Genomic DNA, 165,307 nt, shown 5'->3' with positions numbered 1-165,307 from the left:
CGACGATCAGCGGGGGCCTGGCGCGATGCCTCGAGCGCCGCCGGCCTCGGGGACGATCCGCCACTCGGCGTCGACGGCGACGAGGAAGAGATCGACCGTCGCCGGGTCTCGGTACGCTGGTTCGCCGCCACCTTGCTGACCGCCTTGTGCGGCACCTTCCTGATGGGTGGCGCGGTCTATGCCGCGCTCGAGGGCGAGCACCGCTTCGCGCTGATGCCCGAGAAGGTCCGCGCCGCCATCCGCGGCGCGCTGGCCGCCGGCGAGCGCCCGTCCAATGCCGCCCGCAAGGGCGATCGCATGTCGCTTCTGGCCGAGGCCTCGAACGCGCGCCAGACCTTCCGCGTCTCCACCACCACCAAGATGGGCGACCGCGAGATCATCAAGGTGCGCCCGTTCACCCGGGTCGCCGCCAACCTCGCCATGACGGCGACCTCGGTCTCCTCCGACATTCCGCGCTACAATCCCACCCAGATCGTCTCCGAATCCATGAAGGACGAGGAGTCCGCCGCCCAGGCCGAGCCCACGGGCGAGGTCACGGTGGTGATGCGCGAACTCTCCCAGGTGCCCGGCAGCACCAAGTTCGGCGCGCCGACGCCGATGGAGAGCGTGCTCATCAAGGTGCGCGAGGTGGCCGAGCTCGCCCGCCTGCAGCCCAATCCGGGCCTGCCCGCCGCCATCACCGGCGCGCCGCGCTTCTCGCCCTCCGCGCCGTATCTCGCTTATGCGGTGGAGGGGGACGGCCTGCTGGCGGCGCCCGCCGGCTCGGACAATGTGAGCTTCGTGCCGAAGACCTCGACCGAGACCTCGGGCGGCAACGACTGGTCCGAGCGCACCGTGGTGGTGAAGAAGGGCGACACCATCGTCTCCATCCTCGCCGATAACGGGGTGGCCGAGCCGGAGGCCCGCGCGCTGGCGGCGGTGTTCGGCCGCGGGCGCGACGGCACGGTGAACGACGGCCTGCGCCTGCGCCTGCTGCTGCAGGAGAACGAGCAGAAGAAGGTGCAGGCGCTGCGCGTCTCGATCTTCTCCGATGCCGGCCACGAGGGCACGGTGGCGCTCTCCGACCTCGGCCGCTACGTTTCCGTCGCCGAGCCGTCCGAGACCGAGATCGCCGGCGTCTCCGAGGAGGTGGACGACGACAGCGGCCCCGGCATCCGCCTTTATGAGAGCATCTACGAGACCTGCCTGCGCAACGACGTCCCGCGCACCGTGATCGCCGACATCATCCGGGTCTATTCCTTCGACGTGGATTTCCAGCGCCGGGTGCGGCCGGGCGACAATTTCGAGGTGCTGTTCTCCGACGACGGCACCAGCAGCAACGAGGTGCTCTACGCCGCCCTCACCATCAATGGCGACCAGCGCCGCTACTACCGCTTCCAGACCACCGACGACAGCCTGATCGACTATTACGACGAGGACGGCAAGAGCGCGAAGAAGTTCCTGGTGCGCAAGCCGCTCGCCGGCGGCGTCATGCGCTCGCCGTTCGGCTATCGCCGGCACCCGATCCTCGGCTATTCGAAGCTGCACACCGGCGTCGACTGGGCCGACAGCGTCGGCACCCCGATCTATGCCGCCGGCAACGGCACCATCATCTACGCCAACTGGAAGTCGGGCTACGGCAAGCACACCGAGGTCCAGCACGCCAACGGCTACGTCACCACCTATTCGCACCAGTCCGGCTTCGCCAAGGGCATCCGCCAGGGCGCCACCGTGCGCCAGGGCCAGCTGATCGGCTATATCGGCTCCACCGGCCTGTCGACCGGTCCGCACCTCCATTACGAGGTGAAGATCAACGGCAGCTTCGTCGATCCCATGCGCATCAAGCTGCCGCGCGGGCGGGCGCTGGACGGGCGCTTCCTCGCCGAGTTCAAGAAGGAGCGCGAGCGCATCGATGCGCTCCTCAACCACGCGCCGGTGCCGCCCAAGGTGGCTGGCATCGCCGCGACCGGGCGCACCAGGGCCGCCAGCAACTGAGGCCGGCAGCGGATGCGCGGCGGCATGATCCCTTCCGGGATACCGCCGGCGGGCCCGCCCGGGAGCGTCCTTGAAAATTCCCTGACCGCAGGCGTTTGCGGCCGCCGGGGGGCCACAAACGGCCACACTTCGAGCTTGACCTTGGGAGCGGTTGAGCTACCGCTGCAACCGGGCACTCCGCCCCTGCACTCCCCGCCCAAAGGAAAGCCCCATGAGAGGCTTCGCTCATTCGCTCGCCTGCGCCCTCCTGCTGACCGCCGCCGTGCCGGGCCTCGCCGCGGCCGACCCGCTCGGCGACTATGTGGCCGCCCGCGACAAGGCCATCGCCCAGTCGCTCGCCGCCGCCAAGGCCGACAAGAGCGGCGACGAGGCGGTCATCAAGCGCGAGGAGGCCGCTATGAAGGACCTCGCCAAGCGCCTCGGGGCCGTGCTCGGACCGCTGAAGTTCAAGGGCCTCGGCGCGCCGACCTATTCCCTGCACGTCTTCACCTACGACGTCGACGCCCCGACCCACCAGCTCGACGGGCTGGCGTTCGCCGACAAGGACTACAACACCCGCATCGTGGTGACGCCGGAGAGCGTGTTCCAGGCCTGGCTCGCCGCCCGCGCCAAGGACGAGGGCGCGCCGGCCGCGCTCGGTGCGGGCGTCAAGGCGGCTGCCGGAGCGTCGGAATTCTATACCAACGCCCTCGTCTTCGACGGCGGCTTCTACCAGCCCTACGTGGAGCTGCCCGTGGCCGCGGCGCCGGGCGAGACCGCGGTCGCCATCCTCGGCCAGCAGGTCGACGAGCCGCCCGGCAACACCCCGCCGAACGACATCGCCATCGTCCGCATCGCCGACGGCAAGGCCATGGTGGGCTACGCCGTCGCCAAGCTGGACATCAAGCCCATCGCCGCCTGCGACGCCGTGTGGAAGCCGTTCAAGGCCAAGGCCGACGCGCTGCAGAAGCAGGTGGAGAAGGACAATAAAAGCGAGGACCCGCGCTGGGACCAGATCAGCGCCATCAATGACGAGGGCTCGGCCGCCTACCGCGACTGCTTCGCCAAGGCGGCGCCGACCCAGCCCTTCTTCGCCGCGGCGGTGAAGCGCGCCGAGGCCTTCCTCGCCACCGCCCGCGGGCAGTGAGCCGCGCCGGGGCGCCCGCGCGCCCCGCCGCTGGAGCGCGGTCCGATCCGGCCGGCGCCGGCCCGCGCCGGCCGGCCGCTCCATTGCCTTTTGGCCGGCGCGCCGGGATGATGCCGGCTCCCGCTTCCGCCGTTACGAGCCCCGCGCCATGAACCTTCCGGCATCCAGCCTGCTCGCCTGCGCCCTGCTTTTGTCCGCTGTCCCGGCCGCCCAAGCCGGCCCGGCGGAGGACTACATCGCCGCGCGCACCAAGGCGACGGCGGCGGTGGACGCGGCGGTGAAGGCGGGCAAGAGCGACGCGCAGGTCGGCAAGATCGAGGACGCCGCCCGCAAGGACCTCGAGACGCGCATGGTGGCGCTGGTCGGACCGGTGCGGTTCGCCGGGCTCGGCAAGACGCCGCAATTCTCGCCCGAGACCTTGCGGCGCGACGAGCTCGGCTCGGATTCGCCCGACGGCCTCGTCTTCCTGGACGAGAGCGGCGCCACCTACGTGCTGGTCTCGCCCGAGCCGGTCTTTGCCGACTGGCTCAAGGCGCGGGCGGCGGACGAGGGCGCGCCGGCCGCGTTGAAGGCCGGCCTGCCGGCGGCCACCGGCGACGAATTCTTCTACACGCTGACGGTGGGCCGCGACGCCGCCTTCTCCAATTATGCCGCGCTCGCCCCGCAGGCCGGCCCAGGCGAGCAGGTCGACGCCGCGCTCGGACTGTTCTCGCAGGACGTGGCCGGCACCACGCCGCCGGACACCATCGTCGTCACCCGGATCGCCGACGGGCGCGTGACCATCGGCTCGGCGGACGCCATGGCGCAGGCTCCCGACATGCCCGCCTGCACGGCCGCCTGGACCGCCGCCTCGGCCAAGGCCGACGCGCTGCTGGAGGCGGCGCAGAAGTCCGGCAAGGAGGACGATCCGCGCTGGGGCGAGGGCTTCAAGGCCCAGGACGGGGCCTCCAAGGCCTACCGCGCGTGCTTCGCCAAGGCGGCCGCCGGCACCCCCTTCCTCGCCCAGGCGACCAGGCGGGCGGAGGAGCTGCTGGCGGTGATGCGGGGGAAGTGAGGGGCCGCCCGTCCTAAGGTTATCGCGGCTGCCAGAAATCGGCCGCCGCGGCGGGAAGGGCGGCGAGCGCGCGGTCGAGCACGCGCTCATCCATGTTGCGCCGCAGGGCGGCCGCCACGTCGGCGATGGCGGTCTCCGGCGCGAAATTGTGGTGCCGGCGCAGCGCCTGCACCTCGGCCGTCAGCGCCCCCCGATCGGTGAACGCCCGCCGCGGCTCGGCCGGGTCCCACTGCGCCACGAAGATGGCCCGCAGCACCGGCGGCAGCACCCCGGCAAAGCGGATCGCCTCCTCCAGCGACAGCCGCCGCCGGAACACGCGCAGCACCCCCTCCACCATGGTGTAGGCCTGGTTGCGCGTGCCGAGGCCGGCGGTGTCCCGCGCATCGGCGAGGAAGCGGTCGAAATCCTCGGTGGCGTGCTGGAGGTCGAGGGGGATGGGCATGGGAACGGGTCACATGAGAATGTGGAAATCCGGCGATCGCAGAAGCTCCCCCGCTCGTGCGCCGACCGCCGCCGACCGCCCGGGCGCCTTCCTCACCCCCGGCGGCTTCCACCTCCCCTTGCCGGCCGGCAGGATCGAGGGCGGCGTCTCCTTCGACCAATAAAGGCGCATCACCAGATAGATGGGGCCGTCCGGGGCGGGCAGCCAGTTCGCCTCCTTGTCCGGGCCGGGGGTCTTGTTCTGGATGTAGAGGGTGAGCGAGCCGTCGGCGTTGCGCTTCAGGCCGGGCAGCATCGGGGCGTTGATGAGGTAGCGATCGATGGGGGCAGTCGCGTCTTGCCGCCGACGGCCAGGATCTTGAGGACATGACGCTTGGACAACATGGTGACCATCTCTTTGCGGAAGGAGTATCGCTGCTCCCGGAAACGCCGCGATCCTAGCTTGGCCTTGGCCGCCTGTCGCGCGGCACAATTGCCCGGCGCGCTCGCAAGCCATTGGCTTACGGGCAATGTTCGCCGGGCCACAGACGAAAAAGGCCCCCGGCGCAACCGCCGGGGGCCATTCCTCTCCGAGGCGCCATCCGCCCCGGCCCATCCTCACGCCGCCTGGTCCACCGGCCCCGCCTCGCTGGCGAAGGTGAGGTGGCCGTCGGAAAGGCCGATCTTCACCTTGGCGCCGTCGAGAATCTCGCCGGCGAGGATCTTCTCGGCCAAGGGGTCCTGCACCAGCTTCTGGATCGTCCGCTTGAGCGGGCGCGCGCCATAGGCCGGGTCGTAGCCCTTGTCGCCGAGGAAGTGCCGCGCCTCGGGCGACAGCTCGATGGTGATCTTGCGATCCTCCAAGAGCCTGCGCAGCCGACCCATCTGGATGTCGACGATGACGTCCATCTGGTCCCGCTTGAGGCGGTGGAACATGACGATCTCGTCGATCCGGTTGATGAATTCGGGGCGGAAGTGGCGCCGCACCGCCTGCATCACCAGATCGTAGGCCTCCTCGTCCGAGACCACCTGCTCGCCCTCCTGGCCGGGCACCTTGAAGCCGATCGGCTGGCGCGGGTCGGCCAGATATTCGGCGCCGAGGTTGGAGGTCATGACGATGAGCACGTTGCGGAAGTCGACCGTGCGGCCCTGCCCGTCCGTCAGGCGCCCATCGTCGAGCACCTGGAGCAGGACGTTGAACACGTCCGGATGGGCCTTCTCCACCTCGTCGAACAGCACCACCTGGTAGGGCCGGCGCCGCACGGCCTCGGTCAGCGCCCCGCCCTCGTCATAGCCCACATAGCCGGGAGGCGCGCCGATGAGGCGGCTCACGGAATGCTTCTCCATGTATTCCGACATGTCGATGCGCACCATGGCGGTCTCGTCGTCGAACAGGAATTCGGCCAGCGCCTTGGTGAGCTCGGTCTTGCCGACGCCCGTGGGGCCGAGGAACAGGAACGAGCCGATGGGCCGGTTGGGATCCTGAAGGCCGGCGCGCGCACGGCGCACGGCGGTCGAGACGGCGGCCACCGCCTCCGCCTGGCCCACCACGCGCTTCGCCAGCTCCAGCTCCATGCGCAGCAGCTTCTCGCGCTCGCCCTCCAGCATCTTGTCCACCGGCACGCCGGTCCAGCGGGAAACGACGCCGGCGATGTGGTTCGGCGTCACCGCCTCTTCCACCATCTGGCCGGCATTGCCCGCCTTCTCGATCTCGGCGAGCTTCTTCTCCAGCTCCGGGATCACCGAATAGGTGAGCTCGCCCGCTTTCTGGTATTCGCCCTGGCGCTGCGCCGTGGCGAGGTCCGCCCGCGCCTGGTCGAGCTTGGCCTTCACGGTGGTGGCCTCACCGAGCTTGGCCTTCTCCGCCTTCCAGCGCGAGGTGAGCGCGGCGGCGCGCTCTTCCAGGTCCGCCAATTCCTTCTCGGAGCGCTTCAGGCGGTCCTTGGAGGCGGTGTCGGTCTCCTTCTTCAGCGCCTCCTGCTCGATCTTGCGGCGCATGATCTCGCGGTCGAGGCTGTCGAGCTCCTCGGGCTTGGAATCCACCTGCATGCGCAGGCGCGAGGCGGCCTCGTCGACGAGGTCGATGGCCTTGTCCGGCAAAAAGCGGTCGGTGATGTAGCGGTTGGAGAGCACCGCCGCCGACACCAGCGCCGAATCGGTGATGCGCACGCCGTGGTGCAGCTCGTACTTCTCCTTCAGCCCGCGCAGGATCGAGACCGTGTCCTCCACCGTCGGCTCGGCCACGAACACCGGCTGGAAGCGCCGGGCGAGGGCTGCGTCCTTCTCCACATGCTTGCGGTACTCGTCGAGCGTGGTGGCGCCGACGCAGTGCAGCTCGCCGCGCGCCAGAGCGGGCTTCAGGAGGTTGGACGCATCCATGGCGCCGTCGGTCTTGCCGGCGCCGACCAAAGTGTGCATCTCGTCGATGAACAGGATGATGCCGCCTTCAGCGCCCTCGACTTCCGAGAGCACGCTCTTCAGGCGCTCCTCGAACTCGCCGCGATATTTCGCGCCGGCGATCAGGGAGCCCATGTCGAGGGCGAGCAGGCTCTTGCCCTTCAGGCTCTCGGGCACGTCGCCGTCGACGATGCGGCGGGCGAGGCCTTCCACGATCGCGGTCTTGCCGACGCCGGGCTCGCCGATGAGCACGGGATTGTTCTTGGTGCGGCGCGCCAGCACCTGGATGGTGCGGCGGATCTCCTCGTCGCGGCCGATCACCGGGTCGAGCTTGCCGTCGCGCACCGCCTGGGTCAGGTCGCGGGCATATTTCTTCAAGGCGTCATAGGCGTTCTCGGCGGTGGCGCTGTCCGCGGTGCGGCCCTTGCGCAGCGCCTCGATGGCGGCGTTCAGGGTCTGCGGCGTGGCGCCGGCCTTGGCCAGGATCTTGCCCGCATCGGTGTCCTTCTCGATGGCGAGCGCCAGAAGCAGCCGCTCCACCGTCACATAGCCGTCGCCGGCCTTCTTGGCCGCCTGCTCGGCGGTCTCGAACACCTTCGCCAGCTGCTGGCTCAGATACACCTGGCCCGAGCCGCCCTGAACCTTCGGCAGCTTCTTGAGCGCGGCCTCCACGTCGGCGCGCACCAGCGTGGGATTGCCGCCCGCGCGCTGGATCAGGCCCGAGCACAGGCCCTCGGGGTCGTCCATCAGCACCTTCAGCAGGTGCTCGGGGGTGAATTGCTGGTTCCCCTCCCGGACCGCCAGCGACTGGGCCGACTGGACGAAGCCGCGCGCGCGCTCGGTATAGATCTCGAAATTCATGTCTCTCTCCTCCTTCCCGCGCCGGCCGCCTTCGACGAAGCACGGCGGCACGCTGGGGCACGGCACCGGTCTGCCGGCTGCCGCCGCGCGGATGGCCACACCCGCGCTTGGGCTCATGTGGGTGTGGCCCGGCGGCAACGGAAGGGGGCCGGCGGCCCGGCGATGGAAAATCTCGCCGCCGGGCGGCGCCGTCATTGATCTGACCCCGGCCCCGGCGCGCCGGCCCGCGGGACGGGTGGTATCGGGACCCCTGACGCACAGACACAAAAGCTTCGGAATGCGCGGCTATAAGGTCACGCCCTCGCGCGGCCGCGCGCTCCGGGGGAATGATGGCGTGTGCCCAGGCGAGGCTGTCGGGCACTCCTGGGAGGACCACATGTCGAGCTCGGCCGAACCGCACCGCATCTACAACGTCCTGTTCCTCTGCACCCACAATGCCGGCCGCTCCCTCATGGCCGAGGCGATCCTCAACAAGGACGGCGCCGGCCGCTTCCACGCCTTTTCCGCCGGCACCAATCCCGATGCGCAGGTCCACCCGCTGGCGGTCGAGACGCTCACCCGCCTCGGCTATCCCACCGAGGGCCTGCGCACCAAGAGCTGGGACGAGTTCTCCGCGCCCGGCGCCCCGCACATGGACTTCGTGTTCACGGTCTGCGACGACGCGGCGGACGAGGAATGCCCGGTGTGGCCCGGCCACCCCATGACCGCGCACTGGGGCATCGAGAATCCGGCCAAGGCGTCGGGGGGCGAGATCGACCAGGCCGCCGCCTTCACCCAGGCCTTCCGCCACCTGAAGAACCGCATCTCGGTGTTCGCCAATCTGCCGCTCGCCAGCATCGATCATCTGGCTCTGGAGATGCAGCTGAAGGAGATCGGCATGATGGAGGGCAACACCCGCCCGGCCGCCGCCGCCGGCTGAGCGCGGCCGCGCGCCGGCCGCGCGGCTTGCCTCCACGCGCACCGCGCAAAGGGTGGCGGACCCGGTCTCGGGCCTTGCCCCGCCGCTTCGGCCGTGACCAAATCGGCGCGCCAGCCCCGCGACCGGGGCGCGATTGGGGGCGCCCATGATCGAATTCGGTCCGAACCTCTTCGTTCTCGTCCTGCTCGTGCTCGCCGTCGCCGTGGTGTTCTCGGGCGTGAAGACGGTGCCGCAGGGCTACCAGTTCACGGTCGAGCGGTTCCGCCGCTACACCAAGACGCTGTCGCCCGGCCTCAACCTCATCGTGCCGTTCATCGACCGGATCGGCAACAAGGTGAACGTCATGGAGCAGGTGCTCGACGTTCCCACCCAAGAGGTCATCACCAAGGACAACGCCACGGTCTCGGTGGACGGCGTCGCCTTCTACCAGGTGTTCGACGCGGCGCGCGCCTCCTACGAGGTGGCGCAGCTGGACCTGGCGATCCTGGCGCTGACCATGACCAACATCCGCACCGTCATGGGCTCCATGGACCTCGACCAGCTCCTGTCGCACCGCGACGAGATCAACGTGCGACTGCTGCGCGTGGTGGATGCCGCCGCCGCGCCCTGGGGCATCAAGATCACCCGCATCGAGATCAAGGACATCGTGCCGCCGGCCGACCTGGTGAACGCCATGGGCCGGCAGATGAAGGCCGAGCGCGAGAAGCGCGCCATCATCCTGGAGGCCGAGGGCCAGCGGCAGTCCGAGATCCTGAAAGCCGAGGGCCAGAAGCAGGGCCAGATCCTGCAGGCGGAGGGCCGGCGCGAGGCCGCCTTCCGCGACGCCGAGGCGCGCGAGCGTTTGGCGGAGGCGGACGCCAAGGCGACGCAGATGCTCTCGGTGGCGATCACCGCCGGCGATCCGGCGGCGCTCAATTACTACATCGCCGAGAAGTATGTGAAGGCGTTCGAGACCATGGCCGCGGCGCCGAACCAGAAGGTGGTGCTGATGCCCTATGAGGGCACGGCGCTGCTCTCCTCGCTCGCCGGCATCGGCGAGATCGCCAAGGGGGCGTTCGGCGGCGCCCTCGGCCCCGACACACCGCGCGCCGGCCCCGGCGGGCGGCCGGCGGGCCGGGCCACCGGCCCCTTCACCCCGCCGGCGGAGTGAGGCCGTGGGCTTCCTGACCGATCTCGGGCCGTGGACCTGGTTCGTGCTCGGCGGGCTTTTGCTGCTCGCCGAGATCGCCGCGCCGGGCGCCTTCCTGCTGTGGCTCGGCATGGCCGCTTTGGTCACGGGGGTCCTCGCCTATGTGATCGACCTCAATTGGCAGACCGAGGTGCTGGTGTTCGCGGCGCTGGCGGTGATCGCGGTGCTGGTGGGCCGGCGCATCTCCCCGGCGCCGGGCAAGGCCTCCGACCGGCCGTTCCTCAACCGGCGCGCGGAAGGCTTCATCGGCCGCCAATTCGTGCTCGACGAGCCGATCCTTGCCGGGGTGGGGCGGGTGCGCATCGACGACACGATCTGGCGCATCGAGGGCCCGGACACCTCGGCCGGCGAGACGGTGACCGTCGTCGCCATCGACGGCGCGACGCTTCGGGTGGAGCGGGTGTAGGGGGGGTGGTGCCTTTCGGCCATCTAGTCATAGACGGGCACGTGTTGGCGCACCGTGTCAATCAATCCCTCAACAATATGAGGTTTGGCTAGGTCGCACTCCCAGATGACGATCACCGTCCATCCTTGCTCGCGAAGCGCCGCTTGATTGCGCTCGTCGCGCGCGACATTGGCGTCAAATTTCGGTCCCCAGAAATTCAGACGAGATTTCGGTGCTCGGGTAAGTTTGCAGGCTGGATCCCTGTGCCGGTGCCAAAAGCAGCCATGCACGAAGATTGCGATCCGGCGAGAGCGGAACACGATGTCCGGCCGGCCCGGCAGATCCCGCGCCTGCAGCCGAAACCGTAGTCCCGCCGCATGCAAGGCGCGGCGGACCTTCAGTTCCGGCTTGGTGTCCTTGCCACGGACCCGCGCCATCTGCGCGCTGCGGGCAGGGTCCACATGGTCAGTCGTCGTCCGGGCCACCAGCCTCGTCCTCGCTCGGTCCAGGGACATCCGCGAGAGGCGACCTGTCAGGTAGGCTAAGATCGCCACTATCGTCCTGGCGAAACGCGGCCAACATTTCCTCGAGCAGGGCCGCGTGATCGGTTCGCGGCGGAAATTTGTCAAGGATCGCATTGATCCTCACAGCGACTTCCTCGGCGGTCGCGTTGTCGACCAACTGCTCGTCGAGCGCCCAACTGCGACCCGGATGGACGACATCCCACGGCGATCGCTTGTTGCGCCGCGTGTTCGCGGCGTCGCCGTGCTTGCTCATTCCCCAACAGGCCTTGGTGTCGGAATTCCATACAGGCCAGAACATGCGGATGAGATGACGCTCCGCGACCAACTGCGCGTTGGTAGCGCACACCAGACGGCGGCATTTGAAATCAGCCAGCCGAATGGGATGGAGCCCAGGCGGCAGGCCATTCTCGGCTGCGTACTTTTCCGCCGTGGAAATGGTGCCGGCGTGCTCGATCAGGCGGCCGGTGAGCCTAGGCCCCTGCTCCCTGGCAGTGCTCGCGTCCCCGTTGCTGGGATCGGCCTTGCCCACGTAGATCGGCGTCTCGGCCCCGGAGATCCGCGCGTAGAGTGGGTGGTCTCCGCTGTAATAAATGGCGTAGACGCCGGATCCATAGGCCGGCTTGACGGCGCCGAGCGAGATCATCGGCTGCGCAAGCAGCGCCAGGGAAACCATCCGCCCAACTGTCTTCGGATCGGAAGGATCAAAGGTCGTGAGCGGCGTGCTCACGGGATCGGCCTCGCTTCGCGCCTTCTCGACCGCTTCGAAGTGACGCGAGAGCCCGTCCCTCACGCGCCTGACAGTCGCCGGTGATGGGTCGGCCTTTGCTGCGGCGATGACCTGGGACAGGGCCGAATTCAAGGCGGCTAGAGCGATCTTGTCAGGCGACTTAGCCACTAGAACGCGCTTCGTTCGCGAAACCAACCAGGTGAGCAAGCTCGCTCAGAAGATGATGTTCCGTAGCCATCTACCCGCAGCTTCCCCCAATTGAGCGGGAACCGCGTTCCCCAGCTGACGCATACTCTCCGACCAGCTCCTGGGAAACAAGTAGTCATCTGGCAGTCCCACCAGCCGCGCGGCTTCCCGCGTGGTGAAGTACCGAACTGACCCGTCGTCGCGGACCATCATGTTCTCACCGCCGGGCACACCATGATCTCCCGCCTTGAGTGCCTTGGCAGGCCTATCAAGCGGGCTACCTGTATGTCCGGGATAAATCCGGGCGCCGGGTTGGAACACGTGATTGCGGGCGCCATCAGGCTCGCCGAGCCCCTGGATGGCGTCGCGTACCGTGACCCAGGGGAGTTTTGAGGGAGCGACGCCACATGCCTTAAGGTCGCGAACACGCGCGAGATCCCGCGCGCAGCTCGGCGCGCGCTTGCCCAGGCCGTGACGCTTCCAATAGTCGCCGGTCACGAACTGATCCCAGAGCAGCCGGTCATGCGAGTGGGTCGGTGGCATGCTGATCAGCGTCACATTCGCTCGATCGCGAACGCCGAAAATAAGAACCCTGTGGCGGATCTGCGGGGCTCCATAGTCCGCTGCGTTCACCACCTGCCAGGCCACTTGATACTCAGGTTTGCCGCGCGCACGCATGAGCCGCCCGAGATGTTCCTCGTGAGTCTCACCCGTCTCTCGCGTCAGAGCTGGTCTCGCTAAGTGACAAAGCACCCATTCAAGATAACTGCGGAACTTTGGCCCAGCTATGTTGCGCACATTTTCGAACAAGAAGCCCTCGGGCGCGGCCTCGCGTATGGCGCGGACTGCCTCAGGCCACATGTCGCGGGCGTCGTCCGCCCCCATCTTCTTGCCACCGATGCCGAACGGCTGGCAAGGTGGTCCACCCGACACAACGGCAAGTTGACCGCGCAAGGGTTCCCAACAGATGTCCCGCACATCGGTCTTCTCAACCGGCCAATGGACTACGTGCTCTATGGCGCGCGCCTTGTTGTGCTTGGCCGTCTCGACTGCATCGAAATCGAACTCAGCCATCAAGACATGGGAGAATCCCGCTCGGGACATACCCAAGGCGAGACCCCCGCAACCGGCGAACAACTCAGCGCTGCGCATGGTCGCCTCTGAATTCGAAGGGTAGTTGAGGCCCCCCGTTGGCCTCGTCAAGAAATCGTTCGACAGCTCGGCGGACGAGCCAGGCCACCTTCACGCCTTCGCGCTCGGCGAGGCGGTCAAGCTGGAGCTTCTGCGCGCGCGACAAAGTGGTCGTGACACGCTCGGCGTCCTTGCCGTCCTTGCCCAAGTTCCGTCCTCCGCTGCAATCCGCGGCGTTCCGCGGCAACGCATCAACACTGCCTCTCATCTCCGCCTTTCGCAACGGTTAATGTCCCGGCCGAGAACAAGAACATATAGAGAACATCAATGGTGGTTGTACGCCGAATTCGGTGAACCGCAACAGTGAACTCCGGTCCCCTGCGGACACTCGGGAGCGGACGTCGCCCAAATTCAGCGATGGGGCATCACCGACCCCATGGAACCGCATCGCGCCCCCCCCATAGCCCTCCCCCCACCCCCCAAATAAAACAGGGCGCCCGGCATCGCCGGGCGCCCCGTCCCTCTCACGTCGCTTCAGCTCACTTCAGGAACAGCGGCACCTCGCCCGGCGTCGCCTTGAGCTTGGCGGCGGCGTCGCAGAAGTCCTTCTTGTCGCCGTTGCCCTCGGCCAGGAACAGGCCGAAGCGGGCGCCGAAGGCGACCAATACGGCGGCGCCGTATTCCTTCTCCTGGCGCTCGTCGAAGTCCTTGTCGGTGCTGGTCAGGACGCCGGCGATGCCCTTGCCGAACCCCTCCGTGTCGAGGCTGTAGCCGTCGCACACCCGCACCACCGCCGCCTGGAAGGCGAGGTTGTTGAGCGCGGTGTATTGCGGGCCCGAGAGCAGGCCGCCCTCGGATTCCAGAAGGTCGTTCCAGGCATGGTCCATCCGGTCGTCGTCCGGCAAAGCGGCACCGGAAGGGGCGGCGCCGGAAGGGGCGGCGCCCGACTGGGCGAAGGCGGGCGCCGCAGCGGTGGCGCAGAGGGCGAAGGCGACGAGCGCGCCGCGCAGGGGCTTGAGCATGATCATGGTCTCAGTTCCTGCCATACACGCGCCAAGACCAATCGGCGGCATAGGCGCCGCCGCCGTAATAGCAGGCCCGCTGGCCGGGATAGCACACCACGTTCGCGGCCGGGGAGAACGCCGCCGGGGCCACATAGACCGGCGCCGGCGGGGGGCCGTAGACATAGGGGTTGCGGTGGGCGCTGTCGGCGATCGCCGCGCCGACCGCAAGGCCGACCACGCCCGCCGTGATCGCGGCGGCGGTCGAATTCATGCGCGCCGCGCTCGGCGCCGCCTGCACCAGCACCAGCGCCGGCGCCAATATTACGGCGGCAAAGATTTTTGCTCTCATTGTCGTCCATCCATGCTGCGACTCTACAGTCGAGGCCATTCAACGCACAATTGTTTGAACAATCAAGCGTGCCGCAAGCGGCGGCGGCGCCGGTCTTCAACGCTGGCGCGCACAAGAAGGCAAATGGCCGATCTCAGGTCGTGTCCCGCGGGCCGCCGAAATGCCGCCGAGCTGGCCAAGGCAGAGCTTCAGATCAGGAAAAGCGGGCCCCGATCCGGTTCGTTGAATTGATCTAATCTATGAAAATGCCGTTGAATTATTGAACGAAACGGCGCCGGGGCGGGGCTCGCCGCCGGCGCGCGGGGGGCTCGGCCGGGCCGGCCGGGCCGTTGGCTCACTTCATTGCCGCGCCCATGGCCTGCCGCACCAGCTCTTCCTCCGCCTCGGCGAGCAGCGCCTCGTTGGCCTCGCCGCCCACGCTCTCGCGGCCGATCTCCAGGAGCACCGGCACCGCGAGCGGCGACACCCTCTCCAGAGGCTGGTGCACGATCTTGCCCTTGATCCGCGCCAGCATCTCGCCGAGCCGCTTGACGTCCAGCAGCCCGGTCGCCGCGTCCGCCCGCGCGGCTTCGAGCAGCAAATGGCCGGGCTCGTGCCGGCGCAGCACGTCGTAGATCAGATCGGTGGAGACGGTGACCTGGCGCTGGGTCTTCTCCTTGCCGGGAAAGCGCCGCTCGATCAGGCCGGCGATCACCGCGCAGTGGCGGAACGTGCGCTTCATCAGCGCGCTCTCGGCGAGCCAGGCCTCGAGGTCGTCGCCCAGCATGTCCTGGTCGAACAGTTGGGCGAGCGAGAGCCGGCCCTGGCTGATCGCGCCCCCCATGTCGCCGGTGCCCCACACCGCGAGCGCATAGTCGTTGGCGACGAACCCCATGGGCTTCAGCCGCGCCCGCTCGAGGCGCCGGGTCAGGAGCATGCCGAGGGTCTGGTGGGCGAGGCGGCCCTCGAAGGGATAGGTAACGAGATAGTGAACGTCGGCGCGGGCGAAGCTCTCCACCAGGAGGTCGTCGCGGCCCGGCAGGCGCGAGCGGGCGCGCTGCAGCTCGAGCCACGCGCGCACCTGCATGGGCAGGGATATCCAGCGCTCCGGCGCGGCAAGAAGCGCGCGGACACCGGCGGCAAGAAAGGTGGAGAGCGGGAACTTCCCGCCCGCATAGGCCGGCACCCGCGGTTCCTTGGCGGCGCTGCGGGAGACGTAGACCTGGTCCTCCACCAGCGCCTCGTAGCGCAGGATTTCCCCTGCAAAGACAAAGGTATCGCCGGGAACCATGGTCTCGACGAAATACTCCTCCACCTCCCCCAGCATGCGCCCGCCGAACCGCACCCGCCCCTTCGCCCCGCGCCCCGAAACCAGCCGGACCTTCAGCATCGCCGCTTCCACGATGGTCCCGACATTCAGCCGATACGCCTGCGCGATCATAGGGTTGGAGACGCGCCAGAGGCCCTCTTTGGTGCGCCGGATCTTGGCGTAGCGCTCATAGGCCTTGAGCGCGTAGCCGCCGGTGGCGACGAACGCGACCGCGGCGTCGAAGTCGTGGCGCGGCAAGTCCCGGTAGGGGGCGGCGGACGTGACTTCGCCATAAAGGAAATCGGCGTCGAACGGGGCCGCGCAGGCCATCCCGAGAATGTGCTGCGCCAATACGTCCAAAGCGCCCCGGCGCTCGGGCGGGGTGTCCTGCGCGCCCGCTTTCACCGCCTCCAAAGCGGCCCGGCATTCCAGCACTTCGAAGCGGTTGGCGGGGATCAGCACGGCGCGCGAGGGCTCGTCGAGCCGGTGGTTGGCGCGGCCGATGCGCTGCATCAGGCGCGAGGCCCCCTTGGGCGCGCCGACATTGATCACGAGGTCCACATCGCCCCAGTCGATGCCGAGGTCGAGCGAGGAGGTGGCCACCACCGCCTTCAGCCGCCCCGCCGCCATGGCGGCCTCCACCTTGCGGCGCTGCTCCACGGCGAGCGAGCCGTGGTGCAGCGCGATGGGATGGCTCGCCTCGTTGATGCGCCACAATTCCTGGAACAGGAACTCCGCCTGCCAGCGGGTGTTGACGAACACCAGCGAGAGCTTGTTCTGGCCGATCAGCTCATAGATCTCGGCCAGCGCATGATGGGCGGTGTGGCTCGCCCAGGGCATGGTCTGCCGGCTCTCCAGCATGGTGATGTCGGGCGCGGCCCCGCCCGCGGCCACCACCAGATCGGCGAGCGGGACCCCGCTGCCCTGCGGCACCAGATAGCGCCTCAAATCGTCCGGCGCGGCCACGGTGGCGGAGAGGCCGACGCATTGCAGCCCCGGCGCGATCGCCCGCAGCCGGGCGAGGGCGAGCGACAGCAGGTCGCCGCGCTTGGAGGTGACGAGCGCGTGCAGTTCGTCCAGCACCACGCGCTTGAGGCCGCCGAAGAGGTGGGCGGCATCCTTCGAGGCCAGCAGCAGCGAGATCTGCTCGGGCGTGGTCAAAAGGATGTCCGGCGGGTCGCGACGCTGGCGCTGCCGGCGCGCCGACGGCGTGTCGCCGGTGCGGGTCTCGATGCGGATGGGAAGGCCCATCTCGGCCACCGGCGCCTCGAGATTGCGGGCGATGTCCACCGCCAGCGCCTTCAGTGGCGAGATGTAGAGCGTGTGCAAAGGCGAGGGCGGGCGCTCGGCCTGCCAGCGGGCGAACGGGATGGCGGCGGGCGCGACCCCGCCGGGACCAGGATCCCCGTCGTCCGCCACACCTTCGCCTGTCTTCTCCCGCGAGGCGGCGGCGCGCGCCGCGACCGGTCCCTTTTTCGCTCCGGCCGCGCTCAGCTCGACCAGGGTGGGCAGGAAGCCGGCGAGCGTCTTGCCGGCGCCCGTCGGCGCGATGAGCAGCACCGAGCGGCCGGCCGCGGCGGCTTCCAGCAGATCGAGCTGGTGCGCGCGGGGCGTCCATCCGCGCGCGCGGAACCACTGGCGGAACGCGGGGGGAAGGGCGGCCTCGGCCCTGGGCGCGGTATTCGACACGCCTTCAAAGATAGGGCGCGCGCCCAAGTTTCGCGATGGCGGCCTTAATCGCCCGTCAACCGTCTGCACCGCATGGTGCCGGCCTGCGTTTTCCCGCGTGGAGTATTGCGTCCCATGATGTCCCGCGCCGACCGGACCGTCCTCAGCGAATGGTGGTGGACGGTGGACCGGGCCCTGCTCGCCGCCCTCTTCGGCCTGATGATCATCGGCATCATCCTGTGCCTCGCGGCGAGCCCCGCCGTGACCGCCCGCATCGGCATCGAGGACCCGTTCCACTTCGTGAACCGCCAGCTGGTGTTCCTGGCGCCAGCGGTGGGGGTGCTGCTCCTGACCTCCTTCCTCACCCCGCGGGCGCTGCGGCGCACCTGCATCGGGGTGTTCGCCCTGTTCTTCGTGCTGCTGCTCGCGACCCTGGTACTCGGCCCGGAGGTGAAGGGCGCGCGGCGCTGGCTCACCCTTGCCGGCATCACCGTGCAGCCGTCCGAATTCATCAAGCCGGCGTTCGTCGTCCTCACCGCCTGGCTGTTCGCGGAGAGCTCGAAGCGGCCGGAGATGCCGGCGCGCCTGCTCGCCATGGCGCTGCTGGCGGGCGTGCTGGCGCCGCTGGTGCTGCAGCCGGACTTCGGCCAGAGCCTGCTGGTCTGCCTGGTCTGGGGCGCCCTGTTCTTCCTCGCCGGCCTGCGCTGGATCTGGGTGGTGGGCCTCGCCGGGACCGGCGCCGGGGCGGGCATGCTCGCTTATCTGACCGTGCCGCACGTGCAGAAGCGCATCAGCCGCTTCATCAATCCTGATTCCGGCGACACCTACCAGATCGAGGCGGCGCTCAACTCGTTCCGCAATGGCGGCTGGTTCGGCACCGGGCCGGGCGAGGGCACCGTGAAGCGCATGCTGCCGGATGCCCATACCGACTTCGTCTTCGCCGTGGCGGGCGAGGAGTTCGGCATCATCCTCAACCTCATCATCCTGGCGCTGTTCGCCTTCATCATCCTGCGCTCGCTCCGGCGCGCCATGGACGAGAGCGACCCGTTCGCGCGCTTCGCCATCACCGGGCTCGCTTTGCTGTTCGGCCTCCAGGCCTCCATCAACATGGCGGTGAACGTGCATATCGCCCCCGCCAAGGGCATGACGCTGCCCTTCATCTCCTATGGCGGCTCCTCGTTGATCTCGCTCGCCTTCGGCATGGGCATGCTGATCGCGCTGTCGCGCAAGCGCCCCGGCGCCGCCGCCCTCGCCGCCTTGAGCGAGCCGCGCCGGAAGATGGAGAAGCGCGGCGTGGAGACCGCGGGGCCGGAGCCGGTTCCGGCCGCATCCTGAGGCGATTTCCACCCTGGCGCGCGCCGGGGTAGAACTGGGCCGCGATCCCGCCGAGGATCGGGCAAGGGGACGAGATACCTTGAGCGAGCTCGTGCTTCTCGCCGCCGGCGGCACCGGCGGCCACCTGTTTCCCGCCGAGGCGCTGGCCGGGGTGCTCAGCGCGCGCGGGCTCACGGTGGACCTCGCCACCGACGCGCGGGCCGCCCACTATGCCGGCCATTTCCCGGCGCGGGAACTGCACGTCTTGCCGGCCGACACGGTGCGCGGGCGCTCCGCCGCCTCGCTCGCCCGCACCGGCATCGCCCTCGTCTCCGGCCTGGTGTCCGGGCTGGCCTTGATGCGGCGGGTGAAGCCGGCCTGCGTGGTCGGCTTCGGCGGCTATCCCACCGTGCCGCCGCTGCTCGCGGCCTCGATCTGCGGCGTGCCGAGCGCCATCCACGAGGCGAACGGCGTCATGGGGCGGGCGAACCGCATGCTGGCGCGCCGGGTCGCGGCCATCGCCACCGGCTTTCCCGGCCTGTGCCGCACCGACCCGATGCTCGACGCCAAGGCGGTGTGGACCGGCAACCCGCTGCGGCCCGCGGCGGTGGCCGCCGCCGCCATCCCCTACGACCCGCCGGTGCCCGGCGGTCCGCTCAAGCTCCTGGTGTTCGGCGGCAGCCAAGGCGCCCGCGTGATGTCCGACGTGGTGCCGGATGCGGTCGCCCGCCTCGGCGCCGATCTGCGCGCGCGCCTCGACATCGTCCAGCAGGCCCGCGAGGAGGACGCGGCGCGCGTCACCGCGGCCTATGCCGCCCTCGGCGTAAGGGCGGAGATAAGGACCTTCTTCGACGATCTGCCCGCCCGCATGGCGGCGAGCCACCTTGTCGTCTCCCGCTCCGGGGCGGGCACCGTGGCCGAGCTTTCCGCCATCGGCCGGCCCGCCATCCTGGTGCCGCTGCCCCATGCCCTCGACCAGGACCAGGCGGCCAACGCCCGCACGCTCGCCGACGCCGGCGGCGCCAAGGTGCTGCGCCAGGTGGAGTTCGAGCCCGAGCGCCTGGCGCTGGAGATCCACACCTTCGCCGACGAACCGAACGCATTGACGCAGATGGCGGACAAGGCCAAAAGCCAGGGACTGCTCGACGCCGCCGAGCGCCTGGGCGACCTGGTCCAGCACCTGGCTGGCGGCGGCACGGTGAAGACCTTCAAGGGAATGCGCGCATGAAGCTGCCGTCCGGCCTCGGAGCCATCCATTTCGTCGGCATCGGCGGCATCGGCATGAGCGGCATCGCCGAGGTGCTGAGCAATCTCGGCTATACGGTGCAGGGTTCCGACGCCACCGAGAGCGCCAACGTCAAGCGGCTGCGCGACCACGGCATCAAGGTCACCGTGGGGCACGACGCGGCCAATCTCGGCAATGCCGAGGTGGTGGTGGTCTCCTCCGCCATCCGACGCGACAATCCAGAGCTCACCGCCGCCCGCGCCAAGCGCCTGCCGGTGGTGCGCCGCGCCGAGATGCTGGCGGAGCTGATGCGGCTGAAGAGCTGCGTGTCGATCGCCGGCACCCACGGCAAGACCACTACCACCTCGCTGGTGGCGACCCTGCTGGAGGCGGGCGCCTTCGACCCCACGGTCATCAATGGCGGCATCATCAACGCCTACGGCACCAACGCCCATCTCGGCCAGGGCAACTGGATGGTGGTGGAGGCGGACGAGAGCGACGGCACCTTCCTGAAGCTGCCCACCGAGGTCGCCATCGTCACCAATATCGACCCCGAGCACCTCGACCACTTCAAGACCTTCGACAAGGTGCAGGAGGCCTTCAAGGCGTTCGTGGAGAACGTGCCGTTCTACGGCTTCGCGGTGATGTGCATCGACCATCCGGTGGTGCAGGCGCTGGTGGGCCGCATCGAGGACCGGCGCGTCATCACCTATGGCGAGAACCCGCAGGCGGACGTGCGCCTGGTGGATGTGGACCTGAAGGGCGGCGTCACCAAGTTCGGCGTCGTGTTCCGCGACCGCGCCGGCAAGGTGGTGCACGAGATCAAGGGCCTGCGCCTCCCCATGCCGGGCAAGCACAACGCCCTCAACGCCACCGCCGCCATCGCCGTGGCGCACGAGCTCAAGGTGCCGGACGCACGGATCGTCGAGGCGATCTCCCGCTTCGGCGGCGTGAAGCGGCGCTTCACGCGCACCGGAGAGTGGAACGGGGCCGCCATCTTCGACGATTACGGCCACCACCCGGTGGAGATCGCCGCCGTGCTGCGCGCCGCCCGGGCGGCGAGCGAAGGTCAGGTGATCGCGGTGGTGCAGCCGCACCGCTACACCCGGCTCGCCTCGCTGTTCGACGAATTCTGCACCTGCTTCAACGATGCCGACCACGTCATCGTCGCCCCGGTCTATGCCGCCGGCGAGATGCCCATCGAAGGCGCGGACCGGGACCATCTGGTGGCCGGGCTGGTGGCCCACGGCCACCGCAGCGTGACGCCGCTCGGCGGGCCGCAGGATCTGGCCGGCATCGTCGCCGGCCTCGCCCGGCCCGGCGACTACGTGGTCTGTCTCGGCGCCGGCAACATCACCCAATGGGCCTATGCGCTGCCGGGCGAGCTCGAGGCGTTGAAGCCGGCGGCGTGAGGCCGGCGGCCGCCTCCGTGGCACCTGGACCGCCCATCGCGCGGCGGAACGGCGACGCCGCGCCCCATGGATCGCCCGAGGGCACCTTGGCCGGCAAAGAGTGGTATCCCGCCGCCGCCGCGGGGGCGCCCCGGCGTGCCATAGGAAGGCGGGCCAGGCGCCCTCCCGCAGCACGCAATTCCGCCGCGTTCGGCAGCCGCCCCGCCACCAAAAGACCGCGCCTTTGCGCTACAGTGTTTTCAAGACGTTCCAGCGATTCGAGACACAAAAATGGCCGAACCCGTCCCCGCCGCCTCTCCCGACGATTACGGCGCGAAATCCATCCAAGTTCTCAAGGGCTTGGATGCGGTTCGCAAGCGTCCGGGCATGTATATCGGCGACACGGACGACGGCTCGGGCCTGCACCACATGGTCTATGAGGTGGTGGACAACGCCATCGACGAGGCGCTGGCCGGCTGGGCCAAGGAGGTCACCGTCACGCTGGAGGCCGACGGCTCGGTGACCGTCACCGACGACGGGCGCGGCATCCCCACCGACCTCCATCCGGAGGAAGGGGTCTCCGCCGCCGAGGTCATCATGACCCAGCTGCATGCCGGCGGGAAGTTCAACCAGAATTCCTACAAGGTCTCCGGCGGCCTGCACGGGGTCGGCGTCTCGGTGGTGAACGCGCTGTCCACCACCCTCGACCTCACCGTCTGGCGCGACGGAAAGGAGCACTTCATACGCTTCCGCCACGGCGACGCGGAAGCGCCGCTGAAGGTGGTGGGCCCGGCGCCGGCCGGCAAGCGCGGCACCAAGGTCACGTTCACGCCCAGCCCGCTGACCTTCACCCACATCGCGTTCGACTACGCCACGCTGGAGCACCGGCTGCGCGAGCTCGCTTTCCTTAATTCCGGCGTGCTCATCGTGCTGACCGACAGGCGCACCCCCGAGGTGAAGCGCGAGGAGCTGCACTATGAGGGCGGCGTCGAAGCGTTCGTGAAGTATCTCGACCGCTCGAAGTCGGCGCTGCTCCAGAAGCCCATCGTGATCCGCGCCGAGCGCGACGGCATCACCGTGGAAGCCGCCCTTTCGTGGAACGACGGTTATCACGAGAATGTTCTGTGCTTTACCAACAACATTCCGCAGCGTGACCGCGGCACCCATTTCACGGGCTTTGCCGCGGCGCTGACCCGGCAGGTGATCGGCTACGCCAATGCCTCCGGAATCTCCAAGAAGGAGAAGGTGGATCCCACCGGCGAGGATTGCCGCGAGGGTCTCACCGCGGTCCTCTCGGTGAAGGTGCCGGACCCGAAATTCTCCTCCCAGACCAAGGACAAGCTGGTCTCCTCCGAGGTCCGCCCGGTGGTGGAGAGCCTGATCGGCGAGGCGCTCTCCAACTGGTTCGAGGAAAACCCGGCGGAGGCCAAGAACGTGATCGGCAAGGTGGTGGAGGCCGCCGCCGCCCGCGAGGCCGCGCGCAAGGCGCGTGATCTGACCCGCCGCAAGAGCCCGCTCGACGTCGCCTCGCTGCCCGGCAAGCTCGCCGACTGCCAGGAGAAGGACCCGGCCAAGTCCGAAATCTTCATCGTCGAGGGCGACTCGGCCGGCGGCTCCGCCAAGCAGGGCCGCGACCGCGCCTTCCAGGCGGTGCTGCCGCTGCGCGGCAAGATCCTCAACGTCGAGCGCGCGCGATTCGACAAGATGCTGTCCTCCGAGCAGATCGGCACCCTCATCACCGCGCTCGGCACCGGCATCGGCCGCGACGACTTCGACATCTCGAAGCTGCGCTACCACAAGATCATCATCATGACGGACGCCGACGTGGACGGCGCCCACATCCGTACCCTGCTGCTCACCTTCTTCTTCCGGCAGATGCCGGAGATCGTGGAGGCCGGGCATCTCTTCATCGCCCAGCCGCCGCTCTACAAGGTGGCGCGCGGCAAGTCCGAGACCTACCTGAAGGACCTGCACGCGCTCGAGGACTATCTCATCACCGCCGGCCTCGACGAGGCCGCGCTGCATCTCACGTCCGGCGAGGTGCGCGCCGGCGCCGACCTCGCCCAGGTGGTGGAGGTGGCGCGCCAGTTCCGCGCAGCGCTGAACGCGCTCCACCCGCGCTACAAGAAGGCGGTGGCCGAGCAGGCCGCGCTCGCCGGCGCGCTGGAGGCGGAGGCCCTCAAGGCGGAGGGCATCGCGGCGGCCGTGGCCGAGGTGGCGCGCCGGCTCGACGCGCTGGCGGACGAGACCGAGCGCGGCTGGACCGGCACCGCCGACGAGGCCGGCTACACCTTCTCGCGCACCGTGCGCGGGGTGCAGGAGGTGGCGCGGCTCGACGCCGCCTTCCTCGCTTCGCCCGATGCGCGCCGCCTCGCTTCGCTCGCGCGCGACCTCGACGGGGTGTTCGCCGGCGCGGCGACGCTCAAGCGCAAGAGCGACGAGCATGTCCTGTTCGGCGCGGTGGACCTGTTCGACGCGGTCACCGACACCGGCCGCAAGGGCCTGTCCTTGCAGCGCTACAAAGGCCTCGGCGAGATGAATCCGGGCCAGCTCTGGGAGACCACGCTCGACAAGACCGCCCGCTCCTTGCTCCAGGTGAAGATCAAGGAAGTGGACGCGGCCGACGATCTGTTCAACCGCCTCATGGGCGATCTGGTGGAGCCGCGCCGCGAGTTCATCCAGGAGAACGCGCTCAAGGCCAGCGTCGACGTGTGAGCGCCGCGGCGCCGCCGGACCAAGGCGGGCCGCCCGGCCTCAGTGGCGCGAGAACAGGTCGCGCACCTGGCACAAGGCGGTGGTGACGTCGAAGCGCCGGTCCGGCAGCGCCGCCCCCTCGAGGATCTTCCGGAGCGCGGTGGCGGGATCGCGCTCGCCAGTCAGCAGCACCTCGGCGCCGCGCGCCTTCATGTGGCGCAGGAATCCGTCGCCCGCACTGCCGGCCACCACCAACGCGACCCCGTCCAGCGGATGGGCCCGGTCGTCGGCGAAATGGTGGAACACCTGGTCCTTCTCGAGCTCCACCCGGTCCGGTTCCGGGAGCGGGCTTTCCGGACCGTGGCCTGCCGGGTCCGCGCCCGAGAGATCGTAGACCAGCCAGCGCCGCGCCTTGCCCGCATGGCCGCCGACCGAGACCCAGTCAGCGGTCGGGATCGCAATTTTCATGGGATTGGCCGCTCCCCTCGCTCAAGCTTCGACAAAAAGCAGAGCATGCCCAAGGGGGCGGCGCCATCCGGTGCATTGCGGATCGACCGGCGGCGGGAACGGAGCGCGAATGCCAGCCGCGCCGCGATTCGGACCCGCTGCGTTCCCGGGCCGTTCCCGATCGGGCGCCGACGCGTCCCGTTCCGGGACGCGCATTTCAGTCCCGCACCAGCGCGAAGCGCAGCAGGAGGGTGCGCTGAAGCGGGTTGAAATTGTCGTCCGAGACGATGGTGAGCAGCATCTCCCCGGCGGTGTTCGTCGAGATGGCGAGACCCTCCATGTTGTCGATCTCGTAGCCCATGTCGAAGCTGCCGAGCAGCGCGCCATCGATCACCGCGCCGGGCTTCACCTCGGCGAGCGCAAAGCGGCGCAGGCGCATCTTCACGCCGGTGGCGCGGGTGTAGTGGCGCTCCAGGAGGATCACGTCCCCGTCCGGCGTGAGCGCCGCGTCGGTGGCGGCGAAGGCATCGTGCCGCCGGATCGTGAAGCTGCCCGGCGTCGGCCCGCCGACGATGAAGCCGTCGAGCACGTCGGCCCGCGTCGCGCTCTCTTCGGAAATGCCCACGAGGGCACCCTTGAGCGGACCGGCGGGGACATGAAACAGGGTTTCCAGGCCCCTGTTCACGGCCAGCGTGCGGACCGCCGGAGCGTCCACCCGCGCCCCGGAGGCCCCAAGCGGAAACCTCGGATAGCGCCAGATCTCGTTGCGCCCTTCGAACCCGACGAAGGCGGCATCCCGGGACAGGGTCAGGCTCTCGGCGTCCCCCTGTCCTGAAAAAGCGATCGGCTGGCCCCTCGCGTCGCGGATGGCAATGGCGCTCACGTCCGAGAGCCCGGTCGGCCGGTCGCCATCGAGGTCGAGCCGGCCTTCGAGGAACAGACCGGCGTCGGTCACGGCGAGGAAGCGCGGGCCGGCGTCCTCGAAGACGAAGCCGGAGATGCCGCCGAAGCCGGGAAAGGTCGAGCTGAGCACCAGCCCGCCGCGGAATTCGAGCGCCCCGAACCGCAGCCCCCGGTCGTGGAAGGAAAAGGACGCGAGGGGACGGGCCTCGACCGTCACCGGCACCTTCTCCTGCGGCTGCGCGCCCGGCTTGGTGAAGGCGGTGGCGGCGATGAGGCCCAAAAGCAGGCCGAGCGCGAGCACGCCGGCGCCCACGCGCCCCAAGGCCCAGCAAAGACGCGGCGCGACGGGCCAAACCATCGCCCGCCTCAGTGCAGCCGGCCGCGGCGCCCGACGGCCTCGTCGCCGAACAGCTCGGCGAGCTTCTCGGTCATGGCGCCGCCCAGTTCCTCGGCGTCGACGATGGTCAGCGCGCGCTTGTAGTAGCGGGTGACGTCATGGCCGATGCCGATGGCGATCAGCTCCACCGGCGAGCGGTTCTCGATCTGGCCGATGACGTGCCGCAGGTGCCGCTCCAGATAGTTGCCGGCGTTCACGGAAAGGGTGCTGTCGTCCACCGGCGCGCCGTCCGAGATCATCATCAGGATGCGCCGCGCCTCGGTGCGCACCAGAAGCCGCTGGTGCGCCCAGTCGAGCGCCTCGCCGTCGATGTTCTCCTTCAGCAGGCCTTCGCGCATCATCAGGCCGAGATTGCGCCGGGCGCGCCGCCAGGGCGCGTCGGCCGACTTGTAGACGATGTGGCGCAGGTCGTTGAGGCGCCCCGGCGCGGCGGGCTTGCCGGCGGCGAGCCAGGCCTCGCGGGACTGCCCGCCCTTCCAGGCGCGGGTGGTGAAGCCCAAGACCTCCACCTTCACGCCGCAGCGCTCCAGCGTGCGGGCGAGGATGTCGGCGCAGGTAGCGGCCACCGTGATGGGCCGGCCGCGCATGGAGCCGGAATTGTCGATCAGCAGGGTGACCACCGTGTCGCGGAACTCGGTGTCGCGCTCGCGCTTGAAGGAGAGCGCGGCGGTGGGATCGGTCACCACGCGCGAGAGCCGGGCCGGATCGAGGATGCCCTCCTCCAGGTCGAATTCCCAGGCCCGGTTCTGCTGGGCGAGAAGCTTGCGCTGGAGCCGGTTGGCGAGGCGCGCCACCACGCCCTGGAGGTGCGAGAGCTGCTTGTCCAGATAAGAGCGCAGGCGCGCCAGCTCCTCCGGGTCGCACAGCTCCTCGGCCGAGACCTCCTCGTCGAACTTGGTGGTGAAGGCGTGGTATTCCGGCCCCTTATTGTCATGACTCATGGAGGGGCGCGGCTGCCACGGCTCGGCCGGCTCGTCGCTGTCGCCCATGTCGTCGGCGTCGGGCATGTCGGCGGGCGGGGCGGCGTCGCTCTCCATGGCGCTCTCCGGCATCTCCTCCTGGGAGAGCTCGGCCTCCACCTCGGTGGCGCCCTGCTGACCGTCGTCCTCGCGGGCGTCGCCGTCCTCGCCGCTCTGGTCGTCCTGGCCGCCCTCGCCCTCGGCGTCCTGGTCCTCGCTCTCCGAATCGAGGCCGCTCTCCTCGCCCATGTCGAGCGAGGAGAGGAGGTCGCGGGCGATCTCGCCGAATTTCTTCTGGTCCTCCAGATTGTCGGCGAAGCGGGAGAGGTCGCCCGCGGCGCGCTCCTCGATGTAGTCGCGCCACAGATCGACGATCTTGCGCGCGTCCGCCGGCGGCGGCTCGCCGGTGAGGCGCTCGCGCACCATCAGGGCAATGGCGTCGGAGATCGGCGCGTCGGCGCGGTCGGAGATGTCGGCAAAATTGCCGCGGTGGTAGCGGTCCGCGAGCATGGCCGAGAGGTTGGTCTTCATGCCGGTCATGCGGTTGCCGCCGAGCGCCTCGACGCGCGCCTGCTCCACCGCCTCGAACACCGCCCGCGCGGTGTCGCCGGAGGGCAGCATCTTCCGGTGGGTGGCGGGGTCGTGGCAGGCGAGGCGCAAGGCGAGGGCGTCGGCATGGCCGCGCACGATCGCCGCGTCGCGGGCGGAGAGGCGGCGCGGCGGCTCCGGCAGGCGCACCCGGTCCGGCCCGAGCGCGGGCCGCTCGGCGGCGAAGGCGACCTCGAACTCGGCCACGCCAGCCACCGCCTTGAAGCAGGCCGAGACCGCGCGCTTGAAGGGCTCGACGGGCGCTTCCTTTGGACCCTTGGGGGTGGTGCGGTTGGTGGGGGCCATGTGCGGCTCTTCGTCAGCAAGACGGCCCGGCGCGAGGCCGGGCACGTCGGGGTCAGGACAAGGCGACGTTCACCGTGCTCTCGGGCAGCTCCTGCCCGAAGCAGCGCTGGTAGAACTCGGCCACCAGCGGGCGCTCCAGCTCGTCGCACTTGTTGAGGAAGGTGACCCGGAGCGCGAACGCGATGTCGCGGAAGATCTCCGCATTCTCGGCCCAGGTGATGACCGTGCGCGGGCTCATCACGGTCGAGAGGTCGCCATTGATGAAGGCCGAGCGGGTGAGGTCGGCGAGGCGCACCATGCGGTTCGCCGTGTCGCGCCCTTCCGGCGTGCGCAGGTACTTCGCCTTGGCGAGCACGATGTCCACTTCCTTGTCGTGGGCGAGATAGTTCAGCGAGGTGACGATGGACCAGCGGTCCATCTGCGCCTGGTTGATCTGCTGGGTGCCGTGATAGAGGCCGGTGGTGTCGCCGAGGCCGATGGTGTTGGCGGTGGCGAACAGGCGGAAGGCGGGGTGGGGGCGGATCACCCGGCTCTGGTCGAGCAGGGTCAGGCGGCCGGAACTCTCCAGCACGCGCTGGATCACGAACATCACGTCCGGGCGGCCGGCGTCGTACTCGTCGAACACCAGAGCGATGTTGTTCTGATAGGCCCAGGGCAGGATGCCGTCGCGGAACTCGGTCACCTGCATGCCGCCTCTGACCACGATGGCGTCCTTGCCGATCAGATCGATGCGGGAAATGTGGCTGTCGAGGTTGATGCGCACGCACGGCCAGTTGAGCCGCGCCGCCACCTGCTCGATATGCGAGGACTTGCCGGTGCCGTGATAGCCGGTGACCATCACCCTGCGGTTGTGGGCGAAGCCGGCCAGGATGGCGAGGGTGGTGGTGCGGTCGAACAGATAGTCCGGGTCGAAGTCCGGCACGTGCTCGTCCGGCTCCGAGAAGGCCGGCACCTCCATGTCGATGTCGATGCCGAAGGTCTGGCGCACCGACACCTTCATGTCCGGGGTAGGCGCTTGGGTCTCGGTGGCACTCATAAAACCTCCGTGGGCACGCCCTGCGCGCCGCCTGCTGCTCTTGCTTCGCCGTGGCGCGCCCGCGGGCGCGCCGTGGCCGTTGGATCCGACCGTTCCTGAGGACCGGTCAGCAAAATCCCGCCTGTTTCAGGCTGTTGTAGGCCTGGATCACGTTCCGCAGCCGGTCCTCGGCCGAGCGGTCCCCGCCATTGGCGTCGGGATGGTGCAGCTTCACCAGGGACTTGAAGCGCGCCTTGATCTCGCCCGCGCCGGCGGACATTTCGAGGCCCATCACCTCGAGCGCCCGGCGCTCGGCGGTGCGGATGGTGCGCCCTTCTGCCTCGCGCCGCTCCGGCTGCACGGTTTCGCCGAATTCGGAGGCGAAGCCGAACGGATCGCCGTAGCCCGCCGCGCGGAAGCCGGCCGAGGCGGCGCCGTGGGGGCTTCCGGGCGCGCCTGGTTTGGCGCCCATGGTCCAGGTGGGACGATGGCCGGTGAGCGCGTCCTTCTGGTAGGCGCAGACCGCGTCATCGGTCATGCCGGCGAAATAGTTGTAGGACTGGTTGTACTCGCGCACATGGTCGAGGCAGAAGCGCCAGTACTGGCCCTCCCGGTGCCGCCCCTTGGGCGCGCGGTGGGTCCCCGCCTGGGCACAGCCCGCCCATTCGCAGCACGCGATCTGCGTGGTGCGGCGCGTCCGGTCGTCGCCGGGCTTGACGCGGATGCGGTCGAAGAGCGGGGAGTCGAGTTTCATGGCGGTCGATTATGCGGGCCGCTCTGCGGCACCGCAAGAAATTGAGAGGGAGGCAGGTCCGGGCCGCTGAGCGGCGTCGGCCGCCCGCATGGATGGCAGCACGGGCGCAAGGCACATATAGTATGCGAACGGCGACCGCGCCATCGGCGCGGGCCATTGCCGCCGGCAGCTTTGCTTCACAGATTGGTTCGGTCATGAGCGAAACGCATCTTTCCACCATCCGCCAGACCCTCGAGCAGGGCCTTAGCCCGCTTGCGCTCGACCTCGTGGACGAGAGCCACAAGCACGCCGGCCACGCGGGCGTGCGCCACCTGGAGCGCGGCCCGGCCGGGCGCGGCGACGGCAGCGTCACCCACATCCGCGTGCGGGTGGTGGCGGAAGGCTTCTCCGGCAAGAGCCGCATCGAGCGCCACCGCATGGTGAACGCCCTGCTCCAGGGCGAGATCGCCAAGGGGCTGCACGCCATCACCATCGAGGCCAAGGCGCCGGGAGAATAGATCCGCCATGCGCGCTGCGGGGATCGCCGAGGAAGGCGCGCTCGTCCTGTTCTCGGGCGGGCAGGATTCCACCACCTGCCTCGCTTACGCTCTGGAGCGCTTCGGCACCGTCGAGACCGTCGGCTTCGATTACGGCCAGCGCCACCGCGTGGAGCTGGCGCGCCGGCCGGTGCTGCGCGAGGCGCTCGCCGGGCTGAAGGGCGATTGGGCGGCCCGTCTCGGGGCCGACCACCTGCTCGATTTGTCGGTGCTCGGCGCGCTGTCGGAGACCGCCCTCACCCGCAACGTCGCCATAGCGATGGAGGACAACGGCCTGCCCAACACCTTCGTGCCGGGCCGCAACATCGTCTTCCTCACCTTCGCCGCCGCGCTCGCCTACCGGCGCGGCCTGCGGCACATCGTCGGCGGCATGTGCGAGACCGACTTCTCCGGCTATCCCGACTGCCGCGACGACACCATCAAGGCGCTCCAGGTGGCGCTCAATCTCGGCATGGAGCGGCGCTTCGTGCTGCACACCCCGCTGATGTTCATCGACAAGGCCGAGACCTGGCGGCTTGCCGAGCACCTCGGCGGCGGCGCGCTCGTCGAGCTCATCGTCGAGGAGACCCACACCTGCTATCTGGGCGAGCGCGGCGAGCGGCGGGAGTGGGGCTACGGGTGCGGCACCTGCCCCGCCTGCAGCCTGCGCGCCGACGGATTTGCCCGCTATCGCTCCAGCCTGAAGGGCCCTTCCCGATGATCCTGCCCACCCGCTTCACGTGCGCGGCGCTCGCGCTGTCGGCCGTTCTCGCCGGCACCGCGCCGGCCCTGGCGCAGAGCTTCACCTGCGCCACCAACGCCGCGCCCGACGAGCGCGCCGTCTGCGCCGACTGCGACCTCGCCCAGCTCGATGTGAAAATGTCGGTGATGTACGACGTGCTCACCAAGACCTCGGCCATGGGCAATCGCGCGGACCTGCGCGATACCCAGCGCGCCTGGCTCGGCGCGCGCTCGGTCTGCGGCAGCGACGCCGTCTGCCTCCGCGGCGTCTATCGCGCGCGCATCGGCGAGCTGCAACGGCGCCTTGACGACCTCTATTCGCGCGGCCCGTTCTGAACGGCGACCGCGGCGCCCACCAGGCGAGGCCCTTGATGACCGCCGATCCCCGACGCGACGCCGCCGACGCCGGCGCCGGTTTCCAGCACGTGGAGACCTGGGTGTTCGACCTCGACAACACGCTCTATCCGGCCCGCCACGACCTGTGGGCGCAGATCGACGCCCGCATGAAGGCCTACATCACCGACCTTCTCGGCATCACACCGGAAGAGGCCTTCACGCTCCAGAAGGACTATTACCGCCGCTACGGCACCTCGCTACGCGGGCTGATGCTGGAGCATGGCGTCGACTCCGCGGCATTTCTCGCCCACGTCCACGACGTGGACCTTTCAGGCCTCGATCCGTCGCCACGGCTCGCGGCGGCCGTGGAGGCGCTGCCGGGCCAGAAGCTGGTCTACACCAACGGCTCGGAACGCCACGCCCGCAACGTGCTGGAGAAGCTCGGCATGGGCGGGCACTTCGCGGCGGTGCACGACATCGTCGCCGCCGAGTTCCACCCCAAGCCCACGGAGGAGGCCTATCTGCGCTTCCTGAGGGCGCACGGCGTGGAGCCGCGCCGCGCCGCCATGTTCGAGGACCTCGCCCGCAATCTCGAAGTGCCGCACCGGCTCGGCATGACGACGGTTCTGGTGGTCGCGCCGGGCGAACGAATCGAGGCGCGCGAGAGCTGGGAGTTCGAGGGCCGCGAGGCGGCCTATGTGGACCACGTGACCGACGATCTCGCCGGTTTCCTGGAGCGGATCGCCGCAGTTTAAGAGATTGCACTTGACGATCAACGGTTGAGCCTGCTGCCATGGCCCCGCGTGACTGGAGCCTTGAGCCTGCATCGACCGTGTCGAACTGCGCTTGACCGGGGTTCTGCGGTTTCGTTCGAGGGTGGGGCGAATCATCCGGATCGCATTCCTGCGCCTTCGATTTGCTCGAATTCGGCGGAATTTGATGCGAGCGACAGGATCGGGCGGGGCAGCCGGGCGGCGATGTGTCACACATGCGCGCCGGGCATTCGTGCCAATCTCGATCGAGGCGGCGCCAATCTTGGATTTCGCGGCTTCTCTTGCATGACTGCTGACAGCCTGGCCTGGGTCGATCTGGTTCAGGTTCCACTTCTCGTGGTGGATGCCGGAGACGGACGCATCGTGCGCGGCAATCTGCGCGCGCGCAGCCTGCTCGGATCGCTCGATCTTCAAGGAGACCTGGCCGATTTCCTGGGCGCCTACGCCGCCGGGCGGCTCAAGCCGCTGATCTCCGGCGAAGTCGAGAACGCCAGCGAGCTGGTACTCTATTGTCGCACGCGGTCCGGCCTCGCCACGCTCGGCTTCAAGCCGGCCCGCATCCCCGAGCAGAATCTGTGCGTGCTAACCCTGCGGCCGCATGCGGCCGAGGCCGCCAGCCAGAAGCGCGCCGGGCCGAGCATCGAGAATTTCGGCGTGATGCTCGAGGAGATCGTCCGCTCGCTGCCGGTGGGCGTCGAGATCTACGACGGAAATTTCCGGGAGCTGTTCTGCAACACGGTCTCCGACGAGCTGTTCGGCTACGAGTATCAGGGCCACCTGCCGCACCACGACGATTGGTGGGAGCGCGGCTTTCCGGACGATGCCGCCCGCGCCCGCGCGATCCGCGAATGGCGCGACAGGTGCGAGCAGGTGCGCGCCCGGCCCGGCGAGGTGCAGCGGGCGGAATGGGAGGTGCTCTGCCGCGACGGCGCCCGCCGCACGGTGCAATTCCGCTTCCGCTTCATCGGCTCGACCTACATCGTCGTGTTCTGGGACGTCACCGAGCGCCGGCGCCTCGAGGAGGAGCTGCGCCATCTCGCGGGCACCGACGAGCTCACCGGCCTCAACAACCGCCGGCGCTTCTTCGAGGAGGCGGAGCGCGCCTTCTCCGCGGCGCTCTCGGCGGCGACGCAGATGTCGATCCTCATGCTCGACATCGACCATTTCAAATCCATCAACGACCGCTACGGCCATGCGGCCGGCGACAAGGTGCTCTCCGAGATGGCCAGGCGCTGCGCCGGGGCGCTGCGGGCGGGGGATCTGGCGGCGCGGGTGGGCGGCGAGGAATTCGCCATCCTTCTGCCGTGCACCGATGCCGAAGGCGCCGAGCTGGTGGCGCAGAAGCTGCTCTCGGCCATCCGCGCCGAGCCGGTCCAGGTGAACGGCACCGTGCTCGCGGTCCATGCCTCGATCGGCGGCACCTTCCGCCTCGCCGACGACCGCACGGTGGCGACGCTGATCGAGCGCGCCGACCGCGCGCTCTACGCCGCCAAAGGCGGCGGCCGCAACCGGGTGGTGGTGCTGCCGCGCTTCTACGACGAAGCCGCCCCGGCCAAGCCGCGCCAGACCAGACGCAAGAGCTCGGAGCAGCAATGACGGCCGCCGGTGCGCCGGTGCGGGCGCTCACCCGAGGCGAGGTGGAGCGCGCCGTGGACTGGGCCGCGCGCGAGGCCTGGAATCCCGGCCTTGCCGACGCCGACGCGTTCCTCGCGCAGGATCCCACCGGCTTCCTCGGACTGTTCGAGCCGGACGGCCGCCTCGCCGCCACCCTCTCGGCGGTGACCTATGAGGGTGGCTTCGCCTTCCTCGGCTTCTACATCTGCCGACCGGACCTGCGCGGCCGTGGCTTCGGCCTCGCTTTGTGGCGGCAGGCGATGGCCCGGCTCGACGGCCGGGTGGTCGGGCTCGACGGCGTGGTCGCCCAGCAGGCGAACTATGCCCGCTCGGGCTTCGGCCTCGCGCACCGCAACGTGCGTTTCGGCGGCGCCGCCCGCCTCGGCGCAGCCGAGCTTGGCGCAGCCTTGCCCGGCGCGGCCATCCGGCCCATCGGGCCGGAGCTTTACCCGGCGGTCGCCACCTATGATCTCGGCTGCTTCGGCTATTCCCGGCCGGCCTTCCTTGGGGCCTGGCTCCGCCCGCCTTTCGGCCGTTCGCTGGCGCTGGTGGAGGACGGCGCCGTGCGCGGCTACGGGGTGGTGCGGCGCTGTCGGGAGGGCGCCAAGATCGGCCCGCTGTTCTGCGACCATGCCCCCGGCGCCCGCGCGCTGCTGGGCGCCCTCGCGCAGGCGGCGGGCGCGGGGCCGATCTTCCTCGATGTGCCGGAGCCCAACCGTGCCGGCGCGGCGCTCGCCGCCGAGATCGGCCTTGCCCCGGTGTTCGAGACCGCCCGCATGTACCGCGGGCCGGCGCCCGATCTGCCGCTCGCCCGGATCTTCGGCATCACCACGTTCGAGCTCGGCTGAAGCGGTCTTTTCCCTTGGCGCGGCGCGCCTTATGGTTCCGGCGCGGGCAGGCAGAGGGCGGACCGGCAGACCATATGACCTCACGGCTCTATTGGCTCTCCACGGGCGCGGCGCTCGCCGCCGGGCTCGGTCTCATCCTCGCCGACCCCGCCCCGCTCGCGGACCTGCGCAACGGCCTGTTCGACCTCTACCAGCGCGCCGCGCCCCGGCCCTACGACCCGGAGGCGCCGGTGAGGGTGGTGGACATCGACGACGCCTCCCTCGCCCGCGAGGGCCAGTGGCCCTGGCCGCGGGCCAAGCTCGTGAGGCTGGTGGAGCGCCTGGCCGAGCAGGGCGCGGCGGCCGTGGCGTTCGACATCACCTTCTCCGAGCCCGACCGGCTCGACCCCGCGGCGGTGGCGGCCCAGCTGCCGGAAGGCGTGCGCGCGGCCGTGACCTCCGCCCTCGCCGGCCAGGAGACGGGCGACGTTTTGTTCGCCCGCGCCCTGCGCACCCTGCCCTCGGTGCTCGGCGCGGTGCTGACCGGCCGCGGGCCGCAGACCGCGCTGCCCGCCAAATGGGGGATCGCGGCGGCGGGCGACGACCCGCTCGCCTTCCTGCCCCGCTTTGCCGCCGTGGTGGCGCCGCTGCCGGCGCTCGCCGAGGCCGCCGCCGGCATCGGCGCGCTGAACTGGCTGCCCGACCGCGACCAGGTGGTGCGGCGCGTGCCGCTGCTGCTGGGGCTCGGCACGCAGGTGGTGCCGAGCCTTTCGGCCGAGGCGCTGCGCGTGGCGCAGGGGGCCTCCACCTACGTGGTGCTGTCGTCGAACGCCTCCGGCGAGCAGGCCTTCGGCACCTCCACCGGCATCGTCGCGGTGAAGATCGGCGCCGTGGAGGCGCGCACCGACGCCCAGGGCGAGGTGCGGGTGCGCTTCTCGCCCTCGGACCCGCGCCGCTTCATCCCCGCGCACGCGGTGCTCGACGGCTCGGCGGACCGCGCGGCGCTGGAGGGCCGCATCATCCTCGTCGGCACCAGCGCGGCGGGCTTGCAGGACACGCGGGCGACGCCGCTCGACGCGGCGGTGGCGGGCGTGGAGATCCAGGCTCAGCTGATCGAGCATCTGGTCGCGGGCGCCAATTTGGTGCGGCCGGACTGGTCGCGCGGCGCCGAACTGCTGCTGGCGGCGGGCCTCGGCCTGCTGCTGGCGCTGGCGCTGCCGCGCGTGCCGCCACTGGTGGCCGGCCTCGGCAGCCTCGCTGTGCTGCTCGCGCTCGGCGCGGCCTCCTTCCTGGCTTTCACGCGGCTTGATCTTCTGATCGATCCCCTGGCGCCGGGGGCGACCGCGCTCGCGGTCTATCTGGTCGGCGTGTTCGCGCTCTATCGCGAGGAGCAGCGCCAGAAAAGGTGGGTGCGCGCGGTGTTCGGCCGCTTCGTCTCGCCCGATGTGGTGTCGAAGCTCGCCGCCGATCCCGCGCGCCTCGTGCTCGGCGGCGAGACGCGCCAGATCACGATCCTGTTCTGCGACCTGCGCGATTTCACCACGCTCTCGGAAACCATGGACGCGCAGGCGCTCACCCGCTTCATGCACGCTTATCTCACCCCCATGACCGAGGTGGTTTTGGCCCATGGGGGCACCATCGACAAATATATCGGCGACGCCATCATGGCGTTCTGGAACGCGCCGCTGGACGATCCGGACCACGCCCGCAACGCCACCCTCTGCGCCCTCGCCATGAGCGCCCGGCTCGAGGCGCTCAATGCAAGCTGGCGCGCGCAGGCGGAGCGCGAGGGCCGGCCCCATCATCCGGTGCGCTGCGGCATCGGGCTCGCCACCGGCCCGTGCTGCGTCGGCAATCTCGGCTCCGACCAGCGGCTGGAATATTCCTGCCTCGGCGACGACGTGAATCTCGCCTCGCGCATCGAGGGCGCCACCAAGGCCATGCGCACCGACATTCTGGTCGCGCAGGCGACGCGCGAGGCGGCCCGCGGCCTTGCCTTCCTCGAGGCGGACGTGCTGACGCTGAAGGGCAAGACCAAAGCGAGCCAGCTTTACCTGGTGGCGGGTGATGCCGCCTTCGCCGCCTCGCCGGGCTTCGAGGCCATCGCCCGCCGTCACCGCGCATTGATCGGCGCGCTGGGCGCCGGAGACCGCGCGAGCGCCCGCCAGCTCGCCGAAGGCCTGATGGCGGAGGCGCCGGAACGTCTTGCGCGCTTCTACGGCCTCTGTCTGGAGCGCGCGGTGGCGGCGCCGGTGGCGGGAACGGCCTGACGGCGCGGCGCCCTCTGGCACGCGGAACGCGCCCAGCACCCCGCCTGGGCGGGTCCGGCGTAAATAGTTGCCTTAGGAAAATAAAATGTCTCGGAAACGACGAGGGTAGTTTCCGCGGCTAATGACCACCGCAGCGTTACCGCTTGTCTCGGATCCCGAGCGGCCTCACCATGGGTTCGGGATTACTGGGAGGCATGTCATGCGAGGACTGAAGATCGCCCTGGCGCTCGCCTTGGCCCTGAGTGTTTCCGCCTGTTTCGAGGGAGCACAGGGGCCGGCCGGGCCCGCCGGTCCTGCGGGACCAGGCGGCGCGGCGGGCGCGGCCGGACCCACCGGTCCTGCGGGGCCTGCTGGTCCCACCGGGCCCACGGGCCCCGCCGGTCCTGCCGGTCCTGCGGGTCCGGTCGGCCCGCAGGGCGCCGCCGGCGCGCCGGGCGCCGCGGGCATCACTCTGCGCGCCGCCGCCTGCCCGGCGGCCGGCTGCCGCGCCAGCTGCGAGAGTGGCGAGAGCTTCCTCGGCGGCTATTGCGTGAACGAGCAGCGCGGCCTCCAGCACCTCGGCGCGGTTTCCGCCCAGGAGGGCAAGCTGGAAGTGGAGTGCTTCCACCCGGTCAAGCAGGTGGTGGCCGTCTGCCTGAAGCCGTGAGCGCGGACCGCTCCGCCGCATGACAAGCGGAGCGGTCCCTCCCGCGGCGAGAGCCCATCCGGCCGGAGCCACTCCGGCCGGCCGGCGCCTCAGCCGCGCCGGCGCAGAATCTTGAGGCGGCCGAGCAGCTCCGCCACCGCCTCGGGCGGCAAATGCGCGATCTCGCGGGAGATCAGGTTGGCGAGTTCGGTGGCCTGGGGCGAAAGGCCCGCCGTGTCCACCGTCACCTTGGGGTGGGAGACCTCGGCGAGACGCGCCAGATCCTCGGCCTCGTCCCAGATCACGTTGAAATAGGCGATGACCCGCTGCACCAGCGCCCAGGTGGGCCGGCCGCGCCGACCGTTTTCCAGCGCCGAGAGATAGGTGGGGCTCACGCCGAGGGCGTGGGCCATCTGCGTCAGCGTCACCCCCTTTTGTGCGCGCAGGTCGCGCACGCGGCGGCCGAACGGCGTCATGGGCGCCTCCCTCCCTGCCGGGCCCGGAGCCGGATCCGGCTCCAAGGCCTCGCTTGCGGGAGGGAAGCCGATTCGCGCGCCAACCACAAAGCCGGAGGCGCCGCCGGACGGGGCGCCGGCCCGGGGTCGTCGGAAAGCCGCCCCGGCCGGCTCGGACGCGCCGGTCCGGCGGGCAACCGTCCCGCCCGATCAGGCCCGAGATCCATCAGGCCCTAGGAACCATCAGGCCCACGAGCCGTCGTCGTCGCCGCCCCAGTCGCCGCCGCTCTCGTCGAGGCCGGCGTCCTGGGCATGGTCCTGGCCCTGGTCGGGGTTCCAGAAATTGTCTTCGGCGCCCTGATTGCCGCCCAGCGCCTGCTCTGCGTCGGCGCCGAGATCGGTGCCGCCGGAGCCGGCATCGGCCTTGGGCATTTCCGCCGCCGCCGCCTGGGCCACCGGGCCGGAGCCGCCCGCGAGCATGCCCTTGATGCCGTCATAGAGCAGCGCGCCGCCGGCAACGCCCGCCGCGGTCGCGAGCGCGCCCTGCAGAAAGCCGCCGCCGCCGAAGCCGCCGCGCTGGGGAGCAGCCTGCTGGCCCCACGGGCCGGCCGGCGCGGCCGGCGGAAGCCCGCTTTGCTGGGCGTAGCCCGGCGGCACGCCCATCGGCGGCTGGCCATAGGGCTGGCCGGGGGCGGCGCGCCCTCCCGCCGAGGGCACCGACGAACGGCTGCCGCCGAACAGGCCGCCCAGGAAGCCGCCGCTCGATTGCGGTACGCGCTGATAATCCGCCTGCTCCTGCGCCGCCCGGGCCTGGGCCTCCAGCTCCTGTACGCGGGCATAGGCCTGCTGCAGCGCGTGCTCCTGCACCAGCACGGTCTGGGCGAGGGCATAGGTGGCATGGGGTGCCTCGGCGAGGCGGCGCGCGATCAGCGCCTCCGCGTCCGCGTCCCGCGGCTGGTTCTCGACGCCGCGCATGCGGTCGAACAGGCCGTCGATCAGGGCACGTTCCTCGGGGGTCATTTCCGTCTCCGGTCAGGTTGACGCAACCCATATGAGGATGCCGCCGAGGCGCAGGAAGGGCGGCCAGATGAATTTTTGGTAACGTTACGTAAGGGAGGGCGCGCTCTATTCCGCAGCGTCCGCTCCGGCCTTGGCCTCGGCTGTTGCGCCGGACATGCCGAAGCGCCGGGCCACATAGTCCTCCACCAGCTGGCGGAACTCGCTCTGGATGTTGGGGCCGCGCAGGGTCACCGCCTTCTTGCCGTCGATGAAGACCGGAGCGGACGGGGTCTCGCCGGTGCCGGGAAGCGAGATGCCGATGTCGGCGTGCTTGCTCTCCCCCGGCCCGTTCACGATGCAGCCCATCACCGCCACGTTCAGCGTCTCGACGCCGGGATAGCTCTGCTTCCACACCGGCATGCGCTCGCGGATCATGGTCTGCACGCTCTGCGCCAGCTCCTGGAACACGGTGGAGGTGGTGCGCCCGCAGCCCGGGCAGGCCGCCACCAGCGGCACGAAGGTGCGCAGGCCCATGGTCTGCAGGATCTCCTGCGCCACCTGGACCTCCAGCGTGCGGTCGCCGTTGGGCTCCGGCGTGAGCGAGACGCGGATGGTGTCGCCGATGCCGGCCTGGAGCACCACGCCCATGGCGGCGGTGGAGGCCACCACCCCCTTCGAGCCCATGCCCGCCTCGGTGAGGCCGAGATGGAGCGCGTAGTCGGAGCGGCGCGACAGCTCGGAATAGACGGCGATCAGATCCTGCACCGCCGAGACCTTGGCGGAGAGGATGATGCGGTCGCGCCCGAGGCCGATCTCCTCGGCGAGCGCCGCCGAGAGCAATGCCGAGCGCACGAGCGCCTCGCGGGTCACCGCGCGCGCCTCGGCGGGCCTCGGCAGGCGGGCGTTCTCGTCCATCAGCGTGGTGAGCAGCTCCTGGTCGAGCGAGCCCCAATTGGCGCCGATGCGCACCGGCTTGTCGTGGCGGATCGCGGTCTCGACGATGGCGGCGAACTGCCGGTCCTTCTTGTCGCCGAAGCCCACATTGCCGGGATTGATGCGGTATTTGCCCAGCGCCTCGGCGCACGCCGGATGGTCGGCCAGGAGCTTGTGGCCGATATAATGGAAGTCGCCGACGACGGGCACGTCGACGCCCATCTTGAGCAGCTTCTCCTTGATGTGGGGCACCGCGGCCGCCGCCTCGTCGCGGTCGACCGTGATGCGCACCAGCTCGGAGCCCGCGCGGGCGAGCGCCGCCACCTGGCGCACCGTGCCGGCGATGTCCGCTGTGTCGGTGTTGGTCATGGACTGGACCACCACCGGGGCGCCACCGCCCACCATCACCTTGTCGACGGCCACGCCCACGGTCGCGCGGCGCGCGGCGGGGCCGGCCTCGAGCAGCTCATTCGGAACCACGGGGGCGCTGTCGGTCATGGGTGCCTCGGGCCGGTCCTTGAGCCCGGCCCGCCTTCGCGGCGGGCCGGCGCCTTCGAGGTAGGCCCGCTCCAGGCGGGCGTCAACTGCCCCGCGGCGCGCGCCCGCCGCATGGACAGGGTGAATTTCGGCAGAAACTTGACAATACCGTGGCATCGTGCGCCGCACCGGGAAACATTCGGACACGGGTTGGAAAAAATTCGTCTCCACTTCATCCTATTTCTGACGCAGCAGCTTGAAACCGTACTCTCCCTAGCCAGTGCAACGGCACACCAAAAGCTGGAGATGGGAAAATCACAACTTGTGACTTGTGCGCTTTTCCAGTCGTAAAAGCAATTGGAGCGTGCACACGAGGTGGAGATATTGTATATGCACCAGCCGTCATCGGTCGAACGCGACGCGCCGGCATCATCCGGCCTCCAGCCCGCCCGCCTCCGGAAGCTGCTGGGCAGCCTCGACCGCCGTGACCTCCGGCGCATCGCGGGGCGCCTGCCCTGGCGCCCGCTGCTGACGGTCGCCATCGCCGCCGGCGCAGCGGCGATGGCAGCGAGCCACATCCCTCCGCGCGAGCGGCTGCGGCTGCAAGCAAAGCTCGGCTCCTACGTCTCCACCGCCCCGATGCTCCTGGTGGGCGACAGCATCTCCCGCCAGGCGGGGCCCGGCGAGCTGTGTGGCGCGCCGGTCTTCAACGCCGCCGTGCCCGGGGACCGGGTGGCCGACCTCGTGGCCGACGCCGCGGCCTACGCCGCGCGGCTGACGGCGGCGCGGACGGTGGTGATCGCCATCGGCGCGAACGACGCCTGGCCGGGCCACCGGGATCTGGAGGGCTGGGTTGCCGACTACCGAAAGCTGGTCGCGCTCTATGCCGGCCGCCAGCTGGTGCTGGTGGAGATCAATCCGCCCGACATGGGCGTGCCGATGTTCGTGAAGCTCCTCGATCTCGACTTCATCGCCGGCGCCAACGCGGCCATCCGGACGATCGCTGCGGAAACCGGGGCGCGGCTGGTGCCGGCGCCGGCGCGGGTGCCCACCCGCGACGGCCTGCACCCGACGCCCGCGGGCATCGAGCTGTGGCGCAGCCGCCTGGTCCAGGTGACGTGCACCTAGGGCTGCTCGGACACCGCGGAACACGAGGCGGCGCGCCGGATCACTGGGGCGCGGCGTCCGCCTCGCGGCACCGGACGCACAGGCCGGCGATCTCCAGCACCCGCTGGCGCGGCGTGAAGCCGGACGCGCGGGCCGCCCAGGCGAGGTCGCGGCCCACCGCATGGGAGGACACCTCCTTCGTCAGCCCGCACCGCTCGCAGATGAGGAACACCACCACCTCGTCCGCCTCGTGGGCATGGGCGCAGGCCAGAAAGGCGTTGCGGCTCTCGATGCGGTGGGCGAGGCGCTCCGCCACCAGGAAGTCGAGCACCCGGTAGACCGACATGGGCGGCACGTTCTCTCCGTCCCGGGCGAGGCGGTCGACGATCTCGTAGGCGCCGAGCGGCACGTGGCTCTGCGCCAGGATGCGCATGACATGGCGCCGCAAGGGCGTGAGGCGCAGCCCCTTCTCGGCGCAGCACGCTTCCATCCGCGCCACCGCGCCGGCAACGCACTGGTCGTGGTCATGGTCGTGTGCTTCGGGCGGACCCGGCGAGGCGCTCGCGGACATGGAGGGAATATAAGAGAGCCCGGTGCGGGGCCAAAGGGCAAATCCCTGCCTTGCGCTCGGCGCGCTGGCATGAGCATCCTCGGCGCCGCGGACGGGATTGCGCCGCGTGACAGCAGCGTCACACCGCTCCGGTAAATGCATCAGCCGCCGCCCGGCCGGATCGCGCCGCGCCATTCTGAGGGAAAAGCCATGCTGAAGGGAAAGGTCGCCGTCGTCACGGGGTCCACCAGCGGGATCGGGCTCGCTTATGCGCGGGCGTTCGCCAAGGAAGGCGCGAACATCGTCATCAACGGCCTCGGTGACGCCGCCGCGATCGAGAAGGAGCGCGCGGCGATCGAGAGCGACTTCGGCGTGAAGGCGCTCTATTCGCCGGCGAACATGCTGAAGCCCGACGAGATCGAGGGCATGGTGAAGCTCGCCGAGACCGAGCTCGGCGCCTGCGACATTCTCGTGAACAATGCCGGCATCCAGCACGTGGCGCCGATCGAGGAATTCCCGATCGACACCTGGAACATGATCATCGCCATCAACCTGTCGGCGGCGTTCTTCGCCATGCGCGCGGCGATTCCCGGCATGAAGGCCAGGAAGTGGGGCCGCATCATCAACACGGCCTCGGCCCACGCGCTCGTCGCCTCGCCCTTCAAGTCGGCCTACGTCTCGGCCAAGCACGGCATCGCCGGCCTCACCAAGACCGCGGCGCTGGAAACCGCGACCTTCGGCATCACCGTGAACGCCATCTGCCCCGGCTACGTGTGGACGCCTTTGGTGGAGAAGCAGATCCCGGACACCGCCAAGGCGCGCGGCATGACCGAGGAAGAGGTCAAGAAGAACGTGCTGCTCGCCGCCCAGCCCACCAAGGAGTTCGTGACGGTGGAGGAGGTCGCGGCGCTGGCGGTGTTCCTCGCCTCCGACAACGCCCGCTCCATCACCGGCTCGATGCAGCAGATCGACGGCGGCTGGGTGGCGGAATAGGTCGCGGCAGGCACCGCGGGCTGGCCCGCGCATGACCCGCGCCGCCGGCACCAAGCGCATCTCCCTCGCGCTCCAGGGCGGGGGTGCCCATGGCGCTTTCACCTGGGGCGTGCTCGACCGGCTGCTCCAGGAGGAGGGCCTGCTCGTCTCCGGCATCTCCGGCACCAGCGCGGGGGCGATGAATGCGGTCGTCCTCGCCTCGGGTCTCGCCAAGGGCGAGCCCGGGGACGAGACCGCCGAGGCGCGCCGCGCGCTCGCCCAGTTCTGGCGCGACGTCTCGCGCGACGGGCGTATGTCGCCGCTGCAGCGCACCGCGTTCGACCGGCTGCTGGGCAACTGGTCGCTGGCGCGCAACCCGGCCTATCTCGCCTTCGAGGTGGCCTCGCGCTTCTTCTCGCCGTACGACCTCAACCCGCTGAACATCAATCCGCTGCGCGAGATCATCGAGGCGCACGTGGATTTCGAGGCGCTGCGGAAATCATCGGTCGCGGTGTTCATCTCCGCCACCAACGTGCACACCGGCCGCGCCCGCATCTTCGGCCACCAGGAGATGAGCGCGGACGCGGTGATGGCCTCGGCCTGCCTGCCGTTCCTGTTCCAGGCGGTGGAAATCGACGGCGTGCCCTACTGGGACGGCGGCTATATGGGAAACCCGCCGCTGGTGCCGCTCTACGAGACCGCGGAGGCGGACGACATCATCCTGGTGCAGATCAACCCGGTGGTGCGCGAGACCACGCCGCGCACCGCCGCGGAGATCCAGAACCGCATCAACGAGATCACCTTCAACGCCTCGCTGCTGGCGCAGCTGCGCTTCATCGACCAGGCCGCGAAGCTCATCGACCAGGGCTTCATGAGCCGCCTGACGCTGGGTGCCTCGAGCTTCCGCAGGGTGCGCCTGCACCGCATCGGCGGCGCGGACCAGCTGACGAAGCTCGACGCCACCTCGAAGATGAACGCGGAATGGACCTTCCTCCAGCATTTGCGCGACCTCGGCCGGCAGGCGGCGGAGACGTTCCTTGAGGCGCACTTCGACGATATCGGCCGCCGCTCGACCCTCGATCTGACGCTCGAATTCGCCGACTGAGGGCGCGCTCAGCGCGAATCCTTCTTCGCCTGGGCCACCGCCACGAACTTGGTCACCCGCCCCGCCTCGCCGGCGGCGCCGATGGCATCGACGCGGGTGCGCGCCTTGGCGCGCATGCCCTCATTGGCGCGGGGAAGATTGGCCGGGCGCGTGGCGCGCTTGGCATCACGCTTCAATTCCAGGGCGCGATGGGCGTTCGCCACCAGTTCCGCGCGGGAGGCCTCGGCCTCCCGCCGCTTCACCTCGCGCACGGCGCGGGTGAGCGCGTCGTTGAGCACGGAGGCCTTCTGGCGGTTGCCGCCATCCGCCCTGTCATAGGCCGCCGCCCCCCGCCCGCCTTTGCCGCGCATGGCGCGGCGCTGGTTGTTGGCGATCGTGAGCGCGCGCTCGCGCCGGTCCCGCAGATGGCGCACCAGCGCGTGAAGATCGGCGTCGTCCAGCATGGCGATGGCGGGCTGGCGGGTCTGCTCGACGAAGCCGAGCTCGTCGGCGGTGAGCACGCGCTGCTCGGTCTTGCGCGGATGGGCCATCTTGTCGTTCCTCGGCTGCGTGGCTTGACCGGTGGAGCGCAGGCACCACCTTGATGGCGAAGGCTATTTCATCCGATTGCGTCGCCCGTAAGACGCACGGCGCGGCCGGACCAGGCGACGCAGAACAAGGACCAAGCATGAGCGAGACCGGAACGCGCGCCGCCTTCCGCGCCGGCGCGGCGCGCATCGAGGTCGCGGTGGGCGACATCACCGCGCTTGGCCTTGATGCCCTCGTCAATGCCGCCAATTCCTCGCTGCTCGGCGGCGGCGGGGTGGACGGGGCGATCCACCGGGCGGCGGGGCCCGAGCTCCTCGCCTTTTGCCGCACCCTGGGCGGCTGCCCCACCGGGCAGGCGCGCCTCACCCCCGGCTTCCGGCTGAAGGCGCGGTACGTGATCCACACGGTCGGCCCGGTCTGGGCGGGCGGCGCGCGAGGCGAGGACGCGCTGCTGGCGCGCTGCTATGCGGCGAGCCTTGCGCTGGCGGAGGAAGCCGGCATCGCCTCCCTCGCCTTCCCGGCCATCTCCACCGGCATCTACGGCTTTCCGGCGCAGCGGGCGGCCCCGCTTGCGGCCAAGACCGTGCTCGACCATGTTCGCGCAAACGCCGCCGTGAAGCGCGTCGTCTTCTGCTGCTTCTCGCAAGGCTCCGCGGACCTGCACCATGCCGCCCTCCTCGCCCAAGGCCTCGAGCCCGCCCCCTGAGCCCGCGCGGGCCGTGGCGGACGCGTCCCTGCTTCCCGTCCTCCACCGCGACGGCCTGATGCTGATCATCGACAAGCCCGCCGGCCTTCCCGTGCACAAGGGACCGAAGGGCGGCGCGACCCTGGCCGACCATCTGGACGCCCTGCGCTTCGGCCTGCCGCGCGCGCCCGAGCTCGCCCACCGGCTCGACAAGGACACCTCCGGCTGCCTGGTGCTCGGCCGCCATCCCAAGGCGCTGGCGCAGCTGGGCAAGCTGTTCGCCGCCGGGGCGGTGGACAAGACCTACCTCGCCGTGACCCAGGGCGCGCCGGCCGCGGACCAGGGCCGCATCGACCAGCCGCTGGCTAAGCGCTCGCCCCATCGCGGCTGGTGGATGCAGGCGGTGCCCAAGGGAACGGCAGGCGCGCAGGAGGCAATCACCGATTTTTGCGTGCTGCACCGGGGCGAACATCTGAGCGTCGTCACGCTCTCGCCCTTGACCGGACGCACCCACCAGCTGCGGGCGCACCTCGCCCATCTGGGCTGCCCGATCCTCGGCGACGCGATCTATGGCGGTGCCTCGCGCCTGCCCGGCGGGCCGGTGCTGCATCTGCATTCGCGGCGCATCGCCGTGCCGCTGGCGCGCAACGGGCCGGCCGTTGCGGCAACCGCCCCTTTGCCGCCGCATATCTGCGCCAGCCTCCGCGTGCTCGGCCTCGTGCCGGAGGAGATCGGCGCGGCGGCCGACCGGTGGGCACAGGGGCGCGACGCACCCCATTCCGCCTGACCCACATGTGAACGCGCCGTCCGGCGGCTCCGACTGGCCCGCTCCTTGCTACGTGTTAAGGTCGTCGTCCGGCTGTCCCGCAACGCCGGCGCACCGTGATGGAGGACGCGTGACCACGCCTCGCGAGCACAAGCATGCGCGCCGCCGCGCCGAGAGCCCGGAAGGCCTGCTCACCAGAGCGGTCCAGCGCGCGCGCCTGGTCATCGCCTGGGAGCGCCTGTGGCCGATCCTGGTGCGCCTCGGCGTGGTGGCGGCGGCGTTTCTCGCCGCCTCCTGGGCCGGGCTGTGGCTGGCGCTGCCGGTCTATGGCCGGATCGCCGGCGTGGTCCTGTTCGCGCTTCTGCTCTTGGCCGCCGCCCGGCCGCTTCTGAGCTTTACTTGGCCAGGCCGCAGGGACGCCATCGCCCGCCTCGACCGGACGAGCACGCTCACCCACCGCCCGGCCACCGCCATCTCGGACGCGCTCGCCACCAAGCCCGATGACGCGGTGGGCGCCGCTTTGTGGCGCGCCCACCTCGCGCGCGCCATGGGCGCCGTGCGCAGGCTCGACGCCGGCGTGCCGAAGCCGGACGTTCCGGCGAAGGACCCGCGCGCCATCCGCGCTTTGGCGCTGCTGGCGCTCGTCGCCGCCTTCTTCTTCGCCGCCGGCGACCGCGCCGGCCGCATCGGCGCCGCCTTCGACTGGCATGGCATCGCACCGGCGACCCCCTATCGCCTGGACGCCTGGGTCGACCCGCCCGGCTATACCGGTCGGGCCCCCATGGTGCTGCCGGGCCTGCGCTCGGAGGACCCGACCTCGCTCAACGCCTTGGCGCTCCAGGTGCCGACCGGCAGCGTGCTGGTGGTGCGCGCCGCCGGCATCGACACCGAGGCGCTCAAGCTCGACGGCGGCATCGCCGAAGAGAAGCCGGGCGAGGCGGCCCGCGCGGGGGACGGGGGCGGGTCAGGTGACGCCAAGGCGGCGGCCGATCCGCGGCCGGCGCGGGGCGAGCGTCGCTTCGTGATCCGCGAGAATGCCGACGTCTCCTTCCTCGGCCCGGACCAGCGCCGGCTGATGTGGCATTTCAAGGTGGTGCCGGACCTCGTTCCCTCGATCGCCTTCGCCAAGGACCCGCAGGCGGGCCTGCGCAACGCCCTCGTGCTCGCCTACCGCGTGGAGGACGATTACGGGATCAAGGAGGCGGACGCGGTGCTGACGCCCGCCGCCCCCGAGCCGCCCTTCTTCCCGCGCCCCGGCACGGCCGCGCCAAAGGTGGCGCCGAAGCCGCTGGTGCCGGCCCCCGAGGTCAAGCTCACCTTGCCGTCCGGCGGACGCGGCGGCGCCGCCCAGACCACCAAGGACCTGGTGGCCCATCCCTGGGCCGGCGCCATGGTTTCCATCACCCTCAAGGCCAAGGACGAGGCCGGCAACGAGGGCGTGAGCGAGACCAAGACGGTCCGCCTGCCGGCGCGGGCGTTCACGAAGCCGCTCGCCCGCGCGCTGGTGGACGAGCGCCGCCGCCTGGCGCTCGATGCCTCCAACCGGCGCCGCCTGGTGAACGTCCTGGCCGCCCTGACCGACGAGCCGCAGAAGTTCAAGCCGGACATGAGCGAGTATCTCGGCCTGCGCACCGCGCTCGCCATGGCGCGCGGCGCCCGCAACGATGCGGACCTGCGCGCCTTGGTGGACTATCTGTGGGACATGGCGGTGCGCATCGAGGACGGCACCCTCACCGATGCCGAGCGCGCGCTCAAGGCGGCGCAGGAGGCGCTGCGCGCGGCGCTGGAGCGCGGCGCCAGCGACGAGGAGATCCGCAAGCTGACGCAGGACCTGCGCGCCGCCATGGAGCGCATGATGCGCCAGCTCGCCGAGCAGGCGATGCGCGATCGCGGCGCCAACGACCGCCCGCTGGACCAGAACACGCGCATCATGCGCCCCCAGGACCTGCAGAAGATGCTGGATCGCATCGAGGACCTGGCCCGTTCCGGCAACAAGGAGGCGGCGCGCCAGCTGCTGGACGAGCTCCAGGCCATGATGGAGAACATGCGCCCGGGCAATCGGCAGGCCGGCCGCGGCCAGCAGGGGCAGCAGCAGAGCGAACTCGGCGCCATGATCCAGGAGCAGCAGCGCCTGCGCGACCGCACCTTCCGCCAGGGCCAGCAAGGCCAGCAGGGACAACGCGGGCAGCAGGGGCAGGGTGATCCGGACGGCTTCGACCAGCTGCAGCAGGGACAGCAGGACCTGCGCCGGCGGCTTGGCCGCATGCTCGACCAATTGCGCCGCATGCAGCCCGGCCAGCCGGGGCAGCAAGGCCAGGGCCAGCAGGGACAAGGGCAACAGGGACAGGGCCAGCAGGGACAAAGCGGCGGCGGCGAAGGCCAGGACGACATGGCCCGCGCCGGCGACCAGCTCGGCCGCGCCGAGCAGGCCATGCGGGAGGCCGAGGAGGCGCTCGGCCGCGGCGACGGGCAGGGCGCGCTCGATGCCGAAGGCCGCGCGCTCCAGGCGCTGCGGCAGGGCGCCCAGTCGATGGCCCAGGCCCAGCAGGGCAACGACCGCGGTCCGGGCCCGGGCGGGCCCGGCGAGGACGCGGCGCAGCGCGTCGATCCGCTGGGCCGGCCGCTGCGCAGCCAGGACTATGGCGACGACTTCACCGTGAAGGTGCCCGACGAGGTGGACGCCCAGCGCGCCCGCCGGGTGCTGGAGGAGCTGCGCCGGCGCCTGGAGCAGCCGTTGCGGCCGCAGATCGAGCTCGACTATCTGGAGCGCCTGCTGAAGGGGCTTTGAGGCGGCGCGGGGCCGTCTCCGGACGCGGGCGCCACCGACCGGCGGGAAAATGGCCGGCGGGAAAATCCTCTTCCGGCCGCCACCCTCCCGAAACCCATCGACCCTGCGATCAGACCGGAGGGCCCACGCCCCCCGCTCCGATGCCGGCCGGTCGATCGGGGACGCCGCAGCGAAGGGATGCCCGGGTCAAGCCCGGTTATCGAGGCGGCGGACCGTCAAGGGGGAGCGAGGCCGGCGCCGGCGGCGGACGGCGCCGGCCAAGCCGTCCCTCAGTCCAGGCCCAGCCGGCGGCAGAGGTCGTCCAGCTGATCGAGGCTGGCATAGCCGATGCGCAGCTCGCCCGCCTCGCCCCGGCCCTCGATGGCGACCTTGAGGCCGAGCGCATCGGAGAGGCGCTTCTCCAGCGCCCGCACGTCCGCCCCCTTCGTCTCCGGCGCGGTCCTGCCCGAGGCGCCGGCCGACGCAGCGGCCGGGGCGCCCGTCTTGCCGGCAAGCCGGCCCTCCACTTCGGCGCGCACCTTGCCGAGCGCCTCCACGTCGCGCACGTTGAGGCCCTTCTCCACCACCTCGCGGGCGACGCGCTCGGGGTCGGCCACGCCGAGCAGCGCGCGCGCATGGCCGGCGCTGAGCCGCCCGTCGGCGAGCATGGCCTTCACGCTCTCGGGCAGCTTCAGGAGCCGCAGCGTGTTGGCGATGTGGCTGCGGCTCTTGCCGATCACCTTGGCGAGGTCGTTCTGCGAGTAGCGGAACTCCTCCATCAGCGCGCCATAGCCCATCGCCTCCTCCACCGGGTTGAGGTCGGCGCGCTGGACGTTCTCGATGATGGCGATCTCCAGCGCCTCGCGGTCGGTGAGGTCGAGCACCACCACCGGCACCTCGTGCAGCGCCGCCCGCTGGGCGGCGCGCCAGCGCCGCTCGCCGGCGACGATCTCGAAACTGTTCGGCGTCGTGAGCGGACGCACGACGATGGGCTGGATGATGCCCTTCTCGCGGATCGAGGCGGTCAGCTCCTCCAGCCCCTCCTCCATGAACGCGCGGCGCGGATTGCGCGGATTGGCCCGCACCTGCTCGATGGGCACGCGCCGCGGGCCGCCCGGCGTCCCGCGGGACGGCGCCCCGGGCCGCGCCGGCGGCGCGTCGTTCGCATCCCCGATCAGGGCCGCAAGGCCCCGGCCGAGCCGGGAGCGAGTCTCATCCGCCATGGATTAAATTCCTAGTCATGGTCTTTTCGGATCGCCTCAGGCGGCGGCTTGCGCGCGCGCGGCGCGTTCGCGCTGGATCACCTCGGAGGCGAGGCGCAGATAGGCCTGCGAGCCGACGCATTTGAGGTCGTAGAGCAGCACCGGCTTGCCATAAGACGGCGCCTCGGAGACGCGCACATTGCGCGGAATGATGGTCTCGTAGACCTTGTCGCCCATGAACTGGCGCACGTCCGCCACCACCTGGTCGGAGAGGTTGTTGCGGGCATCGTACATGGTGAGCACGATGCCATGGATGGTCAGCTCTGGGTTGAGCCCGGTGCGCACCTGCTCCACCGTCTTGAGCAGCTGGGACAGGCCCTCCAGCGCGAAGAATTCGCACTGCAGCGGCACCAGAATGGCGTCGGCGGCCGCCATGGCGTTGACCGTCAGCAGGGAGAGCGAGGGCGGGCAGTCGATCAGCACATAGGAATAGGCCGGCCCCGACGTGTCGGCGGCGAGCACCTGCAGCGCGGCGCGCAGGCGGTAGGCGCGGTCGCGCGCGGTGGCGATCTCCAGCTCCACGCCGGACAAATCGAGCGTGGCCGGCGCCACGTGCAGCGAGGGCACGCCGGTCTCCATGACGGTCTCGCGCAGGGTCGCCTCGCCCACCAGCACGTCGTAGGTGGACAGGTTGCGGGAGCGGCGATCGATGCCGAGGCCGGTCGAGGCATTGCCCTGGGGATCGAGGTCCACCACCAGGACTCTCTCGCCGATGGCCGCCAAAGCGGTTCCGAGGTTGATTGCTGTGGTGGTCTTGCCCACCCCGCCCTTCTGGTTCGCGAGTGCGAGCACGCGCGCCGGCGCGCCGGCGCCCCGGTCGGAGAGCGGGGAGATGATGGTCTCGGTCATGGCCTGTTCCTCGGCGCCCGTTCGCTGGCGCGTGCCTGACGATCAATGTCCGGGCTGGCGGCTTCGTCGGCCGCCATGGGTCTCGCCGACCGCACCACCAGGATCCGCCCTTCGGCATCGCTGAGGCTCGGCGCGAGGTCGACGTCGAGTGTCCAGCCTTTGCGCGCCTCGGTCAATTCGCGTTCGGCGTCGCGCCCCTTCGCGAACACCCCGAGCGCGCCCTCGGCGAGGAACGGCGCGGCAAGATCCAGCAGCTTCGGCAAGGGCGCGAGGGCGCGCGCGGAAACGACGTCGGTGCCGGGCGCGAGCGTGAGGGCGACCTCTTCGATGCGCCGCGCATGGACCTCCACCGGCAGGCCGGCATGGCGCGCGGCCTCGCGCAGGAAGGCGGCCTTGCGGGTGTCCGATTCGATGAGCACCACCCTGGCCCCCTTCCGCTCGGCGAGCACGGCCGCCACCACGAGGCCGGGAAAGCCGCCGCCAGAGCCCAGATCCACCCAGCGCAGGGCATTTTTCGGAACATGGTCAACAAACTGTAAACTGTCGGCGACGTGGCGCCGCCACAGGTCCGGCAGGGTGGCGGGCGAGACCAAATTGAGGGTCTTCTGCCATTTGGCGAGCAAAGCGGCGATGGTCTCAAGGCGCGCGAATGTTTCACGTGAAACCAGCGCGGCGACCTCGGCCCTGCTTTTGTCCCCGGCCGTCATATCATCGTTTCCTTCGCCGGCATGGCCCGCCTTCATCGGAACGCAGCGCGGCCCACGCGCGCCGTGTCCCCGCTTCCGTGGATCCGCGCTCCATCCCCATGATCCACAAGCCCCTATGGCGCGGGGGCGCCCCGCTTGCGCGCGTGGGTGGCGATGAGCGCCAGCGCCGCAGGCGTCATGCCCTCCATGCGGCCCGCCTGGCCAACGGTCCCGGGGCGCGCGCGCGCGAGCCGCTGCTTCAGCTCGTTGGAGAGGCCGGGCATGTCGGCGTAGGACAGGTCCTGCGGCAGCGCCAGCGCCTCGTCCCGGCGCAGCACGGCAATGTCGGCCGCCTGGCGCTCCAGATAGACCGCATATTTCGCATCGATCTCCACCTGCGCGGCGATGTCCGCCGGCAGCGCGGCGAGCTCCGGCCAGATGGCGGCGAGCCGCGCCATGTCGATGTCGGGATAAGCCAGCAGGTCGAACGCCGAGCGGCGCTGGCCGTCCTGGTTCACCGTAAGGCCGTGCCGGGCGCCTTCGGTGGGCGTCAGGCTGAGGCCACGGGCGCGCGCCCGCGCCGCCTCCAGCTTCTCGATGCGTCCGGAATAGTGCGCCCAGCGCGCGGCGCCCACGAGGCCGAGCGCGCGCCCGTGTGCGGTGAGACGCTGGTCGGCATTGTCGGCGCGCAGGGTGAGCCGGTATTCGGCACGCGAGGTGAACATGCGGTAGGGTTCGCTCACGCCGCGGGTGACGAGGTCGTCCACCATCACGCCGAGATAGGCCGAGGCCCGGTCGAAGACCATGCCCTCGATCCCGCCCGCGCGCCGGGCCGCGTTGAGCCCGGCCAGCAGCCCCTGCGCCGCGGCCTCCTCATAGCCGGTGGTGCCGTTGATCTGGCCGGCGAGGAACAGGCCCTCGACGCGCTTGGCCTCCAGCGTCGGCTTCAGCTCGCGCGGGTCCACATGGTCGTATTCGATCGCGTAGCCCGGCCGCACCATCTCCACCTTCCCGAGGCCGGGGATGGTGGCGATGAGCGCCCGCTGGACATCCTCCGGCAGCGACGTGGAGATGCCGTTGGGATAGACCGTGGGGTCGTCGAGACCCTCCGGCTCCAGAAAGATCTGGTGCCCGTCGCGCTCGCCGAAGCGCACGATCTTGTCCTCAATGGAGGGGCAGTAGCGCGGGCCGGTGCTCTCGATGCGCCCCGAATACATGGCCGAGCGCGAGAGGTTGGCGCGGACCACCGCGTGCGTCGCCTCGGTGGTTCGGGTGATGCCGCAGGCGACCTGCGGGTTCGGCAGGTGCGTGGTGAGCGCCGAGAAGGGCTCCGGCGTCTCGTCGCCCTGCTGCATCTCCAGCGACGCCCAGTCGATGGTGCGCCCGTCGAGGCGCGGCGGCGTCCCGGTCTTCAGGCGGCCGAGCGCCAGCCCGAGTCGCGCCAGCGCCGGGGAAAGCCCGAGGCTCGGCTTTTCGCCCATGCGGCCCGCAGGAAAGCTGACCTCGCCCAGATGGATCAGGCCGTTGAGGAAGGTGCCGGTGGTGAGCACCACCGCGCCGCAGGCCAGGCGCCGGCCGTCCGCCAGCACCAAAGCGGCGAGGCGCGCGTCCTTCACCTCGAGGTCCACCGCCTCGCCCTCGACGATGGCGAGCCCCGCCTGCGCATCGAGCGCCGCGCGCATGGCGCGGGCATAGAGCTTGCGGTCCGCCTGGGCGCGCGGTCCACGCACGGCCGGGCCCTTGCGGCGGTTGAGCATGCGGAACTGGATGCCGCCTTGGTCCGCCACCCGGCCCATGAGGCCATCGAGGGCATCGATCTCGCGCACCAGATGGCCCTTGCCGAGCCCGCCTATGGCGGGGTTGCAGGACATGGCGCCGATGGTGGCACGGGACTGGGTGACGAGCGCCGTGCGCGCGCCGGCCCGCGCGGCGGCGGCGGCAGCCTCGCATCCGGCATGGCCGCCGCCCACGACGACGACGTCAAAGGCGAGGCGGGGGCTGGGGACCTGAAACGGCATGAGCAAAGACTTCCAGGCGCGCGATTGGCGCGGGCATGAGCGATGCAGAAACGTCGAGTTTCGGGCGCCGTCAAGGCGGCGCCGCACCTGATGGCCAGAAGGATGCCGCCGCCGCCATGGAAGTGGGTCGCCGGGGCGGCGAAGGGTCGAGGCCCGCAAGGAGCCCGAGGTGGTGTTTCACGTGAAACACCGAACCTTTCCGTACAGCTTCGTATCGGGCCGCGGCCCACCATTTCCCTCTTTCGAGACCGCGCGCTTTCCTGGCCGCCAGCGCAAGGCGACGGGTAGGACGCGGCAAACCGAGGTGTTTCACGTGAAACGTCCGCGCCGCTCGGTTCCCTCACTTGCCGATGCAGAAGGTCCGGAACAGGGCGTCGAGAATGTCCTCCACGTCGATCCGGCCGATGACCCGGTCGAGCGCCCGGGCAGCCAGACGCAGCTCTTCGGCGCGCAGTTCCTCGCGGCCGGCAAATGCGCCGTGCGCCCGCTCAAGATGGCCCAGGGCCTCGGACAGCGCGCGCCGCTGGCGCGCGCGCGAAACCAGCGCCGGCTCTCCGCCGCCAAGGCGCTCGGCATCCGCTTCCAGGCACGCCAGCAGGGCCTCCACCCCCTCGCCCGTCTGCGCCGAAAGCCCGATCCAGCCGGCCGGGACGGTGGCCTTTGACAGGTCCGTCTTGGTACGCACGCGGATCGCCCGGGCCAGCGCCTCCGGCGGTTCCTCGCCGCCATCCGAAAGCCAGAGCACCAGGTCCGCCGCCTCGGCCCGGGCGCGGGCCCGGCGCACGCCCTCCTGCTCCACCAGGTCGTCGCTCTCGCGCAAGCCCGCCGTGTCGAGCAGAACCACCGCCTGTCCGGCCAGCTCCAGATGCACCTCCAGAACGTCACGCGTGGTGCCGGGCAAAGGCGAGACGATGGCCGCCTCGCGGCCGGCGAGACGGTTCAGCAAGGTGGACTTGCCGGCATTGGGCGGCCCGACGATGGCGACGGTGAGCCCCTCGCGCACCCGCTCCCCCCGCGCCCCATCCCGCACGGCGGCAGCGATCTCGCCCAAGAGCGGAGCGATGGCGCCGAGCGCCTCGGCGACGAGATCGTCCGGCACGTCGCCTTCGTCGGAGAAGTCGATCGAGGCCTCCACCAGCGCCAAGGCCCGCACCAGGGCCGCGCGCCACGAGCCGATGCGGCGCGAGAGCGCCCCCGATGCCAGCGCCAGGGCCTGGCGCCGTTGCGCCTCGGTCTCCGCCGCCACCAGATCCGCGAGGCCCTCGACCTCGGCGAGATCCAGCTTGCCATTGGCCAGCGCCCGGCGCGTGAATTCCCCCGCCTCCGCCGTCCGCAGGCCGGGCAGCGTGCCGAGCGCCCGCAGCACCGCCGCCACCACCGCCCGCCCGCCATGCAGGTGCAGCTCCACCGTATCCTCGCCGGTGGCGCTGGCGGGGCCGGGGAAATAGAGCACCAGGCCGCGGTCCAGCACCTCGCCGCTCGCCGGATCCCGCATCGCCCGGTAGCACGCGAGGCGCGGCGCCGGCAGATCGCCACAGACGGCCCGCGCGGTCGCGGCGGCCGCGGGGCCGCTGATGCGCACCACCGCCACCCCGCTCGGCGGCCGGCCGCTGGACACAGCGAAGATGGTGTCCTCGAACGTCGTCATGCGCGTCCCGCCTGCCTTTCTTGCACGCCGCGGCGCGTTGCGCCGCGCCCGCGCGCCCTTATATCTCAAGCACGGGCCTCGGCCGCGCCGACCTTTTTCCCCATCGCCCGCGTTTGCCTTCCCTCCCATTGCCCCGAGGACATTGCCATGAGCGAGAATCGCCTTGCCGCCGAGACCAGTCCCTATCTGCTCCAGCACAAGGACAATCCGGTCCATTGGTGGGCCTGGGGGCCGGAGCCGTTCGAAGAGGCCAGGCGCACCGGCAAGCCGGTCCTGCTCTCGGTGGGCTATGCCGCCTGCCACTGGTGCCATGTGATGGCGCACGAGAGCTTCGAAGACCCGCAGATCGCGGGCGTCATGAACGCGCTGTTCGTGAACATCAAGGTGGACCGGGAGGAGCGCCCGGAAGTGGATCAGATCTACATGTCCGCGCTCCATCAATTGGGCGAGCACGGCGGCTGGCCGCTCACCATGTTCCTCAACGCCGACGGCAATCCATTCTGGGGCGGCACCTATTTCCCGCCCACCGCGCGCTATGGGCGGCCCGGCTTTTCCGACGTGCTGCAGCAGATCGCCGAGGTCTATCGCGACGATCCGCAAAAGATCCGCACCAACACCGAGGCCATCGTCTCCCGCCTCCACAAGGCGGCGCAGCCGAAGGATGGCGTCGCCATCGGCCTCGCCGAGTTGGACAAGGCCGCCACCCAGCTGATCGAGGTGTTCGACCGCGCGAACGGCGGCCTCAGGGGCGCGCCGAAATTCCCCAATTCCAGCCTGCTGGAGATGATGTGGCGCGCCGGCGCGCGCACCGGCAATGCGCAGATGCGCGCGCTCGTCGCCTTCACGCTGAACCGCATGAGCGAGGGCGGCATCTACGACCATGCGGGCGGCGGCTTCGCCCGCTATTCCGTGGACGAGATCTGGTTCGTGCCCCACTTCGAGAAGATGCTCTACGACAACGCCCAGCTACTGGAGCTGCTGGCGCTGGCCCATAAGGACACGGGCGACGCTCTGTTCCTCGACCGCGCGCGGCGCACGGTCGGCTGGCTCGAGCGGGAGATGCGGACCGAAAGCGGCGCGTTCGCCGCCAGCCTCGATGCCGACAGCGAGGGCCACGAGGGCAAGTTCTACGTCTGGGGCTTCAAGGAAATCGAGGCGCTTCTCGGGGCGGACGACGCCGCCTTCTTCTGCCGCCTCTACGACGTGACGCCCGCCGGCAACTGGGAGAGCGGCAACATCCTCAACCGCACCAATGCGGGCGACGTCAGCGCAGAGGACGAGGCGCGTCTCGCCCCCATGCTCGACAAGCTCCTGGACGCGCGCGCCGCGCGCGTTCGCCCCGGCCGCGACGACAAGGTGCTCGCCGACTGGAACGGACTCATGATCGCCGCGCTCGCCCGCGCCGGCGCGTATCTCGGCGAGCCCTCATGGGTGGCATTGGCGGAGCGCGCCTTCGAGGCCGTGGTGGCGCATCTCTCACGCGGCGATCGCATCGGCCATTCCTGGTGCGACGGCAAGGCGGTCTTTCCCGGCCTCGCCTCCGACCTCGCCGCCATGGCGCGCGCCGGCATCGCCCTGCATGAGGCGACCGGCAAGGGCGAGCCCCTGGACCGCGCGGTCACCTGGCTCACCGTGCTGGAACGCCATCATCTGGACGCCGGCTCGGGAGCCTATTTCCTCACCGCGGACGATGCCGAAGATCTGATCCTGCGCCCGCGCGCCAGCCACGACGAGGCGAGCCCGAACTACAATGCGGTGGCGGCGGACGCTTTGGTGCGCCTTGCCACCCTGGTGGGGGACGAGCATCTGCGCGCGCGGGCGGACCGCGTCATCGCCGGCCTGTCCGGCGAGGCGGCGGGCAACGTGCTCTCCCACGCCGCGCTGCTCAACGCCATCGACACCCGCCTGCGCCTCGCGGAGATCGTCGTGGTGGGGGAGAAACGCGAGGCGTTCGCTGGCGCCGCGCTCCGGTCCGAGTTCCTCAACCGGGTGCTGGTGCGCGCTGCGGCGGCGCAGGATCTGCCGCCGGGCAGCCTCGCGGCCGCCCGCGTGAGCGCCGCGCCGGCTGAAGGCGCGGCCTTCGTGTGCGTCGGCGCGCGCTGTTCGCTGCCGGTCACGGCGCCGGACCAGCTCGCGGCGACCCTCGCCGAATTTTCCGCCTGAGAGGGGCCTCGGGGGCGCGGCGCGGATCGCACCCCCTCTCAGATCGCGTCAGAGAGTCGTCGGCAGGCGACCGGTCTGGGATGACCTTCGCCTCGGACGGAGGGGCGATCGGCCGTCCTGGGCGTTCCCACGCGATCGATTTTCTTGATTGCAACCCGGTTGTAGACAACTTCTGATGATGGTTTGATCTTCAGCCGGCGGCCTTGTCGCGCGCCACCGGATCGGCGCCCGCATAGCTCAGCCAGATGGCTTTGTCGCCGAGCCCGGCCACAAAGGCGGCGTGGGCCTCGGCTTCCGCCGCGCCGAGGCGGGAGGGCAGGGGGACGGGACGGATGCGGGCGGCGGACGCGGTGGCCACCAGGAGGCGTGGCGCCTCCGCCACCTCCTCCACCAGCCCGATGAGGCTCGCCTGGCGCCCCCCGAGCAGCTCGCCATAGACCTCGGCCAGGAGCTCGGCGTCCAGCAGCGCGCCGTGTTTCACCCGGCGCGAGGAATCGATCCCGTAGCGGTTCATCAGATCGTCGAGGCGATTGCCGCCGCCGGGATGCTTGCGGCGGGCGAGCGCAAGGGTGTCCACCACCCGGTCACGGGCGATCACCGGACGGCCGGCGCGCTCCAGCTCCGCGTTGAGAAAGCCGATGTCGAACGCCGCATTGTGGATGACCAGCGTATCGTCCTGGATGAACTCGATGAATTCATCCGCAACCTCGATGAACTTCCTCTTGTCGGATAGAAATTCCGTGGAGAGTCCGTGGACGGCGAAGGCTTCCGCGGGCATTGGCCGCTCGGGATTGATGTAGACGTGGAAGACGTTGCCGGTGAGGATGCGGTTCACCATCTCGACGCAGCCGATTTCCACCACCCGGTCGCCACCATGGGCCTCGAGGCCGGTGGTTTCCGTGTCGAGCACGATCTCACGCATCCTGGACGTCCCTCACTCCCGCGGGCCCGGACCCGCCAGCGCCCGCATCACGCCCGCCACCTGATTGCGCGCCGCCTCGAAGCCGCGGCCCGTGTCGATGACGAAATGGGCGCGGCGGCGCTTCTCGGCGTCGGGCATCTGCTTGGCGAGGATGGCCTCGAAACGAGCCGGCGTCATCCCTGGCCGGTCCAGAACCCGGGCGCGCTGCACAGCTAATGGCGCGCTCACGACCGCCACCGCGTCGACGCGGCCCATCGCCCCGGTCTCGAACAAAAGCGGGATGTCGAGCACCGCGAGCCGCGCTCCGGCCCGTCGGGCGGCATCGAGGAATTTAGTCTCCTCCGCCCGCACCAGCGGATGGACGATGGCCTCGAGCCGCTTCATGGCCTCACGGTCCTCGAGCACCCGCGCGGACAGCGCGGGACGGTCGATGACGCCGTCCTTGGCGACGCCGGGAAACGCGGCCTCCACCGGCGCCACCGCCGCGCCCGCATAAAGCTTGTGCACGGCGGCGTCGGCATCATGCACCGGCACGCCGAGCGCGCGGAACATCTTGGCGGTGGCGGACTTGCCCATGCCGATGGAGCCGGTGAGACCGAGGATCCACACGGCGCGTCAAGCCTCCAGCTGGCCCTTGGCGGCGAGGTCTTCGATGATGAAGGCGCGCAGCTCCTCCGTCACCGTCGGCCTGACCCCGAACCAGCGCTCGAAGCCCGGCACCCCCTGGTGCAGCAGCATGCCGAGCCCGTCCACGATGCGCAGGTCGCGCGCCACGGCGCGCTTCAGCAGCGGGGTGATGAGCGGCACATAGACCACGTCGCTCACCACCGCCTCCGCGCGCAGCGGCGCGAGGTCGATCGCCATCGGCTCGGCGCCCTTCATGCCGAGGCTGGTGGTGTTCACCAGGATGTCGGCTTCGGCAAGCGCGGCTGGCACGGCCTCCCAGCCCTTGGGATGGACCTTGGCAGGAAACGGTTTGGCCACCTCTTCCGCCCGCGCCAGTGTGCGGTTGACGAGGAGCACGCGGTCGAAGCCGCGCTCCACGAGGCCGCGCACCACCGCGCGCGAGGCCCCGCCCGCGCCGAGCACCAGAGCAAGACGCCGCTCGCCTTCCCAGCCCGGCACGGTGGCGTCGAGATTGGCGAGGAAGCCGTACCCGTCGGTGTTCGCGCCGCAGAGCCGGCCGTCCTCCAGCCACAGCGTGTTGGCGGCACCGAGCGCGACCGCGGAGGGATCCGCCTCGTCGAGCACCGAGAAGGCGATCTCCTTGTTGGGCGCCGTCACGTTGCAGCCGGCATAGCCGCGCGCCGCCAGCGAGCGGTAGAAATCGGCGGCGCTGTCGGGCGGCACCTCCTCGCGGCCGTAGAAGCCGTCGATGCCGTAGGCCTTCAGCCAGAAGCCGTGCAGCAGCGGCGAGCGCGAATAGCTGACCGGCTGGCCGGTGATGCAGACCCGTGTCGTCATCGCCCGACCCTCATGGCAGCAGCCCCTGCTGGCGGAAGAAGGCGAGCAGCTGGAGCAGCGGCAGCCCCAATATGGTGAAATGGTCGCCGTCCACCCGCGTGAACAGATGCACACCCACCGCCTCCAGCTGATAGGCGCCCACCGAGGTGAGCACCCGCTGGCCGGCGGCCGACAGATAGGTGTCGAGCATGTCGTCCGACAGCGCGCGCATGGTGAGGAACGCGCTCACCACCGCGTCGAACACCACGGTGCCGTCGAACGCGACCGCCACCGCCGAATGCAGCGCATGGGTATGGCCGGACAGGCGCTTCAGCTGGTCCCGCGCCGCCTCCACGGTGCGCGGCTTGTGGAAGATTTCCGGGCCGAGGGCCAAGGTCTGGTCGGCACCCACCACGATCCGTCCCGGCGCCGCTTTGGCCCCGCCGAGCGCCTTCGCCCGCGCCAGCAGGAGCGCCACCTTGGCCGGCTCGATGTCGCCGGCCTCCGCCTCCAGCGCGCGCTCGTCGACGTCGGCGACCACGGTCTCCACCGGCAGGCCCGCGTGAACCAGAAGGGTGAGCCGCGTCGCGCTCTTCGACGCCAGAATCAGCGGCTGCTCGCCGCGCCAGAGGGTCATGGGAAATCAGGTCTCCGCGATGGCGCGGCGGCGCCGCTCCGCAAGCAAGGCGACGATGGTGGCGGCGGTCTCCTCGATCGAGCGCCGGGTCACGTCAATAAGCGGCCAACCGTTGCGCGCGCACAACCGCCGCGAGAAATTGATCTCCTCCGACACGGCCTCGCGATCCGTATAGGAGGTGCTGCTGCCGGCCGCATTGAGGCCCAGCAGCCGATTCTGCCGGATCTCGACGATGCGCTCGGCGCTGGCGACGAGGCCCACCACCAGCGGGCTTTTCAACCCTTCGATGTTGTCGGGCAGCGGCACGTTGGGCACCAGGGGGATGTTGGCGGTCTTGATGCCGCGATTGGCGAGATAGATGGAGGTCGGCGTCTTCGAGGTGCGCGAGACGCCGAGCAGCACCACGTCGGCCTGCTCGAGATCCTCGGTCATGTGGCCGTCGTCGTGCATCACCGTGAAGTTCAGGGCGTCGATGCGCTTGAAATAGCTGGCGTCGAGCGAATGCTGGCCACCGATGCGCGGGGTCGGCTCGCCGCCGAGATAGGACTGGAACAGCTGCACCACCGGCGCCAGCACCGACATGTAGGGCACCCCGAGCTCGCGGCAGCGGCCCTTCAGGCGCTCGCGGATCTCCTTGTCCACCAGGGTGTAGAGCACGATGCCGGGATTGCTCTCGATCTCGGAGAGCACGCGCTCCAGCTGCTTCATGGAACGCACGAGCGGGTAGACATGTTCTATGGGCAGCACGTTGGCATATTGGGCGCAGGCGGCCCGGCCCACATTGATCAGGGTCTCGCCGGTGGCATCCGAGACCAGGTGCAGGTGGAAATAGCTCTCGCTGGGCGATTTCAGGGCGTTCACGCTTATCCACCGCTCCTGTGCAAGACTGTGGAGCAAGCCATGCCCCCTCGCGCCGGCGAAGGCAAGAGCGTGGACAGCGGGCACGACCGTCCACAATCCAACCCGCCGGCGTACCTAGGGACCACCCCCTGTGGGTGGATGTGGACGCCATCCGGCGGCGCGGCGTTAACCGTTCATTAACCAGTGTTTCGCCGGCTTCGCACACGCCCCAAGTGGGGGTGCGCCTCGATGTCATTCTGTGGATCGGTTGTCGACGGCGCTGCGAATGGTTAATCAACCCCTAAGACTCCAAAGACTCTCATTTAAATATAGACTCTCTTTATTGAAGGGATGGGGATGACCCTGCCGCGCGCCACGCAATCGCGCTTCCTGAAGGTGCTGGGCGGAGCGCCGCTCGATCCTCCCCCGCTCTGGATGATGCGCCAGGCGGGGCGCTATCTGCCGGAATATCGCCAGGTGCGCGCGGAGGCCGGTGGCTTCCTCAAGCTGTGCTACACCCCGAAATTCGCCGCCGAGGTGACGCTCCAGCCGATCCGGCGATTCGGCTTCGACGCCGCGATCATCTTTTCCGACATCCTGGTCATTCCCCATGCCCTCGGCGTCGAGCTCGCGTTCGAGGCGGGCGAAGGGCCGCGCCTTTCGCCGGTGGGCGATGCCGCAGGCGTGGCCGCGCTCGCGCCGTCGCTCGACCGCGCGAAGGTCGAGCCGGTCTATGACGCCATCTCGCTGGCGCGCGCGGCCCTGCCGCGCGAGACCGCCCTCATCGGCTTCTGCGGCGCGCCCTGGACGGTCGCCACCTACATGGTGGCGGGCCACGGCACCGACGACCAGGCGCCGGCCCGGCTGCTGGCGCTGCGCGATCCGATGCTGTTCCAGAGCCTCATCGACCGCCTGGTGGAGGCCTCGATCGCCCATTTGTGCGCGCAGATCGAGGCCGGGGCCGACGCGGTGCAGATTTTCGACACCTGGTCGGGGGTGCTCGACCCGGCCTCATTCGAGCGCTGGTGCGTCGCGCCCATGACGCGCATCGTCGAAGCGCTCGCCGCGCACCATCCGAGCGTGCCGGTGATCGCGTTTCCCAAGGGCGCCAGTCTCGAGGCGCTGGAGCGCATGGCCCAGGTCGGTGTCGCGGCCATCGGCCTCGACTGGACCGCGGACCGCCGCGCCGCCCGGGCCCGCCTCTCGGACCAGGTGACGCTCCAGGGCAATCTCGATCCGCTGCGGCTGATCGCCGGCGGCGCCGCGCTGGAGGAGGAGATCGGCCGCATCCGCAGTGATTTCCTGGGCGTGCGGCACATCTTCAATCTCGGGCACGGCATCCGTCCGGAAACCCCCGTGGAGCATGTGGAAAAGCTGGTGGCGGGCGTGCGCCGGGTCCTGTGATTTCAGGCCGCTCGCAGCCCCTGTGAATTGCGGGGATGGTGATGCTCTACGAATGGATGAAGGCGCTGCACATCCTGGCCGTCATCGCCTGGATGGCGGCGCTGCTCTATCTCCCGCGCCTGATGGTCTATCATTGCGCCGCGCCGGTGGGTTCGGCCCAGTCGGAGACTTTCAAGGTCATGGAGCGGCGCCTCCTGAAGGCGATCGCCAATCCGGCGATGGTGGTCGCCTGGCTCGCCGGCCTGTGGCTCGCCTGGGCCGGGGGCTGGTTCGTCGCCGGCTGGCTTCATGCCAAGCTTGCCCTGGTGATCGCGCTCTCCGCGGCGCACGGTTTCCAGAGCAGATGGGTGAAGGATTTCGCCCGCGACGCCAACGCCCATTCGCAGCGATTCTTCCGCATCGCCAACGAGGTGCCGACCGTGCTCATGATCGGCATCGTCATATTGGTGGTGGTCAAACCGTTTTGATGTGCCTGCGACGCAGGGAGGGCTTGCGCGCCGGCAAGCGCCCCCCTATCTTCGCGGTGCTTTCCTCAACGCAGGCAAACGCGCGTCCTCAAGGTTCGATCCCGTCATGGGGCCGGCTCGCGCGTCAGGCGAAAGATCCCTCCCGGCTCTCCCTGAAGACCTGCGGTCCCCCGTCCATCCAGACATACCGGCCGCGATCGAATCCCGATCAGGCCGGGAAATCCCAAAGACATATCGAGGCTTTCCCTTATGCGGGAAGTGAAACTTCAAGACCTCAAGTCCAAGACTCCGGTCGAACTGCTCGCCTTCGCTGAAGAGAACGAGGTCGAGAACGCCAGCACCTTGCGCAAGCAGGAGCTCATGTTCGCGATCCTCAAGCAGCTCGCCGCCACCGAGACCGAGATTATCGGCGAGGGCGTGGTGGAGGTGCTCCAGGACGGATTCGGCTTCCTGCGCTCGCCGGAGGCCAATTATCTGCCCGGGCCGGACGACATCTATGTCTCCCCCTCGCAGATTCGCCGCTTCGGATTGCGCACCGGCGACACGGTCGAGGGCCAGATCCGCTCTCCCAAGGAGGGCGAGCGCTATTTCGCGCTGCTCAAGGTCAACACCATCAATTTCGAAGACCCCGAGAAGACCAAGCACAAGATCAATTTCGACAATCTGACCCCGCTCTACCCTGACGAGCGCCTCAAGCTCGAGCACGAGGATGTGCCGGGCGCCAAGAAGGACTTCTCGCCGCGGATCATCGATATCGTGGCGCCCATCGGCAAGGGCCAGCGCGGCCTCATCGTCGCCCCGCCGCGCACCGGCAAGACGGTGCTCTTGCAGAATATCGCCAAGTCCATCACCGCCAACCATCCGGAGTGCTTCCTGATCGTGCTGCTCATCGACGAGCGGCCGGAGGAGGTCACCGACATGCAGCGCTCGGTGAAGGGCGAGGTGGTCTCCTCCACCTTCGACGAGCCGGCCACGCGCCACGTGCAGGTCGCCGAGATGGTGATCGAGAAGGCCAAGCGCCTGGTGGAGCATGGGCGCGACGTGGTGATCCTGCTGGATTCCATCACCCGCCTCGGGCGCGCCTACAATACCGTGGTGCCGTCCTCCGGAAAGGTGCTGACCGGCGGCGTGGACGCCAACGCCCTCCAGCGGCCCAAGCGCTTCTTCGGCGCCGCGCGCAACATCGAGGAAGGCGGCTCGCTGACCATCATCGCCACCGCGTTGATCGACACCGGCTCGCGCATGGACGAGGTGATCTTCGAGGAGTTCAAGGGTACCGGCAATTCGGAAATCATCCTCGACCGCAAGGTGTCCGACAAGCGCGTGTTCCCGGCCATCGACATCACGCGCTCCGGCACCCGTAAGGAGGAGCTGCTGGTCCCGGCCGACACGCTCAAGAAGATGTATGTGCTGCGCCGCATCCTGAACCCGATGGGCACCGTGGACGCCATCGAGTTCCTGCTCGACAAGCTGCGCCAGACCAAGACCAATGGCGACTTCTTCGATTCCATGAACACCTGAGCCGCGCCGCCGGCTCGTCGTCGGCGCCGCCGCCAGATTAGGCGACGGCGCCACCCCGCACCCTCGCCCTCCGGCCGGGCTTCCTCCCGGCGGGCTGGCGTGCGGGACCGCGCCATTGTGGGACAAAGCGGCAACCGGGCGCGGTCAGCGATTCGGCCCCGTTGTGTTCCCGCGGCGTTCGCGGCTGGCCACCGCGCGTGTCAATTGCGGACATGTGCGTAAGGCCACCCTTCCCGCAGGCCGGGCGAGCGCTTATCTTCGGGGGTGACGAGCGGCGCCAGCCGCATCACCGATGTCCCGAGGACGCTAGATGTTCATCCAGACCGAAGCGACGCCGAACCCGGCGACCCTGAAGTTCCTGCCCGGCCGCTCCGTGCTCGGCGAGGGCACGCTGGAGGTGCGCACCCCCGGCGATGCCGCCCGCTCGCCCCTCGCCCAGCGCCTGTTCGAGGTGGATGGCGTGTCCGGCGTGTTCCTGGGCTCCGACTTCGTCACCGTCACCAAGGGCAGGGGCGAGTGGCCGCAGATGAAGCCCGCAATCCTGGGCGCCATCATGGAGCACTTCCTCTCCGGCGCCCCGGTGGTCGCCGAGGGCACCGAGACCTCGCACGAGGACGGCGACGAATTCTTTGGCGAGACCGACGCGGAGATCGTGTCCACCATCAAGGAGTTGCTGGAGACCCGGGTGCGTCCGGCGGTGGCCAATGACGGCGGCGACATCACCTTCCGCGGCTTCAAGGACGGCGTCGTGTTCCTCAACATGAAGGGCTCGTGCTCCGGCTGCCCGTCCTCCACCGCGACGCTCAAGAACGGCATCGAGAACCTGCTGCGCCACTTCGTGCCCGAAGTGGTGGAGGTGCGCCCGGTCTGACCCGATAATCGCCGACGGCGTTAACCTTGAGAAAGGGTAAGCCTCGGCCAACCCCTTCCGTCGACGCCGTTTCCGGTCAATCGTGAGGGGTGACGAGGGGCGCCCCTTAATGTTTGTGCTCGCCATTGATACCGCGCTGGCTGCCTGTTCCGTGGCCGTGCTCGACGCCGACCGCGACAGCATCGTCGCCGGCGACAGCGTGCTCATGGAGCGCGGCCATGCGGAGGCGCTGATCCCCATGGTGGAGCGCGTCATGGCCTCCGCCGGGCTCGATTTCGAGAATATCGACCGCTTCGCCGTCACCGTCGGGCCGGGCAGTTTCACCGGGCTCAGGGTCGGCATCTCGGCTGCGCGCGGCTTCGGCCTGGCCTGCGACCGTCCGGTCGCGGGCGTCACCACCCTCGCCGCGCTCGCCGCCCCCTTCCTCGCCATGGACGACAGCCTGCCGGTGGTCGCCGCCATCGACGCCCGCCACGACAACGTGTTCCTGCAGATGTTCGGCGCCAGCGGCCGCACCCTCATCGCCCCGCGCGCCACCACCGTGCGCGACGCGGCGCGGGCGGTGGCCATCGGCCCGGCCCGCCTCGTCGGCTCGGGCGCCGGGCTCCTGGCCGAGGTCTGGCCCGCCAACGAGCGCCCGCCGATCGCCGTGGAGGTGGTGCCCGCGCCCGACATCGCCTGGGTGGCACGGCTCGGCGCGGTCGCCGACCCGGCGGTCGCCGAGCCGCGGCCCTTCTACCTGCGCCCGCCCGACGCCAAGCCGCAGGACCGAGCGCGCATCGCCCGCCGATGAAGAGCCTGCTCGAACGGCTGTTCCCGCCGCGCCCGCCGGCGGTGCGCGACGCGCTCGCCGCCGATGCCGGTCCGCTCGCCCACATCCAGGCCCGCGCATTCCGCCATGGCTGGGGCCGCGACGAGTTCGAGCGCCTGATCGCCGAACGCGCGGTGCGCGCCCATGTGGTGAGCGAGGGGCCGCGCGGGGCGCCGATGGGCTTCGTGCTCTCCCACGTGGTGGCGCCGGAGGCGGAGATCCTCTCGATCGCCGTGCGCACCGACCGGCGCGGGCGCGGCCTCGGTCTGGCGCTGCTGCGCCACCATCTGGCGCGCCTCGCGGCCGAGGGGGTGACCACCTCCTTCCTCGAGGTGGAGGAGGGCAACGCCGCCGCGCTCGCGCTTTACAGACGCCTCGGCTACATCCAGGTGGGCCGCCGGAAGGGCTATTATGCGGGCGGGGGCGCCGACGCCCTGCTTCTGCGCCGGGATTTCTGATGCCGGGCTCCGCTTGTCGCGCCCCTTGCGGCGCGCCCGAGGGAAAGCGATAAGGCGTCAGCCGCCGGCAGCGGGGAGGTGCCGCCCTTGAACGAGAAGATCAGCATCATCGAGGAGGCCTGCCTCGCCAAGGGCATGCGCATGACCGAGCAGCGCCGGGTGATCGCGCGCGTGCTCTCGGGCGCGCAAGACCATCCCGACGTCGAGGAGCTCTACCGGCGCGCCGCCGCCATCGATGACAAGATCTCCATCTCCACCGTCTACCGCACTGTGAAGATGCTGGAGGACGCGGGTATCATCGAGCGCCACGATTTCGGCGACGGCCGCGCCCGCTACGAGCAGATGCCGGACGAGCACCACGACCACCTCATCGACCTGCGCACCGGCCGCGTCATCGAGTTCCGCTCGGAGGACATCGAGCGCCTCCAGGAGGAGATGGCGCGCCGGCTCGGCTACAAGCTGGTGGGCCACCGTCTGGAGCTCTATGCGGTGCCCCTGGACGAGGAGTGAGCGCCCGCCCCTGGCGCCGCATCTCCCACCGAAGGCTTAGCGCCCCATGACCGACAGCGCCCCCGATCTGCCGCCGCCGGCCCGTCCGGCGAAGGGCTTCGGCGCGCTCGGCCCGGATTGCCCTTGGCTCGCGCGGGGGCTTGCCAACATCCGCGTCGGTCTGGTGCTGGCGGCGGTGCTGGCGGTGACCGCGGTCGGCCTTCCCATCCAGTGGGCGGCGCTGCGCCTGAGGCTGCCGCCGCGCCGCCGGATCCCGGCGCTCTACCACCGCATCCTGCTGCGCCTCATCGGCGTGCGGGTGCACCTCAACGGCGCGCCGGCGCCGGCGCGCCCGCTGCTGCTGCTGTCCAACCACGCTTCCTGGCTGGACATTCCGGTGATCGGCTCGGTGACGCCTTTGTTCTTCGTCGCCAAGAGCGAGGTGGCGGGCTGGCCGCTGGTGGGCCTGCTCGCAAAGTTCCAGCGCACCGTATTCGTGGACCGCCAGCGCCGGCACGCCACCGGCAGCGTCAATCGCGAGATCGCCGAGCGCCTGCACGAGGGCGACCCGGTGGTGCTGTTCGCCGAGGGCACGTCCAGCGACGGCAACCGGGTCCTGCCCTTCCGCTCGGCGCTGGTGGGCGCGGTGCGCGAGGCGGTGGCGGCCGCCGAGGCGGTGACCGTGCAGCCCATGGCGGTCGCCTATGTGCGCCTCCAGGGCCTGCCCATGGGGCGGCTGCACCGGCCGGCGGCGGCATGGTTCGGCGACATCGAGCTTGCCCCCCATCTCCTCGACGTGCTGCGCCACGGCGCCATCGACGTGGAGGTGAGCTTCGGCACGCCGCTCGTGCTCGATGGCGCCCACGACCGCAAGGAGGTGACGCGCGACGCCGAACAAGCGGTGCGGGCGCTCTGCGCCGCCAGTCTCCTGGGGCGCGGCGCGCGCCCCGCTCCGGCCGCGCCTTCGGCGGCCTTGCCTCCGGCGCCCCCCTCGGGCAAGACCGGGGCATGACGACCCTCGCCGCCCTCGGCTTCGGCTATTGCGCGCGCCATCTGGTGGCGCTCCACCCCGCCGCCTTTTCCGGCGTGGTCGGCACCGCCCGCACCGCCGAGAAGGCGCGCGCCATGCCGGCCGGCATCGCGGGCTTCGTGTTCGACGGCAAGAGCCTGTCGCCGGACCTTGCCGAGGCGCTGCGGCGCACCGACGTGCTGCTGGTCTCCGCGCCGCCCGACGATGGCGGCGACCCGGTGCTCCGGGCCGCCGGCGCTGCGCTGGAGGCCGGCGGGCTCTCCCAGGTGGTCTATCTCACCACGCTCGGGGTCTATGGCGATCACGGCGGCGCCTGGGTGGACGAGGCGACGCCGCCGCGCCCGCAGAGCGCGCGCCTTCTCAGGCGGCTCGAGGCCGAGGCGGCCTGGTTCGACTTCGGCGCCCGGCGCGGCATTCCGGTGGCGGTGCTGCGGCTCGCCGGCATCTACGGGCCGGGCCGCAATGCCTTGGCCCAGCTCGCCGCCGGCGAGGCGCGGGCGATCCTGAAGCCGGGTCAGGTGTTCAACCGCATCCATGTGGAGGACATCGCCAGCACGATCCTCGCCGTGGTCGCGCGCGGCTTCGGCGGCGTGCTCAACGTGACCGACGATGCGCCGGCCGCCTCCTGCGACCCCATCCTCCACGCCGCCGCGCTGCTCGGGCGTCCCGCGCCCGAGCTGGTGCCGTTCGCCGAGGCCGCCAAGACCATGAGCCCCATGGCGCTCAGCTTCTGGGACAACAACAAGCGGGTCTCGAACGCGCGGCTCAAAGGCGAACTCGGCGTGGTGCTGCAGCACCCCACTTACCGCGAGGGCCTCGCCGCCTTGCGCGCGGCCGGCGAAGGCGCGCGCGCGCTCTAGCGCCCCGGCAGATCAGGTCCGCACGAAGGTGAGGTAGGTGGGCGTGCGCCCGTCGCCGCGGGCCTTGGCCTCGTAGCGGGTGCCGCTCCAATGCACAAAGGGCTGCGTCCAGTCCCGCGCGGTCGATGCGGTCCAGCGGAAGGCGCCGTGGCGGCGCACCTCGGCCAGCGTCCAGCCCACATAATGGGGCACGTCGGAGGCGAAGCGGAATTCCGCTCCCGGCGCGAGCGCGCCGGCGATCAGGTCCAGGTTGTCCGGATTGACGAACCGTCGCTTCCAGTGCCGGCGCTTCGGCCAGGGGTCGGGGTAGAACAGGTCGACGCCCGCAAGGCACCCCCGGGGCAGGCGGGCCAGCACCAGCGCGGCGTCCAGATCGATGACGCGGATGTTGGCGAGGTCGGTCTTCTCGAGGTCCACCAGCATGCGGGCCATGCCGTTGACGAACGGCTCGACGCCGATGAAGCCGGCCTGCGGCCGCCGCGCGGCATGGGCGATGAGGTGCTCGCCGCCGCCGAAGCCGATCTCGAGCCGCAGCTCCGCCGGATCATGGGCAAACAGCGCCCGCGGATCCGCAGCCTCTTCGAGGGCGAAGCGGCGGCGCGGCAGCAGGCGGGCGATGGCGTCCTGCTGCTGGCCGCGCAGCGCCTTGCCCACGCGCCGGCCATAGAAGGCGCTGCGGGGCTCGCTGTCGGCGATCGTCGGGCGGTCGGTCACGGTCGGGTCGGAAGGCGGCATCTGGTGCGGCGCGGGCGCCGAGGACCCCAAAATAGCACATGGCCGGGCGCTGCCCGGCCATGGCGGGTTGGAACGCGGGACGATCAGGCGAGCGCGGTCTTCAGCGCGTCGGCGAGGTCGGTCTTCTCCCAGGAGAAGCCGCCGTCGGCGTCCGGCTCGCGGCCGAAATGGCCGTAGGCCGCGGTGCGGGCATAGATCGGCTTGGTGAGGCCGAGATGCTCGCGGATGCCGCGGGGACGCAGGTTCATGACCTCGCGCAGGGCCTTTTCCACCTTGTCCTCGTCCACCTGGCCGGTGCCGTGCAAGTCCACATAGACCGCGAGCGGGTCGGAGACGCCGATGGCGTAAGCCAGCTGGATGGTGGCGCGGTCCGCGAGGCCCGCCGCCACGACATTCTTGGCGAGGTAGCGGGCGGCATAGGCCGCCGAGCGGTCGACCTTGGTGGGGTCCTTGCCGGAGAAGGCGCCGCCGCCGTGGGGCGCCGCGCCGCCGTAGGTGTCGACGATGATCTTGCGGCCGGTCAGGCCGCAATCGCCGTCGGGCCCGCCGATCACGAACTTGCCGGTGGGGTTGACGTGCCAGAGCGTGCCCTCGGTGATCCAGCCCTCCGGCAGCGCCTTGCGGATGTAGGGCTCGACCAGCGCCTGCACGTCCTTGGAGGTCATGCTCTCGTCGAGATGTTGGGTGGAGAGCACGATCTGCGTCACGCCCACGGGCTTGCCGCCCACATATTGCACGGTGACCTGGCTCTTGGCGTCCGGGCCCAGCTGCTTGGCCTCGCCCGAATGGCGGGCGGCGGCGAGGTCCTTGAGGATCTTGTGGGCATAGAAGATCGGCGCCGGCATCAGCTCCGGGGTCTCGCGCACGGCGTAGCCGAACATGATGCCCTGGTCGCCCGCGCCCTCGTCCTTGTTGCCGGCGATGTCCACGCCCTGGGCGATGTCGGCGGACTGGCCGTGCAGCAGCACCTCCACGTCCGACTTCTCCCAGTGGAAGCCGTCCTGCTCGTAGCCGATGTCCTTCACCGCCTTGCGCGCGACCTCGATGATCGCGTCCTCGGTGATGGAGGAGGGGCCGCGGGTCTCGCCGGCGATCACCACGCGGTTGGTGGTGGCCAGCGTCTCGCAGGCGACGCGCACCTGGGCCGGGTCGATGCCTTCCTTCAGCGCGGTGCCGAAGAACAGGTCCACCACCTCGTCGGAAATGCGGTCGCAGACCTTGTCGGGGTGGCCTTCAGAAACCGATTCGCTGGTGAACAGGTAATTTTGGCGTGCCATGTCGTGACCCCAATTGCGCCCGCGCCGCGAGGCGATGCAGCCGTTTTCGCAGCGCGGGATTGGCCGGTCAAGATCAAGACGGAGGATTCGTTCGTCAAAACGAACGGATCAGGCTTCCTGCTCTCCGGCGATCGCGGTGACGAGGTCGACGATCTTGCGCCGCACCTTGGCGTCGGAGATGCGCATGAAGTTCCGCGTCAAAGACAGGCCGTCGGAGGTGGCAAGGAAATCCGCCACATAGGCCGGGGAGTGGGCCTCCGACACGCCGTCCACCTCGGGGCCGACCGATGGCGCACCTTCGAAGAAGAAGGCCACAGGAACGCCAAGCACGATGGAGATCTGCTGGAGGCGGCTCGCCCCGATGCGGTTCGTGCCCTTCTCGTATTTCTGGATCTGCTGGAAGGTGATGCCGAGGTTTTCCCCCAGCTTCTCCTGGCTCATCTGGACCATCATGCGGCGCATGCGAACCCGCGCGCCAACATGCTTGTCAATAGGGTTCGGCGCCTTCTTGGCCATGGTCTCCCCGGCTATGTCGGAAAAGAGAATACGCACTACTTCGCATCGCGAAGGCTGCCCTGATTGGGGGCGAACATAGGCATACAACGTGCGAGCGTCGATCAACTTCTGCGTGCAAACCGGTTGACCCCTGGAATTAGAGCGAGGACAAATCCACAAAAAAGGAGACAAATCAGGAGTGTCCCGGGGGCGATCGAGGCCAGGGGAACCGTTTTCAACGGCTGAGGCAGCCACCCGTCCACCAGAGCTTCCTCGCCCAAGCGAGAACCTGCGACGATACGTCCCAGTGGATCGACGATGGCGGAGATCCCGGTGTTGGCCGCGCGCACCAGAGGCAGCCCCTCCTCCACCGCGCGCAGACGTGCCTGAGCAAAGTGCTGGTAAGGCCCCGGCGTGTTCCCGAACCACCCGTCATTGGTCACGTTCAGCAGAAGACCGGGCCGCGGACCTTCTGGAATCACCTTTCCTGGAAAGATAATTTCATAACAAACCAGCGGTGACGCGGGCGGCAGGCCGGGCACGGCGAGAGCCTCAAACACGGAACCGGAAGAGAAGCCGCCCCGCACACGCGTAAGTTGCTCGAAGCCGATCTCCTCCAGTGCGGACTGGAACGGCAGATACTCCCCAAAGGGGACGAGGTGTACCTTGTCGGCGCTGGCCAATACCTGGCCCTGATGGTCGATCACCCGGATGGCATTGAAGAACGGCGAGACCTGGCCCTTGGGCGGGGTGTCGTAGCGCACCGCGCCGGTGACGAGCGTGACATTGGGCGGCAGCGCGGCGGCGATCGCCTCGGCCGCCCAGGGCTCGCGCTCATAGATGAAGGGGAAGGCGGATTCCGGCCAGACCAGAACGGTTACGTCCTCGAGCCCGCGCGGATAGACATCCGAGGGCCGCCCGCTCAAGGCGAGATAATGCGCGAGGATGTCCCGGCTGCGCCCGTAGGCGAACTTCTCGTCCTGGGCGAGGTTCGGCTGCATGATGCGCAGCCGCACGCCCGCCACCGCTTCCGCGGGATGCGCGGCAAGGCGCTGATCGCCCCACAAGGCGGCGGCGATCAGCGTCATCGCCGCCCCGGCCACGAGGGCGCAAGCGAGGGGCCGCGGCCGCAGCAGCAGGACCGGCGCCGCGAACAGCAGCAGTGCGAAGAAGGTGAGGCCATAGACCCCCACCAGCGCCGCGCTCTGCATCAGCGCCGGGTCCTGCGCCACGGCATAACCGAAGGTGTTCCAGGGAAAGCCGGTGAGCACGTGGCCGCGCAGCCACTCGCTGGCGGTGAAGCCGACCGCGAGCGCGAAGATGCGGGCCGGGCCGCGGCTCCACAGCAGCTGCGCCAGCACGGCGCCGAGCGCGGTGAAGAGCGCGAGCCCCGCCGGCATGGCGACCACGGCGAATGGCAGCAGCCAGCCGAACACGCTCGCTTCCACCAGAAAGGCGGCGCCGATCCACCAGAGCGAGGCGAGGAAATAGCCGAAGCCGAACCACCAGCCCACCGCCGCAGCCGCCCGCACCCGCGCCGCGCGGCGGCCCGCGTCGCGCGCGCCGTCGAGCAGAAGAACCAGTACCGGAAGGCTCACGGCCAGCGCCGGCCAGGCGCCGAGCGGCGGCATGGCGAGCGCCGCGAACGCGCCCGCAAGGAGGGCGATGGCAAGCCGCATCCGCCCGTCGGCGTGGCGCACGGCGCGCCGCGCGCCCACGAGCTTGGCCAATGTCGGCCCGGCATGGCGGGCGAAGAAGGCGCCCGTCCTGGCGGGCACCGGTGATGCGTCGGCCCCGGTCACGCCGGATCGGGAAGGGCGCCCTGCTCGCCGGCGCCGGCGCGCGGGGGAATGATGCGCAGCTTCTTCACCCGGCGCGGGTCGGCCTCCAGCACCTGCACCTCGAAGCCGCCCGGCAGCGCCAGCACCTCGCCCTCGACCGGGACGCGGGAGGCGATCATCACCAGCAGGCCGCCCAGGCTGTCGACCTCCTCGAGCGCCTCCTGCGAAGCGAAGTCGGGGCCGAGCACCTCCACGGCGGCTTCGAGCGGGGTGCGCGCATCGGCGAGGAAGCTGCCGTCGTCCTGGCGGGTGAGCAAAGTCTCGGGCGCCTCGTCGTGTTCGTCCTCGATCTCGCCGACGATCTCCTCCACCACGTCCTCGATGGAGACCAGCCCGTCGGTGCCGCCATATTCGTCGATCACCAGAGCGAGGTGGGTGCGCGCGGCCTGCATCGACACCAGAAGATCCACCGCCGGCATGGACGGCGGCACGTAGAGCAGGCGCCGCACCAGGCCGGCATCTTCCAGGCTGCGGTCGAAATCCATCGCGCCGAGGTCGAGCTTGCTGTCCGCCTCGTTCATGGCGCCGGCGGCCAGCACCGCCAGCAGGTCGCGGATATGGACCATGCCCACCGGGTCGTCGAGGGTGTCGTCATAGACCACCAAGCGGGAGTGGCCGGCGCTCACGAACACCTTCAGCAGCTCGCCCAGGCTGATGTCCTTGCGCACGGCGATGATCGCGGCGCGGGGGACCATGATGTCGCCGATGCCCACGTCCTTCAAATGCAGGATGTTGCGCAGCATCTTGCGCTCGGACGGGGTGAATTCGCTCTCCTCCTCGGCCGCCCCGAGCACCTCCTGAAGATCGGTTCGCAGCGAGGCGTGCGGGCGAAACGTGCCGAGGAGGGCACGCAATCGATCGAGAAAACTCTGGGGCTCCGCGGAGCCGGCCTCGGTCGCGTGGTCAGTGTTCGACATGGGTCCTTCTTCGCCTTCGAACGTCAGCCGTCCTGCGGCAGGCGGTAGGGATCGTCGATCCCGAGGCCCGCGAGGATGCGGCGTTCCAGCGCCTCCATTTCCTCTGCTTGGTCATCGTCGATGTGGTCATGGCCGAGCAAATGCAGCGTGCCGTGCACCACCAGATGGGCGAGATGATGCGCCGGCGCCTTGCCCTCCGCCGCGGCCTCCGCCGCGAGCGTCTCCAGCGCGACGATCACGTCGCCGAGCGGCTGCGGCGCGTCCACGCCTTCCGGCAGCGCCGCCTGGGGGAAGGAGAGCACGTTGGTCGCCTTGTCCAGGCCGCGCCATTCCCGGTTCAGGACCCGGATCTCGGCATCGTCCGTCAGCGTCACGGCGAGCTCGCAGGCCGGCGGGACCGCGTCCGCGCAGGCCGCCAGCGCCGCCAGCGCCGCGCGGCGGGCCACGCCTTCGGCGTCCGGCAGAGCGGACCAGCCGTCGGCCGCGACCAGCACGTCGATGGCGACGGCGCTCCCCTCGCGCGGCGCGGGCAAGGCGCACATGGGCGTCAGGACCCGGACTTGCCGAGGCGCGCCGAGGCCGCCTCGATCTTCTGCGCGTCCAGCTTCTCGTAGGCGGCGACAATGCGCTGCACGAGCTCGTGGCGCACCACGTCTTCGGCCTTGAAGTGGCACACGCCCACCCCCTCGACGCCGTCGAGCAGGCGCACCGCCTCCGCGAGGCCCGACACCTGCCCGCCGGGCAGATCGGTCTGGCTCGGGTCGCCGGTGATGATCATGTGCGAGTTCTCGCCGAGGCGGGTCAGAAACATCTTCATCTGCATGGAGGTGGCGTTCTGCGCCTCGTCCAGGATGATGGCCGCGTTCGACAAGGTGCGCCCGCGCATGAAAGCCAGCGGGGCGATCTCGATCTCGCCCGACTGCAGCGCCCGCTCCACGAAGGCGCGGTCCATGAGGTCGTACAGCGCGTCGTAGATCGGCCGCAGATAGGGGTCCACCTTGTCCTTCATGTCGCCGGGCAGGAAGCCGAGCCGCTCGCCCGCCTCCACCGCCGGGCGCGAGAGGATGAGCCGGTCGACCATGCGCCGCTCCAGCAGGTGCACCGCATAGGCCACCGCGATCCAGGTCTTGCCGGTGCCCGCCGGGCCGGCGCCGAACACCAGGGTATGGCGCTTCAGGGCGCGGATATAGGCGTCCTGGGCGGCGGTGCGGGCGCGCACCGGGCGGCGGCGCAGGTGGATCTCGTCGAAGGACTGGCGCTGGGAGGCCGGATCGAAGTCGAACAGCGAGCCCTGGGACACCGCTTCGCGGATGGCGCCGTCGACGTCGCCCTGGGAGATGTCGCGGCCCTTTTTCAGCGCCTCGTAGAGGTGCTCGAGAACGGCCCGGGCCTGCTCGCAGGCCTCGCGCTCGCCTTCCAAGGTGACGTGGTTGCCGCGCGAATCCGCCTTCACGCCGAGCTTGCGCTCGACCAGAGCGAGGTTCCGCCCGTAATGGCCGAACAGCTGGCTGGCCAGGCGGTTGTCGTCGAAGGCGAGGACCACGTGGGTCGCCGCCTCCTCCTCGGGGCTGGCCCAAGGCGCGGTGACGGCCGCGCGGGCGGGGCCGGAGGCGGGCGGACGGTCTTGGTCGCTGCCGGATCTGCGCAAGCTCAGGCCTCCATGGCCGCGAGGGGCCGGGACGGGGCGGAAAAGTCTTGTCCTGCAACGTCTTCCGCCTGGCCGGCGAGGCTGTTGGGGCCGACGTCGCAAATCGTCACTTTGAGCAGCTCGCCGATGGCGGCGGGGGGAGTGGTGACCACCACGCTCTGAAGATAGGGCGAGCGGCCGATCAATTGGCCGACCTGGCGCCCCTGCTTTTCCAGCAGGATGTCGAAGGTCCGGCCGCGGCAGGCCTCATCGAACGCGGCCTTGGACCCCTCCAGCAGCTTCTGCAGCTCGAAAAGGCGTTCCGCCATAACGGTTTGCGGAACCTGCCCGTCGAGCGTCGCGGCCGGGGTTCCGGGGCGGGGGCTGTATTTGAAGGAGTAGGCGCCGGCGAAGCCCACCTGCCGGACGAGGTCGAGCGTGGCCGCGAAATCGGCCTCGCTCTCGCCCGGGAAGCCGACGATGAAGTCCGACGACAGCGCCAGATCGCGCCGCATGGTGCGCATCTTCGCCACCAGTTCCAGGTATTCTTCCCGCGTATGTCCGCGGTTCATGGCGCGCAAGATGCGATCCGAGCCCGATTGCACCGGCAGATGCAGGTACGGCATGAGCTGGGGCAAATCGCGATGGGCGGCGATCAGGTCCTCCCCCATGTCGCGCGGGTGGGAAGTGGTATAGCGCAACCGCGCGAGGCCGTCGATGCGGGCGAGGGCCTCCATCAGCCGGGCAAGGCTCCAGGTCCGCCCGTCCGGACCCTCCCCATGGTAGGCGTTCACGTTCTGGCCGATGAGGGTGAGCTCGCGCACCCCCTGCTCCACCAGGCGCTCCGCCTCGGCGAGGATCTTCGCGGCCGGGCGGGAGACCTCGGCGCCGCGGGTGTAGGGCACGACGCAGAAGGTGCAGAACTTGTCGCACCCTTCCTGCACCGTGAGGAAGGCGGCGGGGCCGCGGGCGCGGGTGGCGGCGCGGGTGGGGGCGGGCAGGTGGTCGAACTTGTCTTCCAGCGGAAACTCGGTGTCCACCACCCGCGCGCCCTTGCCGGCGGCGCGCAGCAGCTCGGGCAGGCGATGGTAGCTCTGGGGGCCGACCACGAGGTCCACCACCGGGGCGCGGCGCATGATCTCGGCGCCCTCGGCCTGGGCGACGCAGCCGGCGACCGCGACCAGGGTGTCGGAGCCCGCCTCCTGCTTGGCCTTCCTGAGGCGGCCGAGCTCGGAATAGACCTTCTCGGCGGCCTTCTCGCGGATATGGCAGGTGTTGAGGATGACGAGGTCGGCGTCGGCCGGGTCCTGCGTCTCGGTGTAGCCCTCGCGCGCCAGGGTGTCCGCCATACGCTGGGAATCGTAGACGTTCATCTGGCAACCGAAGGACTTCACATAGAGCTTGCGGGGCTGCTGCATCGTGCCGTGTCTGCCGTGGTCATTCTCGCGCCTGGGCGCGACGCAATCATGACGCCGGCTCCCGTCGCTCCCCCTCGTGGTTCAGGAGGGATCAGTCTTAATGGCAAACGGGGGGTTTGGGAATGGCGGGGGTTGGGGGCGGTTCATTTCGGCCCCTTTGTGCGTCCGCTTGAATCTCTGCAAGATCGCACCTTGCCTGCTTGTCTAAGAATCCAGAGGAAAGCTCGCACCTAGAGGTTTTGGCAACTTGTCGTAGAGTCGACCATAGGTTACCGCTGAAGTCGAGCGAGCAGCGCGATTCGCAGGTAATGCGTAGGTCGCAACGGTGGATACCCCATCAGAGCTTGTTGCGTGCTCATGCTGGACTGAAGCGCCAAGGGTCGCTGTCGAACGACCTGCGCAGGCGGACCGTGTCAATCCTGGAAACGCTTAATGCTCTACAGTCCCGACAAAATCTCCTCCGAAAATATCTGCGCGCCGCAGAAGGAAATAGACCGCGTCAGTAGCGATATTGGGGAGGCGCGGTTTCTGGTTGGGGATGTCCTCGATCGACTACAGGCCATCGATCCGGCCAGCTGCGCCCTGGTGATCTCATCGCCGCCGTACAATATAGGTAAATCTTACGAACAAGCGGATGAACGCAGCTACGACGAATACTGGGCCTGGCAGAGGCAGGTCGTCGAGTCAATGTTACCCATCCTTACGGAAGACGCCTCTGTCTGCTGGCAGGTCGGCACTTACGTAGCCAACGGAGAGGTATTCCCGCTCGATGGGCCGTTTATTGATATTTTCCGAAGCTTAGGATTTCGTCTGCGTAATCGCATTATTTGGCGCTATAATTTTGGTTATAACGCCGATAAACGATTTTCCGGCCGTTATGAAACGGTACTGTGGTTCAGCAAAACTGACTCCTATACATTCAATCTCGATCCAGTCCGTATCCCTCAGCTTTACCCCGGCAAGCGCCACAGCGCGTCGAAAGGGCAAAAGGCGGGAAAGCCGAGTGGCAATCCATTGGGTAAGAATCCTTCGGACTACTGGGAATTCTCCGCCGTCGAAGACTTTCAAAACAATCCCGTTTGGGACGTCCCCAACGTCAAAGCGAACCACCCAGAGCACACGGAACATCCTTGCCAGTTTCCGGTAGAACTCGCCGAACGCTGCGTGCTTGCGCTCAGTAAGTCGGGGGAGACAGTGTTGGATCCTTTCGTTGGAACCGGCGCCACCGCGATCGCCGCAGTGAAACATGGTCGAAAGGCCGTTGGCATCGATCGCCATGCGCCCTATCTCGCAATCGCGGCGGAGCGCATCGCCCAATACGCTAAGGGCGAACTGCCGCTAAGACCGCTTGGCAAACCGGTTCGCCGTCCGCGTTCCACGGAGCGGGTGGCTCAAGTTCCCGTTGAATGGCGACGGGACGAACCCCGGCCGACTTCGGCAGGAGGGGGAGATGGCGAAAGCTAAGGTTGCGAAACCCAGGAAGAAGACGCTGACCCCTGAGGAGCGCGCCAAGCGCAACCTTCAGCGGCGGCATCGTCGCGATATCCGCGAAGTCTTCTCAGCTGTGGGCTTCCAGCGTGTTGAGGGCGCATCCGACAGGGAGTTCACTTACGATGGAGTGACGTCAGATTTCGACGATGTTTTCATTATGGAGAACGTCGTTGTCTTCGCTGAGTACACAATCGCGAGCGACATTTCCGAGCATGCAAAAAAGAAATATTTAATGTACGACCGTATTCGGAAAGATGACGCAAAGTTTATCGGGTTTGCGCGAGGCGCGCCGCTTAATATCACTACAATCTTGGGCTCTAAATTTAGTGACAACCAAGTTCGAGTGGTGCTGCTTTATTGTTCTTTGAACAACGTGCAATCCGCACTGAAATCACAGATTCAACACGCACTTTTTATGGATTACGCTGTAGTCCGCTATTTTAAATTATTGACAAAAACGGTTCGCAAGTCTGCCCAGCACGAACTTCTGGCCTTCCTTGGCGTCGAATATAAGAACTTTTCCGACAGGGCACTCAACGCCAATGCTTCAGCTCGTGAACACTTCAATGGCTCGGTTCTGCCCGAAAATCACTCCAAATTCCCGAAGGGTTACAAGGTTGTTTCTTTTTATATGCAACCATCGGCGCTATTGTCGCGGGCTTATGTCCTTCGTCGGGATGGTTGGAGAGATCGGGGTGGCCTGTATCAGCGAATGATCCTGCGGACAAAATTGGACTCAATTCGAAAATATCTAGTCGATCAACAACGAGTTTTTGTAAACAATATAATTGTTACGCTCCCATCTGGTACAAAAATCGTCGACGCTAAACAAAATACAATAGATACAACAAGTATACACACGACCTGCCCAGCGGTCATATCAATTCCAAATGAATTCAACTCGGTCGGAGTCATTGACGGGCAGCATCGAATATTTTCTTACTACGAAGGTGGGGCAAATGAGAACGTGATAGGTGTCTTGCGGTCACAGCAAAACCTATTGGTCACTGGAATTATATATCCAGATCACGTCGACGACGCGGAAAAAGCCCGGTTTGAGGCGGGATTATTTCTGGAAATCAACTCTACACAATCGAATGCAAAATCTGAACTCAAGCAGGCAATCAACCAACTAATCCGACCCTTCCTCGCCGATTCCATTGCTCGTGACGTGCTGGACAGGCTCAACGATGGTCAGGGTGCACTTTCGGGCAAATTTTCTCAGAATTTCTTCGACGCCAGCGGCCTGCGCACCACCTCAGTCGTCAGCTATGGGCTTCGGCCCTTAGTAAGGCCTAGCGTGCCCGGTCCACTCTTCGCGCGATGGGTGGATCCAGACAAAGATACCTTCATTAACTCTGAAAACGATGCGGCAAGGAGGCGCTACATTGATTACTGCGCCAGCCAGATTGGGCTGTTTTTCGCCGCCGCGAAATCGCGCCTGCCGGCCAACCGGTGGACCACCTCCCGGACAGTCCAGAACCGGCTTCTTACTCCCACAGTTGTTAATGGGTTGATTGGAGCTATGAGGCAAGCACTGGACGCTGGAATACAAATACAATTTGATAATTTACATAATCGATTTGCGAAACTAGATACTTTTGCATTCGAAAAGTACCGCTCTAGCCAGTATACAAAAATGTCGACTGAACTATTCCATGAATTTCTTGTTTAAAACAATACCTTATTTGTTGATTATTTTCAGCAGGAGGTATCTTAAATTCGATGCAAATTTTATCATCCCCCTCACAGCCGCCCCAACGCCCACCCCGCCGCCTCCCGCACCACCTCCGCCTCATCTCCCAGCCGCGCCTCCACCAGCGGCCTAAACCCCACATCCCCCGAGTTCCCGATGGCGATCAGCACGTTGCGCACAAACCGATCGCGCCCCACGCGCTTGATCGCGCTTTTCGGAAACCGCGCCCGAAACCCCGCGTCGTCCAGGCTCACCAGCTCGGCGAGGTCCGGCGCGTCGTTCTCGGCGCGGGCGGCGAGCTTGGCCTCGCGCCCCGCCACGGCGAACTTGTTCCAGGGGCAGGCGGCGAGGCAATCGTCGCAGCCATAGATGCGGTTGCCCATCAAGGGGCGCAGCGCCAAAGGGATCGGCCCCTTGTGCTCGATGGTGAGGTAGGAGATGCAGCGCCGCGCGTCGATCACGTAAGGCGCCGGGAACGCCGCCGTCGGGCAGGCGTCGAGACAGGCGCGGCACGAACCGCAATGATCGCGCTCGCTTTGCGTGGGGGCAAGGGGCAGCGTGGTGGCGATGGCGCCGAGGAACAGCCAGGAGCCGAGCTCGCGCGAGACGAGGTTCGTGTGCTTGCCCTGCCAGCCGAGGCCGGCGGCCGCCGCCAGCGGCTTCTCCATGAGCGGGGCGGTGTCCACGAACACCTTCACGTCGGCCTCAAGGCCGCGCGCCCGCGCTTCGGCCAGGAGCGCGCGGGCGATGCGCTTCAGGCGCGGCTTGATGACCTCGTGATAATCCTCCGCCCGCGCATAGACCGAGATCGCCCCCGCCGTGCGCCGCGCCAGCACGTCGCGCGGGTCCTCGGCCGGGCCGTAATTCATCCCGAGCATGAGGAGGGCGCGGACGTCCGGCCACATGCGGCGCGGATCGGCGCGGCGCTCCAGCGTGTCGGCCATCCAGTCCATGTGGCCGTGCGCGCCTTCGCCCACCCAGGCCTTCAAATGCGCGCCGGCGGCCTCAGCCGCGTCCGGGGCGGCGATGCCGAAGGCATCGAAGCCCTCGGCCTCAGCCAGCCGGCGGGCGACCTCCTCCAGGGGGGCCGCCGCCGCCTCGGGACGGCTCAGAAGTCCAGATCCGCGTAGGTCTTGGACGGCGGCATGCCGGGGATGCTCTCCGCCAGGAGCTGGCGGAAGGTGGGGCGCGACTTCACCCGCGCATACCAGTCCCGTGCGTTCTCGTCCTCGTCCCACGGCACGTCGCCCAGATAGTCCGCCACCGAGAAATGCGCGGCGGCGGCAAGGTCGGCCTGGCTGATGCGCTCGCCGGCGAGCCAGTTGCGCGCCTTCGACAGCCAGCCGACATAGCGCAGATGATAGCGCAGATTGGTCCGCGCCATGCGCAGCGCGGTCGCGTCCGGCGGCCCGCCGCCCTGCTCGCGGCTCATGTAGCGCTTGTAGATGCGCTCGCGCACCAGGGGCTCGGTGCATTCCACGAACATCTTCTCGTGGAACCAGGAGGTCAGCCGGCGCACCTCCACCCGGCCCAAAGGGTCCTCGGGCAGAAGCCGCCGGTCGGCGAGCGCGAGGCCCCGCGTCTCGTCGAGATATTCGGCGATGATGGCGGCGCCCGGCACCGAGGGCGCCTGCGCCTCGACGATCACCGGCGTGTCGCCGGCCGGGTTCAGCGCCAGGAGGCCCGGGCGGCGCTCCCACACCCGCTCTTCCACCAGCTCCGGCTCGAGCCCGTATTCGGCGAGCAGCAAGCGGACGAAGCGCGAATGGGGGCAGAAGGGATGATGGTGCAGCTGCATGGGGGAAGGCGGCCTCAGGAAGCGGGGTCGGCGGACCGGCGGCAGAAAACCTTAGCGGGCGAATCTTTCCGTTTGGTTCCGGCGGCCCGCGGCGCGGCGCGGCGCCCTGCCGGCCGCCGCCCCGGCCGATTCCCGGCAACCTGCCACAGCGGCGGCGCAAGAATGTGGCCCGGGCGCCACAGCCGGCCACAAAGCAAGCCTGACGCTGGGTCGCCCGCCGCCGCGCCTTCGGCCCGCGCATTGCGCCGGCCAAAGCGAGCGGCGAGGATGCGCCGCCCGCGCCCCCTCACCTTCCGGAAGCCCCCATGACCCTCGGCGACATGCTCGAAGCCCTCGTCCTCGGCCTGCTGGAGGGCCTCACCGAGTTCATCCCGGTCTCCTCCACGGCGCACATATTGCTCGCCGGGCACTTCCTGGGGTTCGAGAGCACCGGGCGCACCTTCGAGGTGCTGATCCAGCTCGGCGCGGTGCTCGCCATCCTCACCGTCTATTTCCAGCGCTTCCTCACTGTGGCCAAGGACCTGCCCACCAATCCGTCGGCCCGGCGCTTCGTCCTGGGCGTGCTCATCGCCTTCCTGCCGGCGGCGGTGATCGGCGCGCTCGCCCACGGCTTCATCAAGAGCGTGCTGTTCGAGACCCCGGTGCTGATCTGCGCCATGCTGATCCTCGGCGGCATCGTGCTCTTGTTCGTCGACCGCATCGTGCCGGCGCCGCGCTACGACAACGCCATGGCGCTGCCGCCGCTGACCGCGCTTGAGATCGGCTTCTGCCAGTGCCTCGCCATGATCCCCGGCGTGTCGCGCTCGGGCTCCACCATCGTCGGCGCCATGCTGCTCGGGGTGGACAAGAGGGCGGCGGCGGAATTCTCCTTCTTCCTCGCTCTGCCCACCATGTTCGGCGCCTTCGCCTACGACCTCTACAAGAACCGCAACGCGCTCTCGCTGGACGACGGGCTGCTGATCGTCATCGGCTTCGTCGCCGCCTTCTGCGCCGCCGTGGTGGTGGTGCGCACGCTCTTGGAGTTCGTGGCGCGCCACGGTTATGCGCCGTTCGGCTGGTGGCGCATCTTCGTCGGCGTCGCCGGCCTGATCGGCCTTTATCTGGTGGGCTGAGGCGGGCCGGGGCTCAGAAGTCGGTGGCGATGCCGCCCACCTCCCAGTCGCCGTAGCGCACCGGCTCGGGGCCGGCGCGCCCGTTCAGCTCCCTGGGGCGGTCCTCGGCCGCGGCGTCGAGGGCGGTGCGCCGCGCCTGCGCTTCCGCGAGCGCGCGCCGGGCCGCCGCGCTCAGCACCTTGCCCGGCGCGGCGCCGGGCGCCATGGGAGCCGCGGGCAAGGGGGATGTTTCGTCGGCCATGGGTCTCGTCCTCGGTCGGTGACGGCGGCGCCGTCCTTGCCGCTCGCCTGGAAGCATGCTAGCGGACGCCCGCCTTCTCAAGGCCACTTTACCAGAGCTTTCAACCCATGGAGACGCGCATGGCGACGCAGAATGGCGGCCCCACCGAGAACAAGGCGCCGTCGCTGAACGTGCTGGCGCAATACATCAAGGACTTCTCGTTCGAGAACCCGAACGCCCCGCGTTCCCTGGTGGCGCCGCAGAGCCAGCCCGACGTCAACATCCAGATCAACGTCAACGCCAAGCCCGGCGCCAATGGCGAGTTCGAGGTGGACCTCAAGATCGAGGGCGGCGCCAAGGTGGACGGCAACACTCTGTTCGCCTTCGACCTCGCCTATGGCGGCATCTTCCGCATCCTCAACATCCCCGAGCAGAGCCTGCAGCCGGTGGTGCTGATCGAGTGCCCGCGCCTCTTGTTCCCGTTCGCGCGGCAGATCATCGCGGACGCGGTGCGCAATGGCGGCTTCCCGCCCTTGATGATCGACCCGGTGGACTTCGCCGCGCTCTACCAGCAGCGCATGCAGGCCGAGATGCAGAAGCACGCGCCGGTCGGCCAGGCCTGAGCGCCGGTCTGGACAGGCCCAGGCTGCGCGGGCAGCGCCCTCTCCCCACGGGGAGAGGGGCCCCCGTCCGGAGCGAAAGCGGGGCCGCGCGATGAGCCCGTGCCACATCCCTTTCCGGCGCGGCGCCGGTTTGACCGCGCCGGCCCGTGTGCTACTCCTCCGCCAAGAACGGACGCATGGCGCAAGGGCAGGTGAGCCCGCCGCGCACTGCAACGACAAGCGGGCAACCGCCGCGGCGTCTTGATCGGGCCTTCTTCCCCTGTCCAAGGCGATGCCATGGGTTCGCGCGTCCCTCCTGCCCTCCCCCCGTCCCGGTCCCGGCCGGCGCGCGCGCCGCGCCGGCGGAGCGCCGCGTCATGAGCGCGGGCGCGGCCTCCGGCCAAAGCGACGGCGCGGCCCGGCGCACCGTGCAGCGCGACGTGCTGTGCCCGTTCTGCGGCCTCGGCTGCGATGATCTGGAGGTGGAGGTGCAGGGCCGCGCGGTGCGGGCGCTCCGCGCCTGCGCCGAAGCCGCCCGCCTGCTGGCGCGCGCCGACGAGCCGCCGCCCCCCTGCCGGGTGGAGGGACGCCCCGTCCCCTTCGAAGCGGCGGTCGCCGCCGCCGCCGGCCATCTGTCGGCCAGCCGCGCCATCGCCTTCGCCGGCCTCGGCGCCGACATGGAGGGCCTCGGCGGCCTCTATGACCTCGCCATGGCGGCCGGGGCGAGCCTCGACCACGCCGCCTCCGGCGGCCTGTTCGCCAATCTCGACCGGCTCGCCCGCAAGGGCTGGATCGCCGCCACTTTGGCCGAGGTCGCGAACCGCTGCGACCTCATGGTGGTGCTCGGGCCCGATCCGACCGCCGCCTTTCCCCGCTTCTTCGAGCGCGCCCTGCCGGCGCCGTCCGCGGTGGCGAGCGACGCGGCGGCACCCATGTTCGTCGACCGCACGCGCCGCCGCCGCGTGGCGGTGCTGGGCGGGACCTTGAGCGCGGCCGGGCGGCGGGCGCTGGCGCCGCACGACGTGGCCGAGATCGCGCTCGACGGCGCCACGCTGCCGGCGGCGGCATCGGCGCTGGCGCTGGCGCTGAAGGGCGGCACGCTGGGCCAGGCCGGCCTGCCGGGCGAGATCGCCGCGGCCCTGTCCGAGCTCGCCGGCCTGCTGGCGCAATCGCGCTATGCGGTGTTCACCTGGGACGCGGCGCGCCTTGCCCCGGCCGATGCGGCGCTGGTGGCCGAGGCCGCCGCCGAGGCGGTGGCGGCGGCAAGCCGCACCACCCGCGCCGCGGTCTTCCCGCTCGGCGGGCGCGACAATGTGGTGGGCGCGCACCAGCTCGCTTTGTGGCGCTTCGGCTGGCCGCTGCGCACCCAAGTGGGGCCCGGCGGCGCGCGCCACGCGCCCGACCTCTACGCCACCCGCGCCGCGCTCGCCGACGCCGACCTCCTGCTTCATGCCAGCGCCCTGCGCCCGGACGCGCCCCCGGCCTTCGCGCGCGGACCGGTGATCGCGCTCGGCCATGCGCAGACCGTGTTCCCGCGCGAGCCGGACGTGTTCATCCCCGTCGGCACGCCGGGCGTCGACCATGCGGGCCACGTCTTCCGCATGGACCAGGTGGTGTGCCTGCCGCTCGCCGGGCTGCGGCCAGCCGCGCTGGCGAGCCTCGCCGAAGCCGCGCGCGCCATCCGCGCCGCGCTGGGAGGCACGCCATGAGCGGCGCAGCCGCGAGCGGGGCTTCCACCAGCGGCGCAGCCGCGAGCGGGGCTTCCACCAGCGGCGCAGCCGCGAGCGGGGCTTCCACCAGCGGCGCGCCCCGGACGCGCATCGCCGGCGGGCGGATCTACGATCCGGCGAACGGCGTCGCCGACCAGGTGGGCGACCTGCTGATCGCCGACGGGCGCATCATCGCCGACGCGCCGCCCGCTTCGGGCGAGACCCGCATCGACGCCGCCGGCATGGTGGTGATGGCGGGCGGCATCGACCTGCACAGCCACATCGCCGGCGGCAAGGTGAATCTCGCGCGCCTGCTCATGAGCGAGGACCGCGCCGCCTTTCCGGAGCCGGAGGGCGCCTTCTGCGGCTGCGGCGGCGGGCGCGCCGCCCCCACCACCCACCAGACCGGCTGCCTCTATGCGCAGATGGGCTACACCGCCGTGTTCGAGCCGGCCGTGGTGGGCGCCAATGCCCGCCATGCGCACCTCGAAATGGCCGACATCCCCAATCTCGACACCGGCGGCTTCCTGGTGCTCGGCAATGACGACTTCCTGCTGCGCCTGATCGCCGAGGGCGAGGGCCAGCAGGCGGTGAACGACTATGTGGCCTGGATGCTGAAGGCGACCCAGTGCTGCGCGGTGAAGATCGTCAATCCCGGCGGCATCTCGGCCTTCAAGTTCAACGCCCGCGCGCTCGACCTCGACGAGGCCGGCCCGTTCTACGGCCTCGCCCCGCGCCGCATCCTCGCCACCCTCCAGCGGGCGGTGACCGAGCTCGGCGTGCCGCACCCGATCCATCTGCACGGCTGCAATCTCGGCGTGCCGGGCAACGTGTCGACCACGCTCGCCACCATCGGCGCCACCGAGGGCTTCCCGCTCCACCTCACCCACGTCCAGTTCCATGCCTATGGCACCGAGGGCGACCGGCGCTTCTCCTCCGGCGCGGCCGAGATCGCCGCCGCCGTGAACGCCAATCCGCATGTCTCGGTGGATGTGGGCCAGGTCATCTTCGGCCAGACCGTGACCGCCTCCGCCGACCTCATGGCGCAATACCGCAACCACCGCCTCGCCCACCCGAACAAGTGGATCGGCATGGACATCGAGTGCGACGCCGCCTGCGGCGTGGTGCCGTTCCAATATCGCGACCAGTCGTTCGTCAACGCGCTGCAATGGGCCATCGGGCTGGAGCTGTTCTTGCTGATCGAGGACCCCTGGCGGGTGTACCTGACCACCGATCACCCCAATGGCGGGCCCTTCACCTCCTATCCGCACTTGATCCGCCTGCTGATGGACAAGGATTTCCGCGACCATCATCTGGGCCGCATCCACAAGGCGGCGCGCGCCCATACGCGGCTTTTGGAGATCCGCCGCGAATACACGCTGGAGGAGATCGCGGTGGTCACCCGCGCCGCCCCGGCGCGCACGCTCGGCCTGAAGGACCGCGGCCATCTCGGCCCCGGCGCGCGGGCGGACGTGGTGCTCTACCGCGACGCCGCCGACCGCGAGGCCATGTTCGCCGCGCCCCATCTGGTGCTGAAGGACGGTGTCGAGGTGGTGCGCGACGGCGCCGTCACGGCGCTGCGCGGCGGGCGCACCTATGCGGTCCACGCGCCCTGCGATCCGATGATGGACAAGCGCCTGGAGCACTGGTTCGACGCCGCCATCGGCCTCAAGGCGAAGCATTTCCGCATCGCCGACGGCGAGATAAGGGGCGGCGCCGGCCCGACCTTGGTGGAGCTTTCGCCATGAGCGGCGGCGGGCCCATGGTCCTCAACGGCGTCGAGATCCGCGACGGCTTCGCCGAGGCCTTCCCCATGGCGGGAACGCGGCTCCTCATCACCGCCGACACCCCGCGCTGGGCGCTCACCGCCGCGCGCAGCATGACCGGCTTCGCCACCTCGGTGATCGGCTGCGGCTGCGAGGCGGCGGTGGAGCGCGAGCTGCTGCCCGCCGAGACCCCGGACGGGCGGCCGGGCGTTTCCGTGCTGGTCTTCGCCATGTCGGTCAAGGATCTGAAGCGCGTGGTGCCGCTCAGGGTCGGCCAGAGCGTGCTCACCTGCCCCACCACCGCCTGCTATGCCGGGCTGGAGGGCGGCCCGGCGATCCCGATCGGCCGGGCGCTGCGCTATTTCGGCGACGGCCACCAGATTTCCAAGCGCCTGTCGGGCAAGCGCATCTGGCGCATCCCGGTGATGGAGGGCGAGTTCGTCTGCGACGAGAGCGCGGGCTGCGTCGCCGCCGCGGTGGGCGGCGGCAACTTCCTCGTCCTCGCGCGCTCGCGCGCCGCCGCGCTCGCCGGCGCCGAGGCGGCGGTGGAGGCCATGGCCGACATCGAGGGCGCGGTGCTGCCCTTCCCCGGCGGGGTGGTGCGCGCGGGCTCCAAGGTCGGCAGCAAATATGCCGGCCTCGTCGCCTCCACCAACGGCGCCTATTGCCCGACCTTGCGCGCGGTGACCGAGAGCGCCCTGCCGGCCGAGGCGGAAAGCGTGCTGGAGATCGTCATTGACGGCCTCTCCGAGGCCGCGGTGGCGGCGAGCATGCGCGCCGGCATCGCCGCGGTGTGCGACCTCGGCGCCGAGGCCGGCATCCTCGCCATCGATGCCGGCAATTACGGCGGCAATCTCGGCCCGTTCCACTTCCATCTGCGCGCCATCCTGGAGGGCGCGCCATGAGCGGCCTGCGCCTCGCCCTGCGCGCGCCGCTCGAGGCGCGGCTCGACTGCTCGGGCCTCGCGCCGGCCGCGCTGTCGGCGCTGTCCGACGATGCGGTGTGCCGCCTGCAGCTCCTCTGCGGCACCCGGCGCACGGCGCTGGGCGAATTGTTCGCGGTGGCGCGCGGGGCGTCGGCGGCGTTGGTCCTGTCGGGAGATCCGCGGCTCGACGGCGTCGGCGCCGGGCTCGCGGCGGGGGAGATCCTGGTGGAAGGCGCCATCGGCGCCGGCGGCGGCCGGGGCATGGCCGGCGGCCGGCTGGTGGTGCGCGGCGATGCCGGCGACGACCTCGCCTCCGGCATGGCGGGCGGGCGCATCGAGGTGTCGGGGGCGGCCGGCGCCCGGCTCGGCGGCCCGGTGCCCGGCGCGCGCGCGGGCATGCGCGGCGGCGTGGTGAAGATCGGCGGCGGCGCCGGGGACAGGCTCGGCGCGCGCCTGAAAGGCGGGCTCGTCCTGGTGGGCGGCGATGCCGGCGCGCAGGCGGCGGAAGGCATGATCGCCGGCACCATCGCATTGGCGGGCGGCCCCGGCCCGCGCGCCGGGCGCGGCATGAAGCGCGGCACGCTGCTGCTCGGGCGGGCGCCGCAGGCGCTCGGGCCGGGCTTCGCCAGCGCCGGCGCCGGGGATTTCGTGATGCTGCTGCTCATCGCCCGGCGCGTGCCGGAGATCGCGGCGCTGTTCGGCGGCGGCCTCACCGGCCGGGCCGAGCGGCTGGTGGGCGACCGCGCCGCCGGCGGCGCCGGCGAGATGCTGGTCCTCAGCTGAGCGCGAGCCGCGCCACCGCCACCGCCGGCGCGCAATCGGCGGCGGCGCCGGCGAAGGCCGCGCCGCCCGCCAGCAGCGCGCCCGCATCAAGATAGGGCCGGCCGGCGCGCGCCGCGAGCCGCGCCATCAGGCCGCGGCCGACGCCGGCGCCCAGCAGCGGCGCGTCCTGCGGCAAACCGGACGCCGCCAGCACCCGCTCGAGGCCGCGCGCCAGCAGCGCGAACTGCGCCTCCGCCGTGGCGGCGGCGAGCGCGCGGGCCTCCTCGATCCCGTCCGGCGCCAGATCCTGCCCCACCATGCGCAGCAGGCGGCGGGCGCTCGCCTCCTCGGTCTTGGCGCCGCCGTCGGCGGCGGGGTGCAGGTCCGCGCCCTCGGGCAGCTCGCCCAAGAGCCGCCAGACGTCGGCGGTGGTGGCGAAGTGCTCCGCCATCAGCGGCACCCAGGCGCCGCGGAACGGCAGCGCCGGCGCGAGCGCCATCACCGAGGTGCGGGCGATGCCGGTATAGACCAGCTCCCCCGCCACCAGGCGCGCTGCGTCCGTATAAGCGAGGGCGCGCACTGCGCCGTCCGCGAACGGCACGAGATCGGTGGTGGTGGAGCCCATGTCGGCGAGGAGGCCCGCCGGCACGAGGCGCGCCAGAGCCTGCGCCGTGGCGTGCCAGTTGGCCGAGGCGATGGCGCCCGCATAGGCCGCCAGATCGGCGGCGCCGACGAAGCCGGAAGGCCCGGCATAGAACAGCGTGCCCGCCCCGAGCCGCGCGGCGAGCGCCGCGCCGAGCGCGGCGACGCCGGTGGCGCGGTCGGGCCACAGGTCCACCAGCTCGCCGGTCATGGTGACGACGGAGCGGGCGTCCGGCACCGGCGGCAGGCCGGCCAGCGCCGCCTCCAGCCGGTCGAGGCCCTGCCAGAGCGCGCAGGGGGCGATGTCGACGCGCGCGAGCCGCCCGTTCGCGCCGAGCACCGCGCGCTTCAGATGGGCGCCGCCCACGTCCCAGCCGATGCGGCTCATCGCAGCAGCACCTCCACCGGCCGGGCGGGCGGCAAATGCGGCAGCGCCGGCGGCGTGCCGGCGCGGATCAGTTCCGGCAGGAAGGCGGCCGGGTTCACGCTCAAAGCGGCGTGCAGGCCCGCATAGGCGGTGGTGATGCGCGGGTTCACCTCCACCACCACCGGGCCGGCGGGGGCGAGGATGACGTCGATGCCGACGATGCCGGCGAGGCCGGGAAACGCCGCCGCCACCTTCCCGGCGAGCCGGGCGAGCGCGCCGTCGGCATCGGCGAGGCCGCCCACGGTGAGGCCCTTCAGACTCATGGCGCCGTCCTCCGCCACCTCGAGGTGCTGACGGTTGACGCTGAGCAGGCGCGGGCCGTCCGGCCGCACCAGGAGGCTGAGGCTCGCCGGGGTGCCGGCGACGAACGGCTGGACGATCAGGCCCGGCGCATCCGGCAGCCGCGCGCCCTCGGCCCACAGGCGGGTATTCTCGCACCCCGCCCCGTCGTCGGGCTTGGTGACGCGCGGCCAAAGCAGATCCTGCGGCGCCGCGCCGGCGGCAAAGGTCGGGATGTGCGGCAGGCCGGCGGCGGCGAGGCGACGGGCGGTCTCGCGCTTGCTGGCGCAGGCCTCCACCGCCTCGAGGCCGCTGGCGATCAGGCGCGCGCCGCCGCGCCCGAGCCGGCGGATCATGGCGGCGAGCAGGCCGCCGGTCTCCGGCGCCACCGGCCAGATGACGTCCGCCCGCGCGGCGAGCGCGCTCCACGTCGCCCAGGGATCGGCCCCGGCCGCAACCGGCACCGACGCCGCGAGCGGCGGCGCCAGGCGGTCGTCATGGGCGACCATGAGCTCGCGCACGCCGGGCAGCACCGCGAGGTCGGCGAGAATGGCGTCGCGCATCGCCGTGCCCTCGGGCAGCAGGGTTTCGGGCAAAGCGGCGCCGCGCAGGCCGCCCGAGGTCACGAACTCGCAGACGAAGACGCGCATGCTCAGATCCTTCAGGCGGGCGCGGGCAAGGGCGCGGGGACCGCGAGCCGCGCGGCCAGGGGCTCGGCCATGTCGCGCCCGGTGGCCTCGAACAGCCCCTTCCAGGCGGGCATGGAATTGACCTCCAGCACGAACAGGCGGCCGTCTTTGTCGGCGATGATGTCGACCCCCGCATGGTCGGCGCCCACCGCCTGCGCCGCCTTGACCGCGAGCAAGCCGAGCGCGCCGTCCGCGGGGACCGCCGTGCCGGTGGCGCCCTGGTGGATGTTGGTGATCCACCCGGTGCCGCGCCGCGCCATGGCGGCCTCGGCGCGCCCGCCGACCACGAACACCCGGAAATCCTCCGGCGCGGCCGCCGCCACGAAATCCTGCAGGTAATACACCGATCCCACCGCCTGCGGCGCCGGCAGCACGGCTTTGGGCGCAAGGCGCGCGAGGCCGCGCCCCTGGGCGCCGAACAGCGGCTTCAGCACTGTGTCGCCGGGCGCCGCGTCGATCACCGACTGCGCCGCCTTGAGGTCCTCCAGCACCAGCGTGCGCGGGGTGGGCAGGCCGGCGCGGGCGATCAGGAAGGTGGTGGCGCTCTTGTCCACGCAGCGCTCGATGGCGCGGGCGTCGTTCGTCACCGACACGCCCAGGGCCGAAAGCGCGTGCAGCACGCCGAGGCGCAGCGTCACCTGCTCGAAGCTGCCGGCGGGAACCGAGCGCACGAAGCAGGCGCTGGGCAGCGTGTCGCCGAAGCCGGGCAGAAGCAGGCCGTGGGCGGTCTCGCCGACGGCAAAGCCGCAGGCCGCGAGCGACAGGACGCGGCCCGCGCTCCCGCGCCGCTTCAGGGCCGCCAGCAGCCGGCGCACGTGCCAGTCGGCGCGCTCGGCGAACACGACGACCCCGCCCTCCTGGCCGCCTTTGCGGCCGCCGGTCCGCGCGCGCGCCATCTCAGCCGCCGAAGGAGCGCGAGAGCAAATCGGGCGCGAAGCCGCCGGCGGTGAAGGTGGTCCCGTGGTCCAGCGCGGTCACGCTCACGTGCGCGGGCGAGAACAGCATGGGGTCCACCTTGTAGAAATCGCAGCCATAGCCCTGGAACACGTCGGCGAATGGCCGGCCGTGGTCGTGCGAGGCGCTGGAGGGCAGGCGCCGGGCGAGCTCGCGCGCCGCCGCCGCCGGCCCGGTGACGAACAGCTGCACCGCGCCGCCGTACAGCACCGCGTCGTTGGTGCGGCCCATGGCGGTGAGGAAATCGGGCGAGGGCGGCGGCAGCGGCGCGCTGGCGAGCCCGTCGACGATGCGCTCCAGGGGGAAGTTCAGCGCGTGCGCCTTGTGCAGCGCCACCTCGAGCGTGCGGGCGACGATCTGCACCGTGCCGGCAAGCGAGGCGGTGGGGGTGAGGATGAGCGTGACCGCCGCTGCCGGAACGCCGGCACGGGCGGCGATCTCGGCCACCACGGTTTCCGGCGGCATTTGGCCGGTTTCCAGCACCAGGGTCACGGCGTCGCCTTCATCGGCATAGCCGAGCGCCGCGAACAGCGGCTCGACGCGGGCCACCGCCCGCCCCGGACCCGAGCCCAGGGCAAAGAACCCCTCCGCCGACAGGCTCCAGCCGGCATACTGGCTGGCGAGGCAGGCGAGCACGGGGTCGGTGCTCGACACCGAGACCAGAGTGGACCAGGGCGGGAACCGCTCGCAGGGCGACAGGGCGACCCGGCCGAGCCCGCCCATGGCGATCTCGGCGATGCGCCGGCCGGCCTCGATGCCGCCGCGCGCGGCGATGCCGGCATCGACGATGCGGGCCCCCGATGGGCTGCGCGCGACGGACAGGCGCAGGGCGGCGGCGTCGGCGATGAGCGCCGCCACCAGCGGGCGCACGCAGGCGCACAGGCTCGGGCGGGCGATGCCGGGAGGATCGGAGCCCGGAGGCGGGGTGCTCGATCGGGCGGTCACGGCGCCTCCTCAGGCGAGCTCGCGCGCCAGCGCGAAGATGGCGCCGAGGTCCAGGTAGAGGGCCCGGCTGGTGGTCCGCAGGCGCTGCAGCAGCATGTGCTGGACGCGGTATTTGAGGTCGCCGATGGCGAGCGGGCCGATCCCCACCCCGGCCCCGTGCGCCAGCGCCGACCCGTCGTCATAGGCGCCGATGCCGGCGATGCCGGACGGGGGAACCGCGTTCACGTCCGCGGCCACCAGCAGGCGGCCGGCGGTGGCCAGCGCCGCCGCCGGGAGGATCTCCACGCCCGCGCGCCCGGCGCTGAGCACCACCTCGCTGCCGGCGAGCAGCATCGCCTTCTCGGCGTCGCTCTCCGCGGCGTCGCAGGCGAGGTCGACACCGAAGCGCTGCTTGAACTCGGCCGCCTTGAGCTCCACCGCCATCAGGCCACGATGGCTCACCAGCGTCACCCTGGCCCCCGCCTGCGCGGCGATGATGGCGGCGATGGAGCCGATGATGCCGGTGGCGCCGAACACCTTCACGTCCGCCCCCTGGAGGCCGCCGTGGCGGGGGCCGGACAGCTGCTTCTCCACCTTGGCGATCATCGCGGCGGCGGTGGTGAAGGCGCCGGAGGGATCGGGAAAGATCGAGATCTCGAACGGCGGGAACAGGGCCGCGCGCGCCGCTTCCGCCATGTCGAGGGCAAGGCTCGCGTCGCGACCGCCGATGAACAGGCCGGTGCGGGGGGCGGCCTGGGGCGGGCGCGAGAACATCATGTCCTGCGTGAGCCCGCGCACCTCGTCCAGCGTCACGTGGGGGTAGGGCGCCACGTTGGCATAGCCGGCGTCGAACGCCATGTTCACGTCGAACGGGCTGACCTGGGTCAGCGGCGAGATCATGTGCAGGACAGGGGCGTGGTCCGCCATTCGGGATGCTCCAGTTGGGGGAGGCATCGGCGGGTGGCCGCGCCGCGACCCGGCAGGTCACGGCACGGCGGTTTCAACCCCGCACCAGGTGCGTTCAGGAGCCGGCATCGCCCAGGTGCGGGCGGTCCCGGTTCGGTGCCCGAGGGGGGTCAGGCGGCGAAGGGGTGCTTGGCCTTGTCGCGCTCGGCGGTCACGGTCGCCGCGGTGGGCGTGCCGGCGACCGCGCGCTCGATCGCGAGCTTGGTGGCCTCGTAGTTGAACTGCTGGATCTTGGCGTCGTCCGCCGCCTCCCAGTGGATGAAGACGCCGACGCAGATGAACACGTCGTCGGCCTCCGCCATGGGGATGGTGCCCTCGGCGACGCAGTCCTGCACCGCCTTGGCGACGCCGTACTGGGCCGGGCCGAACATCTGCACCGCCTGGCGCGCGTCCTTCATGGTCACCTTGTTGAACATCACCGTGTTGGGCTTGCACGGCAGGTTCGGGGCGATCACCGCCAGAAGCGAGGTGAAGCCATCCTTGTTGTTGGTCAGGCTGGTGCAGAACGCGGTCTCGACCGCGCTGCCGCGCGGGCCGATCAGGAGGTCGATATGGGCGACCTCGTTGCCCTCGCCGACCAGCGCCTCGCCCACCAGGACCTTGGAAATCTTCGCCATCTTCAGCCTCCCTCGTCGGATGGATCCATGGGTGGCCGCCGCCGGAAACGGGCAGCGGTTCCACGCCGCCTATCCTTGTTGCAGCGTCCGGCGGGGAGGCCGGACCGGTTCGCCAGATAGCGCGGCCGAACCTAGCCGAGCCACCTGCCGCCAGCAAGCGGGGCTGCGGCCGGCCGGAGCGGCAGCGCAGGGAAAGCGGGCCCCAGCGCAGGGGGCGTCGCAGGCGGCGCGCCTCGGGCCGGGCGCGACAGCAGAAAACGCGCCGGCGCGCGCCGCGCGGTCGCCTCTTGCAGCGGAAGGCCACGCTTCCCATCCTAATTGCGACGATCCGGCGCAAGGCCGGATTGGTGGAGGAGGACGATGAACCACCTGAAGACGGCGATCCTGCTGGCGGGCATGACCGCGCTGTTCATGGGCGTCGGCTACATGATCGGCGGGCAGGGCGGCATGATGATCGCCTTCCTGGTCGCCGCGGCGACGAACATCTTCAGCTACTGGAACGCGGACAAGATGGTCCTGCGCATGTACGGCGCGCGCGAGGTGGACGACCGCACCGCCCCGCAGCTGGTCTCCATGGTGCGCCAGCTGGCGCACAATGCGGGCCTGCCCATGCCCAAGGTCTACATCATGGACAACCCGCAGCCCAACGCCTTCGCCACCGGCCGCAACCCGCAGAACGCGGCGGTCGCCGCCACCACCGGCCTGCTGGAGATGCTCACCCCCGACGAGGTGGCGGGCGTGATGGCGCACGAACTGGCGCACATCAAGCACTACGACACCCTCACCATGACGTTGACCGCCACCATCGCCGGCGCCATCTCCATGCTGGCGAACTTCGGCATGTTCTTCGGCGGCGGCCACAATCGGGAGGGCGGCAGCCCGTTCGGCGCCATCGGCACCATCGCCATGGTGATCCTCGCCCCGCTCGCCGCCATGGTGGTGCAGATGGCGATCTCGCGCTCGCGCGAATACGAGGCGGACCGGGGCGGCGCCGAGATTTCCGGCAACCCCATGGCGCTCGCCAGCGCCCTCGGCAAGATCTCCGGCGCCGCCCACCAGGTGCCCAATTACGAGGCCGAGGCCAATCCCGCCACCGCGCACATGTTCATCATCAATCCCCTGTCTGGGGCGCGGATGGACAATCTGTTCTCCACCCATCCGGCGGCGGAGAACCGCATCGCCGCGCTCGCCGAGCTCGCCCGGCGCATGGGCGCCGGCCGCGGCGGCGCCCGCCCCGCTCCTGCCGGCCCCGCCCCGCGCGGGCCCTGGGGCGGCCAAGGCGGCCGGCGCGGCCCCTGGGGGTGAGGGGCGCTCTTCCGCAAGCGGCGGCACGGCGCCAGGTCCCGCCAAAGGCGGCGCCCCTCCCCCTAAGGGGGAGGGGGTAGCGCGCCGAAGGTCGAGCGGAGGCGCAGATGCGATGCTCCCGCCCACAATCAGGCGCGGGCTTTGGAGACGGCGTGCGAGCCGCCCCCCTTTTCCTGTCGAAGGCCCGACCTTCCGCGCTGACACGGCGGCCCGCGCCCTTTAGCCTCGCCACCCATGACCGCCCACGCGCCCGCCCCACCTTCCTCAGCCCCGCTCGCCAAGGCGGAGGAGGCGCGCGTCACGCCGATGATGGCGCAGTACCTGGAGATCAAGGCGGCGAACCCGGACAGCCTCCTGTTCTACCGCATGGGCGACTTCTACGAGCTGTTCTTCGCCGACGCCGAGGCCGCCTCGCGCGCGCTCGGCATCGTGCTCACCAAGCGCGGCAAGCATCTGGGCGAGGACATCCCCATGTGCGGGGTGCCGATCGAGCGGGCGGAGGAATATCTCCACAAGCTGATCGCGCTCGGCTTCCGGGTTTCGGTGTGCGAGCAGCTGGAGGACCCCGCCGAGGCGAAGAAGCGCGGCCCGAAGAGCGTGGTGCGGCGCGACGTGACGCGGCTCGTCACCCCCGGCACCCTCACCGAGGACGCGCTGCTCGACGCGCGGCGCGAGAACGTGCTCGCCGCGCTCGCCCGCACCGGCGCCTCGGGCGCGGACTTCGCCTACGCCGTCGCCTTCACCGACATGTCCACCGGGGCGTTCCGGGTGATCGCCACCGGCGCCGAGGCGCTGGCCGGCGACCTCGCCCGCATCGACCCGGCCGAGCTTCTGGTCTCCGACGCGCTCTATGAGGACGCCGAGCTGAAGGCGATCCTGCGCGAGCTGCCGGCGGTCACGCCTTTGCCGCGCGCCTCGTTCGACGGGGCGAGCGCGGACAAGCGCCTGTCCGCCTTCTTCGGCGTCGCGGCGCTGGACGGCTTCGGCGCCTTCACCCGCGCCGAGCTGATCGCCGCCGCCGCGGTGGTGGCCTATGTGGAGCGCACCCAGCTCGGCGCGCGGCCCGTGCTCGCGCCGCCGCGCAAGGAGGCGCCGGGCGATGTGATGGCTATCGACGCCGGCACCCGCGCCAATCTGGAGCTGGTGCGCACCACCTCCGGCGAGCGGCGCGGCTCGCTGCTCCACGCGGTGGACCGCACGGTGACGGCGGCCGGCGCGCGGCTGCTGGCGCGGCGCATCGCCGAGCCGCTCACCGACCTTGCCGCCATCCGCGCGCGCCACGACGCGCTCGATTTTCTCGCCGCCGACGGCGGGCTGCGGGCCGATCTGCGCGCCCGCCTGTCGCGCGCGCCCGACATGGCGCGCGCCCTCACCCGGCTCGCGCTCGCCCGCGGCGGGCCGCGCGACCTCGCCGCCGTGCGCGACGGGCTTTCCGGCGCGCTGGACCTTGCGGCGGTGTTCGGCGCCGCGCCGCCGGCCGACCTCGCCCGCGCCGCCGCCGCGCTGGCGGCGGTGGATGCCGCGCTCGCCGCCCGCCTCGCCGCGGCGCTCGCCGAGGAGCTGCCGGCGCACCGGCGCGACGGCGGCTTCGTCGCCAAGGGCTATGACGGCGACCTCGACGCCACCCGCGCCTTGCGCGACGAGAGCCGGCGCGTGGTGGCGGCCCTGGAGCGCCGCTATGTCGAGGAGACCGGCGTCAAGTCCTTGAAGATCCGCCACAATGCGGTGCTGGGCTACTTCGTCGAGGTGACCGCCCAGAACGCCGACCGGCTGCGCGAGCCGCCGTTCGCCGCCGTGTTCGTGCACCGCCAGACCATGGCCGGGGCGGTGCGCTTCTCGAGCGTCGAGCTGGGCGAGCTGGAAAGCCGCATCGCCTCCGCCGGCGAGCGGGCGCTGGGCCTGGAGCAGGCGATCTTCGATCGGCTCGCCGCGGAAGTGGTCGCGGCCGCGCCCGCCATCCGCGCCGCCGCCGAGGCGCTGGCCGAGCTCGACGTCGCCGCGAGCCTCGCCGAGCTCGCGGTGTCCGAGCGCCATGTGCGCCCGCGCATGGAAGAGGGGGCCGCGTTCCGCATCGAGGGCGGGCGGCACCCGGTGGTGGAGCAGGCGCTCGCCCGCGACGGCGGCCCGTTCGTGCCCAACGATTGCGACCTCTCCCCGCCCGAGGGCGAGGCCGAGGGGCGCATCGTCCTCGTCACCGGGCCGAACATGGCGGGCAAGTCCACCTTCCTGCGGCAGAACGCGCTGATCTGCGTGCTCGCCCAGGCGGGGGCCTTCGTGCCGGCGCGCGCCGCGCGCATCGGCGTGGTGGACCGCCTGTTCTCCCGCGTGGGGGCGGCCGACGACCTGGCGCGCGGGCGCTCCACCTTCATGGTGGAGATGGTGGAGACCGCCGCCATCCTCAACCAGGCGACCCGTCGCTCGCTGGTGATCCTCGACGAGATCGGCCGCGGCACGGCCACCTTCGACGGCATGTCCATCGCCTGGGCGAGCCTTGAGCACCTGCACGAGGTGAATGGCTGCCGGGCGCTGTTCGCCACCCATTTCCACGAATTGACCGCGCTCTCCCAGCGCTGCCGGCGGCTCGTCAACGCCACGGTGAAGGTCACCGAGTGGCAGGGCGACGTGATCTTCCTGCACGAGGTGGTGCCGGGGGCGGCGGACCGCTCCTACGGCATCCAGGTGGCCAAGCTCGCCGGCCTGCCGGCGCCGGTGATCGCCCGCGCCAAGGCGGTGCTGGCGGAGCTGGAGGCGGCCGAGCGCGCCTCGCCGGCGCAGAAGCTGGTGGACGACCTGCCGCTGTTCGCGGCCCTGCGGCCGGCGGCCGCGGCGCCGGCGCCGCCTGCGGGGCCCGACCCGCTGCGCGCGGCGCTCGCCGGCCTCGATCCGGACGCCATGAGCCCGCGCGACGCGCTGGAGGCGCTCTACCGCCTCAAGGGGTTGGCGGACTGAACTGCGGACGTGTCCCCCCGCCCCCGCTCATTGCGGACGTGGCTGCTGGGGCGGCGCCTGCTGCTGCTGCTGCTGCTGCTGCTCCGGCGTCGGGCGCGGCAGCAGCTCGCCCCAGGCCGAGAAGGCGTCGCTGAACGCCTGGTCGCCCGGCTCGCCCTTCTCCAAAGTGATCAGCGCGCGCTTGCTGTTGGAGAACACGATCGGCACGTCGATCCACGGCGAGAATTGCAGCAGAGCGAGGTTGCGCTGCTTCTCCGCGGCGCCGGGCGAGAGGCCGACCAGGAACAAGGTCGGGTTCACCTTCACCGAGAGGCCCGCGAGCGGCGTGCCGCGCGCCTGCGGATTGGGCTTGGCGGCGATCAGCGGCACGCTCGCCACGTCGCCGAACGGGAAGTCCTTCGGCAGCGAGAACGACACCTCGACCGTGTGGGAGGCGGGCAGCGTCTGGTCGGTGTTGCGCCGCAGGATGAAGGCCATGGCGATCTGGCGCTCGGGGATGGTGACCTCGCCGCGCACGCCGATGTCGGGCGGCAGGCCGGGGCCGGCGCTCACCGTCTCGGTCTTCCAGGTCACCGTGCCGTCGAAGCTCTGGGGCTGGCCGCCGCCCGGGCTCTCCTCCAGCAGCACCGCGCGCTGGGCGGTGCCGGAGGCGGCGCGCGGGGCCGCCGTGCGCCGCGCGCCGTCGCTCGTGGGCGCGACGCGGTCGGCGCTCTTGGGGGCGTCGGAGGCGGCGGAGGGCGCGCTTTGGTCGCCGCCGAGGAGGAGATGGCGGTTGACCACGGCGAGGGCGGCGCCGCCCAGCACCACGCCGGCCACCAGCACCCACAGGATCAGCTTCTGCCACGAGCCGCCGGACTCGCCCCGGCGCGCCTTGCGCTTGGCGCCGTTGGCCCCGTTGGCGGCGCCGCGGCTGCGCACCTCGCCCCGGCGCAGCGCCGGGCGCGGATCGCCGCCGGCCTCGGCCGCCTCGGTCTCGTCGTCCTCGTCCTCGTCCTCGGCCGGACGCGGGCGCGGCGGGGGCGGCGGGGGCGGCTCGCGGCGGCGCGGCTCGGCGCCGGGCGCGTCGGGGGCGCCGTCGTTCGCCGGCGCGGCGCGCGGCGCGATGCGGCGCGGCTCGCTTTGGGCGGGCGGGCGCAAGGCCGGCGGGGTGGCCGGCGGGGCCGGCGCGGCCGCGTCGGCGGCGGGCGCGTCCGCATCCGGCGGCGCGGCGAAGTCCGCCTCCACCCGGCGGATGGCGTCCTCCAGCGACATCCGCTCGCGGGTGATCTCGCCTTCCGGCAGCGGCGGGTCGACGCTGCGCAGCTGGCGCAGCAGCGTCGCGCGGGCGCGGTCATAGACCGCGCGGCGGCTTTCGGCGCTCTTCTGCGGCAGGCTCGAAACGGCGCGAGCCAGAAGCGGGAAATAATCGGCCATCGGGACTTTGCTTCGCGTTCCGTGGGCGGCCCGGGATCAGGCCTGGAAAGGATTATGCACCAGTATGGTGTCGTCGCGCTCCGGGCTTGTGGACAAGACCGCCACGGGGCAGCCGATCAGCTCCTCCACGCGGCGCACATATTTCACCGCCTCCGCCGGCAGATCCGCCCAGGACCGCGCCCCGGCGGTGGAATCCTGCCAGCCTTCCATGGTCTCGTAGATCGGCTCGGCGCGTGCCTGCGCGCCGCTCTCCGCCGGCAGGTGGTCGATCTGCCTGCCGTCGACGGTGTAGCCGACGCAAACCTTCAGTTCGGTAAATCCGTCCAGCACATCGAGCTTGGTCAGAGCGATGCCGTGGATGCCGCAGGTGCGCACGGTCTGGCGCACCAGCACCGCGTCGAACCAGCCGCAGCGCCGCGGCCGGCCGGTGACGACGCCGAACTCGCGGCCCTTCTCGCCGAGCGTCTTGCCGACCGCGTCGGTGAGCTCGGTGGGGAAGGGGCCGCCGCCGACCCGCGTGGTGTAGGCCTTGGTGATGCCGAGCACGTAGTCGAGCGCGCCGGGGCCGATGCCCGAGCCGCTGGAGGCCGCCCCCGCCACGGTATTGGAGGAGGTCACGAAGGGATAGGTGCCGTGGTCGATGTCCAGCAGCGCCCCCTGGGCGCCCTCGAACAGGATCTTCTTGCCCTCGCGCCGGGCGCGGTCGAGCAGCTCCCACACCCGGTCCATGAAGGGCAGCACCAGGGGGGCGATGGCGTTCAGCTCGCACACCAGGGTCACCGCGTCCACCTCGGGCACGCCGAGGCCGCGGCGGATCAGATTGTGGTGGGCGAGCAGCCGCTCCACCTTGCCCGGCAGGGTCGAGGGATCGGCGAGGTCCACCAGGCGGATGGCGCGCCGTCCCACCTTGTCCTCGTAGGCGGGGCCGATGCCGCGCTTGGTGGTGCCGATGCGCGCGGTCTCGGTGGTCGCATTCTCGCGCAAAGCGTCGAGCTCGCGGTGCAGCGGCAGGATCAGCGGCGTGGTCTCGGCGATGCGCAGGCGCTCGGGGCCCACCTCGACCCCCTGCGCGGCGAGGCGCTTGAGCTCGTCCACCAGCGCCTGGGGATCGAGCACCACGCCGTTGCCGATCACCGAGAGCTTGCCGGGGCGCACCACGCCGGAGGGCAGCAGCGACAATTTATAGGTGACGCCGCCCACCACCAGCGTATGGCCGGCATTGTGGCCGCCCTGGAAGCGGACCACCACGTCCGCCTGCTCGGAGAGCCAGTCGACGATCTTGCCCTTGCCTTCGTCGCCCCATTGCGAGCCGACCACGACCACGTTGGCCACGGGGTGGAGCCTCCTCGAAGCGGCGCGGGCCTTCGCTTGGCGCCGCGCGCGACAAAACAAAGCCCCGGCGCTGGTCCGGGGCGTTTAGCTGGCGTCTTACGGGATCGGGGCGCGGGAGGCAAGGTTCGGAGCGCGTGGGGTGGTGTCCGGCTAACGGCCGGCGCCGCCCGCAAGGGCCCCGAGTTGGTTTGGCCCGCGCTTCGTGCTCTATCTGCGGCGATGAAATCACCACCTCGCTTGTCCTCCGCCCCCGGCGCGCCGCGCCGGCCGCCCGCCCGTCGCCCGCCGCCGCCCCCGCCGCCCGGCCTCGCCGCCCGCGTCCTGGCGGTGGACGGGCTCGAGAAGGTGCTGCGCCAGGGCTGCGCGCTGGAGGAGGCCGCCGAGGGCTTCGATCCCGCGCTCGAGCCGCGCGACCGGGCGCTCGCCTTCCGCATCATGGCGACCGCGGTGCGGCGCCTCGGCACCCTGCGCCTGGTGCTCGGCAAGCTGCTGGAGCGCGGCCTGCCGAAGTCCGCGCCGCGCCTCGAGCCGGTGCTGCTGGTGGGGGCGACGCAGCTGCTGTTCATGGAGGTGCCGGACCACGCGGCGGTGGGCCTCAGCGTCGACCTCGCCCGCGCCGACCGCTCCACCGCGGGCTTCGCCGCCCTCGCCAATGCGGTGCTGCGCCGGCTGGCGCGGGAGAAGGAGGCGCTGCTCGCCGGCATCGACCCGCTTGCCGCCGACACGCCGGACTGGCTGCGCGCGCGCTGGACCGCCGCCTATGGCGCCGAAGTCGCGCGCGCCATCTGCGCCATCAATGCGGTGGAGCCGCCGCTCGACGTCACCGTCAAGTCCGACCCCGAACGCTGGGCGCAGGCGCTCAGCGGCGAGGTGCTGCCCACCGGCTCGGTGCGCATCCTCCAGGCCGGCCCGGTGCGCGCGCTGCCGGGCTTCGCCGAGGGCGAATGGTGGGTGCAGGACGCCGCCGCCGCATTGCCCGCGCGCCTCTTGGGCGACGTGGCGGGCCTCAGGGTGGCCGATCTGTGCGCCGCCCCGGGCGGCAAGACCGCGCAGCTCGCGAACGCCGGCGCCCGCGTGACCGCCGTCGACCGCTCCGGCGCGCGCATCGGCCGGCTGAAGGACAACCTCGCCCGGCTCAAGCTCGCCGCCGACGTGGTGGTGCAGGACGTGCTCCAGTTCCGCCCGGAGCCGTTCGACGCGGTGCTGCTCGACGCCCCCTGCAGCGCCACCGGGACGCTGCGCCGCCATCCCGACATCGCGCTCACCAAGCGCCCCGCCGACGTGGCGGCGCTGGCCGAGCTGCAGGGCCGGCTGATCGCCCATGCCGCCGATCTGGTGCGGCCGGGGGGCCTGCTGGTCTATTCCACCTGCTCGCTCGAGCCGGAAGAGGGCGAGGCCCAGGCGCAGCGTCTGCTCGCCGCCCGTCCCGACTTCGTGCGCGCGCCGCTGGCGCCGGGCGAGATCGCCGGCATCGATCCGTTCATAACTCCTCAAGGGGAATTGCGCACTCTACCCAGCGGATGGGCGCGCGGGGAGCCGGAACGGTCCGGCCTCGACGGCTTCTTCGCGACGCGGCTGCGCCGCCTGCCGTGAGGCAAGCGGGCGGCGCGGCGCCCGGCCGGGATGAAGGGCGCGCGGGCCGACAGGCACCGCCGCCGGAAGGGACAGGAGCCGATGGACGAGAGCGGCGGCAGGTCTGGGGGCGCGCTGGGAGCCCTGCGCGGGCGCGGCACCCTGAGCCTGCCGGCGGTCGTCCTCGGCGGCCGCGCGGGAGCGGGGCGCAAGGGAGCGGGGAGCAAAGTGAGCCGGGGCAGCGTTCCGGAACGCGCACGACTGGCCGGCATCGTCGCCGGCGCGTGGCTGCGCGCGCTGGTGGCGCGGGCCGGCGGCGGCGACGTCGCGCTCGCTTACGTCCCGGTGCCGGTGCCGGAACGCCTGCTGATCGCCCCCCAGGACCTGCGCACCGGCGACGCCACGCTCGCCAGCGAACTCTATGCCGGCCGCTTCGCCTTCGCCGGCAAGGTGGTGAGCCTCGACGGGCGCACCCCGTTCGAGCTGGTGCCGCCCTCCATCGAATGGGCCGAGGCGCTGCACGGCTTCGGCTGGCTCCGGCACCTGCGCACCGCCGGCACCACCATCGCCCGCGCCAATGCCCGCGCCCTTGTGGGCGACTGGATGCGCGATCCCGGCGCCGCGTGCGCGGTCGCCGCCCGTTCGGACGTGACCTCCCGGCGCATCATCTCCTGGCTCACCCAGGCGACCTTCCTGCTGCAGGACGCCGACCACGATTTCTACCGCCGCTTCATGCGCTCGCTGGCCCGGCAGGTGCGGCAATTGCGCCGCGCGGCGGGCGAGGCGCCGGACGGCTATCCGCGCCTGCTGGCGCTGCTCGCCCTCACCTTCGCCGGCCTGTGCATGTCGGACCAGAGCCGGCTGCTGAAGGCCGCCGAGCGCCGCCTCGCCGAGGAGCTGGACCGGCAGATCCTGCCCGACGGCGGGCCGCTGTCGCGCAATCCCGGCATGCTGATCGACCTGCTGCTCGATCTTCTGCCGCTGCGCCAGGCGTTTGCGGCGCGCAACATGCCGGCGCCGGCGGCGATGATGAACGCGGTCGACCGGATGATGCCCATGCTGCGCTTCTTCCGGCACGGCGACGGCGCCTTCGCCCATTTCAACGGCATGGGCCACACCGCGGCGGACCAGCTCGCCACCATCCTCGCCTTCGACGACGCGCGCGGCGCCCCGGTGGCGAACGCGCCCTATAGCGGCTACCAGCGGCTCGAGGGCCGGGGCTGCGTGCTGATCGCCGACACCGGCGCCCCGCCCCCGGTCTCCGCCAGCTGGGAGGCCCATGCCAGCTGCCTCGCCTTCGAGTTCTCCTCCGGGCGCAGCCGCATGGTGGTCAATTGCGGCGTCCCCGCCATCGGCCGCGACACCTGGCGGCAGGTGGCGCGCGCCACCGCCGCCCACTCCACGGCGGTGATCGCCGACACCTCCTCCTGCCGCTTCCTCGCCGGCGCGCGGGCGACGCGCATCATGGGCGTGCCCATCGTCGCCGGGCCGCGGACCGTGGACGTGCAGCGCGGCGCCCGCGCCGGCGCGGTGCTGCTGCGGGCGAGCCACGACGGCTATCTCGACCAATTCGGCATCGTCCATCAGCGCTCGTTCCGGCTCGCCGTGGACGGCGGGCGGCTCGACGGCGAGGACGTGTTCCGCGCCGGCGCCGAGGGCGCGGCGGCGCCGGATGCGCCGTTCGCCGTGCGCTTCCACCTCCATCCCTCGGTGCGGGTGGAGCGCCTCGACGATCCCCACACCGCGCTGCTCAGCCTGCCCAACGGCGAAGCCTGGGCCTTCGCCGCGCCGCACGTGCCGCTCGCGGTGGAGGAGAGCGTCTATCTCGCCGCCCCGGGCGGCCCGCGCCGCACGGCGCAGCTGGTGCTCGCCGGCACGGTCGCGCGCACGCCGCGCCTGATCTGGACCTTCGTGCGCACCCGCGAGGCGACCGCCGCGCGCTAGCGGATCGTCATGCCCCGGCTGGTCCGGGGCGCGGGTCTGCGCCGGCATCGGCTTCCACCTCGGCCCCAATGGTGATAGGCGAGCGGCGTTCAGAACGCTGGAGCCGCCTCATGACCGCCGATGTCCGTCCCGTCACCCGCGCCCTCCTCTCGGTGTCGGACAAAGCCGGGCTGGTGCCGTTCGCGGCCGCGCTCGCCAAAGGCGGGGTCGAGCTGGTCTCCACCGGCGGCACCCGCAAGGCGCTCGCCGAGGCCGGCCTCGAGGTGAAGGACGTCGCCGACCTCACCGGATTTCCGGAGATGATGGACGGGCGGGTGAAGACCCTGCACCCGAAGGTCCATGGCGGCATCCTGGCGATTCGCGCCGATGCCGGCCACCAGGCCTCCCTCGCCGAGCACGCCATCGCCCCCATCGACCTGGTGGTGGTGAACCTCTACCCGTTCGAGGCGACGGTGGCGCGCGGCGCCGATTTCGACGAGACCGTCGAGAACATCGACATCGGCGGTCCGGCGCTGATCCGCGGCGCCGCCAAGAACCACCACGACGTGGCGGTGGTGGTGGACGCCGCCGACTACGAGGCGGTGCTGGCGGAGATCGCCGAGCACGGCGGCACCACCCTGGCGCTGCGCCGGCGCCTCGCCCAGGCCGCCTATGCCCGCACCGCGGCCTATGACGCCGCCATCTCCAACTGGCTCGCCGGCGAGCTGAAGCTCGACGCGCCGCCCTACCGCGCCTTCGGCGGCAAGCTTCTGGAGGCCCTGCGCTACGGCGAGAATCCGCACCAGAGCGCGGCGTTCTATGCCTCCGACGAGCGCCGGCCCGGCGTCGCCACCGCCCGACAGGTGCAGGGCAAGCAGCTCTCCTTCAACAACATCAACGACACCAACGCCGCCTTCGAGGCGGTGGCGGAGTTCGACCCCGCGCGCACCGCGGCGGTGGTGATCGTCAAGCACGCCAATCCCTGCGGGGTGGCCGAGGGCGCCTCGCTCCAGGACGCCTACGCCAAGGCGCTCGCCTGTGACCCGGTCTCGGCGTTCGGCGGCATCATCGCCGTCAACCAAACCCTGGATGTGGACGCGGCGCGGGCGATGGTGGAGATCTTCACCGAGGTGATCGTCGCCCCCGACGCCACCGAGGAGGCGATCGCGGTCGTGGGCGCCAAGAAGAACCTGCGCCTGCTGCTGACCGGCGCCCTGCCGGACCCGCGCGCGCGCGGGCTCGACGTGCGCACCGTGGCCGGCGGCCTGCTGGTGCAGGGCCGCGACAATGCCAGCGCCGACGATTTGGAGCTCAAGGTGGTGACGCGGCGCGCGCCCACGAACACCGAGCTCGCCGATCTGCGCTTCGCCTTCCGGGTGGCCAAGCACGTGAAGTCGAACACCATCGTCTATGCCAAGGACGGCGCCACGGTGGGCATCGGCGCGGGGCAGATGAGCCGGGTGGATTCGGCGCGCATCGCCGCCCGCAAGGCGCAGGACGCGGCCGAGGCGGCGGGCCTGCCGGAGCCGCTGACGAAGGGCTCCGTGGTGGCGTCCGACGCCTTCTTCCCGTTCGCGGACGGGCTTTTGGCGGCGGTGGCGGCCGGCGCCACGGCGGTGATCCAGCCGGGCGGCTCCATGCGCGACCAGGAGGTGATCGACGCCGCCGACGCCGCCGGCCTCGCCATGGTGTTCACCGGGGTGCGGCACTTCCGCCACTGAGGCGGCGGGGCGCGCGCCTTCCGGCCTCCGGCGGCCGGCGCACCGGCGGCCGGGGCGCTCAGCCTTCGATCAGCTGGCGGATGAGCCGGCGGTTCAGCCAGTGCGGGCCCTCGAACACGTAGGTCTCGATGCCGCGATAGGTGTCGAGCTGGGGCCGCAGCTCCTGCGCCGTGGCGGCGCGCATGCCGCCCGCGCCGTCGGGGCGGAACGCCTCGGCGATCAGCGCGACGCGCTCCGGCCCGAGCCGGGCGCGCAGCGCCTCCACATATTGCCGCGCCGATTCGGCGGTGCGCATGTGCAGGCCGAGGCCGTCCTGCAGCAGCACGCCCACGTCCTTGGGCAGGAAGCTCGCCAGCCAGTCGCCCAGCGCGGCGCCGCCGACGTTGGAATTGTCGTAGCAGCTCACCCACAGCGGGCGCGGGATGTCGGCGAGCAGCGGCCCGATCTGGCCCGCCGCCTGCCAGGTGGGGTCGATCTCCACCGGGAAATAATAGGCCGACGGCCGGAACGGCAGCTTCGCGCGGGCGATCTTGGCCGAGAGCGCCGCGAGCTGGGCCACGTCGCGCCGCGCATTGGGCTCGTTGCCGGAGGAGGCAAGGCCCATGATGATGTTCTTGGCCCACGGCTCGCGCTGGATGCGCCGCCAATTGGGCGCGTCCTCGATGGTCGGCAGGCCGGGCAGGTTGGGGATGAAGGACACCCCGTCCAGCACCGTCCATTGCAGCAGCAGCGAGCGGGCGCCGATGCGCTGCCACTCGCCGTGCGGGTCGAGCATGCTGGCGAGCAGCTGCCAGACGATGCCGTCGATCAGGTTGCGCTCCGGCGGGTCGATGCTGGCGGTGGCATCCGCCGGGCTGACCGGCGCAGGCGGGGGCGGCGTCGGCGCCCGGTTCTCGCGCAGGAGGAGATCGGCGCCGAGGGCGCCGAGCGCGGCCGAGCCTGCGGCGATGATGAGGGTGCGACGATCCATGCCGCCATGCATATGTTGGGTGGCGGCGTGCCGGCAAGGCCCGGCGGCGCCGCAGGAGCGCGGCGCGCGCGGCGCACCGCCGCCGCCGCCCCCGGCCGGCGCCGCGAAGCGCGCGGCAGCTCAAGGGGTTGTGGCGGCGAAGCCGGTCCGGCCGCGGCGCCGCTGCGGCGATAAATTTATGCCGGCACCAGCGGCGTGACGCGCTGTTCCTGCTCCTGGAGGGTGGCTTCGAGCGCCTCCGGCTTCACCACGCCGCAGCGCACCAGGTACTCGCCGATTCGGCCGTCCTCCTCGGGGCGGTACTGGTCCATGGCGGCCTCGAAGGCCTCGCGGCGCATCAGGCCGCGCTCCAGCAGGATGTCGCCGAGCAGCGGCGCCGACTGCTGGCCCTCGATGGTCTCGCCCACGCCGCGCAGCAGGCGCAGGCCGTCATTGATCTCGCTCTCGCGGGCGATGCGCTGCTCCGGCACGTCGCCGGCGGCGGCGCGCAGCTCGTCCTTGGCGCGGGTGCCGAGCGGCGAGGTGGTGGCCACCACCAGGCGGCCGGTCTCGTCGCGGCCGATGGGCAGGATGCGCCAGCGCACCATCACGTCGACCGGCAGCAGATCCTGGAACGTGCGCACCATCTGCTCGGTGACGTGGGTGCGGGGCAGGTTGGACTGGAAGGCGATGGCCTCGGCCAGGGTCTCCTCGTCGAGCCAGCCCTGGGACACCAGGATGCGGCCCAGCGGCTGCTGGCGCTTGCCCTGCACCTCGAGCGCGCTCTCCAGATGCTCCGGCGTCACCGCCTGCCAGGTGAGCAGCAGCTCGCCGAGGCGCTGGTGGCGCTGGTCGAAGGCGGAGGCCTCGGGGAAGTCGTGCATCGTCTTGTCCCAGACGATGCGGGTGCCGAAGATCAGGTGCGACAGGAAGATGCGCCAGGCGCGGATGGTGGCGGCGAAGTTCACGAAGTTGCCCATCACCAGACGCGGGATGGACATCAGCCCCTGCTCCCAGCCATACACTGCGGCCACGAAGTAGAAACGCTGGGCCATGCGCAGCGCGAAGCACAGCGCGTTCGCCGCCAGCACCGCCAGCAGCCAGCCCTCGGTGGCGAAGATCGAGGGGAAGCGGGCCGGCAGGATGTTGAACTGCTCGGCGAAATAGATGAGCAGGAAGTGGGCGGCCAGCACGTAGGCCATCACCGCGACGATGGAGGTGACGATGCCCTTGCGGTCGCGGAACAGGAAGTATTTGGACTGCAGCGAGCCCTTCCAGCCGATCTGGCGCCAGCCCTGGAGCGCGATCCCCAGCACCCAGCGCGCCTTCTGGCGGTAGGAGGTGCGGAACGTGTCCGGGAAGAACTCGCGCACGCACAGCGGCATGACGAGCTGCATCTCCTTCTCCGGTCCGTAGCCGAACAGGGTGCGGCGGCGCACGCGGAATTCCACCGGGAAGCGGGCGATGATGCAGTGCATGTGCTCGCGCGCGAGGCGGTTGGAGACGTCGTAGTCCTCGGTCAGGCTCTCGGTGTTGAACACCTCGCCGGTGCCGTCGCCGCGCAGCGCCATCAGCGCGCGCCTCGAGAAGCAGGTGCCCACGCCGGCGGAGGGCACCGAGCCGGCGACGCTCTCGCGCACGATCAGGTCCTTGGCGTGCCACTCGGCGAACTCGTCCATATAGATGCCGGCGACCACCTCCGACCAGTGGCGCTCGAGCGACACCACCGGGATCTGGATCAGGTCCTTGCGCGGCAGCAGATAGTTGAAGAAGCGCAGCTCGAGCGGATGCAGCACGTCCTCGCAGTCGTGCTGCACCACGCCGGCGAATTGGGTGCCGGTCATCATCTCGTGCTGGAACACCGACTGGATGACCGCGTTCAGGCAGTCCGCCTTGTTGGTGGGGCCGGGGTGGCGCGTCTCCACGCGCACCAGCTGCTTGTAGCGCCGGCGCATGCGCTCGACCTCGGCGATGGTCTCCGGATCGTTGGGGTAGGTGCCGACGAAGATCATGTAGCGGCGGTAGTCGAGCACGCTCACCGCATTCTCGATCATGGCCGCGATCACGTCCGCCTCGTGCCAGGCGGGAATGATGATAGCGATCGGCTGCTCATCCTTCTGGTAGAGCGCGTTGGCGGTGAGCGGGCGGATATAGGGCTCGACCGTGACGCGCCGCCAGATGCGCCGGGTCCAGTACCAGAAGTCGACGAACAGGTCGTCGAGCGAGGAGATCAGGATCAGAACGGCCACCACCGCCGCCACGTATTCGACGACGCGGATGTATTCCGCCAGAAGGTAGGGCCAGTACAGCTCCATCGCTGGGATCCTCGGGAGCCGCCGCGGCGGCTCGGACGGAGAACGGGGGGACGCCGGCCCGGGGGCCGGCGTCCGGTCTCGTCAGCCTCTGCGGCGCACCTGGGTGGCGCGCACCAGCAGCAGGAAGAACAGCGCCGCTGCGCCGATGCCCAGCGGCAGGCCCCAGTCGGCGGAGCTCTGCCACAGCCGCTGGAGCGTGGCGGCGGCGCCCTCGGTGTCGGGCAGGCGGACGGTGCCGGGCGCGGCGCCGCTGGCGGACATCTCCATCAGCGTGCCGTCGATGCCCACCAGGGCCACGTCGCCGCGCGACAGGCGCACCGGCTTCTGCGGGGTCACCGCCACCGCGCCGACGCTCTGCCAGAGGATACCACGATAGGCGTCGGCGCGCAGCGCCTGCACCAGGGCCACGTTCTTGAGGCCGGAGATGTCGAGCAGGCGGGACTGCTCGTCGGTGCCGACCACCAGGCGGTCGCCCTCGACCCGCGCCTTCGGATTGGCGCCCTGGGTGGGCACGTCCATGGCGAGGAAGGTGCCGGCGACGCGGAACGGCGCGCCCACCGGGGCGACGTCGAGGCTGCTGGTGCCGGCGGGCAGGCCCGCGGCGGCGGCGGCGCGCACCACGCGCGGCAGGCTCTGGCGCTGGGTCGACAGATAGGTGTCGGGCACCACCAGCTTGCCGCCGCCGGCCATGGCGGAGATCACGCCGAGGAAGTCCGCGCCCGGCGAGGTGCCGCCGAGCTCGAAATTGCTCGACGGCAGCACCGACACCGGGAACGCCTGCGGCGTCTCGCGGCAGCGGTCGCTCACCGGCTGGCGCTGGAACGAGACGCGCAGCACGTTGCGGGCGGCCAGCGCGTAGGTCGGGATGGCGGCGCTGATCTGCTCCGGCTCGCCGGTCGCCTTCAGGCGCTTGGCGGCGAGCAGCACGTCGTTGAGGAACACCGCGGCGATCGGGTCCGAGGTCGAGGCGCCGGGGGCGGCGGCCACCTCGAGGTTGATCCGGCTCGGCAGGCTGGTGCCGCCGGTGGCCGCGGCGAGGTCGAAGTTCACCACCCAGTCGCCGCGCGAGAGCACGTCGATGTTGCCGGACGCCGCGCCGAGGCTCGACAGCGGCAGCCGGTCGCTGCTCAAGGGCGGGGAGGCGGCGGTGCGCACGCTCACGGTGCCGCCGGACAAAGCGTTGCGCCAGAAGCCGTCGAACAGGTCCGCCGCCTTGGCGCCGGCATTGATGCCGACGGCGATGATCGGCCGGCCGGCCAGCGACTGCAGGCTCACCTCGTCCGGGGAGACCACGGCTGCGGTGAGGCTGGCGGCGCGCTGGCGCCATTCCGCCAGCGCCGGGCCGCCGCCGCCGAGGCGCGCGGCGACCGCGTCGAGCGCGGTCCGCATGCCGGTGAGCAAAGCGCTGTCCGCCACCGCCACGTCGGCGGACAGCGGCGAGTTGCCGAGCAGCAGCAGCGCGCCGACCTCGGACAGGTCCTTGATCTTGTAGAGGCCGCCGCCCACGAAGGACGAGAAGGGGGCGATGGCGCGCAAGGTCGCGGGAACCTCGAGGCCGTTGAGGTCCACCTCGTCCCCCACCACCGGCAGGGTCTTCACCTTCAGGCGCTTGCCGGAGCCCTCGAGCGCGAGACCGAGGCGCCAGGCGGTGTCGTAGCTCTCCTTGGCGAGCGTGCCGCCGGCCACCAGCATGATGCCGACGCCCGGCAGGGCGCTCCAGGCGGTGGACAGGTCGCGCACCGCGCTCGCGTCGTAGGAATAGGTGAAGGCACTGCCGGGCCGGATCTTCGCGGCGTTGCCGATGGCGCGCTCGTCGGCGCACAGGTCCTCGCCGATCACCGACGACCAGGCGAGGCCGAGCCTGACGAAGCCGTTGTCGCGCGGAGCGCCGTCCACCGCCATGTTGGCGGTGGTGGAGCCGTTGTCGCCTTCGAGGCGGCGCGAGAAGATCGGGTTGCCGTCCACCGCCAGCACCAAAGTGGTGCGGCCGCCGTCGCCGCGGATATAGTCCGCGTCCACCACCACGCGCGCGTCGTAGAGCGGCACGCGGGCGGGCACCGGCAAATAGATGTCGCGCCGGGCGTCGAGGCCCTGGAGCACGATCGGGCCCTCGATGCCGAGATCGGACAAGGTGATGCGGCGCGTCACCCTGGTGTCGCGGGCCCGCTCGGTGAGCGCGGCCGAGATGGCGTCGTTGGGGGGCGGCGGGACCTGCGCGCCGTAGGGGCCGGGATAGGCCCCGGGGGTGGGCAGCTGGCCGGGCGCCGGGAGCTGGCCCGGCTGCGCCTGGCCGGGATACTGGGCCTGCAGCGGCGCCGTCTGGGCCTGCGGCGGATATTGCGCCTGTCCCGGATACTGGGCCTGGAGCTGATACTGGGCCGACGCCGTGCCGGCGAGCCCGAGGGCGGCCGCGAAGGCGAGGGGCATGATGCGCGCTGCGCGCCGGATGTGATGACAAGCCATCTCTTAGTCTCTCGCGACCATTATGGGGGAGCCGTCGGCCGGCCGAAGGGTGGGCGCCGCCTTGGACTTGGTGGCGTTGGCGGAAAACTCGTCCACGGGCCGGCCGCAGATGCGGTCGACGATGCGCCGGCTCGCGTCGCCGTCGCCATAGGGGTTGATGCATTCGGCGAAGCGCGCATAGGCGGCGTCGTCGTCCAGCAGGAGGCGCGCGGCGGCGAGGATCTTCTCCACCTCCGTGCCCACCAGGATCACCGCACCGGCATCGAGCGCCTCCGGGCGCTCGGTGACCTCGCGCATGACGAGCACGGGCTTGCCGAGCGTCGGCGCCTCCTCCTGCACGCCGCCGGAATCGGTGAGCACGATGTGGGCGCGGCCCAGCAGGCGCTGGAATGAGAGGTAATCGAGCGGGCCGGGCAGGTGGACGTTCGCCCGCCCGCCGAGCGCCTCGCGCACCGGCCCCTGGACGTTGGGGTTGAGGTGAACGGGATAGACGATCTCCACGTCCTTGCGCTCGGACAGGATGCGCAGCGCCGTGCAGATGTTGCGGAAGCCCTCGCCGAAGCTCTCCCGGCGGTGGCCGGTGACAAGGATCAGGCGCTTGTCCGGGTCGAGCGCGGCGAACGGAGCGTCGAGGCGGGCGCGTAGCGCCGCGTCGGCGGCGATCCGGGTCTGGGTGACCTGCAGCGCATCGATCACCGTGTTGCCGGTGACCACGATCTCGCCTTCCACGTGCTCGGACAGCAGGTTGTCCTTGGAGCGCGCGGTCGGCGCGAACAACAGCGCGCCGGCGACGTCGATCACGCGGCGGTTCAATTCCTCGGGGAAGGGGCGGTCCATGTGATAGGTGCGCAGCCCCGCCTCCACATGGCCCACCCGGATGCGCCGGTGGAAGGCGGCAAGGCCCGCCGCCATGGCGGTGGTGGTATCGCCGTGCACCAGGACGAGATCCGGACGCTCGGCCTCGAGGATCGGGTCGAGGGCGGTGAAGATCGCGCCGGTCAGCGCGTTGAGGCTCTGGTTGCGCACCATCAGTTTGAGGTCGAAGTCCGGCTCGATGCCGAAAAAGCCGAGCACCTGGTCGAGCATCTCCCGATGCTGTCCAGTCACGCAGACGAGCGAGACGATCCCTGGTTCACGCGCGAGCGCCTGAACCAGCGGGGCCATCTTGATGGCCTCGGGTCGCGTGCCGAAGATCGAGAGAAGTTTCAATGTTCCCACCACTCAGCATCTCAGCAAAGTTCGATGAAGGCACGAGAAATGATTGTCAAGACAAAGAATCCGGCGCACGCCGCGCCGAGATTGACTCGCCGCTGCGCGCGGGAGCCTGAGCCGCCGCGAGGAGAAGATACCAGGATACCGATACGATGTCGCGGTCAGCAGTGTGGAGGCCGAAGGTTGCTGGAAGCTTAAGCCACGCTTACCTAAAGATGGATTGCCGCCGGCGCGGCGCGGAACGGCCGTGCCGCGCGCCGCCCAAATTAAGATTTGGCTAACAGACGTGGTTAACGAACATGGTTAACGCCCGCCGTCAGCGCGCCTGCGCCTGCGGGTCGGCGATGGCCGCGCGCAGCAGCGCGGCGGCCTCGGGCCCGCCCCACTCGGCCGGGCCGGCCAGATAGGCGATCTCGCAGCCCTTGCCGTCGACCAGGAGCGTGGTGGGCAGGCCGAAGCCGCGGCCGGCGCCGCGCAGCGCCTGGAAGGATTTCGTCGCCGGATCGGCAAAGTAGCGCAAGTTCTTCACGCCGATCTCGTTGAGGAAGGACTTGGGCTTTTCCGGATCGCGGGTGTCGAGATTGATCGCCACCACCTCGAACGGCGGTCCGCCGAGCGCGCCCTGCAGCGCGTCGAGGGCGGGCATCTCCTTGCGGCACGGCACGCACCAGGTGGCCCACAGGTTCACGAGCACGGTGCGCCCCCGGAAGTCCTCGAGGCTCATGGCGCGGCCCGAGGCATCGGCGAAGCTGAGCGCGGGCAGGCGCCGCGGCGCGGTGGCGAGCGTGAGCGCGGCGATCTCGCCCTTCACCAGCGGCTCCAGCGCCTTGGCGCGGGCCACCGCGGGCGCGCAGGCGGGGTCGTCCACGCTTGCGACCTGGGCGGCCGGCGCCGGGGCGGCGGGGGCTGACGCATTGCCGGGAAGGCGGTTCATCCCGTATAGGGCGAGCGCGCCGACCGCGGCGCCCGCCACGGTGGCCAGCGCCACGACGCCGATGGCGCGAAAGGACGGCGCGCGGCCCCCGGACCCGGAAGCCGCGCCGGACGCCGGCTCTCCCGCCGTCCGGCCGGGGTCTTCCATCTGCGGTTTCGAGGGGTCGGGCGTCACCATACCGGAGGTCCAAAATGAGCAACAAGATGTGGGGCGGCCGTTTTTCTTCCGCCCCCGACGCCATCATGGAGGAGATCAACGCCTCCATCGGCTTCGACCAGCGTCTTTACGCGCAGGACATCGCCGGTTCCAAGGCCCATGCCGCCATGCTGGGCGCGCAGGGCATCGTGGCGGCGCAAGATGCCGAGGCCATCGCCCGGGGTCTAGACACGATCCTGTCAGAGATCGAGGCCGGCACGTTCGCGTTCCGGCGCGAGCTCGAGGACATCCACATGAACGTGGAGAGCCGGCTCGCCGAGCTCGTCGGCGCCCCCGCCGGGCGCCTGCATACCGCCCGCTCCCGCAACGACCAGGTGGCGACCGACTTCCGCCTCTATGTGCGCGACACCGTCGATGCGCTCGACGCCCAGCTCGCCGACCTGCAGCGGGCCCTGGCGCAGAAGGCGCTCGCCCATGCGGCCACGGTGATGCCCGGCTTCACGCACCTGCAGACCGCCCAGCCGGTGACCTTCGGCCACCATCTGATGGCCTATGTGGAGATGGTGGGCCGTGACCGGGGCCGCTTTGCGGACGCCCGCAAGCGCCTCAACGAGTGCCCGCTCGGCGCGGCGGCGCTCGCCGGTACCTCCTTTCCCATCGACCGGGACGCCACCGCGACCGCGCTCGGCTTCGACCGGCCGACCGCCAACTCGCTCGACGCCGTCTCCGACCGCGACTTCGTGATGGAGACGCTGGCCGCCGCCTCGATCTGCGCCATCCACCTGTCGCGCTTCGCCGAGGAGGTGGTGATCTGGACCTCGCCGTCCTTCGCTCTGGTGAAGCTCTCCGACGCCTTCACCACCGGCTCGTCCATCATGCCGCAGAAGCGCAATCCCGACGCCGCCGAGCTGGTGCGCGCCAAGGCCGGGCGCATCGTCGGCGCGCTCACCGCCATCCTGGTGGTGATGAAGGGCCTGCCGCTCGCTTATGCCAAGGACATGCAGGAGGACAAGGAGGGCACGTTCGACGCCTTTTCCGCGCTCTCGCTGGTGATCGCCGCCACCGCCGGCATGGTGCGCGACCTCGAGCCCGACGCAAAGCGCATGGAGAAGGCCGCCGGCCAGGGCTATTCCACCGCCACGGACCTCGCCGACTGGCTGGTGCGCGCCCTCGACATGCCGTTCCGCGAGGCGCACCACGTGACGGGGCGGATCGTCGCGCTCGCCGCCGAGCGCGGCATCCCGCTGCACAAGGTGCCGCTCGCCGACCTGCGGCAGGTGGAGCCGCGGATCGGCGAGGACGTGTTCTCGGTGCTGTCCGTGGCGCGCTCGGTGCGCAGCCGGGTGAGCTATGGCGGCACCGCGCCCGCGCGGGTGCGCGCCCAGGCCAAGCGCTGGCTGAAGCGTCTGGGTGACACGCCGGCGTGAAGCGACGCCGGAGCTGCGCCCGCTGCGCTTCCCCCCTCGCCTTTGGCGCGCCAGAGGCTATAGTGGCGGCGATTTTTTCGGATGGCTCGGATCGTGATGGCCCGCCTCAGATCGTTTGACCCTGCCGCCGCGGCGCCGCGCGCGCCCTCGGGCGCGGCGTGCGCCTGGCCGACCCGCGCGCGGCTCGCCCGCGCGGGGCTGGCGCTTGCCGCGGTGCTCGTGCTCGCCGGGTGCGGCGTCAAGGGCCCGCTCGAATTGCCGCCGGGCGCCCAGGCGGCCCCGGCGCCCCCGGCGTCCGGCACGGGCGCCCCGGCGTCCGCCGACACCAGCCGGCCCGGCGCCGCCGCCGGCGCTGCGACGAACCCGTCCCTCATCGGCGCCGTCGGCGGCAGCACCGGCTGGCAGTCGGGCAGCACGAAGAACACCTCCGCCCCGCCCGAGCAGCTCAAGGGCGCGCGCCGGCCCGAACAGCCCTTCATCCTCGACGGGCTGCTCTGAGCCGCGCGCGCGGCTGCCAACGCGCGGCTGCGAACGCGCGGCGACCGCCGGGGCACCCCGCGCCGCGCGCGGCGTCGGCGCGGCCCCCCACCCCGTTCACCCCAGCCGCAGCCGATGCACCATTTCTCCTACCGTAACGGCAGCCTCCATGCCGAGGACGTCCACCTCCCCCGGCTCGCCGCCGAGGTGGGCACGCCCTTCTACTGCTATTCCACGGCCACGCTGGAGCGGCACTACCGCGTGTTCATGGCGGCGTTCGCGCACCGCGACGTGACGCTGTGCTACGCGCTGAAGGCCAATTCCAACCAGTCGGTGATCGCCACCCTCGCCCGCCTCGGCGCCGGCGCCGACATCGTCTCCTCGGGCGAGCTCATGCGCGCGCGCGAGGCCGGCGTGCCCGCCGACCGCATCGTCTTCTCCGGCGTCGGCAAGACGGGCGAGGAGATGGCGCAGGCGCTCGCCGCCGGCATCCTGTGCTTCAATGTGGAGAGCGAGCCGGAGCTCGCCCTGCTCTCCGAGGTCGCCGCGGGCCTCGGCCGCACGGCGCCGGTGTCGGTGCGCGTCAATCCGGACGTCGATGCCAGGACCCACAAGAAGATCTCCACCGGCAAGTCCGCCACCAAGTTCGGCATTCCCATCTCCCGCGCCCGCGAGGTCTATGACGCGGCGGCGCGGCTGCCGGGCCTTTCCATCGCCGGCGTGGACATGCATATCGGCAGCCAGATCACCGACATGGCGCCGTTCGACAATGCGGTGGCGCTGCTCGCCGAGCTGGCGCGCGACCTGATGGCGGCGGGCCACGCTTTGCGCCATCTCGACCTCGGCGGCGGCCTCGGCGTGCCCTATGCCGCGTCCGATCCGGCCCCGCCCGCCCCCGACGCCTATGCCGCGGTGGTGGAGCGCGCGCTCGGCGGGCTCGATCTGCCGCTGGTGTTCGAGATGGGGCGCATGATCGTCGCCAATGCTGGCATCCTGGTCACCCGGGTGATCCGGGTGAAGCAGGGCGAGGGCAAGACCTTCGTCATCGTCGACGCGGCCATGAACGATCTCATCCGCCCCACCCTCTACGAGGCGCACCACGACATCATCCCGGTCGCCGCGCCCGCGCCCGACGCGCCTTTGATGCTGGCCGACGTGGTGGGTCCGGTGTGCGAGACCGGCGACTTCCTCGCCCTCGACCGGCCGCTGCCGGAGCTGAAGGCCGGCGATCTGCTGGCGGTGATGACCGCCGGCGCCTATGGGGCGGTGCAGTCGGGCTTCTACAACACCCGCCCCCTGGTGCCGGAGGTGCTGGTGCGCGGCGGCGCCGCCGCCGTGGTGCGCCCGCGCCTCGAGGCGCGCGCCCTCATCGACCTCGACCGCATGGCGCCCTGGCTGGACGAGCGGTAGATCGTCTATTCTCGAATGGGTCGGAGAAGGATCAGCCGGCGAGGCCGTGGACGGCGATGAAGTCGAGCAGCGCCTCTTCGGTCATGGGGCGGCCGAGGAAGAAGCCCTGCACCTCGTCGCACTCGTCCTTGCGCAGGCATTCGAGCTGGCTCTGGGTCTCGACCCCTTCGGCCACCACCTGCATGCCGAGCGCGCGGCCGAGCCCGACGATGGCCTGGACGATGGCGAGCGCCCCGCGGCTCTCGTCGAGGTCGCCGACGAAGCGGCGGTCGATCTTCAGCGCGTCGAACGGGAATGTGCGCAGGTAGCCGAGCGAGGAATAGCCGGTGCCGAAATCGTCCATCGACAGGCGCACCCCGAGCCCCTTGAGGCGGATCAGGATGTCGAGCGCCTTGTCGGTGTTCTCGATCAGCACGCTCTCGGTGATTTCGAGCTCCAGGCGGTGGGCGGGCAGGTCGCTGGCCTTGAGCACGGATTCCACCGTGCCCACCAGCTCGCCGCCGCGGAACTGCACCACCGAGACGTTCACGGAGACGTTGAGCTGCGGCAGCCGGGAAATGGTGTCGCACGCCTTGCGCAGCACCCATTCGCCGAGCGGCACCACCAGCCCGCTCTTCTCCGCCAGCGGCACGAACTCGTCCGGCGCGAGCCGGCCGAGCTGGGGATGGTCCCAGCGGATCAGCGCCTCGACGCCGAGGATCTCCAGCGTCTTGGTGTTCCAGCGCGGCTGGAACAGCAGCACGAACTGGTCGGAGGTGATGGCGCGCCGGAGGTCGCCCTCCAGCGAGCGCATGCCGCCGGCTTCGTCGTTCATGTCGGCGGAGAAGAAGCGCCACACGCCCGGCCCGTCCAACTTGGCGCGCTCCAGGGCCCGCTCGGCGCTGCGCACCAGCTCCTCGGCGTCGAGCCCGTCGAGCGGGGCGAGCGAGATGCCGATCGCCACCTGCGGGTAGGAGGTACCCTCGGACAGGCTGACCGGCACCGTGATGGCATCCTGAAGCCGGCGGCATAGGCCTTCCACGGTCTTCAGCCCGGCGACGCCGGTGGCGATGAGCACGAATTCGTCCGGGCCGGTGCGCGCCACGAGGTCGTTGTCGCGCACGCAGCGGCGCAGCCGCCGCGCGGTTTCCGACAGGATGGCGTCGCCGGCGTTGAGGCCGTAGCTCTCATTGATGGAGCGGAAATTGTCGAGATCGATGGCCAGCACCGCGACCGTGCGGTCACCGTCGCGCGCCGACCCGAGGGCGCCCGACAGGAACTCCATCATCAGGAGCCTGTTCGGCAGATTGGTCAGGGGGTCGTGCAGGGCCAGATATTCCGACCGCCACGGTCCTCCCAGATGCTCTGTGGCCTCGGTCGCCATGCCGCCCGTTCGATCCGTTGGTTCGATCCGCTCACGCGATGCACTCGCCCGAGCATTGCGCTCGCCGGTCGTCCCCGACACGCGGTCCGCCGTCGGCGCCTTCCTTCGCACCGGCAGACGCCATGGAACATCCATAACGCAGCACCGGCATAATTAACGTATGTTGAGGCTTGACCGGCCATGTGGCAAGCGCCATGTCGCGCCGGCTCCCGCGGCCGGGCCGGAGCTGAATCGGTCGCGCGTCCTAACGGTCTCTTTCCAGGCGCCTTTTGGCGCGCGGGGCGCGGCTGCGGCCGGCCTCCGCGCTCGGGTGTGGCCGAATTTCGCGCACTCCGGGCCGCCGCGCCCGCGCCTCACAGGTCGATGGCGACGCGCATGATCGAGGGATCGTCGCTGCCCGGCCGCATCTTGAAGCCGAGGTCCTCGGCCATGTGCAGCATCGGCTGGTTCTCCCGCATCACGTCGCCGAACACCCGCTTCAGGCCGCGCTTGCGCGCATGCTCCAGAATCTCGGTCATGAGGCGGTAGCCGAGGCCTTTGCCCTTCATGTCGGAGCGCACCATGATGGCGTATTCCGCCGCCTCGTTGTCCGGATCGGCGATGATGCGCACCACGCCGCAGGTCTCGCCCGAGGCCTCGATGGCCACGTAGGCCATCTCCCGGTCGTAGTCGATCTGCGACAGGCGCGCCGCCATCAGATGCGGGAAGTCCTTGACCGAGCCGAGGAAGCGCATGCGCACGTCCTGGGGATCGGAGCGGCGCACCACGTCGACGAGGCCCGGCTCGTCCTCCGGGCGGATCGGGCGCAGCGTGAGCACCTGCCCGTCGGTCAGCACGATCTCCTTCTCCTGGCCCGAAGGATAGGGGCGGATGGCGAAGCGGTGGGTGCCGTTCACCTTCGCCTCGTGCACCACGATGCGCGCGTCGAGCGCGATCACGCCGTGCTCGTCGGCCAGCAGCGGGTTGATGTCGAGCTCGGCGATCTGCGGCAGATCGGCGAGCAGCTCGCCGATCTTGATCAGCGTGCTGGCGATCGCGTCCATGTCGGCGGCGGGGTGGTCGCGATAGCCGGCGAGCAGCTTGGCGACCCGGGTGCGGTCGATCATCTCGCGCGCCAGCACGCCGTTGAGCGGCGGCAGCGCCACCGCCCGGTCGGCGATCACCTCCACCGCCGTCCCGCCCTGGCCGAACAGCACCACCGGCCCGAAGGTGGCGTCGTTGGCGATGCCGGCGATCAGCTCCTGGGCGTTGGGGCGGCGGACCATCTGCTGCACCGTGAAGCCCTCGACCCGGGCGCCCGGCTTCTTCTCCTCCACCGAAGCGAGGATGGCGCGGCACGCTTCCTCCACCGCCGCCGGGCTGCGCAGATCGAGCCGCACCCCGCCCACGTCCGATTTGTGGGTGATGTCGTGGGACAAAACCTTCACCACCACCGGCCCGCCGATCTCGCCGGCGAGCCGGCCGGCCTCCTCCGGGCTGGCGGCGATGCGGGTGTCCACCACCGGGATGTCGTAGGCGGCGAGCACCGCCTTGGCCTCGAACTCGGTGAGCACGCTGCGGCCCTGGGCGAGCACCGCGTCCACCATCTGGCGCGCCTTGTCGCGGTCCGGCTCCTCGAAGGTGCGGGCCGGGGGGGTCTCCATCAGCAGGGTCTGGTTGCGCTGGTAGGAAACGAGGTGGGCGAAGGCGCGCACCGCCTCGTCCGGGGTCTCGTAGGTGGGGATCTTGCGGGCGGCGAACTTGCGCCGCGCCTCGGCGACCGCCTGCTCGCCCAGCCAGCAGGTGAGCACCGGCGCGCGCGGCCGGGTCTCGAGCAGGCCCATCACCGCGTCGGCGGCCTCGGTGCTGTCGGCCACGGCGGTGGGGCAGTTGAGCACCAGGATGGCGTCCGAGCCCTTGTCGGCGAGCAGCGCCGCCAGCGCGTCGCGATAGCGCGCGCCCGGCGCGTCGCCGATGATGTCCACCGGGTTGCCGCGCGACCAGGTGGGCGGCAGGATCTTGTCGAGCGTCTCGATGGTGGCCGGGGAGAGGATGCCGAGCCGGCCCGGCGTGCCTTCCAGCGCGTCCACCGCCAGCACCCCGGCGCCGCCGCCATTGGTGAGCACCGCGAGCCGGTCGCCGGCGAGGCGGATGCCGGAGGAGAGCGTGGTCACCGCCTCGAACAGCTCGCGCAGCTCGCCCACCCGCAGCATGCCGGCGCGGCGGAAGGCGGCGTCGTAGACCGTGTCGGAGCCGGCGAGCGCGCCGGTGTGGGACAGCGCCGCCTTGGCGCCCGCCGCCGTGCGCCCGGCCTTGATGACGATCACCGGCTTGGCGCGCGCGGCGATGCGCCCGGCGGACATGAACTTGCGCGCGTCGGTGATGCTCTCGACGTAGAGCAGGATGGCGCGGGTGGAATTGTCGAGCGCGAGATAGTCGAGCAGGTCGCCGAAGTCCACGTCCGCCTTGTCGCCCAGCGAGACGATGTGGGAGAAGCCGAAGCCGCGCGCGCTCGCCCAGTCGAGCACGGCGGTGGCCATGGCGCCCGACTGGGTGACGAACGCCACGTCGCCCTTGGCCGGCATGATATGGGCGAAGCTCGCATTGATGCGCGGCCCGGTGGAGATGAAGCCGAGGCAGTTGGGGCCGACGATGCGCAGCAGATGCGGTTTGGCGGCGTCGAGCATCTTCTGGCGCAGTTCCAGGCCTTCGGCGCGGTCGCCCTCGCCGAAGCCGGCGGTGATCACCACGGCGGCGCGGCAGCCCTTCTCGCCGAGGCTGGCGATCACCCCCGGTATGGCGTCCGGCGGGGTTGCCACCACGGCGAGATCCACCGGGATGGGAAGGTCCGCCACGGAGGGGTAGTTGAGCGAGGAGCGGATCGCCCGCTCCTTCGGGTTGACCGTGAGGATCGGCCCTTGGAAGCCGGCTTCGAACAGGTTCCGGGCAATCACGGCGCCGATCGAGCCGGGCCGGTTGCTGCCGCCCACCAAAGCGATGGCGCCCGGGTGGAACAAGGCGTCGAGATTTCGCGTGGTCATGTCTCGCCTCGTGGGTGCGGCGGCGCGGCCGCCGGCTCTGGCGTGCGGACTATGCCCCAACCGTACGACGGCTGTTCCACATATGCGCACAGAACATTCCCCAAAGGAATGCCCGGGCCGGCGGCCGCGGCGCGGCGCGCGTGCCGCGTCCGGCCATGCGGCGCGCAGGTCGTGGGGAGCGTTTCCTCGGGCTTGCGTGTTCTGGCTTGCGTGTTCTTGGCGGGACCGCGGGGCGGCGGGGAGAAGGGGATGGCCGGTTCTAGCAAGCGCGGGAGCGGGAGAAGCTGTCCTGCACCGCCTCGCTCAGCTGGTTGCCGAGCAAAGGCTTCTCGATGATCGCCACGCCCTGGTCGTCGGCGCGGCGCCGCACGTGGGCGGCCGGGTTGGAGGTGATGAGGAAGCTCGGCAGCCTCACGTCGCGCCGGCCGAGTTCGTTGATCAGATCGAGCCCGTTCAGGCCCGGCAGGTTGTAGTCGACGATCATGCAGCCGCGGCACGGGATCTCGGCCTCCAGCAGCTCGCGCGAGCTGCCGTAGATGCGGACGCAGAAACCTTCGATCTCCAAGGCGAACTTCAGGGAATTACACACCGCCAAGTCGTCGTCCACCACATGGACAATCCAGCCTTTCGCCTCGCCGGTCATCGCCTGTCATCCCTCGCCGCGACCTGCTCGTGGGGTCGCACGTGGCCGGTTCGGGCGCACGCTAGCGGCCGCCCGAGAGCTGCGCCTTGCGGCAGATCAACGGGTTTCACGCGCCGCGCGGGACAATACCGGCGAGAAGCGCCATGCGCACCAGCTCGGACAGGCTCTGCGCCTTCATCTTGGTCATGACGTTGGCGCGGTAGACCTCGACCGTGCGCGGGCTGATGCCGAGGTCATAGGCGATCATCTTGTTGGCCTGGCCGGCGACCAGCAGCTCCAGCACCTGGCGCTCGCGCTGGGACAGCGCGGCGACCCGTTCCGCCACCTCCTCGCGCAAAGCGTCGTGCTGGTAGGTCTTCTCGCGCCGGGCGAGGGCGGCCTTCACCACGTCGATGATCGCCACGTCGTCGAACGGCTTCTCCAGGAAGTCGGCGGCGCCGAGCTTCATGGCCGCCACCGCCAGCGGCACGTCGCCGTGGCCGGTGATCACCACCACCGGGATGGCGGAGCCCTTGTCCTTGAGGTGCTGGAGCAGGTCGATGCCGGTCATGTCCGGCATCCGCACGTCGGTGATGATGCAGCCCGCGGCGAGGTCGGTCGCCGGCAGGCCGGCGTCCACGAACGAGCGGGCCGAGGGGTGCTCCCTGACCTGGTAGCCGACGGTGCCGAGCAGGAAGGCGAGGGACTGGCGCACCGCATCGTCGTCGTCGATCACATGGATGACCGCGGTCTCAGTCATCGACCGTCACCTCCTCGTCCACAGCGCGCAAGGTGAAGCGGAACACCGCCCCGCCGTCCGGATTGGGGTCCGCCCAGATGCGCCCGCCATGGGCCTCGATGATGGTCCGCGAGATCGACAGCCCGACCCCCATTCCGTGCCGCTTGGTGGTGAGGAACGGCGTGAACAGCTGCGCGCTCAACTCCGGGCTGATGCCGTGGCCCGTGTCGGACACGCTGATGAGCACCATGTCGTCCTCCGCCGGTTCGGTCCGGACCGTGAGTTGGCGGCGCGGCGTCTCCATCATCGCCTCCACCGCGTTGCGCATCAAGTTCAGCAATACCTGCTGCACCTGGACCTTGTCCGCAAGCACGAGGTCGCATTTGGGGGCGAAATGGAAGCGGATCTGGATGCCGTGCTCCTTGGCCCCCACCAAGGCCAGCGCGCTCGCCTCCTCGACCAGCTTCGAGAGGCTCTCGAGCCGGCGCTCGCTCTCCCCGCGGGAGACAAAATCGCGCAGCCGGCGGATGATCTGCCCGGCGCGCAGCGCCTGCTCGCCGGCCTTTTCCAGCGCGTCCCGCATCAACTCCAGGCGCGGGGCATCGCCCTCCAGCAGCCGGCGCGATCCCTTGATGTAGTTGGCGATGGCCGAGAGCGGCTGGTTCAGCTCGTGGGCCAAGGTGGAGGCCATCTCGCCCATGGCGGTGAGCCGCGAGATGTGGACCAGCTCCGCCTGCAGCTCCTGGAGCCGGGCCTCGGTCATCTGGCGCTCGGTGAGGTCGCGGATGAAGCCGGTGAAGAACCGCTCCGCCTCCGACTTCATCTCGCCCACCGCCAGCTCCATGGGGAAGGTGGTGCCGTCCCTGCGCTCGCCCACCACCACGCGGCCGATGCCGATGATGCGCCGCTCGCCGGTCGTGAGATAGCGCCGGATATAGCTGTCGTGGGCGGTGCGGTACGGCTCCGGCATCAGGGCCGAGATGTTGCGCCCCACCGCCTCGGCGGCGGCATAGCCGAACAGGCGCTCGGCGGCGGTGGAGAACGAGCGGATCACGCCCTGCTCGTCGATCACCACCATGGCGTCCGGCACGGTGTCGAGGATGGAGGACAGGTGCGCTTCGCGCGCCATCAGATCGTGGTTGCGCGCCACCGCGTCCGAGGTGGTGCGGCGCAGCCGCTCGCCCATGACGCAGATGCCGAGCCCGCAGGCGGCGAACAGGGCCGCCGCGACGGGATCGAAGGCGGCGCGCTCCGGCGTCAGCCCGGCCGCGATCGCCGCCCCGGCGACGCCGGCGAGGAGCGCGGCGATGCCGGCCGCAAGGCCCCGCGCGCTCACCGCCACCACGGCGCCGAGCAGGACCAGCAGGCCGTGCGCGCCGAGCGGCGGGATGGCGAACAGCTGGCACGCCAGCAGGGCCGCGGCGGCCACCGCCACGCCGACGCCGATCTGCCGGACCGCATCGGCCGCCCGTGCCTTTTCACGCGCCTTGGTCTTGCTCACCTGCTGCGCCTCGCTCGGGGTTCGGGAGCCGGTCGGCTCCTCCGTAATTCTACCTAAGGGGACGGACTTAAGTGTAAGAGCCGAATTTATCGTTTTCCTGCAAGCGCCTATCCAAAACAGGCCTCCTGAGCGAGGCGAACGGGCCTCCCGAGCGAGGCGAATTGCAGGAGGTATCGATGCCGACCCCCGCCACCGCGATCGCCCCGAGAGCTTATGCGCCGGTCCCCTCTTCGGGAAAGTGGAAGGATGACGGAGACACGCATCGGCCCGTGAGCATCCTCTCGGCGCTCGGTGTCGTGGCAAGCTTTGGCCGCAACGCGGAAATCTACGGCGAGGACGCCGCGGCGGAGCACGTCTTCGTGGTGCTGGCGGGCGCGGTGCGCATCTGCAAGCTCATGGGCGACGGCCGCCGCCAGATCGAGGCGTTCTGCCTGCCGGGCGACGTGTTCGGCTGGGAGGCCTCCGGCCGCCACCGGTTCTCGGCCGAATCGGTGTGCGAGACCAAGGTGGTGCGCATCAAGCGTTCGATCCTGTTCGCGCGCGCCGCCGACGATGCCGAGCTCGCCCACGCTCTGTGGTCGCTGACGGTGGCGGAGCTGCACCGGGCGCAGAACCATCTGCTGGTGCTCGGCCGCAAGAATGCCCAAGAGCGCGTCGCCACCTTCCTCATCGACATCGCCGCCCGCTCCGGCGCGACCGCCGACGAGGTGGTGCTGCCCATGTCGCGCCAGGACATTGCCGACTATCTCGGCCTCACCATCGAGACCGTCTCGCGCACTCTGACACACTTGGAGGAGCGCGGCGCCATCGCATTGCCGTCGTCCCGCCGCGTGGTGCTGCGCGACCGCTACGCGCTGCGCCAGCTGAATTCCTGATTTTCTCGTCGCGGTCTCCCGGAACGCGGCGGGATCTCCTGCACCCGCCGATTGTTCCTCCCCGCCTCGGCACGCGTGATGGCCGCCCTCAGACGGCCGCCGCGTGCCGCATTTTTTTGCCCGCCCCCGCCTCTGCCGCCTTCTGGGCCTGAAGGCGGGCATCGAAGCGGGCGCAGGCGACGCGGGTGAAGGCGCGCGCGGCGTCCGGCACCCGCACCACCGGCCCCTCGACCACGGCGAGCCCGTCGGCGACGAGGTCCGCCATGCCGGCGAGTTCGGCCGCGAAGGCGCCGCGGGGAAAGCCATGGCGGTCGCAGGCGGCGTCGAGATCCACCTTGAGGTCGCACATGAGGCGCTCGATCACGTCGCGCCGCAGCCGGTCTTCCGCGCTCACGGCGATGCCGCGCGCCACCGGCAGCCGGCCTTCCGCCACCGCCTTGTGCCAGAGCGGGGTGGAGGCGATGTTCTGGACATAGCCTTCGGGCAGCGCGCCGATGGCCGAGGTGCCGAAGCCGAGCAGCAGCGGCGCGTCGTCGGTGGTGTAGCCCTGGAAGTTGCGCTTCAGCGTGCCGGCCTGGGCGCGCGCCGCCATGGCGTCCTCGCGCTTGGCGAAATGGTCGAGGCCGACCGCCCCATAGCCGTGGTCGGCAAGCAGCGCCGCCACCGCCTCCGCCTGGTCGAGCCGCGCCTGCGGGCCGGGCAGATGGGCCTCGGGAATGAGCGCCTGGTGCTTCTTCATCCACGGCACGTGGGCGTAGCCGAACACGGCGATGCGGCTCGGCGCGAGGGTGAGCGCCGCCTCCACCGTGCGCCGCAGCGAGGCGACGTCCTGGTGCGGCAGGCCGTACATGAGGTCGAGATTGATGGCGTTGATGCCCACGGCCCGCAAGGCGTTGGCTACCGCCCGCGTGGTCGCGAACGATTGCGCGCGGCCGATCGCCGCCTGCACCTTCGGCTCGAAATCCTGCACCCCGAGGCTGGCGCGGTTGAAGCCCTCGCGCGCCAGCACGCGCGCCTTGGCGGTGTCCATCACCCGCGGGTCGATCTCGATGGCGATCTCGGCGTCGGGCGCGACCTCGAAGGCATCCCGCAGCGCGCCCATCACCGCGGCGAAGTCCGCATCCTCCAGCATGGTGGGGGTGCCGCCGCCGAAATGCAGGTGGGTGAGGCGCCGCCGCCCCGGCAGCCGCGCCGCGACGAGGCCGATCTCCTCCACCAGGCGGCGGGCATAGGCCTCCACCGGCACGCGCGAACGCGCCACCTGGGTGTGGCAGCCGCAATAAAGGCACAGCTCGGCGCAGAACGGCACGTGGACATAGGCCGACACCGCCGCCCCTTCGGGCGCCGCGGCGAGCCAGCGCCCATAGGTCGCGTCGTCCACGTCGGCGGTGAAGTGGGGCGCCGTCGGATAGCTGGTGTAGCGCGGCACCGGCTGCGAATAGCGGGCGATCAGATCCGGTCTCATGGAAGATGCATCGCGCCGGATCGGGGCGCCCGCCTTGACGTGGCGCAAGGCCTTTCTGCGGCAGGGCCGGCCGGAACGCCAGGGCGTCCGGCCGGCGAACCGGGTCAGTAGGACAGGAAGGCGCCGGCGAAGATGCCCTCGGCGCGGTCGTCGCCGGCGAGCTTGAAGCGGTATTGGAGCGTGAGGTCGAGATACGACATGGGCGCCGTGTACTCGTCCTCGCGGAACCAGTAGCGCATCGTCGCCCCGGGGCCGGCGCCGAGCGCGAACGGGGTGTCCACGGTGTTGTCGTAGCTGCCGCCGATGGCGAGGAACGGCCAGAGCACCAGCCGGTTGCTGATGGCGTCGAGCCGGAACGATTCGCCGTACCGGGCCTCGAAGCTGGAGACCGTCTGGCCAGACATGGCGAAGTAGTTGTAGTCGGCGTAGATCTGCCAGGTCCGCCAGTGCGGCACGTCCACCCGAAGGTCGGTGCCCTCGCCCTTGGAATAAGCGACGCGCAGCAGCCAGTCCTGGCGGGCGGCCTGGCCGACCGGGAACAGATAGGCGGTCTCCAAGATCAGGTTCTGGTCCTTGATCGGCTTCCAGCGCGCGCCCACGCTGCCCTGGACCGTGTCCCAGCCGGCGCCGCCGCCCTCCGAATAGGCGGTGCCGTAGCCGCGCACGAACAATTCGAAGATCGCGCCGTCGCGATAGCCGATGGTCGGCGGGCGCCAGTAGATCTCGCCGCCGATGCCGACCGATCGGTTGGCGCTGATCGGCGTCGGCGCCAGCGGGTTGGAGGGGGCGATGCCGGCCGAGGAGCCGTAGCTCGCCGACAGGTAGGCGCCCCAGGTCCGGCTCAGCTCCGCCACCTCGCGGCGCAGGCCGAACAGGTATTGCGGATCGAGCGGCAGCTTGCCCTCACGGTGCTCGTCGATGGCGCGCTTGAAATAGCCGATCGCCTCGTCGTTGTGATAGGTGCGCCTTGCATTGTAGGCGGCGTCGATCAGCGTCGTGCCGCGCAGCTGCCACTTGGCGTTGGCCTCGGAGAAATATTCGTAGGCGATCTGGTCCTCGCCCACCTGGGCGGCGAGCGCCGCGAGGTCGGCCGCCTTCAGGCCGCGCAGCTCGCCGCGATTGTAGGCCTCGAGGAAGATCTGCCTCGCCTCGTCCTTGCGGCCGAGCTGGACCAGCACGCCGATGCGCGCCGAGAGCATGGTGCGCCGCTGCTGCGAGTTGGTGGCATAGACCGCCGCCTCCGAGAACGCCGCGAGCGCGCGCTCCTTGTCCTCGAGGGCGAGATAGGCGTAGCCGAGGCGCGCCTGCACGTCGTAGCTGCGCTCGTTGGCCATGGGCTTCAGCGCCGCGAGCGCGATCTCCGGCTGCTTGGCGGCGAGCGCGGCGTCGGCGAGCGACAGGCGCACGCCGCGATACTGCGACACCGCGAGGTTGCCGGAGGCGAGGGCGGCGCGGAAGTCGCGGATGGCGCCGGAATAGTCCTTCGCGCCGAGCCGCAGGCCGCCGCGCTGGACCAGCAGCGTCGCGTCGCGCGGGTTGCGGGCCAGCAGGTAGTTGGCGATCTGCTCGGCCTCGGCATACTTGCCGCGCGCGGTGAGCACCTGGAGCAGCAGCAGGCGGTAGCCGGTATTCTCCGGCGCTGCCGCCACCGCGCGCCGTGCCGCCGCCTCGGCGCGCGCATAGTCGCGCTTGGCGAGGGCGGCATAGGCCTCGGTGCCGTCGGCGTAGCCGGGGGCGCTCGCGTCGCCGCCGCCCCCGCCGCCGCCCTGGTTGGCGAACACCGAGCAGATGACGCCGTAGGTGGTGGGCTGGCAGAACACCTGCGGCGCCTGCAGGGCCGGCCGCTTGGCGGTCGGGCTCTTCTGCATCGCCAAGGCGGCCTTGCGGATCTCGTCGATCTCGCGGTTCTTGGGGTCCTCGATCGGCTCGATGAGGCTCAGCGCCTCCTCGGGCTGGCCGTTGGCGAGGGCGGCATTGGCGGCGATCAGGCGATAATTGACGTTCTCGAGGTCGGTGAGAATGTTCGAGCCGATCACCGCGTCGAAGTCCTTGCGCGCCTGGAGCGTCTTGCCGGTCTTCTGGAGCAGGTATCCGCGCACCATGCGCGGCAGCGGGTCATTCTCGTCCAGCTGGACCGCGGCGTTGGCGGCGGCGAGCGCCTCCTCGGTCTGGTCGGCGGCGAGCAGCGCCTGCAGCTGCACCATGCGGAACACGATGGCGTCGGGCGCCCGGTCCACCGCCCGCTTGGCGGCGGCGACGGCGGATTTGGTCTTGCCGGCGGCCACGTCCTTGATCGCCTGCACCGCGTCGGGCTCGGCGAGGCGCTTGTCGGTCACCGCCTTGCGGGCGACGAGCGCGGGGTCGGTGTCGCCCTGCGCCATGGCCTCGCGGATGGCGGTGGCGAGCTCCTCCAGCTTGTTGGCACGGTCGAGCGTGTCGATCAGCAGGCGCCTCCAGGCGAGGTTGCCGGGGCTCGCCTGGAGCGCCTCGCGGATGCGCGTCTCGGCGAGCGCGTTGTCGCCGTCGCGATAAGCGTTGAACGCCTCCAGCGCCTCGATGTAGCCGGGCGTGTCGGAGACGCCGGCGCCGGGCGGGGTGGTGGCGGGCACCAGGCTGCAGACCGGGCCGTAGGGCGTATCCTGGCACTTCTGGTAGGGCACCGGCAGCAGCTGGTTGGCGTTGTCGGGCACGATCTGCGGCTTTTCCTGCTGCGCCTTCGCCACCTGGCGACGCGCCGCGACGCCCGGCTCCTTGGCGTCGAGATTCTCCAGCAGCTTCAGCGCGCGGGCGGGGTGGCCGGCGGCGATGGCGGCGTCCGCCATGACGATGCGCACGTCGCGGTCGGTCTCGCCGGTGAGCACCTCGTCCTTGAGCGCCTCGTCGAAGTCCAGCTCGGCCTCCTCGATCCGCCCGAGGCGCTCGCGCAGGTAGCCGCGCAGGGTGCGGGGCAGGAAGGAGCGCGGATCGGCCTCGATGGCCTGGCTCGCCGCCTTCTCCGCCGCCTCGATCTGGCCGTCCGCGATCAGCGAATAGACCAGCAGCATGCGGTAGCTGAGGTCGTCGGGCACGAGGGCGATGGCGCGGCTCGCCGCCTCGATGGCGGCCTTGGGATTGCGGTCCGCGAGCGCCTTGTTGGCGGCCAGCGAGGGACCCTGGGCGAGGATCCGGCTCTGGGCGCGCAAGCGCGCGATCACCGTCTGGTCCTGGATGCCGGCGGCCACCGCCTCGGACGCCGCCGCCACCGATTCGGCGATGCGGTTCTGCGCCTCCAGCGAATCCATCAGCAGCAGCCAGAGCCGCGGCACGTCCGGGCGCAGCTTCAGCGCCTCGCGGGCGAGCGCGGAGGCCTGCGCGTAATTCTTGTCGCGATGGGCCTTGTAGGCCTGGTCGGCGATGCGCCATGCCTCGCCCGTGAGCTCCGGCGGCTCCACCACGGGCGGTGGCGCGGGCTGTGCGGCGCGCAGCAGCGGCGGCCCGTTCGGCGCCGCGGCCGGCGGCGCGCCGGGCTGCGGCGGGGCGCCCGGGGCCACGGACGTGGCGGGCTGCGGCGGCGCCGTGGGCGGCAAGGTGGGGCCCGTCTGCGACAGCAGCCGCGGCGGCGCCGCGAGCCGCGGCGGCTCGGACGGCTGCGCCGGCGCCCCGCCCGAGAAGGCGAGGGACATCGCGCCGGTCGAGGCGGCCACCATCAGGCCCAAGGCGATCCGCCTCAGGAGCTTCCGTTGCCGCGAACGCGCGGAGGACACGTGTCGGATATCGAGCGCGGTGGTCATGGCGCCAACGTCGCCGTAAATGCTTAAATAGCAGTTAACCTTAACGTCGGAACAACTTGGCGGACCGCAGTATTCACCAATCGTTTACTATTTCGGCGCGCCAGCCCTGCGCCAGCCGGCATCGGCGCGGGCTTTCGAGGCGGCCGCGTGGAAGGCAGAAAACACGTTGATAGACAATGTATTAGTCGTTGTCTGAGGGCCCGGGAACAAGCCGGCCCCGCGCCGCCCCCGGGGGCCCGTCCCGGCCGCACCGCGCGCAAATTCAGGCGGCAGTTCGCTTCCGGGTGTATCCGCCGTGCCACAAAGTATTCATGAATTGTTTACTTTCGGGCGCGGCGCCGGCGTCCGAGCGGGGTCGCGGTGAAAAAGATCAACCAGATCAATGCTTCAGGCACAAAAAAACCGCGCCGCCGGGTCGCAGCGGACCGGGCGGCGCGGTGGACGACTTCAGCCTGCTACCGCCGCACGCCCTGCTGCATGCGCTCGCGCCAGGTCTGCGGGCTCATCAAGGAGGCGGTGTCCCACTGGTCGGGCGATTCCGGGCCGCTGTGGAACGGACCCTCGTTGAACTGCCAGACCACCACCTGCGGCGGGGCGCGCTGGAAGTCGGGCGCCGCCAGGAACTGGAGGAAGGTCGCCCACGGCCCCACATTGCCGGGCTGCCAGGTGAGCGAGACCGGCCGGTCGATGACGCTGGAGAGCTTCTGGGGGAAGCCGAGATAAGGCTGCACGAAGCTGTTGCCCACCACGTGCACCGGCGCCGGGCCGGAGCCCAGAAGGCCGCCGCCGCTCTGGGCCGCGGCACGCACCGTGTAGAGGTCCGGCCCCACCTGCCGCTGCTGCTCGGGGGTGAGGAAGCGCTGGGCGAGGTCGCCCAGATTGCGCTGGGTGACCCACTGGCCGAGCTTGTCGCCGGTGCCCGGCTGGCCGCCGAGGCGCGGGAACTTCTGCTTGATGGTCTGGCCGACCGCGTCGGCGGCCGCTTCCGCCGCCCAGGAGGTCCAGTGGTAGTCGGCCCGGTAGAAGGCGGTCTGCTTGCCGGTCTCCACCGACTTCAGCGCCGCGCGCAGGTCCACGGTGTCGATGCCGGCCTGCCGGAGCTGACCGAGGATATAGTCGTACTGCCCCTGCACCTCCGGCGCGATGCGCACCCCGTCGGGCAGCTTGTCGACATAAGCGGAGGCCTTCAGGGGCACCAGGGCGATGACGAGGGCGATGTTGCGCCCGGCGAGCGCGGCCTTGGTGTCGCCGATCAGGCCCACCACCCTGTCGATGCCCGGCTTGTCCAGCGTCGTCAGGCTCTCCCAGCCGGGGAACAGCCATCCGCCCTTGCCCATGATGATGGTGTTCTGCGCCTGCGCCGGCGCGGGGGCGAGGGAGGCGGCGAGGAGCAGGCTCGCGGCCGCGGCGCCGAAACTGCGGCGCGAGAGGGCGCGGGAAGGTGTGGGGGGCAGCGTCATTTCTCGTCTCCCAGGAAGCGGCGCTCGGCCTCGGTCAGGGGGTGCGTCAGCGTGCGGATCGGCAGCTCCCAGACCACCAGGCGCGTTCCGTCCAGGATCTGGGGGCTGTTCATGAGGATGTCGAGCATGGCCCCGGCATATCCGCCGCCCTCGCGGCTCTTCTGGCCCACCTCGCGCGCGAGCGCGGCGGCCAGGAAATCGGCGAAGCCCGAGCGCAGGGAGAAGGAGGTGCCGATCAGGATCACGCTCGGCGCCGGCACCTCGTCCAGCAGACCGCCCGTGCGGATGACGCGGCTGGACACCTCCGGCTCCATGTCCGGCGCCGGGCCGGACCAGGGGTAGGAGCGGTCGAGGCCGGCCAGGTGCATGAGGTCGCCGACGCGCGCCTTGGGCGGGCTGACGGCGAGTTCCACCTTCTCCGTGCCCGGGCCGAGGCGCGCCGCCACGGCGGCGGCGAGCCGGTCGGCGGCGTAGCGGGCGCCCGCGGCGTTCCAGTGGGTGTCGGTGCGCAGGTAGCCGTGCGCCGGGAAGCCGGTGATCACGTCCACCTGCTGGAGGCCGAGGCCGGCGGTGCCCGCGCGCCAGGCGGCGAGGCGCCCTTGGGCCTGGCGCGACACCGGCAGGCCGCAGCTGCCCTCGCCCGACACCGAGATCTTGTCGGGCACCGGCATCACCAGCATCTCGATGCCGCGCGCTTTCATGGCGTCGCGGATCTTGGCGGCGATCCGCAGGCGGGCGGCGAGGTTGGCGTCGCCGCCCTTCTGGAAGGCGATCTCCTCGGTGATGAAGAGCCAGCCGGGGCAGCCGGCGCGCACCTGCGGGCCGGCATCGTCCAGGACCAGGTAGGTGAGGCCGGCCATCAGGGAATCGACCGCCGGCGTGCGCGGCAAAGCGGCGACCACCTGGCGATCTACCACCGCGGTCACCCCGCCGTCGATGAGGTTCTTGCCACTGGCCGCCGCGATCACCGGCGCGGTGCCGGATCCGGCGAAATGGGCGATGACGAAGCCGAAGCCGGGGAACAGCAGGGCCAGGAAACCGAGGGTGGCGATGGTACGGAACAGGTCGGCCATGCGCTTCCCCTAGAACTGGAAGTAGAGGAAGGGGACCACGGTGCGCCCCTGCAGCACCCAGACCGCGAGCAGGAACAGCGGCAGGGCGAGGACGGCGCGCAGCGTGTGGCCCGGCTCGGGCGCGGACGGGTCGATGCGCATCAGCTTCGGCAGATAGATGAGGCCGATGCCCGCCGCGAAGGTGGCGATCTCCACCGGCCGCAGGACCGCGCCCATGGCGTCGGAGACGCCGACGCCATGGTGGCCGAACAGCCCGTTGGTCATCACCCCGGCCTCGGCCCAGCTCTGCGAGCGGAACAGGATCCAGCCGAGATTGATGAACACGATCGCCAGGATGTGCCCCACCAGCGGCGGCACCTTGGGCCATCCCGACACGTCCCACAGCTTCTCGAACACCAGCGCCGCGCCGTGCCAGAGGCCCCAGACCATGAAGGTCCAGCTCGCGCCATGCCACAAGCCGCCGAGGCCCATGGTGATGAGCAGGTTGGCGCACACCCGCGGCAAGGAGGCCCGGCTGCCGCCGAGCGGGATGAAGAGATAGTCGCGCAGCCAGGTGGACAGCGAGATGTGCCAGCGCCGCCAGAAATCGCCGATGGAGGTGCACAGATACGGGTTGTCGAAATTCTCCGGGAATTTCAGGCCCACCATCAGGCCGAGGCCGATGGCCATGGCGCTGTAGCCGGCAAAGTCGAAATAAAGCTGCAGCGAATAGCCGACGATGGAGACGATCACGTCCATCGTCGAGGGATCGGGCAGGTGATAGCCGGCATCCACCACCGGGGCCAGGGTGTCGGCGATCAGCACCTTCATGGCGAAGCCCATCATGAAGCGCTCGACGCCGAACATGAATTCGGCGCGGTGAAAGGTGCGCTCCTTGAGCCGCTCCGCCACCCATTTGTAGCGCACCACCGGGCCGGCCACGAGGTGGCCGAACATGGACTGGTAGGTGGCGTAATTGATGAACGAGGGCTCGGCCGGCACGGTGCGTCGGTAGACGTCCATGGAATAGGAGATGGCGCCGAACACGAAGAAGCTGAGGCCGATGGGCAGCAGCACCTCGGCCCACCACCAGGTCACGTCCGTGCCCACCACGTCGGCGCTGTGCACCAGCATGTTGGCGTATTTGAACCAGATCAGCGCGGCGAGCGGCCAGGCGATGCCCACCAGCAGCGCCCGGTGGCGCTCCGGCTCCTCGGCGCGCGCGATCCACAGGCCGGTAAGCCACGACCAGATGGCGATGGAGACGATGAGCGGAAGGAAGTCCACCCGCCACCAGGCGTAGAAGATCCACGAGAAGGCGAGGACGCACAGATTGCGCGCGCCTGCGGGGCTCAGCGCATAGGCGATGAGAAAGGCAGGCAGGAACAGGAACAGGAAGCTGTCGGAGGCGAAGACCATGGGAGCCCGTCAGTTGGCGGAGCGATAGGGCTCGGTCTCGTCCCGCTGGCCTTTCAGGGCCAGCCCCGCCGGCGTCTCGACCAGGAACAGGCTGAAATTGTCCCCCGCCTTCAGCGGCGGCAGCTTGAGCGCCGGGGAGGCGGCGGCGCCGCAGCGGCCGGACAGGCTCGCCTCGATCGGGTTGATGACGCGCTGGCGGGTGCCGAAGGTGGCGACGTCCTCGAACACGGTGGGACCGTCCACCACCACCACGGCGCCGGCGCAGCCGGGCACGAAGTTGTAGAAGCGCAGCTGGGCCTTGAGATCGTTGCGGCCCTCGGTCGAGTCCGAGATGATCTGCGCCGGCGCGCCGCCGGGCGGGATCACCACCGTCGAGAAGCCGTCGGCGGCCGGCACCAGGCTTGCCGTCACCGGACTGCCGTCGCGCGCGAGCGCGAGCGGGACGCCGCCCTTCACGATCCGGAACAGCGTCGCCACCTCGCCGTCCGCGGCCTTGGCGGCCGGGCCGTCGCCGAAGGTGAAGCTGCCGGGCGTGCCGGAGAGGTCCACGACGCGGACGAAGGCCGAGCCCGGCGGCGGCTTCGGCGCATAGAGGCGCGCCACCTCCCCCGCCGCATGGGCGCCGGTCGCCGACACGGCGAGGGTCGCCGAGGCGAGCGCGGCAGAGGCGAGGCCGGTGAAGAGGCGGGCGAGGCGTCCGGTCGAGCGCATGGGAGAACCTTCGGCACGGGCGCGCCGGGGAGCGGCCCGTCGCGTGGGGGCGATCTTCCTCCCTCGGCGGCACAGGTCCTCGGAGCTCCTCGCTCCGTCGCCAGCCTGATCGGCGCACCTTGGGTGGGGAGAACGCTGAACAAGGTCGAGGCGCCGCTCGCGCCTGCAGATGGTGCTCTAGGGCGCAAACGTCGCCATTGCAACAGCCGCGACCATCACAGCGACGACAGGACCGGGGATTGCGGCCGCAAGCCGCCGCCCGGACACCCCGCGGCCCCCGCCCGGCGCCCGTCAGGGGCCCGCGACCCGCGCGCGCCAGCGGCCCGGCGGCAGGCCGGTATAGGCCAGGAACGCCCGGTTGAAGTGGGCCTGGTCCGAATAGCCGACCGCGAGCGCCACATCCACCAGACTGTGCCGGCCCTCGCGCATGAAGGCCATGGCCCGCGTCATGCGCGCCTCGATCACCAGGTCGCGGAAGCTGCAGCCCTCGGCCCTGAGGTCGCTCTGGATCTTGCGCCGCGACCAGCCGAACCGGAACGCCACCTCGTCGAGCCCCGGGTCGCCGATGCCCACCATGGACTGGAGCATGAGGCTGACGGCCTCGCGCGTGGAGCGCGGCAGGCGCGGCACATAATGCTGGTGGACGTCGAACAGGGTGACGCGGGGCCGGACCACCTGGGCGCGGGCGCGGCGCAGCCATGCGCTCGGGAAGGTCACCGCGAAATGCGGACGGCCGGCGCGCACCGCCACGTCGGACAGGTCGGCCACCTCGCGCGTCATCGGATCGGCGGAGAGGGCGAGCTCGATGCCCATGCCGTCCGGGCCGAGGCCCACCACCGCCTGGATGACGCGCACCATGGAGGGCAGCGCGTGCATCGCGTGCTGAGCGTGGACGCCGTCCGTTCCGCGGACGTAGCCGAACACCCAGATGGCGGTCTCCCCGCTCACCCGGAGCGACAGGCTGACGGCGTTGCATTGCAGGGCGACGAGGCGGTTCGCCCGCTGGATGGCGTGCAGCAGGTTGATGCCCGACAGGGAATAGTCCACCAGCGGGCCGAACTCCTCCGGCCGCATGCCGGCGCCGACGCGGAAGCCGAGCGCGCCGTCGCCCCGCGCCCGCGCCGCCCGCTCGAACAGCTGCGACATCCCGGCGAAGGCGAGGGGCCGGTTCGGCTGGTCGGGCTCGAAGGTGACGCCGACTTCCCGGCACAGCCGCTCGACCACCCTTTGTCCCTCGGATTGCGCGAGGATCGCGGCCAGCGGGCCGAAGCCGGACTGTCGGGCGAAATAGGGCGTCATCCCCCCTCCGGGAGTGGCGTTGATCGATGCCGCCCGGCGGCGGCAAGGCGATGCGCAAAATGGCAATACGCCTTCAGCGCAACTGTTTAGCACGTTTCCAAACAGCAATCCGCCTTGGGGTGAGCGGGGATGCGGGTGCCGATGGACGGGGGCGGCCGCGGCACGCGCAGCGTGCCGGCGGTAGGGACAGAGGCGGAGCGGCGCATGGCGGCGCCGGAGCGCGCCGTCCCTGCCGCCGTGCACCGGAGCCCGTGCCTGCCCGCCGGCCGGTCCACATTGCGACCGGCTTGCGGCTCGCGCACGCGCCCGTCCGATCCGTACCGCCGCGGCCCGGCCCCGGCTTGCGCAACCAGACCGTCCAAGACCAGACAGGAGGATCCCCATGATCGGACCGAGCGCCAGACGCCTCGCCGCCGCCCTCGTCGCGGGCCTCGCGACCACGGCGGCGATGGCCCAGACCCCGGCCACAGCACCGGCGAAGAAGCCGAACATCATCGTCATCTGGGGCGATGACATCGGCCAGTCCAACATCTCCGCCTACACCAACGGCCTCATGGGCTACCGCACGCCCAACATCGATTCCATCGCCCAGGACGGCGTGATCTTCACCGATTATTACGGCGAGCAGAGCTGCACCGCCGGCCGCGCGTCCTTCATCACCGGCCAGGCCGGCCCGCGCACCGGCCTCACCAAGGTGGGCCTGCCCGGCGCGCCCCTCGGCCTCCAGAAGGAGGATCCCACCATCGCCGAGCTGCTGAAGGGCCAGGGCTACGTCACCGGCCAGTTCGGCAAGAACCATCTCGGCGACCGCGACGAGCACCTGCCCACCGCCCACGGCTTCGACGAATTCTTCGGCAATCTCTACCACCTCAATGCGGAGGAAGAGCCGGAGAACCCCGATTATCCGAGCGAGAAGGAGTTCCCGAACTTCCGCAAGAAATTCGGTCCGCGCGGCGTGATCCACTCCTTCGCCAATCCCGACGGCAGCCAGAGGATCGAGGATACCGGCCCCCTGACGCGCAAGCGCATGGAGACCATCGACGACGACATCGCCGCCCGCTCCGCCGACTTCCTCGACCGCAAGGCGAAGGAAGGCAAGCCGATCTTCCTGTGGGTCAACTTCACCCACATGCACTTCCGCACCCATGTGAAGCCCGAGAGCCTCGGCCAGGCCGGACGCTGGATGGGCCCCTATGCGGACGCCATGATCGACCACGACAGGAACGTCGGCACGGTGCTGAAGAAGATCAAGGATCTCGGCCTCGAGGGCGAGACCATCGTCTTCTACTCCACCGACAACGGCCCGCACCTGAATTCCTGGCCGGACGCGGCGGCAACGCCCTTCCGCTCGGAGAAGAACACCAATTGGGAAGGCGCCTACCGGGTGCCCGCAATGGTGAAGTGGCCCGGCCACGTCAAGCCCGACACCGTCGCCAACGGCATCTTCTCCCACCTCGACTGGATGCCCACCCTGCTCGCCGCCGCCGGCGTGCCGGACGTCAAGGAGAAGCTGCTCACCGGCTACAAGGTGGGCAACACCACCTACAAGGTGCATCTCGACGGCTTCAACCAGCTCGACTACCTCACCGGCAAGACCGGCAAGAGTGCCCGGCCCGATTTCTTCTACTTCAACGACGAGGCGGCGCTGACCGGGCTGCGCTACGACAATTGGAAGTTCGTCTTCTCCGAGCAGCGGGCCGAGGGCACCCTGCGGGTGTGGGCCGAGCCCTTCACCCCCCTGCGCGTGCCCAAGATCTTCAACCTGCGCCTCGACCCCTACGAGCGGGCCGACGTGACCTCGAACACCTATTACGACTGGGTGCTGGACCGCGCCTTCCTTTTGGTCCCGGCGCAGACCTATGTGGCCCAGTTCGCCACCTCGTTCCGGGATTTCCCGCCGCGCCAGAAGGCGGCCACCTTCTCGGTGGACCAGATCATGGAGCAGCTCTCAAAGCCCATGTCCGGCGCCAACTGAGGCGCGGCGCGCGCCGGCCGGGCGGGATGTTCCGTCCGTCCGGCTTTCCCGCGATCCCGGACCTGCTGTTCCGGAGGCCGCCAGGGCCGCGGTCGCGCGCGCCTTTCGTGCCGCGCTCCCGCCTCGGGGCGCACCCTCGCCGCCGCCGGCGCGAGCGCCCAGACCGACCGGCCCACGTCCGCGGACGCGAAGGACCCCTCAAGGTCGAGGAACGGACCCGCGACCAGCCCATCAACCTACCCGGAGGACGCGGACGTCCTCGGCGTCTGGTACAGCGCCCGGTACAACGGCCTCGACAAGAAGTCGGCGATCAATATTCCCCGGGGGGGGGGGCGCAGATCCACAACGTGACCGTCCATTGCAGGGAGCATCCGGTCGAAAGGATCCTTCAGGCCATAGACGCCCTGCGGAAGGCCGAGAAGGCGAATCGCTGGCCTCGGCCGGGGGCGGGCCGGCTTGCGGCGGCCGCCTGACGACGCCGGGCGCAAGCTCGCTTATGATCGCCATGCGCGGCGGTGCGGCCGCGCCCGGTCCGCCGCGAGCGCACGCGCCGATCAGCGCGCACCCAAGCTGATTGGACGACGCGTTCTCCTTCATCAATTTAGAGGGCGATCCAGCGGTCAAATTGGTTCAATTTGGCCGGTTCGCGCTCCCGCAGGATGCATGATGGGAAGAGCGCCGTTGCGCCGCAAAAACCCGGGCCCGCGCCCAAGCCGGTTCCGCTGATGGAGCGCCTCCTGCCGTCCCTTCGGCGCCGGGCGCGGGCGCTGATGGCGCCGCTCGCCGCCGCGCTCGCCGCCGGCCTTCTCGCCGTGGCCGTCCTCGCCGCCACCTTCGCGGCGCGCGGCTCCGGCGCGCCGGGCCTCGGCGCCGATGTGCCGGCGGATGTCGGCCGCCGCGCCGCCTTGGCGCCGCGGGATCATGTGGGCTCCACCGCCTGCGCCGGCTGCCATGGGGCGCAGGCGAAGGCGTGGGCCGCCTCCCACCACGCCTTTGCCATGGCGGCGGCGACGCCCACGAGCGTGCGGGGCGACTTCTCGGGCGTCACCGCGCAGCATTTCGGCGCCACCGCCCGCTTCCTGCGCGACGGCGACCGCTTCCTGGTGGAGACGCAGGGACGGGACGGCGCGATCGAGACCTTCGAGGTCTCCGACGCGTTCGGCCTCACGCCGCTGCAGCAATATCTCGTGACCTTTCCGGACGGGCGCCGCCAGGTCCTGCCCTGGGCCTGGGACAGCCGGCCGCAGGCGGCGGGCGGCCAGCGCTGGATCCATGTCTACCCGCAGGAGGTGAAGCCGGGCGACCCGGAACACTGGACCGGCGTGCTGCAGACCTGGAACCACATGTGCGCCGAGTGCCACTCGACGGCGCTGTCGAAGGGCTACGACCCGGCGGCGAACACCTACAGGACCACCTTCTCCGAGGTGAGCGTCGGCTGCGAGAGCTGCCACGGGCCGGGGGCGGGCCATGTGGCCTGGGCGACCGCCGCGCCGCGCCAGGATCTGCCGCTGAAGGGCTTTTCCGCCGCCTTTGCGCGCCGCCCGCCGGTGGACTTCACCCCCGATCCGGCGACCGGCAGCCCTCAGGTCGCCACGCCTTTGCGCCCGGCGGGCGACGAGGTGGAGATGTGCGTCCGCTGCCACGGCCGGCGCGGCTTGCTCTCGGAGGACTGGAAGCCCGGGCGTCCGCTCGCCGACACCCACCTGTCCGCCTTCCTCTCCGAGGGGCTGTTCGAGGCCGACGGGCAGATGCGCGACGAGGTGTTCAACGACCACACCTTCAAGCAGTCCAAGATGTACGAGAAAGGCGTGGTCTGCACCGACTGCCACGATCCCCATTCGGGACGGCTGAAGGCCGAGGGCGCCGCCGTCTGCGCCCATTGCCACGCGCCCGAAAAGTTCGCGGCAAAGGCCCATACCGGCCATCCGCAAGGTCCCGGCGCGCCCGACTGCATCTCGTGCCACATGCCGGCGCGCACTTTCATGCGCGTCGACGTGCGCCACGACCATTCCTTCCGCATTCCCCGTCCCGATCAGTCGGTCAAGCTCGGCACGCCGAACGCCTGCACCGACTGCCACGCGGACAAGTCGGCCGAATGGGCCGCCGCCGCGGTCGAGGCCTGGCACGGCCCGGAGCGCAAGGGCTTCCAGACCTATGCCGACGCCTTCGCCGGCGCCCGGCGCGGCGATCCCTCCGCCCGCGAGAAGCTGATGGCCCTCGCCCTGGCGCCGCGCGTGCCGGGCGTGGCGCGGGCGAGCGCGCTCGATGCGCTGGCCCGCTTTCCCTCCCGGGCCGCCCAGCAGGTGCTGGAGAAGGGGCTCGCCGACCCCGACCCGCTGGCGCGGGTGGCCGCGTTGCGCGCCCTCAACGGCCAGCCGGCCGACCGGCGCTGGACACTGGCGGCGCCGCTGCTCGACGATCCCGTGCTGGCGGTGCGGCTCGCGGCGGCGCGCGCGGTGGCGGACACGCCGCCCGCCCGCGTGCCGGAGGCGGACCGCGCCAGGCTCGCCTCGGCGCTCCAAGCCTACGAGGCCTCGCTCTGGCTCAATTCCGACCGTCCGGAAGGACGCGCGAACCTCGCCACCTACTTCCTGCTCCGGGGCGATGCGGCGGCGGCGGAGCGCGAGCTTCGCGCCGGCCTCGCGCTCGATCCGGGTGCCGGCGAACTGGCGGTGAACCTCGCCGATCTCTACCGCCGCACCGGCCGGGAGGCGGAGGGCGAGCGCCTCCTGCGCGAGACCCTGCCGCGCAGCGCGGCACCGGCCATGCTGCACCATGCGCTGGGCCTCAGCCTGGTGCGCCAGAAGCGCACCGTCGAGGCGGTGCAGGCGTTCGAGACCGCGGCGGCGCTCGCCCCGGAGGATCCCACCTTCGCCTACGTGCTCGCGGTGGCCCTGCGCTCCACCGGGGAGGAGGCCCGCAGCCGTGCCGTGCGCTCCGCCGCGCTGGCGCGCGCGCCCTACGACGGCAACCTCCTCGCCCTCGCCCTCAACGACGCGCTGGCGACCGGCGACGTCGCGGCGGCGCGTCCGCTCGCGGGGCGCCTCGCTCGGCTGCATCCGGACGATCCCCGGTTTGCCGATCTCCTCGCCCGCCTCCGGGTGACGCCGCCGCGATAGGGCCTGCGCCCCGCATCCGATGAGGACGGCAGCGCCTGCGCGCTGCCGGGCGCCCGCTACGCGCCGGACATCAGGTCGCCGCGCGCCCCGGCGCCCTGGGGCCCGGTCTCGCGGAACGGCTTGAGGAAGTCGCCGCCCCGCAGGGAGGGATGGCAGCGCTCGTAGGGCGGCGGGAAGTAGGCGTTGGCGCCGAGCGCCTCCGCCGCGTGCCAGGCCCAGCGAGGATTGTAGAGCATGCCCCGGCCGAGGGCGACGAGGTCGGCCTTGCCCTCGCGCAGGATCCCTTCCGCCTGGGCGGGCTCGGTGATCAGCCCCACGGCGATGGTGGGAATGTCCACCTCGGCGCGGATGCGCGCGGCGAGCGGCACCTGGTAGCCCGGCGCGACGGCGATCTTCTGCTCCGGCGTGCTGCCGCCGCTGGAGGCACAGACATAGTCGCAGCCGCGCGCCTTCAGGCGCTGCGCGAACACCACCGATTCCTCCAGCGTCCAGCCGCCCTCCGCCCAGTCGGTGCTGGTGATGCGCACGCCGAGCGGCCGGTCTGCCGGCCAGGCCTCGCGCACCGCCTCGAACACTTCGAGCGGGAAGCGCATGCGTGCCTCCAGCGCGCCGCCATAGGCGTCCGTGCGGGCATTGGCGAGCGGCGTCAGGAAGGAGTGCAGCAGATAGCCATGGGCGTTGTGGATCTCCAAAAGGTCGAAGTCGAGCGCCAGCGCGCGCCGTGCCGCCGCCGCGAACGCCCGGCGCACCTCGCCGAGCTCCCCGACGCTCAGGGCGTGGGGCGCCGGACGGCCGGGATAGGCCACGGGCGAGGCGCTCTTGAGCTCCCAGCCGCCATTGGTCCCGTCGAGGGCGATCTGCTTTTCCCAGGGGACGGACACCGAGCCCTTGCGGCCGGCATGGGCGAGCTGCATGCCGAGGAAGGCGCCCCCATGACGCCGGCAGAAGGTCAGCGCGGCCCGCAGCGGGGCGATGTGGTCGTCCGACCAGATGCCGAGACAGGCGGAGCTGACGCGGCCGGCGGGCTCCACCGCCGTCGCCTCGGTGATCACGAGGCCGGCGCCGGAAACCGCGAGGTGGCCGAGATGCATCAGGTGCCAGTCGGTGGCGAACCCTTCGGGCGTCGCCGAATACTGCCCCATGGGCGAGACCACGATGCGGTTCGGCAGCTCGACACCGCGCAGGCGGAAGGGCGAGAACAGGAGAGGCTCGGTCATGGTCGATCCAGGGGGCTGTCGCAACGACCCGCGCGCCGAGGCCCCTCCCGTGCGCAAGGTTCGACACCTCAGGCGTCGAGCGTGAGATCGGATGTCGGCACCGCGCGGCAGGTGAAGCACAGGCCGTCGTCGAGGCCGGCGATTTCGGACAGATGCGCGACCCCGCCGGAGACGATGCCGACAGCGCAACTTTCGCACTGGCCGACCCGGCAGCCGTTCGGCAGGTCGAGCCCGCCGGCCTCGGCGCAGGCGAGGATGGTGCCCTTCTCCGGCGTCCAGTCCATGGACCGGCCGGAGCGGGCGAAGACGACGCGGTGGGTGCCCGCGGGCACCGTGCCCGTGGCCGGGCCGCTCCAGAAGCGTTCCTGGAAGATCTCGAAGCGCGGCACGCCGCGGGCGAGAAGGCCGTCCGTCACCGACCGCATCATGGCGTCCGGCCCGCACAGATAAAAGCGCGCGCGGGCGGCGATCAGGCGGTCGTCGATGGCGGCATCGGTGATCCGCCCGACGACGTCGGCGCGATCGTGCGGACCCGGACGGGAGAGGTGCCGCAGCACGGTGAGGTTCGCCAGCCGCTCGGCATGGCGCGCGAGCTCGGCCGCGAAGGCTTCCGCGGCGCCGTCCCTGCTCCCGTAATGCAGGATCACCTGCGGCTCGCCGGCGGCACCGACCAGCGTGCGCAGATAGGCGATGAAGGGCGTGATGCCGACGCCGGCCGCCAGCAGCACCACCGGAAACTCGTTCCGCAAGGGCAGCGCGAACAGGCCGCCGGGCGCCTGGCATTCCACCGCGTCGCCGACCGCCAGCGCCGTCGCCCAAGGCGAGAAGCGTCCGCCGTCGAGCCGCCGCACCGTCACTTCGTAGAACGAGGGTGCCGGAACGGCCGCGCAGGAGAGGGAGTAGGAGCGCGAGACCCCTTGGCGATGGAGCGTGATGTGCTGGCCCGGCCGGAAGCCCGGCAGGGCGCCACCGTCGCAAGGTTCGAGGCGCAGCGTCACCACGCCGGCGCACTCCTCCCGCCGCGCGGCGACGCGGAAGGCGCGCCGGCCGATCCAGGCGCCCTCGCCTCCGCGCTCCACCTCGCAGGCGAACGAGCGCAGGCCCGGCGCGCCGCTGAGCGGGTCGCCGGCGGCGCCCGAGATCAGGTTGTTGTAGTTGAATCCCTCCGGATCGCCCGCGACGCTGCCGGGCAGACCGAGATCGGGGCACGCCTGCCACCAGCCATAGTCGGCGACCACGGTTCCGGGCTGGACTGAGGGGTCGATGCGCGCCTTGAAGCGCGCGGCGCCGACGCGGCTTGTGAGCCGCACCCAGTCGCCGCCGGTGATGCCGCGCGCCTGCGCGGTCTGAGGATCAAGGCTCGCCTCCGGCTCCGGCGCGCGCCGGCGCAAGGCGACGATGTCGCGATGCTGGGCGTGGCAGTAATTGCCGCGATTGCCGGTGGTGAGCACCAGCGGGAAGCGGGCGGAGGGCGCTTCGGCCGGCGGGACGAAGCCCGGCAGCGGGTGGTAGCCGTGCCGCAGCAGAAGCTCGGAATAGAGCTCGATCCGCCCGGTCTCGGTGGCGAACCCCGCCTGCTCATACTTGCGGGGGCGCCATTCGAGCGGCAGGCGGATGCCCGCCGGCCTCTGGCGCAGCTGCGCCACCGTGAGGCCGAGGGGCTCCAGCACGTGGTTCCAGCCGGCCTCGATGCTGCCGCCGAAGAAGTGGTCGCCGAGGCCAAGGCGGCCGGCGAGGTCGAACACGATCTGAAGGTCCGAGCGGCAGGCCCCGAGCGGCGCGACCATGGGCTGGCGCAGCTGCACCAGCTCCTCCGCCTCCTGGGTGATCTCGAAGCCGACGCGCAGGCTCTCGCGCTCCCAGGCGCTCGCCACCGGCAGCACGATGTCGGCGAGCTCGGCGGTGGGGTTGAGGAACAGATCGCAATGGACCTGGAAGTCCAGCGCCTCGAGCGCGGCCCGCGCGCGCGCAGGCTCCGGATGGGCGACCAGGATGTTGGAGCCGAAGCCCACCAGCGCCCGCACCCGGTAGGGCGCGCCCTCGAGGATCGCCCGCGAGAGGTCGCGCGCGGTGACCCAGCCGTTGCGCGCCGGCCCGAGCGGGCGCGCGTCGATGCCGAGCGCCTTGGCGCGCTGGGTTGCGGACAGCAGGGACGGCGGGTTGATGCCGCGGGCGGGATGCTTGGCGAACAGCACGTTGCCGCCCGGCGCGTCGAAGCAGCCGGTCAGGGCGTGCAAGGTGGCGATGGCGCGGTCGGTTTGGGTGGCGTTGGTGTGCTGGCCGATGCCGGTCCAGCCGTAATAGCTCACCGCTTTCGCGCCCGCGAAGGCGTCGGCGAGGGCGAGCACTTGCGGCGCCGAAATCCCGGTCTCGGCCGCGACCCGGTCCGGCGTGAACGGGGCGAGCGCCGCGCGATACAGGGCGAAGGCGGTGCTGCAGGCGCGCGGGCCGGATTGGGTCTCGACCGCCAGCGACGCTTCGAGGTCCGGCGCCGCGACCTCCCCCGCCGGCGCCAGCGCGCCGGAGCGCGCATCGACCGCCACGTAGCACCCGCCGTCGGCCCAGCCGAGGTCGGCCCCGCGCAGGAAGCGCCCGGTGTCGGCACGCACCAGGAGCGGCCCGTTGGTCCAGGCCGCGACGAAGGCGCGGTCGAAGCTTGCGCGCTCCACCAGCAGCCGGGCGATGCCGAGCGCCAGCGCGCCGTCGGTGCCGGGCCGCACCGGGCACCAGATGTCGGCGCCCGCGGCGCTGCCCGAGCGGTGCGGATCGATCACCACCAGCCGCGCGCCGCGCGCCTGCGCGTCGCCGATCGCCTGGGCCTGGGCGAGCCAGGAATTGGCCGGATCGTGGCCCCACAGCACGATCAGGTCGCTGGCGCGGTAATCGGGGGTCGGCAGGCCGCAGCCGAAGGTGAAGGCGTGACCGTAGTCCTTGTGCCAGTTGCACAGCTCCACGGCGAAGCAGTTGTTGGGGCTGCCGAACAGGCGCACGAAGCGCTGCAGCCAGTCGGTGCTGTCGGAGATCGGGCTGGAGCTCTGCGACGTGATGGCGAAGGCGACGCTCTCCGGTCCGCTTTCCGTGCGCAAAGCGTCGAGGCGCCCGGCGATCTCGGCCATGGCCTCGTCCCAGCCGATCTCGCGCCAGCCGGGGTCGGCGGCGCCCTTGGGCGCCGTGCGGCGCAGCGGCACGGTGAGCCGGCGCGCGTGATGGGCGATCTCGGGCGCGGCCCGGCCCCTTCGGGCAGATGGCGCGGCCGGTGGGATGGGACGGGTCCGGGCGCACCTCGACCAGGCGGCCGTTCTCCACCACGTTGAGCGTGCCGCACCGCGAGCGGCACAGAGCGCAGAAGCCGGCCTTCACCGCCATGGCGCCGCGCCGCCCGCCTGCCCGCCGCGCTCACGCCTCCACATAGACCACGCCTTCCATGATGCGGCGCGCGGTGCGCCCGAACGCGGCGCGGGTGACTGCGGGCGTGCCCGCTGTGCCGTCCACCTCCGCCTCCGCCTCCACCACCCCGGCGGGATGGCCGATGCGGATCGGCGCGCCGGGCGCCACCGGCCGGGCGAGCGCGCCGGCGATGCTCCCGGGCAGCCGCGCGGCGACGCCGGTGCAGGCGATGCTGGTGGCGGCGAAGGTGGGATGGACGCGCTCCAGGAAGATCAGCCGCGCGGCGAGGTCCATCTCGTGCGCGGCGATCTCGCGCCCGCCGGGATGGCTGCGATAGGAGGCGGGCGGACCGACGATCACCACCATGGGCGTCACCCGGCTGTCCTCGCGCGCCTTGGCCGGATCGTCCACCAGGCCGAAGCGCAGGGCCGCCAGGCCGCGCACATGCTCCAGCTGGTCCATGAGGCTTGGCCGGCGGTGGATCTCCTCCGCGCTCTCGGTGGCCGCGAGGCCGAAATCCGCCGCCCGCACGAACACGTGCGGATTGGCGATGTCCACCAGCGACACCTCGATCGTCCCGCGGCCGGGCACGTCCATCGGCTCGCGCGCGCGGCCGGTGGGCAAGAGCGCGCCGCTCGCGGCGCCGGCGGTGTCGGAGAAGTCCACCAGGATCTTGGCGCCCGACCCCGGAACGCCGGGAATGACATAGTCGCCGTGCTCGATGGCCCGTCCGTCCACGACCGGGACCTCGACGGTGATGATCCGGCGCAGATTGGTGTTGAAGATGCGCACCGCCGCGAACGGCGCCGGCGCGTCCGGCTGTGTCCTGACCAGGCCGCGCTGCACCGCGTGGAGCCCGACCGCCGCGACGATGTTGCCGCACGGGCTGGCAAAATCGATGGCGGCGCGCTCCAGCTCCACCTGCCCGAAGGTGTAGGTGAGGTCGGCGGCCCCGCGTCCCGGCCCGATCAGCGCCAGCTTGCTGGTGAGCGGATCGCCGCCGCCGAGCCCGTTCACCTGGCGGCGGTCGGGCGATCCGAACACGGCGAGGACGACGCGCAGGCGCTCCGCCGCGTCCGCCGGCAGGTCGGCCTCGTCGAGGAACACCCCCTTGCTGGTGCCACCCCGCAGCAGCGCGCAGCGAAGCTCGCGAAACATCGTTTCAATCCTCCCGGCGGCGCTTCCCGTCGCCATCGCGATCGGCTATCGTCCATTTTCATAGAACATAGTTCTGCAATATAGAACAGTCGAGAGGGAACGATGCGCAGGAGAGAATTCCTTCTGGGGGCGGCCGCCGCGTGCGCGCTTCCCGTGCCGGGCCTCGCCCAGTCCTATCCCGACCACCCGGTGCGCGTCGTCGTCGCCTTCGCCGCCGGCGGGGGCACCGACCTCATCGGCCGGACGGTGGCGCAGCGCCTCCAGGCGGTCCTCGGCCAGCCCTTCGTGGTGGAGAACCGCGGCGGGGCGGGCGGCAACATCGGCACCGACCTGATCGCCAAGGCGCCGGCGGACGGCTATTCCCTGCTGCTCGGCTACAGCAGCAACTTCGTCATCAGCCCATTCCTCTACGACGATCTCGCCTACAAGCCGCTGAAGGACTTCGCGCCGGTCTCCCTGGTCGCGACCGCGACCAACATCCTCGCCGCCCACCCGTCCTTGCCGGTGAGCACGCTGAAGGAGCTGCAGGCCTACGCCAAGGCTAATCCGCGCAAGATCTATTTCGGCACCGCCGGGGTGGGCACGCTCGGCCACCTGACCGGCGAGCTGTTCGGCTCGGTCGCCGGCGTCGAGATCGTCCACGCGCCCTACAAGGGCAACAGCGCGGCGCTCACCGATTTGCTCGCCGGGCGCGTGCAGCTGTTCGCCGGATCCCCCGCCGTGGTGATGGAATTCGTCCGCAACGGCCGCCTCAAGGGCCTCGCCGTGGCGAGCGCCGGGCGCGAGTCGGGCATGCCGGAGATCCCCACCTTCATCGAGCAGGGCTTCGCCGTGGAGGCGCTGGCCTGGTTCGGCCTCCTGGCGCCGGCCGGCACCCCGCCGGCGGTGATCGAGACCCTGAACAAGGCCGTGGTCACGGCGCTCGACGACGCCGCGGTGAAGGAGAGCTTCGCCAAGCTCGGCTACGCGGTGCGCACCAGCACCCCGGCCGCCTTCACGGACTTCATCCGGACCGACTACGAGCGGTGGCAGAAGGTCATCAAGACCGCAGGCATCAAGGCCGAGTAGCCACCCGCCGCCCCGGCGCCGCGTGCGGCGCCGGGGCGGCCACGCCCCAGTCGGCGAGCACCTCGGCGGCATCGCAGCCGAGCGGTCCCATGGCGCGCCGCACCTGCGCCGGGCGCGCCGGGAGGCGGATCGGCGTGGCCAAGAGCGGCCATGCGGCGCCGAGCGGCGAGGTGCCGGCGGCCATCAGGCCCCGTGCCCGCACGCGCGCGCCCTGCGCCACCTCGCTCACGCTCAGAACCGGCGCCGCCTGCACCCCCATGTCCGCGAGCCGGCGCACCACCTCGCTCCGCGAGAGGCCCGGCGGCAGATCGGGCACGCCGGGGCGGTCGGCCGTGCGCGCCACCGCCACATGCCCGTCCGCGCAGGCCAGCACGGCGGTGGTCGCCGCCGTGGCGCCGTTCCATTCGAGGCGCGTCATCCAGGCCGCGGCGTCGAGCATGGACAGGTCGATGAACTGGCCCGCGCCGGTGCGCGCGCGCTGGTCGAGGGCGGCGAGGATGAACACGAGCCCGAGCTGCCCGCCCACGAGATCGATCAGCGAGATGCCGGCCTTATAGGGCACGCCGTCGTGCTGGATCGCGTCCATGATGCCGGCGGCGGCCTGGATGGTGGTGTCCATGGCGCCGCGCGCGCGGTCCGGGGCGTCGGCGCCGAAGCCGCTCACGGCGCAGTAGACGAGGCGCGGATTGATGACCTCGAGCGCCTCCGGCGCGAAGCCGAAGCGGCCGAGCGCGCCCGGTTTCATGTTCTCCACCAGCACGTCCGCCTGGGCCACGAGCGCGGCGAAAGTGGCGGCGTCGTCCGGATCGCGCAGGTCCAGCGTCACCCCGCGCTTGTCGCTGTTGCTCATGGTGAAGAAGTAGCCCTGCCCGTCGCGCAGCGGCGGCAGCAGGCGCGCCGGCTCGCCGCCGGGCGGCTCGATCTTCACCACGTCGGCGCCGAACGCGCCGAGCTGGCGCGCGCACAGCGGCGCTGTGGTGTACTGGCCGATCTCCAGCACCCGGAGCCCGGCGAGCGCGGCCTCCGGCGCGCCTGCGGCGGCGGGGCGGGCCGGCGTCCGTCGGCGCGCGAGGAGGTCGCCCACGAAGCTGCGGTCCGCACCGGCGCGCGCCACCGCGTCTGGTGCCCGCCCGTGGGCCCGCGAGCCGCGGAACAGCGCGCCCGGCACCTTCGCTGTGGCGCCGTCCGCCGTCGCGACGGACTGGACCATGCCGCGGTGGCGCAGGTTGCGCTCGCCGGCGAGGTCGGCGATCCGCGCCACCGGGCCGGCGGGGATCGCGCCGGCGTCGAGCCGGGCCACGCACTCGGCCACGGAGAGGCCCGCGGTCCATTGCTCCATCAGCCGGTCGACCTCGGGATTGTGGGCCACCCGGCCGGTGGGCATGGTGAAGCGCGGATCGTCGGCGAGGTCGGCCCGGCCGATGATCTGGCAGATCCGCACCCACTGGTCGTTCGACCCCGAGCAGACCATCACCCAGCCGTCGCGGGCGCGGTAGGCGTTCCACGGCGACATGGAGGGGTGGTGGTTGCCGATGCGGTTCGGCGTGCCGCCCGCGAAATGGCGCGGCAGGAAGGTGGTGAGCATGCTGAAGGCGCAGTCGAACATGGCGACGTGCGCCTGCTGCGGCGCGCCCGACCGCGCCCGCGCGCCCAGCGCCAGCAGCACCGAGGATGCCGCGTAGAACCCGGCGGTGAACTCCAGGATCGGGATGTTGCAGGGGATCGGCGGCCCGTCGGGATCGCCGGTCACGTCCATGACCCCCGAGAGCGCCTGGACGAGGCCGTCGGGCAGGGCCGGCGCGTCGCCTTCCGCGCCGAACGCCGTGACGTCGCAGGCGAGCCCCGCGTCGGCAATCGCTGCCGCGACCGGGCCGGGCCAGGCCCGGTCGAGGTCGCTCGAGACCAGCACCGCATCCGCCGTGGCGATGAGCGCGGCCGCGTCGGCCGCCGCCTCCGGCCGGTCGAGCAGCAGGCTGCGCTTGCCGGCGGCGAGGCTCGTGCGGTGCGGCCCCTTGGTGTTGGGGCCGCCCGGCGTTTCGGGCTCGATCAGCACCACCGTGGCGCCGAGCTCGGCGAGCAACGCGCCGCAGACCGAAGCGCCGATGCGCTCGCCGATTTCGACGATCACCAGATCGGGCGAGAGAGGGGTCTTCATGTCCGGACGGCTCCCCTGTGCTCCACGCGGCCGGCGTCGGATCGCTTCATGGATGTCACGTCTCCTCCTCGAAGGCGAGTTCGCGCGTCTTGCGCACGGTCGGCAGCACCACGATGATCAGCAGGCCCACGGCGAGCAGCAGCAGCACCGCGCTGATGGGCCGGGTGACGAACACGCTCGGATCGCCCGACGACAGAAGCATGGCGCGCCGCAGGTTCTCCTCCAGCAGCGGGCCGAGCACGAACGCCAGCAGCAGCGGCGCCGGCTCGCACCGCCACTTGGTGAGCGCGTAGCCGAGCAGGCCGAAGACGATCAGCAGCAGCACCTCGAACGAGGAGTTGTTGACGCTGTAGACGCCGATGCAGGAGACCACCAGCAGCACCGGATGGAACATGCGGTAGGGCACCTTGAGCAGCGCCACCCAGACGCTGATCAGCGGCAGGTTGATGATCACCAGCATGATGTTGCCGATCAGCATGGAGGCGATGATGCCCCAGAACAGGTCGGGGTTCTTGGTCATGACCTGCGGGCCGGGCTGGATGCCGTGGATCATCATCGCCCCGGCCATCAGCGCGATCACCGCATTGGACGGGATGCCCAAGGTGAGCAGCGGGATGAAGGAGGTCTGCGCCCCGGCATTGTTGGCGGCCTCGGGCGCCGCGACGCCTTCCACCGCACCCCTGCCGAACCGCTCCGGATGCTTGGCGATGCGCTTCTCGAAGGCATAGGCCGCGAAGGCCGAGAGCGTCGCCCCGCCGCCCGGCAGCAGGCCGAGGATGGCGCCGAGGATGGTGCCGCGGATCGCGGCGGGCGTCGCCTCCCGGAAGTCCTGGCGGCTCGGCATGAGCCGCCCGATCTTCGCCTGCACCAGCGAGCGGTATTCCGGACTCTCGAGGTTGCGCAGGGTCTCGCTGATGGCGAACAGGCCCATGGCGAGCGGCACGAAACCGATGCCGTCGTTGAGCTCGGGAATGCCGAGGGTCATGCGCGGCTGACCGGTGTTGATGTCGGTGCCGATCATCGACAGGAAGAAGCCGAGCACGATCATGCCGAGCGCGGAGAGCACCGAGCCGCGCGCGAGCACGATGGCGGCGATCATGCCGAGCACCATCAGCGAGCAGTATTCGGCCGGCCCGAACAGCAGCGCGACCTCGGCCAGAGGCGGTGCGAACAAAGCGATGAAGAAGGTGGCGAACACGCCGGCGAACAGCGAGGCCAGCGCGGCGATGGCAAGCGCCGGCCCGGCGCGGCCCTGACGCGCCATCTGGTAGCCGTCGAGGCAGGTGACCACCGAGGAGTTCTCGCCCGGCAGGTTCACCAGGATCGCGGTGGTGGAGCCGCCATAGGAGGCGCCGTAATAGATGCCGGCCAGCATGATCAGCGCCGAGACCGGCTCCAGATAGAAGGTCACCGGCAGCAGCATGGCGACGGTGGCCACCGGGCCGAGGCCGGGCAAAACGCCGATGAGCGTGCCGATCAGCGCGCCGACCAGGCAGTAGATCAGGTTGGCCGGCTGGGCGGCGATGGCGAAGCCGGACAGGAACTGGCTGAAGAGATCGAACATCAGAAGATCTCCGGCCAGAGCGGCATGGGCAAACCGAGGGCATCGACGAAGACCAGGCTGGCCGCGACGGCCAGCCCGACGGCGAGGATCACCGTCTCGCGCCAGCGGGTCTCCGCGTCGGCGAGCCCGGCGATGACGACGACGCCGCAGACCGTGATCGGCAGGCCCAGGCGGTCGAGGCCCATGGAGAAGAAGGCAATCGCGGCGCAGACCAGAAGCACCGGGCGCAGGTTCCACCGCTCCAGGGCTTCCGGATCGGCGACCAGGCTGCGCGCCGCGATGGCGAGCCCGAGGGCGATCAGCAGGTAGGCGCTGGCGGTGGGCAGCCAGCCTGGGCCCATCCGCACCGCGGTCCCCACCTTGAGGTTCTGCGACAGCCAGAGGCCGGCGCCGGCGATGGCGATGAACGTCGCTCCCGTCAGAACATCGTTCCAATTGTGCACGCGCAGGCCGTGGCCGTTTGCGCGCGCGGGCTCCCATTCGGCGGGTGCGCCGAGGGGTGCGCCGAGGGGGGCGCCCTTGGGCTCGGTGTCCATGTGTTCCTCCCATTGCGGCATCTTCGGCCGTCAGGATCGGTTGCCGATCTCACGCTTGTAGTTCTGGATCCGCTGCTTCAGGCCCGGCCGCGCCACCGAGGCGGCGAGGTCGGCCATGTCGGCCGCCCGCGTGTCCGGGCGCAGAGCGCGCGTGATGGCCGCGCGCGTCTCCGGCGCGACGAGGTCGAGGCCGGCGAGGATGGCCGCGCGCCGGTCCGGCCAGGCGGACGGTGGGGCGATCTCGTCCGCAAGCCCGCTGGCGCGGGCGGCGTCGGCGTCGACCTCGACGCCGTCCAGGATCAGCCGCCGCGCGCGCTCGCGCCCGACGACGGCGCCCAGGCGGCGCGTGCCGAGCACCACGCCGAATCGGACGCCGGGGAAGCGGAATGTCGTCTGTGGCGCCGCGATGCGTCGCGCGCAGGCGCCGAACAAATCGGCGCCGGCGCCGAACACGCGCCCATGCGCCAGCGCGAGCGTCTCGCCGGGAAAATGATGCACCGCCTGCAGCAGCGTCTCCAGCTGCAGGAATCTGAGGGCGAGATCGCCGTCGCTCTGCGCGTCGAGGCCGCCGAGATCGAAGCCGGAGCAGAAGCTTGCCCCCAGGCCCTCGAGGACGAGCAGGCGCGTGCCGTCCTGCGCCGCCTGGGCGACCGCCGCGCTCAGCGCCAGCACCAGCCCGGCGCTGAGCGCGTTGCCGCGCGCGGGCCGGTCCAGCATGAGGCGGGTCACCGGCCCCGCCTGCTCGATCGTCAGTTCGCTGACGCTGTGCCCTTGGGCGATGGTCATGGGACGGTCGGTCTCCCTGTTCCCCTGCGGCATGGATGAATCTGCGCGGCCGGCCTGTGAAGGAGCTTCCGGTGCAAAGAAATGGAACGTTGTTTCGACAAATGTCAACGGCGATCCACCGGGCGGATCACGGCGCGATGTCCTCGGGCGGAACGAAGTACGGCGTGGGCTCCAGTTCGGCCTCGTTGAACCGGTGCATGCTCTCCCGGTAGGCCTGGTAATCGGCGACGAACAGCTCGCGCGCGATGGCACCGGCGGCGCGCGTGGTGCTCCCCCGTACCGCCGGCAGGTCGCCGGCGAGCGCCCCGTGGCTGAGGCTCGCGCCGAAGCTCAGGAGATAGATGCGGCCCACCTCGGGCGCTTGCCCGTCCGCCGTCGGGGTCATCTGGAAGTCGGCGCTGAGATAGGGCAGGCGGGCAAGGGCGGGGAAGCGCGCCGCCTCCTCGGGCGGAACGCGCGCGCCCCAGGTCTCGATGTGCGGCAGCAGCGGCCGCAGATAGGGCACGTCGGAAAGGTCGACATTGAAGCCAGTGGCGAGGATCGCCGCGTCGAAGCGGTGCCGGCCCTTCGCCGTGACGATGTCGATGCCGTCGGCATCCGGGACCACGTCCGTCCAGGGCTCGGCAAAGCGCAGCTCGAAGCCGGCATGGCGGGTGCAACGCAGCACCGATTCGTGGGGCGGCGGCATCTGCAGGCTGGTGACGTGGCTCATGAAATTCCAGCGCGAAGCGTCGTCCATGGCGGGAAAGCCGTGCTGGAAGCCGGGAAAGACCATCCAGCGGGACTTGTTCACCTGCGGCAGGACTGGCCGGCGGCAGAACAGGACCGCCGCGGCGGCGCCCGCTTCGAGCGCGGTGCCGGCATTGTCCAGCGCCGAGGCGTTGGCGCCCAGGATCGCCACGCGCTTGCCCCTAAGCGGGGCGAAGTCGATGGCATCGGCGGAATGGTGGATGCGCGGATGGCGGTCGCCACGCGCGATGCCGAAGGAGGGGAAAGCGGGGATCTGGCGCCCGCCCGCGCCCTCGCGCCCGGTGGCGAGCACCACGTTGCGGCAATAAACGCTTTCGTGTCCGCGCGGACCCTCGATCTGCGCGCGCAGCAGCCCGCCGGCGGGCTCGAGCGCGACGAGGCGCGTCTCGTTTTCCACCGCAATGCCCAAGACGCGCCGCAGCCACAACAGGTAAGCGAGCCAGTCCAGGCGGTGGATCTTGTAGAGCTCGTCCCAGCTGCGCTGCTGCGCCTCGTGCCAGGCGCGGAAGGTCAAGGACGGCACGCCGAGGTCCGGGCCGCACTGGCGCTTGGGCGAGCGCAGGATGTCCATGCGGGCGTAGGTGCCCCAGGGGCCCTCCTCGCCCTCGCGCGCGAGGTCGAGGACGCGCAGGTTGCGGATGCCCTCGCGCTGGAGGGCGAAGGCCATGGTCTGGCCGTACATGCCGCCGCCCACGACGAGCGCGTCCAGGGCCCGCGTGCCGTCGGGCGCGGTCTTCGGCACCGGCCATTCGCGCGGGGGAAAGTTGAGCCGGTCGAGATCGCGTTTCACCTCGCGCTCGAGATCGGCGAGCGTGCCGCCTTCGAGCGGTCCCCGTCCGGGATCCGCTCGGTCCAACATCCGGCTCATGCGTCCGCCCCTCTTTGCGCCGGCCCTTTCCTCGGCCGGTCTGTCGACTGTTCTGATAATTAGATCATAAGTTCACAATTCGGAACATACCAAAAAGGCCGACCCCGCGCGCCGCCGGCGCCCCCGGCCGCGCGCGGGGGCCGGGGGCGCCTTGACACCGGGCGCGGAAAGCGTGCCATATATCGAACCCTATGCTCATAATATGAGACAAGAGGCATGCCAGGTCCGCCATACGGACCGGAATATCCAGGCCGGAGGGGAGGAAAGAAATGAAGCTCGCACTCAATGTGGTGCTCGGCGCGGCGATCGCGGCGGCGATCGGCCTCTCGGGCGCGCCCGCGCGCGCCGACGATGCCGTGGTGAACTACCCTAACAAGCCGATCCGCCTCATCGCGCCGTTCGCGCCGGGGGCGCTGACCGACACGCTCGCCCGCCTCATCGGCAACAAGATGACGGCGGATTGGGGCCAGCCGGTGGTGGTGGAGAACCGGCCTGGCGCGGCCGGCGCCATCGGCACCGCGGTCGTCGCCGGCGCCCCGCCGGACGGCTATACGCTGGTGGTGATCACGAGCGGACACGTGATCAATCCCAACTTCACCCAGATGCCCTACGACCCGGTGAAGAGCTTCGAGCCCGTCATCCTCCTGACCGAGATCCCGAACCTCGTGGTGGTCCACCCGTCGGTGCCGGTGAAGACGCTCGAGGAGTATGTGAAGCTCGTGAAGGCCAATCCGAAGGACTATCCCTACGCGACCTCGGGCGCCGGCGGCAGCAGCCACATCACCATGGAGTGGTTCAAGTCGCTCGCCAATCTCGACAACGCGCACGTGTCCTACAAGGGCGGATCGCTCGCCATCACCGACCTCGCCGCCGGCCATATCAAGACCGCCATGAGCACCGTGCCGACCGGCTTTCCCTATGTGGATTCCGGGCGGGCGCGCGCCATCGCCGTGTCCAGCAAGAAGCGCTCGCCGGTGCTGCCCGACGTGCCGACGCTGGAGGAGTCCGGCTATCCGGTGGTCTCGGTGGAATGGTGGGGCGTGCTCGCCCCCGCCGGCACGCCGCTCGCCATCCGCGAGAAGCTCAACGCCGAGATCGCCCGCATCATGAAGATGCCCGACGTGGAGCAGAAGCTCGCCAATATCGGCGTCGCCTTCACCGGCGGCTCCATCGCCCAGTTCGACGCCTTCCTGAAGGACGAGATGGTCAAGTGGGCGCGGGTCATCAAGCAGGCCAACGTCAAGAACGAATAGCGGGGCCGGCCCAGAAGCGTTGCCCCGCCGGGGCCGCGGCCCAGGCGGGCGCGCCGCCCGCGCCATCGACATCGAAAATTGCCGTTCCGCCCACCCCCCGCGCGCGGGGGCGGGCGGCGCCCGAGAGAGGACGCCTCCTGGCCATGAACCATGTCGCCGCCGCGCCCGCCGGTGCCGCCATCCCTGTCCGCGATCGCCTTGCCGCGGTCGCCTGCGCGATCCGCTTCGAGGACCTGCCGCCCGACGCGGTGGCGACGGCGAAAATGCTGGTCGCCGACACCATCGGCTGCGCGCTGGGCGGCCTGTCCGGCGCGCCGACGCAGGCGGTGCACGCTTTGGTGGCGGCGCTCGGCGGGCGGCCGGAGGCGCGCGTGATCGGCACGGATCTGCGCACCTCCTGCACGCTGGCCACCTTCGCCAACGGCACGGCGCTGCGCTATCTCGACGTCAACGACTATTATTTCGGCCGCGACCCGGCCCACGCCAGCGGCAACCTCGCCGCCGTCCTGGCGGTGGGCGAGAAGGTCGGCGCATCGGGGCGCGACGTGCTCGCCGCGCTGGTCGCCGCCTACGAGGTCCAGTTCCGCCTGTGCGACCATGCGGGCGATCCCAGCCTGTGGGACCGCGGCTGGCACCACGCCACCAACATGTCCTATGCCAGCGCCGCCGCCGCCGCGCGGCTGCTCGGCCTCGATGCGGCCCGCACCGCCGAGGCGCTCGCCATTGCCGGCACCCACGGCAACATCCTGACCGAATCCATGCGCGGGTCCATGGCCACCATCAAGGCCACCATCGAGGCGGTCGCCGCCAAAGGCGGGGTCGAGGCCGCCCTTATGGCGGCGCACGGCCTCACCGGGCCGCAGGCGATCTTCGAGGGCGCCTATGGCTGGGACCGGGCGGTGGCGGGCGGCACCGACATGGCGGCGCTCGTCGCGCCGCTCGACGGCGCGTTCCGCATCATGAAGGCGCGCATCAAGCCGTTCGAGGCGTTCTCTCCCGCCCAGGGGCTAATCCAGGCGGCGCTCGATCTGCGCGCCCGGCTGCATCCCGGCGTCGGGGACATCGTCGCGATCGAGGGCCGCTTCCCGCAGCAGATCCTCGACTGGCCCACCTCGGACGGCCAGAAGGCGGCGCCCACCACCAAGGAGCTCGCCGATCACAGCCCCCATTATCTCATGGCGGTGGCGCTCATGGACGGCGCCTGCGGCCCGGCGCAGTTCACGCCGGAGCGGCTCGCCGACCCGGTGCTGCGCGCGCTCATGGCGCGCGCGACCTTGGTGGCGGACCCCGCCTTTACCCGCGACTACCACCACGCCACGGGGGCGGCCGTGACCGTCGCCTTGCGCGACGGGCGCCGGGAGGAGGCGGTCTGCCCGGTGCCGCCCGGCCACCCCGACAACCCCCTCGACGACGCGGCCCTGGCGCGCAAGTTCAACGCCCATGCCGAGCCGGCGGTGGGCGCGGCGCGCGCGCGCGCCATCCTCGATGCCATCGATGCGCTCGACCGCGCGACCGGCATCGGCGCCCTCATGGCCCTGCTCGGCGCCCCCGCCCGCGGCGCCGGCTGAGGCGAGGAACTTCCGCATGCTGCCGCCCCCCGCCCGTCCCACCGTCACCACCCATTGGGGCATCTATCGCGCGGCGATGGCGGACGGCCGGGCCGTCGCGCTCGATCCCTATGAGGGCGACCCCGATCCTTCGCCCATCGCCCAGTCCATGCTCGGCGCGCTCGACCATCCCTGCCGCATCCGGCGCCCCGCGGTGCGGCGCTCCTTCCTGGAGCACGGCGCGGGCGCCACGGGGGCGCGACGCGGCGCCGAGCCGTTCGTCGAGGTGGACTGGCCGCAGGCGCTCGACCTCGTCGCCGGCGAGCTCGACCGGGTGCGGCGGGCGCACGGCAATTGCGCCATCTTCGGCGGTTCCTACGGCTGGGCGAGCGCCGGGCGCTTCCACCACGCCCAGAGCCAGGTCCACCGCTTCCTCAACACCATCGGCGGCTACACCCGCTCGTTTTCCAACTACAGCCACGGCGCGGCGGACGTGATCGTGCCCCACGTGGTGGGCGAGCGCCTGGGGCTGCACGTCCAGCACACGCCGTGGCGGCTCATCGCCGGCCACGCCCAATTGATCGTCATGTTCGGTGGCGCCGGCGCGAAGAACGCGCAGGTCTCCTCCGGCGGCATCGTGCGCCACTCGCTCCGGGAGAGCCTGCGCGCCTGCCGGCAGGCGGGGGCGCAGCTGGTCTCGGTCAGCCCGGTCGGCGACGACACGGACGCCGAGTTCGGCGCCGAATGGATGGCGCCGCGGCCGGGCACCGACGTCGCCTTGATGCTGGGGCTGGCGCACACGCTGGCGCGCGAGGGGCTCTGCGACACCGGTTTCCTGGAGCGCTATACGACCGGCTTCGAGCGGTTCCGCGCCTATCTTTTCGGCGAAGCCGACGGCGTGGCGAAGACCGCGGACTGGGCGGCGGCGATCACCGAGGTGCCGGCGCCGGACATCCGCGCGCTGGCGCGCCGCATGGCTCAGAAGCGCACCTTCATCATGATGTCGTGGTCGCTCCAGCGCGCGGACCACGGCGAGCAGCCCTATTGGATGGCGATCGTGCTCGCCGCCATGCTGGGGCACATCGGGCTGCCCGGCGGCGGATACGGCTTCGGCTTCGGCTCGGTGAACGGCATCGGCAACCCCATCCACGACTTTACCTGGCCGTCTTTGCCCCAGGGCGAGAACCCGGTCCCGGACGTCATTCCGGTGGCGCGGGTGGCCGACATGCTGCTCGATCCGGGCGGCAGCTACGACTTCAACGGCCGGCGCCACACCTATCCGGACATCCGCCTCGTCTACTGGGCCGGGGGAAATCCCTTCCACCACCACCAGGACCTCAACCGCCTGGTGCGCGCCTGGCGCCGGCCGCAGGCTGTGATCGTGCACGACTCCTGGTGGAACGGCCTCGCGCGTCATGCGGACATCGTGCTGCCGGCGGCAACCCAATTGGAGCGCAACGACATCGCCTGCTCCTCGCGCGACCGCATGATCTCCGCCTCCCACAAGGTGGCCGAGCCGGCGGGCGCGGCGCGCACGGACTTCGAGATCTTCGCCGCCCTCGCCGCGCGGCTCGGGGTCGAGGATGCCTTCACCGAGGGGCGCAACGAGGAGGCCTGGCTGCGCCAGCTCTACGGCGTCGCGCGCCAGCGCACCGCCGCCAAGGGGCTCGATCTGCCGGATTTCGACACCTTCTGGCGCGCCGGCATCGCCCTCCTGCCGGAGGCCGAGCATTCCGAGCCGACCCTCGCCGCCTTCCGCCGCGACCCGGCGGGCCACGCGCTCGGCACCCCGTCGGGGCGCATCGAGATATTTTCTGAGACCATTGCCGGCTTTGGCTATGACGACTGCCCCGGCCATCCCGCCTGGATCGAGCCCAAGGAATGGCTCGGCGCCGCCGAGGCGGCGCGCCATCCGCTCCATCTGATCTCGAGCCAGCCCTCCACCAAGCTCCACAGCCAGTACGATCTCGGCCGCGTGGCGCAGGCCGGCAAGGTCAACGGGCGCGAGCCGGTGCGCCTCAATCCCGCCGATGCGGCGGCGCGCGGCATCGGCGACGGCGACCTGGTGCGGATCTTCAACCGGCGCGGCGCCTGCCTCGCGGCGGCGGTGCTGTCGGCGGACCTGCGCCCCGGCGTGGTGCAGCTCGCCACCGGCGCCTGGTTCGATCCGCTCGAGCCCGGCGTCGCGGGGGCCTTGGAAAAGCACGGAAACCCCAACGTCCTCACCGCCGACCGGGGCACCTCGCGCCTCGGCCAGGCCTGTTCGGCCCATTCCTGCCTGGTCGAGGTGGAGCCGTTCCGGCAGGCCGCGCCGGACCTGACCTGCTTCGATCCGCCCGCCTTCGTGCCGCCCCGCGGAACCGGTTGAAGGGGCCGGAGACGGGAGCCAAAATCAAGGCCGCAGCAGGATCTTGCCCGAATGGCCCGCGCTTTCCATGAGGCGGTGCGCCTGCGCCGCCTCGGCGAGCGGGAACACCTTGAAGGTGGAGGGCCGGATCGCCCCCGCGGCGATCTTCGGCCACACCTTCTCGACCAGATCGCGCGCCACCTGCGCCTTGAAGGCGTCCGGCCGCGTGCGCAGGGTGGAGCCGGTATAAGTGAGCCGCTTCAACATGATGGGCATGAGGTCGATCGCCACCTTGCTGCCGAGGGCGAAGGCGATCTGGACGATCCGCCCGTCGTGGCGGGCGGCTTTGATGTTGCGCTCCACATAGGGGCCGCCGACCACGTCGAGGATCACGTCGGCGCCGCCGGCCGCGCGCAGCACCTCGACGAAGTCCTCGGTGCGGTAGTCGATCGCCGCGTCGGCGCCGAGCGCGCGGCAGAAGTCGCAGCGGTCCTCGGGACTCTCGGTGGCGAACACCTTGGCGCCGAACGCTTTTCCAAGCTGGATCGCGGTCGCGCCGATGCCGCCCGCCCCGCCGTGGACGAGCAGGGTCTCGCCCGCCTTCAGCCCGGCGCCGAGGAACACGTTGCTCCAGACCGTGAAGAAGGTCTCCGGCAGGCCGGCCGCGTCCTCGAGCGCGACGCCGGCCGGCACCGGCATGCAATGGCGCGCGTCGACCGCGCAATAGTCCGCATATCCTCCGCCATTGGTCAGCGCGCAGAGCGCGTCGCCGACGCGCCATGTGTCGACACTTTCACCCACCGCCGCCACATGGCCGGAGATTTCCAGGCCGAGCAGGTCGGAGGCCCCCTTGGGTGCCGGATAGAGCCCGCGCCGCTGCATCAGATCGGGACCGTTGACGCCGGCGGCGGCGACCTTCACGAGCACGTGGCCGGCGGGGAGGGCGGGCAGGGCCCGCTCGCCCGGGACGAGCGCCTCGGGGCCGCCCGGCTGCGACAAATCGATCACCTTCATGCGGTCCGGAATCTTAATCATGGCCTTGTCTTTTCCCTCGTGAATGCCGCGTTATGAGCAACCTCGCGGCGGCGCCGTCAAGCCGGTCCGAAAGCCGGCCGCGGGTGGATCAAAATGTGGAACGGCCGCGCCCGCCCACCCGGACTTTGGGTTGACAATGCGCGGCGGATTTCCTTAAGTAATGAAACATTGTTCTAAAGAACAGCACAAGCGCGCCGCGCTCCGGCGCCCCACCCCGCCCTCCGGGCCCCGCGTGCGCGCAGCGGCCCGGGACGCCGGACGGTGAACCTCGACGGAGAATCAGAGTGCTGCCCCTCAGCGGTGTGAAGGTGATCGAATTCTGCGAGGTCGCATCGGGCCCGTTCTGCGGCATGCTGCTGGCCGACATGGGCGCCGAGGTGATCAAGGTGGAACGCGAGGGCGTGGGCGATTCGCTGCGCCAGTGGCCCCCGCTCAGCAACGGCTACAGCGAGAACTTCGCCTCGCTCAACCGCGGCAAGAAGTCGATCACCCTCGATCTGAAGAACCCCGCCGAGCGCGAGATCGCCCGCCGGCTGATCCAGTCCGCCGACGCCGTGGTGGAGAACTACCGGCCGGGCGTGATGGACAAGAACGGCCTCGGCTACGCCGCCATGGCGAAGGACAAGCCGGCTTTGGTCTACTGCTCCATCTCGGCCTTCGGCCAGACCGGGCCGCGCTCCCACGAGGGCGGCTTCGACCTCACCATCCAGGCGGTGGGCGGCGTGATGAGCGTGACCGGCGAGCCGGACGGGGCGCCGGTCAAATGCGGCGTGCCGGTGTCGGACTTCGCCGCCGGCCTCTATGCCGCCTTCGCCATCGCCGCGGCGCTGCGCAAGGCGCAGGCGAGCGGGGAAGGCGACCACATCGACATCTCCATGCTGGGGGCGACGCTCGCCATCGCCGCGCTGCAGACCAGCGAGTATTTCGGCACCGGCATCGACCCGCAGAAGCTCGGCTCGGCCCATCCGCGCAATGCGCCCTATCAGGCGTTCAAGGCCAAGGACGGCTATTTCGCCATGGCCGCCGGCAACGACCGGCTGTGGCGCTCGGTGTGCGAGCTCGTCGGGCGGCCGGACCTGGTGGAGGATCCGCGCTTCCTCACCACCTCCACCCGCACCCGCAACCAGACCGAGCTGCGCCTCCTGCTGGAGGAGGTGTTCGCCACCAAGAGCGCCGCCGAGTGGATCGAGGGCTTCGTCGGCGTCGGCGTGCCGTGCGGGGCGATCAACAGCTATTCGCAGATCCTCGCCGATCCGCAGGTCGCGCACATGGGCTGGGTGCGCGAGACCACCCTGCCCTCGGGCGTGACCACCAAGACCTTCGCCTCGCCGGTGATGCTGTCCGGCAAGGGGATCGAGATCCGCTCCGCGCCGCCCGCGCTCGGGGAGCATCGCGCGGAGGTCATCCGGGCGCTCGACGACACGCCGCCGATGAAGGCGGTCGCCGGCTGAGACCGCGCCAGGACAGCCAGGGGCAAGGGCAAGAAACGGCAGGGAGGCAAGGGGACATGGCCACGGATATCAGCCGCCTGAGGCGCTTCATCGTCGAGGCCACCGAGATCGTCGGCGCGGAAAGGGACGAGGCCGCCGTGCTGGCGCGGATCCGGCCGCTGCTCGCCGACCTCGTCGCCACCGACGACTGGCTGCCGGAGGAATACACCCGGCCCCATCCGCAATATTACCAGCAATACCTGCTGCACTGCGACCCGCTGGAGCGCATCAGCGTGGTCAGCTTCGTCTGGGGTCCGGGCCAGTCGACGCCGGTCCACGACCACACGGTGTGGGGGCTGGTCGGCATGCTGCGCGGCGCCGAGACGAGCGAGAGCTTCACGCGCGATGCGGCGGGCAAGCTCACCAAGACCGACGAGGATCTGCTGAAGCCGGGCGAGGTCTGCGCCGTCAGCCCGACGGTGGGCGACATCCACAAGGTGTCGAACGCGCTGGCCGACAAGCCCTCGATCTCGATCCACGTCTATGGCGCCAACATCGGCGCGGTGCAGCGGCACGTGTTCGTGCCCGACACCGGCGAGGTGAAGAGCTTCGTCTCCGGCTACGCCAATGCGGCGATGCCCAATCTGTGGGACCGCTCGCGCGAGGTGCGGGGCGCCTGAGCGCGCGGGCCGCCCCCCTCCCGCCTGCTTGCTATTTCGCCGCGGCCTTGTTCGCCGCGGCCATGCGGGGCGCGCGCTTCTTCGGCTCCGGCAGAGGCTGCGGGGCGGGCTCGCCCGCCACATGGCCGAGCGCGCGCGAGATGGTCTCGGCGCAGGCGATCACCGGCGGCGCGAAGCGCTCCAAAGCGTCGGGCTTCAGCCGCTCGGCGGGGCCGGAGATGCCCACCGCCGCCACCACCTGGCCGCTCCAGTCGCGGATCGGCGCGGCCACCCCGCACACGCTCTCGCGCCACTCGCCGCGATTCTCGCTGAAGCCGCGCTTGCGGATGGTCTCCAGCTCCTTGCGCAGCACCCGGGCGTTGGTGATGGTGCGGGGCGTGTATTTGGCCAGGCCGAGCTCCAGGCGCTTGTCGAGCGCCTCCGCGGGCAGATAAGCGAGCAGCACCTTGCCGGTGGCGACGCAGTGCGCCGGCGGCCGGTCGCCCACCCGCGAATAGGCGCGCACCGCCTGCTCGCTCTCGATCTTCTCGATATAGGTGACCTCGCCGCCCACCAGGATCGACAGATGGACCGATTCCGTGGTCGCCCGCATCAGCTCCTCGATGTGCGGGGTGGCCGCCTTCTTCACGTCGAGGCGCGAGAGCACCATCATGCCCAGGTACCAGACCTTCAAGGTCAGCTCGTACTGCCCGGCATCCTCGTGGCGGCGCACATAGCCGCGCCGGGCCATGGTGTTCAGAAGCCGGAACACGTTGCTCTTCGTCAGGCCCAGCTCCTGCGCCAGCGCCGTGATCCCGGTCGGCTTGTCCATCCCGGCGAGGGTTTCGAGCAATTCGAATGCCTTGACGACCGTTTTTTCCATCGTGGCCCCAACCTTTTCGTTGGTTAGCTCCTACCATAGCGGGCGCCGGCCTTCCATAGCGCGCCGTGCGATGACGCACCTTGCGGAACGCCGTTCCGCTTGTCGGCCCGCTTGGCCTCAGGCATTGAGCAGGACCACGACCCCGATCACCACCAGGGCGATGCCGATCGCGTCGCGCGGGCTGGTCTTCTGGCGGAACATGTTGCGG

135 protein-coding genes and 2 pseudogenes (2 of these 137 running past the window's edge) are annotated in these 165,307 nt (G+C 70.8%); 59 read left to right on the top strand and 78 right to left on the bottom strand.

Features of this window, described 5'->3' with window-relative positions; all coding sequences use genetic code 11:
* The 3 genes from ABLE88_RS14895 to ABLE88_RS14885 form a co-directional block, all read left to right on the top strand.
* Window positions 1-1,974, top strand: the 3' portion of a protein-coding gene (locus tag ABLE88_RS14895) for a peptidoglycan DD-metalloendopeptidase family protein (protein ID WP_348832470.1). It extends 9 nt beyond the left edge of the window; 1,974 of the gene's 1,983 nt are visible here — the last part of the coding sequence; the start codon falls outside the window, past its left edge; its stop codon occupies window positions 1,972-1,974.
* A gap of 211 nt (window positions 1,975-2,185) precedes the next feature.
* Window positions 2,186-3,100, top strand: coding sequence for a hypothetical protein (locus tag ABLE88_RS14890; protein WP_348832469.1), 915 nt, complete (start codon window positions 2,186-2,188; stop codon window positions 3,098-3,100).
* Between the two features lie 148 nt (window positions 3,101-3,248).
* The gene (locus tag ABLE88_RS14885) at window positions 3,249-4,154 is read left to right on the top strand and encodes a hypothetical protein (RefSeq protein WP_348832468.1); all 906 of its coding nucleotides are present in this window, start codon (window positions 3,249-3,251) and stop codon (window positions 4,152-4,154) included.
* Window positions 4,155-4,173: 19 nt separating this feature from the next.
* On the opposite strand, the gene ABLE88_RS14880 is transcribed toward ABLE88_RS14885, so the two are convergent.
* The 3 genes and pseudogenes from ABLE88_RS14880 to clpB form a co-directional block, all read right to left on the bottom strand.
* Window positions 4,174-4,596, bottom strand: a complete 423-nt coding sequence (locus ABLE88_RS14880; protein WP_348832467.1) for a DUF2267 domain-containing protein — start codon at window positions 4,594-4,596, stop codon at window positions 4,174-4,176.
* Between the two features lie 87 nt (window positions 4,597-4,683).
* Window positions 4,684-4,920: pseudogene (locus tag ABLE88_RS14875) on the bottom strand (DUF1214 domain-containing protein); the annotation flags it as partial.
* A gap of 272 nt (window positions 4,921-5,192) precedes the next feature.
* Window positions 5,193-7,832, bottom strand: coding sequence for an ATP-dependent chaperone ClpB (gene clpB / locus ABLE88_RS14870; protein ID WP_348832466.1), 2,640 nt, complete (start codon window positions 7,830-7,832; stop codon window positions 5,193-5,195).
* 376 nt (window positions 7,833-8,208) lie between these two features.
* Here clpB and ABLE88_RS14865 point away from each other — a divergent pair, with 376 nt between their 5' ends.
* The 3 genes from ABLE88_RS14865 (at window position 8,209) to ABLE88_RS14855 (ending at window position 10,346) form a co-directional block, all read left to right on the top strand.
* The gene (locus ABLE88_RS14865) at window positions 8,209-8,751 is read left to right on the top strand and encodes an arsenate reductase ArsC (protein ID WP_348832465.1); all 543 of its coding nucleotides are present in this window, start codon (window positions 8,209-8,211) and stop codon (window positions 8,749-8,751) included.
* 145 nt (window positions 8,752-8,896) lie between these two features.
* A complete protein-coding gene (locus ABLE88_RS14860) occupies window positions 8,897-9,901 on the top strand; it encodes an SPFH domain-containing protein (protein ID WP_348832464.1) in 1,005 nt (334 codons plus the stop codon).
* A gap of 4 nt (window positions 9,902-9,905) precedes the next feature.
* Window positions 9,906-10,346, top strand: coding sequence for an NfeD family protein (locus ABLE88_RS14855; protein WP_348832463.1), 441 nt, complete (start codon window positions 9,906-9,908; stop codon window positions 10,344-10,346).
* A 23-nt stretch (window positions 10,347-10,369) separates the two neighbouring features.
* Here ABLE88_RS14855 and ABLE88_RS14850 read toward each other — a convergent pair whose 3' ends face one another.
* The 7 genes from ABLE88_RS14850 to ABLE88_RS14820 form a co-directional block, all read right to left on the bottom strand.
* Complete coding sequence (locus tag ABLE88_RS14850) at window positions 10,370-10,810, bottom strand: very short patch repair endonuclease (RefSeq protein WP_348832462.1); 441 nt, start codon at window positions 10,808-10,810, stop codon at window positions 10,370-10,372.
* A complete protein-coding gene (locus ABLE88_RS14845; RefSeq protein ID WP_348832461.1) occupies window positions 10,791-11,576 on the bottom strand; it encodes an Eco29kI family restriction endonuclease in 786 nt (261 codons plus the stop codon). The genes ABLE88_RS14850 and ABLE88_RS14845 overlap by 20 nt, the downstream gene beginning before the upstream one ends.
* A 213-nt stretch (window positions 11,577-11,789) precedes the next feature.
* On the bottom strand, window positions 11,790-12,866 hold the full coding sequence (locus tag ABLE88_RS14840) for a DNA cytosine methyltransferase (RefSeq protein WP_348832570.1): 1,077 nt from the start codon (window positions 12,864-12,866) through the stop codon (window positions 11,790-11,792).
* A gap of 34 nt (window positions 12,867-12,900) precedes the next feature.
* Window positions 12,901-13,101 carry a ribbon-helix-helix domain-containing protein gene (locus ABLE88_RS14835; RefSeq protein WP_348832460.1) on the bottom strand — a complete coding sequence of 67 codons (201 nt, stop codon included), beginning with the start codon at window positions 13,099-13,101 and terminating at the stop codon, window positions 12,901-12,903.
* Window positions 13,102-13,432: 331 nt separating this feature from the next.
* Window positions 13,433-13,921, bottom strand: a complete 489-nt coding sequence (locus ABLE88_RS14830; protein ID WP_348832459.1) for a hypothetical protein — start codon at window positions 13,919-13,921, stop codon at window positions 13,433-13,435.
* Window positions 13,922-13,925: 4 nt separating this feature from the next.
* The gene (locus ABLE88_RS14825; RefSeq protein ID WP_348832458.1) at window positions 13,926-14,246 is read right to left on the bottom strand and encodes a hypothetical protein; all 321 of its coding nucleotides are present in this window, start codon (window positions 14,244-14,246) and stop codon (window positions 13,926-13,928) included.
* A 334-nt stretch (window positions 14,247-14,580) separates the two neighbouring features.
* Entirely contained in the window at window positions 14,581-17,223 is a 2,643-nt protein-coding gene (locus ABLE88_RS14820) for a ligase-associated DNA damage response DEXH box helicase (protein ID WP_348832457.1), read from the bottom strand.
* A gap of 114 nt (window positions 17,224-17,337) precedes the next feature.
* Here ABLE88_RS14820 and ftsW point away from each other — a divergent pair, with 114 nt between their 5' ends.
* From ftsW to gyrB, 4 genes are all read left to right on the top strand, one after another.
* Complete coding sequence (gene ftsW / locus ABLE88_RS14815; protein WP_348832456.1) at window positions 17,338-18,537, top strand: putative lipid II flippase FtsW; 1,200 nt, start codon at window positions 17,338-17,340, stop codon at window positions 18,535-18,537.
* A gap of 79 nt (window positions 18,538-18,616) precedes the next feature.
* Complete coding sequence (gene murG / locus ABLE88_RS14810; RefSeq protein WP_348832455.1) at window positions 18,617-19,744, top strand: undecaprenyldiphospho-muramoylpentapeptide beta-N-acetylglucosaminyltransferase; 1,128 nt, start codon at window positions 18,617-18,619, stop codon at window positions 19,742-19,744.
* Window positions 19,741-21,153 carry a UDP-N-acetylmuramate--L-alanine ligase gene (gene murC / locus ABLE88_RS14805; RefSeq protein WP_348832454.1) on the top strand — a complete coding sequence of 471 codons (1,413 nt, stop codon included), beginning with the start codon at window positions 19,741-19,743 and terminating at the stop codon, window positions 21,151-21,153. The genes murG and murC overlap by 4 nt, the downstream gene beginning before the upstream one ends.
* 270 nt (window positions 21,154-21,423) lie before the next feature.
* The gene (gene gyrB / locus ABLE88_RS14800) at window positions 21,424-23,847 is read left to right on the top strand and encodes a DNA topoisomerase (ATP-hydrolyzing) subunit B (protein WP_348832453.1); all 2,424 of its coding nucleotides are present in this window, start codon (window positions 21,424-21,426) and stop codon (window positions 23,845-23,847) included.
* Window positions 23,848-23,886: 39 nt separating this feature from the next.
* On the opposite strand, the gene ABLE88_RS14795 is transcribed toward gyrB, so the two are convergent.
* From ABLE88_RS14795 to ABLE88_RS14775, 5 genes are all read right to left on the bottom strand, one after another.
* Window positions 23,887-24,294 (bottom strand): NifB/NifX family molybdenum-iron cluster-binding protein, encoded by a 408-nt coding sequence (locus ABLE88_RS14795; RefSeq protein WP_348832452.1) that lies wholly within the window; start codon window positions 24,292-24,294, stop codon window positions 23,887-23,889.
* 196 nt (window positions 24,295-24,490) lie between these two features.
* Window positions 24,491-25,534, bottom strand: coding sequence for an esterase-like activity of phytase family protein (locus tag ABLE88_RS14790; RefSeq protein ID WP_348832451.1), 1,044 nt, complete (start codon window positions 25,532-25,534; stop codon window positions 24,491-24,493).
* Between the two features lie 8 nt (window positions 25,535-25,542).
* Window positions 25,543-27,426, bottom strand: coding sequence for a cobaltochelatase subunit CobT (gene cobT, locus ABLE88_RS14785; RefSeq protein ID WP_348832450.1), 1,884 nt, complete (start codon window positions 27,424-27,426; stop codon window positions 25,543-25,545).
* A gap of 52 nt (window positions 27,427-27,478) precedes the next feature.
* Window positions 27,479-28,462: a cobaltochelatase subunit CobS gene (cobS, locus tag ABLE88_RS14780; RefSeq protein ID WP_348832449.1), complete on the bottom strand. Its 984-nt coding sequence runs from the start codon at window positions 28,460-28,462 to the stop codon at window positions 27,479-27,481.
* Window positions 28,463-28,568: 106 nt separating this feature from the next.
* On the bottom strand, window positions 28,569-29,195 hold the full coding sequence (locus tag ABLE88_RS14775) for a J domain-containing protein (protein WP_348832448.1): 627 nt from the start codon (window positions 29,193-29,195) through the stop codon (window positions 28,569-28,571).
* Between the two features lie 194 nt (window positions 29,196-29,389).
* On the opposite strand from ABLE88_RS14775, the gene ABLE88_RS14770 reads away from it, so the two are divergent.
* The 8 genes from ABLE88_RS14770 to ABLE88_RS14735 all read left to right on the top strand — a co-directional run bounded on the left by ABLE88_RS14770 (window position 29,390) and on the right by ABLE88_RS14735 (window position 36,917).
* Window positions 29,390-29,692, top strand: a complete 303-nt coding sequence (locus ABLE88_RS14770; protein WP_348832447.1) for a BolA family protein — start codon at window positions 29,390-29,392, stop codon at window positions 29,690-29,692.
* 7 nt (window positions 29,693-29,699) lie between these two features.
* Entirely contained in the window at window positions 29,700-30,431 is a 732-nt protein-coding gene (gene queC, locus ABLE88_RS14765) for a 7-cyano-7-deazaguanine synthase QueC (protein WP_348832446.1), read from the top strand.
* A complete protein-coding gene (locus tag ABLE88_RS14760) occupies window positions 30,428-30,787 on the top strand; it encodes a lysozyme inhibitor LprI family protein (RefSeq protein ID WP_348832445.1) in 360 nt (119 codons plus the stop codon). The genes queC and ABLE88_RS14760 overlap by 4 nt, the downstream gene beginning before the upstream one ends.
* Window positions 30,788-30,822: 35 nt before the next feature.
* On the top strand, window positions 30,823-31,542 hold the full coding sequence (locus ABLE88_RS14755) for a pyrimidine 5'-nucleotidase (RefSeq protein WP_348832444.1): 720 nt from the start codon (window positions 30,823-30,825) through the stop codon (window positions 31,540-31,542).
* 303 nt (window positions 31,543-31,845) lie between these two features.
* Window positions 31,846-33,156 carry a GGDEF domain-containing protein gene (locus tag ABLE88_RS14750; protein WP_348832443.1) on the top strand — a complete coding sequence of 437 codons (1,311 nt, stop codon included), beginning with the start codon at window positions 31,846-31,848 and terminating at the stop codon, window positions 33,154-33,156.
* The gene (locus ABLE88_RS14745) at window positions 33,153-34,022 is read left to right on the top strand and encodes a GNAT family N-acetyltransferase (protein ID WP_348832442.1); all 870 of its coding nucleotides are present in this window, start codon (window positions 33,153-33,155) and stop codon (window positions 34,020-34,022) included. The genes ABLE88_RS14750 and ABLE88_RS14745 overlap by 4 nt, the downstream gene beginning before the upstream one ends.
* A 74-nt stretch (window positions 34,023-34,096) precedes the next feature.
* Window positions 34,097-36,271 (top strand): CHASE2 domain-containing protein, encoded by a 2,175-nt coding sequence (locus ABLE88_RS14740; protein ID WP_348832441.1) that lies wholly within the window; start codon window positions 34,097-34,099, stop codon window positions 36,269-36,271.
* A gap of 199 nt (window positions 36,272-36,470) precedes the next feature.
* Window positions 36,471-36,917 (top strand): hypothetical protein, encoded by a 447-nt coding sequence (locus tag ABLE88_RS14735; RefSeq protein WP_348832440.1) that lies wholly within the window; start codon window positions 36,471-36,473, stop codon window positions 36,915-36,917.
* An 89-nt stretch (window positions 36,918-37,006) separates the two neighbouring features.
* Here ABLE88_RS14735 and ABLE88_RS14730 read toward each other — a convergent pair whose 3' ends face one another.
* The 3 genes from ABLE88_RS14730 to ispG all read right to left on the bottom strand — a co-directional run bounded on the left by ABLE88_RS14730 (window position 37,007) and on the right by ispG (window position 39,781).
* Complete coding sequence (locus ABLE88_RS14730) at window positions 37,007-37,372, bottom strand: helix-turn-helix domain-containing protein (RefSeq protein ID WP_348832439.1); 366 nt, start codon at window positions 37,370-37,372, stop codon at window positions 37,007-37,009.
* A gap of 222 nt (window positions 37,373-37,594) precedes the next feature.
* Entirely contained in the window at window positions 37,595-38,371 is a 777-nt protein-coding gene (locus tag ABLE88_RS14725) for a DUF2076 domain-containing protein (RefSeq protein WP_348832438.1), read from the bottom strand.
* A 105-nt stretch (window positions 38,372-38,476) separates the two neighbouring features.
* The gene (ispG, locus tag ABLE88_RS14720; RefSeq protein WP_348832437.1) at window positions 38,477-39,781 is read right to left on the bottom strand and encodes a flavodoxin-dependent (E)-4-hydroxy-3-methylbut-2-enyl-diphosphate synthase; all 1,305 of its coding nucleotides are present in this window, start codon (window positions 39,779-39,781) and stop codon (window positions 38,477-38,479) included.
* A 369-nt stretch (window positions 39,782-40,150) separates the two neighbouring features.
* Here ispG and ABLE88_RS14715 point away from each other — a divergent pair, with 369 nt between their 5' ends.
* On the top strand, window positions 40,151-40,888 hold the full coding sequence (locus ABLE88_RS14715) for an SGNH/GDSL hydrolase family protein (protein ID WP_348832436.1): 738 nt from the start codon (window positions 40,151-40,153) through the stop codon (window positions 40,886-40,888).
* A 40-nt stretch (window positions 40,889-40,928) separates the two neighbouring features.
* On the opposite strand, the gene ABLE88_RS14710 is transcribed toward ABLE88_RS14715, so the two are convergent.
* Window positions 40,929-41,438, bottom strand: a complete 510-nt coding sequence (locus tag ABLE88_RS14710) for a Fur family transcriptional regulator (protein WP_348832435.1) — start codon at window positions 41,436-41,438, stop codon at window positions 40,929-40,931.
* A 189-nt stretch (window positions 41,439-41,627) separates the two neighbouring features.
* Here ABLE88_RS14710 and ABLE88_RS14705 point away from each other — a divergent pair, with 189 nt between their 5' ends.
* The gene (locus ABLE88_RS14705) at window positions 41,628-42,410 is read left to right on the top strand and encodes a 3-hydroxybutyrate dehydrogenase (RefSeq protein WP_348832434.1); all 783 of its coding nucleotides are present in this window, start codon (window positions 41,628-41,630) and stop codon (window positions 42,408-42,410) included.
* Between the two features lie 31 nt (window positions 42,411-42,441).
* Entirely contained in the window at window positions 42,442-43,494 is a 1,053-nt protein-coding gene (locus ABLE88_RS14700) for a patatin-like phospholipase family protein (protein ID WP_348832433.1), read from the top strand.
* Window positions 43,495-43,502: 8 nt separating this feature from the next.
* On the opposite strand, the gene ABLE88_RS14695 is transcribed toward ABLE88_RS14700, so the two are convergent.
* Complete coding sequence (locus ABLE88_RS14695) at window positions 43,503-44,024, bottom strand: hypothetical protein (RefSeq protein ID WP_348832432.1); 522 nt, start codon at window positions 44,022-44,024, stop codon at window positions 43,503-43,505.
* Between the two features lie 137 nt (window positions 44,025-44,161).
* On the opposite strand from ABLE88_RS14695, the gene ABLE88_RS14690 reads away from it, so the two are divergent.
* The 3 genes from ABLE88_RS14690 (at window position 44,162) to ABLE88_RS14680 (ending at window position 48,261) form a co-directional block, all read left to right on the top strand.
* The gene (locus ABLE88_RS14690) at window positions 44,162-44,728 is read left to right on the top strand and encodes an O-acetyl-ADP-ribose deacetylase (protein WP_348832431.1); all 567 of its coding nucleotides are present in this window, start codon (window positions 44,162-44,164) and stop codon (window positions 44,726-44,728) included.
* Between the two features lie 58 nt (window positions 44,729-44,786).
* A complete protein-coding gene (locus ABLE88_RS14685; protein WP_348832569.1) occupies window positions 44,787-45,494 on the top strand; it encodes an RluA family pseudouridine synthase in 708 nt (235 codons plus the stop codon).
* Between the two features lie 109 nt (window positions 45,495-45,603).
* On the top strand, window positions 45,604-48,261 hold the full coding sequence (locus ABLE88_RS14680; protein ID WP_348832430.1) for a TIGR02302 family protein: 2,658 nt from the start codon (window positions 45,604-45,606) through the stop codon (window positions 48,259-48,261).
* 269 nt (window positions 48,262-48,530) lie between these two features.
* On the opposite strand, the gene ABLE88_RS14675 is transcribed toward ABLE88_RS14680, so the two are convergent.
* The 5 genes from ABLE88_RS14675 to mnmE form a co-directional block, all read right to left on the bottom strand.
* Complete coding sequence (locus ABLE88_RS14675) at window positions 48,531-49,463, bottom strand: ParB/RepB/Spo0J family partition protein (RefSeq protein WP_348832429.1); 933 nt, start codon at window positions 49,461-49,463, stop codon at window positions 48,531-48,533.
* 36 nt (window positions 49,464-49,499) lie between these two features.
* Window positions 49,500-50,351 (bottom strand): ParA family protein, encoded by an 852-nt coding sequence (locus tag ABLE88_RS14670; protein ID WP_348832428.1) that lies wholly within the window; start codon window positions 50,349-50,351, stop codon window positions 49,500-49,502.
* Window positions 50,348-51,058: a 16S rRNA (guanine(527)-N(7))-methyltransferase RsmG gene (gene rsmG, locus ABLE88_RS14665; RefSeq protein WP_348832427.1), complete on the bottom strand. Its 711-nt coding sequence runs from the start codon at window positions 51,056-51,058 to the stop codon at window positions 50,348-50,350. The genes ABLE88_RS14670 and rsmG overlap by 4 nt, the downstream gene beginning before the upstream one ends.
* A 113-nt stretch (window positions 51,059-51,171) precedes the next feature.
* Window positions 51,172-53,055, bottom strand: a complete 1,884-nt coding sequence (mnmG, locus tag ABLE88_RS14660) for a tRNA uridine-5-carboxymethylaminomethyl(34) synthesis enzyme MnmG (protein ID WP_348832426.1) — start codon at window positions 53,053-53,055, stop codon at window positions 51,172-51,174.
* A gap of 340 nt (window positions 53,056-53,395) precedes the next feature.
* Window positions 53,396-54,703, bottom strand: coding sequence for a tRNA uridine-5-carboxymethylaminomethyl(34) synthesis GTPase MnmE (mnmE, locus tag ABLE88_RS14655; protein WP_348832425.1), 1,308 nt, complete (start codon window positions 54,701-54,703; stop codon window positions 53,396-53,398).
* Window positions 54,704-54,850: 147 nt separating this feature from the next.
* Between mnmE and ABLE88_RS14650 the strand changes: the two genes are divergently transcribed.
* The gene (locus ABLE88_RS14650) at window positions 54,851-56,866 is read left to right on the top strand and encodes a thioredoxin domain-containing protein (RefSeq protein WP_348832424.1); all 2,016 of its coding nucleotides are present in this window, start codon (window positions 54,851-54,853) and stop codon (window positions 56,864-56,866) included.
* Window positions 56,867-57,056: 190 nt separating this feature from the next.
* Here ABLE88_RS14650 and dnaQ read toward each other — a convergent pair whose 3' ends face one another.
* From dnaQ to ABLE88_RS14625, 5 genes are read right to left on the bottom strand one after another with little or no spacing between them, the layout of a single operon-like run.
* Window positions 57,057-57,788, bottom strand: a complete 732-nt coding sequence (dnaQ, locus tag ABLE88_RS14645; protein ID WP_348832423.1) for a DNA polymerase III subunit epsilon — start codon at window positions 57,786-57,788, stop codon at window positions 57,057-57,059.
* Between the two features lie 12 nt (window positions 57,789-57,800).
* Complete coding sequence (gene coaE, locus ABLE88_RS14640) at window positions 57,801-58,397, bottom strand: dephospho-CoA kinase (RefSeq protein ID WP_348832422.1); 597 nt, start codon at window positions 58,395-58,397, stop codon at window positions 57,801-57,803.
* Window positions 58,398-58,403: 6 nt separating this feature from the next.
* Complete coding sequence (locus ABLE88_RS14635; RefSeq protein ID WP_348832421.1) at window positions 58,404-59,252, bottom strand: shikimate dehydrogenase; 849 nt, start codon at window positions 59,250-59,252, stop codon at window positions 58,404-58,406.
* Window positions 59,253-59,262: 10 nt separating this feature from the next.
* Window positions 59,263-59,868: a Maf family protein gene (locus ABLE88_RS14630; RefSeq protein ID WP_348832420.1), complete on the bottom strand. Its 606-nt coding sequence runs from the start codon at window positions 59,866-59,868 to the stop codon at window positions 59,263-59,265.
* A 6-nt stretch (window positions 59,869-59,874) separates the two neighbouring features.
* Window positions 59,875-60,720 carry a pyruvate, water dikinase regulatory protein gene (locus ABLE88_RS14625; protein ID WP_348832568.1) on the bottom strand — a complete coding sequence of 282 codons (846 nt, stop codon included), beginning with the start codon at window positions 60,718-60,720 and terminating at the stop codon, window positions 59,875-59,877.
* Window positions 60,721-61,071: 351 nt separating this feature from the next.
* On the opposite strand from ABLE88_RS14625, the gene hemE reads away from it, so the two are divergent.
* From hemE to ABLE88_RS14580, 9 genes are all read left to right on the top strand, one after another.
* On the top strand, window positions 61,072-62,112 hold the full coding sequence (gene hemE / locus ABLE88_RS14620; protein ID WP_510182906.1) for a uroporphyrinogen decarboxylase: 1,041 nt from the start codon (window positions 61,072-61,074) through the stop codon (window positions 62,110-62,112).
* Between the two features lie 41 nt (window positions 62,113-62,153).
* Window positions 62,154-62,579 carry a protoporphyrinogen oxidase HemJ gene (hemJ, locus tag ABLE88_RS14615; protein ID WP_348832418.1) on the top strand — a complete coding sequence of 142 codons (426 nt, stop codon included), beginning with the start codon at window positions 62,154-62,156 and terminating at the stop codon, window positions 62,577-62,579.
* Window positions 62,580-62,828: 249 nt separating this feature from the next.
* Window positions 62,829-64,100, top strand: coding sequence for a transcription termination factor Rho (gene rho, locus ABLE88_RS14610; RefSeq protein WP_348832417.1), 1,272 nt, complete (start codon window positions 62,829-62,831; stop codon window positions 64,098-64,100).
* 310 nt (window positions 64,101-64,410) lie between these two features.
* A complete protein-coding gene (locus ABLE88_RS14605) occupies window positions 64,411-64,971 on the top strand; it encodes a NifU family protein (protein WP_348832416.1) in 561 nt (186 codons plus the stop codon).
* 109 nt (window positions 64,972-65,080) lie between these two features.
* The gene (gene tsaB / locus ABLE88_RS14600; protein WP_348832415.1) at window positions 65,081-65,764 is read left to right on the top strand and encodes a tRNA (adenosine(37)-N6)-threonylcarbamoyltransferase complex dimerization subunit type 1 TsaB; all 684 of its coding nucleotides are present in this window, start codon (window positions 65,081-65,083) and stop codon (window positions 65,762-65,764) included.
* Window positions 65,761-66,240: a ribosomal protein S18-alanine N-acetyltransferase gene (rimI, locus tag ABLE88_RS14595; RefSeq protein WP_348832414.1), complete on the top strand. Its 480-nt coding sequence runs from the start codon at window positions 65,761-65,763 to the stop codon at window positions 66,238-66,240. Before tsaB ends, rimI begins: the two co-directional genes overlap by 4 nt.
* Before the next feature lie 135 nt (window positions 66,241-66,375).
* Entirely contained in the window at window positions 66,376-66,750 is a 375-nt protein-coding gene (locus ABLE88_RS14590) for a Fur family transcriptional regulator (RefSeq protein WP_348832567.1), read from the top strand.
* Window positions 66,751-66,898: 148 nt separating this feature from the next.
* Window positions 66,899-67,741, top strand: a complete 843-nt coding sequence (gene olsA, locus ABLE88_RS14585; RefSeq protein WP_510182905.1) for a lyso-ornithine lipid O-acyltransferase — start codon at window positions 66,899-66,901, stop codon at window positions 67,739-67,741.
* The gene (locus tag ABLE88_RS14580) at window positions 67,738-68,619 is read left to right on the top strand and encodes an NAD-dependent epimerase/dehydratase family protein (protein WP_348832412.1); all 882 of its coding nucleotides are present in this window, start codon (window positions 67,738-67,740) and stop codon (window positions 68,617-68,619) included. Before olsA ends, ABLE88_RS14580 begins: the two co-directional genes overlap by 4 nt.
* 12 nt (window positions 68,620-68,631) lie before the next feature.
* Here the strand turns inward: ABLE88_RS14580 and trmB are convergent, their stop codons facing one another.
* From trmB to miaB, 8 genes are all read right to left on the bottom strand, one after another.
* Complete coding sequence (gene trmB, locus ABLE88_RS14575) at window positions 68,632-69,333, bottom strand: tRNA (guanine(46)-N(7))-methyltransferase TrmB (RefSeq protein ID WP_348832411.1); 702 nt, start codon at window positions 69,331-69,333, stop codon at window positions 68,632-68,634.
* A gap of 104 nt (window positions 69,334-69,437) precedes the next feature.
* On the bottom strand, window positions 69,438-70,631 hold the full coding sequence (gene metK, locus ABLE88_RS14570; protein ID WP_348832410.1) for a methionine adenosyltransferase: 1,194 nt from the start codon (window positions 70,629-70,631) through the stop codon (window positions 69,438-69,440).
* Window positions 70,632-70,739: 108 nt separating this feature from the next.
* Window positions 70,740-71,147: a helix-turn-helix domain-containing protein gene (locus ABLE88_RS14565; RefSeq protein WP_348832409.1), complete on the bottom strand. Its 408-nt coding sequence runs from the start codon at window positions 71,145-71,147 to the stop codon at window positions 70,740-70,742.
* Window positions 71,148-71,248: 101 nt separating this feature from the next.
* Window positions 71,249-72,904 (bottom strand): apolipoprotein N-acyltransferase, encoded by a 1,656-nt coding sequence (gene lnt, locus ABLE88_RS14560; RefSeq protein WP_348832408.1) that lies wholly within the window; start codon window positions 72,902-72,904, stop codon window positions 71,249-71,251.
* Window positions 72,905-72,924: 20 nt separating this feature from the next.
* Window positions 72,925-73,884, bottom strand: a complete 960-nt coding sequence (locus tag ABLE88_RS14555) for a hemolysin family protein (RefSeq protein ID WP_348832407.1) — start codon at window positions 73,882-73,884, stop codon at window positions 72,925-72,927.
* 23 nt (window positions 73,885-73,907) lie between these two features.
* Window positions 73,908-74,426 (bottom strand): rRNA maturation RNase YbeY, encoded by a 519-nt coding sequence (ybeY, locus tag ABLE88_RS14550; RefSeq protein ID WP_348832406.1) that lies wholly within the window; start codon window positions 74,424-74,426, stop codon window positions 73,908-73,910.
* Between the two features lie 5 nt (window positions 74,427-74,431).
* On the bottom strand, window positions 74,432-75,427 hold the full coding sequence (locus ABLE88_RS14545; RefSeq protein ID WP_348832566.1) for a PhoH family protein: 996 nt from the start codon (window positions 75,425-75,427) through the stop codon (window positions 74,432-74,434).
* 107 nt (window positions 75,428-75,534) lie between these two features.
* Window positions 75,535-76,929 carry a tRNA (N6-isopentenyl adenosine(37)-C2)-methylthiotransferase MiaB gene (gene miaB, locus ABLE88_RS14540; protein WP_348832405.1) on the bottom strand — a complete coding sequence of 465 codons (1,395 nt, stop codon included), beginning with the start codon at window positions 76,927-76,929 and terminating at the stop codon, window positions 75,535-75,537.
* 432 nt (window positions 76,930-77,361) lie between these two features.
* Here miaB and ABLE88_RS14535 point away from each other — a divergent pair, with 432 nt between their 5' ends.
* Complete coding sequence (locus tag ABLE88_RS14535) at window positions 77,362-78,393, top strand: DNA-methyltransferase (protein WP_348832404.1); 1,032 nt, start codon at window positions 77,362-77,364, stop codon at window positions 78,391-78,393.
* On the top strand, window positions 78,380-80,095 hold the full coding sequence (locus tag ABLE88_RS14530; RefSeq protein WP_348832403.1) for a ParB N-terminal domain-containing protein: 1,716 nt from the start codon (window positions 78,380-78,382) through the stop codon (window positions 80,093-80,095). Before ABLE88_RS14535 ends, ABLE88_RS14530 begins: the two co-directional genes overlap by 14 nt.
* 71 nt (window positions 80,096-80,166) lie before the next feature.
* On the opposite strand, the gene queG is transcribed toward ABLE88_RS14530, so the two are convergent.
* Both queG and ABLE88_RS14520 read right to left on the bottom strand, forming a co-directional pair.
* Window positions 80,167-81,228 carry a tRNA epoxyqueuosine(34) reductase QueG gene (gene queG, locus ABLE88_RS14525; protein ID WP_348832565.1) on the bottom strand — a complete coding sequence of 354 codons (1,062 nt, stop codon included), beginning with the start codon at window positions 81,226-81,228 and terminating at the stop codon, window positions 80,167-80,169.
* Window positions 81,225-81,914, bottom strand: coding sequence for a glutathione S-transferase family protein (locus ABLE88_RS14520; protein ID WP_348832402.1), 690 nt, complete (start codon window positions 81,912-81,914; stop codon window positions 81,225-81,227). Before ABLE88_RS14520 ends, queG begins: the two co-directional genes overlap by 4 nt.
* Before the next feature lie 305 nt (window positions 81,915-82,219).
* Between ABLE88_RS14520 and ABLE88_RS14515 the strand changes: the two genes are divergently transcribed.
* On the top strand, window positions 82,220-83,026 hold the full coding sequence (locus ABLE88_RS14515; RefSeq protein WP_348832401.1) for an undecaprenyl-diphosphate phosphatase: 807 nt from the start codon (window positions 82,220-82,222) through the stop codon (window positions 83,024-83,026).
* A 13-nt stretch (window positions 83,027-83,039) separates the two neighbouring features.
* Here ABLE88_RS14515 and ABLE88_RS14510 read toward each other — a convergent pair whose 3' ends face one another.
* Window positions 83,040-83,267, bottom strand: coding sequence for a DUF1674 domain-containing protein (locus tag ABLE88_RS14510; RefSeq protein WP_348832400.1), 228 nt, complete (start codon window positions 83,265-83,267; stop codon window positions 83,040-83,042).
* Window positions 83,268-83,386: 119 nt separating this feature from the next.
* Between ABLE88_RS14510 and secB the strand changes: the two genes are divergently transcribed.
* From secB to ABLE88_RS14485, 5 genes are all read left to right on the top strand, one after another.
* On the top strand, window positions 83,387-83,869 hold the full coding sequence (gene secB / locus ABLE88_RS14505) for a protein-export chaperone SecB (protein WP_348832399.1): 483 nt from the start codon (window positions 83,387-83,389) through the stop codon (window positions 83,867-83,869).
* A 356-nt stretch (window positions 83,870-84,225) separates the two neighbouring features.
* Window positions 84,226-85,557 carry a molybdopterin-binding domain-containing protein gene (locus ABLE88_RS14500; RefSeq protein WP_348832398.1) on the top strand — a complete coding sequence of 444 codons (1,332 nt, stop codon included), beginning with the start codon at window positions 84,226-84,228 and terminating at the stop codon, window positions 85,555-85,557.
* Window positions 85,554-87,305 (top strand): formylmethanofuran dehydrogenase subunit A, encoded by a 1,752-nt coding sequence (locus tag ABLE88_RS14495; protein WP_348832397.1) that lies wholly within the window; start codon window positions 85,554-85,556, stop codon window positions 87,303-87,305. The genes ABLE88_RS14500 and ABLE88_RS14495 overlap by 4 nt, the downstream gene beginning before the upstream one ends.
* 14 nt (window positions 87,306-87,319) lie before the next feature.
* Window positions 87,320-88,228 (top strand): formylmethanofuran--tetrahydromethanopterin N-formyltransferase, encoded by a 909-nt coding sequence (gene fhcD, locus ABLE88_RS14490; protein WP_348832564.1) that lies wholly within the window; start codon window positions 87,320-87,322, stop codon window positions 88,226-88,228.
* Window positions 88,225-89,031, top strand: coding sequence for a formylmethanofuran dehydrogenase subunit C (locus ABLE88_RS14485; RefSeq protein ID WP_348832396.1), 807 nt, complete (start codon window positions 88,225-88,227; stop codon window positions 89,029-89,031). Before fhcD ends, ABLE88_RS14485 begins: the two co-directional genes overlap by 4 nt.
* Here ABLE88_RS14485 and ABLE88_RS14480 read toward each other — a convergent pair.
* From ABLE88_RS14480 to fae, 6 genes are all read right to left on the bottom strand, one after another.
* Window positions 89,024-90,040: a hydantoinase/oxoprolinase family protein gene (locus tag ABLE88_RS14480; RefSeq protein ID WP_348832395.1), complete on the bottom strand. Its 1,017-nt coding sequence runs from the start codon at window positions 90,038-90,040 to the stop codon at window positions 89,024-89,026. The genes ABLE88_RS14485 and ABLE88_RS14480 overlap by 8 nt on opposite strands.
* The gene (locus ABLE88_RS14475; RefSeq protein WP_348832394.1) at window positions 90,037-91,008 is read right to left on the bottom strand and encodes an ATP-grasp domain-containing protein; all 972 of its coding nucleotides are present in this window, start codon (window positions 91,006-91,008) and stop codon (window positions 90,037-90,039) included. The genes ABLE88_RS14480 and ABLE88_RS14475 overlap by 4 nt, the downstream gene beginning before the upstream one ends.
* Before the next feature lie 11 nt (window positions 91,009-91,019).
* Window positions 91,020-91,943, bottom strand: coding sequence for a RimK family alpha-L-glutamate ligase (locus tag ABLE88_RS14470; protein ID WP_348832393.1), 924 nt, complete (start codon window positions 91,941-91,943; stop codon window positions 91,020-91,022).
* Between the two features lies 1 nt (window position 91,944).
* On the bottom strand, window positions 91,945-92,898 hold the full coding sequence (gene mch, locus ABLE88_RS14465; protein WP_348832563.1) for a methenyltetrahydromethanopterin cyclohydrolase: 954 nt from the start codon (window positions 92,896-92,898) through the stop codon (window positions 91,945-91,947).
* A gap of 57 nt (window positions 92,899-92,955) precedes the next feature.
* Window positions 92,956-93,852, bottom strand: a complete 897-nt coding sequence (locus tag ABLE88_RS14460) for an NAD(P)-dependent methylenetetrahydromethanopterin dehydrogenase (protein ID WP_348832392.1) — start codon at window positions 93,850-93,852, stop codon at window positions 92,956-92,958.
* 149 nt (window positions 93,853-94,001) lie between these two features.
* The gene (fae, locus tag ABLE88_RS14455) at window positions 94,002-94,508 is read right to left on the bottom strand and encodes a formaldehyde-activating enzyme (protein WP_348832391.1); all 507 of its coding nucleotides are present in this window, start codon (window positions 94,506-94,508) and stop codon (window positions 94,002-94,004) included.
* A gap of 360 nt (window positions 94,509-94,868) precedes the next feature.
* Between fae and htpX the strand changes: the two genes are divergently transcribed.
* Window positions 94,869-95,813, top strand: coding sequence for a zinc metalloprotease HtpX (gene htpX, locus ABLE88_RS14450; protein WP_348832390.1), 945 nt, complete (start codon window positions 94,869-94,871; stop codon window positions 95,811-95,813).
* Between the two features lie 234 nt (window positions 95,814-96,047).
* Window positions 96,048-98,762, top strand: coding sequence for a DNA mismatch repair protein MutS (mutS, locus tag ABLE88_RS14445; RefSeq protein ID WP_348832389.1), 2,715 nt, complete (start codon window positions 96,048-96,050; stop codon window positions 98,760-98,762).
* Between the two features lie 27 nt (window positions 98,763-98,789).
* Here mutS and ABLE88_RS14440 read toward each other — a convergent pair whose 3' ends face one another.
* Both ABLE88_RS14440 and ABLE88_RS14435 read right to left on the bottom strand, forming a co-directional pair.
* Entirely contained in the window at window positions 98,790-100,175 is a 1,386-nt protein-coding gene (locus tag ABLE88_RS14440) for a hypothetical protein (RefSeq protein ID WP_348832388.1), read from the bottom strand.
* Window positions 100,176-100,211: 36 nt separating this feature from the next.
* Window positions 100,212-101,507: an adenylosuccinate synthase gene (locus ABLE88_RS14435; RefSeq protein ID WP_348832387.1), complete on the bottom strand. Its 1,296-nt coding sequence runs from the start codon at window positions 101,505-101,507 to the stop codon at window positions 100,212-100,214.
* 219 nt (window positions 101,508-101,726) lie between these two features.
* On the opposite strand from ABLE88_RS14435, the gene ABLE88_RS14430 reads away from it, so the two are divergent.
* The 3 genes from ABLE88_RS14430 to purH all read left to right on the top strand — a co-directional run bounded on the left by ABLE88_RS14430 (window position 101,727) and on the right by purH (window position 106,723).
* Window positions 101,727-103,100 (top strand): RsmB/NOP family class I SAM-dependent RNA methyltransferase, encoded by a 1,374-nt coding sequence (locus ABLE88_RS14430; RefSeq protein ID WP_510182902.1) that lies wholly within the window; start codon window positions 101,727-101,729, stop codon window positions 103,098-103,100.
* Between the two features lie 207 nt (window positions 103,101-103,307).
* Window positions 103,308-105,023: a heparinase II/III family protein gene (locus ABLE88_RS14425; protein ID WP_348832385.1), complete on the top strand. Its 1,716-nt coding sequence runs from the start codon at window positions 103,308-103,310 to the stop codon at window positions 105,021-105,023.
* A gap of 110 nt (window positions 105,024-105,133) precedes the next feature.
* Window positions 105,134-106,723: a bifunctional phosphoribosylaminoimidazolecarboxamide formyltransferase/IMP cyclohydrolase gene (gene purH / locus ABLE88_RS14420; protein ID WP_348832384.1), complete on the top strand. Its 1,590-nt coding sequence runs from the start codon at window positions 105,134-105,136 to the stop codon at window positions 106,721-106,723.
* A 58-nt stretch (window positions 106,724-106,781) separates the two neighbouring features.
* Here the strand turns inward: purH and ABLE88_RS14415 are convergent, their stop codons facing one another.
* From ABLE88_RS14415 to tlpA, 5 genes are all read right to left on the bottom strand, one after another.
* On the bottom strand, window positions 106,782-107,693 hold the full coding sequence (locus ABLE88_RS14415; protein WP_348832383.1) for an alpha-amylase family protein: 912 nt from the start codon (window positions 107,691-107,693) through the stop codon (window positions 106,782-106,784).
* 176 nt (window positions 107,694-107,869) lie between these two features.
* Window positions 107,870-109,987: a glycosyl transferase family protein gene (locus ABLE88_RS14410; RefSeq protein ID WP_348832382.1), complete on the bottom strand. Its 2,118-nt coding sequence runs from the start codon at window positions 109,985-109,987 to the stop codon at window positions 107,870-107,872.
* Window positions 109,988-110,068: 81 nt separating this feature from the next.
* On the bottom strand, window positions 110,069-112,414 hold the full coding sequence (locus ABLE88_RS14405) for a hypothetical protein (protein ID WP_348832381.1): 2,346 nt from the start codon (window positions 112,412-112,414) through the stop codon (window positions 110,069-110,071).
* Between the two features lie 39 nt (window positions 112,415-112,453).
* Window positions 112,454-113,668: a non-hydrolyzing UDP-N-acetylglucosamine 2-epimerase gene (wecB, locus tag ABLE88_RS14400; protein ID WP_348832380.1), complete on the bottom strand. Its 1,215-nt coding sequence runs from the start codon at window positions 113,666-113,668 to the stop codon at window positions 112,454-112,456.
* 310 nt (window positions 113,669-113,978) lie between these two features.
* Window positions 113,979-114,773, bottom strand: coding sequence for a thiol:disulfide interchange protein TlpA (gene tlpA, locus ABLE88_RS14395; RefSeq protein ID WP_348832379.1), 795 nt, complete (start codon window positions 114,771-114,773; stop codon window positions 113,979-113,981).
* Between the two features lie 14 nt (window positions 114,774-114,787).
* Here tlpA and argH point away from each other — a divergent pair, with 14 nt between their 5' ends.
* The 3 genes from argH to lysA all read left to right on the top strand — a co-directional run bounded on the left by argH (window position 114,788) and on the right by lysA (window position 118,066).
* Complete coding sequence (gene argH / locus ABLE88_RS14390; protein ID WP_348832378.1) at window positions 114,788-116,179, top strand: argininosuccinate lyase; 1,392 nt, start codon at window positions 114,788-114,790, stop codon at window positions 116,177-116,179.
* A gap of 96 nt (window positions 116,180-116,275) precedes the next feature.
* Window positions 116,276-116,677: an LPS translocon maturation chaperone LptM gene (gene lptM / locus ABLE88_RS14385; RefSeq protein WP_348832377.1), complete on the top strand. Its 402-nt coding sequence runs from the start codon at window positions 116,276-116,278 to the stop codon at window positions 116,675-116,677.
* Between the two features lie 114 nt (window positions 116,678-116,791).
* The gene (gene lysA / locus ABLE88_RS14380) at window positions 116,792-118,066 is read left to right on the top strand and encodes a diaminopimelate decarboxylase (protein ID WP_348832376.1); all 1,275 of its coding nucleotides are present in this window, start codon (window positions 116,792-116,794) and stop codon (window positions 118,064-118,066) included.
* Window positions 118,067-118,097: 31 nt separating this feature from the next.
* On the opposite strand, the gene ABLE88_RS14375 is transcribed toward lysA, so the two are convergent.
* The 5 genes from ABLE88_RS14375 to ABLE88_RS14355 all read right to left on the bottom strand — a co-directional run bounded on the left by ABLE88_RS14375 (window position 118,098) and on the right by ABLE88_RS14355 (window position 125,311).
* Window positions 118,098-119,429 (bottom strand): putative bifunctional diguanylate cyclase/phosphodiesterase, encoded by a 1,332-nt coding sequence (locus tag ABLE88_RS14375; protein ID WP_348832375.1) that lies wholly within the window; start codon window positions 119,427-119,429, stop codon window positions 118,098-118,100.
* Between the two features lie 353 nt (window positions 119,430-119,782).
* Window positions 119,783-122,449, bottom strand: a complete 2,667-nt coding sequence (locus tag ABLE88_RS14370; RefSeq protein ID WP_348832374.1) for a bifunctional acetate--CoA ligase family protein/GNAT family N-acetyltransferase — start codon at window positions 122,447-122,449, stop codon at window positions 119,783-119,785.
* Between the two features lie 259 nt (window positions 122,450-122,708).
* Window positions 122,709-123,092, bottom strand: coding sequence for a response regulator transcription factor (locus ABLE88_RS14365; protein WP_348832373.1), 384 nt, complete (start codon window positions 123,090-123,092; stop codon window positions 122,709-122,711).
* 106 nt (window positions 123,093-123,198) lie between these two features.
* Complete coding sequence (fixJ, locus tag ABLE88_RS14360; protein WP_348832372.1) at window positions 123,199-123,831, bottom strand: response regulator FixJ; 633 nt, start codon at window positions 123,829-123,831, stop codon at window positions 123,199-123,201.
* On the bottom strand, window positions 123,824-125,311 hold the full coding sequence (locus ABLE88_RS14355; protein ID WP_348832371.1) for a sensor histidine kinase: 1,488 nt from the start codon (window positions 125,309-125,311) through the stop codon (window positions 123,824-123,826). Before ABLE88_RS14355 ends, fixJ begins: the two co-directional genes overlap by 8 nt.
* A gap of 269 nt (window positions 125,312-125,580) precedes the next feature.
* Here ABLE88_RS14355 and ABLE88_RS14350 point away from each other — a divergent pair, with 269 nt between their 5' ends.
* Complete coding sequence (locus ABLE88_RS14350; protein WP_348832370.1) at window positions 125,581-126,186, top strand: helix-turn-helix domain-containing protein; 606 nt, start codon at window positions 125,581-125,583, stop codon at window positions 126,184-126,186.
* A gap of 88 nt (window positions 126,187-126,274) precedes the next feature.
* Here the strand turns inward: ABLE88_RS14350 and hemN are convergent, their stop codons facing one another.
* The 7 genes from hemN to ABLE88_RS14315 all read right to left on the bottom strand — a co-directional run bounded on the left by hemN (window position 126,275) and on the right by ABLE88_RS14315 (window position 137,362).
* Complete coding sequence (hemN, locus tag ABLE88_RS14345; RefSeq protein WP_348832369.1) at window positions 126,275-127,651, bottom strand: oxygen-independent coproporphyrinogen III oxidase; 1,377 nt, start codon at window positions 127,649-127,651, stop codon at window positions 126,275-126,277.
* A gap of 104 nt (window positions 127,652-127,755) precedes the next feature.
* Window positions 127,756-131,337 carry a bacteriophage N4 adsorption protein A gene (locus ABLE88_RS14340; RefSeq protein ID WP_348832562.1) on the bottom strand — a complete coding sequence of 1,194 codons (3,582 nt, stop codon included), beginning with the start codon at window positions 131,335-131,337 and terminating at the stop codon, window positions 127,756-127,758.
* Between the two features lie 539 nt (window positions 131,338-131,876).
* On the bottom strand, window positions 131,877-132,881 hold the full coding sequence (locus tag ABLE88_RS14335) for an alginate O-acetyltransferase AlgX-related protein (protein WP_348832368.1): 1,005 nt from the start codon (window positions 132,879-132,881) through the stop codon (window positions 131,877-131,879).
* The gene (locus tag ABLE88_RS14330) at window positions 132,878-133,954 is read right to left on the bottom strand and encodes an alginate O-acetyltransferase AlgX-related protein (protein ID WP_348832367.1); all 1,077 of its coding nucleotides are present in this window, start codon (window positions 133,952-133,954) and stop codon (window positions 132,878-132,880) included. Before ABLE88_RS14330 ends, ABLE88_RS14335 begins: the two co-directional genes overlap by 4 nt.
* A gap of 9 nt (window positions 133,955-133,963) precedes the next feature.
* Complete coding sequence (locus ABLE88_RS14325) at window positions 133,964-135,352, bottom strand: MBOAT family O-acyltransferase (RefSeq protein ID WP_348832366.1); 1,389 nt, start codon at window positions 135,350-135,352, stop codon at window positions 133,964-133,966.
* 9 nt (window positions 135,353-135,361) lie between these two features.
* Window positions 135,362-136,063, bottom strand: coding sequence for an alginate O-acetyltransferase AlgF (locus tag ABLE88_RS14320; protein ID WP_348832365.1), 702 nt, complete (start codon window positions 136,061-136,063; stop codon window positions 135,362-135,364).
* A gap of 291 nt (window positions 136,064-136,354) precedes the next feature.
* The gene (locus ABLE88_RS14315; RefSeq protein ID WP_348832364.1) at window positions 136,355-137,362 is read right to left on the bottom strand and encodes a helix-turn-helix domain-containing protein; all 1,008 of its coding nucleotides are present in this window, start codon (window positions 137,360-137,362) and stop codon (window positions 136,355-136,357) included.
* 382 nt (window positions 137,363-137,744) lie between these two features.
* On the opposite strand from ABLE88_RS14315, the gene ABLE88_RS14310 reads away from it, so the two are divergent.
* Window positions 137,745-139,337, top strand: a complete 1,593-nt coding sequence (locus tag ABLE88_RS14310; RefSeq protein ID WP_510182901.1) for an arylsulfatase — start codon at window positions 137,745-137,747, stop codon at window positions 139,335-139,337.
* Window positions 139,338-140,062: 725 nt separating this feature from the next.
* Window positions 140,063-142,456 carry a cytochrome c3 family protein gene (locus tag ABLE88_RS14305; protein WP_348832363.1) on the top strand — a complete coding sequence of 798 codons (2,394 nt, stop codon included), beginning with the start codon at window positions 140,063-140,065 and terminating at the stop codon, window positions 142,454-142,456.
* Between the two features lie 56 nt (window positions 142,457-142,512).
* Here the strand turns inward: ABLE88_RS14305 and ABLE88_RS14300 are convergent, their stop codons facing one another.
* From ABLE88_RS14300 to ABLE88_RS14285, 4 genes and pseudogenes are all read right to left on the bottom strand, one after another.
* The gene (locus tag ABLE88_RS14300; protein WP_348832362.1) at window positions 142,513-143,673 is read right to left on the bottom strand and encodes an NADH:flavin oxidoreductase/NADH oxidase; all 1,161 of its coding nucleotides are present in this window, start codon (window positions 143,671-143,673) and stop codon (window positions 142,513-142,515) included.
* Window positions 143,674-143,741: 68 nt separating this feature from the next.
* Entirely contained in the window at window positions 143,742-146,861 is a 3,120-nt protein-coding gene (locus tag ABLE88_RS14295) for a molybdopterin-dependent oxidoreductase (protein WP_348832361.1), read from the bottom strand.
* A 103-nt stretch (window positions 146,862-146,964) separates the two neighbouring features.
* Window positions 146,965-147,039: pseudogene (locus tag ABLE88_RS14290) on the bottom strand (hypothetical protein); the annotation flags it as partial.
* Between the two features lie 30 nt (window positions 147,040-147,069).
* A complete protein-coding gene (locus tag ABLE88_RS14285; RefSeq protein WP_348832360.1) occupies window positions 147,070-148,218 on the bottom strand; it encodes a PrpF domain-containing protein in 1,149 nt (382 codons plus the stop codon).
* A gap of 102 nt (window positions 148,219-148,320) precedes the next feature.
* Between ABLE88_RS14285 and ABLE88_RS14280 the strand changes: the two genes are divergently transcribed.
* The gene (locus ABLE88_RS14280; protein ID WP_348832359.1) at window positions 148,321-149,286 is read left to right on the top strand and encodes a Bug family tripartite tricarboxylate transporter substrate binding protein; all 966 of its coding nucleotides are present in this window, start codon (window positions 148,321-148,323) and stop codon (window positions 149,284-149,286) included.
* On the opposite strand, the gene ABLE88_RS14275 is transcribed toward ABLE88_RS14280, so the two are convergent.
* From ABLE88_RS14275 to ABLE88_RS14255, 5 genes are all read right to left on the bottom strand, one after another.
* Window positions 149,273-151,441 (bottom strand): CaiB/BaiF CoA transferase family protein, encoded by a 2,169-nt coding sequence (locus ABLE88_RS14275; RefSeq protein WP_348832358.1) that lies wholly within the window; start codon window positions 151,439-151,441, stop codon window positions 149,273-149,275. The genes ABLE88_RS14280 and ABLE88_RS14275 overlap by 14 nt on opposite strands.
* A gap of 55 nt (window positions 151,442-151,496) precedes the next feature.
* Complete coding sequence (locus ABLE88_RS14270) at window positions 151,497-153,005, bottom strand: tripartite tricarboxylate transporter permease (protein ID WP_348832357.1); 1,509 nt, start codon at window positions 153,003-153,005, stop codon at window positions 151,497-151,499.
* Window positions 153,005-153,541: a tripartite tricarboxylate transporter TctB family protein gene (locus ABLE88_RS14265; RefSeq protein WP_348832356.1), complete on the bottom strand. Its 537-nt coding sequence runs from the start codon at window positions 153,539-153,541 to the stop codon at window positions 153,005-153,007. Before ABLE88_RS14265 ends, ABLE88_RS14270 begins: the two co-directional genes overlap by 1 nt.
* Window positions 153,542-153,571: 30 nt before the next feature.
* Window positions 153,572-154,327 (bottom strand): enoyl-CoA hydratase/isomerase family protein, encoded by a 756-nt coding sequence (locus ABLE88_RS14260; RefSeq protein ID WP_348832355.1) that lies wholly within the window; start codon window positions 154,325-154,327, stop codon window positions 153,572-153,574.
* Between the two features lie 127 nt (window positions 154,328-154,454).
* Complete coding sequence (locus ABLE88_RS14255) at window positions 154,455-155,945, bottom strand: NAD(P)-binding domain-containing protein (protein WP_348832354.1); 1,491 nt, start codon at window positions 155,943-155,945, stop codon at window positions 154,455-154,457.
* A 269-nt stretch (window positions 155,946-156,214) separates the two neighbouring features.
* On the opposite strand from ABLE88_RS14255, the gene ABLE88_RS14250 reads away from it, so the two are divergent.
* The 3 genes from ABLE88_RS14250 (at window position 156,215) to ABLE88_RS14240 (ending at window position 161,113) form a co-directional block, all read left to right on the top strand.
* The gene (locus ABLE88_RS14250) at window positions 156,215-157,198 is read left to right on the top strand and encodes a tripartite tricarboxylate transporter substrate binding protein (protein WP_348832353.1); all 984 of its coding nucleotides are present in this window, start codon (window positions 156,215-156,217) and stop codon (window positions 157,196-157,198) included.
* Window positions 157,199-157,341: 143 nt separating this feature from the next.
* A complete protein-coding gene (locus ABLE88_RS14245; protein WP_348832352.1) occupies window positions 157,342-158,766 on the top strand; it encodes an MmgE/PrpD family protein in 1,425 nt (474 codons plus the stop codon).
* Window positions 158,767-158,782: 16 nt separating this feature from the next.
* Window positions 158,783-161,113, top strand: a complete 2,331-nt coding sequence (locus ABLE88_RS14240) for a molybdopterin-dependent oxidoreductase (RefSeq protein WP_348832351.1) — start codon at window positions 158,783-158,785, stop codon at window positions 161,111-161,113.
* Window positions 161,114-161,137: 24 nt separating this feature from the next.
* Here the strand turns inward: ABLE88_RS14240 and ABLE88_RS14235 are convergent, their stop codons facing one another.
* Window positions 161,138-162,127 carry an NAD(P)H-quinone oxidoreductase gene (locus ABLE88_RS14235; protein WP_348832350.1) on the bottom strand — a complete coding sequence of 330 codons (990 nt, stop codon included), beginning with the start codon at window positions 162,125-162,127 and terminating at the stop codon, window positions 161,138-161,140.
* A 284-nt stretch (window positions 162,128-162,411) separates the two neighbouring features.
* On the opposite strand from ABLE88_RS14235, the gene ABLE88_RS14230 reads away from it, so the two are divergent.
* Together ABLE88_RS14230 and ABLE88_RS14225 are read left to right on the top strand one after the other, a co-directional pair.
* The gene (locus ABLE88_RS14230) at window positions 162,412-163,578 is read left to right on the top strand and encodes a CaiB/BaiF CoA transferase family protein (RefSeq protein ID WP_348832349.1); all 1,167 of its coding nucleotides are present in this window, start codon (window positions 162,412-162,414) and stop codon (window positions 163,576-163,578) included.
* Between the two features lie 56 nt (window positions 163,579-163,634).
* Window positions 163,635-164,237 (top strand): cysteine dioxygenase family protein, encoded by a 603-nt coding sequence (locus tag ABLE88_RS14225; RefSeq protein ID WP_348832348.1) that lies wholly within the window; start codon window positions 163,635-163,637, stop codon window positions 164,235-164,237.
* 31 nt (window positions 164,238-164,268) lie between these two features.
* Here ABLE88_RS14225 and ABLE88_RS14220 read toward each other — a convergent pair whose 3' ends face one another.
* Window positions 164,269-165,099: an IclR family transcriptional regulator gene (locus ABLE88_RS14220; RefSeq protein WP_348832347.1), complete on the bottom strand. Its 831-nt coding sequence runs from the start codon at window positions 165,097-165,099 to the stop codon at window positions 164,269-164,271.
* Between the two features lie 117 nt (window positions 165,100-165,216).
* On the bottom strand, window positions 165,217-165,307 hold the final stretch of the coding sequence (locus ABLE88_RS14215; RefSeq protein ID WP_510182904.1) for an EamA family transporter. 812 nt of this gene lie beyond the right edge of the window; only the last 91 of its 903 coding nucleotides appear in the window; the start codon falls outside the window, past its right edge; the stop codon is at window positions 165,217-165,219.

Source organism: Xanthobacter luteus, from assembly GCF_040049235.1.
Classification (GTDB): Bacteria; Pseudomonadota; Alphaproteobacteria; order Rhizobiales; family Xanthobacteraceae; genus Xanthobacter.
This window is presented reverse-complemented; position numbering and strand designations above follow the sequence as displayed.

Coding starts and splice junctions, on each gene's coding strand:
- secB (WP_348832399.1), top strand. CDS start 83,387: ATGGCGACGCAGAATGGCGGCCCCACCGAGAACAAGGCGCCGTCGCTG.
- ABLE88_RS14535 (WP_348832404.1), top strand. CDS start 77,362: ATGCTCTACAGTCCCGACAAAATCTCCTCCGAAAATATCTGCGCGCCG.
- rimI (WP_348832414.1), top strand. CDS start 65,761: ATGAAGAGCCTGCTCGAACGGCTGTTCCCGCCGCGCCCGCCGGCGGTG.
- metK (WP_348832410.1), bottom strand. CDS start 70,631: ATGGCACGCCAAAATTACCTGTTCACCAGCGAATCGGTTTCTGAAGGC.
- ABLE88_RS14510 (WP_348832400.1), bottom strand. CDS start 83,267: ATGGCCGACGAAACATCCCCCTTGCCCGCGGCTCCCATGGCGCCCGGC.
- ABLE88_RS14375 (WP_348832375.1), bottom strand. CDS start 119,429: ATGGCGACCGAGGCCACAGAGCATCTGGGAGGACCGTGGCGGTCGGAA.
- argH (WP_348832378.1), top strand. CDS start 114,788: ATGAGCAACAAGATGTGGGGCGGCCGTTTTTCTTCCGCCCCCGACGCC.
- ABLE88_RS14890 (WP_348832469.1), top strand. CDS start 2,186: ATGAGAGGCTTCGCTCATTCGCTCGCCTGCGCCCTCCTGCTGACCGCC.
- ABLE88_RS14415 (WP_348832383.1), bottom strand. CDS start 107,693: ATGGATCGTCGCACCCTCATCATCGCCGCAGGCTCGGCCGCGCTCGGC.
- ABLE88_RS14700 (WP_348832433.1), top strand. CDS start 42,442: ATGACCCGCGCCGCCGGCACCAAGCGCATCTCCCTCGCGCTCCAGGGC.
- ABLE88_RS14285 (WP_348832360.1), bottom strand. CDS start 148,218: ATGTTTCGCGAGCTTCGCTGCGCGCTGCTGCGGGGTGGCACCAGCAAG.
- ABLE88_RS14280 (WP_348832359.1), top strand. CDS start 148,321: ATGCGCAGGAGAGAATTCCTTCTGGGGGCGGCCGCCGCGTGCGCGCTT.
- ABLE88_RS14475 (WP_348832394.1), bottom strand. CDS start 91,008: ATGCGCGTCTTCGTCTGCGAGTTCGTGACCTCGGGCGGCCTGCGCGGC.
- ABLE88_RS14755 (WP_348832444.1), top strand. CDS start 30,823: ATGACCGCCGATCCCCGACGCGACGCCGCCGACGCCGGCGCCGGTTTC.
- htpX (WP_348832390.1), top strand. CDS start 94,869: ATGAACCACCTGAAGACGGCGATCCTGCTGGCGGGCATGACCGCGCTG.
- purH (WP_348832384.1), top strand. CDS start 105,134: ATGACCGCCGATGTCCGTCCCGTCACCCGCGCCCTCCTCTCGGTGTCG.
- ABLE88_RS14250 (WP_348832353.1), top strand. CDS start 156,215: ATGAAGCTCGCACTCAATGTGGTGCTCGGCGCGGCGATCGCGGCGGCG.
- mutS (WP_348832389.1), top strand. CDS start 96,048: ATGACCGCCCACGCGCCCGCCCCACCTTCCTCAGCCCCGCTCGCCAAG.
- ABLE88_RS14270 (WP_348832357.1), bottom strand. CDS start 153,005: ATGTTCGATCTCTTCAGCCAGTTCCTGTCCGGCTTCGCCATCGCCGCC.
- cobT (WP_348832450.1), bottom strand. CDS start 27,426: ATGGCCCCCACCAACCGCACCACCCCCAAGGGTCCAAAGGAAGCGCCC.
- tlpA (WP_348832379.1), bottom strand. CDS start 114,773: ATGGTGACGCCCGACCCCTCGAAACCGCAGATGGAAGACCCCGGCCGG.
- mnmE (WP_348832425.1), bottom strand. CDS start 54,703: ATGACGACGTTCGAGGACACCATCTTCGCTGTGTCCAGCGGCCGGCCG.
- clpB (WP_348832466.1), bottom strand. CDS start 7,832: ATGAATTTCGAGATCTATACCGAGCGCGCGCGCGGCTTCGTCCAGTCG.
- ABLE88_RS14685 (WP_348832569.1), top strand. CDS start 44,787: ATGCTGATCATCGACAAGCCCGCCGGCCTTCCCGTGCACAAGGGACCG.
- ABLE88_RS14520 (WP_348832402.1), bottom strand. CDS start 81,914: ATGCAGCTGCACCATCATCCCTTCTGCCCCCATTCGCGCTTCGTCCGC.
- ABLE88_RS14340 (WP_348832562.1), bottom strand. CDS start 131,337: ATGGTGGCCGCCTCGACCGGCGCGATGTCCCTCGCCTTCTCGGGCGGG.
- fae (WP_348832391.1), bottom strand. CDS start 94,508: ATGGCGAAGATTTCCAAGGTCCTGGTGGGCGAGGCGCTGGTCGGCGAG.
- ABLE88_RS14740 (WP_348832441.1), top strand. CDS start 34,097: ATGACCTCACGGCTCTATTGGCTCTCCACGGGCGCGGCGCTCGCCGCC.
- ABLE88_RS14880 (WP_348832467.1), bottom strand. CDS start 4,596: ATGCCCATCCCCCTCGACCTCCAGCACGCCACCGAGGATTTCGACCGC.
- ABLE88_RS14580 (WP_348832412.1), top strand. CDS start 67,738: ATGACGACCCTCGCCGCCCTCGGCTTCGGCTATTGCGCGCGCCATCTG.
- ABLE88_RS14695 (WP_348832432.1), bottom strand. CDS start 44,024: ATGGCCCATCCGCGCAAGACCGAGCAGCGCGTGCTCACCGCCGACGAG.
- ABLE88_RS14440 (WP_348832388.1), bottom strand. CDS start 100,175: ATGGCCGATTATTTCCCGCTTCTGGCTCGCGCCGTTTCGAGCCTGCCG.
- ABLE88_RS14470 (WP_348832393.1), bottom strand. CDS start 91,943: ATGGCGCGCGCGCGGACCGGCGGCCGCAAAGGCGGCCAGGAGGGCGGG.
- ABLE88_RS14265 (WP_348832356.1), bottom strand. CDS start 153,541: ATGGACACCGAGCCCAAGGGCGCCCCCCTCGGCGCACCCCTCGGCGCA.
- ABLE88_RS14860 (WP_348832464.1), top strand. CDS start 8,897: ATGATCGAATTCGGTCCGAACCTCTTCGTTCTCGTCCTGCTCGTGCTC.
- ABLE88_RS14430 (WP_510182902.1), top strand. CDS start 101,727: ATGAAATCACCACCTCGCTTGTCCTCCGCCCCCGGCGCGCCGCGCCGG.
- lysA (WP_348832376.1), top strand. CDS start 116,792: ATGCACCATTTCTCCTACCGTAACGGCAGCCTCCATGCCGAGGACGTC.
- ABLE88_RS14690 (WP_348832431.1), top strand. CDS start 44,162: ATGAGCGAGACCGGAACGCGCGCCGCCTTCCGCGCCGGCGCGGCGCGC.
- ABLE88_RS14500 (WP_348832398.1), top strand. CDS start 84,226: ATGAGCGCGGGCGCGGCCTCCGGCCAAAGCGACGGCGCGGCCCGGCGC.
- ABLE88_RS14725 (WP_348832438.1), bottom strand. CDS start 38,371: ATGACCCCCGAGGAACGTGCCCTGATCGACGGCCTGTTCGACCGCATG.
- ABLE88_RS14735 (WP_348832440.1), top strand. CDS start 36,471: ATGCGAGGACTGAAGATCGCCCTGGCGCTCGCCTTGGCCCTGAGTGTT.
- ABLE88_RS14310 (WP_510182901.1), top strand. CDS start 137,745: ATGATCGGACCGAGCGCCAGACGCCTCGCCGCCGCCCTCGTCGCGGGC.
- ABLE88_RS14790 (WP_348832451.1), bottom strand. CDS start 25,534: ATGGTTTGGCCCGTCGCGCCGCGTCTTTGCTGGGCCTTGGGGCGCGTG.
- ABLE88_RS14635 (WP_348832421.1), bottom strand. CDS start 59,252: ATGACGACACGGGTCTGCATCACCGGCCAGCCGGTCAGCTATTCGCGC.
- ftsW (WP_348832456.1), top strand. CDS start 17,338: ATGATGTCCCGCGCCGACCGGACCGTCCTCAGCGAATGGTGGTGGACG.
- ABLE88_RS14235 (WP_348832350.1), bottom strand. CDS start 162,127: ATGATTAAGATTCCGGACCGCATGAAGGTGATCGATTTGTCGCAGCCG.
- ABLE88_RS14225 (WP_348832348.1), top strand. CDS start 163,635: ATGGCCACGGATATCAGCCGCCTGAGGCGCTTCATCGTCGAGGCCACC.
- ABLE88_RS14530 (WP_348832403.1), top strand. CDS start 78,380: ATGGCGAAAGCTAAGGTTGCGAAACCCAGGAAGAAGACGCTGACCCCT.
- ABLE88_RS14715 (WP_348832436.1), top strand. CDS start 40,151: ATGCACCAGCCGTCATCGGTCGAACGCGACGCGCCGGCATCATCCGGC.
- ABLE88_RS14760 (WP_348832445.1), top strand. CDS start 30,428: ATGATCCTGCCCACCCGCTTCACGTGCGCGGCGCTCGCGCTGTCGGCC.
- ABLE88_RS14670 (WP_348832428.1), bottom strand. CDS start 50,351: ATGACCGAGACCATCATCTCCCCGCTCTCCGACCGGGGCGCCGGCGCG.
- ABLE88_RS14370 (WP_348832374.1), bottom strand. CDS start 122,449: ATGACCACGCGAAATCTCGACGCCTTGTTCCACCCGGGCGCCATCGCT.
- ABLE88_RS14730 (WP_348832439.1), bottom strand. CDS start 37,372: ATGACGCCGTTCGGCCGCCGCGTGCGCGACCTGCGCGCACAAAAGGGG.
- ABLE88_RS14305 (WP_348832363.1), top strand. CDS start 140,063: ATGGAGCGCCTCCTGCCGTCCCTTCGGCGCCGGGCGCGGGCGCTGATG.
- ABLE88_RS14605 (WP_348832416.1), top strand. CDS start 64,411: ATGTTCATCCAGACCGAAGCGACGCCGAACCCGGCGACCCTGAAGTTC.
- ispG (WP_348832437.1), bottom strand. CDS start 39,781: ATGACCGACAGCGCCCCCGTGGTTCCGAATGAGCTGCTCGAGGCCGGC.
- lptM (WP_348832377.1), top strand. CDS start 116,276: ATGGCCCGCCTCAGATCGTTTGACCCTGCCGCCGCGGCGCCGCGCGCG.
- ABLE88_RS14705 (WP_348832434.1), top strand. CDS start 41,628: ATGCTGAAGGGAAAGGTCGCCGTCGTCACGGGGTCCACCAGCGGGATC.
- ABLE88_RS14410 (WP_348832382.1), bottom strand. CDS start 109,987: ATGGAGCTGTACTGGCCCTACCTTCTGGCGGAATACATCCGCGTCGTC.
- hemJ (WP_348832418.1), top strand. CDS start 62,154: ATGCTCTACGAATGGATGAAGGCGCTGCACATCCTGGCCGTCATCGCC.
- ABLE88_RS14745 (WP_348832442.1), top strand. CDS start 33,153: ATGACGGCCGCCGGTGCGCCGGTGCGGGCGCTCACCCGAGGCGAGGTG.
- ABLE88_RS14885 (WP_348832468.1), top strand. CDS start 3,249: ATGAACCTTCCGGCATCCAGCCTGCTCGCCTGCGCCCTGCTTTTGTCC.
- miaB (WP_348832405.1), bottom strand. CDS start 76,929: ATGCAGCAGCCCCGCAAGCTCTATGTGAAGTCCTTCGGTTGCCAGATG.
- ABLE88_RS14770 (WP_348832447.1), top strand. CDS start 29,390: ATGAGCGAAACGCATCTTTCCACCATCCGCCAGACCCTCGAGCAGGGC.
- gyrB (WP_348832453.1), top strand. CDS start 21,424: ATGGCCGAACCCGTCCCCGCCGCCTCTCCCGACGATTACGGCGCGAAA.
- rsmG (WP_348832427.1), bottom strand. CDS start 51,058: ATGACGGCCGGGGACAAAAGCAGGGCCGAGGTCGCCGCGCTGGTTTCA.
- ABLE88_RS14650 (WP_348832424.1), top strand. CDS start 54,851: ATGAGCGAGAATCGCCTTGCCGCCGAGACCAGTCCCTATCTGCTCCAG.
- ABLE88_RS14480 (WP_348832395.1), bottom strand. CDS start 90,040: ATGAGCCGCATCGGCTGGGACGTGGGCGGCGCCCATCTGAAGCGCGCG.
- ABLE88_RS14485 (WP_348832396.1), top strand. CDS start 88,225: ATGAGCGGCCTGCGCCTCGCCCTGCGCGCGCCGCTCGAGGCGCGGCTC.
- ABLE88_RS14255 (WP_348832354.1), bottom strand. CDS start 155,945: ATGAGCCGGATGTTGGACCGAGCGGATCCCGGACGGGGACCGCTCGAA.
- ABLE88_RS14565 (WP_348832409.1), bottom strand. CDS start 71,147: ATGGCCAAGAAGGCGCCGAACCCTATTGACAAGCATGTTGGCGCGCGG.
- ABLE88_RS14495 (WP_348832397.1), top strand. CDS start 85,554: ATGAGCGGCGCAGCCGCGAGCGGGGCTTCCACCAGCGGCGCAGCCGCG.
- ABLE88_RS14825 (WP_348832458.1), bottom strand. CDS start 14,246: ATGAGAGCAAAAATCTTTGCCGCCGTAATATTGGCGCCGGCGCTGGTG.
- ABLE88_RS14335 (WP_348832368.1), bottom strand. CDS start 132,881: ATGACGCTGCCCCCCACACCTTCCCGCGCCCTCTCGCGCCGCAGTTTC.
- ABLE88_RS14365 (WP_348832373.1), bottom strand. CDS start 123,092: ATGACCGGCGAGGCGAAAGGCTGGATTGTCCATGTGGTGGACGACGAC.
- murC (WP_348832454.1), top strand. CDS start 19,741: ATGAAGCTGCCGTCCGGCCTCGGAGCCATCCATTTCGTCGGCATCGGC.
- ybeY (WP_348832406.1), bottom strand. CDS start 74,426: ATGTGCGCCTTGCCCGCGCCGCGCGAGGGGAGCGCCGTCGCCATCGAC.
- ABLE88_RS14405 (WP_348832381.1), bottom strand. CDS start 112,414: ATGCCCCTCGCCTTCGCGGCCGCCCTCGGGCTCGCCGGCACGGCGTCG.
- ABLE88_RS14260 (WP_348832355.1), bottom strand. CDS start 154,327: ATGACCATCGCCCAAGGGCACAGCGTCAGCGAACTGACGATCGAGCAG.
- dnaQ (WP_348832423.1), bottom strand. CDS start 57,788: ATGCGTGAGATCGTGCTCGACACGGAAACCACCGGCCTCGAGGCCCAT.
- cobS (WP_348832449.1), bottom strand. CDS start 28,462: ATGAGTGCCACCGAGACCCAAGCGCCTACCCCGGACATGAAGGTGTCG.
- ABLE88_RS14555 (WP_348832407.1), bottom strand. CDS start 73,884: ATGTCGAACACTGACCACGCGACCGAGGCCGGCTCCGCGGAGCCCCAG.
- ABLE88_RS14245 (WP_348832352.1), top strand. CDS start 157,342: ATGAACCATGTCGCCGCCGCGCCCGCCGGTGCCGCCATCCCTGTCCGC.
- queC (WP_348832446.1), top strand. CDS start 29,700: ATGCGCGCTGCGGGGATCGCCGAGGAAGGCGCGCTCGTCCTGTTCTCG.
- ABLE88_RS14795 (WP_348832452.1), bottom strand. CDS start 24,294: ATGAAAATTGCGATCCCGACCGCTGACTGGGTCTCGGTCGGCGGCCAT.
- ABLE88_RS14330 (WP_348832367.1), bottom strand. CDS start 133,954: ATGGCCGACCTGTTCCGTACCATCGCCACCCTCGGTTTCCTGGCCCTG.
- ABLE88_RS14320 (WP_348832365.1), bottom strand. CDS start 136,063: ATGCGCTCGACCGGACGCCTCGCCCGCCTCTTCACCGGCCTCGCCTCT.
- ABLE88_RS14750 (WP_348832443.1), top strand. CDS start 31,846: ATGACTGCTGACAGCCTGGCCTGGGTCGATCTGGTTCAGGTTCCACTT.
- ABLE88_RS14675 (WP_348832429.1), bottom strand. CDS start 49,463: ATGGCGGATGAGACTCGCTCCCGGCTCGGCCGGGGCCTTGCGGCCCTG.
- ABLE88_RS14630 (WP_348832420.1), bottom strand. CDS start 59,868: ATGACCCTCTGGCGCGGCGAGCAGCCGCTGATTCTGGCGTCGAAGAGC.
- fixJ (WP_348832372.1), bottom strand. CDS start 123,831: ATGACTGAGACCGCGGTCATCCATGTGATCGACGACGACGATGCGGTG.
- rho (WP_348832417.1), top strand. CDS start 62,829: ATGCGGGAAGTGAAACTTCAAGACCTCAAGTCCAAGACTCCGGTCGAA.
- ABLE88_RS14515 (WP_348832401.1), top strand. CDS start 82,220: ATGACCCTCGGCGACATGCTCGAAGCCCTCGTCCTCGGCCTGCTGGAG.
- ABLE88_RS14315 (WP_348832364.1), bottom strand. CDS start 137,362: ATGACGCCCTATTTCGCCCGACAGTCCGGCTTCGGCCCGCTGGCCGCG.
- ABLE88_RS14325 (WP_348832366.1), bottom strand. CDS start 135,352: ATGGTCTTCGCCTCCGACAGCTTCCTGTTCCTGTTCCTGCCTGCCTTT.
- fhcD (WP_348832564.1), top strand. CDS start 87,320: ATGGTCCTCAACGGCGTCGAGATCCGCGACGGCTTCGCCGAGGCCTTC.
- ABLE88_RS14840 (WP_348832570.1), bottom strand. CDS start 12,866: ATGTCCCGAGCGGGATTCTCCCATGTCTTGATGGCTGAGTTCGATTTC.
- ABLE88_RS14300 (WP_348832362.1), bottom strand. CDS start 143,673: ATGACCGAGCCTCTCCTGTTCTCGCCCTTCCGCCTGCGCGGTGTCGAG.
- ABLE88_RS14775 (WP_348832448.1), bottom strand. CDS start 29,195: ATGAAACTCGACTCCCCGCTCTTCGACCGCATCCGCGTCAAGCCCGGC.
- ABLE88_RS14275 (WP_348832358.1), bottom strand. CDS start 151,441: ATGAAGACCCCTCTCTCGCCCGATCTGGTGATCGTCGAAATCGGCGAG.
- ABLE88_RS14710 (WP_348832435.1), bottom strand. CDS start 41,438: ATGTCCGCGAGCGCCTCGCCGGGTCCGCCCGAAGCACACGACCATGAC.
- ABLE88_RS14220 (WP_348832347.1), bottom strand. CDS start 165,099: ATGGAAAAAACGGTCGTCAAGGCATTCGAATTGCTCGAAACCCTCGCC.
- ABLE88_RS14830 (WP_348832459.1), bottom strand. CDS start 13,921: ATGATCATGCTCAAGCCCCTGCGCGGCGCGCTCGTCGCCTTCGCCCTC.
- ABLE88_RS14240 (WP_348832351.1), top strand. CDS start 158,783: ATGCTGCCGCCCCCCGCCCGTCCCACCGTCACCACCCATTGGGGCATC.
- hemN (WP_348832369.1), bottom strand. CDS start 127,651: ATGAGACCGGATCTGATCGCCCGCTATTCGCAGCCGGTGCCGCGCTAC.
- ABLE88_RS14460 (WP_348832392.1), bottom strand. CDS start 93,852: ATGGCGGACCACGCCCCTGTCCTGCACATGATCTCGCCGCTGACCCAG.
- tsaB (WP_348832415.1), top strand. CDS start 65,081: ATGTTTGTGCTCGCCATTGATACCGCGCTGGCTGCCTGTTCCGTGGCC.
- mnmG (WP_348832426.1), bottom strand. CDS start 53,055: ATGCCGTTTCAGGTCCCCAGCCCCCGCCTCGCCTTTGACGTCGTCGTC.
- ABLE88_RS14865 (WP_348832465.1), top strand. CDS start 8,209: ATGTCGAGCTCGGCCGAACCGCACCGCATCTACAACGTCCTGTTCCTC.
- ABLE88_RS14590 (WP_348832567.1), top strand. CDS start 66,376: ATGCGCATGACCGAGCAGCGCCGGGTGATCGCGCGCGTGCTCTCGGGC.